This is a genomic window from Lactobacillus sp. HBUAS51381, assembly GCF_012641095.1.
In the GTDB taxonomy this organism is placed as follows: domain Bacteria; phylum Bacillota; class Bacilli; order Lactobacillales; family Lactobacillaceae; genus Levilactobacillus.
In genome coordinates this window covers 1-169,946 of record NZ_JAAVSC010000001.1, presented here as the reverse complement: position 1 = coordinate 169,946, position 169,946 = coordinate 1, and the positions used below count along the sequence as shown (strand labels likewise).

The window sequence follows — 169,946 nt, the reverse complement described above, 5'->3', positions numbered from 1 at the left end:
TTGACTTCGCAAATATTGTTTGGGTTTGAATAAATTCAAACCGCCCTACACATATTTGGTTTGTCGAAACAATGTTCAGTTTTCAAAGGTCTACCTAAGCGATTACCGAAGTAATCAGCTTAATTATCATATCATGTTGCTGATGTGATGTCAACAAGAAGTTTGATTTAACAACGTTTCTCGTCGATTGCCACGATAAACGCGACAACTTATATAGAATATCACGTTATCAACAACTCGTCAATAACTAATTTCAATCTCTATGAATTGGTCTAGTTACTGATTCGCCTTGACAACGTATATAACTATACCAAGTAAAAGCCCTTGGCGTCAACTAAAAACTGAAAATAAGTGAATCTTTTTTCAAAGGCATAACTTATAGTTGAAAGCATACAAATTGTTAACTGACGGCCGTGTGTTTCTTATTTTTAAAGTCAGCTCCGTTCGGGTTTGTTTTGGCATAAAAAAGCGCAGTGGTCAAAAGCACCCACTGCGCACTCTAAAAATTTTGATTTACTTCGCGATCCGGACTAAGAAATACCGTTTCTTCCCCCGACGCACAATAACAAATTTACCATCAAATGCGCTGCTAGGGTCAACTTCGGCCTGCGTATCCGTAACCTTCTCACCATTAATCCGAATAGCCCCGTTGGTTAAATCTTCGCGAGCCTGACGCCGTGACGATTCAATTTTGGTGTCGTCGACTAACCATTCAACCAAGTTCTTCTTGTCAGCGTTAACCGTCACGGAAGGCATCTTCTTGAAGCCTTGTTCGATTTCGCTAGCCGTCAAGTCAGCCACATCCCCGGAAAACAACGCCTTAGTAATGTGTTGGGCTTCGACGACGGCGTCATGACCGTGCACGAATTCCGTCACTTCTTCGGCCAAACGACGCTGGGCTTCCCGCTTCTCTGGATGCGTTGCCACGGCCGTTTCCAATTCCTTGATCTGGTCTTGGTCTAAAAACGTGAAGTACTTCAATAACTTGATGACATCCTTATCGTTCGTGTTAATCCAGAATTGGTAGAATTCGTAAGGTGAGGTCTTCTCTGGGTCCAACCAAACGTTGCCACCTTCGGACTTCCCAAACTTCGTGCCATCCTCCTTCAATAATAACGGAATGGTCAACCCATAGGCTTTGGCATCGGAGCCCTTCAACTTGTGGATCAAGTCAATACCGGCCGTAATATTCCCCCATTGATCGGCTCCCCCGATTTGGAGTTGGACGTCTTCGGCTTGGAACAAGTGCAAGAAGTCAATGGATTGGAGAATCTGGTACGTGAATTCCGTGTAGGAAATCCCAACTTCCAGCCGTGAAGCCACCACTTCCTTGTTCAACATGTTGTTGACGTTAAATAGCTTCCCGTAGTCACGCAAGAAGTCCAACAGTGAAATCTTGGACAACCAGTCGTAGTTGTTCACAATCTTAAAGGTCCCATCTTGACCGAAGAGGTGTTCCATCTGCTTGGTCAGGCAGTCCTGGTTATGACGAACTTGGTCCATGGTTTGCAGGACCCGTTCGGATTTCTTCCCCGATGGATCACCGATGGACCCCGTCGCGCCACCGATGATGATGTATGGTCGATGACCGGCTAACTGGAAGCGTTTCAGGATCATAAAGGGAATCAAGTGACCGATGTGCATAGAGTCTCCCGTTGGGTCAATCCCTACGTACAACCCCACGGCCTTATCCTTAACCAATTCGCCCAAACCGGCTTCATCGGTCTGCTGGTTAATCGCGCCACGCCATTTTAACTCATCAATAATTGACATTTCCGTTCCTCCTAGTGTAATTCTCTCAATAAAAAAGTCCCCAATGGCACTATGCCATCAGGGACGAATTGAAATCCGCGTTACCACCCAAGTTGTTGTCCATTGACAACCGCTCGTCATCGTTAACGGAATGACCCGCCGACTAGTCGGCCGCTCCTCAGCGTAATTCATGGTTACGGACGTTCCAACTCTCAGCGCCGTCAGATTTCTTGACCGGAGCCGCACCCACTACTGGACTGATTCATCGCTTATGATGTCGATGATACCGGGAGTCCGGGCAAATGTCAATACACCAAGTGGTTAAAAGAGGCTCTTCACGCTCTCCATCACGATTTGAATATTTAACACCGTCAAGACAATCGTACACGTCCACGCCATCACGGTGATCCAGCGTTTGTTGACGTACTCCGCGCCCATGATCTTCTTGGAGGAGGTAAACATTGTCAGGGGGATCATCGAAAACGGCAGGGCAATCGACAGGAACACCTGTGAATTAACCAAGAGACTGTCCAGTGCCGCTTCGTTACCGCCATAGATAATCGTACAAATAATCACGGGAACCACTGAGATCAGCCGCGTCACGAGCCGACGCACCCACAGCGGGATCTTTAAATTGATGAACCCTTCCATAATAACCTGCCCCGTCAACGTTCCCGTAATGGTCGAGTTCTGACCGGAAGCCAGCAGTGCGACCGCAAACAGCGTTGACAGTAACGGTGAAGCCACCGCACCGGCCAATTGGTTATCTTGCAACGCGGCGTACAGATTTCCAAACGTGCCTAACTGATCGGTCCCCTTACCGAAGAACATCGCGGCCCCCAGCAGTAACAGCAAGCAGTTAATCACAAACGCGCCAAACAACTGAATGTTGGAATCCCAGGTTGTGAACTTCACTGCACGACGCATTTCGGCCGGATCATCCCGGTTGAACTTCCGCGTTTGCGAGATGGATGAGTGAAGGTAGAGGTTATGTGGCATAACCGTCGCCCCCACAATCCCCAGCGCCATGGTCAACTGCCCGGAATGTACGATCTCCGTCCGCGGAATGAAGTTCGCCATTGCGGCGCCCATGTTTGGTTGCGCAATGATCACTTCATAGGCAAAGACCACCAAGATCACCGTAATCAAGCAGATCACGATGGCTTCAATCTTTCGGAAGCCTAATTTCGTTAATAATAATAGTAATAAGACGTCAAATACCGTCAGGGAAACTCCTAACACCAGTGGCACTCCGAACAACAATTGCAGGGCGATCGCCCCACCAATAACTTCGGCAATGTCGGTCGCCATAATCGCCAATTCGGTCACGACCCACAGGACGGCCCCAATACGTTTACTCGTATGTGCCCGGGTGGCTTGAGCCAAATCCATCTGTGTCACAATGCCCAGTTTAGCCGCCATGTATTGCAGTAACATCGCGATTAAACTCGACATCAAGATGACGGACATCAGCAGGTAGCCGTACTTCGCGCCCCCACCAATCGAGGTAACCCAGTTTCCCGGATCCATGTACCCCACGGCGACTAATGCCCCCGGTCCTGAAAAGGCCATTAAGCTCTTAAAAAAGCCCTTATCCTTGGGGATCTTGACGGTCCCATTCACTTCTTCCAATGACGGTCCGTTCGCGTAACCGGTCAAATTCTTCGGCTTCGTTGAAACGTTGTCTGTCATGTTTTTCAGCTCCCTTATCTCTTTGCTATCATCCAATTATACGGACGCAGCGCAATTTGTAAAGGATTTTTTAAAGTTCCCTAACTTTAAATTTATATTACCCATTAAATTAATAATCCCAAAAATGCAAAATTCTCTTGTGTTTTCAAGCCGTTTGCATCATAATATTTTTTATATTTATTTTTACAGAAAGTGGTGACCCCCTTGGCCCATACAAAAATGTTTGTTGAATTACTTGCCCCCCTATTCATTGCGATCCTCACAATTGCTGCTCTGATGACCCTGGTCAAGTGGCACTTCACGACCGCTGCGATTGGTCTGGGAACTTTAGGGACCCTCGGCCTAATCATCGTTATTCTCAGTGGCTTAGCCGCGGACTTCTGGTCCTATCGCCACGCCGTACGCCAGGTAAAATCCCAAATCAAAGACCATTAACCGTAGTTCTCTAACTAAAGAAGCCTAAACGACCAATCCACTGTTGGTCGTTCAGGCTTCTTTTTCATTTGCATAAGGGGATTGCTGGCCACTCCACGAGTCAGCACTGCCCCGCATCTGCCAAAGGCACAGACTTTGCGGCCGCCTGACCATCTTCACGCAGTTGCTTTAAGGTCATGGCCAACGTAGCCGGTAACTTCTCCTGAATAAGGTCTAGTTTCTTTTGGCCCAGCACCGTCAACGTAAGGTATCGTCGCCGCCGATCCGTTGCGGCTACCCGTTGACTGAGGTAGCCCCGTTTACACAGATCCACGACGAGATTCGACGTCCGGGTCGCTGAAAAACCTAACTTCTTCGCGGCCTGAGCCACCGTCAACTTCTCATTAGCGACGTAGGTCAACAACTGGCACTGGGGTAAGTTCAGACTCAACTCCGCGAGTGGTTGATTGTAGCACTGCGTGACTAACCCATAGATTCTGGTCAGCGTCTTCAATTGTTCATACTCCACCATTTTCCAACTCCCCTTTCTATAAAATGTATCCGTTTTCATTATACCATTAACAGTCTATGACAAAACAATCCTGTTGCATAATTAGTCCGCCATATATTCTATTTTGACCCCAAATCATCCTCATGAACAGAAAAAAAGAGTCCGGACTAAGCTCTCCAGACTCTTGGTGTCACTGCTTAGCCACGGTTAAAGCATCACCAGTCCCGCTGGAAACTACTAACCAGGCTTCGGCTCACGCAGCTCACAACAGACCTATTTAACTTCACCGAGTGACTGCTTGCGGTTGTTGAAGTCTAAGGCAAATAGTGACAACTCGTGATGCCGCAAGACACGAATTAACCGGTCCAGGTTCTCACCGTAGGCCAATTCTTTGACCCAGTGAAAGGCCTCGACGTGATGCTGATCAGCAAACCCGGCCGCCAGCGGATCGACACCATAAATAATCAGATAATTGGCCCGCTTGCTCGGGTCGATCACGGTCTGATCGGTCAACAAACTCAGATGAACAATCCCACTCAATAGGCGGTTAAAGATATCCGTGGTCACCCCAATCATGTCATAGGTCACCAAAATTTCGACCTTGGCCGCCGTCAGGGTCAGCCCGTTGGTGTATTTGCTCAAGTGTTTCTGCACCAACCGAATATCTGCCGCGGCTACCTGACCGGGGTACAGCTGGCCCATGCTCTTCGCCAGCGCGGTCGCCGCAGCAATGGACGACGCCGTGGGCTGATAGAGGGCCGTGATTTCCGGCCGTAAGAGCGGGTCAACGCGGAACAGCAACATGAATTGACAGAGCGCAAACAACCAGTTGGCAAACCAATCACGTCCCGTCGCGTAGTCCGCTAATTCCCGCACGCCCGGGGCCAGCTCATAATTACCCAGACGCTGCTTAAGGCCTAGATACAGGCGCTGCATCGCTTGGGGCTGCAGTGCCCGCACAAAGTACGGCGAACTGGTCAACAGATAATCCAAGGTTGCCAACTCGGTTAACGCTTCCTGCGGCGTATTGCCCACCTGCTCCTGCAGTGTTGCGGCCAAACCACGTAAATCCGTCAAATGGGCCAACGGAAAGCGAAGCGCCGTGTACCGGTAGCCCTGATCAAACCGTAACAAGGCCAAGGTGACCAGCAAATCCTTGCGTTGCGTGAGGCTTGCTGACTCCTGATAGACGGTGGAATTGGCATAGGTCGCCATCACCTGATCGTGGAATCGCTGCATTTTGGGGGACAGTCGTGGTAAATCCGCGACCGGCGTCAACGTCGTACTGAATAACATGAAGTATAACAGCTGAATCAACACCTCGTTGCCCGTAATTTGCAAGGGATTCGCCATCAACTGCAGATCGTATTGTGCCAGCTGCTCCTTCATGGCCTTCATGCGCCGATTAAACGTTGACGTGCTGATACCCAAGTCGGCACAAAACGCGCTCGTCTGTTGGTAACTCTGTTTGAGCGTGGCCACCATGGCTTGATATGGAATGCTCTGTTGATACAGCCAGTGGCGATACGTATCCATCGTCACGCGTGTCACCAGGTCATCCTTTGTCAGCGTCGTCTGCCGATCCAGTATCAGCAGGTCCGACCGCAAGTTTAGGAGTACGTGGTAGGCCCGTGAATAGCTCACATCGGTCATCTCGGCAAACTCGGTCAGACTGAAGTGCCGCCGCTTATCATTAATAAAGGTCAACAGCTGAATCTTTAACGTCTCGCGCTCCGTTAACATCGCAAAATCAATTTTCAATTCTCTCACTTCTCATTCGCTTGGTATAAACGAAAGCCTCCCCACACAACGCGGCTAGGGAGTCTTTCCACCATTATTATATTTCATACTTCAAAACCGCTGACGGCTTGGTTTGTCCTCATTAAACGCATCACAACGGCCACCTGCGGCCTTCTTTTTCCATTGCAGGCTATCCGTTGGGACCACCGATCACCCTGCACCGCTAATCGATACTCGAAATCGTCACGTTTTGTGTATCAAATTCGGTCAGCGTTTCCTTCAAAATAATCCGGGGATCATCATACCGAATTCCCGGCAACGCGCTGCTGACATAGTTGCCGGTCAACTGTCCCGCCACGACTTCCGGTTGAATGCGGACGTTTTGCCCATCACTCGTGGTTAACGTTACCTGCTTACCAGCCACCAACCGGTCCACTAATGGTAAAATTGGCATTTTTTGCATCATTCCGATCACCCTCCTGTACTGATTTCCATCTTTATTTTAACACGTTCCCGGATTGGGCCCGCGCTTCACTGCTCGCAAAATTTTATTGTGGTAGGGCTGACTTCACTCGTTCACCTTGAGCATACGGGCGTTGGCGGATGAATTTAAATCAAACCGCTTCCTTCGTTAAGTGACGGGCATCAACTACCTTAACTGGAGTGGGTAGGGACTGAAACTGGCCGGCTTGCCGTTCGCCAAAGCCTGAGTCAGACCATTCGCCCCCACAAAAAAACACGACCAGTCCGCAATACCTGCAATGACTAATCGTGTCAGTTTCTTCTATATTAAGTGGTTTCTTGTTTAACGTGTCTAATGCCGCATTCGCCAATGCACCCGGTCACCTTAAGCCTTGGCTGCTTGGGGCCGCGTTACCCGCATCCCCACAAGATAGATGAGTGCGGTAATCGCCATGGCAATGAAGGTTGCACCGATGGTGGTCGCAATCAGCGGCACCTGCTTCAACCCCCAGTAGGCGACAACGCCGAGACCCCAGCTAGCCACGGCCACCCAGTTAACCCCGTGGGCGTACCAGTAGGCACCGTGAACCTTGGTGAATTCGCTCAACCGGTACCGTTTACCCTTCAGGATGAAGTAATCCACCAAGAAGATGGCAATCTCCGGTCCCAGGAACATGCCGATGCCATCCAGGAAGGTCTCGAAGACGTCCAGGAAACTGGCCAGATAAACCGGGATGAACGTCACCGCCGTGGCTGCCAACGTGACGATCCACAGGCTAACATTCAGCGACAGCCGGTGGGTCATGTTGGTCAGCGCCGAACCGGCCGACATCAGGTTTACCGCGTTAGCCGTGGTACTGGTCAGTACGATGACCAACAGGGCGATGATACCCAGCCCTAATTTGGCCGCAACCGTACTAGGGTCGGAGTTATTCGGGTCGAAATGGTTCAGTGAGACCGCCGTCCCAATCGTGGCAAACAGACCGATGAAGGCGAACCAGAACAAGCCGAAGTTGGCGCCCAGGAAACTGGCCTTCGTCGCCGCAGACTTCTTGTTCGTGAACCGACTGAAATCCGACGCCGCCGTGACCCACGCCAGGTTGAACGCAGCCAACGTATCGGCCGCAACCCCGGAGGACATCTTCAGGTTGTGTGGCGGTTGCCAGCCCACAATGTCACTGAAAGAAACCGTCTGGAAGACCACCACGGATTCCCACAGCACGAAGACCACGACCAGGATAATCCCAATCCGTTCGATCAGCCGTACGGACCGTTCGCCCAATGAAATGCTCAATAAATGCAGGATGCTCATGATGATAATACCGACAATCAAGCCGAAGGTCCCACCGGGCTTGCCGTAGAGCGGCCAACCGAAGAGCTCCCCGAAGATGTAGCTGATGGACGTCGCCGCAATGAAGGTATTGACGGCCGCCCAACCGATGAATTGAATCACATTGATGACCGAGGGGATGAAGCTCCCCCGCAGACCAAATGACGCCCGGGTCAGTGCCATGGCCGGTAGCCCGGTACGATATCCCATGTAACTGGCAACCGCCAGCAAGGCGTAAGAGACCAGTCCGACCACCACGAGGGTTGTCGACGCCGTCAGAAATCCACAGGCGGCAATCACCCCACCGATATACCAAGTCCCGTTGTTGGCGTTCGCGCCAATCCACGTGGCAAATAAATCCCAATTCGACATACGCCGGTGCTCGCTTGGAATCGACTCCACACGGCCAAATGCCTTCGGTTCCTTTGTTGTCTTCGTTGACGTTGCTTTCATCTCTTGTGCCATACGTCCTCACCTTTCTCTTGTCGAATGCTGCGAACCGTTGTGACGTCTCTCTTATTCAGTTATGCTGTTTTTGACCGTCGCGACTAGCTGGTGCAACGGTCTATGTAACCACGGGCTTAAATCAAGTTTGCGCCCGCGGCTGAGGATCTTCAACGACTTGACCCAGTTAGGTCCTGTCGTTAACTAATCTAAAGTTGCCGTTTAGAGAATTTCTCCCACAAATTCACCTGCCGGCAGGGTTTTAAAGTCGTAGGTCTTCAGGTCATCGGCAGTCTTGGTGTACCAGTGCATGCTTTCCGTGACCATCAAGTTAACGGCTTCGTCCTTTTCCTGCAAGGCGATGATCGGCTTGTTACTCATGGTAGCGACGCCCAATTCGTAGGCCGTCCCGGAGTCAAGGTTCTTGGCTTCAAAGTCGATGACCGTGACGATCACCTCGGCCGCCGCAATCTGGTCCATGTCGCGGTGGAAAATTTCCGTGGCCCATGGCTTGGTGAACTGTTCGTTGGCCGCGTCTTGATGGAGCCGTGGTGAGTAGAAGTCCGTAACCGTTGGGTTGGCCGCTAAGGCAGCCTCCACCCGTTTCACTCGGTCCACCTGTTCGGGGCTAAAAAACGGACTCGCAACGTAAATCTGTGACATAACTAAATTCCTCCATCAATTCGATTTCAACCTTATCGGCATGAAAAAAGCGACCGAATCCCGTTAGAATTCCGGCCGCTAGGTACACTTACGTTTAGACGCACGCAAATGACTTCTACCGTACCTTTCTAGCCTCACGGGACTAAATTAAAAGGACTTATTTGGTTGTTGTAAGTATTATACGAGCCGGCGTCCCATCCGTCAAACACGACTTTTAAAAAAATGGGCTAGTCAAACGGTAAACCGCCCGTCAGTTCAACGATAAAAAATTTCTAGCCAAACTTATTTTCACCACCAGTTGTCAGCCATCAACCAACTTGCTACACTTAATGCATCAGGAGAGGAGTTTTTTGCATTTATGTCAACTGAAAATCACCATTTGCCCCAGCGGATCAAGCTGATCTGGCGACTCAGTGCCGTGGGGAGTTTTATCGCGCTACTGGTCATTACCGGTCTCATCTGGCTGGCCTATAAGTATTGGGACTGGCCATTCTGGCTGGTCACCATCTTCGCCGCGTTTACCATCCTCGAATTCATCGGTGAAGTGGCGCTGATCCCCTACCGCTACCGGTTCACCCGCTACCAAATCTCAGCGGTGGCCGTGGAAATGCAGTCCGGCATGATCTTTAAAAAGCGCGTCGCCATCCCCATTGCGCGGGTCCAAAATGTCACGTTAAACGCCGGCCCACTACTGCAATGGCAGAAGCTCACCAAGGTGTCCATCGCTACGGCCTCCACCAATCACGGTATCGAAGGACTGGAACTCGACGAAGCCGAAGCCTTGCGCGAACAGATCATGCGGCTCGCACGGGAGGCCCGCCATGACCAAGCCTAAACGAACGCACCCACTGGGCTTACTGCTCCACATCGCCCATTCCATCAAGGATTACTGGTACTTATTGATTCTTCTCATTTCCCTCTACAAGCAGCCCGTCTGGTTCGCACTCGGCTGGGTGCTGGTCATCATCGCCATTCTCGTCTGGCCGATTATTCGCTGGGCGACGCTGAGTTATCGCGTCACGCCCCAAGCCGTTGAGATTAACTCCGGGGTCTTCGTCCGCCACCACGAGCACATCCCCTATGCGCGGATTCAAACGGTCCAACGGAAGCAATGGTTCTTCCTGGCGCCGTTCAAGCTAGAGGAGGTATCCATTGAGACGGCGAGCCACGATGATAATAAGCCCGAGGCCCGCCTTGCCGCGGTACCCACGACGTTAGCGGATCAGATTGACCATTACCGCCAAGGGACGCCAGCCACCGAAACGGCGACAACCGAGACGGTGCGTGCGGCCCCAAATCCGGACGCAACGGAAACAACGGCAAGTCCCGAACAACCGGCCGTCGAAATTCCAGCCGCCGCCCACTACCGCATCAACAACCGAACGCTGTTTAAATTTGCGGTAACCTCGACGGGATTTATCCCCTTATTGTTGATTCTTTTAGCCCTCTACAACAAGATTCCCCGTAGCTGGACCGACACGCTGATCAGTGACGCCACCCATCTGGCCCTGATTATCCTCGTTGCCGGTGCGCTCGTCGTGATTCTAATCGCGTGGGTCGGCGCCTTTCTCTGGACCTACCTGCGCTACTACCACTTTGATGTGACGCTGCAGGGCGATCAGCTCAAGACGGCCAAGGGGTTCTTCCAGCGCAATACGATTACGGCACCGCTCAGACGGATTCAGGCCATTCGTATCAAGCAAAATGTCTTTCGCCAGTGGCTACACATTCAAACGGTTCAGGTCCTGCTGGCCTCCAAGGCCGCCTCGGAAGACGACGATGACGACCTGGTCATTTTACCGGCGGTCCCCCAAGCCCAGCTCTACGATGTGGCCCCGGATTTTCTCGGCTGGCTACCCGATCACACACCGGATCTCGGTGATCTCAACGTGGCCGACCGGCGCAAGTGGTATCTGGTGCGCAACGCCTTACTTGTCGCCCTGGTCCCGGTAGCGATTGCGACGTGGTTCTGGCCCCATCTGTGGTGGCTATTTGCCCTGGTTCTCGTGCTGGCCTACTTCCAAGGCCTGTTCGCGGCCCGGCAGACGGGTGGTCATCTGATGACGCCTACGATGCTGGCGCTTCAGACTGGCCACGTCTGGACCAAGGAGACCTACTACCTGCCCGCCGAAATGATTCAGTCCATGCGATTAGAACAATCGGTCTGGATGAAACGCAAGCAATTGATGCACCTCATCGTTAACGTCCGTCACGGCAATAAGAATCAAAGCATTGAGTTACGCTATCTGCGGGCGGAACAGGCCCAGCGGATTTATGACTGGTACCTCCACACCGTTTAAGGGAGTCCTGACCATGACCGAACCACGGGTTTTCAAGATCAGCTTTGCCAAGGTTTACCCGCTCTACGTCCAAAAGGCCGCAAAGAAGGGCCGCACTGAGGCCGAGGTTGAGGCCATCATCACCTGGCTAACCGGCTACGATCACGCCACGCTCCACCGCCAACTGGACCAACAGGTTGACTGCGCGACCTTCATGACCGCTGCCCCCAACTTCAATCCACAGGCCAAGCGGATTACCGGCGTCGTCTGCGGCGTACGGGTCGAGGACGTGGCCAATCCCACCATGCAACGCCTCCGTTATCTCGATAAATTAATCGATGAATTAGCCAAGGGTAAGCCGCTGGCGAAGATTCTGCGGTCTTAACCATTTCAGTCCTACAAAAATCGGGCAGCCCCAGCATTTATCGCTGAGACTGCCCGTTTTCTATCGTCGACCCATTCCCCAACGGATCAACGCTCCCCTTGGTGCCGCGCACTTCCCCAAGCCGCTAATCACCGCTATGACACCTTTTTAAATCCTACTCTCTAGCCTTGATTATGTTCACGCCATTGATGCCATTTTTCACCCAACCGCGGACGCCATAGCCAAGCGTAGCCGAACAGCGCCGACAGCACGAAGGAAACGACTGTCGAGACACCATCCGAAGACCAGCTGAACAATAACGTCACGTAGAGAACAAAGACAATGTATACCGGCACCCGTAAATGCGGGAACAATAAGTACTCACCATTGTGTTCCAGTGAAAGATGTTGATACAGAGCCGCTCCCCAGAAGAATAAAATCACTGAGGCAATCAGCCAAACAATCAGTGACAGCCACATCACCTGATCGCTTGTCAGCGAGAACGGCTCCTTAGTTAAGATAGTACCACCAATTCCAGCAAAACCTGCTAAAGAAATTGTAAAGCCTGCGACCGTGGCAATTAACGGCCCTGATTGTCCCACGATGACCGCGGCAAACCAGCTGATGGCAAACAGGCCAATCGACATGCTTAAGCCGACCACCCACGAAGTTAATATGCCCGGCCAAGCAATGGTCCACGTGTAGCCGTGCGGCGTGCCAATCCAGTAGATCAAATATTCCATCGCCGTTGCCACGACGTCAAGCAGTAACAGAACTGCCCACGTCACCTTGAGTTTAGACCAGTACACCCGTTTGCGGCTATACCCACTGCTAAACAGAAACTGATTGAAATTATCCCGCAAATCCAAGTGCATGACGGCCAGCCCACTCAACCAGGCAGCCAGGAATAACCACATGGAGTATGCCGAGAAGTACCCGCCGTTGTAGGGCCGCCACTGCCTAATCAGATTGGCGTCAACCAACTGATGGGTCTCGTTATTCGTTACCACGCTGTGTAGGGCGGTTAACGAGATAATCAGCACGCCAAGCAGTGTTACCACCGCGATCGCAAACAAAATGCGCCGGTGTCGTTGCCAAATTAATTGATCAATTCTTTGTTTAAACATGTGTCGTGTTCTCCCCCCTACTTCATCATCTGATAACCGGTGTCATGGGCTAAATTGGCCCGGAACAGGTCTTCCAGCGTCAACGGTAGCTCTTCGAACAGGACCGGATGCAGCGCCTTTAATTCTTGGTCAATGGCCGGTGTGTAGTCGGTGATGACCACAACTAGGACCCGACCGGAGACACGAATCAATTTGCCCTGCTGCTTAATCACGTCTGGAATCACCTTGTCGTTTAAGACCAACTGAATCTTCTTGGCCCGTGCCCGCACCTCTTCCAGATTGTAGTCGTGCACCAACTGACTGTTCTTCAACAAGAGCACGCGATCGCTCAAGCCATCGAGCTCATTGAGATCGTGTGAAGAAATCAGGAAGCCCTTCCGCTGATCGGCGACCTCGTCGATCACCATCGTGGCGATATTTTCTCGCACAATCACATCCAGCCCATCGAAGGGTTCATCCAAGATGATGTAGGTGGCGTTAGACGTCAGCGCCAAGATCAGATTGACCAGTGCCCGCATCCCCTTGGACAAACGGCGATACTGGCTGTTGGCATCCAACTTGAAGCGTTGAATCAGCGCCATGAACCGCTTTTCATCAAACTGTGGGTACACCGTGCCGAAGAACCGTGGCAGTTCCCACAGGCGATAAGTGCTGAGAAAGTTGTATTGCGTATCAATAAAGAATAATTGCTGTTGTAACTGCGGGGTCTGTTGCACATCCTCACCATCAATGGTGAGCTGGCCCGCCTCTGGAACATAGTGATTCATCATCGTCCGAAATAACGTGGTCTTCCCTACCCCGTTTCGGCCGACTAACCCGATGATTTCGCCGGGCGCCCATTCAAAGTTAATGTCCTGAATGATTGGTCGTCCGCTGATTTGTTTGCTTAATGCCGTGACTTGTAGTGTCATTGCTCTACCCCCTCATATGCCGCTCTGATCCAATCGACAACTTTGTCCAGCGGTACGCCGAGGTACCGAATCTCCGTGAGTAACGTCAGGAGCTGTTTCTTCGAGGCAATCACCTGAGCTGAATCGCCGGCTGGTGGGGTTGTCTCGCGGACGTAAGTGCCCTTCCCGTGGACCGTGGTGATGACTTGCTGGGCTTCCAACTGCTTGTAGGCCTTGCTGACCGTGTTCGGGTTAAGCTGCTCTTGCCGCGCCATTTCTCTGACTGACGGCAACCGGTCCCCCGGTCGCAAGATGCCCTGGACGATCTGCTGTTTGACGCGTAACACCAGCTGTTCGTAGTACGGCAAGCTGGACTGATCGTTAACTTGCATGTTTTTCACCCCTTGGTATGGCTACGTGTTCTGTGTGTACTATTATACCTAGTACAGTTAGAAAGACAACCCCTTACGTGAAAATTTATTGATTGATGAGCGTCTCGTTCAAAGCTTGCGAACACAATCCAATCCCCAGCCGGCAAGACTTGCCGCCATTAAACTACTCATCAACGACCACCTACGGCTGCCAGAGATTCCGGCGGTTGAAAAACATTAAATGTGCGGTGGCATCGCTGAAATAGCAACATTAATCCACAATAATGTTTAGGCTGGCTTGCACGTGAATCAAGGCGACTGGTTGCTTTCTTGCGGTCAACTTAGCGTAGAAAAAAGGCCAGTAAAGTCAGCACTCTACTAGCCTTAATGTTTGATTTAATGATTATCGATTGGCATTCAGCCAAATTACGACTGTGGCGTGTCGTCGTCATCCCCGGCCACCGCTGCCTGCGGATCGTCGTGACGCACAACCAATTGGTTGAAGAACTTCGCCCGTGCCATATCGTAGTACGGTTGCACGAACAAGCTGGCTAACCCAAACGTAATGAAACTCAGGAGGAACCAGCCAATATAGCTCAAATCCATGATAAACAGGAAGGCCTTGTTGCCGTTCATCATTTCCCGGGACTTGGTAATGGCTTGCAACGCCGAAAGGTCCTCACCCTTGTCGACCGCATCCCGATACAAGAAGAAGGCCTGGGAGTAGGAATAAGCCTTGATGATCCCTGGCACCACCAATAACAGGCTCCACAGGAACGTAAAGATTCCAATTAAAATCCCAATAAACAGCCACCCCAAGAAGTAACGGCCGTTGTCGAACAGCTTAAAGCTCCGCTGAATGGGATTGTTTAATTCGGCATTGCCCCGATCAATGTCGATCATCGTTAACCGTGTCCCCGCACGCATCATTTGACCGGCGATAATCAGCAACCAGCCAAACGAAAAGACCCCCGACAGAAAGGTTCCGCCGTTATTCGTCACCGTCTGGGTAAAGACGTTCATGCTCCGCTCGTAAACCATGCCGCCAATCCAGTTGAGTGCTAGCCACAGAATCGATAGCAAGATGTAAAATCCAATATTGTCCAAGACTTGCCGCTTGGCCCCTAATTTAAAATTAATACGATCTTGTGAATCCACAAAAAATCCTCCTCTATGTAAACCTAACTATCCATGATTGTTTCATTGTACCATAAACAGTACGGACATTTTAGAGCCATGTGGAACGGTGAAACTTTAAAAAAGCCTTAAAAGTCATATTATCTTCACAACTCTCTAATAATTCCATTGAAAACGCATCCTATAATTAATAAACAGGTACGATTGGTTGCGTTAGGTATCTATTATCAATCGTATCAATACTTAGAGAAAGTGGTGTCATTTTGAGAAAACATAGACGCTTTGGTTGGCTGATTGGGGCAGCCTTCGTCGTCCTCGCATTAACCGGCTGTGCGCAGTCCACCAAGGCTGATCAGCCCAAGCAACCGCAACGCGTAAAGGATTCGGCCATCCTGTCGACCGACAAGATTAAGCGGAATATTGGGAGTAGCCTCGTTTCCACGCTCAAAGACCAACAGGCTAAGACCACGGCCAGTCTGAAGGCCAAGCTGAATTCCGGCAACTATACCGCCGATAACATGTACGTTCAGCTTAATCCTTACGGCACCTCGCCGCTCTCAGCCATCGCGCTGTTCAAGACGGACGACGCCGTTAAGGTCAGCTACACGGTCGTTGGCAAGTCCAGCAAGACTTCGGTGACCAACACCATCAGTGGCTATCATAAGACCCATAGCTTGCCCATTGTCGGCCTGTACGCCGCTTATAACAACACGGTCAAGGTTCGTTTAACCACCAAAACGGGGAAAGTGACCACGAAAACCCTTAACATTCAGACCAAGTCACTGGCTAAAAACCTCGCTCACCTGAAGTTGACCGTCACTAAAAATGACAAGGCCAAAATGAAGCTGGGCAATAACCAGATGACCTTCCTGATTCGTTCCACCCAGCGGCCATTCGCCGTCGATGCCGATGGCGCGGTCCGGTGGTATTCCGACAACTACGCTCAGCACATCTATAAACAGCTCAGCAATGGGCACATTATTCTGATGAACAAAAAGGATAATTCCCACATGGTCTACAACGACCTGATTGAGACCGATTATCTGGGTCGCGTTTACCAGCAGTATCACATCAGTAATAAGACCAAGAGTACCGAAAACGTCAAGGCTACTACGACGGCCGAAAATAACCAAGAAACAACGGTTATTCACCACGACGTCATCGAATTGCCAAATCACAACTTGCTGGCAACCGTTTCCGACGGGAGTAAATACGTCGAGGACACCATCGTCGAGATTTCCCACAAGACGGGGAAGGTTGTTAAGGTCCTCGACATGAAGCGAATTCTGCCGAAGAACATGTGGAAGAAGTACGACTCCTCCACGCGGTCTGACGGTAAAGTCGATTGGCTGCACAACAACGCCCTCTACTATGACAAGTCCGATAAGAGTTTGGTCATATCTAGCCGGCACCAAGATCTCGTGATGAAGATGGATTACAAGACCGGCAATATCAAGTGGCTCTTCTCCGGCAAGAAAACCAAGGACTGGCCGAAAGCGTACCGGCCATTCGTCTTACAAGCCGCCAAGGGCACCAGCATTACCGGGGGCCAACACGCGGCCTACCTCCTGAGTGATCACGATGGCAACGCCAATACCAAGGACCTCCTGCTCTACGACAACAATTACGCGGTCACGAACGGAGATAAGCAAACCAGTGGCAAGTATTCCCAGGCCGTTCAATATACGGTCAACGAAAAACACATGACCATTAAGCAAAACTGGGCGTACGGCAAGGGCTTGGGCAAGGCTAATTTCACCGACCGTATCGGAAATAGTCAGCGTCTAAGCAACGGTAACCACCTGATTGACTTCGGTTACCTGAACGCCAAGAAGGGGACCGGGAGCAACATTATCGAAGTGGCTGGCGATCAGCAAGTCTTCAACCTCCACGTCGACAACATTCCGGATAAGGGCTACGTGTACCGGGCCTACCGGCAACCGTTATTCCCTAGCAACTACACGTTTGATCTTAGCTAGGTCACTGACTTAATCAAGAACATCCTGCCCTGATTGGGGCGGTTGGCCCCTACCGAAGCATTGGCTTTGGCGGGGGTTTTTTGTGTGACGAAAACAGTTGCCCATTTTCGGCAGTTTTCCACAGCATTACACTATTAGCGCCATGATTGCGTTTGTCCTCAGCCTCATTTTTAAACAATAGCGATTAACCACCGTAGAGCCGCGTGCTGACGGTGTTTTTTTAATCGGCAAGTAACTTTCAATTGTAATCAAGTAACAAATACAAAAATTTGGGCATCTAGGAAACGTATGTTCCTCTTCTTAAAAACTAATCTGTGCTATGCTCAATTCAACCTTTGGAGGTGATCGATAACTATTCCAGATCAAGAGCTGACACTCAGACCCTATTCTAGTGGCGACTTGCAAGCAACCGCTGTAGTTCACTTTCATCATGACATTGTCTCTACAAACACGAATCTCTAATCTGATACCAAAAGTACTGTGTTTCAAAATACGTGACCAATCATTATCGAATTTATTCAATAATGATTGGTCACGATGCTTGAGTGAAAAGGGGTGACATATGGTAATGCGTGCGTTACCATATCTTAAATGGAACAAATCCAGTTTGAATTTTTCAATAAAGACGAATTCATAGCATTTCTAGACGGTCTACCAACTAAAGATACGACTAAATTCCTAGCAATTCTTGATGAAATAAGAGAACGCGGTCTACTATCAGCTGAAAAACGTCAATTAGTCAAGAAAATTGAAAATAATTTATTCGAAATTCGCTCTAAATTTTCTAATAACATTCAGCGTGCCATTTACTTTAGAGTTGAAGGCTCACATTATGTCATCACTCATGGCTTCACTAAAAAACAATAAAAAACGCCCCAAAAAGAAATCAAACGTGCTAAGCAGATCCGCGCCATATATAATACGAGGAGAGATAATCATGGATGACGTTGAAAAATATTTGCATACGCGCAGTCAGGAAGACCCTGAATTTGCCAATGCCTATAAGCAGGCAAAGCTCAATCAACAATTGGGCTTTGCTGTTTGGCAATTACGTACCGATATGAACTTGTCAGTCAAAGAATTCGCCGCTAAAATTGGACAGACCGAACCGGATGTCTTGGCCATGGAAGATGGTCGTAAAGAACTGACCGTCAAAGCGCTGGCCCAAATTGCAGAAAAAACACATCGAAAAATAACTGTTCAATTTTCATAAATCTCGTTATTTGGATCATCAGTCGGACCTTGAAGAAGCCCTCTAGTCTTTTTCTAAACCGTTAAACACTATCAAAAACACCGAGAGTCTGGGATAAACACTTACACCCAGACTCTTTTCTACGTCTTCAAATATAATTTTATAAAACGTGAAAGGGCAACTAGTTCGGCTTAAGTCTGATACCTCAACAAACAAAAGATGCGCCCCACTCCTCACAACCTAAACCAATTCATCACCGGCAAAGCACATCATAGGCCTATATGAATCATGTATAAACTAGTTCTGTCATAAAATATTAACTTGCACGCAACCGACGCGACTTGCTACAATGAACAAGTATGCATCGTTCGTCCATAGGAATTAAAGGAAAAGGGAGTTACATACTTATGAAGAAGTTTTGGAAAATCACGATCAGTGCGTTGCTGGCTCTGATCGTGGTCGGTGGCGCTGCGGCCTATCACGAGCGTCACAACATTCGCCGCTACCTGCTGGTCCACCAGCACTACGCCAAGAAAGATATTCTGACGACCAATCAGATTAAGTTAAACATCCGCCCGGCTCTGTCGACCGCCAATACCACGGCAACCAACAAGTTGACCAAGACTTATCGCCACGACCTCAAACAGGTCAAACCCGGGTCAACCCACGCCAAGGTCATTGTGAATCCCTACAAGACCTCGCCACTGACCGGCCTGATTCTGGTGAAAACGCAAGCCGCCACCAAGGTCACCCTGACCGTTCACGGCGACACGCCAGCCACGACCCTGACCAAGCACCTCAAAGGCTACCGCACCCAACATGCCGTGGGCGTCTTGGGCCTCTATGCCGATCGCACAAACCGTGTGACGTTAACCTTTACCCGTAAGAACGGGACCGTCACTCGGACAACTTACACGCTCAAGACCGGTGCGGCCCCCAAGGCTATCGGCAAGAATACGCTGAAGACCAGTAAGCCCAAGCAGATGGCCCTGGGCGCCGGCAATACCCGGCTGACCTTTGCCGTCAGCAGTCTCGGCTACACCTATGGGCTGGACGCGCGGGGGCAAGTGCGTTGGTACTCGACCAAGCCAATTTCTCACGTCTTTAAGCAACTCGCCAACAACCACCTGCTGATCAACACCAAGATTAAAACCAGCGACTCGAAGTCCAACGCCTTACAGGAGACCGACTTTTACGGCCGCGTCTATCGCCAATACAATATGAACGGCCTCTTCCCTTCGAAGAGCGATCCGTCTAAATTAGCCACCAACACCGTCATTCACCACGACGCCATCGAACTACCGAACCACAACCTTCTCTTAACCGTGGACGATGGGAGTAAGAAGTTCGTCGAGGATACCATGATCGAAATCGACCGCAATTCCGGGAAGATCAAGAAGGTTATCGACCTCAAACGAATTCTCCCCAAGTCCGCCTACGAAAAGTATGATGGCACGCACCGTTCCGACGGCAAGATTGACTGGTTCCACCAGAACTCCATGTACTACAACCGCAAGAACGGTGACCTGATCATTTCCGGGCGAAATCAGGACATGATGTTGGCCATCAACTACAAGACGACCAAGCTCAAATGGATTCTGGCGGCCCCGCAGAAGCTGCCACAGCGTTATCATAAATACTTGTTGAAACCCACGACCAAGCACTATCGCTACAACGGCGGACAGCACGCGGTCATGTTGATTAACACCCAGAAGAATACCGGCAATAAGATTGAGCTGGAGTTCTACGACAACAACGTTCCCGTCACGCGGGGCAAGACCCCCCAGTCCAAGCAGTGGTCGGCCGGCGAGATTGTATCCATCAACCAACTTAAGAAGACGGTCACCAAGACCTGGAGCTTCGGCCGTACGTTGGGTAAGCGAAACTTCACCAACATCGTCGGCAGCAGCTACGCCGTCGGTAAGGGCAACACCCTGATTGGCTTTGGCTATGCGGACAGTGGCAAACGCAGCGAGTTTGTCGAAGTGAACCGCAAGACCAAGCAAATTGTCTTTGACGTCGACCGAACCGGCTTCAAGTCGGGCGACTGGAGCTACCGCGCCCAACGGATGACGCTGTACCCCGGCTCGGCTAACTTAAGCTTACAGGATATTCAGGCCACAAAATAACCGTTAATTTCTGATATCACGAAACAAAGAACCAGCTCACCTGTAACCGCGGGTAAGCTGGTTCTTTGTTTATATTGCATGGATCACGAACAAACCTCGTCCAACCGTGAAAGTTAGGCGCTTCTTCCTAATCTCGTCGCAAGTTGCGGTCTCAACTAATCACGTACAATGTTCGTTAATTACTACTTGAGCTACTCTGGTCCGGTAGCCCACTCGGTTTGCCGGATGGCCGATTTTTCAGACCACCGGGGGCTTTTTTCATCTGCGTGGTCTGGGCTGACTTGGCCTGTTGCTGGCCCAACATGTAGCCCGTTCCACCGCCACCCACGAAAAGTATGATGCCAGCAACAACTAAGGCTAACCACCGTTTAGGCTTTTGACGACCTGGATTCATAACAGTTCCATCCTTTCTCAAACTAAATTGCGATCGCATAAGGAGGAGTATACGATAGTTTTCTTAACGATGGCTAAACTTCAGCGTTAGCTTTACTTGAATTCCAGAAGGTTCTCCAGTATTATATGAACTATATCATTAGATAAATTAAATAAAGTTCGGAAATGGAGAATATAAAATGCGGAATATTTACTTTAACCATGATGGCGGCGTCGACGACTTGGTTTCCCTGCTGTTACTGCTTCAGATGCCCGACGTTCACCTCACCGGGGTAGGCGTGATTGGTGCCGACTGTTACCTAGAACCAGCGCTGGCAGCGAGTCGTAAGATTATCGACCGTTTCGGCCACGGCGCTCAGTTGGCGGTGGCCGCTTCCGACTCGCGCGGCGTGCATCCCTTTCCCAAGGAATGGCGGCTCGATGCCTTCAGTCTGGACGCCCTGCCGATCCTAAATGAAGCCGGCACCGTAACCACCCCGGTGGCGACACAGCCAGCTCATCTGGACCTGCTCGCTAAACTTCGGGAGACGCCGGGAAAGACCACTCTGGTGATGACGGGCCCCCTAACCGACCTGGCCCGCGCACTGGCCATTGATCCCACCATCACGGCTAAGATCGACCGGCTCTATTGGATGGGTGGGACCTTTGATGGCCGCGGTAATGTCGCCGAACCCGAACAGGATGGGACGACCGAATGGAACGCCTTCTGGGACCCCGCCGCCGTTAAGACCGTCTGGGACAGCACGATTCCGATCCAAATGGTTGGCCTGGAGAGCACCCGCCAAGTCCCCTTAACCCCAGCCATTCGCCAACACTGGGCCACGTTGCGACAACATCCGGCCCTGGACTTCATCGGTCAGGGCTACGCGCTCGTCCCGGCTTTACAGCACTTCGAGACCAACTCGACTTACTTCCTGTGGGACGTCTTAACCACGGTGGCGAGCGAAACACCGGCCATCGTGACCACCAAGGACGTGCTTAGCGACGTGCTCACCAGTGGTCCCGGTCGTGGCCGCACCTTTGAGACGCCGGATGGTCGCCCCGTCACGCTGGTCACCCACGTCGATCATGATGGGTTCTTCAAACGCGTGGACGATCTCGCCATCTTAGCCGACAAATAAGTTATACTGATAGGGTGGGACTGAGCGGGATCAGCTGACGCACGTTAGGGTTGACAAGCGGAACTGGCTGCCTCTTGGTCCAGATTTCAGCAATACAAATTCGGAGATGCCACGTCACTTGGGCATTTTATCCAACGATCATTCCGTTTCCATAAATTCGACCAAAAGGAGTCATCACTCATGCTTCCGATCACCATTGGCATTGTCATCGGGATTATTGTATCCTTTCAAACCGCCGTCAATTCACGGTTACGCCACTTTATTGGCTCACCCTATCAGGCGTCATTCGTGTCCTTTACGATTGGAACGCTGTTTCTAGCAGTCATGACCCTTATCGACCAACACACGTTACTGGTCGCGCCCAGCCTCATCGCCGCTCAGCCGTGGTGGATCTGGATCGGCGGTCTGTTGGGGGTCATCTTCTTAACCGCTAACATCCTGCTGTTTCCCCACATTGGTGCCGTGCAGACCGCCATCATGCCTATCCTTGGACAGGTGGTGATGGGGTCCATCATCGATAATTTTGGTTGGTTTCACGCCGATCGGCAACCACTAACGCTGATTAAGGGACTGGGCCTCCTTCTGGCGTTAGCCGGCATTCTCATCACGGTGGCGCTCCCAGAAGTTTTACGCCGCCATGAGCACCGGCAACTGGCCACCGAATCCACGACCGGCAGCCCCCTCGTCTGGCGTCTGATTGGTGTCTTCACCGGGGCGTTGGGGGCCACGCAGACCACCATCAACGGCCGGCTCGGTCTGGTGCTCCATTCGGCCGTTCACGCCGCCTTTATTTCCTTTCTCATCGGCACCATCGGTCTGTTCGTCATCGTGCTGGCGGTCAATCATAGCTTCCGCGAGATTCGACGCGCCACGGGCCACGGCAAGCCTTGGTGGCTGTGGATCGGTGGGATGCTCGGGGCCATCTTCGTGCTGGGAAACGCCTATCTGGCCCCGATTATTGGAACCGGGCAGACGGTGGTCTTCGCCCTGCTGGGGCAGATCACCGGGGGCCTTCTAGTCGACCAGTTTGGCCTTCTGGGCGCTCAACGTAAACCCGTGGTTCCGGTCCAGTTGCTGGGTCTCCTCGTGTTGATCGTTGGGGTAGTGATGATTCGGCTGGTTTAAACACAATCTATTGGTGGGGCAAGGCGTCCGAGTTTTTGGGCGACTTGCCCTTTTCGCTTTCACTCTTGACGGTAAATAAAAAGGACGCCCAAGATCGGCGTCCCCCAAAGAAATTTAGCTTAAAATCTTAATCGTACAGCGCAGCCACCTTGGCCTGTACCTGTTCGTGATTCAAGAATTCATCGTACGTGGTATCCGCGCGGTCAACAATCCCGTTTGGACTGACCTCGATGATCCGGTTGGCAATCGTCTGGATGAACTCGTGGTCATGCGACGTGAATAAAATACTGCCGCTAAACCCAACCAGGCTGTCGTTCAACGCCGTGATGGATTCCAGATCCAAGTGGTTCGTGGGATCGTCCAACAACAGAACGTTGGCCTTGCTCAACATCATCTTGGAGAGCATCGCCCGGACCTTTTCGCCCCCGGACATCACGTCGACTTCACGATTGACATCATCACCGGAGAACAACATCTTCCCCAGGAATCCGCGCAGGAAGGTATTGTCACTTTCCTCTTTGGACGCAAATTGTCGGAGCCAGTCGATCACCGTCAACTCATTGTTGGCAAAGTAATCGTTGACGTTCTTGGGCAGGTAGGTCGTGCTGGTCGTTTGGCCCCAGGTCACGGTCCCGTTGTCCGGTGCCATTTCCCCGGCAATGATCTGCATCAAGACCGTGGTCGTCAGGTCATTGCGACTGATGAACGCCGTCTTCTCGTCGGGCCGTAACGTAAAGCTCACGTCGTCTAAGATGGTCACACCGTCAATGGTCTTGGACAGGTGTTCCACACGCACTAAGTCATTGCCCAGTTCCCGTTCCGGATTGAACTTGATGAACGGGTATTTCCGTGAAGAAGGTTTGATATCGTCCAGCGTGATCTTCTCCAATTGCTTCTTCCGCGAAGTCGCTTGCTTAGACTTGGAGGCGTTGGCACTGAACCGCGCCACGAACTCTTGGAGTTGCTTGATCTGGTCGGCCTTCTTGGCGTTGGCGTTGGCCTTTAATTGGGCAGCCAATTCGCTCGATTCCATCCAGAAGTCGTAGTTCCCGACGAACAGCGTAATCTTACCAAAATCCACGTCACACATGTGGGTGCAGACCTGGTTTAGGAAATGCCGGTCATGGGAAACCACAATGACGGTGTTTTCGTAGTCGGCTAGGAAGTTTTCCAACCAGCTAATGGATTGGACATCCAACCCGTTGGTCGGTTCGTCCAGCAGTAAGACATCGGGATGGCCGAACAGGGCTTGGCCCAGTAAGACCTTCACCTTTTGCGGTTCCGTCAGTTCACTCATTTTGACCTGGTGGAGTGATTCGTCGATACCCAGGGCTTGAAGCATTTGGCTGGCTTCGGCCTCGGCTTCCCAACCACCCATTTCGCCAAATTCACCTTCGAGTTCTGCGGCACGAATCCCATCGGCGTCGCTAAAATCAGCTTTCATGTAAATGGCGTTCTTTTCGGTCATGATGTCGTATAGCTTCTGGTGTCCCCGAATAACCGTGTTCAAGACCAACTCGTCCTCAAAGGCAAAGTGATCTTGGTTCAGGCTGGACATCCGTTCATTAGGACCCATGGAGACGGTCCCGGTCGTTGGCTTGAGCTTGTTTTCGATAATCTTGAGGAACGTTGATTTACCAGCGCCGTTAGCGCCAATGACCCCATAGCAATTCCCCGGGGTGAACTTGAGATTGACTTCGTCGTAGAGCTTCCGGTCGGAGAACTGCATACTGACATTATTGACGGTTAACATGGAATGACTACCTCCTAGATTTTCGCATAAAAAACCAACGCGTCATTTAACGGCAGCGTTGGTTCCCACGCATATTCGTTGTGTCATGTTGGCTTAGTCTAACATAAATAACGACCACAAGCAACGGTTACGCTACGACCAGGCACGCTGGGCCGCGTAACGTTCGCGATACGTCTTGGGCGTCATCAAGAAATGCTGTTTAAACGTCACAAAGAAGTTCTTCTCGGTCCGAAAGCCCGTCTTCGTGGCGATTGTCTGGATGGAATCCTCCGAGGTCATCAGGAGCTCTGTGGCCCGTTCCAGGCGAATCTGGCCCAGGTAGGCCTTGGGTGAAATGCCCATGTACTCCTTGAAATACCGCGAGAAGTAAACGCTGGAATAGTTCAACTTCCCTGCTAACTCGGCAATCGACATGGGTTCACCATAGTTCTTCTGAATCTCGCCCACGGCCTCACGCAATGGTTCCGGCAAAGGTAATTGATCATTATCGACCTGTCCATTAACTTTCAATTGTTTTAACATCTGACCCACCAATTGATACTCGGCACCCAGGCTCGCCAGATAGTCCGCCTGCCCAGTGCGCTCGTGAATGGCATTGTCGACCAGTATCCCCACTGCCTGTCCAATACCCCGGTAAGCCTCATCGTGGAGATCGAGATCTACCGGCCCCCAGATCGGTAATTGTTCGTTATCCACGACATTTCGGAGCCACGCCGAGGGCAATAATAACGTCATAATCTGATTATCTTCATCCAAAAAGGTCTCGTAACTGTGAACCACTTCTGAGTTAACCACGTAGATATGGCCCGCCGCCATGTTAAAAGTTGAGCTCCCAATATGTACAGTACCGGGACGCCCACAATACGGGTAGGCCAATTCGACAGCTTGGTGCCAGTGTGGCAATACCAATTTAGGGCCACCCGTCCCGTGACTAATCACACGTAGCGGTAATTGCATCGTAAAATTTAAACGTTCATGATACGGCTGTGGCATATTTGTTCCCCCATTTCTGTAAAACATCAGCTACTAAAGAAAACGAATTCACGCTCAGTACCCCCAAGTAGACCAATTTCAGGAAACCGTCTGTATCAACAGCATACCACGTAAACAACCAAGGTGGTTAAAATAAGTAACGCAATTCTTAAATTATGGGATTATCGAAACTCCCAATCCCCGTTACAATGTACTTGTATCATCCGATAAGGACCATCATCATAATCGTGCATGATTCTTATCATCGACCACTGATAATCTCAGGAAAGTTATCGGGGTTATCGCGTCCGGCGCTATCGGGGGATACCGCTGGAACCCATGACCCGATAAATTCTGACACGTCAGATGCCCGCACAATCTGATCGGTCGCTTGGGGGAGTGGACCCATCAGTTGCTGAACTTTGGGGGAAGCCAGCACAACTATTGCGCGGAATCACGAACAGAACATGGCCATCGGAGGCTTTAGGGGGGACAGCTAGACTTTGTCTGGCTGTTTTTTTCTGGATTTTTTCGAATCTTTAATGCGTACCCATACCTAGAGGATTAGACTCGTGTCACTCAGATTCTTCTCGTCGGTAAAACCCTTCATCCTTTAACCCACAATTCAGGCGAAGTAGTTTATTTACATCAACGCATAGATAATTAGTAGATATAGATGTCATGTGACGTTTGATTATTAACTATAGATCCTTTATATATAAATGATTATCATCCAGTAATTACCTTAATTAGTTCATAAGCTAAGAATTTTATATCAATATGCATATGTAAGCGTTATACTGAGCTTGTGAGGTGAATAATCATGACTAAACGGAGCGTAAACTTTATAATTTGGATACTTGGTGTACTCATTTTATCGATGTCCTTTGGCCTTATTTCAAGCACCCCCCTGACGGCAAAAGCAAGTACCGACACAAGAATCAACCTCAAATGGAACTTTAAAATCGAGGGTAGTACCGAATCAATACCATTCGGCAGTACTAGTGCCATAAGCACTGATAAAAACGACATTAACGGAGTAACCTACAACGACCTCTTCCAAAAAGGTCTTGGCAAAATCTATGTTAGCGGTTACACACTGTACGATGAAGTGAATATCTATTTTCAGTACTTCAATAGCGTTATTACGGGGAAACAAGCGGTAAATTTACTTTCGAATATCTTCGCAAATCCCAAAAGTGTACCGTCTGTCACAGATCTAGAACTGATTAAACTTCAGTTTTCCTCAGTAAGCAATACCACCTTTGATCTTGCTAAGGTCAAAGAAGAAGCTAATCAACTTGTGATTCCAGAAAAGGTCACTAGTATCGATGCAATTGACACCTATGAGGTTACAGACTTTATGCTTTACTTGATCAGAAACGATTACACCAGAACCATTAAATACCAATTCGCCGATGGCACAACAGCAAGTAAAGAGCGTGTCGTCACGGGCTACACCGGCGAAAACCCTGCGATTATATCTAGCCCAGACATTGATGGCTATGAACCCAGCCCAAGGAACGTTCGCGTAAATTTTGACAAGAGCGGCACTTATACAACGATCGTTCGTTACACCAAGATCGATACCACGGTCCCAGGTACAATCGATCATTCCAGCCTGACCGCCGATAAGACTGCCACCATTAAGTCGGGCCAATCCATCAGTGCCACGACTTTCCATGCACAGGCGACTGATCGGGATAACAACGCCCTACCAGTCACACTGGATGACAGTCACGTCAACTACAAGGTTCCAGGTACCTATCCTGTCACGCTAAAAGCTGCCAACGGTAAGACATTGACCGTCACACTAATCATTAAGGGTTCGGCGGCCGACACTAGCACCGTTGTCGCCAAAAAAGCCACTATTTATGGTCTGAAGACCTTCTACTTATATCAAAACCCCACGTTCAACAAACAGGAACGGCTCGCTAAATACTCGAAGGTTCCTCGCACACAGCGACCAATGTTTGTCGTCACGGGTTATGGCCACTCAAAATCAGGCTTACTACGCTATCAGGTGAAAGACGTTAACCATCATAGTCGAACAGCTGGTAAAACCGGATACATCACGGCTAAATCAACTTACGTGACGGCAGCTTACTATCAAAAATCTGTTAAGCAGATCAAAGTTTTGAACGCTCGCGGTGTCAATAACTACCGTAACGTGACTTTAACAAAGCGCGTCCATCACCTTAAATACGGGCAAAAGTTAACGGTCGTCGGTTTGGAACGCCACAATCTCACCACACGCTTTGTACTCAGCAATGGCACTTACGTCACAGCCAATAAGAAACTAGTCCTAGCGATTAAATAGCCACCTATCACTTCAAAAAGCCAGACCCGCGATTAATCACGGATCTGGCTTTTTTGAGGACGCAACATTTTTCATTTGCGGTGGTCCACATTTTAATTTAATGATGAGAATAAGCGGGCGTTTTGTCCCAAAGTTATCAACACATTAACTCAACTAAACAAAACGGTCACCAGCGTCCTACCAACCTATTTTTCCGCCGCCGACTGCAGTTGATCCGGACGTTTTAGGAGAAAGGCCATCAGGTAAGAAACAATCAGGAAGACCGACACCACCAGGTAAGGGTAGTGTGGATTCATATCCAACAACATCCCCGACATGATTGGCCCCACGACGTTGCCCACGCTGGTCAATGACATGTTAAGGCCATTAATCAATCCTTGATTGGACTCGCTGGCCTTTGTCAACAGTGTCGTGATGGCTGGCCGCAAGAGGTCAAAGGCGGAGAAGATAATCAGGGTAGCGATCATGACCGCAATCTTACCGTGAGCCTGGGTAATCCAGACCACGCAGATGGCCGCCAGGAAGAAGCAGGCCCGGATGACCCGGCGCTCACCCCACTTGCTGACCAGGGTATCAAACATCGCCACCTGCAAGAATAGCGAGATTAATCCATTAAGGGTCAACACTAACGCGATGTTGCTTAGACTAAAGTGGAAGACCTCATTCACGTAGATACTGTAAATACTCTCAAACCCCTGGAGACCAAACGACGACACCAGAATCATCGTAAACAGAATAATAATGGGCACCGTCCAAAACTCACGGGTCATCGGATGGGCCGCGGGTTTAACCGCCATTTCTGACGGCGCTTCCGCATCCCGAATCTGACTGGTCTCGGCGTCACTGGGCAACAGGCTGATCAGGACAATCGCACTGATTAAACCCAGTGCCCCGGCCGCCCAGAATGGTGTCTTATAGCTGATTCCGGCCAAGATCCCCCCGATTCCGGGACCCAGGATCAGCCCACCACTGAAGGCCGCCGACAACCAGCCAATGACGCGGGCTCGCTGCCGTTTCGTCGTGATATCGGCCGCCAGTGCCATCGCCGTGGGCACGACCATCGCTGCCGATAGGCCACCAATAATCCGCGAAATGTTGAAGACCATTAACTGGTTGGTCAAGGCAAACAGCACTTCGGAGGCCATGAACAGAAACAGCCCCGTGGTTAAGACCGGCTTCCGCCCAATCTTATCGGACAGCCGACCAATTAGGGGTGACGCCACGAACTGGGCGAAGGCAAACAGGGCACTCATGATTCCCATGTCGGTCGCCGTTAAGTGCAGTTGATTCTTCAAAAACGGCATGACCGGAATGACTAAACTAATTCCCAAACACACTAAAAATTCACTAAATACTAAAATAAAAATGGCCCGTCTCGTTTTCTTCGTCACGATGGCTCACCCCTTCTCGATATTTTTTTACAACAGTACGATAAATATATCAATATTTAGGGGTGTTTGTCTAACTATCCGCTCAACTTCCTGGTAAAATTATTATTTTCGTAATGCCGCCGCCCATTCCCGATAGGTCGGCGTTAAATAGCTCTCTTTGGGATAGACCAGATCCAGGTCGTGGCGGAGCCGACCGGCCTGAAGCGGCAGGACCGTTAACCGTCCCGCTCGCAGGGCATCGGCGACCACCGACCGGTAGGCGAAGCTGACACCCCCACCGCGCAGGAGTACTTCGCGGATGGCGGCTAAATTATTCACCGTCACCACCTGGGGAAACTCCGCAAAGGTTACGTTCGCGGCGTGCGCCAGGTTCTCTAAAATTTCCCGGCTCCCGGACCCCACTTCCCGGACGATCAAGGGATAGGCCGTCAGATCCGCCCAACTCACGACGGTCTGTTGTGCCAAAGGATGGTCGGCGGCGACCACGCCCACGAAGGGTTCCTGCCGGACAATTTCATAGCCGTACCGCTGTTTATCAAAGTTCCCCTCAATCAGGGCAAAGTCGCTGGTCCCGGCTTCGATGGCCCGCAACGCCGCTTGAGTGTTGGTCACCCGACAATTGATGTCGCGATAGTTCTGGCCTTGCAGTAGGGTAATGAGTTGTGGCGCTAAAAATTCACTCAAAGACAACGTGGTACTAAAGGTGACCTGTCGCGTCTTCCTTGGGTGCTGGAGGGTCGTGACCACCTTATCGGCCTGCACCTGCACCCGCTGAACAAAGGCCGCCAGTTCCTGACCGGCCGGGGTAATGGTCAAGTGGGGCCGCGCGTAGTGCACCAATTCTAAGCCCAGTTCCGTCTCCAAATTCTTAATTTGCTGGGAAACGGCGGGTTGGCTGATGTAAAGTTGCTGGGCCGTCTGCGTATAGGATTTCGTCGTGGCGAGGACGAGAAACGTTTGATACCGGTGATCGAGCATGACTGGGTCTCCTCCTTATAAGCTGTCGTTATAGTTTTATTATTCATTCCAATTTTATCTTATAATCAACTTCCGGTAAACTAGGCGTAGACATTTTTTGAGGAGGAGATTCATTTGGATATTCGGACCACTGTGGTGAGCCGGGGCTTTTGGCTGGCATCACTCTTAACTTTAGTCTGCGCCGTCGCCGGGAGTTTTCTGGCCCAACTGCCCTATTTAAACCTCGTGGGGGCGCTGGTTATCGCGTTACTCCTGGGTATGGCGTGCCAGGTACAGCCTCAGGTCATCAACGCCAACCGGGCGGGCATCGGCTTCATTAGCAATAAATTTTTACGGTTAGGCATTATTTTATTAGGCTTCAAGCTCAACCTGATTCAGCTGGCTCAAGCCGGCGTCAAGACCATCACCTTGGCCGCCTTCGTGGTGACCGGAATGGTCCTGTTGACCTACAACCTCAGCCGGAAGCTCGGCGTGGAGAAGGAACTCGCCATTCTCACGGCCACCGGGACTAGCATCTGTGGGGCCGCCGCCGTCATGGGCGTTTCACCCCAGATTAAGGTGCCCGCGGACAAGGCCGAACGACAACGTGAAAATGAAGTGTTGGCCGTCGCCATCGTCGCGATTCTGGGAACGGTCTTCACGCTGGTCGAGATTGGCTTGAAGCCCCTCCTGCATTTAACCGCCGTCCAATTCGGCGTCTTAACCGGTGGCTCGCTTCACGAAATTGCGCACGCCGTTGCCGCCGGGAGTGCGGGCGGTCCAGTCAGCCTGGATACGGCCATCATCACCAAGCTGTCCCGGGTCCTGCTGCTAGCACCGGCTGCCCTGATCATCGGCTGGTGGTACCAACATCAATCGCGCAAGGCCAACCCCACGGCCACGACGGACCAAGGTTCCGCCAAGCTACCGATTCCTTGGTTCATGGCCGGTTTCATTCTGACCAGCATCATCGGTACCTTCCTGCCACTCGGTGACGTTGCCCTGGCCGGACTGGTCAAGTTAGCCTATATTTTTCTCGGCATGGCCATGGCCGCCTTGGGGATGAGCGTCAACTTCCGGGTCATCTTCCAGCGGGGAGGCAACGTCTTCCTTGCCGCCACCATTTCATCCGTAATTCTGATGACCTGTGTGACGATTGCTAGCAAGCTGTTCTTCTAACTTTAGAGCTAAACGAAAAGCACGAGTAGCTTTCCCGCTTCCGGAAAGTTACCCGTGTTTTTTCACTTTTTATTTAATTGACCGCTAATGAACGCCCAGTCGTCGAAAATCAATCCGCTGCCACCGCGATGGCCGTAATAGGATCGCCGTGATGATCAGATAGACCACGAACGGCATCACATCTGAGAGTGATACTCCGGTATTCGTCTCGTGAGGCGTCAGGGCGACGAGCATCACAGTTGTGTCTAGCCCAAAGTGAAACAACATCGCCCATAACAAGCTACCAGTTCGTAAATATAAGGCACTTAAGACCAAGCCGAGCCCAAATGCTTGGACTATCTGCATTAACGTCATGGGTAGACTTTGGTGTGTCAAGTTCATCACGTGACTCAGGCCAAACAACAAACTACTGCCGAGCACTGCAATCCATAGTCGCCGAGTCAATCGCAACTGCAAGCGTTGTAGCAAGCCACCGAGTAAGATTCCCCGAAAGACGGTTTCTTCCAGTCCCGCTACCAGTAACCCCAGAACAACGCGGACCGCCACCTTTTCCGCACCGATGCCTTGTGGAAATTTTAGAATAGCTGCAAACACGAAAAAGGCCAGCAGTAATTCCGCCGGCCAGGTCATCAGCAATTGCTGCCCAAACGTGAATGGTGAGCGAAAGTTCAGCGATACGTGTACCCAATACCGATTGACCAACCCAATCGCCAATAATGTGATGGCCTCTACGACCGCTGTCGTCGCTATCCGCGAGTTAGCAATTCGCGGCAACCCCAGCGGCAAACAAAACACGAGCACTGTCATCACGAACCAAGCCACCAACAATTGATAAACCGGTCGCCGTCTTTCTTGTTGCAAAAACATCCAAACGTCCCCTTCCGATGTAATCCCAGTATACTGCTAATCCGGGTGGGAGAACGTTCTGGTTAGCACAGTTAAATGCTTTTGCCTTTACAGACAAAACAAACAGTTCTGAGGATCAGCATGGCCGATTCACTAGCAGAAACGCTTACATTTCTCTTCGCATGCTTTAGCCATTAGCACCTAAATTAAACCCACAGCCAGTCGCAGCAAATGCTGAAACGTGCCACTGTCAGCCATAATGTACAACCCGATCAGAATGTACACGGCAATCGTGATGTAGCGACCCTGTTTTTCCAGCACCGCCGCTACACGGGGAATGCAGGCCAACCGATACCCAATTTCCCAAAAGATCACCACCATCACGGCAAACGTCAGTAGAATCAAGGGAATTGCGGTCGGCGCAACCGTGGTGAAGATGGGCACGTAAATTCCGACGTTATCCGCGCCACAGGTGGCCATCGTAATCAGCGCCACGTTGCCGATTAACCCCTTTGGATTGGCAACCTTGTTGGCGATGGCATCCGGATCGTCATCATCGCCCTGAACCCAGAGCTTGATTCCCAGGTAAATCGGAATCAGGCCCAGCAGTCCCAGCAACCACGGAGCCGGTACGAAGCCCAGGAAAAAGGCAATGGCCAGCGACCCACCGACCAATACGATCGTGCCTAAAAAATCCCCCGCCAGTACGAGCCACCGGTCTTGACGCTTTACGCGACCGAAGATTACCATTAGAATAATTAAGTAGTCGAGTCCAGTGGAAATATACGCCGTGACCCCCGTTAAAATGGTTTTAATCATGTGATCCTCCCCTATGCATGTTATTCATAACATATGTTATCATCTACATATGAAAGGAGCAAGCTTTTTATGCCGAATTCTACCGAAAAAGTCACCTTAATCACGCCTAAAATGGTGCAGGCGTCCCAAGCCATCTTTAAGTTGCTGAGCAATCCCACGCGGTTACAGCTCCTCTATCTCTTAGAACAAAAGGAACTCAACGTTAGTGAACTCAGCGACCTACTGACCGTCGAGCAATCAGTCATTTCCCACCAACTGGCCATGCTGAAAAAAGAACAGTTGGTGGCGGTTCGCCGGGTGGGCAAACAGAATTTTTACCGGTTGGACGATCCCCATATTTTAGATATCGTCAACGAAACGCTGGCGCACGTCGACCACGTGCTACGGGGACAGACCCATGGGCATTAAAAAATGGCTTCGGAATTTTGAAGATTCCGAAGCCATTTTTGATTGGATTTTCTTGTGTTTTGAGGGGCAGTACACGGTAGAGGCTTGCGCTTACCCCCCTCATCGGCGTTTGTCGTTGTTGGTGATACTGGTTTGGGGCGTTGTACTGGTTGTTATCCCTGATATCCCGAGTCTGGCAGCTTCCGAAACGAGTTCGCAAGGGCAGGCCCCTCCGCTTAGTAAAGATAAGCACCGCTGCTTGTCGTTGCTTAAGATACTGGCTTGGGGCGTTAGACTGGTTGTTATCCCTGATGCTCCGGTCCTGGCGGCTTCCGAAACGAGTTACGCAAGGCAGGTTCCTGCGCTTAGAAAGCTAAGGGCCTCCTGTCCGGCGGTTGTCGTTGCCAGGAATACTGGTTTGAGGCGTTGGACTGGTTGTTATCCCTGATATCCCGAGTCTGGCGGCCTCCGAAACGTGTTCGCAAGGGCAGACCCCTCCGCTTAGCAAAGATAAGCACCGGCTCGGTTCCACCGAGCGGGCACTTATCTCCGCTAATGCTCAGGGTCTAACCGCCCTTGCTCTCACTCTCTTACATCTTCATCCCCATCTTCTCATACGAACTCATTCCCGCCAGATGGAGGTCCTTGACGTCGATGCCGCGTTCCTTGGCTACCGCATTCATCAGTGTGTCCATATCCATCAGCTTATACGTTTGTGGATGATCTGGGTCGTACGCTTCAATTTGAGCCATCATGCCGCCGTCTTCGTGTTCAATGATGTGGCAGTGGTACATGTAGACCCCGGTATGTTCGAACCAAACCTTTAACCGCACCGTTTCGCCGGGGTTGACGCCGACCGTGTCCTTGAAGCCGTGTTCGTTGGGATACGGCGCCTTGCCATTTCTGGAGACCACTAGGAATTGCGTCCCGTGCATGTGGAACGGGTGAACCATACCGCCATCCATATCGTTGGTGTTGGTGACATCCCACAATTCAACGTTGCCTACCTGTTGTTTGGCGTCGATCCGTTGCATTTCAAATTTCTTACCGTCAATCATGACCTGCTCGTCCATCCCGGACATCACAACCTTACGGATTGGCGTATTCGGCGTGACGTCTGGATCGGGAATATCTACGAGATGGTCGGGTAGCGTCGCCGTATCCGTTTGGAAATCGTGGACGCGGAACCGAACCAACGGCACATCGTCAGAGTATAGCGTCACCGTCTGACCGGGCGTCACCTTGCCAAAGTCCACGATGATCTCGGCTCGTTCGGCACAAGTCAACATCAAATGCGTAAATTCAACGGGTTCTGGCAACACACCACCGTCCGAAGCAATCTGCGTAAATGGCAGGTCGTCACTGAAGTGGAGTCGCCATTCTCGCCGGTTGGCGCCGTCCAAGATCCGGAGCCGTACGCGTTGCGTAGACACATCGAAATAGGGGTTGATGGTGCCGTTAATCATCGGCGTTGGCCCCTGAACCCCGTCTGGATCGTAGTCGGCATTGTAATCCCATTGATTATCCTCATGGAACCGCCGATCTTGCAGAACCAATGGAATATCATCAACACCGTAGTTCCGTGGAAATGGCAGCTGGGCTTCCTGGTCATCGGTGACCAACACCATGCCCGCCAAACCGTGCCAGACCTGTTCGGCCGTTGATGGACACGGATGCGCGTGTAACCACAGTGTAGCGGCCGGCTGGTCGACCTTAAAATCAATGTGCCGCGTCTGTCCGGGATAAACCGGGGCGTGGCAGCCACCATCCGTGTAAGGCCCGGGCACATTTAACCCATGCCAGTGGAACGTGGTTAACTCGGGCAAACTATTCTTCAGATCAATGTGCATCGTCTTCCCCTTAGGAAAAACAATGGTTTGCCCCAACAAACTGCCGTTATAGCCCCACGTCTTGGTCTTCTTTCCCGGCAACAGTTGGGTCTCCCCGGCCTGTGCCTCGACCGTGTAATACGTATCGGTAGCGGTTTCCTTATCAGGCTTCAGTAGCGGTGGAATCCGCAATGGTTCTTGCGGTGTCTTGGGTTCCTCCAGTGGAACGTAACCCCCATCATGCGTGTTAAAAGCCGGTTCATCAAAGAAATAATCGGTGTTGATTGATTTTGTCATTTTTCAGGCTCCTCTTCGATTAGATTGGGCACACTGTCCAGTTCCATGATAACGCATTCACAGACTGAAAGGAACGTCTCAGCATCACAAAAAGGCCGTCTCGTAAGACTGCCTCATTAACGTTTAAATTAGCGATCCGTCCGCGCCCGTAAGGCATAGAGAATCGTGACGGTATCGACCACTTCTTGGAAGACCGCCCCAATGATAGCCGGAATCACGCCAAAACTGGCAATCAACATCAAGCCGGTACAGATAAAGATCCCAATCAACACGGCCTGTTTGGCCACACGCATGGTATCGTGGGCAATCTGGCGCGCCGCACTAACCCGGGTCAAATCATCCTTGAGGACGACCGCATCGGCGGATTCACTGGCGGCCGTGGCGCCGTGTGCCCCCATGGCAATCCCCACATCCGCGGTTGCCAGCGAAGGCGCATCATTAATGCCGTCCCCCACCATCGCGACCGGACGCTGTTCGGCGGGTAAATCTGCCAACACCTTAATCTTATCGGCCGGCAAACATTCGGCGTGCACCTGATCGATGCCCACTTCGCCAGCAATCGTTTCGGCAATCGGCCGTCGATCACCGGAAATCATGACCAGGTGTTGTGCCCCGGCCGAACGCAGTGTGCTCATGGTTTCTTTGGCTTCCGGCCGGACCCGATCATTGAAGCTCACGTAGCCTTGGTAAATACCGGCAATCGACACGTATACCGCCGTCTGGTCGGACTTATCCACGGGCGCCGTGGTGACAAATGAACTCTTGCCCACGCGAACCTCCTGACCATCGACGACCGCAGCGACCCCCTGCGCCGTCGTCTCATTAACGGCTGTGGCCGGCAATAACGATGCTTGCGTGGCGGCTACCAGCGACTGTGCCAACACGTGACCGGAGTGCTGTTCGGTACTGGCCGCCAGCTGCAATAATTTTTCGGCAGGTAGCGCCGTAACGGGGACCACTTGGTCGACCACGAGCCGACCCTGCGTAATCGTTCCGGTCTTATCGAAGGCAAACGTCTTAACCTGCGCCAATTTTTCCAGCGTGGTCCCCGTCTTCACAATAATGCCGTTCCGACTTGCCCGGCTCATCCCCGAGATCAGGGCAATCGGTGCCGCTAGAATCAGCGGACACGGAGACGCCACCACGAGGACTTCCGCCAACCGCACGGGGTCACCGGAGAAATACCACGCCAGCCCGGCAATCACATAGGCCAATAACGTAAACGGCACGGCATAGCGGTCCGCCATCCGCACGAATTTGGCCGGTTGGGCCTCGGCCTGTTTGACCAGCCGCACAATGTTCTGGTACTGACTGTTATCGGCCGTCTGGTCCGCTTGTAAATAAACGGACGCCTCGCCGTTGATACTTCCGGACATGACGGCATCTCCCGCCTGCTTCTCAATCGGCCGCGCCTCACCGGTCAGCGAGGCTTCGTTAACCGTGGTCGGCCCCGTCAGCAGGGTGCCATCGACGGGCATGACCTCGCCCGGCTTGACCAGTAAGCGATCGCCCACCGCGACCAGGCTCACCGCAATATCCGTCAACGATTCACCGTCCGCGCGATGGGCCGTCTGCGGAGAGTTGTTCAGCAGTTCCTGTAACTCGCTGTTGGCCCGGCTGGCGGCGAAATCTTCCAACGCATCGCCACCGGTCAGCATCAGGAGCACGATCAATGCCGCCCAGTATTCGCCCACGGCCAGCGTAGCGAGCACCGCGGTGATGGCTAACAGGTCAACGCCGAATTTACCCGAGCGCAGCGTCCGGACCATCTCAATGAACATGATGATCGCTAGCAGCAGACCCAGACCTGTAATCAGAATCTGCGCCCATTTCGCCTGATGATTCACAAATTGAAGCCAGAGCGCTAGTGCACCTAAAATAATCACAAACCAGAATTGTCGATATTGCCGTAAACGTTGCATCACGGTCCCTCCCCAAGAATCATAGTCGTTACCTTGAGTATACCAAAGCTTGTGATTTTTGCCACATAGCCTTTGCTTTTCTCCTAATAAAAAACCCGGGACATCCCAGGTTTTTTCCCACTCTAAGTCTAGATTCTCTCAAAAACAATTGGTTCCATACCCTTGCGTTTCAAGCATAACAGCCTAGTTGTGGCGATGTAGAATCACACCTACACCCAGCGTTACTAGCGCCAAAACGCCACCAATTACGCTAGCCAGACTACTTTGATCATCGGTTTGGGGCAACTTGGTATTGGTTGTCTTCGTGATACCCGGATTTTCCGTTGCAGTTGCCTTGGCGACCGGCGCCTTAGCTGCTTTGGTTTTACCCGCTGCAACTTTGGTTTTAGACGGCTTCTTAGCGGCTTCCTTAGCAGCTTCTTCCTTGGCAGCTTCTTCTTTAGCCTCTTCCTCTTCACGAGCGGCCTCTTCGCCATCGGTTTCAGTCCCGTCATCGACATCGGTGGTTCCGGTGCCGGTATCCGTGTCCTCATCCGTGTCGATTCCTGGTTCGTCGGTTTCGTTGACATCGCCGCTACCAGAGCCACTATTACCGTTTGAAGACGACACTTTCCCGTTAGCCTCTTCGGAGTTCTTGTTGCCGGAAGTACCGCCACCCCAAGTCATGAGCGCGTGATTTCTAAATTTATACCCAGAATCAATCAGCGATGGATCAGTCACCTTGGTGTAGTAGTCCACGACAACTAAGTTATTGACCGTATCATTGAACGATAAATCAAAACCATCGTTATTATATGTAACGTTGTAATCTTTGCCTTCCGTCATAGCTGGCTTCTCGCGTTTATAGGTCGTGGTATTCTCCCAATGCCCATTGCTGACGGTCAGTCCATGAATCATTTCCTGATGGTCACCAATCGTATCCTTGACATCCAAGTTCTTCATTTCAAGTTCACGGCGATTGACGAGAACCGTCCACTTGATGGTTCCATCATCTTGAAGAACCCCCTTCTTGGATAAATTGGCTTCGTTGGCCACGATATTAATCTGGGATGTGCTCGTCTTGCCATTTTCCAGTGGGAAAACCACATCCTTTTCACCGGTATCTTCATAGCGGTACTTAGTCATCAGGTTCAGCGTCAACTTGGCGTTGGTCTTGCCTTGTAGCGCATCGTTCATGGTAATCACGACACCCTTGTCAGAGACAACGGCCTCGCCAATAACGGTCCCCTCTTCGTCATAAACCTTGAAGGTATCCCCTGGCGTCTTGCCCTTTAGGTTCTCCGGAAAATCAAGCGTAATCTTATCGCCATTGTTGATTGGCGTGCTACCAAAGTCCAGATGATATTGCACGTCAATCGTTTCGGCGTGCTTAAAATCCGGTCCGTTCGTCACACTAGCCGCGGTGGTAAAATCCGCACCATTGTGCGTGGTTGCCGCCTTAACCGGTGTAGCCATCTGGCTAACCACTAATAAAAACATTAAACTGAATAGTCCAATTAGCAATCGCCAAACTTTACTGTTAATCTTCAAAAATATCCCCTCCCATAACTTTTATCCATTAAAAGTATACGCGACTGTGCAACCGCTTGGCAATAGATTCTGGACAAGTTATTCAAAATCGGCAAAAACGCCTGAGAACGTACAACGTAACCGGATACGGCTATTTGCCCAGCAAAAAAGGCCCGGACCAACGTCCAGACCTTCGTGTTTTCGGAATTAACCTGCTGAAACGCGTGCTAGCAGATCCGTGTCCCTAAAGTTTGCATTTCTTTCTTTAAATCAAGTTCGGATTTCTCTTCGGCCGTATAGGTGATCAAGCCGACGGCACTGTCTAGAATGCCGCTGTCATCTCGCAAGGATAGCTGATTGAAGACACGATCTAACACCAGACCGTTACTCAAGTAGAGCTCGGTGTCGGCGTTGGTTTTAATGGTCAAGCCGGCGTTGTTTTCTAAGGAAATCGCATAGTCGGGATCATCAGCGGTCAGCGCGACAAATTGAAATTTATCGCCAATAGCACAGGTGCCACCCACCGTTGAATACCGGTTGGAACCATCATCCGTAGTCAGTAATAACACACTACCAGGCTGAATGTTCTCGGTTAGATAGGCCTTCGCTGCATCTTTAATCGTGATTTTCATCATTCATTTCCTTCTTTCCTGCCAACCAATGACTAGTCAATTGTGTACAATCTACTATAGCGTGATTTCGTTGGTTTGTAAATCAATTCGCTTCGGCAATGACTAATTCCAAATAACTGAGGGGGTAAACGGTGAATCCCACCTCCCCCGGTGTAACAGCATTAACGACGATTAACCTCTGCTAGTTGCGTACTGGCAGCCTTGCCGTTCGCCAAATTTGATCTGGAGCGCGGTGAGTAGGACGGGGGCGCATTTACGCAAGCCGACATCTTCAACGCCTAACGGACGACAAAAAACAGGATCATTCACCATCATTGATGAACCATCCCGTCCTTGTTAATTTCTATGGCGTTAATCAGAATAAGCATCGGTACTGGCAGCCACGGGCCCGCGCTAAGCAAACGCCTTACTCGGCTTCATACCCCCGTTTGATCAATGCAATCAGCTCATCTTCGGACAAGTTGAGCTTCTTGGCCTCGCTGGTGAAACTGCTCACGTAGCGGTCGTAGAACTCCGCGCGGCGTTTCTCACGGATGGTTGTCGCGGCCGTGGCCGTCACAAACATTCCCACACCCCGTCGTTTCTCAATCACGCCGGCTGCCACCAGTCGATTGATCCCCTTGAGGACCGTGGCTGGATTAATATGAAATTCCTTGGACATTTCTGTCGTTGACGGCACCTGCTCCCCCGCCCGATAGATGCCCGTGAAGATTGCCTCTTCCACTTGTTCGGCCACCTGCAGGTAGATGGGTTCCGGACTATCGAAATTAAATTTCATTTTACTTTCCCACATTCTTTGTGAACTCGTTCTGCAGCCTAATTAGTCGGCGCCTTCGGCAAAACGATTCGCCAGTACAACGCCAGTGTAATCGCATAGTAAATCGCGTACAGTCCAATGAAGATGGCAAAGATGCTCCCAATTCCCAGGTAGGGACTCATGGGACTCTGCATCAACGGCTTGAACATCTGAAGACCGAACAGAACATCGATTACTCCCATGATACCAGGAATTAAGAATAAAATCCCGATTTCTTTCGCAATCCCCACACGCATGAGCCGCTGACGAACCCCCACTTTATAAAGCATTTGGTATCGTCGTTGATCCCCCGGTGCTCCCGAGAGAATCTTAAACATCAGACAAGAGGCTAACATCGCCAGAAAGGCAATCCCCAAGAAGTAACCCATGAATTCCAATCCCCCGAAGAAGCCACTCATGAGTTCGTAGGATTGGTAATTCCCTACGGTCATGGCCTCTGGTTGAGCGAAACGCGCTAATTCCAGTTTATTCAACCGTTTCAACACGCGCTTGTCTTGATTAAGGTTCTTAACCCGGACCGTGGTGACCGTCATCGTCTTCCCGGATTGCTTAGCAAACTGCTGGGCACTCAGGATTTGAGGCGCGTAGAAACCCTGTTCACTGCGGATGGCTAAACTTAGAAAGTCTAAGCTTTGACTGCCCTTTTGCTTGAACTGCTTCAGGGATTCCGTATAATATTTCGGATGCGTCGCGTACTTGGCCTCCGTGGTTCCCCGATTCAATTCAAACGGCTGTTGCTTCAGCTCGGCGGCATTGTAGTAGACCACCTTGCCTTGGCGTTTCTGCGTATAGGTCGCCTGATGCTTCACGTTTAGCTGATCAATTAAGTGTTGTTCCTGCGCGTTTTTATCATGGATGGCCATCGTGTAGGTTCCCAGGCTGTTGGCCATCATCGGCAACTGCCGGTGATACCCGGAGCCGACCGTAATGGCACCTAGAGCCATTGCAAATAGCAGAGAGACAATCGTCAACATGCGCGTGTAGTTATAGACCCGGAAGTTTAATTGGCCTAGTAAGAAGCCGTTCAGGTGTTTCTTAGCCCAGCGTGTCCGCCGCAAGCCTTGAATAATCACCAGGATGGTGGCGCGGAAAAGCAGATAGGTTCCGATCGTAATGGTGACCAAGGCGATAGGGATCGCGGTCATCTGTAAATCCTTGATTGCGGCCAGCGACCAGTAGCCGATGGCAAGGAAGCACACGCCCAGGATCGCCGCGACCATTTGGCGGAAGGGATGAACCTTGGGCTGATTGGCCTGTTCGTCGGTGTGTAAGAGCTTCAACACCGTCGTCCGGGTCAACCGAACCAGGTTAAATAGGGACGCTAGAATGAAGAGACCCACGTATAACACCGCCGTTGCCACGATGGCTGGCAGGTAAACGGCCGAAAGATGGGCCAAGTGGAGGCCCAGCATGTCCAGTAAGAAGCCCACGAGAAACTGGCTCATGGCCAACCCCAAGACAATCCCCACGGCAGTCGCCAAACTCCCCAAGATCAAGGTTTCCAGAAAGACCAGTTCACCGACCCGTTTTCGCGTCGCCCCCAACATCATGAAGAGACCGTAGTCGTGCTGGCGCATACTCAACAGGAAGCTGTTGGCATACATAATGTAGACAATCGTAATCAGAATCAGTAAAACGGCCCCGAATCCAAAGATCAAGGACGCCTGGCTCACCACCGCATTGGCCTTAATGAAAGCGCGATTGGTCGCGAGATTGGCGAACATGTAGAAGATGGCGGCCGACATGGTCAGCCCCAACAATAAGACGAGATAATCTCGCCGCCGGTTTTTAATACCGGCCAACGCTAATTTTCCTAACATTTTGACTCCCCCTACTCGTTGAACGTGCCGAGTTCATTTAAGATCTGTTGGTAAAAGGCACTCCGGTCCTGATCGCCCCGCTTAATCTCAGACCCAATCAGACCGTCTTTAATGAATAAAATGCGCTGACAGAAACTAGCCGAGAACGGATCATGCGTCACTAAAAGAACCGACATTTTTTGCTTTTGATTAATGGTCGTCAAGAGATCCAATAATTCCCGGGCACTCGTGGAATCCAAGGCTCCCGTGGGTTCATCACCCATCAGGATGGCGGGATGATGGACGATAGCCCGTGCCGCCGCGACCCGCTGCTTTTGGCCCCCGGACAGTTCAGACGGATACTTAGGTAAGAGGTCGGCAATCGACAGGGTCTCGGCCACCTCGTGAATGGCTTGGTCCATCACCCGTGAGGACGTCCCCTTCAAGGCCAATGGCAACCCAATGTTTTCCTCGGCCGTCAAGCTCTCCAACAGATTGAAGTCCTGAAAGATAAAGCCAACCTCTTGAGCCCGAAAATCCGCGAGCTGATTACCCCGCATCTTCGTGACGTCGTGACCATTCACCATGACATCTCCTCTGGTGGGCACATCCAACGTTGAGAGCATATTCAAAAGCGTCGTCTTCCCGGAACCAGACGCCCCCATGATGCCGACAAACTCGCCAGCTGCCACCGTAAAATTCAGCCCCTTTAAGGCTTGATATTGGCGTTCGTTGGCTTTACCGTACGTTTTCTCCAGATCGTGAACATCGACCACTGTCTTCATTTTCATGTTAAATTCCCCCGCTCTTTGGTGTATTGGTTAGTTACTTATGTGATTAACTATAACGGTTCATATAAAATTGTCAATATTTTTATTGGCGTGATCTGACGAAAGGCCGATGGCGACGGGCTTTTAACCCTTTTATTTTTTTGGCTGCGTGACGTCCCCAACGAAATATCTCAGGCCAGCCAGCATTTGGTTCATTGACTTCCGAAAGCTTATTGCCGTGAAGAATGCCCGCCCCATCCGCCTATGAATCAACCGTTCCACTTTAGCACTAGGCCGCACCATTCCCAACAGAGGTCCTGACGAGATATTTCAACATTTTCGTTGTACAATTAACCTTGTAAGTCGACTATCTCAAAGCAAAGGGGTTTTTCTTGATGAAACAACTGCAATTAGGTGGCAGTAACTGGCAAGCATCCGCCGTTGCTCTCGGCATCATGCGGATGGGTGTTCTGGACCAAGCGGACGCCGTTAAAGCGCTCCAAGCTGCTCACGAAGCTGGTATTAACTATATCGACTCCGCGGATATTTACGTCAATGGTAAGTCTGAAGAAGTCTTCGGTGGCGCACTGAAAGCTTCTGGCTTATCCCGTGATGATTTTTACATCCAATCCAAGGGTGGCATCATCCTCGACCCGAACCGGAGCCACGATGATTTAGTCTTTGGGTCACGTTACGACTTTGGTAAGCAACATCTGATTGATGCCGTTGATGGGATTTTGTCACGCATGGGCATCGACTATCTGGATGCCTTCCTGCTTCACCGACCAGATCCACTGATGGAGCCCGAAGAAATCGCTGACGCCTTCAACACGTTACAACGCGAGGGTAAGGTTCGCCACTTCGGTGTTTCCAACTTCAACGTTCAACAATACTTGCTGGTTCAAGAAGCGGTCGATCAAAAATTGATGTTTAACCAACTTCAATTTAGTGCCGCCCACACCGGGATGATCACGGAAGGCCTGCACGTCAACATGGGCGATGTGCCAACCTACAATGACTTCGGTATGATTGAATTTGCTCGGCGTCAACACGTAACGATCCAAGCATGGTCACCTTTCCAATACGGTCTGTTCGCCGGCATGTTCATCAACGATCCCAAGTATGCCGAGCTGAATAACGTCCTGCAAAAATTAGCCGATAAGTACGGCGTTTCGAAGAACGGGATTGCTGTCGCTTGGATTCTCCGTCATCCGGCAAACGTCCAAGTTCTATTGGGCACCATGAATCCGACCCATATCAAGGATAGTGCGGCCGGTGCCGATGTGACCTTAACCAAGCAGGAATGGTATGACATTTACCTGGCTGCTGGGAACATTCTTCCTTAAAAATTCAACAACTCATGCGAAGCGCCCGGATTTTTCGGGCGTTTTTTTTTGCCCTGTTCTTCCGTCCAAAGTAACGTTAATGGACGACCCCCTGAACAAGATTTATCCGACCGTCTCTTGTGCCAATCCATCAGTCGCGTGTCGATTAAGGCGTTATTCCCCCCGCCATAACTGTTATGCCCAGCCAACAAAAGCAAGCCCGTCTATAATGCCAACAAGTTACCGAATATTTGATGGCATTGTCGGCTAAAAACTAAAAATATTTTTGCCATCGTCTCCCGCCTGAATTCCTTTATTATCAACGATTGTTAGCCCTTACACATCAACGAATACTGTGATGTTAAAAAAGTTCTTCTGAGGGGTTGACCTTTTCCAAGATGGTGTTAAACTGTAGTTGTAATCAAGGGCGAGTGATTACTCGCTCGATAACTAGAAAGGGGATTTTAAATATGTTTACGACAACATTTTGGATTCTTGCTATTTGGTTAGTTATCAACGGTATTTGGACTTGCACCGCGACGACAAACCGGGAATTAATGAAGTGGTTCGGCTGGATTAACGTGGTTGCTATTATTGCCGGCTTCTGGGTATTCTATGGCGTCGCCGGTGTTGCGGGTCTGACAGGATGGTTTACGGCAGTCAACTGGATTAACGTCATCTTAGCGATTACCCAGTTCTACTTCGCTTACAAGAAGACCACTGCCCAAGCACATTAATTGAATGAAACGAGCACTTTACTTAAAAACCGGGGATGACTGCGAGCATGCCCGATTTTTAATGTCTAAAGGGTAGAGATCTAAAGGTTGAAAGATCACGAACATGCTCCAGTCCCCAGCTGACAAGGTTTATCGCCATAAAATTAATCATCACCGACCACCTGCGGCTGCCAGAGATTCCGGTGCTGTGGGGACCGCCTGCGGCCTGAGAAGCGGTCCTCCGGCTCGGTTTGAAGCCTGACCAAGACCGTCAGTCTCCAAACACGTCCCGCGCTGTAAGCTGTTGTACAGCTAACACCGCTGTCACGGCTACCTCCATCTTTGGCTACCTCCGGTTACGGTGGTTGGAACTTACTAAATGTGCGGTGACGTCGCTGGAATGACAACGTTTTGCCAGTTTAATTGGATACATCTCATGTAGCCATGAGTGAGTCAAATTTGGTCTCAGCCGTGGGATTTACCAAGCGATTTTTCTTGGTAAAATGGCGTCTTTGAGACGCGGGCTGACGGCTCAAAGCGAGGGAAAAGACAGCACTTTGGCTTTTCCCGATCCTGCCCACAGCGATCCAGACCAAATTTGGCGAACGGTAAGGCGGCCAGCCCGCGACTATCATATTATAATGGTTGCTATCCTTGTCACACCAGAAACCCTAGCTGTTTTCTATCTTTCAACCTTTAAAACTTGCAACACAGGCTGAGCTGGACGCGTTACCGTTCGCGATATCCAATCCACTAGCCACACGGTAGACATAAGCCCAGGCAATGTTCATAGCCTTTTCCTATCAATAACCATTTAGCTGGTAATTCCCCCGCAAGCTGGTAAGATTAAGCCATAGTCCGTTTTACTCAGATCATTCACGCTAATCGCGATACCACTGCGATTGGTCATCCCAAAAATCCAAACTAAAGGTGGTCACGTCATGCCAATTAATAAAATTTTGGATCAATTTCCCGCCACAATCCAAGCTACAAAAGATCTCACGCAAAAACAAAAAGACGTGCTGATTGCCAGTATTCAGCTCTTCGCCAAGCAGGGCTATGCGAATACCAGCACCCACCAAATTGCCGTTGCGGCCCACCAATCTGAGGGCACCATGTTTAAACATTTCAAGTCCAAGGCCAATATTCTGCGGGTCGCCTTGGAACCGGTCATTCAACAGATCATTCCCGATGTTGCCAACGAACTCAAGAAAGATACGTTGAGTAAGCCCTTCACCAATCTACACGACTTCTTGGTCGTCTTCGTGAAAAATCGGATGGACTTCGCGGCAGCTAACCAGGACGCCATCAAAGTTTTCTTCAGCGAGCTCCTCTACAATGAAGATCTCCGCCAAGAATTTATTGAAGTGGCCCGCGCCCAATTCATCGGCTCCTTTGAAGGCACCGTCACCAAGTTGCAAAAACACCATCTGATCATCGACTGGCCGTTCAACATGCTCTTTCGCTACATCGCGTCGATCATTGCCGGGTACATCCTCGACCGTTACGTGCTCTTCCCTAACCGCGACTGGCAGGATGCCGACGAAGCGAAATACATGGTGGCCGAACTGGAAAAGGTGCTGCAGCCGGAATAAGTTCCAGCTAAAAAAGGTGCGTCAACAGGTCATCGCCTGTTAACGCACCTTTTGACTAGGTTGGAAATAAACAGCGGAATCTTGGTTCTGCCGCATCCTGTCCGCTTAGTTATGATTAAATTTATTCACCAAGCGTTTCGACGGTCGGGCCAACCGAATTAATCCCCAGGTCAGGCCAATACTAATTGCGACCATGATGGCGCCGAACAGTGGGGTCCAGGCCAGCCCTAATTGACGGGTCACCTGACCACCGATGCCGGACCCCAGCGCGATCCCGACGTTGAAGGCGGAGATGTTAAGCGCCGAGGCCATGGTGATATCGGCGGGGGTATACTTTTCGGCCAATTGCACGATGTAGAGTTGTAAGCCCGGAACATTCATAAACGCGAAGAAGCCCATAGCCAGTACGGTTAACAGACCCAGCCACTGACTATTCGTGGTCACCGTCAGAACCAGCAGAGTCACGAACAAGCCCGTAAACATCTTCAAGAGTGCGGCCAACGGCTTGGCATTGGCCCAGCGACCACCCAGCGTATTCCCGATGGCCACCATTAGGCCGTAGATCACCAGAATAACTACGACTGCACTGCTCGACCACCCCATTTGCTGTTCCAATAGTGGGGAAAGATAGGTGTACGCCACAAAGGTGCCCCCGTACCCCAACGCCGTGACGAGTAGGGCCAAGCCCAGTTGTGGGTTACCCAAGACCCGGAGAATTCCCCGCGCCGTGGCTTTGCTAGGCAATGGCAAATGCCGGGGAACCAAAATGTAGTCGGCCACCAAACCGATGAGGCCAATCAGACTGATAAAGATGAAGGACCAGCGCCAACCACCCAGTTGACCAATCATCGTGCCCAAGGGTACTCCCGTGACCGTGGCCACCGTGAGGCCCGTAAACATCACGGCAATTGCCGAAGCACGTTTGGAAGGTGCCACCACGTCCGCCGCAATCACGGAGCCCACCGTCATAAAGATCCCGTGAGCCAATGCCGCGACCACACGACCGGCGAGTAAGACGGTAAACGTCGGCGCAAAGGCCGCCACCAGATTACCGGTAATAAAGAGCAGCATAATAATGACCATTAACGTATGCCGATTAATTTGACCCGTCAGTAAGGTCATGATCGGTGCGCCCAGCGTGATGCCCAGTGCATAGACCGAAACCGTTAACCCGGCTTGCGCTAGGCTGACGTGGAAACTTTGAATTAATAGCGGGATTAGCCCCACACTGATGAATTCAGTTGATCCAATGGCGAAAGCACTAACGGCTAACGCGAGTAAGGTAAAAGTTGGTGAAAGTTTTTTTGTCATAATGACCTCCTTGAATTGCTAATGCGATAGTTATTGATTATACTGGCTAAGAACTCTAAGACAAGTACCCACTTTAAAGTTCCCTACCCACCAAAAAGTAACCATCAATCAGGAGGCTATTTCATGTCCACAAAAACGTATCACATTGGCGTCGAAGCCACGATGGAAATCATCGGCGGCAAATGGAAATCCATCATTCTCTGCCATCTCCGGCACCACACCATGCGGACGGGGGAACTCGCGCGGGCCATTCCCCAAATCTCGCAAAAGATGCTGACGCAGCAACTCCGCGAACTCGAAGCCGCCAATATTGTCTCCCGCCACGTCTACCAACAGGTGCCACCACGCGTGGACTACGCATTGACCGACTACGGCCAATCCCTCTCCGGCATTCTTCATGAACTCTGCGTTTGGGGCGAGGACAACATCGACCGGCGCGAGGCCGCGGGAGAAGAGATCACGTTACTTAGTCGCGATGATGTCTAAGGATTTCAAATTTTGTAAATGTATCGAAAAAGTCTGGGCACAAAACGTCCAGGCTTTTTATGATCTTCGAAATTAACTGACTGAAACATGGGGTCAACCTCGACCTAACCTTCACAAATAATTAGACAATTGCTGCATTGTTTTACCGTCATAAAGATTGATAATCCTTAAGTTTTTAACTATTCTTTAAATAGTTCGTGCACCCACCATACAAACTCTGTATAATGGGTTCGTTATAGCTCTGTCACTTGCTACAATACTTCATCGGAGAAGGGAAAACTCATGCACGTTTTTATTAATATCGTGCCGCAATCCACGTTGGACTGGCCGTGTCTAAGCACACTTGTCGGGGAATTAACCAGCCAACGCTTTGCAGCCGCATCTTTTAACTTACAATTAACTGACACTCAAAATTTAACGTCTACGCAACAGCAACAAGCAAAAGATTGGGGACTAACGATCAATCAGCTCCACGCCCCCTTAGACCCCCAAAATTATCTGATTAATCTCCGCGAAACTGATCACGTTTTGCCCGGCGCCCTTCATCAGTGGGCCCAAGTGATGGCGAAACATCCAGGCAGTCCCATCAGTTTGGCGGCTTTTGATATGCACCAATCACTGTCCGACCAGATTGCGGCCTACGTCGTGGATCATCAGGAAGCCGCCTTACAACAAACATATCGTCAACTGGCGACGGACTCCCTGGATGACCCGAACGAGCAGCTACTAACGTTGTGGAGCCTCCAAAGTTACTCGGTTCAGACCAACTTGCAAAACCAGCGACTGCTCACCCAGCGTATTCGGCCGACCGGCGTTTTACTCCCTACCGAGCTGCTAGACCCGGCCTTACCGCTGGTCTCAGCGGCGCAGGCCTTCGCCGTCCTACGCCAAAGCACCGACGTGATTCGCTTGCACGTCCCCACGATCCAACGGGCCATGTGGGTCGAAGCAACCCCCGTTGCCTGGTTAAGTGAGCTCAAAAAAATCGACGTTCAACAGCTGGATGTCATGTGGCAACCGGTTTATCAGGCCTATTTCCAGCGACAACTCGAAGCGCTCTTGAAATCAATCGATCGGAAACAACTGTCCAAAGAAGACCACACCGAACTACTCGCGCGCATCAAACACAGTACGATTAGTCCGGCTCGCCATTGGTCCCGTCTGAGATTACTGCAACTGCTGTCACCACGTGTGGCTCACCAGTTGTTCTACTAGGAGGCCGACCATGAAATTTAGTGTGATTACGCCCTGTCAAAATGAAGAGCTCCCGCAACTTTTAGAATTACGGCATAACCTGTCGGCCCAAAGCTTTCAGGATTTTGAATGGGTGATTGCGTTAAACGCCCAGCTGGACCTCACCGAGGCCGATTGGCAGCTCCCCTTCGCCGTTCGGCAGGTTCATTTCACCGGTCAAACAGCTGGCGCTGCCCGCAACGCCGCTTTAGCCGCCGCGAGTGGTGATTGGCTCGTCTTCGTTGATAGCGATGACTACCTCACCGCCGAAGCCCTAGCAACCATGGCCGCGATTACGCCGTTCCCCACCGATACCTTCGGGGATCTGTACCAATACCCTACCTATGAACCCCACACCTCATTTGTGGCTAGTTCAACACAAACGACTGTTCAAGATAATCTACCCAAATGGGGTGGGCCCAAGCGTCGACAGCCCAAAAATCGGGCGGTCAACCTCAGCACGGCCACACTCGGCCAACTGACGACTGACCTCACCGTGACGCCGGCCGTCAATAACTGGTTGCAGCATAAATATATCAGCCTGTCCGGTGATTCGCGCTGGGAACAATTTAACCGACAGCTCAAAATCACGGGTAAGGTTATCAACCGGCAACTGGTCCAAGACCACCACCTGCAGTTCGACGAAACCAACGCGCTTTATCCCGACTACACCTTCCTAACACAGGTCATGGCACGAACCAGTCGCTACCTACGTTTGGCCGATCCCACCTATATTCGCGTCAAACACAACGACCCGGTCAACCAACCCTCCATGCATCAATTGGACGTTGCGGACCGGTGGCAACAACGGATTGCCTCTTGGCAGACCAGCCTTGTCGCCATCACAACCCCCGATCTTCATCTGGCATTCAGCCGTTACTGCCTGTATCGCCTTCACCGGTTCCTCTACATGGCCCTGGCGACCGGTGCAACCGCTGAAGACGCTTCGGTGACCGATGTTCCGGGATTAATGGCGCAGCTTCACGCCTTTCTTCAGTTGGTCGATGACTCGGCACTTGGTGAACTTTCACTGCTGAGTCGGCGAATCTTAACGCATATCCGCCGCCAACCCACTTGTCCACAACGCGCCATCAATCGGATTGTGCACCTACGCCAGTTGGGCCGCGTCATCAAGCACCGTGGCCGCGGTATTACCCGACTGTCGTACATGTGGTGGTTCACCAAACTCCCGATTAAGCCGAAGACGATTCTTTACGAATCCTTCCTTGGACGAAATTTCTCGGACAGTCCCAAGGCCGTCTACAACTATCTGCAGGCGACCTATCCCGGCCAGTTCAAGCACGTCTGGATTTCCAACCCCGGCGTCACGGGTATGCCGACCGGACAACCGGATACGACGGTTGTCAAACGTTTCGGCTGGCGCTACATGTACTATCTCGCCACGGCCAAATTTCAAGTGATTAACATGCGTCAGCCCAAGTGGTTCGTCAAGCGCCCGGGAACGAAATTTCTCGCAACCTGGCACGGCACGCCGCTCAAACATCTGGTCTTCGACATGGATAATGTGGCCAGCGCCAACCCACTGTACAAGCAGATCTTCTTCCAGCAGTCGCGGCAGTGGGATTACCTGGTCACGGCCAACCAATTCTCGGTCGACGTGTTCGAGCACGCCTTCATGTATCCGGTCGACAAGATGTTGAAGTCGGGCTATCCACGAAATGACATTCTCAGTGCACCGGACCGTGACGCCCGCGCTCGCCAGATTAAGGAAAAGCTGGGGATTCCGCAAGACAAGAAGATCATCCTCTACGCCCCAACTTGGCGTGACGATGACTACTACGGCGTCGGCGACTACAAGTTCACGCTGAAGTTAGACATCAACCGGCTAAAGCGTGAACTGGGCGACGAGTACGTGCTGGTCTTGCGGACCCACTACTTCATCACCGAGCATCTGGACACCACCGGCTTCGGCGACTTCGTCTATAACGAATCGAGTTACGACGACATTGCCGAACTCTACCTGATTTCGGACGTGCTGATCACCGACTACTCTAGTGTCTTCTTCGATTACGCCATCCTCAAGCGGCCGATTCTGTACTTCGTTTACGACTACGAAAAATATGGTAGCGTCCTGCGGGGCTTCTACCTCGACATGGAAAAGGATCTCCCGGGACCACTGCTCAAGACCAACGACGATGTCTTGGCGGCCCTGCACAACCTGCCTCAGGTCACCCAGGATTACGCGGCGGCCTATGACCGGTTCAGCCAGCGGTTCAACGCCTGGGAAGACGGCCACGCCACCCAACGCGTGGTTGACGCCTTCTTCGATCAGTCGGATTTAAAGTAACCACCAGATTAGTTCATCACCGCAAACAGCCCCCATCACCGACGTTAGTCAGGATGGGGGCTGTTTTAAGATACGATAGTCGCGTACTGGCCGCCTTACCGTTCGCCAAATTTGGTCTGGATCGCTGTGGGCAGGATCGGGAAAAGCCAAAGTACTGTCTTTTCCCTCGCTTTGAGCCGTCAGCCCGCGTCTCAAAGACGCCATTTTACCAAGAAAAATCGCTTGGTAAATCCCACGGCTGAGACCAAATTTGACTCACTCACGGCTACATGAGATGTATCCAATTAAACTGGCAAAACGTTGTCATTCCAGCGACGTCACCGTACATTTAATAGGTTTCAACCACCGTAACCGGAGGTAGGCAGAGATGGAGGCAGCCGTGACTGCGGTGTTAGCTGTGCAGCAGCTTACAGCGCGGGACGTATTTGAAGACTGACGGTCTTGGTCAGGCTTCAAACCGAGCCGGAGGACCGATTCTCAGGCCGCAGGCGGTCCCCACAGCGCCGGAATCTCTGGCAGCCGCAGGTGGTTATTGATGACTAATTTAATGGCGATAAACCTTGCCAGGGGTTAGAGCATCACAGCCGGTGGAACTCTTAGCAGGCATGGATAAATTTACCGCACTTTTGCCCTTAGCCTTTACTGGCCAACTGCGCGGTCAAAAAGTCTGGCAAGCTCTGGGCGGGATGTCCCATGATGGTCTGGTAGTCATCCGTGACAGTCGCCAACAGTCCGCGCCCACCAGCATCGTACATAGAAGCTAGCATGTGGCCTTCATTTCCCTGGTTATACAACGCCGCAAACTCACTGAGCGTGACCGGCGCATAGCCAATGGACTGACCCGAAACTTGGCTCAAAACTCGAGCGAGCGCGGGCATCGTGTAGGATCGTTCCTGCGTCAACGTATAACTGGGCTGGTGCCACAACGCGGGGGTGACCGCCACCTTGGCAAACGCCGCGGCACTGTCAGCTAGGCTAATAAAGCTGAGCGAGGCATCCCCCATCGGGTAAATCACGTTGTGCCGTTCAATCAATTCCGGGAGATAGGGAACCAATGGATCGGCATACAGTGCATTCCGTAAAATCGTGTAGGATATCCCACTAGCCGCCAAGCGCCGGGGCACGTAGCCATAAAAGGCGGACAGGTCGAACGGATTATTGGCTTGATCGGCAATGAAGCCCATCACGATCAGATGGCCAACGTGCGCCTGGCTTGCCGCGGTCAGAACATTTTCAAATTCCGTGACGCGACTAAAGCTGTCGTGGCTCTTGCTGGGCACGTAGATGACGACATCGGCCGCATCCAACACCGTTGTCACCGTCGCCGGTTGGCGGTAATCTAGGGGCAGAACGGTCATCCCTCGCTGGGCAAAAGCAGCGGCCTTGGCCGGCGTGTGCACCCCCAGCGTCACATCGGTTGGGGCCACCAATTTGACGAGCGCCTCAACAATTTCGGTTCCTAAATGACCGGTGGCACCTGTAACGACATATTTCATAGTCAACACTCCTCTATCTGTTGTTACTTTAAAAATAACACCTGCTAAATTTCCGGTCAATCCCTTTCGCCGTTAACCTAAAAAAAACGTCGCACCGGTCACACAAACGCCTATAATGAAGCTAAGGGAACGGTTAAGGAACGCAATCAATATGATAGATTATCCAGCAATCCTTCAATCCCATAAATTAGTTGTCATGAGGAGTGAGTAACGTGGTACAACAATTAACGAATAAGGTCGCCATCGTCACCGGGGCCGGGTCTGGTAAGGGCCAAGCCATCGCTGAACTATTTGCTAAGGAAGGGGCCCAAGTCGTGGCCGCCGATAGTAATGCCGAGGCGTTAAACGCCGTCGTCGATGGCATCACAACTGCCGGTGGTACGGCCATCGCTGCCGTCACCGACGTCACCAAGGATGCCGACGTCACGGCCATGGTCCAACAAGCCGTCGACCGTTTTGGCCATCTCGACATTCTGGTCAATAACGCCGGGATGCTGGACAAACTAGCCCCCGCCGATACGTTAACCAACGAGCTGTGGGATCGGGTCATGACGGTCAACACGACCAGCGTCATGTTGGCCACGCGTGAAGCCCTCAAACAGTTCACCCAACAGGATTCCGGCGTAATTCTTAACATTGCGGCCGTCGAAGGCGATACGAGCGACCGGGCCAGTGCGGCCTACGCCGCCTCTAAGCACGCGGTGGTCGGCTTGACCAAGAATACCGCCTTCATGTATCAGAACGCCGGGATTCGGACTAACGCCATTGCCCCCGGCAGTAAGGATGCCGAGACGCCATTAGGCATTACGGTCCCGACCTCACCGAGTGGCAATAAGATTGCCCAGACGGCGCTGTTTCTGTGTTCCGATGCCGCCAGCTACGTGAACGGCGTGATTGTCCCGGTAAAATTTTAAATGATCGAGTTCTCCGAAAAAGCAGGCCGTGACGGTCAAACGTCACAGCCTGCTTTTGGGATTCACTAACCAACATCACATCAAATCCACGCCGCCATCCACATGCAAAACCTGTCCGGTGACAAAGTCATTTTGCATCAGGTAGATGTACGCCGCGGCCACCTCGTCTGGCGTCGCCACGCGTTTCAACGGCACCCCTTGGGCAAAATCAGCAGCCTGCTGCTTAACCTGCTCGGGCGTTAGGTTTCGCCAGAGACCGGTGGGCGTCCAGGTTGGGGCGACCGCGTTCACCCGATAGTCCGGCGCCATTTCGACCGCCAGACCGGCCACCATGGTATTAATCGCCTGATTGCCCACGATGGCACCGGAGGCATCGTGGGGATGACCGCCCGCACCCGAGGTAAAAATCAACGATCCGTGCGGCTTCAGATGCGTCGCCGCGATCTGGGCCAGTTGGAGATTGGCGAAGAACTTGTCTTCAATCGCTTGGCGAATCGCCGCTACCGAATTATCTAGAAAGCCACCACCCATGGCCCCACCGAGAAACGACAGGACGTGGTCAAATTTTCCCTGTTGCGCAAAGAACGCCGTCAATTGCTGATCATCCTGGGCGTCTAGCGCCGTCCCAGTAACTGTCATTCCTATTTTCTTCAAACGGGCTACCGCTGTATTCACGTGGGCTTGACTGTGCCCAATCACGTGAACTGCGGCACCCAAGGTCAGGGCCTGGGTGGCAACTGCTTCCCCAAAACCCGAGGTGCCACCAACAATGGCGAGTCGTTGTTGTTCTAATTCCATGTGCTTACCTCCATTCAAAACTTTAGTTCTTATCATACGCCAACATTCACGACATATCCGAAAAATTGACGCACTCGACCACGACTTGTACACTGAAAACAGACTATTTAACGGATAAGGAGTTGTGTCGGTTAATGACCTGGTTAATTTTATTAGTTACTGGATTCTTAGTTGGGCTACTGGTCATTTCGACCGGTGGCGGGGGTGCGGCCATTTACTTGGGTCTACTGACCACCGTCTTCCACCTGGCACCGGGAGCTGCGGCGGCAACCTCCCTCTTTACGGCGTTTCCTTCACTACTCGTGGGGGCATACGGCCACTACCGGACGGGCCAAATTCAATTTAAGATTGGTAATCAAATGCTGATTGCGGCCATCCCGGCAACCATTGTGGGCGCCCTCATCTCCCCGTATATCCCGATTAAACTCTACACCTGGTTGGTCGCGATCATTCTCTTTTTATTAGGCGTTCAGATCCTGGTCAAACGGTTCAGTCACCACCAGACTCGCCCAGCCCGACATCAACGCCTTCAAGCGACGGGATATGGGATTGTCAGCGGCCTCATGGTTGGCGTTGCCGGCCTATCCGGTGGTGGTCCCATCATTGCAGGGCTACTGGTACTCGGATTGGATATGATTCCAGCCGCTGCGACGTCGGCCTACGTTCTGGTTGGCACAACGCTGATTGGTCTAATCTTCCACATGTCGGCTAGCAACGTGGATTGGGGAATTGGCATCAGCCTAATGATTGGGGCGATTCTCGGCGCAATCTGTGCCCCGCGCCTGCTGATGCACGCCGACCCCCAGAAGCTCAACGCTTACCTCAAGCCCTTCATGGGCGTGCTCATCATGGCCATGGCAGTTAAGATGGTCCTATAATCTCATATTTGAACGCAAAAAGCATGACCCCACCGTTTGGCGAAGTCATGCTTTTCATTTCGTCCGATAAAATTAGTTTCGGTGTTTCTTAATCTTAATCGCGCCTAAGGTTCCCAATAGGCTAGCTAAGAGGGCCGCCCCAACAGCCGGCGCCCAGTTATTCTGCGCCTCACCGGTCTGTGGCAAGCCACCGAGATCGGCCAGAATGCGACTCCGAATGGCCTGTAACTTCGCAACCAATGCCGTGTTGCCTTGTGCTTTCGCTTGGGCAATGGCCTGGTCAACCCGATTCAACAGGGCTTCTTCATCCGCATGGGCTGTCGTTGGATCCTCGGACTCATCGTCAATCAGATCATCCCACAAGTCCTCGGTCACTTCATCCTCATCATAGTCCGGGCGTTCGTGCTCGTAGCCTAAATCTTCATCGCCGCCTTCACCGGGTTCCTCGATCCCCGGTTCTTCAGTTCCAGGTTCCTCAGTCCCCGGTTCTTCAGTCCCAGGTTCTTCCGGTTCCTCAATATTTGGCAATTCGACATCGATGCCCGGGTGCACGGGCTTTTCGAATTCCTCTTCCTCAATGTCTTCATCCTCATTGCCCTGAAGGTCCCAACGGTGGGTTTCGGCGTTAACAATGACCTTATCGGCAATCAGATTCCCATCAATATTTTGATTGGCCTCGATCGTTGCCGATGGCGCCAGAATGCTCCCTTGGAACGGTGCATTAACGTGAATCGTCCCGCCAAACTGCTTGTCGCTGGCCGTACTGTCGTAGAAGTTCCACAACAGGTGGTTGTCGCCAAAGTGTTCGGTCTCTTGGTTGTTCCGGTCACTCCCATCACTGTAGATGAGCTTAATCTGGGAACGCACATCGTAGTCCGCTTGGCCACCGGTATCGACGTTCACAATCACGGTCGTTCCCTCAGCATCGGGAGAGAGGCCCTTGATTGTCAACGGTGTATTTCCTTGTAAGACATCCGGCGTCAAATTAATCACAATTTGATTGTTGGCATTAGGCGTCATGTCGCTGATGTCAATCACGCGGTTGTTTTGGTCGGCAAAATCACTATTGGTATAGTTGGCCACACTCGGCTTACCAGCCAGCGTCGCGTTCAACGTCTTTAACTTCGCAAATTCGGCGTCAAAGTCAATGTACGTTTGCCCGTTTTGATCCTGGTAGACTTCGTCAGCCAACAGGTGATCGATGTAAACGCCATTGACCATTGGGCGATTAGGATTGCTAATATCGATGCTAATCCCATCCCCGAACACCACTTTATTTTCCCGCGTATCCCCTTTAGAAACGAAGGAACTCCCCGCAATGTTCGTAATGTTTTGTATGTAAGAAATATCCTTGTCCAATAGTTCTTCGATGATACTCGTCCCGAAGTTGACATTCCCAATCAGGTTTTGAACGGCAACGTTCCCATTCGTGTGGGCATTTAACTCGGCTTCTCTGGCAAAAATATGAAAGACGGAAGAGACGCCCAACAAGTTATCCAAATCCGGATAGTCATCGTAGACCGACCCACCAGCCTGGATCTCCGCTTCGGCCAATGGCGTTAAGGCCGTGGTCTGTGCCGGCATGGCGGCTTGGGCTTTCTCAATCAGAGCGTTGACCTTGGCCCTGAGTTGCGTCGTCGTTGCGGCTTGCTTAGCCGCTGTAAGTGCCGAATTGATCCGTGAGCTATGCTTGAAGCTCTTCACAACCGGTGATTTCTTCGCAGAAGTCGTGGCGTGCTTGACGGCACTGGGTTTAGCTGCCGGTGTGTTGGTCGTCACCGTTTCACTTTCCGTAGTGACCGCCTCGGAAACCGGCGTGGTGCTGCGGCTTGAGCTGCTTTCGCTGTCGGAAGCGCTGTCCGTTGATTGACTCTGTGACGAACTGCTACTTGCGCTGTGACTATTCTCAGCCTGACTGCCACTGACTTGGCTAGTTTCCTCAGAACTCTGCTGATTGCTTTCACTAACGCGGTTGGCACCCGACACCGCGGTGCCGCCCGACCGTTCTGAGTTCTGATCGCTCGCAACCCGACTTGACTGTGTGCTCTGCGACGAACTGCTACTGCTTACATCGGCACTAGCAGTCAGCGTTGCCCCGCTCCCCATGGCCAGCACGACCGCACAGGCGAAGACCCACTTACGCCCAACTTTATACATCTTAAAATGCGTTCGTTTCAATTCCATAACGACTAAATCCCTACCTTTCATCTAAAGAATCTACCTCCATTTTCGTCCTCTGCTGGTCAACAATCAACGTTATTTTGAAATTATTTTTTAACTTAACAAATTAACATCGATATTGTTGTACGCGGATGGAATAGTCAGAATTGCTGGACCCTCTTAGATAGATTGTCTAGCGGTTAGCCAAGATTGTAGTAGGAATCGTGATAATCGCGGCCCCCGTTTCCTTAATTTTAGGCAAAACAAAGAGGCCGGAAATTTTATCCCGACCTCGCTGGATTTCGTGATGCGTTACTGATGCCGTTTACGTTTTAGCGTGAATCCGGTCAAGACACTCCCCAGGAGCAAGGCGAGTCCAGCTAAAGGTGACATCGTGGCTTCATCCGTCTGCGGCAGGGTCGTGGCCGTTGCATTAGCCTTTGCTTGCTTCTGCGTGGCTGTTCGGTCCTGCGCCTTTTCCGTGGTCAATGGTGTGGCCACCAGATGGCCCGATTGACCTTGCGTTGCAACCTGATCCCCAGCGCCACCAGCGACAACACCATCGGCCCCTGGTTGCTCGGTCTCATCGGTAACTGGTCTATCTGGCTCGATCAAATCGCCATCACCACCGGTCGTTACCGCTTGATATGTGAAGGTAATCGTCTGGCCGGCCGCGGTGTAGGTGCCATTGGCCACTCCATTGCCGACTAGCTGATAACCGTCTAAGTCGTCGGCGTTAATCGTGAAAGCATCGCCAACGTTCCCGGTCTGTTGCGACTGGCTAATCACGTGACCGTCCTGATCGACGTTGACGATGGTTACCGTCCCCGTTGTGACGCCCGGATCAGGCTTCCCTGGATCAGGGGTTCCTGGATCGATCGGCACCTTATTTTCAATTTTGAACGTCAGGTAAGCACTGTAGCCCCAGTTAGCACCATAACTCTGATTGATGACGTGCACGGTATACATGCCATCCGGAACCGCTTGCTTCGGCGTAAACGTCAAGCCCCATTTGTCCCCATACCGGATAATCTGGAACCAATCCGTGGCGTTCTCGGCCGTGTTAGCCGCCCAGTCCGCAATCTCCGTGGTTGGTAGGTTCGGGTCCAAATCACCATAGGCAACGGTGACGCCCGATGCTAACTGCGCCGTTCCCACGCCCTCAGTCTCATCGGGTTGCCCCGTCGTCATGTCCTGCATCCGATTGATGACCCCACTCACGGGATCAAAGGCCTGATTGTCCGCACTGAGGGTGATGGTGTTCCCGGTCAATCGTTGGTACACCCCATAGTTGAGGCTCGGTTGCCCATTTTCATCCAGTAAGGTCACGACCCCATTGGTGAGGTGATTGAACATGTAGACCAATTCCCCACGGAAATGACTCAGATCAGGGAGGTCCCCCGTCAATTCGTTGTAAGACACATCAATCGTATTCAGTGCTGGCCAGTCGCCAATATCGGGTAAGTTGCCCGTCAGTTGATTATTGTTGAGCATGAGATACCACAGGTTAGGTAACGCCTTTAGGTCGGGAATACTTCCCGTTAGCTGGTTATTCGGCAAGTAGACCATTTCCAAGTCGGTGTAACGACTCAAAACGTCAAGTGACCCCGTTAAATGGCTATTCCCCAGCCGTAAGAAGCGAAGATTCATTCCATTACCAAAGTAAGTGTCCATAATGGTCGTCAGGTCGTGACTGGCACTGTCATCGGCTAAAACCAGCGTAATATCGTTAAGCAATGGTAGCGTTGAAAAGTCGATGAGTCCGGCAACCGGTACCGTCACTCGAGTGAAATTAAGCGTATGGAGATTAGGAAAATACGCTAATCCCGCCAGACTCGTCACCGTGCCAGCACCCACATAGTCATTCAGACTCGTGAGGTCTCCGACGTGTTGATACAGATTATTTTCATCGGCCACGTAATACGGCAAGCCCGTAATCCCCGAATGGTTCACCTGTCGATTCAACTGCTTGATAATCATATCACGCAACGCCGCGTCCGGAATCCATTCACTGGCGTTGACCCCATCAATCGGTGACGCCTGAACCGCTGCCCTCATGGCCTTAAGGGGTTGAGGGGCCGGGGTTTTGGATGCCGATGTATCTAAGTCAACGTTCCCTGAATCTTTCACCACATCTTGTGGCGCTGGTGCTGGTGTTTGTGGCGTCTCTACCGTGTTGCTATCTTCTGGCTCACCCGATGGATCGTTTTGATCGGATGGTAATTGCCCTTCCGTGTCTCCTGCTGGGACTTCGGCCGGCTCCTGTTGTTCTTCCTTGTTAATGTTAGTCGAGTTATCTTCTTTAACGGCCTGCTGCTCTTCAACCGGCGCGGCGTCTTTACCTTCATTTTCTTCTACCACATCTGCCTTCTCTACGACATCTGCTTCTGCGGTTGGTGTCCCTTGCAGCGTGACCTGACGATCTGGCTGTGCTGCTTGCCCCGAAGCCGTTTCTTCACTCGTTGGAGACGGTGTTCCCTCGGCCGCTTGTGCAGTCTCGGTTGCCCCCATCAGGCCGAGTCCTAACGTCACCGCGGTAATACTGGCGACGACCCAGTGTTTCCCTGCCTTATAGCTTTTATAGTGGACCTTCGTCTCACCCGCCCAATTACGCATGATGTTTCCCCCTAGTCTTTTTTACTGGTTGCTGATTATTTTGTTGGTTAATTTAAACGTTACACATTTATTAATATGGGTATTGTTATCTACAAGTTCATTGTAAGCGATTTCAATCGCGAAAGATAGGTTATTTCCTGACCATTTTGCGAGGAGCGCGTTGCATCGTCGCAGTCTAGGAAGGACACGCTGTTATGTAAAACGTTACAGTCCTTGTCAGGACGCCAAATCATCTCTTCGATATTTTCGTTCATCCATCTTTAATTTTATCGGGAAAACCGTTAAAGGGATGTTGTTTACGCTTGATATATGCCTCACAATCGCAAAAATGTCACTTTCTGACTTTGGATAACCAAAAAAATCGTCCCACTATTCAATTTAGTGGGACGATTCTTAACCCTTTGCGTTATTGTTTCCGTTTTCGTCTAAAGTGCAGGAGCCCGAGTAACCCCATTACCCCGGCGATACGCCAAAGTGGCGATGCATCCTGTTCACTAGTCTGAGGTAACGGGCCTGCCAGCCCACTGGCCAAGACTTTCACCCGTTGTTCATGCCCTGATTGCGTTGGCTCAGCAACGGTCGACGTCCCCTGAGCGGTCGTCTGAGTGCTCTGACCCATCCCAAGCGTCACGGTACCCGAGCCAGTACCGGTCGAACCCGGTGCAGTCGACACCGCATCGCCTGCCGTTCCCGTTTCAGAATCGGCATCGTCGCCCACCGGTGACCCCGGCTGCGTGGTACCGGGATGGGACCCATCCGGTGTTTCTGGGGTCACACCGTTGTCACCGTCCGAACCACCGGCGCCATTGTCATCCGGGTTCGCCGTCCCTGGTTGTTCGCCATCAGGCGTCTCACCAGGGTGGCCCCCATCCGGATTTTCGCCCGGATGGCCATTGCCGTCAGTATCAGGATTACCATCCGTGTTGCCATTACCATCGGTGTCGGTGCCATCACCTGTGTTGCCATTATCACCAGTATCGGCATCGCCGTCCGCGTTGCCATTATCACCAGTATCGGTACCACCATCAGTATTCCCATCATTACCAGTATCGGTACCGCCATCAGTGTTCCCATCCGAATCGTCCCCCGGGTTCTCGATACTGCCGGAATCACCATCGCCGTCCTCAACCAAGGCATACACGTAGGTCACGTCAATGGCCGCGTCACTATAAGTCCCAGTGGCATTCTCGGGCGTCGTGGTCAGTACATAGCCCGGAATTTCTGGGGCCGTGGTTGCGTAGTGTTCACCCACCAGGCCAGGGGCCAGAACCATGTCATCCGCAATGGCATTTCCATCCTGATCCTGGTAGTGTACGGTCACGTTGCTCGCGGCCTGAGAAATGACGTAGGGCTGGACAACCGCAAAGTCGACAACCCCAGCGCTGGGTTTATACGTCCCCGTGAGGTAGTAGTAATCCGGTAAAACATCCACGTTCGGCGCTCCCGGAAATTCCGTGGCTCCCGGCTTCTGATTCTGAATGTTCGTGTAGTAAATACCACCCTGACCATCCGGTTTAGGATTACCCCCGGTATAGTAAATGTGGTACGTATGCCCCGCCTCATCGGTATAAAAGACCGGTTCAGCGACTGCCATTCCCGCCGTCAAGGTCACCACTTCGCCAGTGATGGTCACGCATTGGATCTGTAAGTGACCTTCCCGATCGGCATCGTTCACTAGCAGCGGATCTAAGACGATAAATTGACCCGTATGCGTAAAGGTTTCGTACGGTTTCCCCTTGAGCGGTGAGAAGTCGTGAATATGATTAAACGCCAACGCCATTTCGGTCACATTTTGCAAGTTCACTAGCGGTGTAACGTCTTCGATCCGGTTATGTTGCAGGTGCACCGCCGTTAAATGCTGAAGGTTCGCTAAGGGCGAGACATCCACAATATCCCCAAAGAATGCCCCCGGCTTATGATCCAGCGAGGCTTCCATCATAATGGTTTCTAAGTTTGTAGCGTACTGGAGACCTTCCAAGGAGAAGGCGGTGTGACCGTCGATATAGGTGTCGAACCCATCATTTCCCAGCACAATCAGCTTTTTAAGTAGTTGGAGATCTTCTTGCGTAATATCGGCCACGCTATGCCACGTTTTATTCACGCCGGTCAAACGCTGAAGATGTAATAAGATTGCCTGTTGTAGGACCTTATTGGGCATCCAGTCATCAATGGTGGTTGCCGTGGGCGTGACGGTCATCGCGGCTGGCTTCGTCATTTCCGCTTGAACCAGGGCGGCAGCCGCCACGGTATGGCTGGCCCCCATTGCACTTGACTCTGCCGGTTGCACGGGACGTACAACCGCTTCGACTGGTCGCGTCGTGGAGACTGTAGTTGCCGAAGTGTCCGGCATTGCGGCGGTCTCGGTAGTAGCGGACGGCTCATTAATCGGTTGCTCCCCGGATTCGACGCTGTCCTCGTTATTGATCTGACCTGGCACGGGCACCGGCGCAACGGGCACGTCTACCGCTGGTGCTTCTGGTACCGGCGCCGTCAGTTCTGGCGATTCTGGCTCTGACGGCGCCACCGTTGGTTCGTCGACGACCGGTACGTCCGCCGCCGGTGAAGTTGGCGTCGTGGTATCTTCGACTGCCGGCGTATCGGGTACGACGGCTGCCGTCGAGTTCGCGTCCGCTGGTTCGGTGTCTGCACTTGCTGACGGTTGTGTTGTTGCAGTTGACTGCGCGACCACCGCCGTTGCATCGGCGACCGTTGCCGGCTGCTCGTCGGCTTGCGCAGTGACCCCACCCAACGCCAGACAGCCACTGACAAGACCAGCAGCTACCCATGTTTTACCACTTTTATACATTTTATAATGTGTCTTCGTCCCCATTGGTTGATTCATCGTTACACTCCCCTAATCTCTAATCCACAGCCTATCCCATGGCTGTTTTTTTTGGAAACACAGGCGTCAGCACTGACGCCTTCATCCAATGATGTGAGTATAGTTGAAAGCGGTGTCTTCGTGGGAAAAGAGTTAAAAAATGAAAGAAATCATGCGAAAACTGAACTTTGCCGATGGCGCGGTGATCCTTATTTCCCCGTTCTAGCCAGCGGTCGTTTAAGGCCTTACATCGTCTAAAAAATAGTTAACTCTCTATAGACACCTCAAAAGTGCCGAGATTATTTCCGCGGAAATAATTTCGGGCAGTAAAAAAGAGAAGAATGTGACGTAAAGTCACCGTTCTTCTCCTCGTATGAATTAACTCGACTAGTCCATGGTGTGTTTCAAGCTTTATTTAATCCACGCCTGCAAGCCCGCAGCCAACAGACCACCCAATAATGGCCCAAACATTGGCACCCACGCGTAATTCCATTCAGCGGAGCCGCCGTTTGGCACCGGTAAGATGGTGTAAGCCAACCGGGGGCTCCAGTCCCGGGCCGGATTGATGGCGAATCCGGTCGTACTCCCTAAGCACATCCCAATCGTCATAATTAAGATGCCGACCATGAACGGCTTCAGGCCTTGGGTGAAGTCCCCCATATTCAGGAGAATAAAGATAAAGGCCCACGTTGCCACAACTTCAGACACAAAGTTGAAGAACGGATTCTTAATCGCTGGCCGCGTGGCAAAGATTCCCACACTATTACCAGCGTTTTCATCCGGCGTCGCTTTGAAGTGGGGATAAAATTGAAAAATGGCAATGGCTGCGCCGACAAACGCCCCTAAGAATTGGCCCGCCAAATAGGGCAACACGTGCGCCCAGGGGAAGAACCCAAAGGCCGCAAAACCGATCGTAACAGCTGGATTCAAATGACCATCCGATCCCAACATTCCGGCGACATAGACCCCCATGGTTACCGCCATCCCCCAAGCCACGCTAACGAAGGTCCAGTTACTCCCCGTCGCATACGTTTTCTTGAGGTTGATTCCGGCCCCCGTCCCGGTCCCTAATAGGATCAAAATCAGGGTTCCAAAGAACTCGCCAATAAAACCATTCATAAAATGACACCCACCTTGTTATATTTTTAAACGGAAATTTCAGACTATTCATAGTCTACCATAACTGTCAGGCTATGGGACGCTTGATTTCCCGCCACCTCGGTTAGTATCATTTTTATTATAAAATAACCCAACCCTTGTAATATTACGAAGACCTTGCAAAGCGTAACGGCAATAATACCGCGGCGTAACGCTGCTGTAAAACTTTTGGGCTATCTTAGAAGTTGTACTAAAGCGATGACAATCTTTACATAATGAGGGATGGATAACTTAATGATGAATATGAAAAAAATTGGTTTAGCCGTCGCATTTGCGGCCGCATTGGTTCCAGCAATTAGCTTGGGAACGACCACGGCTCACGCCAACAGCACCAATACAATTGTTAGCACCAGCAACATGACGGATACCTCTTACGTGCGCAAGAGCGCGACCGGTTGGACTTACAACTTGGGGGGCACGGCGGCGAACATGACCTTTGGGAAGAAGACGCATTACCTTAAGAACTACCCCAACACGACTTGGCACGCCACCAAGAAGCGCTACATTATCAAGAAGAACGGCGTTAAATACCTTTACTACTACGTGACGAACGGTCGCAAGACGGCTTCTGGGTGGATCTGGCACGGCTACTTGCAAAAGAAGAGCTACGCCCACACCAACACGAGTAGCGTATCGACGACCGGCGACGGAACTTATTCGTCCATCTTAAAGGTGGCCAAGGCCCAATTGGGCAAGCCGTACGTTTATGGCGCCAACGGAACCAGCGCATTCGACTGCTCCAGCTTTACCAAGTATGTCTTCAGCAAGGCCATCGGGCAAACCTTACCTCGAACGGCCCAGGAGCAATACAACGCCTACACCCACGTGAGTGCTAAGAACGCTCAGCCTGGTGACCTCATCTTCTTTGGGACCAGCACCAATAACATTACCCACTGTGGCATCTACCTGGGTAACAATAAGATGATTGATGCGCAACTTCGCGGCGTCATCACCGAAGCTACCAATGTCTCCTGGTGGCACACGGTCGGCTATTCCCGGCCAGCAACGTTAAGCTAATCGCCTTTAGGCCCACGCTGCTACAAGGTGAATTTCGAAATATAACCCGAGCCTGAGATCAAGATCTCAGGCTCTTTTGTTTTTCCACGACAAAAAGGACGGCATCTCCGCAGAGACCCCGTCCTGATTCACGTTCATCATTACTATGCTGGCGAGACATCCATGTTCTTGTTGCCGCCGTTTAAGATCTTGAAGAAGCTTGCCAATTCCTTCTTCCGGTAAGCGGCGGGAACGAATTCACGAATGGTTTCCAAATCAAAGCCCGTTGCCAACTTATTACGGTCAACCACAATCGGATTCTTGAGAATGCCGGGGTTCTTTTGTAGCAAGTCCACGAGCTCATTCATCCCCATATCCTGTACGGAATCCGGTAACGCCTTGTAGGCCTTGGACCGCGTGGAGATTAAGTCATCGGTCCCGTCTTCGGTCAGGGACAACATGTATAGAATTTCATCACGAGTTAAAGGTTGCTTTTTAATATCACGAGCAGTAAAGATGGCGTCGTGGTTAGCCAGCCACTTCATAGCCTTCGTTACCGCAGTAGTCTTAGCATGAAAGTACATTTTAATCATAGAATCGCCCTCCAATTATCTTCTCTTCGATGAGGTACCTGATTTAGCACTCTTTTGTTTGAGTGCTAATTTATATTTCTTATTGTACACCACAATGAGAAATGATGAAACCCATTACCCTCAGTCCACCTTACCTTTTAATACTTTCGCAAGATTTGTCGGAAGGCGTGATTTAACAGGCATCCCGGTCTGATGGGCTTAAACTAACCTTACCAACTGAATCCACCCTTTTTAGGACTGAAAAATGAAATTTTTATGAATTTGTTAGGGCTTACATTTTTTCAACTCCTCATGAAAGCTTAACCGCCATTTACGGGTCCAGATTTTCTAAAGGTTGGAAATAGTTTACCATTTTTCATCCGAAATTGCCCCTGATTTCGATCAATAATTTGGCCATTTATCCTAAAATTATTGAACAATCGTGAATTAAGGCAATTTCTAGAAAAAATCCCCGTGCAATCAGTTAACCATTACACGAGGATCTCTATCTAAATCTATAATTAAACTCTAGCTAAAGGCCAGCGCCCGCGTCCAAAGTCCGTTGTCCATCTGATAGTACGTCGAAACGTTACCATTGGAATCAGTCCGCTTAACACGATGTGTAATCGTCACCGTTCGTTCTGAAATATCAGACGTGGTCCCCTTTTGTTTTGCCAAAAGTGGGTCATTGAACGGCCGCGTGTAGACCGGATAAACCCTAGTCAACGTCTTTTCAGTATCGTAGCTTTCTGACTTGAACGTATCAAATTTCAGAGCACCCTTGCGAATCCAATACTTTTTTGCATTGGCGCTCTTGTTGAAACGAATCCGGTACCACTTACCAGTATCCGCCGTCGCTCGCATATCAATGTAGACGCGGTCTTTCTTATTCTTCTTCCAATCAAACTTTAGAATGTTCCAGTTCTTATGGCCACGAATATGGTTATATAACGAGTAACCCTTGTAGCCCTCAGCCAGTTGCGCATGCTGATTGGCAATGCCACTATAGTACTTTTCATTCTTGTTAGTTTGCTTACGTTTCTTTAGTTTTTGTGAGGTTGCGTGACTAACACTCGTATTCGTAATCGTCTGTTGTGCCGGTACGTTTTCCGTCACAGCTTTGGCTTTTTTAATCGTATTCTTAGTAATATTGATGGAATCCAAGTCCAGTGCGAAGTTTCCTTTAACAAACGGAACCCCCGTCTTTTGACTCGTTGCTTTATTGCCCGTGATGTTGACGTCCGTCATTGGGTTGTCCGGATTGATACTGTCCAAGAAGATGTATTGCTTCGTTGGGTTAACATTTGTGAATGTATTATTCTTAATGTTTAAATTGGTCATCTTGTAATCCGGCTCAACATTATATAGATAAATGTAGTTACCGGAACCTAGGACCCGTTGATTAATAAACTTGTTGTTCGTAATCCACAGATTAGAGACGTTCTTAAAGTGAATCGTGGCTACCTCATCCGCCATCAACGGCTTAGGATCAACGACCGTATTGTTGGTGAAGTGGACATCATGAATGATACCGGCCTTACCATCATTGTAAATGGCATGTTCACCAATTGGATTAGGGGCATAAGAGATCACCCGACCCGAATCCTTTGAGACTGGTAAGAATTGATTGTTGTCCACCGTTACATCATACGTTGGAAGGTTATCATACTGATCACCCGGGTTTTTATACGACATTGCTTTTTTATTTGAGTAGTCAACCTGAATGGCTTCTTTGAAGTCCTTCGACCCGTTGAATCCCGTAAAGACAGAATTCGTGATATCGATGTTACGACTCCCATCCAAATCAATGTAGTGCCCAGTCGGTGATTCGGCGTTATCGAAGACACACTTGTCAAACGTCACGTTCGTGGCATGGTGCACACTTTGAGTGAAGACACTCTGTCCCATCTTGGTATTATCCCCTTGGAACGTCGCGCCTTCCCACTTCACGTTACTGATCCCGCCGTCATAGCCGGCTTCGGGACTCGGATAGACAAAGTTCACCCGGTTACCTGACGTAATCCGAAAGACCGCGCCCTTATCGAACTTAAACGTGATGTTCGAGTGTAATTTGATATTTCCGGCATCAAAGACATAGGTCCCCTTAGGCACGTGAACCGTGAGCGCATCGCTGTCCCACTTATCCAACATATCCTGCAGAGCCTCGTTATTAACCGTTTTAGCGTTGCCGACCATCCCTTGATGTTGGGCATTGATCGTCGTTGCCGCTTGCGCAACAATGGCGTTGGCTGGTTGTACCGTTCCCGGTAAACCGTTCAGTCCCAGGACCGTCGCCCCCAATGCGACCGTCGCCAATAGGCCGAACTTTATCCTCAAATTCAAAAAATCCCCTCCAGTTAAAAATTCTTCCAACAGTTTCATTATAGCTAAGACATCAAAGCGTTGGGTCATCTTAACCAAATTGTCACACGAATGAAAGATTCTAGTCGCAAAAGGGGATTTCTTTTCAATTGTAAATTAAGTTTAACCGACTACATTAGCTTGGCAATGTCAGCGTGTAAACCATCAAGGCGTTCTACGACTTGACCGCGCACTGAGGTGTACACCTTAACACCATCCGGCGTTAATTTCAGGTTGTGCTGGCGTCGATCGACGGTTGAAGCGATACTTTCAATTAAACCAGCCCGTAATAACCGTGAGATTTGCCCAGAAATCATCGACTTCGAAACGCCGATTTGACCGGCAAATTTGGTCGGTGTGAATTCTTCGCGCTGAGTCGTGATAGCATGTAACAGGTTGAATTGTTCCAGAGAAATTGTAACTTCCTCCGTTTTAATCGTTGTTACTGGCCGCATAATCTTTTGGAGTTGGGAAAACCATTCCAAGGATTGGTTTAAATCGTTAGTTTGCGTCATTTTTTGCTTTCTTCCTTTCCAGTTGAGCTATGAAGTTGCGTAGAGAACACGTTACTATTCTTACCCGCTAACCATTTATTATAGCCCTCATTTTCAGCCTTTATGTTACCGATTCATTAATAGTCTATAGCATTACGAATGAAAAAACTAGTGATACGCCATCATTTTGTCATATTTCTTCAAGATTAGAGCATTGAATTCAGAAACAGAACCCCGTATGATTAAAGTTAATAAAAACTAAACGAATGAGGCGCCTAGTATGACACGAATTAAAATGATTGCGACCGATGTTGACGGCACGTTCTTAAATCAGGAACGGCACTACAACCAGGCCCGGTTTGCACGGCAACTTCACCAACTAACCGCCGCGGGAATCCACTTTGTCGTTGCCAGTGGTAACCATCTCGGCCATCTTCACCGCGTCTTTGCCCCAACCCCCGCCGTTCAAACCTTCGTGGCGGAGAATGGTGGGTTGATCGTTGACCAGGGACAAACCCTCTTTGAAGACATTCTCCCCACACCAACTGTCCACCGGATTGTGGCCGCAATCCTTGCCGATGAGACGCTGCGGCCACAAGTGCTCCGCTTGTCTGGCGCTCACGGCACCTACATTAATCGACACGACCGGCCCAGTGATCCGGCCGCTCAATGTTACTTCTTCAACAATCTTGTTTTCGTGGATGATTTGACTCAAGTTGACGACCTGATCTACAAGATTAATGGCGAATGGCCCAACGACACCATCCAACACGTCGCCGCTCGCCTGAACCACCGCTTTCCGGACCAAATCAACGCCATGGCCAGCGGATTTGGGAGTATCGATATCGTGGCTGCTCACATGAACAAAGCCATTGGCCTCACGCAACTCGCCCAATCATGGGACATCGCGCCCAGCGAAATTGCCGCATTCGGCGATAATGACAACGACCGCGACATGCTGGCTCACGTGGGATTAGGCGTTGCCATGCAAAACGGAACGGACACGGTCAAGGCCGTTGCCGACCTCATCACCCCAACGGATAACAATCACGATGGGGTCCTAAACGTCATTGACGCTATTTTAGCAGGTAAAGTTTAAAGTCGGCTAAATTTTCAGTCACTAACCAAACTAAGGTTGGCGGCTTTTTTTATCAATCCCCCAAACCGCTTGACCGATCAGACGCCACATTCTGGGCAAGGCGTGCAATTGTCCGTGACTCGTCCGGGGCACGTGAACTTCCCGATACTGTAACGGGCTCCCCGCTAGAATCGCACGCAAGGCCTGTACCTGATGAACCGGCACCGAACCGTCCGTTAAACGCCCTGACAGCGTGCCGTAAACGTTTATCACCTGACCACCCTGCCAGCTCTCCAATCGATGCCGCGCCGCTCTGAGCCGCTCATAGGCCGCATCTGGACGGTCCCCCGAACGCTGCTCGTCAAACGGGGCTCCCAACAGGACTAAACGGCGTAAATGAGGTAATCCGGGGTGTTGACCATGCAAAATCACGCTGTGTATCGCCGCACTCCCACCCCAGGAATGGGCCACGAGATTGTAGCTGGTTATGCCATACCGGTGATTCAACGCCCGTAAAATGGTCGTGATCCACGTCACCTGTGGCTGATAATCCCGCGTTAAATTGCGATCGAAGAGTACCTGAATCAAAGGATTATCAGCCGTCTTCTCCCAGCACCCGATAAAATGGGGATTCCCGTCCCAATCAACGCGAACCGTTAATATTTTATGCCCGTAGCCTTGGCGGGCCAGCCACCGTAAAAGTCGGTTGTACGTCCACGCATTGCCACCCCACCCCGGAATGAATAAGGTTGGTGTCTGCTCATAAACCACATCCGTCCGCCGAGTTACCAGGGGTTGTGGGGGCACGGCTAAGCGTCCCAGCCACCGATAACTCAGCCAGCCACCCACGATCGCCGTTGGTAGCCATCGCCATTTAAGAGTCAAACCAATCCCCCCTAAACTAATCTATTATGCCAGTTATTTTGGTTGCGTACAAGTGAAATTTTGTTCATTATATATTTATTATGCTGAACAACCCATCTTAATATTTATCCGCATAAAATTTATTTGGAATTAGAATCGTTGTCAATTCAGGGACTACGCGGATTTAATTTCAAAATTCTCATTCAATCGTTGCTTTTAGCACCAAGTATATTTGACAATTGTACGGATAAAAATATAGAATAGAGCCAGAAATGAAAACGCTTTAATCTATAGAAATCGAGGACTTGCTCATGAAAACTGCTACGACGAAATGGGATACTTATCAGAATCAGGCTGTCACCGAATATACGATTGAAAACAAGAACGGCGTCAAACTTGGCATCCTAAGCTGGGGCGCAACGCTACATACGTTATCCGTACCAACGAACAAGGGCGACAAGAATTTGGTGCTATCTTACCACAAAATGGAAGATTATCTCTCAAATCCGTTCTACGTCTGCATGGGCATCGGCCGGATCGGCGGTCGTCTGGGCGGCGGAACTTTCGAGATGGGCGGCAAGACTTACACCGTTGACACCAACGAAGGCAAGGACACCACGCTTCACGGCGGCCCTCACGGCTTTAACACCGTCAACTGGGACGGCGAAATTGACGACAGTGACGCCAACGAAGCCAAGATTATCTTGAGCCACACGTTCAAGTCCAGTGATGATTCCTTCCCTGGCGACTTGACCGCCAAGATGATCTACTCCTTGGACAACAACGATCGGGTTAACCTGAAGTTCGAAGCCAACTCAACGGCACTCACCCTCTTCAACCCAACGTTACACGTCTACTTCAACCTGAGTGATGACCAACTCATCTCCGGCCAAACACTTCAAATCAACGCCAAGGAACACTTGGAAGTCACCAGCGAAAAGATCCCAACCGGGAACTTCATTCAAAATGCCGGCACACCATTTGACTTTGCTAAGGGCCAAAACTTAGGCGAAGCCATCCGTGGCATGCAAGACACCACTGAAAAAGGCTTCGACGACCTGTTCCACGTTGAACCAGCCGCCGACAATAAGATTGCCGAATTAAGCGATCCACGATCCAATCGGTCCGTTACGATCAAGTCGAGCCGTAACGGCCTGGTGGTCTTCACCGCTAACTCCTTTACTTCTGACATGAAGTTGGCTACCGGTGCCGGCCAACCTTACATGGGGGTTGCCTTGGAAGCCCAAACCTTATCCGACACGCCACACCATCCTAACTTCGGGGACGTTTCTATTCCCGCTGGCAAGACGCAGACTTACGAGATTGCCTACGAAGTTAAATACTAATTCAACCTGTGATATCGCAAAAAACACCACGCTACCAAAAGCGTGGTGTTTTTGCGTCTAACCTAAAAGTTTGTGAACCCGTTCCAGACCAAATTTGGCGAACGGTAAGGCGGTCAGCACATAACCGTTGTATGAGAATAGTCACTAACCTTGTCACATCAGGGATTCCATCTGTGTTTCACTTTTCGGCCTTCAGTTTGTCTTAGTGAATGACCTGAACATATCGTGAATTAGCGGTGATATAGCCACCGGCTACCCGGTAACGTAACGCGCCATATTTATTGAAGTTGTTGGGTTGTGCGTAGTCCCAACCGAGAACCTTCACCCGCTTCTTGGCCGCAATCGTTCCGCGTTTGCCGGTCAGGTTGACCGTCCGGTAACGGTTCACGGTCGTCTTGGTTCGAATGGCGGTTGGCGTCGTCGTCTTCTGAGTCGTGACCAGCTTGCGGTTGGCGGTCACGTATGTGCCATTACTGAGTTTAAACCGGGTGGTCAGATGGTAGTGTTTCAACCCCGTCACCTTCAGCGTGGTCCCTTGACGATAGTGCGTGGCCCGCTTCTTCAACCCCACTTGACGGTAAGCATTGACCCCCGCTGGATTAATAACGGTGATCTTGGCTGCCTTCTTCTGGTAGTAAACAGGGACAGTGTACTTGGTGTTAGCGGTAATGTACCCCGTCTTACCGGCCGTCTTACTGTGATGGTTGACGTCCTTGACCAGGTAGCGTGCGTGACCGTTGACGGATTTGGCATACCCCGTGACCACAAACATCGGCCGGTTAATCCGTGGTTGCTTGACGTATTTCGCCTGTCGTTCCGCCCGCTTAAACGTTGGTCGGTCATAGAGGTAGATTGGCTTGACGGCGTAGACCACGCTGCCCTTAGGCGCAACAATTTGGTCAGCTTCGCTAGATGAGTTCACCGAATCATGCGAACTCTCATCGGACTGACTCGTCTCTTTACCTGGCGTTTCGGTCGTAGAAGACGATGAGTTTGAGGACTCTTCAGGGGCCTTCTCCCAGTCAATTGGGTAATACTGATAGCCATCGGCCACCAGTGTACTGCCATCAGCATACGGAATTGGATCGATATTCTCAAATTCAACGTGGTTCTGTCGGTGGCCCAAGACCAACCACTTGGTTCCGGCATTAATTCCCTTAACCAGCGCATCCGTGCCGTCCATGGCCAGCTTTCCCGAAGCATTGTACCACACCCGCGAACTCGTCTGAACGGGTTCATCATTCATCCCCTTCATCGGCGCTGGTATCCGAACCTGCGTCTCCTGAGTAAAGGTTGCGGGATCAATGTAAATCGGCTTCTCAAAGACCTGATACTGGCCGATAGCTAACAGTTCCACTGGACCAAACTGCTTAAAGAATGAAAAGCTTGTTAGGCGTTGATTGGCCACCGTGATGCGAATCCGGCCATCATAGTTCTTATGCTTTAACGCCGCAAATTGAGAGAATAGCGGCTTTAGCTGTTGGACATCCGCATCCGTTAGCCCATCATAGTCGGCGTAGTAGGTCTGGCCCGAGACGCAGACCTGACGTAAGACGCTCGCCGTTGGATCTTCTAAGACGTGGACCTGATTTAACGCGGTAAAATCACCGCCATGCATCCCATCTTGAAGCACCGTTAAATTCCCCGAGACCGGTAAACCTTTAAATGGCGCCAAGGAGACGCCCCTAGCCAAGCTCAATTGCACGGAGACACCGATTCCATCAGGCAACTCCTGTAGGCTCTGGAGGCCCTCTAACGACGTTATATTGGCGTTACTTTGCAAAACGGGTTGCTGCCCCTGATAGTGCCGAATATCGCCGTAAGTCACATCGCCATCGACACCGAGGGCTTTGGCCACGGCCGTCCCAAACGCCGGGTCCGTGAAGGCCACTTTATCCTGATCGGTGTGAACGTCTGCTGCCGTCTGACTAGTCGGGTCATCGGCCGCCATTGCCGTGACCTGATGCATGGTCACTGTCACGCCGCTCACCGTCATTACCGTGCCGAGTGCTCCCATCAACAACATTTTCTTCAATTGATTACGCTTTTTCATCATGAACTCCCCCAACTAATGAAGTTAAACATAGCCTTTAGCCATGAGCTTATTTATATTGTAACAACATCGCAAAATTGTTACAATGTTGATACTTGACTATTGACTGGTCTTAATTAACTATCTCGTTAATCTCTCGGCTCAAGTTTCTTGATATAACGCGGATTACCCTAGTTTTAGGTCATCGAACACAAGCCACAACTAGCCAGATTTAATCGTTGGTAAATTCATTTAATTATTAGAGAACGTCCAATACCTTCACGGTGATTAACGATCGTCTTTTTCCGCTCAATCTCCACTAACTCCGATAGGCCACCTCCCGATTAACGTCTTCCACCATCCCCATAACCGATAGCGAGCGAAATCGTTGACAAGTGACTAACGTGAATGGTATTCTGGTTAGAACGTAATCATTACTATCTAGATAAAAGGAGATTCATTTATTCATGGCTAAAAAGTCAAAAATTGCTAAAGAAAAACGGATTGAAGCAACCGTTGCAAAGTACGCCGATCAACGCGCAGAACTCAAGGCAGCTGGCGACTACGCCGCACTAGCGCTATTACCACGGAATGCTTCCCCGGTTCGGATTCACCACCGCGACCACCTCGACGGCCGGCCACACGCTTACATGCGCAAATTTGGCCTATCCCGGCTGAACTTCCGTCAACTCGCCCACGAGGGAAAGATTCCCGGCGTGCGCAAGGCTAGCTGGTAAACACCCATAAATTGTTTTAGTTATCCACGGCATCCGCATTACAGCGGGTTTGACGTGGATTTTTCTTTGCTCTAAACTAAGACCATTATGCCTCACAAAAGGAGCTTTTCTAATATGACCACAGTCTTAACCGTTATTCGAGAATTCGATGTCTTTGGCAACGGTAGCCAAACACCCTATGGCATCGATACCCCCAAGATTAACGCCCAATTCGTGGGTGTCAGCCCCGCTATGGCTTTCGACACCAACAACCAACCCAAGTTATCCCGACAAAACGAACGCCGGCTACGGGCCATTGAAGACGCCATGCGCCACGACTTTCACGACCAAATGGCCGCACTGGATGGCAACGACCTTGCTCAGAATTTACAGACGATTCAGACCCTCATCACCACCTTCAAGTCCCGGCTGGAACAGGAGTTGCTGGTTGCCAATCAACTGGAACTGGAAAGCCTCACCACGACTGGCGAATGGCTCACCTTCTGGCAGGACAACGCCCCGTTGACCCAGGCCAAGGCCCATCAGCAGAAAAACCTACCGCAGGACTTTTAAGCTGCACTTTCTTTCGGTTTCAGTCGTCTTGCCGCTCGCCAATCTCTGGCAATCGAAGGCGACATCTCAACACAGTCCAAAAAACACCATCTCTCGGCATAAGCGCCGTGGAGATGGTGTTTTTGAGTTAACACTGAGATGATTCTTGGTGAAACCTGTTGCCGATTCGAGAATTGAGGGGGGATTCTCAAACCGTGTCGATCTTGGCCCTAGTCAAGCCAGTCACACGCCGCGCAAAGGGAGTCGGGTGTGATTGACGATTATTTCACTTCAACGGGCTTGCCCGCGACGTCAATCGTCAACGGCTTGCCACTCATTAACTTGAAGTGCGTGCCGTCAGCATCGACCGTGACTTCGATCAGGCTACCGCGGAAGACTTGCCGGAAAGCATAACTCGTCCACGTCTTCGGCAGGAATGGCGCAAAGTGCAGTTGACCATTGCGAACCCGCATGCCAGCGAACCCTTGAACCACCGCAATCCAACCACCGGTCATGGCCGTGATGTGCAGACCATCCGTGGTGTCATTGTTGTAGTTGTCCAGATCCAACCGGGCCGTCCGGGAGTACAGTTCAACCGCCTTGTCTTCGTAGCCCAAGTCGGCGGCCAGCACCGCGTGAATGGCCGGTGACAGGCTGGACTCGTGCACCGTCAGTGGTTCGTAAAAGTCGAAGTTGGCCTTCTTTTGTTCCGGTGTGAAGTCATCGATGAAGTCCCAGATTCCTTGCAGGACATCCCCTTGCTTGATGTAAGGCGACCGCAAGATCTTATCCCATGACCAGTGTTGGTTGATTGGCCGTTGGTCGGCAGGAATCGCACTGACTGGTTCGATGTCCTTGTCGAGGAACCCATCGTGTTGAACGAAGATGTTCAGGTCCTTGTCGTAAGGCAGGTACATCCGGTCGACGATATCTTGCCACTTGGTCTTTTCTTCGTCGGAAATGTTGATGTCCAGTTTCTTAGCCGTTGCGGCGTCCACTTGTCCCAAGATTTCCAACGTGTATTTCAATGTCCATTGTGCCAGGAGGTTGGTATCCCAGTTGTTATCAACGTTGTTTTCGTATTCATCCGCACCGGTAACCCCATGGATCATGTACTGGTTGTTGCGCTTGCTAAAGTGCACGCGATCGGCCCAGAATCGTGAAATCTCGGAGAGTACCTTGGCGCCCTCATGCAGGACGTAGGAGGTGTCGCCGGTGTAACGGGTGTAGTTGTAGATGGCAAAGGCAATGTCACCATTCCGGTGAATTTCCTCAAACGTAATTTCCCATTCGTTGTGGCATTCGATCCCGTCGAATGTCACCATTGGGAACAGTGCACCCTTCAAGCCTTGTTCTTGGGCGTTGACGTAGGCCCCGTCCAATTGCTTGTAGCGGTACATCAGGAGATTGCGGGTGACCTCGGGATTCGTGATCCCCAAGTAAACGGGAACGGCGAAGGCCTCGGTATCCCAGTAGGTGGCACCACCGTATTTTTCACCGGTAAAGCCTTTAGGTCCAATGTTCAGACGAGAATCTTCACCATAGTAGGTGGAGAACAGTTGGAACAAGTTGAAGCGAATCCCCTGTTGCGACTCGTCATCGCCGGCGATTTGCACGTCGGACTTTTCCCAACGATCGGCCCAGATCTTGGTGTGGGCAGCGAGGAGATCGGCATAGCTTTCACCGGCCACGCGATCGCTCAAGCTGTGCATCGCCTGAGTCAATTTTTCTTGCGTGTCGTAGTCTCTAGAGGTGACCACGATCACGCGCTTTTCTAATTCTGCTGAAGCTTCCGGAGCCAGATTGCCCGTGTAAGCCGTCATGACTTCCTTGTCGTTGGGCTGCGTCACGGCCACGTTGTTGAGGTCCGTGACCATCCGCATTTCCATGCCGGACGTGAACCGCGGTGTGCCAAATGGATTGGGCGTCGTCTTAGCGATAACACTGCCGCGATCGGCTTGTTGGTCGGTGGCGAGGACGTCCCAGAAGCGTTCGTCATAGTTGGCCTCTTCGTTCATCACATCGGCATCGATGCTAGGCTTCAACGTGATCGCCACACTGTTGGTCCCCACGTTCTTCACCGTCACCTTTTGAACGGAAAGTTCTTGTTGGCTAACACTCAAGAACCGTTCGAAGGTCAAGGCGACCCGGGTATCACCGCGTTCGACCGTAAAGGACCGCGTCAACACGGACCGGTGCATATCGAGGTCGAGGGTAAAGTCACTGACCTTGTCCTTGGCCAAATCCACCGGCGTCCCGTCCATTTCAATGGGAATCTTGATAAAGTTGACGGCATTAACCACCTTACCGAAGTACTTGGGGTAACCGTTCTTCCACCAGCCGACCCGGGTCTTATCTGGATACCAGACACCACCCAAGTAGATGCCTTGCAGGGAGTCACCGCTGTAACCTTCTTCAAAGTCACCGCGCATCCCCATATAACCATTAGCCATACTGGTCATGGATTCCTGTAGGCGCTTGTCTTTGGGGTCAAAAGTATGGGTAATGACGTTCCAAGGCTGTACCTCAAAAATTCGTTTCATGGTGTAATTTCTCCTTTTTTGTTTAATCGTCTTGCGTCAATCATCGATCACCGACTAGCGGCCAGCAATCCTTATTTTTACGGCTTATTCGCTGTATTTTCTAAACTAAGCCTTGTACGTTTCCTTGATGAATCCAACGGATAATGCCCCGATAGCCATGATAATGCCGGCTAATAAGAACATGTTGGCTTGGGCACCACCCAATAATGGGAAGAGTGCGAAGCTAGCCAGTGAGGCCACAATCTGTGGTAAACAGATGGAACCGTTGAACAGACCCAGGTAAGTCCCCATGTGCGCACCGGATAAGGCGTTGGTAACCATCGTTAATGGGTACGTGTTCATCGCAGCCCAGGCAATCCCCACTAAGATGAAGGAGACAATCAACGTGTATTGGTTGTGAACGAAGAAGACGGAAATGAACCCGATGGCACCTAAGCCTAAACTACCGGCATAACCCAACTTGTGGATACTGTTTGGCAGCTTAGCCAAGACGTATGACCATACCACAGCGGCAATGGATTGAACGGCGGCTAAGACCCCGTACCAGTTCCCAGCGGCTTGGTAGCCGGCTGAAGCGGCGTTGGTCGTGTGCCAAACGTTTGAGGCAATGGCCCCCGCGGAATAAGTCCAGAGGTATTGGAAGGCCACCCAGCAGAAGAATTGAACTAAGGTAACGGTCCAGAAAACCTTGGGTGCGGACTTCAGTAACGTCCACCAATTCCCGCCTTGCGCATTATCTTCCTTGGAAATCCCATGATATCTTGCATAAGTATCTGGATCGTATTCCTTAACGCGGAAGATCGTAAACAAACTTGTGATGACTAACAGGATAGCCCCCACATAGAAAGCAACCTTAACTGTTGAAGGCACAACCCCCTTGGTAGCCGTGTTGGCAATCCCAATGGCGGCAAACAAGAAAGGCAAGACGGCGGCTAAAACCGCCCCGGTGTTAGACAAGAAACTTTGAATCCCATAGGCATAACTCTTTTGATCATCGTTAACCATATCCCCAACCATCATCTTGAAGGGTTGCATGGCGATGTTAGAAGAGAGGTCCAAGAACGCCACGGTCAAGGCCCCAAAGAGTAAGGCGGCGAGTGAGGCGTAACCAAAGCCCATGCTCCCGGAGTTCGGTAACAGACACATGACGATGACGGCCACGATTGTTCCTAACAACAGGTAAGGCAACCGCCGACCGCCTAATTTAGGCGCCCAGGTTCTATCGGAATAGTAACCGACAATCGGTTGCACAATCAGACCAGCCAATGGAGGTAAAATGAAAAACCACCCTAGACTGTTCGGATCGGCCCCAATCGTCTGGAAAATCCGGCTCATTTGAGAACTCTGTAGTGTGAAGGCCGTTTGTACCCCTAGGAAACCAAAGTTGATCATCCAAATGGTACTGGCCGGTAGTGTTGGTAACCCATTCTTTTTCTGGGCAGCCGCGGCTGAAAGTGTTTCATCTGCCATAATCCAAAACCTCCTCAGGCTTTATTGCTTAAATAATTGCTAAGTGATAACTTGCTTCGTGGAATCATTATGGCACCGCTTACATAAAAATGCAACCGTTTGCGCAAAAGTTTCTTTGTGCACGTTTTCACACCTGACAGTTCAAAAAGGCCCGGCTGTGGGATTTGCTTTCCCCTGGCCGGACCACAATTTTTTATTTAATTTCGTACGGAATTCTGATTTGTTTAGCGGACACATCCGATGCCTGGTGCTGATCGCCAAACAACAGACTGACCGTGGCCGATCCCATCTTCTCGGGAAATAAATTCACCGAATGGAGATTGGCATCCGTGAGGCCCGCGGGCAATGACTGGTTGTAGCTGACCATCGGGAACCGACTCACGACGTAGCGCTCACGAACGAGCCGGTAAAATTCAATGGCGTTGAAGTCATCGGTCGCCATGATGCCATCGATCTCGGGATGATGTTGAATAAAGGACCGAACATATTCCAGATCACGCAGTTTACACGTCAGGGGTTCCACGTTAAAGCTGGCCGCCACGCGTTCATACCCCTGTCGGCGTTGCCGTTCATAGCCCCAGTCGTGGCCAGACTCGACAAAGACGGGGTGTTTAACGGCCAATTGATCCAGCAAGAAGCTGGCCCCCCCTATGCCGGCCTCCAGGTTATCGTTATCGACAAAGTAGTCATCGTGCCCATCGATTGGTTCCCCAATCGTCACAAAGTGCAGATGCCGTTCACGTAAAAACGCGGCCACGGGATCGTCTTGATGGACGTACAGCAGGACGAATCGCTTAATCTTCCCCTGCGCAACCATGGCCTTCACGTTTTCCAACAACTCATCGGCCGTCTTACTGATGGCCACCGACAGGACGTACTGGCGCTTCATCAGCTCCGTATTGATGCCCCGAAGGAGGTCGATATAGAACGGATTGTCCGTCGAGTTACGATCGGAGGTGGGGAAAACAACGCCCACCGCATTTGCCTCTCCAGCAGTTAAATTTTTAGCATTGTAGTTGGGCCGATAGCCCTCCGCAGCGGCCAATTCCTGGATTCGTTTCCGGGTGGCGGCACTGATCCGCGGATTATTATTCAAAGCCCGGGAGGCTGTGGAGACCGAAACGCCCGCCTTGGCCGCAATATCACGAATGGTTAACATCTATTCAAAGCTCCTTATGCACTTAACAGCAGTATCCTCATGACACAAATCTTACCATAGAAACTGCTGAATGAAAATAGTTCCAGCCGCAAATCACTCGTAATTGGTCTACATTTATTTTGTTTTCTGGTGAAGAACCGCTTCAAAACATATTGTTAGCGATTTTCGCGCATCACAAAGATCAAGATCAGGTCTATTCGTCACAATGGTATACCCATGAACGCCAAAAAGGACCCCACTTGAGGTCCCGACGTGACATCTAAGCTAGTCGTTGCCCTCTTCCGAAATCCCGAGCAATCGGCTACTTCTTCTCGTGGTGCCCGCTTAAACCGGTGGCTGGTGTGAGCGGCAATGATGTCACGAATTGGCTTCCCTGCGGCTGATTGGTTTTGACGGTAATCGCGCCGTGATGCAGGTTCACAATCCAGTGAGCAATCGGCAATCCCAGCCCGTTACCACCAGTCTGACGACTTCGCGAACTGTCGACGCGGTAAAATCGGTCGAAGATTCGTTTACGATCCGCATCGTTAATCCCAATGCCCTGATCGGCTACAATCAGTTGCCACTTGCGGCCAACCACCTTGGCAGAGATGGTAATGGTACTTCCTCGTGGAGAATACTTGAGGGCATTGTCAATTAAGATATTCATCAGTTGGTGAATCAGGTTCTGATCGAGAGTTGCCCGAAAGTCCCCCACCGGAGCCAAGACCAACTTTTTTCCTTGGCTGGCCGCAATCTCCGTGTAGGGTTCCACTGTTCGCTGGAGAAAATCCGCCACGTGCGTCACTTCAAAGTTCGTCTGTAGCGTATTGGAATCCGACCGAGCCAACGCAAGGAGATCCTGCGTCAACTTCTGTAGGCGCTGACTCTCGCTGTTCGCAATCGCGATATTTTCCGCCTGATCGATGATTTTATCGTTAGGTTTCGTCAGTAACAGCTCCAATTTGTTCTGAATGATAGTGAGCGGTGTCCGCAATTCGTGCGCCGCATTACCAACAAATTCCGTTTGCCGACCCCAGGACTTCAGAATTGGCCGCATGGTCAGTCGCGACATCCAAATGCTCATCAGGATGGACAATAGCCAAAAGACGCCCATGGTAATCAACAGAACCCGCGTGAAGTTACTCATGGCGGCCTTCTGCGGATCAATATTTTCCATGATCAGCAGATATTTCCCCGCCACCATTTTGTCCGAGTTTCCCTTAGGGACCCGCACCAACAACGTCCGAAAGTTATACTTCCCGCCGACCTGAATCGTGTGTAGCTGCCCGGCCTGAGACCGATCCAGCCGGATGTCCTTCAAGGTATCGTAACGCGATCCCAACTGCGCCCGATTGGTAATCTTACCCGCATTATCAAAGATCAACGTGGTGGTCATAAACGGATGAATCGCCCGACTGGCCTGAACCCGATTTCCGGGTTGTTTACCCTGATCTACCGGTTTCTTAGCCACCGGTGCCCCGCTCAATCGAGACGAACGTTCAACCCGTAACGCCTGATCGGTACTGGTCAGTAACGCGCTGCGAAAGAGCACAAACACGATGACCCCTAGCAACACGAAAATAATGGTAAATCCAATAAAATTACTGATAAACAGGCGCCACTGTTGCGCCCGGTTAACCTTATTGCTCATCGGGGGCCTCCACAATGTAGCCCGCGTTACGAATCGTGCGTAACGACAGATCACTGCCAGCGTTTTTGAGCTCCTTTCGCAAGTTACTCATGTAGACTTCGACCACGGACAGGCTCGTCTCGGAATCAAAGCCCCACAACCGGTTAAAAATCTGTTCCTTCGTAATAATCGTGCCGGGATTGGCGACTAAATAAGCCAACAAATCAAACTCACGGCCCTTCAACGTCAACGGTTGTCCCTTAAAGGTCGCTAAATGCTTGCTGGTGTTGATCGCCAGCTGACCGAGACTAATCACATCGCTACTGTTCAAATGGCCGGTCCGCTTCAATAGGGCCTTCATCCGGGCGAGCAGTTCCTCACGGTGAAAGGGCTTGGTAACATAGTCATCGGCGCCATCATTGAAGCCCCGCAACTTATCGGCAATCGTGTCTTTAGCCGTTAAAATCAGGACGGGCGTCTTAATATCCTTATTGCGAATGTGTAAGAGCAGATCCAGCCCACTCTCACCGGGCAGCATCAGGTCTAGAATAATCGCATCGAAGACTCCCTGGCTGGCCAAAAATTCACCTTGTTCGCCGTCAAAGGCGGTGGTAGTCTCACAGATCGGTTTAATTAATTCAACAATGTCCGCGGATAGTTCTCGTTCATCTTCCACAACTAATACTTTAGCAGTCGTTTGCAACGGGCATTCCTCCTTTTGATTGATTCGTGGTCCAACGCCCTTCATCGTGACGGGTATTGAACCACCAGTACTTTTCCTATTATCTAGACAACATGGTATCGACTGGCCGCCTGCCGTTCGCTCAATATGAGCTGGAACGCGGTGGGCGGACGGCAAAAGCCTGAAGAAGCGGTCTTTTGCCTCGCTTTGAGCCGCTAACCCCGTCTCAAAGACGCCGTTCCCTAACCGGCCAAAACCTTGCCGCTAAGGGAACCCCACGGCTGAGCTCATATTGGGCTTCACTCCCGGCTACAAGCGTGGTTGTCAGCTAAATTAGCTAACTTGAAAACACTAACTTTCGCCAGGTTCGTTACAACCGGCAAGTTCTCCGACAATCGATGGCGGAGGCGGTCAATGATGGAGCCAGCCGTGACGACCCAGTTAGCTGGCGTTTTGAGCCAGGTTACTGGGTGGGACGACTTGGAAGACGCGTGCTTTTGGCGCGGCTTCTAAGCGAGGTGTGAGACCGCTCTTTGGCTCACACCGGTCCCCACAGCAGGCGGAATCGTTGACCGCTGCAGACTAACCAGTTTAGTCAATCGCGAACGGTAGGCGACCAGTCGCCGCCACACAGCCATGGTCACAGATCGACGATTTTCAACCTTTAGCTAAGATTATAGTCTACTTCATTAACGATAACGCAACCTTAAGTTATTTTCCTTACCAAAGTCTAAGTTTATCCGAAGTTTAGCACGTTCTTTGGCGCAAGGCCCATTATTTAGAGTAAACTTTTATCCAAGCACAGAGAATGTTATCCTATTAGGGTCAGACATTTTGATTGTCATCAACGGAGGGGTTTTCATGGAGCAACATCACAACGCCTTAGCGAAGTTAAGGGTAAGTCGCTGGGTGTATTTGGGGGCATTTTTAATTCCGCTGGTCATCATGTGCGTGGTCTTTTGGCAACTTAAGATTACGCCCTTTGGCAAGCATAGTCTGTTGTTTAGCGACACGGGCGCACAGTATATTCCAATCCTAGAATATCTGCGCTCGACCGTGACGCACGGACAGTTTCATCTGTTTTCATTCGCATTGGGGACGGGCAGTAGTATGGTGCCGTTACTGACCTACTACGTCATCAGCCCGTTTAATCTCTTGATTTTTCTGTTTCCAGCTGCGCAGTTACCGACTGCCGTGGCCTGGATCATGATCTTAAAAATTAGCACGATTGGCCTGACCATGGCGATCTTCTTACGCCACGCGTTTCTGCGGAGTGGTTGGTCCCTACTGCTGTTTTCAACGGCCTTTAGCCTGTGTGGCTTCGTGGCCATGTATTTCTACGACATCATGTGGCTAGATGCCTTAATCTGGCTGCCACTGGTGGCGTTAGGGCTTCACCGGATCGTCAGTACCCACCATTTTGGCCTGTATACACTGAGTTTGACCATCACCATCTTTTCCAACTATTACCTCGGTTATATGACCTGCCTGTTCTCGGTGATGTACTTCATCTACTTGATTGTGGAGCATCAGCCAGTACCAACGCCGTTCAAGGAAACGTGGCGGATGCACTGGCCCGCCATTCGGCAGTTCATCATTGGCTCTTTGTTAGCCGGGCTGATGTCGATGGTCGTCTTGATTCCAACGGCGCTAGGCATGCTGTTGACGGGGAAGAGCAACTTCTTCGTTGAGAATTACTTGCCTACACCGCTGTTTGGACCGGAAGTTCTCGCGCAATTCGGTTTGGGAACCGGGAATTTTCATTCGCACCTCTATCACGGTCCCAGTCTATTCATGGGCACGCTGATGTTTCTGCTTCTGATTGTTTATTTCGTTTCACCGAAGATCAAAGCAGTCGAGAAGACGCGGACGATGTGGCTGCTGATTGCGATGGGTCTGAGCCTATTCGTTACGGTGCTGAACACCGTCTGGCACATGTTCCAACAACCAGCAGGCTTTCCATTCCGGAACGTCTACTTCTTCACCTTTCTCGCGCTCATCACGGCCTATCGGGCTTGGCAAACGCACCCCGATCAGACCATGAATGATCCGCAGAAGTTCTTAGCCTTACTGTGGGGTGCCGGCCTATTAACCATTGGTTTCGCCTCGGCCCAGTTCATCCCACAACTCTGGTCACGCCTCATGCCGAGCTACAACAACACGTTGTATGCCAACAGCCAACCGAACTTTCATTTACTCTGGTTAGCACTTGGCTTGCTCTTATTAAATACCATGTTGGTTTTCATCACCGAATGGCGACCGATCCGAATCGGCCTAATGATCCTGATTATTTCCGGCGAACTCGGGAGTAATCTCTACTTGGCTTCACAGGGTATGGATTTCGGATCAGAAACTAAGTTTGAGAAATACTTCAAGAAAGATGCGGCCTTATTGGCTAAGATCAACGCGTCTTCGACCAAGTTCAATCTCCACCGGGTCGACTACCTGCATTCCACCATCGGCAAGGCCTATTCGGGACCGTATAACCACTACAACGATCCGCTGATGTTAGACTACGCCGGCCTCAGTTCCTACTCGTCAACGCTGGATGAACAGTCCCGCGTCTTCCAACACGATCTGGGATACTTTAGCCCCAACGTGCGGCGAATCAGCGCGCAGGGGTACACGCACCTAACGGACACGTTGTTTAGCGTTAAATACCGGCTGAATGCCGGTAACCGGCATCCTATCACCCAGCTAAATTCGTACGCTGGCCTAGGGTTCGCCGTACCAACCAAGCTAGCCGACGTTCAGTTGCGCGACCAGACAGCCCTGTTTAATCAACAGATGATTCTGGACGCGCTGGGCGCAAAACCCAACACGTTAGCCCGCGCGACGGTCCTGGATGTCACGACCCATAAGGCCTCGTCAACTGAAGGGAGTCGGGTCGCGGCTAAACGTAATGCGCACACGGGCACCCGCTACGTGCAGACCTTCAAGCTTCGGGCCAACGCCACCGGCCTACTTCACGGTTATTCACCAACCACCAACGTCATTTACTCGAGTCTGTTGGTTAATGGTAAGAAGGCCAAGCCGATGATTAACGCCGATGGTACCCGCTACGTCTTCAAGCTGGGCCAGCATACCAAGGGTGAAGTCGTGACGGTTAGTTACGTGACGACACGGCCCCAAGCCGGCTATAGCAACGAATTCGTCTCGTTAGATCAGGCCAAATACGTCAGTCTGGCACAGAGTCTGAAACAACAACGTTTCAAGCTCAACCGCAAGAGCGGGGTCACCTGGTTATCCGGGAACGTCACGGGAAGCACGCAACGCCGCCTCCTCTACGTCTCGATTCCGGATACGCCGGGTTGGCACGCTACCGTCAACGGCAAGCCGGTCAAGATTCGGTCCGCCATGCACGCCCAATCCATCATCCCCGTGGTGAAGAACTACCGTGGCATGATTGGGGTGCCGATTCATGTGGGCAAGAACCACGTGGTCTTAACCTACACGACACCGGGGCTGAAGATCGGTGCGCTACTGAGTGCCTTAGGAGCCGCCATCTTCGCCTTCCTGGTCATTTCCGGGGAATGGCGCCGTAGCATTCGTCGCAAGCGGCGAGAAGAGTAATCGCGACACAAGTTAAATTATGATGATCTGAGGGATTAGTGCGAACTGCGCTAATCCCTTTTCTGTCCCCCTACTGATTACTAATGTTTTTTAACAGCTTTTGGTTGCACGTTTTGGCAAAATAATTGGCAGAATCGTTTTAATGGTGAAATGGTTATGGCGAACGGTGACCTGCACAGAAAGGGCCCGAGGCAAACGTCCCAGGCCCTCTCTGATCTAAACAACCAGTTAAAGGTTTAAAGTTCACGAACATGCTCCCGTCCCCAGCTGACAAGGCTTGTCGTCCTAAAACTAATCATCAACGATCACCTACGGCTACGAAAGTTAAAAGCCACTAAACGTGCGATGCCATCGCTGGAATGGCAACGTTCAGCCAGGTTAATTGGATACACCTCATGTAGCCGTGAGTGAGCTAAATTTGGTCTCAGCCGTGGGACTTTTCAAGTGTTCTGCTTAAAAAGTGGCGTCTTTGAGACGTGAACTTCGGCTCAAAGCAAGGAAAAAGACCGGGCTTTGGCTTTTTCTGGTCCTTCCCACCGCGTCCCAGACCAAATTTGGCGAACGGTAAGGCGGTCAGCGCGAGAAGCAGCCAGTCCACTCCCGAGCCATTCTATTCCGCTGGCCGGACCTTCGAGCGATCGACCTCACCTTTGTGGGCGTGATCCATGGTTACCCGTAATAGGAATGGCGCAACCAAGGTCGCAATGATTATCGCCGCCACAATCGCCGAATACCGGACTGGAGACATGAGCTTGGCCGTGTACCCAATTTGGGCAATGATCAACGCCATTTCGCCCCGAGAGACCATCCCGGCACCCACGGCCGTTGAACTTGCCAGGGAGAAGCCGGCCATTTTGGCGCCGCCACCGGCCCCAATCAGCTTGGTGAGAACCGCGACAATCGTCAACACGGCGATGAACCCGAGCTGCTTACCCAGACCGTTGAAGTCCATGTTTAAACCAATGCTGACGAAGAAAACGGGGATAAAGAGTGCGTAGCCAATCGGTTCAATGTGCCGGTCCACCGTGGACTTGGCACTCGTTTGGGAAATGGCGATACCCGCGAAGAAGGCCCCCACCACGTCGCTTAACCCGACGAATTCGGCCACGTAGGCCATCCCGAAGCATAGAATAATGGCCATCAGCGTGGGTCCCATCGGAATCAACAGGCGATCGCCAATCTTGGCCATGTACGGTGCCACCCACCGTACCACGAAGTAAATGGCGGCGAAGTAGACAATCTGTTCAATCGTCGTCAGCACCAGACTGCTAGAGGCGGCCGCGCTGTCACCCACGGCTGTCCCCGTCGTGGAGACCAGAACACTCAGGATAACCACGGCCAAGACATCATCGACCACAGCGGCGCCTAAAATGGTCGTGCCCTCTCGGCTATTGAGCGCGTTCATTTCCTTTAAGACTTCGACCGAGATCGACACGGAAGTTGCCGCGAAGATCACGCTGATGAAGAGGCTCTCGACCGTCCCCAAATGATAGAGCATCCCCACTAGATACGTCCCGATGACCGGGATCAAGACCCCCATCAGAGCCACCAGCACGCTGGGTTTCAGATAACGTTTCAGGAGTTTTAAGTCGCTCTCAAGTCCGGCAATAAACATCAAGACGATGACGCCCAGCTCGGCGTAGCTTTCTAGGACGTGGGTCAGACTGACCCAGCCCAACATGGCCGGGCCAATCACCACCCCGACCAGCAGTTGCCCAATCACGGCGGGAATCCCAATGCGCGTACTGTAATGCCCAACAATCGTTGTTGCTAATAAAATTAACGTTAGATTTCTTAAAAGTTCCACGAGTAGCCTCCTTATTTTCGCCATTAGCTGCCCGGTACCTGATACGCAAGCAACTAAAAAGCGACCGCCTCAAAACGGTCCCCCCAACCCAAGGGGAACACCATTCTTGAAAGCAGTCGCTTCAACCATCTTTAATTTAATTATTCAGTATTATACAGAAAAGTTGCGATCACCGCAACTCAACCGCATCAGGCCGGGTATTTGCGCCCCTTAACAAAATTATAGCTACCCGCAACTCGCGAATCGTGTTAAACTAATAACGATTGTGAGGTGACGCGTGTGAAGTGGTTAGCATCTAATTTAGTCGTGATTTTTTGGGCAGTTATCTTCGGTGAAGTCGTTGGTTATATCGCTGGTACCTTGAAGGATATGACTTACGACCCAACGACTATTGGCATCACGATGGCCGTAGTCGCCGTTATCGCCGTCAATGGGATTACATTACTCGGCCGTAGCGACGTCAAGACTTCTGAAGGTAAATAAGCGTTCACAATAATCATGACCGAAACAACCGACCTTGGCGGATTTGCCAGGGTTTTTTTGTTGCGCTCAGAACCCTACGTTTAAAGATTCTGGGCGTCCTCCGCCCGAATTTGGTTTTTAATCGCGTTCATGTCCTGATCCAACTGGTGAACCAGTTTGGCTTTAGCAATCAGCTCTTGGCGCAATTCTTCTTGGTGCTGAACATTCTTCTTATAATTTAGCTCATGTTCCAGCGACGCCCAGAAATTCATGGCAATCGTTCGGATCTGAACCTCCACCTTGACCGGTTCCACGCCGGCATCCAGATAGACGGGAACTGATAAGATCAGGTGTAAACTGCGATAACCGTTGGGCTTGGGATGGGTGATATAGTCCTTGCGCCGTAAAATCTGAATATCCGGTTGCTTCTCCAGGCGACTCTCCATCGCCAAGATATCATCCTCAAACCGCACGATAATCCGCACACCGGCAATGTCGTGCATCTCGGCCGGTAGCGTCTTGAGATCGAATCGGAAATGTTTCCGTTGCACCTTTTCCAAAATACTCTCTGGCGACTTGATTCGTGATTGTAAACTATCCACCAGTGTGTGACCATGTATAATTTGATATTCCTGGTCCAAATACTCAATCTTGGTTCGGACCACTTTAACCGCACTATTGTAATCCAACATGAGGCGGCGAAAAGTCGCGACGCTCGCCAACGATGTCGGATCCTCCGCAAACTGTGTTGGTAAATTCTCGTTAGCCATAAATAATCCTTCCTAGTTACCCTTTTTGATGCCGAAACTGCCGAATCTCGGGAACGACCCACCATAACAGTAGGAAGTTCAATAACAGCGTAATCGCCGTAAACGTAAACACGCCGTTATAGTTGAAAATATTGGCCACGAAGCCCCCCAGCAACGAGCCTAACATGCTCCCCAGTGCCTGGAACGACTGATTCCAACTGAAGACGGTTCCGGTGAGTTCCTGTGGTGAATTCTTCGTTAAAAGCGTCTGAACGGCCGGGAACAACGCGCCATCGGACACCCCAATCATAAACCGAAAAATTCCCAGTAGCCACACACTCGTGACGAACCCTTGAGGGAAATACATCAGGACGGCGAAAATGTAGCCGAAGACTAAGACACGACTAGTCCCCCGCCGATCGCCGTATTCTCCCAGTTTGGGGGCCGCTAACAAGGTTGAGATTCCCGGCAACGCGGCGATAATTCCGGCCACCAACGTGATGGGGCCCACCCCATGCATCAATTGTTTGACGTACAGGCTGATAATGGGCGTAATCGAATTGTTCCCCATCTGAATAATCATCGTTGATACGAGAAGGACGAGAATCAGCTTGGGGCGTTTAACCCTATGTAGCCAACTGCCCGACTGCTCTTGCTGGTCGCGCGTAATCGGCGTGAAGTGCTCATGAACCATCGTGGCACTTAAAAAGAACACGATAATCAAAAAGATCCCGGTTAAAATAAACGTCCAGCGAATGGAAAAGACCTGAGCTAAGATCCCACCCAGCACCGGCCCAATGAGGTTCCCACTCACGTAACCGGTGGTCAGAATACCCAGGGCATTGCCACTCTTCTCCCGAGGAGTCTCCGCCGCAATCAGGGCGGTAGCGTTGGGGATGTACCCCGCAAAGAACCCTTGTAGAAACCGAAGACCAATTAGTTGCCAAACATTACTAACAAACCCCATTAGCCCAATCACAATAGCCATCCCGAACGATGACCGCAACAACATAATTTTACGGCCCTTGGTATCGGCCAGTTTCCCCCACAACGGCGAGACTAAGGCAATGACCAGAAAAGTCACCGCGTAGGTCACGCCACTATAGATGGTCAGTTGGCCCTTGGTAAACGTTCCGAGATCATCCACGTACAATGACAAAAAGGGCATGACTTCGCTGAAACCCATCCCCGCGATAAATGTTCCTAACCATAGTACGGCTAAATTTCGCCGCCATTGTTCAGGTTTTCGTGTGCCCACGACGCCCTCACCTCTTCACTTTGCTAAAATAACATTATCTATTAGTGTAGCATAATTCCCGGTGTGAAGCCGATAACATGCCCGTCAAAAAATTTTGTAAATTTTTTTAATAAAAGGGTTGGAATTTTGATGGTTTTGTTTCATAATAGGTGACAAGCATGTGACGTTGTTCACTTATACTTTTGTTGACGGTGCTAATGGCACCCCTCGTTTAATCGTTGAACCGCTTCATCGAGGATTCAGCAAAACACATGACGCAGATCACAAAATTTTTGGAGGTAATACAAATGGCACATCGTTTAGATGGAAAAGTTGCAATCGTTACTGGTGGTACTCTCGGAATTGGGTTGGCTGTTGCTGACAAATTCGTTGAAGAAGGCGCCAAGGTTGTTATCACTGGACGTCACAGTGACGTTGGTGAAAAGGCAGCTAAGAGCATTGGTGGCCCAGATGTTATCCGTTTCGTCCAACACGATGCAACTGACGAAGATGGCTGGACGAAGTTGTTCGACACGACTGAAAAAGCCTTTGGCCCTGTAACCACGATCGTTAACAACGCCGGTATGGCCGTTAACAAGAGTGTTGAAAACACCACGACTGAAGAATGGAAGAAGCAATTAGCCGTTAACTTGGATGGTGTCTTCTATGGGACCCGTCTTGGGATTCAACGGATGAAGAACAAGAACCTCGGCGCATCCATCATCAACATTTCTTCCATCGAAGGCCTCGTTGGGGACCCTAACTTGGGTGCTTACAACGCTTCTAAGGGTGCCGTTCGGATCATGTCCAAGTCAGCCGCTGTTGACTGTGCTTTGAAGGACTACGATGTTCGGGTTAACACTGTTCACCCAGGCTACATCAAGACGCCATTAGTTGACGATCTTCCTGGTGCCGAAGCTGCTATGTCAGACCGGACCAAGACGCCAATGGGCCACATCGGTGAACCTAACGATATCGCCTGGATCTGTGTCTACTTAGGTTCTGACGAATCCAAGTTCGCTACCGGTGCCGAATTCGTTGTTGACGGTGGTTACACCGCTCAATAAACCTTAAACTCCTGTAAATATAAAAGTCACTGGCCGACTGGTCGGTGTACAATACCCCGCTCGAATTGGCATCATGCCGATTTGAGCGGGGTATTTTTGTTATCAGCAATAAGGTCACACGTCTTACCTAAGATACTTCAAGGTATTCCACCACCGAATTGATAACGGCACACGAACCTAATCACCGATAACGCTTTAAACTTGAGTTCATCCAATGCTCGAATAGACCTAACCAGGGCTAACGTCTCTGTTCATTATCTCCTCGCATGCGTCATTTGCTTAAAGCGATCTGGCATCACAAGGTTATTGCCATGCTTCTTCACAAAGTAGAGGTTGTGCCCCTTCTTTTTCAAGCCAAATGTGACCTTGCCACCCTTAACAAATCCGATATGCTTCATCGTTCCTTTGAATTGGTAACGGCCATGCACACGTCGGTATTTAAGATGCTTAACTAGTTGTTCCGGATAATTGGAAATCCCGAGACTAAACGTCTTGGCCTTAATGCTAACCACCGGTGCAAATCCTGCCGCCGAATGCTTCCCAATTGGCGTCGTTGACTGATAGACTCCTCGTAAAACCCTCGGCGTCCCGTGATGCCAAGTGGCTGCCTGTGCAGGTGCCGTCAGTCCAATGCTACCTAGTAGTCCTAATAATCCAACTAACCACATCATTCGTTTCAACACTGTCGCCAGCTCCTCTCAAAATCCTATGCAACTGCTCTTGATGTTTACAATGTTAAGCAATCAGTTCGTGATTAGCAAGTACTTTACCCTATAAATTTTATAATACGCCGGCTATATACGAGATTAATAATCAAGAAAAAGGGGCCGGTATAAACCGCCCCCTGAAACCAATTTCTGGCACTTATCATTTTCCACGACCCTTATTTTCCGGTGACGCCAATCAGCAACGCTACCATCAAGATGATCAAAACCAAGGTAGTAATCGCCACGTACAGGTGATCGTGTTCCTTATAAAACGCATAGATAGAGACGACCACGCGTAAAACGGGAGTCAAAATCAAGCAGTACATGCCGAGCATCATGACGGCGTAGGCCTTCAATTGCCACGTTCCCAGAAGAATGGCTCCCATCGTCAGCGGCACCGTGTTCCCGGCATAGCCTGACTCCCCGGTTGCCAAGAATATGATTAAACCAATGCCCATGACAATCGCCGAGAAGATCACCCCCACCTGGAGAATCCGGCCGATGATGGTTTCGACTTGCGCCATTTCTGTCGCCGTTGCATTTGTTTTTTCTGGCATTAGAAGTGTACCCCCAATCCCTTCAGTAACATTTCAATTCCAATATAGAGGATAATTGGAATAAAGATCATTCGAATCCAGCGTGCGGGTAACACCTGCATGATTCGAGAACCAATCACGGCACCACCCAGAATGCCTAAAGCCAGGGGCACAGCAATCCCTGGCAGAATGGAGCCGTTAAAGAAGTACACCGTGGCACTCGCTGCCGCCGTTACCCCCATCATCAGGTTAGACGTTGAGCTAGAGGGCTTGAGGGGCATCTTCATAAAGGTATCCATGGCCATCACCTTGAAGGCGCCGGACCCAATCCCCAACAAGCCACTAGCTACGCCCGCACCAAACATGACGGAGAACCCAGCTGGAACATTTTCGACTTGATAGTCGATATTTTTCATTTCCGCTTTGTCATAATAAGTTCCGTTGAGCTTGAGCTTACTGGCAATCTTATCGGGTTCAACGCGCTGTAACACTTCCTGTCCCCGTCGTAATTTACGATACATGTTCCACCCAGAGAAAACGAGCAGGCAGCCGAATAGCAAATACAAATACTTGGGATCCAAGACCCCCGTCAGCAAAGCGCCGACAATGGCCCCGATGGTCGTCGCAATTTCCAAAAACATCGCCACGCGCAAGTTCAGGACGTTATCCCGCAAATAAGCAATCGTGGAGCCCGAACTCGTCGCAATGACGGCAATGATACTGGCCCCAATTGCGTATTTAATATTTAAGCCCATCCCCAGGGTAAGGATCGGCGTGATGATCATCCCGCCACCAATACCCAGGATAGCCCCCGCGATACCGGCAAAGATGCCCACGCCAATCATGATTAAGGCTGTTTGAATCATTTGTTGGTTCCTCCTCATGAATCAATCTACGACATTGATTATCAACTTTTAGGCCGTTGGGGGCAAGGCATAATGAAAGAAATAAGCACGGTTCATGCACATTAGAAAACAAACTGGAACTCTAGAGATGACCGGATTTTAGTGACGAAATTAAGTCTATTAGTGATCAGTCGCACATTGCTTGTTTTTTATCATCTTTCCCATTATGCCAATGCATCCCTGCCGTTAGCTCCGCTATCAACCGCATTAAACCGGTTACAGAAAAAGCGCTCTTGCCATACTTTAATAATATGGCAAGAACGCTTAATTTGTATTTAATCTATGCCTAATAGCTATCTATAAACCGTTGTAACAGTGGACTCGGTGTCATATCAGCCGGCCACACTAGCTTCAAGGTTGTTCGCCAGGGACGGTACCTAATTGGGCGAATCGCCGTGTTGGCCCCGCTGATCTCTTCGGCTACCGTCTGTGGAACCACTGCCACTCCCATCCGGGCATCGGCCCATTGCACCGCCGTACGGGCATCATCGCAAGTACAGGCAATAAAGGGCTGAATTTCCTGCGCCGTAAAAGTGATCTGAAAAAGTTGTTCAAACCGGCGATAAATAATCAGAGGAACATCGGCCAAATCCGTGACTTGGATCGTGGCCCCCGCAAAGTGATCGTATTTCTGAGGGACCACGGCAACCATATCTTCCGTAACCAGTTTCTTGCTGGCTAAGCCCGAATCAGAAAACGGCGTTCGTACGATGGCAACGTCAATCAAATGTTTCGCTAGTCGATCAAGTAACCCATACGTATTGTCCTCCACCAAACGTAACTGAACCTTGGGATAGTGGCGCGTTAACGTGCGGAGCTTAGCGTTGGGCGTGGCGCCAATCGACGACGAAATCACCCCTACCGATAAGGTACCTGCGAGACCTTGTCCCAGTGATCGCACCTGATTATCGGCCCGCTCTCGCAGATCTAACAGCTGATGCGCATAATCCCGTAGGAGTTGTCCAGCGGGCGTCACGGTCACCCCATTGGACGAGCGCCGAAGTAGTTCGACACCCAATTCGCTTTCCAGACGTTTGATCTGATAGCTTAGCGGTGGCTGGGCCATATGCAATTGCCGGGCGGCCGCTGTAATCTGACCAGCGTCCGCAACGGCTAAGAAATATTCCAGTTGCCGAAAGTTCATGTTCAGCGACCTCCCCATCCGGTTTTCACTATTATATCAGAGATTAGGGCAAATCCGTATCGTTGATATCACTGCTACGCGACTGATTAACTGGCAAGCGCTCCTTGCTTGGGAGAACCTCCTTTAAGAGATACTGCCGAATCAAGAGGACGATCTGTTTGTTCTGAGGAAGGTCTGAATGCGTGGTATTATCCCCGGTCACCGTAATCTGGGTATAGTGCGCCACTTGATTCTGAAAGACATACTTGCCTTGATTGACACTATTGGCCGGTACCGTACCATCACTGGAATAATTCTCGGTTCCAGCAACGGAATAAACCGTGAGCTTCTTCGGCAAATGCGACCGGCCCTTGATTAATTCCCGCAGAATGGCCGTCTGTTTGGTCGTGCTGTCGGATTCCATGTTGTAAGGTGTTGCGATCGTCATTAGTCGTTCGGGTCTCACACGCGGCGTCTCCGCTAGATATTTTTCCAGAAAGGTACTGAGGATGAGGCCACCATTCGAATGTCCGAGCATCGAAAAATGGTTGAAATGATACGTCTTGACTAGATCCTTAAACGCTAGATTTAGCCACTTCGCCTGTTTATTAATATTCTGATACCCGTCACGATTATTTTCGAAAGCAATCACAATAAACGGCTGGTTATCTCCCCGTTTAATCGCCCCGGTATAGGTAATTTGGCCGTCTTCAGCAACGCGAACCTTTAGCACGCTATGTGTGGTCTTGGTTTCTTTTCGTAGCTGCGTAATTAAGGCGTCGAACCGGTTCTGACTGGCACTCGACCCGGGCACCATAATTGTGGGATTTAACGGCGTCTTGTAGTTCGATTTATAATGCGTCACACGTTGCTTTAACCAGATCTGACTGGGCACAAAGATTGCCAGCACCACGAGCAGCACCAGCAACCACCGCCACCAACTATGCCGCATGGTCCGCACCCCCTTCATCATTGAGTAAGCGGACAAATGGCAAGTAGATGATTACCGACACGCTTAAACAAACCAGACTCAAGACTAACGCCCGCCAATCACCCCCCGTTCCTAAATAGGCGACCAGCGGCCCCGGCGTCGTTCGTGGCACCGGATAGACAATTGGTGGCACTAATTTCCACGAGATGGCGGCCCAAGCTAACGCCATGTTAACGGCCGGCGCCACCACAAACGGAATCAGTAGCACGGGGTTAAATAGCAAGGGTAACCCCAAGAGTGTCGCTTCATTTAAGTTCAAAAGGTTCGGTAACGCCGTCTGATTAGCGATCCGCCGATAACTCGGCTGACGCGAACCAATCCAAATCGCAATCACCAACGCTAAGGTCATGCCGGCACCACCGAAGTTAGCGTAGGCATCCCCCAGCGTATGGAGTGTAATCGGATGCGGTGCGCCCCATCCGGACCCATGCTGCGCAGCGTAGGCGAGATTTTGTAGGGACGTCACCGAACTATTCCCGGCGACATCAATGGGCCCAATTAATCCCAACCACCACAGACAGTTGCTGAGTGCCGTAACCGCCAGAATCCGGAGACCCTCGTGACCCACGTTCGTATTGAGCGTTTGTAAGGCCAGATAAACTAAATTATTAATGCCACCACCGATAAACCAACTGAGCGCATAGCCAATTACGACGGTCAAGGTCAAGACAACCACCAACGACCAGGCAATCCGGCCGGTCCACGAGATTGGCGTCTGACGGTGGCGCAACCCCCATTTAGCCAGACCTTTCATCAGATGACTAGCCAACCACCCCACACCAAGCCCCACGATAATGGCGAGAAAGATACCCTGTGGGCCTAAATTGGCAAACAAAAAATGTGCGCTATTGCCGTGGCCACCTTGACTCAAAGCCTCATAGTTCACATTGAGTGTCAAAAAAGCCAAGGCACTCATCATCCCCACAGCGAGCGGTTCCGTGTGGTACGTTCGCGCCAAATAATGGCCGGTCGTAAAGGCAATCATGACGGCAACCAGACCGTTAACCACAACGCTGGCCGCCTGCAAGCCTTGCCGCCACAACGCGATGCCCGGTAGCCATTGCCCAACATGATAAATATGAAAAAAGAAACCACTCTTCGCTAGAAAACCCTGACCGACAACGTCAACAAATGCCATGACCAAGATAAACGGATACGCCACTCGCAAGGCTTCACGTACCGCACGCATCGCTCGCCACTGATTCATTCGTTGATTAAGTCGCCAGAGTCCTCGTAATCGTCCAACCATTCCCATGCCCCCAACTTCACAGTTAATTTCATTATACGGAATTTAGCTGAAAGCGGGCGGCAAACGTCTTACAAATTTTAAAATATTAAACATTTAGAGAACACGCTGTCTGTACAAATATAATCTTGGACATCAACTCTCCCTCGACACTTTTAAGTACATTTAGCTTACCGGATTTATTTTAACAAAGCCGCCAAAACAATTTACAGGGCTAATTATAAAATTAGTCATCTTAAAAGGCGTCCGGGATAGCACCCAGACGCCTCATGTCGCCAAAGTTAACTTGTAGAAACGTCCACCGCATTAGCGATGCCGCGCCAAGTAGGTCATGCTCATAGCTCTGCTTTCAACGTATTCGGTTACCAGCTCAGCGAATGACCGACTAAAACCTCCGGCTGATGGTTACTCAACAGATAAGCCTGCCCATCCTTGCTAAAGCTCAAGCCCTCAAACTCACGCTCGGAAGCGAAATGCGTCCACGTGACATCTTGACTGGTCAAATGCCCCCGCCCCGCCAGCTTGGCCACCGGTAAGCTGGCGATCGAATCGTCCGCTACCAGATAAAGGCAGTCGTTGTGGGGATTAAAGGCCATACTCTGAACGCAGGTACCCGGACCGTACGCCAGATTCTGGTCGGTTAACCGAAAGTGAACGTGATGCCCCCGAATTCTTCCTTGATAAATATCGACGCCGCCACTAGCCGGACGTGTCCAGAAATACGCCCGTCCCTGATGGTCAAACGCCAAAACGTGGCCCCCAGGAACCGCAAAATCCCCGGATCGCAGCCGGAAACGAATCCGCTGAACCGGCTTGAGCGTCGTAGCACTCATTTGCTGGAGATACCCATATTGATTTATCGGAATCCGTGGCGCCGACTCACGATCACACCACATGTAGAGCTGATGCGTTTTCCAATTGTAGGCCAGCGATTGGCCGTGCCCCGTCACAAACGCTGGGCCAACCGTGATAGCCGTTCGAATCTTTCTTTCGGATGCCGATGAATTGGCTGCTCGTGTATAGACGGCCTGAATTTGACGCGGTGTCGCCTTTAGACTGGCCAACTTCGCCATATTAAAGCGAACAATGCGCCCCCGGTTATGCCAAGCCGTTGGACAATAGACCACGTAAAGGTTATGGCCAACCACGGTCATACTCTGTGGATCTCCCCAAGCTTGATGGTGGTAGCCCGGAATCGGTAAGAGGTATTTCGTGGTAAAGGTGACGGCCGATCCTTGATCGCTGGCAATTGTATTGATACCGTGTGGATTGGCCGCCTGTGCGTATTGACTGGGTACCGTAACGAAGTGAACCTGTGTATCATCGAGCGTTCGCCGATCTGTTGAAACCGTTAACGCGGCCGTGTCCTGATTGACCGTTGTCATCGCCCGCACCGGACTGGGCGCCAGCGCTACCCCACAGCTCAGTCCAAAGATGATGGCTCCCCATAGATAAATTCTTCGCATCATCACTCACCCCCATATTTCAATCAGTATAAAGCGATTGTCATTAAGGGCGGGATTAGGCTATTTATATTTCTCACTCAACTTACTAAATTCTGGCGACCACCACATCCACCTGATTCTCACGCTAACACTGTCGAAATATCCGGCCGCCTACCAGTTGAGCCGATTGCTCGTCAAAATCTCTGGGTTATGGTTGCTGAGCAAATAAGCCCGCCCATTTCGCGCAAAGGTTAGGCCCTCGAATTCCCGACGAGGCGTGAACCGATTCCACTTCACATTTTGCGCCGTCAAATGACCCTTGCCATTGAGCTTGGCTGCCGGCAAATTGGCAATCGAGTCATCAGCCACTAAATACAAGCGATGCGTCCGCTGACTGTAGGCCATACTTTGAACCCGCGTCCCGGGCCCCGTACGCAAGACCTGATGCGTTAACCGAAAGCTGACGTGTTTAGCGGTCACCATCCCTTTGTAGATGTAGACCCGACTCTGCGTGGGCCGTGACCAGAAGTAGGCGTGACCTGCGTGGTCAAATGTCAACACGTGACCACCGGGAACTGCGAATCTTCCCTGTTTGAGTCGAAAACGAATCTGATGAATCGGTTTGAGCCGTTGCCCACCGATTTGTGAAATATAACCATATTGGCTTGTGGGCACTCGCGGCGCTGATTCCCGGTCACACCACATGTAGAGTCGATGCTTTTGCCAATTATAGGCTAACGATTGCCCGTGACCCGTCGTGAAAGCCGGACCAACCTTTACTGCACGACGAACCTGCTTGGACAGTGCTTTATGCGATGTATAAGCCCGCTGAATAGCCTGGGGCGTCGCGTGCATTGCAGTTAGTGCCTGCAAGTCGTACCGCACAATCCGTCCCCGATTCTTCCACGCGGTCGGACAGTAGACCACATACAGATAGCGGCCGGTCGTGGCAACGCTCTGCGGATTGCCCCAGGCCTGATGCCGATACCCCGGATACGGGAGGAGGTATTTCGTCGTAAATGTGACCGGTGTTCCCTTGTCGCTCTTAATTTGATTAAGACCGTGGGGGTGCCGCGCCGTTTGGTACCGCTTTGGTACTTTCACATTGTGCACAGCACGGTCGTTGACGACCCGCAATCGTCCCACCTGCAAGGCTGACGAACGCTGATGAACCACATGATAGGCTTGTGCCGTCGTCCCCGGCATAAACCCAAGAACCATCCCCAACAGTGTCACTAACCCCACTTGCAACCACTTCACAATCATTTTCCTTTCTATAGTTTTAGATGATGTCATCATGAATTAACACCTTTAAGTATACCGCACCTATACTTTTACGACCAAGAACCGTATTTCGTTAGGTTAATGACTGAAGATTGAAAATTCACAAACGCTGAAAATCTTCCAGCTAATCAGGTTGGATGTCTTTAAATTGTTCATCAATGACCACCTGCGGCTGCCAGAGATTCCGGCGCTGTGGGGACCGCCTGCGGCCTGAGAAGCGGTCCTCCGGCTCGGTTTGAAGCCTGACCAAGACCGTCAGTCTCCAAACACGTCCCGCGGTGTAAGCTGATGTACAGCTAACACCGCTGTCACGGCTACCTACATCTCTGGCTGCCTCCGGTTACGGTGATTAAAAACCACTAAATAGATGTTAAGTCCGCTGGAATGGCAACGTTCATCCACAGTAATTTATTCATGTCTCGAGTAGCCGTGAGTGGCTTCAATTTGGTCTCAGCCGTTGATGAAGGTGTGACAACAGGCGGTTAACTGGTGAGCATTAACGCTGATAGGCGGAATTCTGCTTTTGGATGACTTATCGGTGCTAAGCGGGTTGGCGAACGATCAGGCGGCCAGCAGCGGCTGTGGGGCTGTCAAAATCTATTTTTCTCGTTATAATCCCTGATACAACAACGTTTATAGCCTATAGAAGCATGGCAACCTTTAGTCAATGACCACCATTCCAAATTACTATTGACCACATACCCGTTAGTCTAAAGCTTCGAACCATGCGATGCGCGTACTTAAATACGGCCTTGGAAATTAGTAGCATCACGCCCGGTTCATGGTGTACAGTAAGGACGTACATTTATTTTTGAATAAGGGAGTTGGCACATAATGGCAAAAGTTGAAAGTTTTACTCTAGATCACACCGCTGTTAAGGCACCTTACGTTCGTTTAATTACGCGCGAAACTGGGACGAAGGGTGACGTTATCTCTAATTTTGATTTACGCTTGGTTCAACCCAACACCAACGCCATTCCAACGGCCGGATTACATACGATCGAACACCTGTTGGCGGGCTACCTCCGCGACGAAATGAGTGGCGTCATTGACTGCTCACCATTCGGTTGCCGGACCGGTTTCCACTTGATTACTTGGGGGGAACAATCCACCGAAGAAGTGGCTAAGGCCTTAAAAGCCGCCTTACACCGCATCGCCTTTGATACGGAATGGAAGGACGTTCAAGGCACGGACAAGTACAGCTGTGGGAACTACCGTGATCACAGTCTCTTCTCCGCTAAGGAATGGAGCAAGGACATCTTGGACAAGGGTATCTCTAAGGACCCATTCAAGCGTGAAGTTATCTAATTAACCCGCGTTGATTCCAGTACGCTTTAGAAAAAGTGACAACTGATCGGTTTAGCTGACCAGTTGCCACTTTTTTTGCGCATCGGATCACGCTAATCGGTTAAGCATTTCGTCTCATTCCAGTAAAGATCACTAAGAAACCGTGAAAACCAAGGCCCCGTTCTCCCCATTCACACCCGGTATGGCTATACTGATTGCGGACTAAGAGATTGGGGAGGGAACATTATGCAAAAGACACCATTACGACAACGACAATTCACGCCTCGTCGGCATCGCCTTCGCCGGTGGATTCTGGTTCTATGTAGCCTATTACTCATCGGCGGTGGGCTGTACGGCTGGCGGGCTTGGCGACAGGCACAAACGACCTTTTCTCAAACCTACCACGCCGACGGACTGAAGCCCAGTACGGCGGCACTGGCCAGCGGTAAGCCCTTCGCAATCCTACTGTTGGGGACGGATACCGGTGCTTTAGGACGGCACGATGTTGGCCGCACCGACACCATCATCGTCGCCACCATTAACCCCCAACAACAGACGGCGAAACTAACCAGTATTCCGCGTGACACCCTCGTCAACATCTACGGTAGTCAACAGGACGAGGAAAAGATCAACGCCGCCTACCCGCTGTACGGGGCAAACACAACCGTTAAAACCGTGGAACACTTGGTTAACATTCCCATCAACTATTACGTTTTACTCAACATGGGGGGCCTTAAGAAAATGATCAATGCCGTGGGGGGTGTGACCGTCGATCCACTGCTGACCTTCCATTATGAACAAGCCAACGTGGTCAAGGGCCACCGGATTCACCTCAATGGGGCCAGTGCCCTGGCCTATTCTCGAATGCGCGATCAGGACCCCTTAGGCGACTATGGACGCCAAGCGCGGCAACGCCAGATCATTAAGGCCCTCGTTCTCAAGGAAGCTAGCCTGAGTTCACTGACGCGCTACCGTTCCGTTTTGGACTCACTGAGCGATAATCTACAGACCAATCTGACGTTTGACGACCTGATGTGGCTCCGAGCTAAGGATGGACACACCAGCCGGCACATTCAATCCCAAACGCTTCAGGGCGAAAACGCGACGCTCAACGGCATCGACTACCAGATTGCGCCCCAATCCGAGATCAACAAGGTTTCGGCCAATCTTCGCCAAGCGCTGGGGCTCACGCCTAACAGCACGTTTCAAACGGATGCGCTAGATCCCCTGGGCTTTTAGAAGCGCTAGATAATCCTTAATTTTCTACCAAAAAGTCTGTCCGCAATGCATCGTGGACAGACTTTTTGGCCTAATTAACACGTCACTTTATGGTCCTGTGACTAACTAGGCTTTTGCGCCCAGGCTCCCGCATCCATAAGGCTTATCAACGGACACGACTCATCGTTCGCTTAATCTTTATCTTTTGAGCTGGCCGCTTTTTGACGTGCCTGCCAAATATGCCACCCGATAATCAAAACACTGGCATCTCCCAGCAACGTCCCTAAGCCAATCAACACGTTTCCTGCAGAGGTGACCATCAAACCAGACGTCAACGGGAACCGCGCCAACAGGGCCAACAACGTCGTAATCCACAGGCTCCCCAAGATCGCGGGCAGCCAGGAATTGGGATGCTGGCGATTCTGCCACCAGGCTATCCCCGTCACGACTAAGGCAAATGCGATTAACGTCAAGCTGCCGCCAACCCGCGTCAGATAAACCAGACCTCGCGCGGGGACCAGCCGTGCTGCCAAGCCCATCGCCGCCAACAGGCCCACGATGATGACGAGCCACCCTATCAAGCGCCCCCTAGCCGTGAATCGGTGAGTCAACCAGACACCCAAACCCATGGCAACCAGGAATAGCCCATATTGAACGGCCACCAACAAGAGTTGTAGGGGCACTGCCGGCAGGATCACGCCGGGAAGAATCGTGCCCAGCGTAAATATTAGTATCGGCACTAACAGATCCCAGTTCTGCCACCACGGCCGCTGTCGCGTTAGTTTACCTAACGCGATGGCCACCGTTGCCGGTCCCCCGCCTAGATAATCCGCCGCCGTTTGCCCGGCTGTTTGCACCGTGATAACCTCATCCAATAAGTCCCGTAATTCGCGCTGAAGGAAGCCTTCATCCGCATATTTCGGCTGTTGCCGCAGACGCTCCACCAGTTCATCCCAGTAAGCCCGGTTTTCTGGCGTTAATTTTTGGCGCAGTGCGGCATTTTGTTTCATAATCGTTGCGATTCGTGCCACGACAGCCACTCCTTCCGTAAAGTTACCTGTTTTCATCATAAGAAAGTTCACGGTAAAACGCCACTGATTTCTTCATTTTAGCGGAAACGCAGACCCCACCAGAGCCCGCTGGCAGCCAGTATCAGGCCGCCCACCACACTCAAGAGTAAATACCCGATCACCGCGCCAAACCGGCGCTGATCAACCAGCATGACCACCTCGTGGCTGAACGTGGAGAAGGTCGTAAACCCACCCAAGACGCCCGTTCCCAGGAATACGAGGGCCGTTTGACCTATCTGCCACCCCGTGAGGCCGCCGAGGAGTAAGCACCCCAACCAATTGATCAGTAAAGTCGCTAGCGGCCAATGCTGACCATAGAACCGCGTGACCACCCGCGTCGTGGCGTAACGCCCTAGCGCGCCTACAGCCACACCCAGTCCGGCGACCGCGGCCATCATGCCCGATCACCCGGCAGTTGCCACCATCGGCGTGCACTCCAGACACCTAACCCACTCAGCAGGATCCCCCCGATTAGGGTCACGACAATGTATATTCCTGCCGGCAACCAGGCCTGTGCTTGTAACAAACGCACGGTGTCCAGACTAAACGTCGAAAACGTCGTGAAGGCTCCTAAGCCACCGACACCCAGCCCCACCGTCAGGGCATTAGGCCACTTAATCGTGATGGTCTCGGCGTGTGACAACCAGGCAAGCACCCCACTACCAATCAGATTAACGGCGACCGTTGCCCAAGGGAAGCCCGCCGTTACGGGCAATACAGTTCCTAACCAGTATCGGCTTGCGCCACCGACAAAGGCACACCCCAAAATTGCCATGATTTCGGCCATGGCCAGCACCACCTTTCACAAAACATCCCTCGATTATATCAAAAAAAGCCGCCACAAAGGGCGACTTTTGAGAATCAATGCGTTTTGACAACTAAATCTAAGGCGGCTTGTAGCCGGGCCTGTTGTTGATCATCTAACTGATCTTGGGCCACACACTGCTTGACGTTCTCTGCCACCACGACGCCCATCATCCGCTCAACACCCGAACGAACAGCGGCCAACTGGGTTAGGATCTCCTGACAGTCACGACCCTCATCGACCATCTTGAGAATCCCCTGAAGCTGGCCATCCGCGCGTCGTAATCGGTTCTTTAACTGATTCGACGTGGTTTGAACCATTAGGCCGTCACCTCGGCAACCTTTTCATCGATATACTTCTTCAGGGCCGACTTGGGGTGGAAGCCCACGACCTTTTCCGTCGGCATCCCATTCTTAAAGATCACCAATGACGGGATACTCATGATGCCCAGTGACTGTGCCAATTCCTGATTCTGGTCGACATCTAACGAGGCAAACTTCACTTGATCGCCATAGTCACGATCGAGTTCTTCTAGGACCGGCGTCTGCATCTTACATGGCCCACACCAGTCGGCCCAAAAGTCAACTACCGTAACGGCCGTGTCGTCACCCACATGTTCGAAATCTTTACTCGTAATGGCTTGCATCTTCAAATCCTCCTGACAAAATAATGAATATGCTCAGTATACCCCCATAGGTATATTTTGACTAGTCCTTTGCTTGGTCGATGTCACAAAAAAAGACTGAATAAGTTTTTAATACTTTATCCAGTCTTACGACTTAGTCAGTATAATAATTTAGAATGAAGTTTTGGCCTTACTCCGAACAAGTAAGATCTGAACCTGATGCACTTCTCGAAAAGTATCGAGTAGGGGTTCGTACCGTAGTCAAATAAGTAAGGTCTGAACCTCCAGATGCGAGTGTTCGGTATCTCGCCGAGGTTCGTACCGTAGTCAAATAAGTAAGGTCTGAACCACAAAGAACGAACCAAAATATCTCATCAAAGGTTCGTACCGTAGTCAAATAAGTAAGGTCTGAACCGACACGTGCCTGTTGGATATGTCGAGATTGGGTTCGTACCGTAGTCAAATAAGTAAGGTCTGAACCTTTTTGCATGAGATATCCTCCTTGTGGTCGGGTTCGTACCGTAGTCAAATAAGTAAGGTCTGAACCTGATGAATTATATTCACCTTATTTGATTTAGGTTTGCGATGAACAACACAACGCTGATTCTCAATGTGCAAGCACATCAATGCACAACGGATTACACATTTATTTAATCGCCGCCTGACTAAAATTGCCAGTTACGATCGAGTCGACCGCATAATTAGTTTAACGCGATCAATTAAGTGTAGCAAGACCACGCTGCAAGATATTTTTAGCCGCATTTTTATCGCGATTATGATGGACATGACATTTGGGGCACGTCCACTCACGATCGCTGATGGTTAGCGCACGAGTGCCGTCAGTACCCATGATAAAACCACAATTATGACAAGCTTGAGTCGTATTTTTAGGGTCAACTCGAATTACCTGTTTGCCAGCATGCCACTGCGCCTTATATTCCAACATCGTGATAAACCGATTAGGACTAATCTCGCTAATATGCTTGGCATACCGATGCGCTTTGAGCATTTTAGTCACGGTCAGATCTTCAACGACGATCACATCATATTCTTGGATCAATTGCGTTGTTAAACGTTGAAAAAATAGGTCTCGACGATGGGCCTGAGTTGCCCGGAGCCTTGCCACATGCTGCTTGGCTTCTTGATATCTCTTAGACTGCCACCAGTGCCAATCTGAATCAATACCCATTTTTTGACGACTAGCATGCTCAAGTTGCGCTTGCTTTTCTTTAGCAAGTGCACGACGATGAGCCAAACGTCGTTCCCAAAGAAGTAAATGCTTAGCTTCACTTGTTTTCTCAAGAGTTTCCAGTTTGACGATCGCGTGATCATCAGAAAAATCAAGATGCGGAATATTGATATCGATCCCAACAGATTTGCCAGTCAGCTTGATCTCGGCATTATCCGTACGTTTTGAGACTGGATGCAACGACACATTTTGATTCTCTTTAGTCCGCTCAACTTGTACGGAAACATAATAATGACCCGTTGACTCGTGGGTGATCGTCGCTTGCTTAACAGGATTACTTGGCAAACGGGATCCTTTGATAGTGACAAATTTCAATTTAGGCAAGCGAATTTGAAACCGGTTGCCAGTTTGAGAAAAATGAATGCTGGACTTGCCATCTTTAATGCGCCCCGCTGCCGTATAACTATTAGTAAATTTGCGTTTATGAAACTTAGGAAACTTGCTTCGCTTGCCAAAAAAATTATCATATGCCCGCACTAGGTTTTCACAAACAACATCTAAAGCTGTACTATCGATTTTTTTCAATTTAGGATTAGCTTGACGGTAGGGACTAACTAGATTCGTAAAATCATTTCTAGAAACACGCACGTCAGGATCTTCGATGTAGCGTTGCTTTTGGATCGTCAAGAGTTGATTATAGAACCAGCAAGTTGCATCAAGGGTTCGTTCGATCAATTCAGCCTGTTCGGCCGTCGGATAAAGACGAAACCGATAGCTGGTCATCGATTTTGTCGTTTTTTTCTTGGCCATAATCAGCCAGCTCCCTTCAGGTTACTGTTATTCAGTGTAGCGCACACCGAGCTTATGCGCTTATAGATCCTTCATCACTTAAGACAAGTCTTCTTTAACAATATGCGTATAGAGCCGCATGCTTTGTGAATATAATCGCATATTAACTGTTTCTTCTGCATACTTCTTAAAGTATACGCGGTCGATGCGACACAATACATCGCTTGACTATTTGAAAAAATAAACAGGTAAACTCTCTGCCACCGCAGTAACAGGTAGTTCACTAAACAGCAAAACTCATCACACAATGCTTAAATTGCATGATGAGCAAAAAACTAATTGAAGAAAGCGAGATTCTGACGAAACGTCATCCCTTCTTACTGCAGGTTACTTGTAAATACCAGCTGATCTCAGGACTTTAGCACTAACTCTAGTCACCGCTGCATCCCCTCGCTGATGGTGCTTCGGGACCGGTTTCTTAAAGACCTTTGAGGTACTCCCATATAACCAATCTATGTACAAGACGGGACGTTTTTTTGATCCCTGTAGATAATAAGAGTAAACATCATGCTCTTCACTATAATCAGGTGTGTGTTTCTTATGGAAACTAGTTGAAATACGCTTGACCCAACGCTTTTTACCAGCTTGACTGACTGTAAACGTCTTATTCATTTTCAACTTACGTCCTAGTTTGTTAGATATATTCATATCAATACTTTCATGAGGTGTGTGTTTGTATTCAGTTAAGGCCTTTTTCAAATTTTTGAAGGACATATGGCCCTGATCATTATCATGCTTAGTGATGTGATAAAGGTACACATATCCGCCGTCAACGCGATTATACCAATAACCACGCAGCTGTTTGGGATACGCATTTAAAACTTTTTCTGAAGCATGGGCTTGCGTTGGAACAGCGACTAAAAAAGTTGACGACAGTGACATAAGTGATAAGGCGGCATAAAGGATCTTTCTTGATCGATGTTTCATGAACATTCCTCCTCGGATAAATAACGACTTAGACGACCGACTACCATGGAACACTTTGCATTATTACGAAAAAGAGTATGCACGTCAAGCTAATCCTGCTATAAATTGGTTGATATCAAAACGTTTGTTGAAGAACGCTATTAAACTTACCCAGTCGATTAGTTTGGTTGTATTTTTCAGCAAATTATCGTTTCTGTTGTCAAACAACGTTACCCCAAGTTAACTAATGGCCGGAATTGAACATAGAATTGAGATCCCAATTAGTATTAGTCGAGGTCCTTTTTCCATAAAAAAAGCCCGGGAACCAAATCCCGGGCCGAACCTTGTCTTAGATATTAAACATTTTCTGGATCTTTATCCACACCAGCCGTTAACCGCGGATGGTTATTGCCACGCTTGGTTTCCTTCTCAACTGCCATCTGAGCCACAATGTTCAAGTAGTTAAATGGATCATCGAAGTTCGGATTAAAGAGCATGTCCACGAAGGCCAAATCATCAATCGTGTTCCGATTTTGAATCGCAATTGAAATGGCATTGGCCGATTGCGCGACTTCGTGTTGGCTCAGCAACTGTGCACCTAAGATTCGCCGATTCTCACGATTGTAGACCAGGTTAATCGTCAAGTCATCCGTTGATGGCATGTATTTTGGCCGCCAAGTGCCTTGGAAAGTAACCTGATCGGCATCCATTCCAGCGCGTAAGGCATGGTCAATCGTCAAGCCGGTCGAGGCCAACGTCCGCCCAAAGATCTGCATGGCGGAAGTCGCTTGCGTCCCCATGTACTGCTGAATGTTACCAAAGATGTTAATTCCAGCCAACATCCCTTGCCGGACGGCGTTGGTTGCCAGTGGCGTGTAGGCCGGCTTACCGGTAGGATTAAAGTTAACAACACTCGCGTCCCCGCAGGCAAAGATATCGGGATTGGACGACTGGACGTAATCATTGATAATGATGGCGCCGTGCCGATCCATGTCGACTTGTCCCCGCAACAGTTCTGTATTCGGGACAAACCCGGTGCAGACGACCGCCAAGTCCGCGGTGAAATCACCGTTCGTGGTTTCGATGACTAATTGTCCATTCTCATCACCCGTAAAGGACGTGACCCGGTGATTCAACATCACCTTCACACCGTTATCTTCCAATAGACTGACCACGTGATCGGATAATTCTTTATCAACATAATGATTTAAAATAATATCACGTGACTGTAGCAACCGAACGTCGTGTCCCGTCCGTGCATAACTCTCGGCCAGTTCCGTTCCGATATACCCAGCACCGACAATCGCAATTCGCTTATTGCCTTTAGCCGCTTTATCAATCGCGACGGCTTGCTCGTAATTCTTACACATCATCACTTTGTCTTCATCAATACCAAATATTGGCGGCACGGTCACAGTTGAACCGGTGGCCATAATCAGTTTGTCATAAGTATCCGTGGACATGTCCCCAGTATCCATATCCACAATCTCTAATGACTTATTCTCTGAATCAATCTTAATCACGTTGTGCCGCGTCAACACCTTTGCCCCGGCTTCAACCAATGCCTCAGGTGAGGAGTAGAACATATCCTCAAGGTGCTTAACTTGTCCATCTAAGAACAAAGAAATTCCGCAAGACAGGAACGAAACGTTCGTGTGCCGTTCGTAAATGGTCACTTCGGTCTCTGGATGATCTCGCAAAATTTGGAGCGCCGCATTTGTACCAGCATGTGTACTACCAACAATGATGACTTTCATGTTTACCCTCCTACATGAAAAACAATTCTAACGGTAGTCTACTAGAAAGTTAGCGAAAGATAAATGACTTTGTCTCGGAAAAACCTGAAATCACGGCAAAACCTCACACTTCATGAAAGATGACGGATGAATGTGCATCATGCACTAAATAATTTATGCAATTACTTATAATATGATTATAAATATTTCAATCAGTAAGCGCTGTCTACCAAACGTCTGTAAGGCTAATTGTCGTTAGGTCTATTTTACCAGTTTGTTCGGATTTAAGTAATCATCGACACCATAATTCATCTTACCCCTTGCTAAATTAGTTGGTTTAAATCGGTTACAAACCTCATTAGTTGATTTTACGCCGGGCTTATCAGGCTATAAATAAGGGACTAAGACGGATCACTTTCACGGCCATTGTTGGACCGTAACGAACCGGTCAGTCAAAATATTTTTGATTTATAACCACTTAACCTGAACAGTCACATTTCACTTGCGTATCTACTGACCGGCGATTATGATGATTACAGTTAGTTCGTGATACGTTCTGACCTTAAGCACTGTGATAGATGATAGGAATCACTGTCTATAGATGCACTCCCCCCAAAACAAGTGATTTATTAACAGATTCCTAATGAGGTCTCGAGTAATCCGCATGTTACTCGAGGCTTTTCTTATGGCTTAAAACAGGCATCTAAAGGCATTCACCATCGCCTTTAGATGCCTGTTTTTTTCGCTGAAATGTTACGCCGACCGTTTAGCCCTGATGTACTGCAGGGCACGTTGCCCCAGAAACGGAATCGCCAATAAGGCCAAAAACAGCCACGTAAAGTTGTTACGTACGAATGGTGTATTGCCGAAGAAGTACCCCACAGCACAACAGCTCCCCACCCACAGGAGGCTTCCCATGAGGTTGTAGAGCCGAAATTGCCGCCAGGTCATGTCAACGGTTCCCGCCATGATGGGCACGAATAGCCCGACAAAGGGAATGAACCGCCCAATCAACATGGTTTGATCCTGATTCCGATTGAAGGCCGCGGTGGCCTGAGCCACCTTTTCACCCGGTAACCGTTCGATTAATTTATCTTGATAATTGTGCCACCGTAACGTGGTGAAATACTTGATGGCCGAGCCCAGAGTCGCAGCTAAGGTAAACATCAAGACCAGCAGCCAAATATTCAACTGTGAGCGGGGATTGGCCGAGATGGACCCCACCATGAAGAGAAGTGACTGTCCCGGAATAAACGAGAAGATGAGCATCCCCGATTCCAGAAAAATCAAGAAGAAGAGCACCGGATAGATTCCCGTCCCCAGCTGATTCGTCAGCGGCACCAACACGTTTAGTGGATGCCAAATCATATCCCAAATCTCAAGTAAAATTCCCATACCAAAGCTCCCTTTTATCACCATTTCAGTTCACCGCCGATAAACCGGCTTTTACGACCTCTCCCCGTCATTCAGCCGCGATTGTCCGGTTCAAAAACCGACGCAATCAGGCCCAATTCACGTTAACATAATCGTATAATCGTTTAACTATTTAAGCAATGCAATACCGATTTCTAACAATTTGGTCGTGCCCCAATTAGCGGTCGACCCCGTTAAAACACAGACGGACATACCCTTTCGTTTGATGGGTCGTATGAATGATTAACGGGTACTTGACCACGCTGTGTGGGCCGACATTTTATCTGCGATCGGTTGATCGTCCGATTTACCGCTATCCCGTTTAGTGCCATCCCCCGCAATTTTCAGAAAGTCCGACCCCACAAATTATCGAAAGTGTCGCCGAAAATTAACATTACCTATCTGTCTTCCCATTATACGGGTAAATTTTGAAAAGTCAGGTGCTTGGGCGTAAAAAAATCGCGACGCATGTAAAAACAATGCGTCGCGAAACGTTGCGGTTATCATCTTTTCGCCCGTAAAATCATCGTCAAATTTAACATTTACTTCACATATATTATTTTTCAGCCGCTGATTAATATATGGCCGAAAGTGTTGTGTCGCAAGGGATAATCCCGTTATTAGTAAATTTATGGAACCAATCAATTGCACCCAAAGAGCGAAGGCGTTACACTACAAGCAAGTTAGTAACCAATGACTGTTGCTAGCTGGGTTGTACCAAATTCTTATTACTCTTTTACGAGCAGCAAGTAGCACTCCCCCAAAGTACCTATAATTCTGCTCGTATCCCCCCTCAAGCCGCGATAGCACAGTTATCGTGGCTTTTTATTACGCAGCGTTCTTTTAATCCAGCACCTGCACGCCCACACCAATCAATCCCGGACCCGTGTGGACCCCTAGTGCTGGGGAAACATCCCCGGCATACCACTGTAAAACATCTGGGTGGGCCGCCTTCAACTTCGCGAGGACCGTGGCCCGTAATTCCGGATTCACACCGTCACACACCGCCACATTGACGCGCTTGGCGTCACCAATCGCGTCGTTGACCAGCGCCAACAGCTTGGTGATGGTCCGTTTTTCACCCCGGACCTTCGCGATCGGGTAGTAGATGCCCTCATCATCACAGGAGATGATCGGCTTAACGTTCAATAAGGTTCCGGCCATTCCCGCAACCTTACCAATCCGCCCCCCGGCCTGGAGGTACTTCAGGGATGGCACGTAGAAGAAGACCTTGGTCTGGGCCGTCACGCGTTCGACTTCGGTCACAATTTCTTGGAATGACCGTCCCTCAGCACGCAATTTAGCCGCGTAAATGGCCGCAAAACCACTGCCAATCCCGACGCTACGGGTATTGACCACGTGGACGGTTAACGCCGTGTCAGCGGCTAATAATTGCGTTTCCTGGTAGGTTCCCGAGAGCCCCGCCGAAATGCATACCGCGATGACGTGTGTGTACCCAGAATCCTGAATACGGGTCAACGCCTCCAAAATGTGTTTCCCGGTCGGACTCGCCGTCGTGGCTTTCTCCGTCGCTTGCCGCCGATAGAATTCCGCCGGCGTGATCGTGACGCGATCCTCGTAAGCGCGGTCTCGAAAAATAACGTTCATTGGCATTAATGCCATATCAGCGGCCTTCAGAACATCCGCTGGCACATCAGAACATGAGTCCACTAAAATTGCAATCTTTTCTTGTGACATGGGTGTTACCTCGTTTCTCCTAGTATCGTTCTGGGATAATAATCGTTATTATAACGCAATTATCTAGTTTTGAAAACTAGATCATCTGCCGTTTGTTCTATATATGGCGCTACTAAGCAGAAAATTTGCACATAGTCGATTGGTATCTTTTGGTTCCCGATACAGTTCTATCATTAATTAAAAAAATTTCTCCCTTTCTGCCGTTAGCTCCGCCTAATCTTAATATTAGTTTAAAATCAACCAATTACCTCAATCCCATCCATCGCACCCAACCGCCTCAGACCGGACACAGTCAATCACCGCAACCATGAAACCGGAACCACGGTCTCTTTTGCCATCCGCTGCGTCCAAAAACACGTGGTGAGAGGATCCCAAGAAAAACCCATTCCTTTATATAAATATTTTTTTGGAGTCCCAAAATTTACTCCCAACAAGGTTGACATTGCGGCCAAATAGCCTATACTTACGTTTGGAATTGAAGTGAGTGATCGACATCAGTTTTCCGATTTTGCTCTTATTTGCACCATCTATTACTGGTTCCGACCACGCCTTTACCAGGAAAGACAGAAGTCAATCGACTACCTGAATTTCTAAGCCAATAGAAAAGAGGGATTTTATGAAAAATCATGAAACCGACCCAAAGTCTAAGCACCATATGATCGAGTCCACTGGCAATAACCAGAAGAGTCTCGACGAAGTCAATGGTACCGTTGAAGTGCCGCAAAACGCGGGCTTCTGGAGAACCCTGATGGCCTATACGGGGCCTGGCGCCTTAATCGCCGTGGGGTATATGGACCCCGGGAACTGGATCACGTCAATCGCCGGTGGTGCTCAGTACAAGTACGCACTGCTGACCGTTATCTTACTTTCCAGTCTGGTGGCCATGTTATTGCAGGCCATGTCGGCACGGTTGGGGATTGTTACGGGTAAGGATCTCGCACAACTCACGCGAGAACGTACCGGTAAGAAGACCGGACTGTTCCTCTGGATTGTCACTGAACTGGCCATTATGGCGACGGATATTGCCGAAATTATCGGGTCCGCGATTGCCCTGAAGTTACTCTTCGGCTTTCCGTTAATCGTCGGCTTAATCATCACGGCGGCGGACGTTTTGATTCTGTTAGTCTTGATGAAACTCGGCTTCCGGAAGATTGAAGCCATTGTGGCGACCTTGGTGGCCGTGATCCTCTTCGTCTTCCTCTATGAAGTTATCTTGGCGAAGCCGGAAATTACGCAGATGTTGGAAGGGTACCTCCCATCCAGCGCCATCGTCACCAATCATGGCATGTTGTACCTTACCTTAGGGATTGTTGGGGCAACGGTAATGCCCCATGACTTGTACCTGGGTTCATCAATCTCACAAACCCGGAACTTTGATCGCAGTGACCGCAAGAGTGTGGCCAAGGCCATCAAGTTCACCACGATTGATTCCAACATTCAATTGACCATTGCCTTTGTCGTCAACAGTCTCTTGCTGATCTTGGGGGCGGCGCTCTTCTTCGGGACGAACAGCGAACTAGGACGTTTCGTCGATCTGTTCAACGCCTTGAGCGACAACCAAGTCGTTGGCGCCATCGCCAGCCCACTACTCAGTATGCTCTTTGCCTTGGCCCTGTTAGCTTCCGGGCAAAGTTCCACCATCACCGGGACGCTGGCTGGTCAGATTATCATGGAAGGCTTCATCAATTTGAAGATGCCACTCTGGGCCCAACGGCTCCTGACACGGTTGCTTTCCGTGACACCCGTGATCATCTTCGCCATCATTTACCACGGAAACGAAGCGAAGATTGAAGACCTTCTGACTTCCTCGCAGGTCTTCTTGAGTATCGCGTTACCCTTTGCCATGATTCCACTGGTGCTCTTCACCAGTAACAAGGACTTGATGGGCGAATTTGCCAACAAGACCTGGTCCAAGGTCCTAGGCTGGATCATCGCCGTCATCCTGATTATTCTAAACATTTACCTGATTCTCAATACCCTAGGCATTACCGCCTAGAATGGACACCCGACTTGCAAAGGTCGGGTGTTTTTTTGACTTCTCGCGTGGGGGCGGGTATAACTAAAACAATATCCCCCGAAACGAGGTGTTCCCTATGAAATCCCATTTTCTGACCGCTCTAACGACTCACCTGATGACGCCAGTCGTGAGCGATGCCCCGGCACTATTTGCCTTGATTGACCAGGATCGGGCTCACCTAGCCCGCTGGATGCCCCGCACTGCCAGCATCCAATCCGTGGCCGACGAAGCTGCCTTTCTACTCAAATCACGCGAGCGCATCGCCGCGAACCAATTCTGGCTGGCCGTCATCTGGGTGGGAACTCATCCCGCTGGCACGGTTGACCTGCACAGCTTCAAGGATGGACATGCCGAGGTGGGCTATTGGCTGGGCCGTGACTTTCAGGGACGCGGCATCATGCCGCACGTACTGGGAATCGTCGAGGACGTGGCCTTCAATCAGCTCGGCCTGAATAAGGTGGAATTAGTCATTGCGACCGACAACACACGCAGCCAAGCGGTGGCCATTCGGCGGAAGTTCCATCAGGACGCCATTCTCCGCGAACACCTACTGACCGCGGCCGGCACCTACGACGATGCTATCGTTTACTCGAAATTAAAGCACGATGGTCACGGCCGTCGTTGACTTTTACCAACGGGAGGTTTTTAATGAACGAAAAGCCTTCGAGGTCCTCCATATGACAACTTATTCCGTTTCGCCTTACATTCAACTCAAGTCACCGCAACTCAGCGATGCACCCGCACTATTCGCCTGCATCGCGGCCGATCGCCCATATCTTTCACAGTGGCTGCCGTGGGCGGCAACCACCCGAACGGTCGCGGACGAGACCGCCTTTCTAAAGTACTGCCAGCAGCGCATCGCTAGCCACCAACTCTGGCTGACCGTGATTTGGGTGGCTGGTCGACCGGCCGGCATGATTGATCTGCACGACTTTAAGGACCACCACGCCGCTGTCGGCTACTGGCTTAATCACACGTTGCGTGGTCAGGGAATCACGACCAAATGCTTAGCGACGGTCGAGACCATTGGGTTTAATACGCTTAAGCTACACAGCCTTAATCTCCTAGCCGAGCCCGAAAATCACGCCAGCCGAGCCGTGGCAGAACACCGCGGGTTCCATCAGGATGGGCTTCTACGGGCACACATCCCCACCGTCCAGGGCGACTATCGAGACGCCGTCATTTACTCAAAAATCAATCGGGAATTTACCCCCTAACATCAGAAAAAGGACTGAGAAAAAATCTCAGTCCTTTTTCGTCACATCCGATTCATCTGAATAAGCTTAGGCTCGTTGACCCCCGTCAACCGTAAATTCGGCACCGTTGGCGAAACCGGATTCGTCGCTACCCAGGTAGACACAAACTTCACCAATATCCTGTGGTTTGCCCAAGTGACCAACTGGGATGGTCTTAACAATCTGTTCACGCGCAGCATCCGGAATAATCGCCGTATCAATCCACCCTGGATGGACGGAGTTCACCCGAATGTCCACCCCACGTTGGGCCAGATTCAGCGCCGTGGCGTGCGTCAACAGGCGACTGCCACCCTTACTTGCGGAGTAGGCGGGGGCCATTGGTAAACCTACTAGACCGGCAACGGAGGACACGTTAATGATGGAGCCCTTAGCGTCATTGGTCTTTTGCATGGCCTTGATGGCGGCCTTTTCACCCAAGAAGTTGGCCGTCAGGTTGATGTCAATTACCTTTTGCCATTCTGCCAGTGGTAAGTCTTCGATGGCGGTATTCACCCCACCGATACCGGCGTTATTAACCAGAATATCCAGCTTCCCAAACTTGGCAATCGTGGCATCAATCACCTTTTGCCAATCGGCTTCCTTAGCAACATCCTGTTGAACGAAAAGACTGACGTCGTCTCCGAATTTTTCAACGGCGGCATGACCCCCATCCACGTTATGGTTGGCCGTCACGACAACTTTGGCGCCTTCACGCACGTAGCATTCGGCGATCCCTAATCCGATACCAGCGACCCCGCCGGTAATAATGGCAACTTTACCCTTTAAACGATCTGTCATCTTAAAATCATCCTTTCGTCATTTCCTATTGTTCAGAATATCACATTGATGGAATCGAGGAAAATGTTTTGTCTAAATTGTTGTGGGATTTCATCATTTTTTAATCCTAGCGCTGGCCTCACGCGGCTGCCGCTAACATCAACGGACCCCGTCGCCCGTAGACCGCATACAGAAAGGGCCTGGGGGATTGGCCCCACGCCCTTTCGTCTACAACGCTTATTTAGAATTTATGGGGCAAGACCAAGCCACCAAATTCATTGTCATTGGGATGGTCGCGCTTAACGACCAATTCCTGATTAATGAAGCTGGAAATCCCAGTCTGGCCTAATTCACGACCGAACCCAGACTTCTTAACGCCGCCAAATTCGAGTTCGGGGAGGGAGCTAAAGAAGGTGTTCACGAAGACCATCCCCGTTTCAATCTGAGATGCCAATTCAGCCCCGTATTCGGCGCTCCCGGCAAAGACAATCCCACCTAGACCGTAGTCCGAATCGTTTGCCAGCGCGACGGCCTCGGCATCGTCCTTAACCTTGTAGACCTGCGCCACCGGACCAAACATTTCCTTGCCATAAGCCGGATTATCCTTAGTGATATCCGTCAAAATCGTAGGCATAAAGAACTGTCCTTCACTATCGATTGGTTCGTGGACGTAGTAGGCGGTGGCCCCACCGGCTAACGCGGCATCCACTTGGTCTTGCAGATGTAATTTGGCCTTCTTCGAATTCATCGGGGCTAACGTCGTGGCCGGGTCCATCGGGTCACCCATCTTAACGGCGGAGAATGCGTCCTTCAACGCCGCCAGAAATTCATCGTAGTGGTTTTCAGTCACAATGAACCGCTTAGACGAGGTGCAGACCTGGCCCGCATTGTAGAGCCGTGCCCGGGGGGCGATCGCCTTGACGTCTGCCATATTGGCATCGTGCGCCACGATAAAGGCATCCGTTCCACCCAGCTCCATGGTATTCTTCTTCAGGTGCTTACCCGCAACCTCGGCCACGGCCACACCGCCACGTTCCGAACCCGTCAGTGCGACCCCTTGAATCCGCTTATCGGCTACCACTTGGGAAACCTGATCGTAAGACAAGAAGAGGTTGGTTAACGCTCCGGCAGGCGCCCCCGCTCGGCGAACGGCGTCTTCAAAGGCCAGCGCCGAAGCCGGTGTAATCGCCGCGTGTTTAAAGACGATGGGATCGCCCACCGCGAAGTTGGGGGCGAAGATCCGCATCATTTGATAGTACGGGAAGTTCCACGGCTCCACTGCCATTAATACCCCCAGGGGATGGTTCTCCAACTGGGCGTCCCCGGCGATGGTCTCGATGGCCCGCGGCTTCAACAAATCCTCGGCGTGGTCGGCATAATATTCAGCAATATCCGCACACAAGATGACTTCACCCTGCGCTTCAACAAACAACTTCCCCATATCAACCGTCAAAACTTTGGCCAAACTATCCGTTTCATCCTTAAAAATCTGCGCCAATTTGCGCAAAACGGGAATCCGCGTGGCAACCGGATCGTTGCGCCACTTTTTATAGAGTGCCTGTGCTTGAGCCAAACTCGATTCAACGTACTCCGGCGTTGCGTCCTCATAGGTCTTCACAACTTCATTGGTATAGGGGTTCGTGGTTTGATAAGCCATAATGGTCTCCTCCTTACGGGATTGTTCACATTCACAATGTAACCCTTTACATTCCGTACTATACGCGGATGAATCCCGAAATACCAGTATTTGGATTGTGATTATTCAAACATTAAAGTTTGTGAATTAGCGCATTTATTTTGTCACTTCACAATTGACAGTTTACGCGTTGGCCTGGCCATTCTCTGCCAGATAATACGGACTAAACGGCCGGATTCTTCCGCTTAGAAAGTTAAGCGACTCCTGCCCGGCGTGGCTAGTGGCTAATGCTTACCGTTGGTTTGGAACATTAGTCTTGCTCTCGCCTGTAGGTTTCGGAAACTTGCGGCCTCCGAAACGCGTTACGCAAGCCAGATTCTTCCGCTTAGACAAATAAGACGCTCCTGTCCGGCATAGCTGCTAATGCTTACCATTGGTTTGGTGCACCGGTCTTGCTCTCGCCAATAGACTTCGGAAACTTGCGGCCTCTGAAACGCGTTACGCAAGCCAGATTCTTCCGCTTAGACAAATAAGGCCCTCCTGTCCGGCATAGCTAGTTGCTAATGCTTACCGTTGGTTTGGGGCACTGGTCTTGCTCTCGCCAATAGGCTTCGGAAACTTGCGGCCTCTGAAACGCGTTACGCAAGCCAGATTCTTCCGCTTAGACAAATAAGGCCCTCCTGTCCGGCATAGCTGCTAATGCTTACCATTGGTTTGGTGCACCGGTCTTGCTCTCGCCAATAGACTTCGGAAACTTGCGGCCTCTGAAACGTGCGCCACAAGCCAGATTCCTGCGCTTAGAAAGTTAAGGGACTCCTGCCCGGCGAAGCCGAACAGAAGCCCCTTAACTCCCTAATGCTCAGAATCTAAACGACTTGTGGCGCACTCTTGCACAAAAAAACGGCTAACCGCTCCGGCCGCAACCAGTGCTGATTATCCGCTTTTCGTTTTGTTCGTTAGCTCAACTTCCAACGGTCCAAAATCCCGTTGAACAGGCGGTTGGCCGTAGTCATTTGATCCAAAACCGTCCGGGGGGTCGCAGTAAAGTTATCGTTCGCCCACTTATTAATAATTCCCAACGCGCCAGCAGCAATAAACTCTGCGGACGTGTCGATCACGTCTTCCTTTAAGTAACGGTACTCGGGCATTGCGTGAAGCAAAATTGACAATCGTGAAGCCACAAACTCGTTCATAGATTGGCGCCAAACGCCATCATCATAGGGATAAGCGTTCAGGAAAATCTTGGAATTCGCAGCAATCCGTTCCAACAATTGAATCGTTGCTGGTCGCCAGTTCTCCAAGGTTAGCGCTGTCGGTTGTTCGTGACGCGGTGCTTCAACGATAAAGTGTTGATAAACAAAGCCTAACAACTCGTATTTATCGGCAAAGTAGTAATAGAACGTCTTCCGGTGAACTTCCGCTTCATCCGCGATCTCACGGACCGTAATCTTATCAAACGTATTGTGGTTCAACAACGAAGCCAAGGCCTCCGCGATTCGCTCCTTAGTTTCCGATGCAGCCATCGTGATACCTCCAATCATTCACACACCATTTAAATTTATGTTTTGTGCAATCCTAGCAATCCCCCCAGAAAACCAGAACCTTAGACTAATCTCTCAAGCTGACTAAAATTATACGCGTCTTCCGGTGAGAAGAAACCCTTTTCGCGAAAAAATATCAGTTACTTGCTGAGTAGTTACATCTATCAACAGTGCTACTAATTTAGCTTTTAAACAGCCTTGATTATAGCATATCTACCGATACATTGTACGATACTTTTGTGCACAATAGGTAATAAATCCGTAAATTTTTTCAAAAATGCCTAATTTTTTTCGAGAACTACCCGATCACTTCCCTCAAAGCGACACCCTTCCAGCGTCAGGAGTGCTTTCTTCCGAGTTAGGCCACCCGCGTAGCCAACGAGATCACCCGTTTGCCCAATCACGCGGTGGCACGGAATCACGAGGCTAATCGGGTTGTGACCAACTGCATTTCCCATGGCACGGGCTCCCGGGTTGTGACCGATCATGGGGGTTACTCGTGTTGCCAGTTCACGATACGTCACCGTTTCGCCATATGGGATCGTTCGTAACACCGACCAGACCGCTTCACGCAGTGCCGTTCCGGTCGGCTGAACCGGAAAAGTTACGGTTGGGTGTTGCCCCGCAAAATAAGCCGTTAACCAGGTCGCCACCTGATCAAAGACTGGTAATTCCCCAGTCGGTGCTTTGGCGGGTAACGTACTCCCATAATAGTGCTGATCCGTGAACCACAGACCGGTTAAGGCCACCCCATCGCTAGCCACGGTCACCGGTCCTAACGGCGTCACGAGTTGCTTTTGTCGTATCATTCGACCACCCTTTTTGCTTAATTTTAGCATTAAAAAAGCGGGTAGGCTAATATTGCCTACTCGCTTTATCAAAGTTGTCCGAATTTTAGTGGTATAGGTCGAACCGGCCCTTACTGAATACGGTACTCAGGTGGGCACTTTCTAAAATGGACCGGTCGGTAATAACCTTCTTCAAGGCCGAGGCCGGATACCCCTTCACCTTGCGCTTATTGCTGAAGATTTCACCGATACCATCCCGATCGCTCAATGAGGCCACCGTCCCCACTGACTTGTAGACAAATGGTCGTGTCTCATGACCGCGTAACTGTAAGCCAATGTTTTTGGCGGCTTGGGCCCCCGCAGCCAGGGCAATTTGCGCCGTCGTTGGGTAAGGCCGGTCACTGTCAGGGTCCATGACTGCCGCCACGTCACCAACCACGTAAACCTCGGGGTGACCATCCAGTGACAAATCATCTTTGACCACAATCCGGTTACGCCGTTGTTCGAATCCAGAGTCCGCAATCACGTGTGATCCGCTGACCCCCACGGTCCAAACAATTGTATTTGCCGCTTGTTCATGCTGTTCGCCTTCACTATCCGTGTAAACGACGGCCCCCGGCTTAATCTCTTCGATATTTGACCCCAACTTCATTTCAACATCGTGTTTGGCCATGAAACGCATCGCGTATTCCGCCAATGACTTGTCAAACATCGGCAAGATCGCGGGTGAGCGTTCCAGGCAAACCAACTTGATGGCTGGCGTATTGTACCGCGTCTGCAGCTTCGGAAGGGACTGCGTCAGTTCCCCTAAGAGCTCAATACCGGTAAACCCGGCCCCACAGACGGCAACCACTAAGTCATTCGGGTCTTGCGACTGGGCATAGGCCTTTACCCGTTCTTCGATGTGCCGGTAAACGGCTTCGGACGTTTCAAGATCATCCATTGGCAACGCATTTTCCTCGGCACCCTTCAGTCCAAACGTCTCAGACTGGAAGCCCAGCGCGAGTACTAAATAGTCGTAGGTCACGGGCTCGTGATTTTTCAATGTCACTTTCTTCTGGTCAACATCCACATTGGTGACGGCGTCTTGAATAAAGGTGACGCGATTGCCAATCACATCATTAATCTCGTAGGTAATTCGTTCGGGCGCAATCGTCCCCGCGGCCACCTCATGCAGATTGGTCTTCTCCGCGTGGGTGCCCGTCTTATCTACCAAAATAATCTTGTCCTCACTCGGAACTTCCCGCTGTAAGAACTTAATTGCCCGCATGCCGGCATAGCCACCGCCAAGAACTAAAATCGTTGCCATTGTAAACGACCCCTTTTCTACTGTAGTTCCCTAATACCCGATCAGCCGGTTAACACGTCGGTTAGTTAAAACGGTTACATTTTAGTCCAGCCATTCACTCCCCCCGAAGGGACCGGTGGACCCGCTAATCATTAGGGATGATTTACTTCTATTATACGAGTTATCAAGCGAAAAGCCATTGATAACGGTTCACAAATTTTTTCATAAAACGGGCGGCCCAACCTGACGGGAATTCACGGTTCAGCGCCCGCACCAATCCGGCGATTAAAAATCGGTGTCGTCAATTAGCGAGTCGTCTGAGCTGAAATTTTTAGGTAAAACCTTTAAGGTGGAAGTTAGTTAATTAAACGATAATTTAGGAGGTTTTTTCATGACAACATTAATTATTGGCGCTCACGGTCACGTTGGCCAACACATTGTCCAACAACTCGCGGCGACGGGTGAAAAAGTCTACGCGGGGATTCGTTCCGCAACGCAGTCGGATACGATCACCGCTCTCGGCGGCCAACCGCGGATCGTTGACCTCATGGGAACCGCTGACGCGATGGTGCCGGCCATGGCCGGTGTGGACACCGTGGTCTTCTCCGCGGGGTCCGGTGGTAGTACCGGCGACGACATGACCCTAAACATTGACCTCGATGGCGCCATCAAATCGATGATTGCGACCGAAAAGGCTGGCATCAAGCGCTTCATCATCGTCAGCGCCATGGGCACCGACGACCGGGCCTTCTGGAATAAATCTGGCATTCGGCCTTATTACGTCGCTAAATACTACGCCGACCAATGGCTCCAACACCGAACCAACCTGGATTACACCATCGTTCGGCCGGGCGCTTTGACTAATGACGCGCCTACCGGCAAGATTACGTTGGATACGGCCAACAGCGATACGACCTCCATTAGTCGTGAGGATGTCGCCGCAGCGGTCGTCGCCGTGGTTCAACATCCCCTACCACACCGCATATTTGAATTGGTTACCGGCGACACGCCAATTGTCGACGCACTGAAATAGGAATTACTCGAGAGTGGGACAAAAGGCGGTTAGCTGGTGAGCATTAAGGCAGATAACCGAATAATCCTGGGTTTGGATTGTTTGGTTATCTGTTTTAAGCGGAACCAGCTGCCTTTTGGCCCACGTTTCGGCAATTTTAGTTCGGAGACACAAAGAGTCTGGGCGTTTTGTCCCAGACTCTTTTTCGTCTAAACTCGTCACCGACTAAAAAACAGCCACGCCCACGCGCAACTGCTCTCTAACTTCTATATCTGCTAGTCTCACCGGACATGACCGACTTTAAATGTGTTTGGAGGATTTAAGCCATCATATCAGGGTTGTCTTACCTTAATTGGCTATCGCTGTGCTTCTGGTCAAGGTTGAGGGCGCTGGCATCCACCGCCGTTTGCACCTGGCTGGAAATCTTCTTGGTCGTGACCGGCTTCAAGTGAATCTTTGTCACCTGAAGCTCAGCGGCCGGCCGTGAGTTGATCTGCACCGTTGTCCGCACGACTGGTGCCGCGGCTGTAGTCGTCGTCACCGTGGCCGCCGAAGCCCCCGCGGAAGTTGCCAAGAGAGTTGTTACCGTCATTGCACCGAGCATTACTTTTGTCATCATCGTTTTCATTTTAGTCATTTTAACCACTCCTCAGTTAGTTGTTTGGCTGTTCGCTTTCGATGTCTTAGTTATACCATCCAACCGGAGCCTTAATCTTTAAGCTTGATTAAGGTTAAAATATGAATTTCTTATTTTAGCAAAGGATTCGTGTGGTATTATGCCTATAACCACGTCACACCAAGGAGTATCTCCATATATGAAAAATACAATTTTGTTGGTTGAGGACGAAGAAGGCCTCGCCAGTTACGTTGCCAAGGAACTAACTTTTGAAGATTTTGACGTTTTAACGGCCGCCGATGGTGAGATTGCCTGGGAGACCTATCAGGAGAGAAAAGACGATCTGCTCTTAATCTTGTTGGACTGGATGCTACCTAAGATGGATGGCATGCAGGTTCTCCGGCGCATCCGAAAGCACGATGACCTCCCCGTGATCATGATGACCGCCCGCGACTATCTGGGCGACAAGGTGACCGGCCTGGATACCGGGGCCGATGACTACATTACCAAGCCATTTGAGATTGAAGAACTGCTGGCCAGAATCCGGGTCATTCAACGGCGCACCGCCCACCAGAGCGGGCTCGATCAGACCTACCATCTCCAAGATCTCACCCTGGTAACCAAGACCCGCCAAGTCGACCGGGCCGGGCAAACGATTCAGTTGACCCAACGCGAATACGATCTGCTGTTATTTCTCATGCAACATCCCGGCCAAGTCTTTACCCGTGATGAACTGCTCGACAACGTCTGGGGCGTTGACTTTTTAGGCCAACAGAACGTGGTTGACGTTTATATCGGGTATCTCCGCAATAAAATTGACGTTGCCGATGCCCCGCATCTTTTCCATACCATTCGGGGCGTAGGCTACAGTCTCAAAGAGGATGAGCACGATGAGCACTAAACCACCCCGCACCTATGCGGATATTATTCGCCGCTCCTTCACGAGCCTCTTACTGACGATCGGCGTCGTTATCGTCCTCACCGTCAGTATCACGCTGGTCGTGGATCAGCTGATCCGGGCTCAGAACCAAGCCGAACAACTCAGTGCCAGCCTAGAAACCTCACAGGTGACGAACTTCCAAGACTGGCTGGCCATCAACCGATCGAGTGGGCTGAACTCCCACAATACGTTTGTCTTCATCCGCAATGCCGACGGGTCAACCACGTCGTTGCTCCCACACGGGGCCACAGTCGCAGCCGCCAACACGTGGTCCGTGCCCTTCACCCACCTGACCTACTTTAAAGGCTGGGGCCTGTACTTTGCCGAGACGTTAAAGACTGGCGGGCGAACGTACCACCTTTACATCGGCATGCACGTGCTCATCGGTAACCTGCACGTGTTGATAGCCGTCTTAATTATTGCAATTGGGATTAGTCTGTTGATCGGTCTTTGGTTCGTTCGTCGCTTGGCCCAGCGCATCAGCTCGCCGACCATTCAGCTCGCCACCGCCGCGCAACAGGCCGCGGCCAATCCGGAAATTACCCAAACGGAACTCCCACAACCAACTGAGCCCGTTGAAGTTGCCCAACTGGCCAAGGACTTCAACCAACTCTTGGCCGCCCAAAATGGTCGTCTTCAGCGCGAGCGCCAGTTTATCTCCGACGCCTCTCACGAACTGCGTACACCGATTGCGACCATCCGCGGCAATCTCAAGCTCATCGAGCGGCGCGGCGAGCAACACCCCGAGGTCATCCCCGAGTCGCTCGGCTTCATCGACCAGGAATCGTTGCGCATGCAGCATTTGATCGAAAACCTGCTGCATTTATCCCGGGCGGATCGCGCCGAAGTCCAGCTCGAACCGGTGGACGTTGCGACGCTGACACAGGGCGTCGTGGCGCACTACCAACCGCTCATTTCACAAAAATTGACCTTCACTGGCCCCGATAAACCGGTGATGGCGCTGGGCGATACCGACATGCTCCATCAGATTCTGACCGCCTTATTGGACAACGCTCACAAGTATTCGCCGACCGATCAGCCAATTGACGTTCAGGTGACCGCGGCTGCCGACACCGTCTCCCTCACCGTAGCCGACCATGGCACTGGAATTCCCGTGGCTGACCGCGAGCATATCTTTGAACGCTTCTATCGGGTGGATGCCTCCCGCTCCAACAAGATTGAGGGGAGCGGCTTGGGCCTCGCCATCGTTTCTCAATTGGTCCAACTCAATGAAGGGCACATCGCCATCACTGATAACGACCCACATGGCGCCCGTTTTACCGTAACGCTGAAGGCCGCTAAGGAAAACTAAGAAATTCTCAGACAATCCTTAACCAAAATCAAGGACAGTCGCTACCTTTTCCGGGTATACTGGGTTCATAAATTGAAAGGAAGCGGACGATTATGCTGATTGATGACAATCCTAAGATTAAAACGGTGACCCCCGCCCAGATTACGAAGGTGTTCTACCCCTACGTGATTGCGAAAACGGAAGCTGGGCGTTACGTCAACATTAACTTAAGCGACCAGGAACGCCATGACCACTTATTCTGGGAATCCATTGCCAACATCGCCAAAGCCAAGCTCTGGGTACCGATTGGTGAAAAATTCCACCAATTGCTGGCCTACGATTGGACGTACTCGGCGGCCTACTAAGTCCTGAAACAATTAAAGAAACGACCGCTAGCCAGGTGTTTAAACGCTCCCGCGAGAGGGTAACACCCGTGACTTCTAAAAATTGGCCGAAAAAGATCCTACATCTCAAGCACTGGCTTGGATGTAGGATTTTTATGGCTCACGATTAAACGGGACTTGGTGAACAACCATGTAAAATTCTGATCGGTCTATAATGACGATCATCATAATCATCTTCAATCATGCGCGACGCTACCGTCTGACCAGTCGCCAAATTTAAGCTGAAGCGCTACGCAGAAATAAGTGGCAAACCAGGGTCGCGTTGATCCCAGTCGTTTGTAGCCACAGGTAACCTGCCGTCACGACTTGGGGAATTGGCGCTCCCCCATACGTGCTGTCGTGGCCAGTCATTACCGGGGCATTGGTTTGCGGAGAATTTCGGCTTTTTTCCGTAACTGTGCCCGCGTTTGATTTACCAAAATGTCGGTCGGATGGACGATACGCCCGTCCAGCGAACCGCCAAAGCTTGCCACACAAAAGCTCACAAAGCCCCAAGCGGTCGGTGACCAGTAGCCAAAGTAAGGGGCCACTGCCACCATGACGACAAAGAACCCAATGCTGAGTAACCCACTGAATCCCTGCCGACCAAACCGATTAAAATAAGGATACTGTCGCGTAAATAAGTAATCGACAATTAAGATTGCCGCCATCGTTCCTAATGCCACGTGTTTTACAGCCGGTCGGTCGATAAAAATCACGGGACTCATTAACAGCATTAACGTCATCAAAAACCAAAATGAATGAAAACCATATCGCCAGTCATACCGCATTCCGGTCGCCTCTCTTTCAGTCAACAAATACACCTTCATTGACTGAAGTGTAGCATGGGGTTAATAAAAGAAGGTTAACTCACGGTCGCTATGGTAAAGCCAATAGCAATACTAACGCGATTTCTTAAAAGCCATCAACATACTAAACAGTGCCAGACTCCCAGTAATCACCAGCACGAGTAAGGCCCATTGGGAGCCTATGGCCGTCTTCACCAGGGTACTGCCCGTTCCAGTTGCCTGACTGGTGGAGATAATCATGGAGACCACGGCCGTTCCCATGGCACCGGCGAACTGCTGCAGGGCGTTCATCAGTGCATTGCCATCGGCTTTAAGGTCGGCAGTCAATTGCTTGAGCCCCGCCGTCATGATGTTGCCAAATGCCATGCCAATCCCAATCATGTAGGCAATATAGAGACCCAATACGGCCAATACGGACAGTTGTCGGGCAAATACCGTCATCGTTAACAGACTCAAGGTGACGATGCTCAATCCTAATAAAATGGGGCGTTTGGCACCAAACCGATCGAGAATCTGTCCACCAATCGGTGAAAAGGCCGCGCCAATCACGGCTCCCGGTAGAACGACTAAGCCCGCAATGAAAGCGGTTTTTTGGTCGACTAATTGGAGATAGTTGGGCAGGATAAACGACAGCCCCAGGGCCGTCGTTTGCAACAGGAAGAACGCCGCCAAATGCCAAGCAAACGCCGCGTTTTTCACCGTCGCTAATTTAATCAACGGCTGTTTCACCCGGTTGGACCGGAACACAAACGCCACTAACCCGATGATTCCCACCAACCAGGCCCCCAGCACTGACCAGCTCAAGATTGGCTGACTGCCCATCGCACTGAAACCGTAGATGAGGCCCGCAAAGGTCGCCACCACCGTGAGCATGCTCAGCAGATCGAAGCGCTCATGGACGATGGGAGACACCTGCTGAATGGTCTTGAGGCCGACGAAGAACGAGATTATCAGGAATGGCAGGAGAATCCAGAAGATATACCGCCAATTCAGGCTGGTGACTAGAATCCCACCATAGGTCGGTCCAATCGCGGGACCCACCGCCGTAATCAGCGTACCGACCCCCGTCATCATCCCAATGCGGCTCAACGGCACCTGTTCCAGAATAATATTGAACATCAATGGTAGCGCAATCCCCGTTCCGACCGCCTGAACGGCACGACCGATTAATAGCCAAGCGAATGCTGGCGCCAATGCGTCAATAAGCAGACCGGCAATAAAGAGCAGATTGGCCGTCACAAAGAGTTGTTTCATTTTAAATCGCCGTTTCAAATAAGATGAAATCGGGACGATACAGGCCACGATCAGGAGATACAGAGTCGTCATCCACTGAACCGTTCCGGTCGTCACCCCAAACTGCTTCATCAAGGTAGGGAAGGTGATGTTCATGGCCGTTTCAATGATGACCCCGCTCAACGACATCAGTCCTGTGGCCAATACGGCCCCCACCACCCGTGGTTCAATTTTTTCTGTTGCCATTTAAGCATCCTCCTTATTGGTTTTTCCCCATCGCGTCACGTTGCGCAGGGCCCGACGAAAGGCTTGGGCCTCCGTCGCCGTTAATCTGGCAACCATCTTGGCATCCTGCTGTTCCAAATGTCGCGTAATTATTGGCACTAACCGCTGCCCCTGAACCGTTAACCGTAATTGTCGCTTACGACTATCATCAGCTGCCACGACTCGTGTCACCAAATCACGTTCCACCATGCGTTTGATTAGAACGGACGCCGTGGAACGCTGGACGTGAAATTCACGTTCCACGTCCACTTGAAAACTATCGGCCGCTCCCCGCCGGCTCAAAAAGTCAATCACGGACATCTGCATCCCCGTGAGCCCATAAGGCCGGGCAAATTCATTCATTTCAAAATTCATTTGGTGCTCGGCATCACGTAACCAGGCACCTAATCGTCTTTCAGGCAAAGGCTACATCTCCTTTTGTTAGTCAGCTAACAATTTTAAGCCGGATTTCCGCAAACTTCAAGGGTAAATTTGATCTTTTGCCACAAAAAAATCCGTTCCGAGTCGCGGAACGGATTACAGTTCATTCATCTTAAAGGTTGTCGCCCTTAGCCCGTAGCAATTCCCCTAACGCGGGTTGTTGTTGACGGTCAATGTGATTTTCCTTCGCGTAAGCAGCGACGGTGTCTTCACCATACAGCTTGGCATCCAGTGGCATAAAGGCCGTCCCAATTGGGTCATCATTCTTAATCACGGCGTTGACCACGATAGGTTTCTTATTCCCCTTGGCCTGCAGGTCCTTGATCTGGTCAAAGACCTGTTCCACTTCGGCATTGTTGGTCACCGTGAAACCAATTCCACCGAGGCCTTCGGCGACCTTCGCCCAGTCGGCATCGGTCAAATCAACCCCGTACAGGTGTTGTTTCGTGTCCACTTGTTCCCGGTAAATGAATCCGAAACGCCGGTTACTAAAGACCACGTTGATGACTGGCAATTCATAGCGAGCTTCCGTGATGATGTCGGGCGCCACCATGGCGAAACCCCCATCACCGGAGAACGACCAAGCCTGACCGTCCGGAACACTCAGGGCACCGGCCATACCGGCTGGTAAGCCGTAACCCATTGTGGCAAATAGGCCGGATAAGACGAAGCGTTGTTGCTTATCCATCGGCAGGCCCCGAACGGACCATTCGGAAACGTTCCCGGTATCCACGCCATAGGTATCCTTAGGACCCACCATCGACGCAACCTTCTTGGTGACGGCTTCTGGGGCTAAGCCCTGGCTATCATCAGCGGCTAATTGATCCAACCACTTATTCCAGTTTTGTTTGTTCAGTCGGTTGGCCTTCAGCCATTCCGTTTCAGGTAACGTTTCGCCCGTATCAATCATGGCTTGCAGGTAGCTCTTGGCGTCACTGATGACGGCGTAGTCAATTGGCACCATCTTCCCAATATCAAAAACATTATTGTTCACTTGAATAATCTTGATATTCTTTGGCCAGAACTGGGCGAATGGGAACTCGGAACCCAGGAACAGGATCAAATCGGTGTGTTGTAAGGCTTCAAATCCGGACTTGGACCCCAGTCGACCGAACGTTCCAATGGCGTTGGGATGGTCGGTTGGAATGACCCCCGTGGCTGGCACGGTGTTGAGCACTGGAATATTGAATTGTTCACTGAACTTAACCAATTCATCCCGTGCCCCCAACAGGCCGCGGCCCGCATAGATCAACGGATGCTTAGCCGCTTTTAACAGCTCCAGTGTGGCCGTAATCGCCTTAGGATCAATCGTCTGGGTGAAGGTCTCAGAAACCGTGTTCGGCGTCTTAACCGGTTCATAATCGATTTCGGTCGCAGACAGGTCTTCCGGAATAATCACCACGGCCGGGCCCTTTTGCCGGTATGCTTCCCGAATGGCCTGGTTGACCACGTAGGGCAGTTGTTCCGCCGTTGTTGCCGTGCGGTTGTAGACCGCCACATCGGCGAACATTGGCGTTTCATCCATTTCCTGGAAGTAATTGGTGTTCATCGTGGCTGTCGGCACCTGCCCGACTAAGGCCAACATGGGCACGTGGTCCATCTTCGCATCGTAGAGGCCGTTAAATAAGTGCGTGGCACCGGGGCCAGCGGAACCAAAGGCCACGCCGACCTTACCGGTGTATTTCGCGTCGGCCGCAGCGGCTAGAGCGCCGACTTCTTCATGGCGAACCTGAATGTATTGGATCTTATCCTTTTCGAGGTAGAGCCCCTCAACGGTATGGTTGATGGAACCACCCGGAATACCATAGAGATGGTCAACTCCCCAGGCTTCCAAAACCTTAACTAATGCTTGACCCGCAATCATTTTTGTCATTCAAATCGCGCTCCTTAGTTGTAGGTGTCGTCCAATAATGGCACCCCAAAATCATTGATTGGTAACATCATAGTCCGTTTTGAAAGCGAATACCAGTAATTTAGCTTACTTTTTGTTAGTGAAATAACGCACTTGGTACGGTAACCTCCCAAACTGGCCTGCTACGCCACCGAATCGCGGTTGAAGCGCTACCAAAAAGTTAAATTTTCATGAGATACACCAGCAACTAACAAGCCCCCACCGGTAACAAAAAAGGAGGATTCTCCCAAAAGAGAATCCCCCGCACACCCTTTAATTTACACGCTATCAAAAGACGTGTACTGCGTAAAGCCTACCAAAAATGCCGATGTTTCAGCATCAAAGCGATCCAGACCATCACACCCAGGGTGATCGCCACCGTAATCAACCAGGAGATGCCCCCGTAGTTGGCCAACGGCAGTTTCACGTTCATGCCGTAAAATCCGGTTACAATGGTTGGAATCGTCAGAACCAATGACCAAATCGTTAAGAACTTCATCGTGTCGTTCAGGTTATTATTCAAGACGTTGTTAAACGTACTCGAAATTCGATCGACAACATCGGCCTCAATCGCCGTCATTTCGGAGGTTTGCCGTGCTTCGATGACGGCATCGTCCAAGCGTTCTTGATTGGTATCCGACAATTGACGACCAAACGGCGTATTACTCAGATTGACCGCCATCATGGCGTTGTTCCGCGTCGCACTGACGAAATAAGCGAGGCTTTGCTGCAGGTTAGAGAGCGCAATTAAATCCTTATTGTCCGGGGATTTATTGAGCTGTTTATCCAGTCGATTCTGTTCCGCATTAATCTTTCGAATGGGCCCAATGAATTGGTCAAAAAGAATAAACATCCCGACCAGTAACAATTCGTTGGTATCGTAAATCTGATTAAGTTTTAGCCGCTCACTCAGCAACGTGTTGACCCAGTGGGTGGTCTTCGTGGTAATGGAGAAAACCGCATTTCCCTTCAACAGAAACGTGACCGGTCGGGTAATGTAGCGCTGTGACACCTGATCCACAACGACGGGCACATGGAGGACGAACAATTGGGAATTTAAAAGGTCATCCCGGTCATAGTGGGACCGTTCATTTTCATCGGTAATATACGTTAAGATTTCGTCGGTAAGACCATACTTAACTTGCAAATCATCGCGATCACTCTCGCTCTCAACCATGGCCATGACCCACTTCAAGTCCTGATCCCTGGCGCCAATCTTTCTTTCTATTATCATGGTCTCTACTCCCTCGCTAAAAACGATGCCCTTAGTTTACCACGTCCCCCTACCATTGCGCTGTAAAAATCACGGAACGTTGTGTTTTTCGGTGTAAAATGAGGCTCACCGTTGACAAGAGTGTACCCACAGGCGGTTGGCGCACGTTTCGGCTATGTTGATGACAGGACGACAGCGGGATGACGGCTTAATACGCGCGAAAAGACAGCATTTGGGCTTTTCCCGCTCCCTGCCCACCGCGACCCAGACCAAATTTGACGAACGGTAAGGCGGTCAGTACGCGACTATCATATTATAATGATTGCTATCGTTGTCACATCAGAGATTATGGCTGTTTTCTATCCTGCTTAGGTCGCTTAACTAGTTGGTTCTTTCAGCCAAGCTGGCGGCGTAGGCCGTTTCTTGCTTGATCACCCGTGCGCGTTCTTTTTGGTTGTACCACGGGGAAATTGTAAAGGCGAGGACGTCGTTGATGAGGTAGACCGAACTGTTGATAAACATGGCCAGCGTAGCAGAGCCCTGCCGGAACGAAATGAACCACAACACCATTTGTGCCAATCCAGACGCCATCCACCAAACATATTGGTTGTTAAACCGCAAGAAGCAGATAATGCCGGCCGTCAAACTAATGGCAAAGCTAATCGCATCGACCCACGGCCGCGGATCATCCGTAAAGGTTCCAATTCCCCAACCGGAGACGAGATACACGGCTACTGTGGCCCCCAGCGCAATGGCCCAACTCTTTCCGGTAAACTTGCGAATCTTAGAAGCCATATTGACGTTCCAGCTGGCACTCAGTAGGACCGGAATATCCAGCGTAACCACGTAGGCGATTTGTTCAAAGATGCTCAGGTAGTTTTTCGCCGCGAACCCCGTGGCAATAAAACAGATGGCTGACAATACCCCCAGCCAGCCATTGACCGACTTGGCGGCGTTAATCGCCAGCACACACAGGACGCCCAGTGTGGTTCCGATGAACGTCAACACGGTGAGTAACGTGATGTTCTGCCCAACTAAGGTCATCACTTGGCAGCCGAGACTAAAAAAGAACAGGTCATAGTTCTGTTGCGGCCATCCCTTGAGTTGGTGTGATAAAAATTGAACATAATGCTTCATGCTAATCTACTCCCTCATGTTTTGTTAACCACATATAGTATTCTTCTCACCGGTGAGGTGGCTAGTTAGCACAATATATTGTGGTGCTCGTTTTAAGCAACAGATTCGATTATAGCACGCCAATTTATGACTGAACGGTTCATTTTCAAATTTGTTTCATGCTTGTTTCAGCTATCGAAACCGGTTACACGCCCGCCAAGACTTTTGTGAAACAAAAACTGTAACAGTTCCAAGTTGCACACTTGTTGCCATTTGGGGGAATTTGATCAAATAAAAAAGACCAGTCGTGAACGACTGATCCGATTAAACATTATTTAAAGCGGTTTACGACTCTGAGGTATCGGGTGTTAGCTGTGCCGTCGCGGTCGCTAGCATCTGGGTCAGTTCCCCCACGGTTAACTGACTCCCCTCATCGGTGATGGTCGCGTCACTCATGATCTTCGCTGACTTAATCAGCAGATCATGGCAGGCCCGTTCTAAGTCCTCGCCACTGGTGGTTAACGACAGTGGTCGGACGCGCCGATCGGAAGTTTGGTAGCTCTGGAGGACGTAGCCTCGACGAATCAACTGCGAAATCCCGCGAGAAACGGCTGCCCGTGAAATCCCGCGACTATCCGCAACCGTCGCTGACGTTAGCTTACCGGGATTCTCTAAAATATGGTGCAGAATCGCATATTGATCCACCGAAATCCCCATGGCTCGCTGGAACCGCGTTGCTGATTTCTCTAATTCTCGCTTCAATTCCATGTAAGATTCGAAAAAACTTTCCGCATGTACGACCTTACTCTTTGCCATAGTATTCATCATATCCTTATCTTTACTGACTAACCACTAACATAATTAACATGATTAGCAATATGCAAAATGGTTGACCCCATAGAAATATCTATACATTTAATAATAAAGAACAATCTGGCGAAATGCAATAGAATTTCACTAATTTGTCAAAAAGTTTATGGTTTAAACTACTCCCACGCCGATTTCCGTTCGGAAACTCACATACCCATCTAATATGCATCTCAGTGTATAAAAAAAGCGGATCGCGTTTTCTTCCGGATCCGCCCCGCTTTCAACTTTATTCTAATTTCCGCAAATGGTACAACCGTGCTTCCCAAGGCTGAATCTGGGTATCATCTGAAGCGGCATCTACCCGCATATTCGTGACGATGAGTTCGCTGGGATTCAGATCAAACTCTTGCGTTGTCGCGGTTTCATTACTCATGTTCACAACGATTAGCCAATTATCACCGTTATACGTCCGCCGATAAACATACAACTGGTCGTCCCTCGTGTCAATCAATTCGTAACGTCCCTTTTGTAACGTCGGCACCGTTTTTTTCAATTGAATCAACTGTCGGTAAAACGTAAAGACTGAATACGGATCGTGACTCTCCCGTTCCACGTTCACGCGTTCCGTTAGCTGGGCCGGTCGAATCCACGGTTGGTGGTCTGAAAAACCGCCAAAAGTCCCATCATTCCAAGGAAATGGCGTCCGCGCATTGTCCCGACTCTTAGCAGCTAATTGCGCCAAGATGTCCCGCTCGGGCACGCCTTTCGCTCGCTGATGCCGGTAATACAACCGGCTGTCTAGGTCACGGTAGTCCGCGATACTGTCGAAGTGGGCATTGGGCAATCCGAGTTCCTGACCCTGATAAATGAAAGGGGTACCCTTCATCAACAGGTACCAGAGCCCCAGTGCCTTGGCCGAACGCCGGCGGTAATCAACGGGGTTCCCGTAGTATGAAACAGCTCGTGGCAAATCATGATTTTCAATGAACAAGGCATTCCAACCCTTTTCAGCCATCGCCAATTGCCATTTGGTCAAATTCTCACGTAAAGCCGTCACTGGTAGCTTGGGTTCGGCATCCTCCCAGTAATGCACGTGGTCAAATTCCAATAGGAGATCGAAATACCCGGTCTCCGGATCCAACCAGCGCTGTGCCGTTGCCATGTCAATGCCACCAGCTTCACCAATGGCCAACAAATGATTGCGTTGCAAGACCGGCTTTAGCGCGGCCAAGTATGGCGTCACCGCCGCAAAGTCTTGGTAGTAGCCCGTTCGTGGCGCCGCAACGTCCGCAAAATCCGCCCGTTTCTTCAGGTGTGTGACGCCGTCTAGCCGAAAACCATCGACGCCGCGATCGGCCCACCACTGAATAATGGCGACCATTTCCCGTTGCACCGCCGGATTCTCCCAATTTAGATCCGGTTGTTTCCGTGCAAAGGTGTGCAGATAGGCCGCCTGACTCGCAGCGTGATAGGTCCAAGCAGAGCCACCGAAGACGGACTCCCAGTTGTTCGGTGCCACATCCGGCGTCGTCGGTTGCCAAATATAATAATCATGGTAAGGACTCGTGGGGTCAGCCAGCGCCTGTTGAAACCACGGATGGGCGCTCGACGTATGATTCAACGCCAAGTCGATGACCACCTTAAGGTCAGCCGCGTGAAGCGCCGTAACCAGCCGATCGAAATCCGCTAAGGAGCCAAACTGAGGGTCAACGCCGCGATACTGAGTAACATCGTAGCCGTTGTCCACCCCACCCGCGGGGTAAAACGATGAGATCCAGACAAAATCGACCCGCAAGGTCTTGAGATAGTCTATTTTCTGCTGAATACCAGCCAGATCGCCTATCCCATCGTGATTCGTATCTAAAAAACTCTGCGGATAAATCTGATATCCGACTGCGTGTTGCCACCACTGTGCGCCGCCCATGTCTTTCTTCCTTCCATAACCCATACTTGTGCAACCGATTGCGACTTAACTATTCCAGCCCTGCATTCGCTTTCATTGTAACAATTATTATCCGGTTTGTTGGCCCCATTTGCAAGTTTTATGCCTAACTTAAAAAAGCCCCTTAACCATCATTGCTCTTGGCTAAGAGACTTCACCTCATGATTTTGCTTAATCAATCTTACGCTTAGGATTTAACAGGTTCATGGGATCAAACAGCGTCTTGATCTGATGCTGGAGCTGATCGACCGTCTCACCCAATTCGGGATTGTTCCACTGATTTTTCAGCATCCCCACGGCGTGTTCCCCGGAGATGGTGCCGCCGAGTTCCAATGTCTTCCAGAAGGTCTGGCGGAGCGCCTCGATAATGACCTCGGGGACCTCGTCAATGTCCTTATCCCACACGAAGGTCGGATGAACGTTGCCGTCGCCGGCGTGTCCAGCCGTGTAAATGGTAATACCCAGCTTCTGGCCCAGATCCTGAAGGTAATCCATCATCGGCGCCAGCTTGGATAGTGGCATCGCCATATCTTCCATCAGGTGATTCCGACCGGCGAACACGGCGGGCAACATGTCACGGCGAAGCTGTTCCAAGTTTGCCTGTTCCGTTTCGTCCGTGGTGACCGTGACGTTCTGGCCGTGGTACTTGGCTAATAGGTCACGCACGACCTGGACGTTCTCGGGACTGCCCCCCTCTAGCCGAAAGATCAGCATGGCACCGCTGTTCTCGGCGTAGTGGGTCTTCTCGTATTTATCCAGTGCAACCACGGTATTGCCGTCCAAAGCCTCCAACATGGTCGGGTAGACCCCGGACATCCGGATCGCCGTGACCCCCTGCGCTAACGCCGTCATGTCTTTGAAGAAGGCCACGCCCATCACGGATTGACCCAACGGAATCGGCATTAACTTAACGGTCACTTCGTAGATAATGCCCAACGTGCCTTCGGACCCCACGAACAACTGGGTGAGGTCGTAACCAAAGGCTTGTTTCAGCGTCCGACCACCGAGCTTGACCGTGCGACCGTCCGCCAAAACCGCCTTGAGGCCCAACACGTTATCCTTCGTGGCGCCGTAACGGACGGTGCTCATCCCACCGGCGTTGGTCGAAACGTTACCGCCAATCGATGAAAATGGCTTGGAACCGGGATCCGGTGCGTAGAACAACCCTTGTTTCCGCGCTTCCTGGTCCAAATCGCCGTTTACCACGCCCGGCTGGACCACCGCCACGGAATCTTCCTTGCTGATTTCTAAAATCTGGTTCATCTTCCGGGTGGACAAAATAACGGCGCCGGTAATGCCGTCGGACCCAATCACCGTACTGCTAAAGGTTGTCTGCGGAATCACCGCGATATGGAATTTTCGCGCCGTTCGTAGGACTCCCTGGATATCGGCAACGCTGGCCACCGAAACAAACGCCCGGGCCAGCCCCGTTTCACCGCCCGTGGCATTCGGGTTAAACGATTGCTTCCGGAGCGTTGCCTCGTCGGTTGCGACCGTTCCATCCGCCACTTGGGCTTTTAGATAAGTCAAGATATCACTGTCAGAATAAGCACTGAACACTGTCATCACAAAGACCTCTTTTATTTTTGAATTCAATTCAGTGATTAGTGTAACAGGAAATGTCGCTGAGAACTGGAATAGCGGCTTAATTTTAGTTGCAATTACAACTAAATAGTTCTATACTGCTAAATATCAAGAAATGAGGTGATCATTTGGCAGAAATCTTACGGCCGATTGGCGCCGTGGCTCGGGCCCTCGATGGCATCAGTAACATTGAATTTAAACGGCTTGAACTCAACCGCGGCCAATATCTGTATCTGGTCCGGGTGGCAGAGACTCCCGGAATCATCCTGGAACGTCTCGCTACTATTTTGAAGGTCGACAAGACCACCGCCGCGCGGGCCATCCAAAAACTCGAAAAAAATGGCATTCTGGAACGCCGACCGAGTCCCACTGACAAGAAACAAAAACAAATTTTTCTCACGGCCAAGGGTGAAGCCCTCTATCCTACCATTAAACGGGAAAACGCCTACTCCAACGATGTCGCCCTGCAGGGATTTACGCCCGCTGAACGCGATCAACTCGCTAGTTATTTAAAACGTGTAGAGAGTAACATCAACACCGACTGGATCAACGTTAAATGTGGCCATCAGCGCCACTACTGAAAGGACTTAATCAATGACAACTACAATCACACCGGTCAAGCCGACCGAATACCAACCACTTCACGATATCAGTGTAGAAACCTTCACGGCCACGTTCGGTGCCGTCAACACCCCGGAAAACCTAGCCGCCTACCTGGCACACGACCTGAGTCGCGAACAGCTGCGCCGCGAACTTGCTGACCCCGACGCGCAATTCTTCTTCATTAAACAAGCTGGCCAACTTGCTGGATTTGGCAAGCTGCTTTACCACGCCGCTGACTTGGAAATCCAGCGTGTTTACATTCGCCAAGCCTTTCAACACCAGGGACTCGGCCGCAAATTTCTAGAATTTGCCGAACAGGAAGCACGCCAGCACCAACTGCCCAAAATCATTCTCGGTGTCTGGGAACACAACGACAACGCCCGTGCCTTCTACCGTTTCATGGGTTATCACCGCTATGGCGAACACACCTTTGACTTGGGATCGGATCACCAGACGGATTTTCTTCTAGAAAAAGAGCTTTAACGCAAAAACGCTTGGAAAAATTCCCAAGCGTTTTTAACGTCTATGCCAACTGCACAAACTGCTTATTTTCCAACCGGTACTGGTGATCGCACTGCGCCGCCACGTCCGGCTCATGCGTCACGATGATCACGCATTTCTTTTGCTCGTGGGCAATCCGTTGGAACTGTGCGATGACCGCCTGCGTGTTGTCTTCATCTAGATTTCCCGTGGGTTCATCCGCCACGACTAATCGGGCATCACAACAGATTGTCCGGGCGATGGCGACCCGCTGTTGCTGGCCCCCGGAAAGGTGCTGGACGTTACGCAAGATGAGGTCGTCACTGATTCCCAAGTCGTTAAGAATCCGCTGGGCGTAACCCTTATCGCCGGCATGTTGCGCACCCGTGATGGCCATCGCCGTCAACAGGTTATTCAGCGGGGACATATAGGTGAAGAGATTGTAGGCTTGAAAGACAATCGCCACGTCATGCCGCCGAAAGTTGGTCAGGCCAATCTTACTGAGGGGCCGATCGTTTAGTAAGATTTCGCCCTCTCGCGGCTTGTCCAGCCCCGCAATTAGGGATAGAAACGTTGTCTTCCCGGTCCCACTATGGCCAAGAATGGCGTAGGACTGGCCTTCCTCGAATTCGAGATTTACTTTTTGGAAGAGGGGGTGGTCCTTATCCTGGTACCAATACCCCAGATCTTCGGTTCGTAACATACGCGTTCCTCCTTAAGAAATCAGCACTTTCTTCGGCTCCAGTCGTAGAATCCCCCCGGAGGCAATCATGATCGACAGGAACGTGATGGCTAAGCCAAAGCCACCCAATTCTGCCAAATCAACGGCACTGACACTGACGTCTAGTTCCGTCTTCTTAGCTGCGGCAGCCTGTGTCGTCGCACTACCGGGGCCACCAGCCCCACCGCGCATGCCGCTATTACCGCTACCGCCGGGTTGGCCACCGCCACTGGGTTGGCCGGTAGAACTGCTGGTTGTCTGCGTGGTTGTGGTACTTTGCGCGACCAACTGGGATCCCAACTGGTTGCCGACAAATTTACCGCCAACTCCGGCAATTGCTAAGGCAATCACGATCACCATCAGCATTTCCGTAAAGAATTGCGCCACAATCTTCCATCGCGCCTCACCCAGAGACAACAGGACGCCAATCTCAAAGCGACGTTCCCGAACCATCAGGATGACAATCAGGGCCAGAATAATTGTGCCGGCAATCGCGACCAACCAGACAATCTTATTGGCAAAGCTGGCGACATTATCCATCGAAGACTTCACGGATTGATAGGTGGCATCGTCCGTGCTCAGCGCATATTTACTGCTAATCAGTTGGTTACCGGCCTTCTTCGTCGCACTGACCTTAGCGGGATTGTTGACGTTAAACGTCACCGAATCCGCGGTATCGGCGTACTTGCTTCCCTTGATCGTGTTGGCCAGGGTGTAAGACGCGTAAATCGTGTTGGACGGGTCCGTGCTCATTGGCCCAGCACTCGCCGAACTGGTCGAGCTAGCCTTGTAGATCCCAACCACCTTAACTTTTATCGTGCTCTTGGACCCAGTTGTTTCCTTAACTGTCATGGTGTCGCCAACCGTCAAGTTGTTTTGACTGGCCAATTCCTTTTCAATCACAACATTGTTCGTGCCTTTGTCGGACGCCTTGATGCCACGACCCTTGGTAATCTTACTCTGGCTATCACTAAACGCCGTGGTCAGTGACGTGGCCGTGACCCCGTCAATCTGGGTATCCCCGGACGAACTACTACCAGACTTCATGCCACCGGGGCCGCCACTATTACCGCCCATCCCCGTACTGGTCGAGACCGTATCGTAGGACTTCGCGTTGGCCGTGGTACTACTGGTCACGTTGTAACTCTTGATGTTACTGAGCTTGGCAATCTTCTGCGCATCGCTCAACTTGACCGGTGTCAGCGTCAACTTGGGCCGGCTGGACTTTGAGGTGCTACTGGAACTACTGCTCTGCATCTTCTTAAATGCGGCCTGCCGGTTCGCCGACAACGTGATCGTCGCCCCCGCATTAGTTTTGGCCGTCTGAGTCGCCTTAACCGCCGCACTTCTAATCAATAGACCGGCTAGGACAAACATGAGAATGGCGGACGAGACCAGGATCAGTAAGACTGATCGGCCCTTCTTCGCCCACACGTTTAACCAGGCCCGTTTGAAAAAATTCATTCGAGTCGCCTCCATTCATAACATGCTCTCGATTATGCCAAACCGGACTTATCGAAATCCTAAAGTCGCCGGTGACCTCACGCCAACTAAAAACACAAAAACGGCGCTATCCCGCAGGACAGCGCCGTTTTGCTAGATTCAGCTGTTAATCATGACGTTAATAAACCGTTAAGACTCACCCAATCTATCCTCGGGCGGGAAGACGTCGGGATAGAGCGCCGAATACTCCTGGTACCACTGAAAGGCGGTGGTGACCAACACCTTGAGCACCGCAAACCCCGGCACCCCGAAGATTACGCCGACTAGCCCAAACATCTTGCCCGCAGCCAGCAACACGAAGACGATGGTAATCGGGTGCATCGCCAGGCTGTTACCCATGATCAGTGGCGAGAGGACCTGGGTTTCCAAGACCCATTCAATCAGGTAAACGATCACGACCCCTAACAACATCGACGGACTCGTGATGGCCCCGATAATCAGCGCCGGGATCAACGCAATCGCCGACCCAAAGTAGGGAATCAAATTCAGCGGCCCCGCCAGTAATCCAATCAGTAGCGCATACCGCAACCCAATGATCGAATAACCGGTGGTAAAGATGATCAGGACGCACAACGCCACCGTTAACTGCCCCCGAACGTAAGAACTAACCTTCACGTTCATCTGGTCCAGCATCACAATGAACCGTTCGCGATAGGCCGTGGGAACGACTTGGCTGACATAGTGGGGAAAACGCGTGCCATCCTTTAACATGAAGAATAAGACCAGCGGCGCCGTAATAATGGTAATGATCCAGTCGCTGACCGTCGTGACCACATTCCCCAGTGACGTCAAGGTCCCCGTCAGGAGGTTCAACCCGCGCTTGGAGAAGTAGGTGGTCACGCGCTGATTCACGTCGTCCAGGTTACTGCTGGAGATCCAGTGGTGTTCCTGATTCAGATGATTCAGCTTGGTCAGCATATCATTGGCAAATTGTGGTAACGTGCTGATTGCGCCCGTCGCCTGTTTGGCGAGAAACGGAATCAAATTCAAGAAGATGAGCACAATCGCCCCAACCGCAACCAGCATGGCCACCGTAATCGCCAAGCCCTGCCGCAGATGTAACCGTCGCTCCATCAGGTGGACGAAGGGATCCAACACGTAAAATAGAATGCCCGCCACCACAATCGCTGGCATGGTAATACTGGCGAATTTCCAAAGGGGATCTAACAATCCCGCATTCTGAACAATTTCGTTAACGACTAACAGTAAGAGAAAAATATTTAATAGCAGAATCGTAATATGATTATTTAAGAAACGTTGGTAGAACCAGGAAAAACCCGACTCCGGTTGACGCAAATTTTTCAATCCGACCCCTCCTCGTTTCAGCTTCTCTCCTAGTGTACGGCGGAAAGGCGCCGTTGACTAGTCCGGAAGCTCGAAGTTTCGGCTTAATCGCGATAAAAAGATGTTCCTCGGTGTTAGTCTGGGGAACATCCTTTGGTAACCTTATCCAAAATTTCTCGAAATCGACCAGCTAGTGTAAACTGGTCGCCTTGCCGTTCGCCAAATGCTGGACTGGAACGCTGGGGAAGGACCAAGCCACAGTGCGGTCTTGGGCCTCGCTTGAAAACGCCAAGAATCGGCGTTTTCAAGTCGCCTATTTGGCGTCTTGGGCCAGTTTGACCGTGGTGTCGGCCGTCTTGCCGTTGACCGTGTAGAGCTGTTTGCCCTGTTGCCACGTGACCTCGTTGGCCTCCTCATTTTGCGTACCGCTATAAACCGTGATGGCCCCGGTCGAACTCTTCGGCAGGCTAGCCGATTTCACTTGCTTATTGATTTGCTTGGCAAACTGGGTCGGGGTGCCCGTCGCGTCGGCGTTGCTGGCGACGGCGGTGACGGACCAATCGCCCTTGTTCCAGTGCACGTAGGTGTGCCCCATAACGCCCTGGACGACGGCCGTTGTTGATTTATTCAATTTTACGGTTGTTCCCCGCGTATTGCTCCCCACGTAGTCCACCTGCTTGGCTGCACTGTCGTTAGAACCATACGTCTTTTTCTGGAGCGTTGCAGCCTGATCAGTCGTCTGTTTATCGGCGTACTTGACCGTATAATTTTGCTTCGTCCCACTCGTACTATCGGCGGTTAGTTGGCTACTATCGGCCTTGACCGAACTAGGCGCCACCGTTTGACTCACTGCGCTCACGTTATTAGCGGCGTGCATTTGCAGAACCGTCCCAGATCCCAGCGTGATAACGGCTAACGCGGCGGTCACGGCGGTCATGATTTTTGTTTTTCGTTGCATCTTTATTCAGCTCCTCGTTTTTACTGCGTCACGTAACTCTTCAAGGCCGTGACATATTTGCCATTGCTCAAGACGAAGTACCGTGACCCTGTTGACCGCTTCTTAACGGCCGTCACTGTAAGCTTCGTGCCTTTCTTAACGGCGGTTGACCGACTGGACTTCGCAAACGAAGACTTCTTGTACTCGTAAATTTTCTTCTTGGTGGTTATGCTCTTCGCCGAATTCAGTGATTCGTAGTACGCCGGCGTCACAAACTGGGTGTTGGCCGACATGTAGCCTAGCTTCGTCTTAATCCGATATGACTTGCCACTCGGGGCCTTAACCAATTTTCCAGCGACCGTATCACCGGAAACGTAGTAGCTCCCCGTTTTCTTGGTCAGACCTGAATCTGAATATAAATTCAGCTTGTGCTTCAACGTGTAGGACCCGTGTTGACCGACATAGTAACCCGTGCCATCTTGTGACAGCACCCATTTACCCAGCGCGCTAATGTACAGTGCCTGCTTGGACCGTGACTGCGTCAGGCTTTTCACCTTCGAAATCTTGTAGAATCTCTGGCGATCGGCTGTGGCAATCTTGGTTCCGTCGGCATATTTGGAGGCATTATTATGTAAATAAATATGCTGTCCCGTCTTGTAACTGCTGTACGCGTAGTTAACGCTTGCCAGCGCTGTTGACACGCTATCCGTCCACCAACTGATTGGATGAACCGAGGTCACCGCCTTACTGTTATCCGTATATTCATTCAATGCAGCTAAATAATTATTATCGGTGTATTGCCACAACGCATACGAAATGGTAGGGGCGTACGAATAGTTGGCGATCCACTGTGCGTCAAAACTCGTTCTGGCCGTGTTGGCATAGGTCGTGGCAAAGGATTGGTAAGAGTAGAAAACAAGGTTCTTGCCCGTCAACGACCGCATTTCATCATACCAGGCCTTGACGGCGGCATTGGTGGTGCCGGACGTGACGTCGTTTTCTTCAAAATCCAGCGCGTAGAAGGACGCGTTCTTATTGGAACGATTATAAAAGTCCTTGGCTTCCTGCTTAGCGCTCGCCGCACTCGTGAAGCGCGCATAGTCGTATTCACCAAAGGGAATCCCATATTTCACGTACAACGCGGTGTTATTGGTTGCATATAAATCTTGATACGACGACCCGTACTGCCGCCGATTAATTACAAAGGACACTTGACTCTTTAAATTCGAGACCTGACTGGCCGTCAGCTTTCCCTGCCATTCGGAAATATCCGGAATGGCTAGTGTACTCGCATTAGCCACCGTTTGACCGCCCCAGGCAATCCCAATCAGGGCACTGGCGGCAACGACCGCCTGGGTTAATCGTTTAACCCAACGATGCTTATTCGACATAACTTGGCACTTCCCTATTCAAAATTGGTGTGCCTACTCCTAACAAAAGCGTCTTGCTTCCCCGAACGCTTCCCCATGATTCCGCGTATGTTCTCACCTCATTTCAACGCTTCCTTAACAGTACCCGAGTTAAATGTGCAGACCGTAACGAAAGGATTGCAGTTCAGTTACCGGACGTTACAATTATATTTATTACAACAACGCCGGTAAATCAACGATAGTCAGCACTTATCTCGCGGCTGACGATTCGTAAGGTCAATTGAATTTAGGCCGTTCAAACTTCACAAGCTGACTGTACGGCGTACGCTTGGCCATTTCAACGCCAACCGGCCGGTCGTTCGGATTTTATTAATTTAATAATTTTCGCCTATAAGGTCAGGGTTGCCTATATTCTTTGATACTTAGAAACATTCAGCGGGTTATAGGTAAGCCTATCTCAGCTAATCGCAACCACCGTTGACTAATTATACGAATATTTATAATTCGTTCCCGTTGAACATTCGTCATTAATCGCGTATGATGGAGCTAATTCATTTAATCCTAGGAGGTCTCGCCCATGCGCCGTGCATTACTTAGTGTTTCCGATAAAACCGGCATCGTTGAATTCGCACGTACCTTAATCACCCATCATTTTGAAATCGTCTCAACCGGCGGTACGCAAGCCGCCCTGAAAGCCGCAAGCGTCGCTGTTACGCCCATCGAAGACGTGACACACTTCCCCGAAGTGCTGGATGGTCGCGTCAAGACGCTCAATCCACGCGTCTTTGGCGGCATCCTAGCCCAACGTGAAAATCCACGGCACGTCAACACGTTGGCCGAACACGCGATTACCCCCATTGACTTGGTCTGTGTCAATCTGTATCCCTTTGCGCAAACCATCAGTGATCCCAACGTGACCCTCGCCGATGCCGTCGAACAGATCGATATCGGCGGACCGTCACTCATTCGAGCGGCTGCCAAAAATTACCGCGACGTCTTGGTTATTTGTGATCCCGCCGACTACGATCAAGTCAGTCATGCGTTGGACACGGCCAGTGATGACCAACGTTTCCGGAAACACCTGGCCGCTAAAGTCTTTCACCACACGGCCCACTACGACGCCGTCATTGCCAATTACCTGACGGACGAGGCCAAGCCCGAGACGCTTACCCTCACCTACAAACGCCAACAGGCGCTACGCTACGGCGAAAATCCCCAGCAAACGGCCACCTTCTACGCCGACTATCATCCCGCACCCTTCTCCATCGCTGCCGCCAAGCAACTTCACGGTAAGCCACTGTCCTTCAACAACATCAAGGATGCCGATGCCGCGTTAGGGCTGATTCGTGAATTTTCCGAACCAACGGTCGTGGCGCTCAAGCACATGAATCCCTGTGGCATTGGCTCGGCAGACACGCTGGAAGCCGCTTGGGATAAGTGTTACGCCGCCGATTCCATGTCGATCTTCGGGGGTATCATTGTCCTAAACCGTCCCGTTGATCTCGCCACCGCCACGAAGATGCACCAACTCTTCTTGGAGATCATCATTGCGCCCGCCTTTGCGGATGACGCCTATGACGTGCTCGCGAAAAAGAAGAATCTGCGGTTGATGACCGTTGACTTTACCACGGCACAGGCTCCCGAAGCTGATGAGCTCATTTCCGTTCGGGGCGGACTCCTCCGTCAGGAACGTGACAATGTCCGCGATGATCCCGCTAACTTCCAGACAGTCAGCACCGCCCAACCAACGACTGCCCAATTGGACGCGATCACCTTTGGCCTCAAAGCCATTAAGTTCGTGAAGAGTAATGCGATCGTCGTGAACACGCCGGATCAGACGCTTGGGATTGGTCCCGGCCAAATGAATCGCATCGATGCGGTTAAGATTGCGGTCACTAAGGCCAGCGACAAGCCTAACTTCGACCAAGCCGTGCTGGTCTCCGATGCGTTCTTCCCCATGGATGATTGTGTGGCCTACGCGGCGGAACACGGGATTAAAGTGATTGCCGAACCCGGTGGGAGTATTCGCGATAAGGACTCGATTGCCATGGCCAACAAGTTGGGCGTCGCGTTGGTCTTCACGGGCAATCGCCACTTCCGTCACTAATGACGGACCCACTGACCACAACCGTGCTAGCCGAATGGTCGTTAGTTTCCTTACGCTAGCTTAACTAAAAATGCCGAATTGGTTTGGGTTTTAAAGCATGACCTAGACCAATTTTTTTGACCCTATCTCAGTTAAATTGGTCAATTGCTTAAGCTCTTCGATAAGTTGCTTAAAAGTAGCTTAAGTCGGGGGGCTCGACACCGTGCTTTATCCCCCCGCGGTTTATAATCTAAGACGAAGCATTGCTTATTCTTTGGGGGGAATTGAAAATGACGAAGAAAGAAACCACACCGCGTTTAACGCTGGTCGTGCCTTGCTACAACGAGGAACCGATGTTACCGACCAGTGCACGCGTCCTGCACGATATTATGACGCGCCTAATCACCGCACAACAGATTACGGCGGACAGTAAGATTTTATTTGTGGATGACGGAAGCCAAGATCGGACCTGGGGACTGATCACACAGCTACGCCACGAAGATGCCCTATTCACCGGCTTAAAGTTCAGCCGAAACTACGGTCAAGAAGCCGCCTTGATGGCCGGCATGCAGGTGGCCCACCGTTACGCCGATCTGATTATTACGATTGACGCCGATCTACAAGATGATCCTCAGTTGATCTTTAAGATGGTTGCGCAAGCGCACGCGGGCTTCGATATCGTTTACGGTGTCCGCAACGACCGTTCGACCGACACGTGGTTCAAACGGTCAACCGCCGAGGGCTTTTACTGGTTCATGAAGAAAATGGGCGTGGAATTGGTGCCTAACCATTCCGACTTTCGCCTAATGAGTCGCCGAGCAGTCGCGGCTCTGATGCAGTTCAAAGAATCCCATCCCTTCATTCGAGGGATCATTCCGCAGCTGGGGTTCCCCAGCACGCGGCTGTATTACAAACGCGCTCCCCGTCAGGCCGGGACCTCTAAATATCCGCTACGGAAGATGATTCGTTTCGCCCTTGATGGCCTCTTTTCCTTTTCCGTTGCGCCAATTCGGGCCGTACTCTACGCCGGTATCATCATCTGCGGCGGGGCACTGGCGATGTTACTGTGGATTCTCATTCAACACTTCCGCGGCATGGTCGTGACGGGGTGGAGCTCCATCATGCTCTCGTTATGGTTCTTGGGCGGTTTCCAGCTTGTCGCCATCAGCATTATTGGCGAATACGTCGGCCGCTCCTTCACGGAAGCCAAGCACCGTCCCCGTTTCATCATTCAGACCGACACCTTCACGCCGGCCTTTACGGATACGAAATCGACGGTCACTGAATTTCACCTTGATCATCAATCCATTAAGTAAGGAGGCGCCCGCATGTCGATTCGAAAGCGTCTGGCCATTGGTCTTTGTGGCCTCATCAGTTTAACGTTTCTCGCCACTGGTCTATTGGCCGGCCTGAATCCAATTACCTTTCGGGTCGATCACGATTGGCTATCACCCGTGGTCATTATCCTGGGGGCCGGCGTGTACTTGGGGGGCATTGGCCTTTCCTTTCGCTGGTTTCACCGTCTGTCCACTCTCCAGCACCGGTTACTGACCGGGGGACTCTGGGCGGGGCTCCTGCTGATTCAGCTCTACGTGGCCTACCACTGGGTAAGTGCCCCGCGCGCCGACCTTTACTTTGTTCACCAACAGGCCCTCAGCCTGCTCCAAGGGAGTCACCATTGGGCCGCCTACTTCTACACTTATCCCAATAACGTGACCCTGACCCTACTATTGAGTGGCCTGCTCAAGGCTGGCCAATTCCTCATGGGCAACAATACCGGTACCTGGCTTAACCTGGTCCAATTTGCGTGGCTCGACGTTGGCCTGATTACCGCTTGGTGGGCGATTCGACGGCGTAATCCCGCCCGTGGTCATCTGTTTTTAACCATCATCATTGGCACGGTGCCACTCTATGCCTATGCGCTCAACACGTACAGCGACACCTACGTGTTGCCCGCTGGCTTGATCACCGTCGTTTTGGTGCGGGGCCTCCTGCACGCGACCACCTGGCAACAACGGCTACCGCGAGCCCTCGTACTGGGGATACTCCTGACATTGACCTACCTTTTAAAGGCCAACTTTATCGTCCTCATCATCGCCGTCCTTCTGATCCTGTGGCTCCTGCCAAATGCCGCCACGCATCCCCTGATCACACGTAGCGGCCTTACCCTCCTGCTCCTGGCGCTCCTATTGGGCGGCACGCTACTGACCCATGCCGGGGAACGGGCGGCCGGTTACCAAACGCAACCCAACCGCACGCTTCCCGCCATCAGCTGGATTGCCATGAGCTGGAATCCCGACTATTACGGGGAGTACAACCGGGCCGATGCCAGCCAAATCATTAAACTGCCCACGGCCACAGCCAAGCAGCGACAGGCGAAAGCCAACTTTCAAGGTTATCTCCAACGACTGGGACCCGTGGGTGTCGTCAAACACCTTTATCGCAAGGCCCGTCTATTTCTTGCCACGGGGACCTTTGATAGTTTTCAAATCTCGCCAGCCTTTGACCGCACGCCCACTTGGTATCGCCAACACCGCAGCACCACCGACTGGCTACTGGCCAATTGGTGCCAGATCAACTATCTCGCGTTGCTGATTGTGAATTGTGGCTGGGGCCTCCAACAGATTCGCCGCCGTAAATTAAGTGCCGCATACCTACTCGGTGGCGTCTTCATCATCGGTTTGATCTGTTTTCACGTCATCTTCTGGGAAACCGAGGAGCGTTACGCGCTCCCCTTGCTTCCCCTGTTAATCGCTGGCACCGCCGCGGGATACCGGCAACCGCTCAATCTCCTTCAATGGTCGTACCGGTCGCGGTGGCTTCCCCTGGGGTTCGCCGTGGCGTTCACGCTCGCCTTGAGTCTCGGTGCGTGGCAAAATTACGGCCTCACGACCCAGCCCCGCGCGCACCCAATCAGCGTGATTAGTCAAAATGAGGGCCGCTACTATCAGAATCATCGTCTCAAATTGACCAATCACCAGGCCATTACGCAACCGTTTACCGCGCCATTACCCTTTGATCACCTTCTCATCAACAACGGTGAAGCCTTTACGGGGCGTTTGACGCTCACAGACGGTCAGGGAAAGCGTATTTGGGAAACCCGTGGGGCGGACTTGTCCCTGGATCAACGGCTGCCGTTACTTGCCGCCGGTCACTACCGTCTGACCATCACGGCCACCGGCCAACAACCGCAAAAGTTAGTCACGGCCCCAGCCAATTACGCCTTGTTGCCACAACCACTCACGACGCATCCGCACCAGTATCTCCGCTTTGTCGTTGACCAGCACAGCTATGGCCCAACCCTGACCCCGAATAAGTTCTGGTTACTCATCGGCGCCATCTGGTTGGGTGGACTCGTTTTGATCGATCGCTTCTACTGGTACCGTCGGCGAATTTAAAGTTTTTCACCAAATAACTTGCCTTCGAGTCGCTCTAAGGTACTAGAATGGAATCATAGGGAAATTTAGCCCGAATTCATTGACCTAAGCGCAACAAAGGAGTTAAAAACTTGAAAGAAATTAACCAACAAACCTTAACCGGAGAACGGGCCTTATTTCAAGGCCACGACCTCCACATTACAAACAGTACCTTCGTTGACGGGGAATCTCCCCTCAAGCACAGCCAAAACGTCGCCATCGACCACACCATTTTCAAGTGGAAATACCCGTTGTGGTACACCAATCACGCCACATTGACGCACACCACATGGCAACCGGACGCCCACGCCGGCATCTGGTACACTCATGATTTAACGATGACGCATAGCATGGTCCGCGCCACCAAGACCTTTCGTCACGCACAAGGTATTCACTTGGATGATGTAACCTTTGCCAATGCGGGCGAAACCCTGTGGTGGTGCAAGGACATCACCCTCGATAACGTGACCGCCACGGGTGACTACTTCGGAATGAACAGCGAGAACGTGGTGGCGCACAACCTGAAGATTAACGGCAATTACGCTTTCGATGGCAGTAAGAACGTCGAGGTCCACAACTCCACGTTTATTACCCACGACGCCTTCTGGAACTGCGACAACGTGACGATCTACGACTCCACCATTATTGGCGAATACCTGTCCTGGAATACCAAGAACATTACCTTCGTCAACTGTTGGTTGGAAAGCGATCAGGGGCTCTGTTACGTCGACCATTTGACGATGAAGAACTGTTCACTCATCAACACCGACTTATCCTTCGAGTACTGTTCCGATATCGACGCCACGATCAACACGGCGATTGATAGCGTGAAGAACCCCATTAATGGTAGAATTACAGCACCGGCGATCGGCAAGGTCATCTTTGACGATCCGGCGATCGATGCCCGGCAGACGATCATCACGACGACTCAGGAGGCTTCTGCATAATGCGCTATAACTTTTCAGAAATGATTAATCGGCGACACACCAATTCCGTAAAATGGGACGTTGCCGCAAACGAGCTGCCCATGTGGGTGGCAGATATGGACTTTCGAACCGCACCCGGGATTGTGGATGCGATCAAACGTAAGGCCGACACGGGCATCTTCGGTTACGAAGAAGTTCCCCAGGCCTACTTTGAAGCCGTCCAACACTGGTACGCTACGGAACATGACTGGGCGCCCAATACCGATTGGATGCGCTTTGTGACCGGCGTGGTGCCTGCCATTTCCTCGGCCGTTCGGCGGGTCAGCCACATTGGTGACAACGTCTTAGTCCAGGCACCGGTCTACAATATCTTCTATAATTCAATCGTCAACAACGGTCGCCACGTCCTTTCTAGCGATTTACAGTATCACGATGGCGAATACACCATCGACTGGGACGATCTCGCGGCCAAGATGGCCGACCCGCTGACCACCATGATGATTCTCTGTAACCCTCACAATCCCGTGGGCAAGATTTGGACGCCGGAAGAGTTAACCCACATCGGCGAACTGGCGGCTCACAACCACGTGGTCGTCTTTGCCGACGAGATTCACGGCGATATCACCGAAACGGGTTACGGCTACACCCCCTTCGCTTCAGCCAGTGATATCTGCGCCAACAACAGTATCACGGCGGTTTCTCCTAGCAAGACCTTTAACGTGGCGGCGCTTCATGCGGCTACGCTGATTATCCCGAACGAAAACCTCCGTAATAGTGTTGATCGCGGCATCAATACCGACGAATTGGCCGAACCCAACGCCTTTGCCATCGAGGGCAGTATCGCGGCCTACACGACCGGGGCGGAATGGGTTCACGAGATGAACGCCCAAGTGACCGCTAACAAGCAGGCACTGACCACGCTTATCGCAAAGAAGCTACCCCAGCTACACGTCATCTCCGGTCACGCTACCTACCTGGTGTGGATCGACTGCACGACGGTGACCACCGACACGACGGCGCTGTGTGCCTTCATTCGAAAGAACACCGGCCTCTTTATCTCGGCTGGGGCCGTCTACGGCGGTGACGGTCATGACTTTGTCCGGATCAATGTGGCCTGCCCAGCGGAACGTCTACAGGATGGTCTGGACCGGCTCGTGACTGGCGTCAAGGATTTTCAAGCCGCTAAATCGTGATCATCAGCGTGTAGGCTCAGAAATAGTAAGCCGTTTTAAACAGAACCGATGGCCTGTTGGCCCACGTTTCAACCAATTGATGAAGTTACCAAAAGCCTGAGCGAACCCGCTCAGGCTTTTTCGGCGTTCCCCTTAACTTGTGGTGTTTCGGCTAGCCGGCCACGTTTTGCAAGCCACATAACTTTTTTGTCGCTCATGAGCACCGCCGCCAAACTTTTACGAGTGGCTTGCTATACTAGTGGTAATGATGTCCCACTAAATCATAAGGAGGAACCTACCATGACGATGATGAATCCCGCAGCCGCTCAGGACGTTTACCGCGATGCCGGTGACAACATCCAATTCACCACTTACTTGATTGATCGTACCGATATTGACGCGGATCGCCGCGCACTGGCCGAGTTTACGGACCGTCTGGCCGCTATCGAGCGGAGTATGGCCATTCGTTACCCGGATGCCAATCTCAAGGTGGCCTTCGGCTTCGGCGCAACGGCCTGGCGCCTGCTATTTCCAACCGCGAGTCAACCCAAAGAACTCGTTGATTTCACACCCATCAAGGGACCGCGCTACACCGCTCCCGCGACGCCCGGCGACCTGTTCATGCACGTTCGCGCTAAAGAACAGGCCGTGGTCTACGAGGTTATGGCCCAGGCCCGCGAGTTTCTTCGTAACTGGACGACGGTCGTTGACGAGACGCAGGGATTTCGCTACTTTGAAGGCCGCGCCATCATTGGCTTTGTCGATGGTACCGAGAACCCGGCCAGCAACGACGCCACCCAATACGCCCTGATCGGCGACGAAGATCCCGAATTTGTGAACGGTTCCTACGCCTTCGCGCAAAAATACACGCATAACATGGACGCCTGGAATGCCCTGAAAACCGAAGGCCAAGAGCAGGCGATCGGCCGGCATAAGTTTACCGACCAGGAGTTAGCGGATGACGAAAAATTACCCAATGCGCACAACATCGCTTCCCAAGACAACGCGAACGGCATCGAACACAAGATTGTCCGCATGAATGTGCCCTACGGCAATCCTAGCGCGGGCATCGTCGGAACTTACTTCATTGGCTACGCCCGCCACTTCACGGTGACCCAACGCATGCTGGAAAACATGTTTACCAAAAGTGATCGCCTGCTGGACTTCAGCACCCCGATTACGGGCAACGTCTTTTTCATTCCGTCACGGCTGATGCTGGAACGCATCACGGCGGGCGAATTGTTTCCCGTAGAGTAAGCTCGAAGACGCGTATGCAAACGGCCTGGGACAACCATCCCAGGCTATTTGCGTCTCCAAGCAACTATAGCTAACCCGCCTCTATATAGCGTACGGTGGGTGCGTTTTGGCCGACTGACAAATCTATTAGAAATATTAAAAAAATGACGATGAGGGACGGTGTTAAACGATTGCGAGCGCATACAAATAAGTCGCCTCCGTTGACCTTTCGCCGTTATGAGGGTATCTTAGTGGGGTTGCAACTAAGAATTTAATGTCGATTGGTTTGCGTTACTTTGGGTAATCTCACCAATCAATCTAGACCCTAAGGAGTTGACTCACTTTGGACGAAGCCGAAAGAGAACGGGGACCGTGGCGTCGTAATCTCCATGTTCTCTGGTTCTGTACGTTCGTTGCCGGCATGGCATTCAGTGAAATCATGCCGTTTTTATCGTTATATATTAGTAGTTTAGGGAATTACACCAAGTCACAGGTCACCATGTATAGTGGACTCGTCTACGCCGCGGACTTCTTCGTCAGCGCGATTGCTTCCCCACTCTGGGGCATGGTCGCCGATCGCAAGGGCCGTAAGCTCATGTTACTCCGTTCCTCACTGGGGATGGCCGTGGCAATGGGCCTGATGGGCTTTGCGACCAGCGTCTGGCAATTGGTCGCGTTGCGGGCCCTACAAGGGGTGTTCGCAGGCTTTATTTCAAACGCCCAGGCCCTAGTTGCCTCGCAGACGCCGCGTAAACATTCCGGTGCCTCGCTCAGTACCCTTATGACCGGTGTCACCAGCGGGATGTTGCTGGGACCCGTCATCGGCGGGGTGCTCGCGCAGGTCTTCACGATCCGCTTTACCTTCTTCATCACGGCGGGCCTGTTGCTACTGACCTTCTTCTTGAGTTGGATCTTCGTCGAAGAACAGTTTAAGCCGGTCGTTCATCAGCCCGGTGTTAAACGTAGCCACAATCCGTTGGCCGCATTTCCAAATCCCAAATTAATTCTGGTCCTCTTGTGCTCCACGTTGATTGTTCAATTCGGTAATATCTCAATTTCTCCCATCATCAGTCTGTACGTGAAGGAATTGATGCACAACGTAGGCCCCATCACCGTGGTTGCCGGCATTATCGCCGCGCTTCCCGGGGTCTCCAACATTATTGCGGCGCCACGCTTAGGCCGTTACGGTGACCACCACGGTTCCGGAAAGGTCCTCCTCTTTGGTTACATCTTCGCCACCGTCATGTATCTGCCCCAAGGCTTTGTCACCAGCGTGTGGATGCTCGGGATTTTACGGTTCATGATCGGTATTTCCGATGGCGCCCTCTTCCCCGAAATTCAGACGCTCCTGACCAAGAATTCCCCGGTTGAACTGACCTCAACCGTCTTCAGTTGGAACCAATCCTTCCAGTCGATTGGCAACATGTTGGGATCGTTACTCGGTGGTTGGATCGCCGGAATCTTTAACTACAACGCCGTCTTCATCTCCACGGCACTGCTCATGCTGATCAACCTGGCGCTGGTCTGGTGGCTGATTCCAGAAATTCGGAAGCCACAGATTCAGGTTGCCAACGACTAACCTCATCGATTGCCCGCAGCCCAACTGGGTCTTCCGGTTGACTCGTGCGAGCGCAAAAAAATTGCTGATTATCATTGACGTTTCGCGGTTTGCGCGGTATGTTTATGACAATATCAGCAATTTTTTTATGGCTAAGGAGTTGACCCATCGTGGATGAAGCCGAGGAGGATAACACACTCTGGCGGCGGAACCTCCACATTCTGTGGTTCTGTTCGTTTATCGTGGGCATGGCGTTTAGCGAGATCATGCCCTTCCTATCGTTATATGTGAGTGGTTTGGGGAACTATACCAAGGCGCAAGTGACCATGTACAGTGGCTTAGTCTATGCCGCTGATTTTTTTGTTGGCGCCATCGCCGCGCCGTTGTGGGGCATGGTCGCCGATCGCAAGGGCCGCAAGCTCATGCTCCTGCGTACCTCGTTGGGGATCGCCGTGGCGATGGGCCTCATGGGGCTCGCCACCAACGTCTGGCAGCTGGTCGCCCTGCGCTCCTTACAAGGGGTCTTCGCCGGCTACATTCCCAACGCGCAGGCCCTGATTGCGGCCCAGACACCGCGGAAATATTCTGGGGCGGCGCTGGGTACCCTCACGACCGGCGGAACCAGCGGCAATCTGCTCGGTCCGATCATCGGTGGGGTCTTGGCCCAGATCTTTTCCATCCGTATGACCTTCTTCGTGACCGCCAGCCTGCTTCTGATTACGTTTGTGCTCAGCTGGGTGCTGGTCAAGGAGAACTTCAAACCGGTTCCCCGGCAATCAAAAGCGGTCAAACGGCCTAACCGGCTGGCAGCCGTTCCCAATTTAAAATTAATCATTATTCTATTGTGCTCAACCATGTTCGTGCAATTCGGCAATACATCGATCTCACCGATCATCAGCCTGTACGTCAAAGAGCTCATGCACAACGTGGGCCCGATTACCGTGGTCGCCGGAATTCTGGCCGCGCTTCCTGGAATTTCCAATATTATTGCGGCGCCACGACTGGGCCGCTACGGTGATCATCATGGCTCGGGACGCGTGCTTCTCTTCGGCTACATCTTCGCCACCATCATGTACTTCCCACAAGGTTTCGTCACCAGTGTTTGGATGTTGGGGATTCTACGCTTCATGATCGGCATCTCCGACGGGGCGTTATTCCCCGAGATTCAGACGTTGCTGACGAAAAACACGCCGGTTACGCTGACCTCAACCGTCTTCAGCTGGAACCAATCGTTTCAATCGATCGGTAACATGCTGGGGGCCTTGCTGGGGGGGTGGTTGGCTGGGATCTTCAATTACAACGCCGTCTTCTTCTCAACGGCACTCCTCATGCTCATCAACCTCGCGCTGCTCTGGTGGTTTGCCCCCGAGATCCGTCATCAGCCATCGCCAACGGCTGAGTAGTTGGGCAACACGGACTAGGCTGGTCGCCTTACCGTTCGCCAAAGTCTGGGCTGGAACGCTGGAGAAGGACGGGACAAGCCATAGAGCGGTCTTGTCCCTCGCTTGAAACCGCCACACACCGGCGTTTTCAAGTCGCCCATTCACGACTGGCAGACCGCCAGCCATGAATGCCCCGGCTGAGCCCAGATTTGGCTCTCTCACGGCTACGACAGCGCGTTGACCACCCACATCCATGCCAGTTGTCATTGGCGTGACAACCAGATGATTGACCCAACGCTTTCCCCAGTTACCATTCATTTGTAGCCGCAGGAGGCCAGGAATGACGCCGGCCGTGCGCGTGACGTTAGCTGACGTTTCTGAGTCAGGTTACGTCACTGGACGTGTTTGGAGACGTGGTCTACGGCTCCAAACCGAGGTAAAAGACCGCACTGTGGCTTTTACCGGTCCCACAGCAGGCAGAATCCCTGGCAGCCGGAGGCGAATTTTAAACTGGCATTAACCAGCGAAGCGGGCGTCGAATAGGGGATCGACCGCCATCGGTGTTGGCACCACGTCGAGGCCGAGGAGCGCGCTGAGACTGCCGAAGCCTTCGACCAGATCTGTGGTCATCCCCGCTACCAACAATAATTGGCGGGCCGCCCGCACCTCTCTTGGCAAGTCATCGATATCATCGGTACGGCTCACCATCACCTGGGGAACGGCCACGGCTTGGGCCGCCGTCACAATCGTCTTGACGATTTCGGTCAGGTGAATGGTGGGGGCCAAGGCGATGACCAAGTCTTGGTCCAGCATGGCGGCACTCAGGCCGCCTTCGTCCATCGTTTCTCCCGTGAAACCAACAACGCCTGCAGGCAACGCCACTTCACTAGGGGTATAAACCGTTAAACTGAGCGTTGGATTATCATGAAGTTGGCGGACAAACGCCTGACTGGTCAGGTCTAATGGACCGGCAACTAGGATTTTTTTCAAGTTCGTAACTCCCTTTCACTTTAACTGATAATCTAGATTATACGAGGTTAGAGTAGGTCGAAGGCAAGCCCTTTTTACCAAAAAAATGAGCTGCGATTGTTCCCTTTTCTCCTCTATCAATAAGCCGTTTCTTATCAAAAACTACTTTAGGTATGTTATGCTTTAATTGGTGGAGGGCCGAAAAAAAGGCAAACAGCGCTAAACCGGTGTTTTAACGGGGCGGTAAGCTGTTTCACACCTGGACATTATCAACACTGGCAACGGTTTTCTTTTGGAAAACTCATGAGACTCGTGTACAATAACATTATTCATAAGTGCTCACCTAACCAAATACGACCGGAATCCAAGTTGCTTCACGTCACGTGTGCCAATTTGGCATGCCGATCGTTCTTTTATATTTCTGGCGTTTTTCCAGAAGTGTGACATCATTACACAGGAGGTCAATCTATGCTACTTTCAATGGAACATCTACGTAAAGAATATCCTAATGGTAAAGTCGCCGTTGACGATTTCAACTTAGAAGTCGACCGCGGAGAATTTATTTCCTTCATCGGAACGTCTGGCTCGGGTAAAACGACGACGATGCGGATGATCAATCGCATGTTGCACCAGACTTCAGGAACCATCAAGATTGATGGCAAGGATATTTCCAAGATGGACCCCGTCAAGCTCCGGCGTTCCATTGGCTACGTGATTCAAAATATCGGGCTAATGCCGCATATGACGATCCAAGAAAATATTGAAATCGTGCCGAAGCTGCTCGGCTGGTCCAAAGAAAAACGGGCGGAACAGGCTAAAAAAATGATCAACTTGGCGCAATTGCCAGAAGAAATGCTGAAACGTTACCCCGGTGAACTCTCGGGTGGGCAGCAGCAGCGGATCGGGGTCGTTCGGGCCCTCGCTGCCGATCAAGAAATCATTCTGATGGATGAACCCTTTGGGGCGTTGGACCCCATCACCCGGGAATCGCTCCAGGACTTGGTTAAACATTTACAAGAGGATCTGGGCAAGACCTTTATCTTCGTCACCCATGATATGGATGAAGCCCTCCACCTCTCGACGCGCGTGGTCATCATGAGTCACGGCAAACAGGTTCAGGTCGACACTCCCGAAAATATTCTCCGGCACCCGGCCAACGAATTCGTCACCAACTTAATCGGTGAGGAACGGCTGATCAGAGCCCAACCCAACATTCTTTCCGTTAGTCAGATCATGTTGAAGAACCCAGCCGCCATCACGCCCGATAAGACGCTGGATGACGCCATTGACCTGATGCATGACCGGCGGGTTGATACGCTGCTGGTCACGGACGCGGACGGTGTGCTCCAAGGCTACGTTGATTTAGACGACATTAACCGAATCACCGATGCCACGACGCCAGTCAGCCGGTTCACCAACCATGAGGTCTTCTACGTTCAGGCCAACGCCCTCATTGGGGATACCGTTGACCGGATTCTAAAACAGGGGGTTAAAAACGTTCCCGTTGTCGATGCCAAGAAACACTTGGTTGGTATCGTCACGAGAACCGCATTGGTTGACATTGTTTACGATGCCTTGCGTGGCGCACCGGCCAGCGACGAAGAACCAGCATCGCCAATCAACGCGGACATTCACGCTGCCGCCACTCATGAAGGGGGCGAATCACCACAATGATTCACTTCTTACAAGTTTACGGGATGCAGCTGATCGATAAGACCGGCCAACATCTCTATATTTCTGCGGCCGCCCTGCTCTTAGGGATCATTGTGGCGGTACCTTTAGGTATCCTTTTGACGCGGATGAAACGCGGCGCCAATGCCATCATCACGTTAGCCGGGGTTCTGCAAACCATCCCCGCCATGGCATTACTGGCCATGATGATTCCGATCTTTGGGATTGGGTCGACACCAGCCATTGTGGCGCTGTTCATCTACTCACTCCTGCCCATCCTACGAAACACCTATCTTGGCATGGAGGGCGTCTCCCCCACAGTGCGTGATGCGGCTAAGGGGATGGGGATGACCTGGTGGCAATCCATGATGCGCGCCGAAATTCCGCTAGCCGCCCCGGTCATCATGTCCGGAATTCGACTGTCGGCGACCTACGTTATCGCGTGGGCCACACTGGCGTCCTACATTGGTGCCGGTGGTTTGGGTGACTTTATTTTTAACGGCTTGAACCTCTACCGCTCCGACTTAATTTTGGGTGGCTCGATTCCCGTTATTTTACTGGCCCTAGTCGTCGATTATTTGTTAGGTAAATTAGAAAACACCGTGACACCACGGCAATTACGATAGGAGGTCCGTCATGCGAAAACATTTACGTCAATGGCTAGCCGGACTTCTGTTAGTCATCGTACTCTTACCCCTCGGGGGCTGTAGTCTACCCGGTCTGAGTGGGTCTGGCAACAACACTGTCCGGATCGCTTCACAAAACACCACCGAGCAGCAGATCATGGCCTACATGATTCAAGGCATGATCAGCCACTACACCGACCTCGACTCTACCATTGTGAATAACCTCGGTTCCGGAAATGTCAGCTTTAACGCCTTAAAGAACGACAACGCTGACATTTCATCGATTCGGTTCAACGGGACCGACCTGACCACGATTCTGAACGAAAAATTCGAACGGGACCCGGCCAAGGTGAACAATACCGTCGTCAAGGAATTCAAGGATCGGTACCACATGACTTACTTTAAGTCTTACGGGTTCGCCGATACCTACGCTTGGATGGTCAAGAAGAGCTACGCCAAGAAACATCACCTGAAGACCGTTAGCGATTTGAAGAAATTAGCACCGAACATGCGCGTCGGGATTGACCAAATCTGGCAAAACCGTCAGGGTGACGGCTATCCTGCCTTCCAAAAGGACTACGGCTTTAGCTTTGGCACGGTCTACCCGATGCAGGTCGGTTTACTCTACGATGCCCTAGCCGCCGGGAAGATGGACGCCATCCTTGGTTACTCCACCGACGGCCGAGTCGGAAGCTACGATCTGACCCTGTTAAAGGATAACCGGAACTTCTTCCCACCATACGATGGGAGTCCCGTCGCCACCGATGCCATCTTGAAGAAGCACCCTGAACTCAAGGGCGTCTTGAACCGGTTGGTCGGCAAGATTTCACTGAAGACCATGCAAGATCTAAACTACAAGGTCGATGACCAGTTGGAAGAACCACAAACCGTGGCCAATGACTTTCTGAAACAACACCATTACTTTGAAGGGGGGAACTAGGCATGAAAGACATGGGCTTATTCAGTCAGTTAATGTATTACTTCTCACATAACGGGATGTACGTCCTCAGTCAATTTAACCAGACATTCCTCGTTTCCATCTATGGTGTCTTGTTCGGGGCCATCGTAGGGATTCCGATTGGGATCTGGATCTCACAGAATCGTAAGCTCTCCCCACTCATCATCGGGATTGCCAACGTGATTCAAACGATCCCCTCACTGGCCATGCTGTCCATCCTGATGTTAGGTTTGGGACTAGGCCAAAACACCGTCATCGCCACTGTCTTCCTCTATTCCCTACTTCCCATCGTGAAGAACACCTACACGGGGATGCTGAGTGTGGACCAAGACGTGTTGGATGCCGGTAAAGGTATGGGGATGACCCGTTTTCAAATCATGAAGACCATTCGGATTCCGCTATCGCTATCCGTGATTATCGCCGGAATTCGAAACGCCCTGGTTCTGGGGATTGGGATCACCGTTATTGGGTCCTTCATCGGGTCCGGCGGTCTGGGCGACATCATCGTCCGCGGGACCAACGCAACCAATGGGGGTGCCATCATCTTGGCCGGGGCACTGCCCACGGCGTTGATGGCGATCATCACCGATTTGGTGCTCTCCTTCATCGAAAAGCGCTTGACCCCCAAGACGTCTTCGGAAAACTAACCGTTATGGTCAGCTTCGCCTACGGTTGCCAGGGATTACGCCTGCTGTGAGGACCGGCAAGAGCCATAGAGCGGTCTCTTGCCTCGCCTTGAAGCCACGCAAAGACCGCGAGTCTCCAAGAGCGTCCAGTGACGTAAGCTGGCTGAAAAACACCAGCTAACTTCGCTTTCACGGCTGGCTTCATCCCTGGCCCCCTACGGCTACGCGACCGTACTTTAATCAACCACACAGAAGTCGTCGGAGCCACCATGTCAGCGTTCCAAAGTTCCAGCCCAAATTTGGCTCACTTACAGCTACTCTAAGCCACTGCGGTACACAACCAATTTGATTCAAGTTAGTCTTGGCTGATACCAACAATTTTAGCCGCAAGCGGCTGGTAAGGCAGACTTCACAAAGCATATATAAGACCAAAAAGGGCCGGCAGTTCGCTGTCGGTCCTTTTGGGTCGGTCGGAAACCTAGAGGCCGACCATTTCGCAGAAATTTGGTATACTTGAGCTGAAAGAAGGGATGCCGTCATGGCACAGGAAGCGTTGTTAAATCCACTCTACATTGAACAATACGGTGTAACCTATGTTAACCCCTATGATTACGCTGGCTTGTCGACGATATATCATAGTCAGGATACACGTGATAAGCTGACGATTGATTATGATCGGTTGCTCCTCATTGGGGAGATGGGCGCGACGTGGCAACTCAAGCCCGCCGATCGCGACCATTTTAAGCCATTTTACTTTCGGGACAGTCCCATGTACACCTACGACGATATTCTAAAGGCGATGTATCGCGACCAAGATAAATTTGGCAAGTCCATCGCTGAAGATATCCGGTGGACCCGGGCCATTATTGCGGCCGCCTGTGTGCCGGGATATGGCCCAATGCGTAAGCCACGCCATCGCTTCTTCGGTACTGGCGGTGGTGGCGGCAGCGACTATGCCGCCATGGCTACTGGCTTGTGGTGGGGTAACATGTGCGGCAACGGGTTTAAAGACCTTTAACTCCACAACTCTAACTAAAAGGGAGCTCTCTTCGTGAAACAACTTCATCAAGGCGCCATCGACTTCTCCGTCGGAACGCTTAACTTTCTTGCAAATATTGGAATCATCCTGCCCTACGTGTTGATTCTGGCCAAGTGGCAGCAGACCCAAAGTGAGACGTACCTGCTGGCGCTAGTGGCCTTCTACATCTCACGGGCCGCCAGCATCTTCTACACCAAGCGGCTGAACCTCAAGTCCAGCACCTACCTCATTCTCAGCCTGACGCTGGGGGCGGTTGGGAGCCTGCTCTTTGCGGTAACCGCCAATTTAGGTTGGCTCATCATTGGCAGTCTGTTGTGGGGCTATAGCGCGGCCACCATTTGGCCGTACTTCCTGACGGTCAAGCTCCACTTGACCCACATGGCGACTTTTAAAATGAAACGGATCTACTGGTTGATCTTTGCCGGTCTAGGCTTAATTGTCGGCGCAGACGTTCTGGCCAAGTTCAACTACACCTTAACCTTCACGCTGCTGGGCCTGCTCTATCTTGTGGCCCTTCCTGGCGGGCTACTCCTCAACAACTTTACCAGTGACTTTTACCGAGAAACACCGCGCCAGATTCACGGTCTCTCGCAGACCTGGCGCTGGGGGTTATCGCTCATCTTCTTCGCCGTTATCGCGGTACTCACCACCCTGCGTAAGGCCAGCGTCAACATCCCCAGTTGGCTTATCCTGAGTATCATTGGGGTTGCTCTCATCATTCTCATCGTTGAATTGGTGGCGGACTGGCACGTCCTCCCCAACTACAAGATGCGCCTCCTGAATCGGGGCTTTCTGGTCAGTCTCGTGCTGCTCTTCAACAGTTTTTTCGCCTACTTTTATTTAGGCGCGACGGGCATGTACGCCGTCTTTGCCGTCTACCTACTAGGGTTCGAAACGGGGCACCCGGTCTTCAGTCGCCTGGGAAAACGCGCGCGTAAGGCTAGCCTGATCAGCCTGATGGTCGGCCAGGTTCTGCTACTGGTCCCCTGGGTCGGGAGCTACCTGCTGGGACTACTACTGATAACCCTGTATGTAGGGTACGATAATCCCACGATTAACGAGACCCTCTACACGCTGGATAGCATTGACAGTGATAGTGCCATTATCCACAAATACCGGTTCTCAACGTACGGGGGTCTGCTCTGTCAACTGCTTATGTTTGGCTTGCTCGTTACCCTTAGTGCTGTGACTAAGCTCTCCATCCTCAATTTCTTTAAACCCAGTGATATGGGCGATTTCAACCTGTACTTCTATGGGTTAAGCTGGCCACTCGTTCTGATTTCGTTGTTTCTCTCCGTTGGCAATATCCGCTCATCACAGTCTAAAGTAGCAAAAAAGCCAGTCTAACGCGACTGGCTTTTTTAGTTCGGATATAAATTAATTTATAGTGCGACTTAATTTACTTCTATGGCCTGCTTTGGTATCGTTGGCTAACAACCTTAAACTTGGAGGACGTCTCACCCCATGAAAGCAAAAGTTCACGTCATCGCCGCTGAGATTCACCGTCTGCCCCTCATTTACCACTGGTTAGGCTTATTTCTCTGCTTTAAATTTGCTGGTTGGTTATTGGCCATGTTTGACCTGAATATGGCGGGCTGGCTCGGAACTTCCGGCCAATTCTTACTGGGTAGCCTCTTCTTTTGGGCGGTCATGGGCCTTCCTACCCAGACTGTACCCGCCCCCAATCGCAAAAACAGGCGGCCTACCCGACAATTACGGTAGACCACCTGGTATTTATTCCTTTGAACAGTTTAATTGGCGATTGTTTCGACCCATTTCTTGAGCAACACAATGTTTAGCCCGGCCTCAATCGCCGCCACGACTAAGAAACCAACGACATTCACCAAAAAATCGGCTCCCTCATGCCCCGCAAGCAGTTGCCCCACGTGGTTGACGCCGTCGAGCAGATACCCGGTGATCCAGACGACTAAGCAGATCATTACGATGTAGAGCACCACGTTCACCAATCGCCGTCGCGTCGCGGGTAGAAAATTGTTGGTGCTACTGACGACCAGATGGACGAATGACACCGTGGTCCAGCCCAGGATAACCAGAACGATTCCCATGACGGTCAGGCCTATCAACACCTTAAGCGCCTGCTGAGTCGTATAGGCTGGTCCGCTGATATTCCGCAACCACGTCGCCAGGTAGTGATGGTCGAGCATTTCGGCCACTAGGTAGAAGACAACCTGAATCACGCCAAAGTAGATAAACATGACGAATGAGGCCAACAGGTCCGTTAAGTAGAGTTTCGTTTCGCCCAGCGGCAAGAGCCGGTAAGTATCGCGCGTGTAGACCCGTTCCGTTTGGACCGCTAAGAGAATAAAGGCGACGGTAAAGGCCAGAACCGACCAAGCCAGTACCGTCCAGAAGGTGTCACCGCCCTGGATGCCCGTGGCGGCAAACCGCCACAACAGCGTGCCGGTAATCACGGCCAACTCTCCTAAGATTGTCCAGTTCATTAGACGGAAGCGTTGGCGTCCCATCACTTTAAATAATGCACCGAAACTAGTCATGCTGGACACCCTCCTCGTACAGGCTCTCGTAGTAGGCCTCGATACCCAGGCCAAATTCCTCGCGCACGGCGTCACTTGCTTGATGGACGGCCACCGTTTGATCCTTAACCACCACAATCTCATCCAGAATGGGGGCGATCTCGGAAACGTAATGATCACTGATGACCATGGTTGCGTCGTCTGGTTTCCATTTGATGATACTGCTGATAATGCGCTTGCGACTCATGCTGTCAATCCCACTGAAGGGTTCGTCTAACAGATACAAGTTGACCTGTCGCGCCAACGTCAGGGCGATGATGACTTTTTCCTTCATCCCCTTCGACAGGGCGGCCAGCTTCAGGCTCGTGTCGATCTGTAGAAATGTAACCAATTCTTCGAAACGCATACCGTCAAAGTCGGGATACACCGTCCGATAGAAGCTCGCTACCTGTTCGACTCGCGTGTTGGCACTAAAGCCACGCAATTGCTCGGTAAAGCTCACGTGACTGCGATGATGGGCCGGTTGCGTGTCCCCACACACAGCGATGGTGCCCGTTCCCTTGGCACTACCGGTGATCAGTCGCATTAAGGTGGTCTTTCCGGCACCGTTTTCGCCTAAGATGCCCACGATTTTACCGGTCGCGAGGGTCAGATCGACATCGTGTAAAATTGTCTTAAAATTATGTTTGTACCCAACGTTTTGAATTGCTAGGACGTTAGTCATTCTGCTGTCTCCTTTGCGCGATAACTTGTTTCAAGCTGGCGATGATTTCATCATCCGTTAAATGCAACGCCTGCAGCTGCGCGTATGCTCGTTCTAATTGTGTCATGATGAGTTGCGCCTCTAACTGCGTGAATCGTCCGTCTCCGTGGTCACGAAGTTGCCGGACGACCAGAATTTTTACACTAGGAGCCAATTGCTTAATAAATCGGGACCTTATTATCAAATTTCACGGTTAAGCGTCTCTCCTAGTGTTATATTTTACTAGTACACTATAACATCAGACTGGAATTTTCGCAACCGTTGGTGAATAATTCGGTCTCTTCCTGTGCAGCGACTAAAAAATCGCCGAAATTATTACCAATTTCAGCGATTCTCTCGTTCTAATGTAACGTAATCTGCCGACCATCGATTTCCAGCAGTCCCTCGGCCGCCAATTGCTTCAGCTGACGGCTCAGCGTTTCCGGTGTGATCCCCAGAAAGCTGGCCAGTTCCTTCTTCTTTTCCGGTAACATGAACTGCGTGGCCTGTTGGGCCTGCCCGATCTGTTGGAGGTAGGTCAACACGCGGTTCTTCGATTTGAGATTCCCGGTGAGTGCACTCACGGACTCCAGCGCCGTTAGCCGATCTCCCAAGATGTTGAGCAGGTTAAACGCCACGGTCGGTACCCGATGGAGTAAGGCTTGAAAGTCTTCTCGCCCAATCGAACAGATTTTGGTGTCTTCCACCGCTTCGGCATAGTTGAAGTGCGGCCGCTGGCTAAAGAGGGCCGCTTCACTGTCAATCGCCCCACTTCGCAACATGTAGAGGACCTTTTCTTTGCCGTTCTCGTTGAGTTGGTAAACCTTGACGCGCCCCTCGTCAATAATCAGCATGCGTTCGAGTGGCTGGGTCGGATCGTAGAGAACGGTGCCCCGTTTGAATTCCTGCTGGTGAACGGAAATCTTGGTTAATTCGGCAATATCGGCATCGGCCAACCCTTTAAAGATTGGCGCATCTTTGACACATTTAAAGGGATCGTGAATCATCTTTTTCTCCTTTTCTTGATAATTATCAAGTTTTTATTTTGCCTTTTATTATACACTAGACTCATCAATTCGAGGAGGTCATTTGACTATGAAAATCTATCAAGCAAACATCGTGCCCCTGAACGCAGACACCATCGGGACCGCCGCCCATGGCACGGCCCTGTTCACCATCAACGGTGATCAGCTGACCATTAACATCGAAATGTTCGACACCCCGGCTAACTTACAACACTGGGAACATTTCCATGGGTTCCCGGATGGCCAGCCAGCCGAGATTGCCACCGCGGCTCAGGACGTGAACCACGACGGCTTCGTTGATTTACCCGAAACTGGTGCCGTTTCCGGAACCACCATGGTCCCCTTTGACGCCGCTCCTCACGAGATGAACGTCCCCAACGACAATTACCCCGTTGCCGACGCCAATGGCTACTTTGCCTACACGAAGGTCGTGCCATTGGCCGCCCTCGATGCGAAGTTCAAGGAAACCTTCAACGATAGCGAATTGGAATTGGACAAGCGGGTCATTTACATCCACGGGGTTACCGATGATGTTGACCTGCCGGATACGGTCGCTGGTGCCGTTGGGCATTACTCCACCCATGTGACGTTGCCTATCGCCGTCGGAAAGATTGTGGCGCTATAGTGCGGCACAGAATCGGCCGTCTCATCGCGTTGCTCTTCTATCTAGTGGTCCTGTTACTGGTGATCTTCCATCAGGACATGCTGGCCATGTACGGCATGGCAGTGGGCATGCTGGTTGAAGCGGTCATTGCGCTAACAGCTAAAGAGTAGCGAATTGGGGAAGTTTAGTTAAATAAACCTTGCGACAACGGAACTGCCCGAGACTGAGCGTTCCGTTTTTTTTGACCTCTGTAGCCAGATGGACTTGGCAAATCGGCGTTCGCTGATCTCGCGTTTGACCCCTTGCTATTTGGCGATATTCAGTATCGGCATGTCCAAACCAAACCTAAAAAAAACGGCATCATCCATTGGACGACACCGTTTCACCTGTCAATTCAATTTTATTTTTCTTCACGGAGTAACCGTGCTTGTCGCCGAACAACGGCCAATAACACAACGGCAATCAACAAGAATACCCCAAAGACGCTGGCTAAGAATACCTGTGATTCACCCGTTTGTGGCAATCGCCCAGCAACGAGATCCGCCGTGCCAGAATGAACCACACTGGCTACCGCACCCACTGGCTTCTTAGTGTGGCTGTTGCTGCTGGTAACGCTAGTGGTCGGATTGTGGCCGTTGGGGATGTCGGTGTTAATCGCATCGCCATCGCCACCAGTTACGACCGTTCCACCGGTGGTGCTAGGATCAATACCATCACCATCGCCACCGGTCTCATCGGTTGCTGGTGTGCCACCGCCACCGGATGGATTGTTATTCACAATCGTAATACCGATTCGCGTACTGGCGGTATCCCCGCTATCAGTAGACTCAGCGAAGGCCGTGGTTCCGAATCCTAAGCCCAGAGCCACCGCAATCACTGCCACAAATTGCCTAATGATCTTTTTCATGACCGCCGCCTCCTTCCGAGACTGCCTTTACTTCTCTTCCTCTTCATCATTCTTGCGCCGCTTACGCCGAATGAGGTAGATAATCAGTAAGATAAGAAGAATTAAGATTAACATACCCAAGGCACCCAAAGCAATTAGTAGCCAAATATTAACGCCACTATTATCCGCGGAGTTATTATTATACTTGTTAGCCTGAGCCTTAGTAATCGTGAAGTTACGGTCGAACACCCACTCATGATCAGTATTCTTAACAACCATGTGTAAGTGATAGTGGCCCGCCGCTAATGGTGTCTTACCAGACAACATGGGATAACTATACGTTGTGTTTGGTGCCATCTGAACGTTCTCTTGTTTAGCGTTCTGCACAACCTTACCGCCATCCCGATTGGTAATCTTCGTGGTGGTCTTCAAGTTGGGAATGATGACCGCACTCGTGTTCCGAATATCAGCAATAATTCCCCGATGGTAGTTACTCAGACCAGCACCTACTTTGCCTAAGCTCATAGATGGATTTGCTGCTTGCTTCATCGTGTACTTCATTCCGATAACGTATGAGTAACGACTCTGCAAGTTACCGGCACCCTTAACGGTCCCCGTAACTTTACTGTCAACACGCTCGAAATACCAGCTACCCAAAATAACGCCCGTAAAATCAGTCTTGGGAATCTTAACCGTTGCACTAACAACCTTAGTCCCCTTGGCAGGAATTGTCAGCGTCTTGTTTCCTTGAATCTTGGTGATGTCACTCATTTTGTAGCGCAACGATGGATCATAGGACTTAGCTGGGTTAACATACTCAATTGCCCCTGCCGAGTTCGTCCAAGCCGTATGGATTGCCGTTTTAACCTTAATTTCCTCATTTGTTGCATTAAAAACTTTCACTTGTAGCGTCTGGGTCTTACCAGAATTCATTTTCAAGTCAAAAAACGAATTCTGCTTGTCAATTTGATTACTTGGAATCTTAGCGGAAACATTGTAGCCAACATTATTTGACGCAGCCTTAATACTACCGCCTGAAGTCAATAGTCCTCCGCAAATAAGTCCAACAAACATTAGCAAAAATAACCGAACTCGCTTAAATCCTAGCATCCTTACACCTCTGCCTTACCCTAGTTATGCAGTTCCTGCAATACCCTTATGATACTACATTCATAATCGAGTAGGAGGTAGCCGATTAGTTCGGCTACCGACCTCTCACACCACCGTACGTACGGTTCCGTATACGGCGGTTCAGTAACTTAAGCATTTT

Annotated in this window: 146 protein-coding genes, 1 CRISPR repeat array and 1 other annotated feature; of the genes, 57 read left to right on the top strand and 89 right to left on the bottom strand. The window is 51.0% G+C overall.

Translation table 11 applies throughout. The features are described 5' to 3' along the window. Positions 1–513: 513 nt before the first annotated feature. Both tyrS and HEQ50_RS00725 read right to left on the bottom strand, forming a co-directional pair. Complete coding sequence (gene tyrS / locus HEQ50_RS00730) at positions 514–1,773, bottom strand: tyrosine--tRNA ligase (protein ID WP_168898547.1); 1,260 nt, start codon at positions 1,771–1,773, stop codon at positions 514–516. 56 nt (positions 1,774–1,829) lie between these two features. After that, positions 1,830–2,027, bottom strand: a binding site (T-box leader). A 46-nt stretch (positions 2,028–2,073) separates the two neighbouring features. Next, on the bottom strand, positions 2,074–3,444 hold the full coding sequence (locus HEQ50_RS00725) for an Nramp family divalent metal transporter (RefSeq protein WP_168898546.1): 1,371 nt from the start codon (positions 3,442–3,444) through the stop codon (positions 2,074–2,076). 204 nt (positions 3,445–3,648) lie between these two features. Between HEQ50_RS00725 and HEQ50_RS00720 the strand changes: the two genes are divergently transcribed. Further along, positions 3,649–3,879 carry a hypothetical protein gene (locus tag HEQ50_RS00720; RefSeq protein WP_168898545.1) on the top strand — a complete coding sequence of 77 codons (231 nt, stop codon included), beginning with the start codon at positions 3,649–3,651 and terminating at the stop codon, positions 3,877–3,879. 100 nt (positions 3,880–3,979) lie between these two features. On the opposite strand, the gene HEQ50_RS00715 is transcribed toward HEQ50_RS00720, so the two are convergent. From HEQ50_RS00715 to HEQ50_RS00695, 5 genes are all read right to left on the bottom strand, one after another. Further along, positions 3,980–4,390 (bottom strand): MarR family winged helix-turn-helix transcriptional regulator, encoded by a 411-nt coding sequence (locus HEQ50_RS00715; RefSeq protein WP_168898544.1) that lies wholly within the window; start codon positions 4,388–4,390, stop codon positions 3,980–3,982. Between the two features lie 252 nt (positions 4,391–4,642). Then, positions 4,643–6,130, bottom strand: coding sequence for a helix-turn-helix domain-containing protein (locus HEQ50_RS00710; protein WP_168898543.1), 1,488 nt, complete (start codon positions 6,128–6,130; stop codon positions 4,643–4,645). A 202-nt stretch (positions 6,131–6,332) separates the two neighbouring features. Next, entirely contained in the window at positions 6,333–6,575 is a 243-nt protein-coding gene (locus HEQ50_RS00705; protein ID WP_168898542.1) for a hypothetical protein, read from the bottom strand. A 381-nt stretch (positions 6,576–6,956) separates the two neighbouring features. Further along, positions 6,957–8,366 (bottom strand): cytosine permease, encoded by a 1,410-nt coding sequence (locus HEQ50_RS00700; protein ID WP_168898541.1) that lies wholly within the window; start codon positions 8,364–8,366, stop codon positions 6,957–6,959. Positions 8,367–8,567: 201 nt separating this feature from the next. Beyond that, on the bottom strand, positions 8,568–9,008 hold the full coding sequence (locus HEQ50_RS00695; protein ID WP_168898540.1) for a nucleoside 2-deoxyribosyltransferase: 441 nt from the start codon (positions 9,006–9,008) through the stop codon (positions 8,568–8,570). A gap of 358 nt (positions 9,009–9,366) precedes the next feature. On the opposite strand from HEQ50_RS00695, the gene HEQ50_RS00690 reads away from it, so the two are divergent. Genes HEQ50_RS00690 through HEQ50_RS00680 form a run of 3 tightly spaced genes read left to right on the top strand, consistent with a single transcriptional unit; the run spans position 9,367 to position 11,672 of the window. Then, entirely contained in the window at positions 9,367–9,843 is a 477-nt protein-coding gene (locus HEQ50_RS00690; protein ID WP_168898539.1) for a PH domain-containing protein, read from the top strand. Further along, positions 9,830–11,308 carry a PH domain-containing protein gene (locus tag HEQ50_RS00685; protein WP_168898538.1) on the top strand — a complete coding sequence of 493 codons (1,479 nt, stop codon included), beginning with the start codon at positions 9,830–9,832 and terminating at the stop codon, positions 11,306–11,308. Before HEQ50_RS00690 ends, HEQ50_RS00685 begins: the two co-directional genes overlap by 14 nt. A gap of 13 nt (positions 11,309–11,321) precedes the next feature. Further along, positions 11,322–11,672 (top strand): DUF2200 domain-containing protein, encoded by a 351-nt coding sequence (locus HEQ50_RS00680; RefSeq protein WP_168898537.1) that lies wholly within the window; start codon positions 11,322–11,324, stop codon positions 11,670–11,672. A 161-nt stretch (positions 11,673–11,833) separates the two neighbouring features. Here the strand turns inward: HEQ50_RS00680 and HEQ50_RS00675 are convergent, their stop codons facing one another. The 4 genes from HEQ50_RS00675 to HEQ50_RS00660 all read right to left on the bottom strand — a co-directional run bounded on the left by HEQ50_RS00675 (position 11,834) and on the right by HEQ50_RS00660 (position 15,197). Next, positions 11,834–12,778, bottom strand: coding sequence for an ABC transporter permease (locus HEQ50_RS00675; RefSeq protein ID WP_168898536.1), 945 nt, complete (start codon positions 12,776–12,778; stop codon positions 11,834–11,836). Between the two features lie 17 nt (positions 12,779–12,795). Continuing rightward, the gene (locus HEQ50_RS00670) at positions 12,796–13,689 is read right to left on the bottom strand and encodes an ABC transporter ATP-binding protein (protein WP_168898535.1); all 894 of its coding nucleotides are present in this window, start codon (positions 13,687–13,689) and stop codon (positions 12,796–12,798) included. Beyond that, positions 13,686–14,060, bottom strand: a complete 375-nt coding sequence (locus HEQ50_RS00665) for a GntR family transcriptional regulator (protein ID WP_168898534.1) — start codon at positions 14,058–14,060, stop codon at positions 13,686–13,688. The genes HEQ50_RS00670 and HEQ50_RS00665 overlap by 4 nt, the downstream gene beginning before the upstream one ends. 405 nt (positions 14,061–14,465) lie before the next feature. Further along, the gene (locus tag HEQ50_RS00660; protein ID WP_168898533.1) at positions 14,466–15,197 is read right to left on the bottom strand and encodes a DUF975 family protein; all 732 of its coding nucleotides are present in this window, start codon (positions 15,195–15,197) and stop codon (positions 14,466–14,468) included. Between the two features lie 242 nt (positions 15,198–15,439). Between HEQ50_RS00660 and HEQ50_RS00655 the strand changes: the two genes are divergently transcribed. From HEQ50_RS00655 to HEQ50_RS00640, 4 genes are all read left to right on the top strand, one after another. Beyond that, positions 15,440–17,155, top strand: coding sequence for an aryl-sulfate sulfotransferase (locus tag HEQ50_RS00655; RefSeq protein WP_168898532.1), 1,716 nt, complete (start codon positions 15,440–15,442; stop codon positions 17,153–17,155). 591 nt (positions 17,156–17,746) lie between these two features. Beyond that, a complete protein-coding gene (locus HEQ50_RS00650) occupies positions 17,747–18,022 on the top strand; it encodes a type II toxin-antitoxin system RelE/ParE family toxin (RefSeq protein WP_168898531.1) in 276 nt (91 codons plus the stop codon). A 70-nt stretch (positions 18,023–18,092) separates the two neighbouring features. Next, positions 18,093–18,368 carry a helix-turn-helix transcriptional regulator gene (locus tag HEQ50_RS00645; protein ID WP_168898530.1) on the top strand — a complete coding sequence of 92 codons (276 nt, stop codon included), beginning with the start codon at positions 18,093–18,095 and terminating at the stop codon, positions 18,366–18,368. A gap of 386 nt (positions 18,369–18,754) precedes the next feature. Further along, positions 18,755–20,476: an aryl-sulfate sulfotransferase gene (locus HEQ50_RS00640; protein WP_168898529.1), complete on the top strand. Its 1,722-nt coding sequence runs from the start codon at positions 18,755–18,757 to the stop codon at positions 20,474–20,476. Between the two features lie 175 nt (positions 20,477–20,651). Here HEQ50_RS00640 and HEQ50_RS00635 read toward each other — a convergent pair whose 3' ends face one another. After that, positions 20,652–20,870: a hypothetical protein gene (locus HEQ50_RS00635; protein ID WP_168898528.1), complete on the bottom strand. Its 219-nt coding sequence runs from the start codon at positions 20,868–20,870 to the stop codon at positions 20,652–20,654. Positions 20,871–21,048: 178 nt separating this feature from the next. Between HEQ50_RS00635 and HEQ50_RS00630 the strand changes: the two genes are divergently transcribed. Together HEQ50_RS00630 and HEQ50_RS00625 are read left to right on the top strand one after the other, a co-directional pair. After that, a complete protein-coding gene (locus tag HEQ50_RS00630; RefSeq protein ID WP_168898527.1) occupies positions 21,049–21,990 on the top strand; it encodes a nucleoside hydrolase in 942 nt (313 codons plus the stop codon). Positions 21,991–22,170: 180 nt separating this feature from the next. Next, a complete protein-coding gene (locus tag HEQ50_RS00625) occupies positions 22,171–23,115 on the top strand; it encodes a DMT family transporter (protein ID WP_168898526.1) in 945 nt (314 codons plus the stop codon). Positions 23,116–23,242: 127 nt separating this feature from the next. On the opposite strand, the gene HEQ50_RS00620 is transcribed toward HEQ50_RS00625, so the two are convergent. Beyond that, a complete protein-coding gene (locus HEQ50_RS00620) occupies positions 23,243–24,868 on the bottom strand; it encodes an ABC-F family ATP-binding cassette domain-containing protein (RefSeq protein WP_168898525.1) in 1,626 nt (541 codons plus the stop codon). Positions 24,869–25,000: 132 nt separating this feature from the next. Further along, positions 25,001–25,861: an AraC family transcriptional regulator gene (locus tag HEQ50_RS00615; protein WP_168898524.1), complete on the bottom strand. Its 861-nt coding sequence runs from the start codon at positions 25,859–25,861 to the stop codon at positions 25,001–25,003. Positions 25,862–26,663: 802 nt separating this feature from the next. Between HEQ50_RS00615 and HEQ50_RS00610 the strand changes: the two genes are divergently transcribed. Beyond that, positions 26,664–28,160, top strand: a complete 1,497-nt coding sequence (locus HEQ50_RS00610) for a DUF5776 domain-containing protein (protein ID WP_168898523.1) — start codon at positions 26,664–26,666, stop codon at positions 28,158–28,160. 185 nt (positions 28,161–28,345) lie between these two features. Here the strand turns inward: HEQ50_RS00610 and HEQ50_RS00605 are convergent, their stop codons facing one another. After that, positions 28,346–29,551, bottom strand: a complete 1,206-nt coding sequence (locus HEQ50_RS00605) for an MFS transporter (protein WP_168898522.1) — start codon at positions 29,549–29,551, stop codon at positions 28,346–28,348. Between the two features lie 102 nt (positions 29,552–29,653). Then, positions 29,654–30,529, bottom strand: a complete 876-nt coding sequence (locus HEQ50_RS00600; RefSeq protein WP_168898521.1) for a LysR family transcriptional regulator — start codon at positions 30,527–30,529, stop codon at positions 29,654–29,656. Positions 30,530–30,643: 114 nt separating this feature from the next. Between HEQ50_RS00600 and HEQ50_RS00595 the strand changes: the two genes are divergently transcribed. After that, entirely contained in the window at positions 30,644–31,687 is a 1,044-nt protein-coding gene (locus HEQ50_RS00595) for a YeiH family protein (protein WP_168898520.1), read from the top strand. Positions 31,688–31,771: 84 nt separating this feature from the next. Here HEQ50_RS00595 and HEQ50_RS00590 read toward each other — a convergent pair whose 3' ends face one another. Then, on the bottom strand, positions 31,772–32,554 hold the full coding sequence (locus tag HEQ50_RS00590; RefSeq protein ID WP_168898519.1) for a CPBP family intramembrane glutamic endopeptidase: 783 nt from the start codon (positions 32,552–32,554) through the stop codon (positions 31,772–31,774). A gap of 180 nt (positions 32,555–32,734) precedes the next feature. Next, positions 32,735–33,352, bottom strand: coding sequence for a cadmium resistance transporter (locus HEQ50_RS00585; protein ID WP_168898518.1), 618 nt, complete (start codon positions 33,350–33,352; stop codon positions 32,735–32,737). A gap of 69 nt (positions 33,353–33,421) precedes the next feature. On the opposite strand from HEQ50_RS00585, the gene HEQ50_RS00580 reads away from it, so the two are divergent. Next, a complete protein-coding gene (locus HEQ50_RS00580) occupies positions 33,422–33,760 on the top strand; it encodes a helix-turn-helix transcriptional regulator (RefSeq protein ID WP_168898517.1) in 339 nt (112 codons plus the stop codon). Between the two features lie 569 nt (positions 33,761–34,329). On the opposite strand, the gene HEQ50_RS00575 is transcribed toward HEQ50_RS00580, so the two are convergent. The 7 genes from HEQ50_RS00575 to HEQ50_RS00545 form a co-directional block, all read right to left on the bottom strand. After that, positions 34,330–35,865, bottom strand: a complete 1,536-nt coding sequence (locus HEQ50_RS00575) for a multicopper oxidase family protein (protein ID WP_168898516.1) — start codon at positions 35,863–35,865, stop codon at positions 34,330–34,332. Between the two features lie 128 nt (positions 35,866–35,993). Further along, positions 35,994–37,787, bottom strand: coding sequence for a heavy metal translocating P-type ATPase (locus HEQ50_RS00570; protein ID WP_168898515.1), 1,794 nt, complete (start codon positions 37,785–37,787; stop codon positions 35,994–35,996). A gap of 183 nt (positions 37,788–37,970) precedes the next feature. Then, positions 37,971–39,317: a collagen binding domain-containing protein gene (locus HEQ50_RS00565; protein ID WP_168898514.1), complete on the bottom strand. Its 1,347-nt coding sequence runs from the start codon at positions 39,315–39,317 to the stop codon at positions 37,971–37,973. Positions 39,318–39,523: 206 nt separating this feature from the next. After that, positions 39,524–39,931 (bottom strand): iron-sulfur cluster biosynthesis family protein, encoded by a 408-nt coding sequence (locus tag HEQ50_RS00560; RefSeq protein ID WP_232842637.1) that lies wholly within the window; start codon positions 39,929–39,931, stop codon positions 39,524–39,526. A 403-nt stretch (positions 39,932–40,334) separates the two neighbouring features. Further along, positions 40,335–40,706: a GntR family transcriptional regulator gene (locus tag HEQ50_RS00555; RefSeq protein WP_168898513.1), complete on the bottom strand. Its 372-nt coding sequence runs from the start codon at positions 40,704–40,706 to the stop codon at positions 40,335–40,337. Positions 40,707–40,744: 38 nt separating this feature from the next. Then, on the bottom strand, positions 40,745–42,565 hold the full coding sequence (locus HEQ50_RS00550) for an FtsX-like permease family protein (protein ID WP_168898512.1): 1,821 nt from the start codon (positions 42,563–42,565) through the stop codon (positions 40,745–40,747). 11 nt (positions 42,566–42,576) lie between these two features. Beyond that, complete coding sequence (locus tag HEQ50_RS00545) at positions 42,577–43,335, bottom strand: ABC transporter ATP-binding protein (RefSeq protein WP_168898511.1); 759 nt, start codon at positions 43,333–43,335, stop codon at positions 42,577–42,579. Between the two features lie 374 nt (positions 43,336–43,709). Here HEQ50_RS00545 and HEQ50_RS00540 point away from each other — a divergent pair, with 374 nt between their 5' ends. From HEQ50_RS00540 to HEQ50_RS00530, 3 genes are all read left to right on the top strand, one after another. Beyond that, a complete protein-coding gene (locus HEQ50_RS00540; protein WP_168898510.1) occupies positions 43,710–44,660 on the top strand; it encodes an aldo/keto reductase family oxidoreductase in 951 nt (316 codons plus the stop codon). 449 nt (positions 44,661–45,109) lie between these two features. Further along, entirely contained in the window at positions 45,110–45,376 is a 267-nt protein-coding gene (locus HEQ50_RS00535) for a hypothetical protein (RefSeq protein WP_168898509.1), read from the top strand. Between the two features lie 920 nt (positions 45,377–46,296). Then, positions 46,297–46,950, top strand: coding sequence for a TetR/AcrR family transcriptional regulator (locus HEQ50_RS00530; protein WP_168898508.1), 654 nt, complete (start codon positions 46,297–46,299; stop codon positions 46,948–46,950). Positions 46,951–47,055: 105 nt separating this feature from the next. Here the strand turns inward: HEQ50_RS00530 and HEQ50_RS00525 are convergent, their stop codons facing one another. Then, positions 47,056–48,261, bottom strand: coding sequence for an MFS transporter (locus tag HEQ50_RS00525; RefSeq protein ID WP_168898507.1), 1,206 nt, complete (start codon positions 48,259–48,261; stop codon positions 47,056–47,058). Positions 48,262–48,384: 123 nt separating this feature from the next. Here HEQ50_RS00525 and HEQ50_RS00520 point away from each other — a divergent pair, with 123 nt between their 5' ends. From HEQ50_RS00520 to HEQ50_RS00510, 3 genes are all read left to right on the top strand, one after another. Then, positions 48,385–48,747 carry a helix-turn-helix domain-containing protein gene (locus HEQ50_RS00520; protein WP_168898506.1) on the top strand — a complete coding sequence of 121 codons (363 nt, stop codon included), beginning with the start codon at positions 48,385–48,387 and terminating at the stop codon, positions 48,745–48,747. A 282-nt stretch (positions 48,748–49,029) separates the two neighbouring features. After that, positions 49,030–49,962: a hypothetical protein gene (locus HEQ50_RS00515; protein WP_168898505.1), complete on the top strand. Its 933-nt coding sequence runs from the start codon at positions 49,030–49,032 to the stop codon at positions 49,960–49,962. A 10-nt stretch (positions 49,963–49,972) separates the two neighbouring features. After that, a complete protein-coding gene (locus HEQ50_RS00510) occupies positions 49,973–52,288 on the top strand; it encodes a bifunctional glycosyltransferase family 2 protein/CDP-glycerol:glycerophosphate glycerophosphotransferase (RefSeq protein WP_168898504.1) in 2,316 nt (771 codons plus the stop codon). A gap of 632 nt (positions 52,289–52,920) precedes the next feature. On the opposite strand, the gene HEQ50_RS00505 is transcribed toward HEQ50_RS00510, so the two are convergent. After that, positions 52,921–53,784, bottom strand: a complete 864-nt coding sequence (locus tag HEQ50_RS00505; protein WP_168898503.1) for an SDR family oxidoreductase — start codon at positions 53,782–53,784, stop codon at positions 52,921–52,923. A 212-nt stretch (positions 53,785–53,996) separates the two neighbouring features. On the opposite strand from HEQ50_RS00505, the gene HEQ50_RS00500 reads away from it, so the two are divergent. Beyond that, positions 53,997–54,698: an SDR family NAD(P)-dependent oxidoreductase gene (locus HEQ50_RS00500; RefSeq protein ID WP_168898502.1), complete on the top strand. Its 702-nt coding sequence runs from the start codon at positions 53,997–53,999 to the stop codon at positions 54,696–54,698. Positions 54,699–54,773: 75 nt separating this feature from the next. Here HEQ50_RS00500 and HEQ50_RS00495 read toward each other — a convergent pair whose 3' ends face one another. After that, positions 54,774–55,496, bottom strand: a complete 723-nt coding sequence (locus tag HEQ50_RS00495) for an SDR family oxidoreductase (RefSeq protein WP_168898501.1) — start codon at positions 55,494–55,496, stop codon at positions 54,774–54,776. Positions 55,497–55,630: 134 nt separating this feature from the next. Between HEQ50_RS00495 and HEQ50_RS00490 the strand changes: the two genes are divergently transcribed. Further along, positions 55,631–56,374, top strand: a complete 744-nt coding sequence (locus HEQ50_RS00490; RefSeq protein WP_168898500.1) for a sulfite exporter TauE/SafE family protein — start codon at positions 55,631–55,633, stop codon at positions 56,372–56,374. Positions 56,375–56,446: 72 nt separating this feature from the next. Here HEQ50_RS00490 and HEQ50_RS00485 read toward each other — a convergent pair whose 3' ends face one another. The 4 genes from HEQ50_RS00485 to HEQ50_RS00470 all read right to left on the bottom strand — a co-directional run bounded on the left by HEQ50_RS00485 (position 56,447) and on the right by HEQ50_RS00470 (position 65,090). After that, positions 56,447–58,558, bottom strand: a complete 2,112-nt coding sequence (locus HEQ50_RS00485; RefSeq protein ID WP_168898499.1) for a collagen-binding domain-containing protein — start codon at positions 58,556–58,558, stop codon at positions 56,447–56,449. Between the two features lie 288 nt (positions 58,559–58,846). Then, positions 58,847–61,150 carry a MucBP domain-containing protein gene (locus HEQ50_RS00480; protein ID WP_168898554.1) on the bottom strand — a complete coding sequence of 768 codons (2,304 nt, stop codon included), beginning with the start codon at positions 61,148–61,150 and terminating at the stop codon, positions 58,847–58,849. Positions 61,151–61,556: 406 nt separating this feature from the next. Next, complete coding sequence (locus tag HEQ50_RS00475; protein ID WP_168898553.1) at positions 61,557–63,992, bottom strand: MucBP domain-containing protein; 2,436 nt, start codon at positions 63,990–63,992, stop codon at positions 61,557–61,559. A 390-nt stretch (positions 63,993–64,382) separates the two neighbouring features. Next, entirely contained in the window at positions 64,383–65,090 is a 708-nt protein-coding gene (locus HEQ50_RS00470; protein WP_168898498.1) for an MIP/aquaporin family protein, read from the bottom strand. Between the two features lie 273 nt (positions 65,091–65,363). Here HEQ50_RS00470 and HEQ50_RS00465 point away from each other — a divergent pair, with 273 nt between their 5' ends. After that, entirely contained in the window at positions 65,364–66,146 is a 783-nt protein-coding gene (locus tag HEQ50_RS00465) for a C40 family peptidase (protein WP_168898497.1), read from the top strand. Between the two features lie 143 nt (positions 66,147–66,289). Here HEQ50_RS00465 and HEQ50_RS00460 read toward each other — a convergent pair whose 3' ends face one another. The 3 genes from HEQ50_RS00460 to HEQ50_RS00450 form a co-directional block, all read right to left on the bottom strand. Further along, on the bottom strand, positions 66,290–66,718 hold the full coding sequence (locus HEQ50_RS00460) for a Spx/MgsR family RNA polymerase-binding regulatory protein (protein WP_168898496.1): 429 nt from the start codon (positions 66,716–66,718) through the stop codon (positions 66,290–66,292). Positions 66,719–67,225: 507 nt separating this feature from the next. Next, positions 67,226–69,040: an N-acetylmuramoyl-L-alanine amidase gene (locus HEQ50_RS00455; protein WP_232842636.1), complete on the bottom strand. Its 1,815-nt coding sequence runs from the start codon at positions 69,038–69,040 to the stop codon at positions 67,226–67,228. Between the two features lie 149 nt (positions 69,041–69,189). Further along, the gene (locus HEQ50_RS00450) at positions 69,190–69,573 is read right to left on the bottom strand and encodes a MarR family winged helix-turn-helix transcriptional regulator (RefSeq protein ID WP_168898494.1); all 384 of its coding nucleotides are present in this window, start codon (positions 69,571–69,573) and stop codon (positions 69,190–69,192) included. A 259-nt stretch (positions 69,574–69,832) separates the two neighbouring features. Here HEQ50_RS00450 and HEQ50_RS00445 point away from each other — a divergent pair, with 259 nt between their 5' ends. After that, positions 69,833–70,651, top strand: coding sequence for an HAD family hydrolase (locus HEQ50_RS00445; RefSeq protein WP_168898493.1), 819 nt, complete (start codon positions 69,833–69,835; stop codon positions 70,649–70,651). Between the two features lie 30 nt (positions 70,652–70,681). Here HEQ50_RS00445 and HEQ50_RS00440 read toward each other — a convergent pair whose 3' ends face one another. Continuing rightward, entirely contained in the window at positions 70,682–71,515 is an 834-nt protein-coding gene (locus HEQ50_RS00440; protein ID WP_168898492.1) for an alpha/beta fold hydrolase, read from the bottom strand. Positions 71,516–71,805: 290 nt separating this feature from the next. On the opposite strand from HEQ50_RS00440, the gene HEQ50_RS00435 reads away from it, so the two are divergent. Further along, the gene (locus tag HEQ50_RS00435) at positions 71,806–72,840 is read left to right on the top strand and encodes an aldose epimerase family protein (protein WP_168898491.1); all 1,035 of its coding nucleotides are present in this window, start codon (positions 71,806–71,808) and stop codon (positions 72,838–72,840) included. 202 nt (positions 72,841–73,042) lie between these two features. Here the strand turns inward: HEQ50_RS00435 and HEQ50_RS00430 are convergent, their stop codons facing one another. Continuing rightward, positions 73,043–74,893 carry a DUF5776 domain-containing protein gene (locus HEQ50_RS00430; RefSeq protein ID WP_168898490.1) on the bottom strand — a complete coding sequence of 617 codons (1,851 nt, stop codon included), beginning with the start codon at positions 74,891–74,893 and terminating at the stop codon, positions 73,043–73,045. Positions 74,894–75,339: 446 nt separating this feature from the next. On the opposite strand from HEQ50_RS00430, the gene rpsN reads away from it, so the two are divergent. Both rpsN and HEQ50_RS00420 read left to right on the top strand, forming a co-directional pair. Next, entirely contained in the window at positions 75,340–75,609 is a 270-nt protein-coding gene (gene rpsN, locus HEQ50_RS00425) for a 30S ribosomal protein S14 (RefSeq protein ID WP_168898489.1), read from the top strand. 114 nt (positions 75,610–75,723) lie between these two features. Further along, positions 75,724–76,161, top strand: a complete 438-nt coding sequence (locus tag HEQ50_RS00420) for a hypothetical protein (RefSeq protein WP_168898488.1) — start codon at positions 75,724–75,726, stop codon at positions 76,159–76,161. Positions 76,162–76,421: 260 nt separating this feature from the next. Here HEQ50_RS00420 and HEQ50_RS00415 read toward each other — a convergent pair whose 3' ends face one another. The 5 genes from HEQ50_RS00415 to HEQ50_RS00395 form a co-directional block, all read right to left on the bottom strand. Next, the gene (locus tag HEQ50_RS00415; protein ID WP_168898487.1) at positions 76,422–78,683 is read right to left on the bottom strand and encodes a glycoside hydrolase family 65 protein; all 2,262 of its coding nucleotides are present in this window, start codon (positions 78,681–78,683) and stop codon (positions 76,422–76,424) included. 105 nt (positions 78,684–78,788) lie between these two features. Beyond that, positions 78,789–80,153, bottom strand: coding sequence for an SLC45 family MFS transporter (locus HEQ50_RS00410; RefSeq protein ID WP_168898486.1), 1,365 nt, complete (start codon positions 80,151–80,153; stop codon positions 78,789–78,791). Between the two features lie 193 nt (positions 80,154–80,346). After that, positions 80,347–81,312 (bottom strand): LacI family DNA-binding transcriptional regulator, encoded by a 966-nt coding sequence (locus HEQ50_RS00405; RefSeq protein ID WP_168898485.1) that lies wholly within the window; start codon positions 81,310–81,312, stop codon positions 80,347–80,349. 301 nt (positions 81,313–81,613) lie between these two features. Beyond that, the gene (locus tag HEQ50_RS00400; protein WP_168898484.1) at positions 81,614–82,945 is read right to left on the bottom strand and encodes a cell wall metabolism sensor histidine kinase WalK; all 1,332 of its coding nucleotides are present in this window, start codon (positions 82,943–82,945) and stop codon (positions 81,614–81,616) included. After that, positions 82,935–83,627, bottom strand: coding sequence for a response regulator transcription factor (locus tag HEQ50_RS00395; RefSeq protein WP_168898483.1), 693 nt, complete (start codon positions 83,625–83,627; stop codon positions 82,935–82,937). The genes HEQ50_RS00400 and HEQ50_RS00395 overlap by 11 nt, the downstream gene beginning before the upstream one ends. Positions 83,628–84,467: 840 nt before the next feature. Here HEQ50_RS00395 and HEQ50_RS00390 point away from each other — a divergent pair. Continuing rightward, a complete protein-coding gene (locus HEQ50_RS00390) occupies positions 84,468–87,179 on the top strand; it encodes a YfhO family protein (protein WP_168898482.1) in 2,712 nt (903 codons plus the stop codon). A gap of 610 nt (positions 87,180–87,789) precedes the next feature. Here HEQ50_RS00390 and HEQ50_RS00385 read toward each other — a convergent pair. After that, positions 87,790–88,986 carry a cation:proton antiporter gene (locus tag HEQ50_RS00385; RefSeq protein WP_168898481.1) on the bottom strand — a complete coding sequence of 399 codons (1,197 nt, stop codon included), beginning with the start codon at positions 88,984–88,986 and terminating at the stop codon, positions 87,790–87,792. Between the two features lie 279 nt (positions 88,987–89,265). Here HEQ50_RS00385 and HEQ50_RS00380 point away from each other — a divergent pair, with 279 nt between their 5' ends. After that, the gene (locus HEQ50_RS00380) at positions 89,266–89,469 is read left to right on the top strand and encodes a YjzD family protein (RefSeq protein ID WP_168898480.1); all 204 of its coding nucleotides are present in this window, start codon (positions 89,266–89,268) and stop codon (positions 89,467–89,469) included. Between the two features lie 80 nt (positions 89,470–89,549). Here HEQ50_RS00380 and HEQ50_RS00375 read toward each other — a convergent pair whose 3' ends face one another. After that, entirely contained in the window at positions 89,550–90,218 is a 669-nt protein-coding gene (locus HEQ50_RS00375; RefSeq protein WP_168898479.1) for a GTP pyrophosphokinase family protein, read from the bottom strand. Positions 90,219–90,234: 16 nt separating this feature from the next. After that, entirely contained in the window at positions 90,235–91,455 is a 1,221-nt protein-coding gene (locus HEQ50_RS00370) for a multidrug efflux MFS transporter (protein WP_168898478.1), read from the bottom strand. Between the two features lie 287 nt (positions 91,456–91,742). Between HEQ50_RS00370 and HEQ50_RS00365 the strand changes: the two genes are divergently transcribed. Further along, a complete protein-coding gene (locus tag HEQ50_RS00365) occupies positions 91,743–92,501 on the top strand; it encodes an SDR family oxidoreductase (protein WP_168898477.1) in 759 nt (252 codons plus the stop codon). A gap of 254 nt (positions 92,502–92,755) precedes the next feature. Here HEQ50_RS00365 and HEQ50_RS00360 read toward each other — a convergent pair whose 3' ends face one another. From HEQ50_RS00360 to HEQ50_RS00325, 8 genes are all read right to left on the bottom strand, one after another. After that, positions 92,756–93,184 (bottom strand): hypothetical protein, encoded by a 429-nt coding sequence (locus tag HEQ50_RS00360; protein ID WP_168898476.1) that lies wholly within the window; start codon positions 93,182–93,184, stop codon positions 92,756–92,758. A 200-nt stretch (positions 93,185–93,384) separates the two neighbouring features. Further along, entirely contained in the window at positions 93,385–93,765 is a 381-nt protein-coding gene (locus HEQ50_RS00355) for a DUF1634 domain-containing protein (protein WP_168898475.1), read from the bottom strand. Further along, positions 93,765–94,610 carry a sulfite exporter TauE/SafE family protein gene (locus tag HEQ50_RS00350; RefSeq protein WP_168898474.1) on the bottom strand — a complete coding sequence of 282 codons (846 nt, stop codon included), beginning with the start codon at positions 94,608–94,610 and terminating at the stop codon, positions 93,765–93,767. Before HEQ50_RS00350 ends, HEQ50_RS00355 begins: the two co-directional genes overlap by 1 nt. A 325-nt stretch (positions 94,611–94,935) precedes the next feature. Further along, entirely contained in the window at positions 94,936–95,793 is an 858-nt protein-coding gene (locus tag HEQ50_RS00345; RefSeq protein WP_168898473.1) for a LysR family transcriptional regulator, read from the bottom strand. 43 nt (positions 95,794–95,836) lie between these two features. Beyond that, on the bottom strand, positions 95,837–96,724 hold the full coding sequence (locus HEQ50_RS00340) for an alpha/beta hydrolase (protein WP_168898472.1): 888 nt from the start codon (positions 96,722–96,724) through the stop codon (positions 95,837–95,839). After that, positions 96,714–98,012 carry a PTS transporter subunit EIIC gene (locus HEQ50_RS00335; protein ID WP_168898471.1) on the bottom strand — a complete coding sequence of 433 codons (1,299 nt, stop codon included), beginning with the start codon at positions 98,010–98,012 and terminating at the stop codon, positions 96,714–96,716. The genes HEQ50_RS00340 and HEQ50_RS00335 overlap by 11 nt, the downstream gene beginning before the upstream one ends. Positions 98,013–98,371: 359 nt before the next feature. Next, complete coding sequence (locus HEQ50_RS00330; RefSeq protein ID WP_232842635.1) at positions 98,372–99,478, bottom strand: hypothetical protein; 1,107 nt, start codon at positions 99,476–99,478, stop codon at positions 98,372–98,374. Between the two features lie 147 nt (positions 99,479–99,625). Then, complete coding sequence (locus tag HEQ50_RS00325; protein WP_211089134.1) at positions 99,626–100,720, bottom strand: hypothetical protein; 1,095 nt, start codon at positions 100,718–100,720, stop codon at positions 99,626–99,628. Between the two features lie 852 nt (positions 100,721–101,572). On the opposite strand from HEQ50_RS00325, the gene HEQ50_RS00320 reads away from it, so the two are divergent. After that, positions 101,573–102,046 (top strand): S-ribosylhomocysteine lyase, encoded by a 474-nt coding sequence (locus HEQ50_RS00320; protein WP_168898470.1) that lies wholly within the window; start codon positions 101,573–101,575, stop codon positions 102,044–102,046. Positions 102,047–102,271: 225 nt separating this feature from the next. Continuing rightward, positions 102,272–103,264, top strand: a complete 993-nt coding sequence (locus HEQ50_RS00315) for an LCP family protein (protein WP_168898469.1) — start codon at positions 102,272–102,274, stop codon at positions 103,262–103,264. 170 nt (positions 103,265–103,434) lie between these two features. On the opposite strand, the gene HEQ50_RS00310 is transcribed toward HEQ50_RS00315, so the two are convergent. From HEQ50_RS00310 to HEQ50_RS00265, 10 genes are all read right to left on the bottom strand, one after another. Further along, the gene (locus HEQ50_RS00310; protein ID WP_168898468.1) at positions 103,435–104,274 is read right to left on the bottom strand and encodes a hypothetical protein; all 840 of its coding nucleotides are present in this window, start codon (positions 104,272–104,274) and stop codon (positions 103,435–103,437) included. Between the two features lie 77 nt (positions 104,275–104,351). Beyond that, entirely contained in the window at positions 104,352–104,711 is a 360-nt protein-coding gene (locus tag HEQ50_RS00305) for a CrcB family protein (protein ID WP_232842634.1), read from the bottom strand. After that, positions 104,708–105,100: a CrcB family protein gene (locus HEQ50_RS00300; RefSeq protein WP_168898467.1), complete on the bottom strand. Its 393-nt coding sequence runs from the start codon at positions 105,098–105,100 to the stop codon at positions 104,708–104,710. The genes HEQ50_RS00305 and HEQ50_RS00300 overlap by 4 nt, the downstream gene beginning before the upstream one ends. 74 nt (positions 105,101–105,174) lie before the next feature. Beyond that, the gene (locus tag HEQ50_RS00295) at positions 105,175–105,438 is read right to left on the bottom strand and encodes a metal-sensitive transcriptional regulator (RefSeq protein ID WP_168898466.1); all 264 of its coding nucleotides are present in this window, start codon (positions 105,436–105,438) and stop codon (positions 105,175–105,177) included. Then, positions 105,438–105,764, bottom strand: coding sequence for a thioredoxin (gene trxA, locus HEQ50_RS00290; protein WP_168898465.1), 327 nt, complete (start codon positions 105,762–105,764; stop codon positions 105,438–105,440). Before trxA ends, HEQ50_RS00295 begins: the two co-directional genes overlap by 1 nt. Before the next feature lie 160 nt (positions 105,765–105,924). Further along, positions 105,925–106,290: a CRISPR direct-repeat array (repeat unit 36 nt; unit sequence GGTTCGTACCGTAGTCAAATAAGTAAGGTCTGAACC). A 168-nt stretch (positions 106,291–106,458) separates the two neighbouring features. Further along, a complete protein-coding gene (locus HEQ50_RS00285) occupies positions 106,459–107,742 on the bottom strand; it encodes an RNA-guided endonuclease TnpB family protein (RefSeq protein WP_168898464.1) in 1,284 nt (427 codons plus the stop codon). Between the two features lie 366 nt (positions 107,743–108,108). Beyond that, positions 108,109–108,708, bottom strand: a complete 600-nt coding sequence (locus tag HEQ50_RS00280) for a hypothetical protein (RefSeq protein WP_168898463.1) — start codon at positions 108,706–108,708, stop codon at positions 108,109–108,111. A gap of 335 nt (positions 108,709–109,043) precedes the next feature. Then, on the bottom strand, positions 109,044–110,444 hold the full coding sequence (locus tag HEQ50_RS00275; protein WP_168898462.1) for an FAD-dependent oxidoreductase: 1,401 nt from the start codon (positions 110,442–110,444) through the stop codon (positions 109,044–109,046). Between the two features lie 732 nt (positions 110,445–111,176). Next, positions 111,177–111,818: a VTT domain-containing protein gene (locus HEQ50_RS00270; RefSeq protein ID WP_168898461.1), complete on the bottom strand. Its 642-nt coding sequence runs from the start codon at positions 111,816–111,818 to the stop codon at positions 111,177–111,179. Positions 111,819–112,679: 861 nt separating this feature from the next. Next, the gene (locus tag HEQ50_RS00265; RefSeq protein ID WP_168898460.1) at positions 112,680–113,534 is read right to left on the bottom strand and encodes a DegV family protein; all 855 of its coding nucleotides are present in this window, start codon (positions 113,532–113,534) and stop codon (positions 112,680–112,682) included. A gap of 616 nt (positions 113,535–114,150) precedes the next feature. Between HEQ50_RS00265 and HEQ50_RS00260 the strand changes: the two genes are divergently transcribed. From HEQ50_RS00260 to HEQ50_RS00250, 3 genes are all read left to right on the top strand, one after another. Beyond that, on the top strand, positions 114,151–115,530 hold the full coding sequence (locus HEQ50_RS00260; protein WP_168898459.1) for an Nramp family divalent metal transporter: 1,380 nt from the start codon (positions 114,151–114,153) through the stop codon (positions 115,528–115,530). Positions 115,531–115,627: 97 nt separating this feature from the next. Beyond that, positions 115,628–116,176 carry a GNAT family N-acetyltransferase gene (locus HEQ50_RS00255; protein WP_168898458.1) on the top strand — a complete coding sequence of 183 codons (549 nt, stop codon included), beginning with the start codon at positions 115,628–115,630 and terminating at the stop codon, positions 116,174–116,176. 52 nt (positions 116,177–116,228) lie between these two features. Then, on the top strand, positions 116,229–116,768 hold the full coding sequence (locus HEQ50_RS00250; RefSeq protein ID WP_168898457.1) for a GNAT family N-acetyltransferase: 540 nt from the start codon (positions 116,229–116,231) through the stop codon (positions 116,766–116,768). Between the two features lie 66 nt (positions 116,769–116,834). Here the strand turns inward: HEQ50_RS00250 and HEQ50_RS00245 are convergent, their stop codons facing one another. The 5 genes from HEQ50_RS00245 to HEQ50_RS00225 all read right to left on the bottom strand — a co-directional run bounded on the left by HEQ50_RS00245 (position 116,835) and on the right by HEQ50_RS00225 (position 122,837). After that, positions 116,835–117,584 carry a glucose 1-dehydrogenase gene (locus HEQ50_RS00245; RefSeq protein ID WP_168898456.1) on the bottom strand — a complete coding sequence of 250 codons (750 nt, stop codon included), beginning with the start codon at positions 117,582–117,584 and terminating at the stop codon, positions 116,835–116,837. 220 nt (positions 117,585–117,804) lie between these two features. Beyond that, positions 117,805–119,220: an NAD-dependent succinate-semialdehyde dehydrogenase gene (locus HEQ50_RS00240; protein WP_168898455.1), complete on the bottom strand. Its 1,416-nt coding sequence runs from the start codon at positions 119,218–119,220 to the stop codon at positions 117,805–117,807. Between the two features lie 935 nt (positions 119,221–120,155). Continuing rightward, positions 120,156–120,722 (bottom strand): TetR/AcrR family transcriptional regulator C-terminal domain-containing protein, encoded by a 567-nt coding sequence (locus HEQ50_RS00235; RefSeq protein ID WP_168898454.1) that lies wholly within the window; start codon positions 120,720–120,722, stop codon positions 120,156–120,158. Between the two features lie 299 nt (positions 120,723–121,021). After that, positions 121,022–121,549: a methylated-DNA--[protein]-cysteine S-methyltransferase gene (locus tag HEQ50_RS00230; RefSeq protein ID WP_168898453.1), complete on the bottom strand. Its 528-nt coding sequence runs from the start codon at positions 121,547–121,549 to the stop codon at positions 121,022–121,024. An 85-nt stretch (positions 121,550–121,634) separates the two neighbouring features. Then, a complete protein-coding gene (locus HEQ50_RS00225) occupies positions 121,635–122,837 on the bottom strand; it encodes an NAD(P)/FAD-dependent oxidoreductase (protein WP_168898452.1) in 1,203 nt (400 codons plus the stop codon). A gap of 370 nt (positions 122,838–123,207) precedes the next feature. Between HEQ50_RS00225 and HEQ50_RS00220 the strand changes: the two genes are divergently transcribed. Beyond that, positions 123,208–123,849 carry an SDR family oxidoreductase gene (locus HEQ50_RS00220; protein WP_168898451.1) on the top strand — a complete coding sequence of 214 codons (642 nt, stop codon included), beginning with the start codon at positions 123,208–123,210 and terminating at the stop codon, positions 123,847–123,849. 322 nt (positions 123,850–124,171) lie between these two features. Here HEQ50_RS00220 and HEQ50_RS00215 read toward each other — a convergent pair whose 3' ends face one another. After that, complete coding sequence (locus HEQ50_RS00215; RefSeq protein WP_168898450.1) at positions 124,172–124,465, bottom strand: hypothetical protein; 294 nt, start codon at positions 124,463–124,465, stop codon at positions 124,172–124,174. A gap of 178 nt (positions 124,466–124,643) precedes the next feature. Here HEQ50_RS00215 and HEQ50_RS00210 point away from each other — a divergent pair, with 178 nt between their 5' ends. From HEQ50_RS00210 to HEQ50_RS00200, 3 genes are all read left to right on the top strand, one after another. Continuing rightward, positions 124,644–125,345: a response regulator transcription factor gene (locus tag HEQ50_RS00210; protein ID WP_168898449.1), complete on the top strand. Its 702-nt coding sequence runs from the start codon at positions 124,644–124,646 to the stop codon at positions 125,343–125,345. Next, complete coding sequence (locus tag HEQ50_RS00205; protein ID WP_168898448.1) at positions 125,335–126,696, top strand: cell wall metabolism sensor histidine kinase WalK; 1,362 nt, start codon at positions 125,335–125,337, stop codon at positions 126,694–126,696. Before HEQ50_RS00210 ends, HEQ50_RS00205 begins: the two co-directional genes overlap by 11 nt. Before the next feature lie 92 nt (positions 126,697–126,788). Next, a complete protein-coding gene (locus HEQ50_RS00200) occupies positions 126,789–127,040 on the top strand; it encodes a hypothetical protein (RefSeq protein ID WP_168898447.1) in 252 nt (83 codons plus the stop codon). Between the two features lie 389 nt (positions 127,041–127,429). Here the strand turns inward: HEQ50_RS00200 and HEQ50_RS00195 are convergent, their stop codons facing one another. The 9 genes from HEQ50_RS00195 to HEQ50_RS00155 all read right to left on the bottom strand — a co-directional run bounded on the left by HEQ50_RS00195 (position 127,430) and on the right by HEQ50_RS00155 (position 138,343). Next, a complete protein-coding gene (locus HEQ50_RS00195) occupies positions 127,430–127,795 on the bottom strand; it encodes a hypothetical protein (RefSeq protein WP_232842633.1) in 366 nt (121 codons plus the stop codon). 165 nt (positions 127,796–127,960) lie between these two features. Beyond that, on the bottom strand, positions 127,961–129,346 hold the full coding sequence (locus HEQ50_RS00190; protein ID WP_168898446.1) for a DHA2 family efflux MFS transporter permease subunit: 1,386 nt from the start codon (positions 129,344–129,346) through the stop codon (positions 127,961–127,963). Next, on the bottom strand, positions 129,347–129,787 hold the full coding sequence (locus tag HEQ50_RS00185; RefSeq protein ID WP_168898445.1) for a MarR family winged helix-turn-helix transcriptional regulator: 441 nt from the start codon (positions 129,785–129,787) through the stop codon (positions 129,347–129,349). Positions 129,788–129,917: 130 nt separating this feature from the next. Beyond that, positions 129,918–131,678, bottom strand: coding sequence for a pyruvate oxidase (gene spxB / locus HEQ50_RS00180; RefSeq protein WP_168898444.1), 1,761 nt, complete (start codon positions 131,676–131,678; stop codon positions 129,918–129,920). Positions 131,679–132,009: 331 nt separating this feature from the next. Further along, complete coding sequence (locus tag HEQ50_RS00175) at positions 132,010–132,930, bottom strand: magnesium transporter CorA family protein (RefSeq protein WP_168898443.1); 921 nt, start codon at positions 132,928–132,930, stop codon at positions 132,010–132,012. 360 nt (positions 132,931–133,290) lie between these two features. After that, a complete protein-coding gene (gene pnuC / locus HEQ50_RS00170; protein ID WP_168898442.1) occupies positions 133,291–134,046 on the bottom strand; it encodes a nicotinamide riboside transporter PnuC in 756 nt (251 codons plus the stop codon). Positions 134,047–134,370: 324 nt separating this feature from the next. Continuing rightward, complete coding sequence (locus HEQ50_RS00165) at positions 134,371–134,841, bottom strand: MarR family winged helix-turn-helix transcriptional regulator (protein WP_168898441.1); 471 nt, start codon at positions 134,839–134,841, stop codon at positions 134,371–134,373. A gap of 280 nt (positions 134,842–135,121) precedes the next feature. After that, a complete protein-coding gene (locus HEQ50_RS00160; protein WP_232842632.1) occupies positions 135,122–136,783 on the bottom strand; it encodes an alpha-glucosidase in 1,662 nt (553 codons plus the stop codon). Positions 136,784–136,948: 165 nt separating this feature from the next. After that, positions 136,949–138,343, bottom strand: coding sequence for an FAD-binding oxidoreductase (locus tag HEQ50_RS00155; RefSeq protein WP_168898440.1), 1,395 nt, complete (start codon positions 138,341–138,343; stop codon positions 136,949–136,951). A gap of 146 nt (positions 138,344–138,489) precedes the next feature. Here HEQ50_RS00155 and HEQ50_RS00150 point away from each other — a divergent pair, with 146 nt between their 5' ends. Beyond that, positions 138,490–138,942, top strand: coding sequence for a MarR family winged helix-turn-helix transcriptional regulator (locus HEQ50_RS00150; protein ID WP_168898439.1), 453 nt, complete (start codon positions 138,490–138,492; stop codon positions 138,940–138,942). A gap of 13 nt (positions 138,943–138,955) precedes the next feature. After that, on the top strand, positions 138,956–139,447 hold the full coding sequence (locus HEQ50_RS00145; RefSeq protein ID WP_168898438.1) for a GNAT family N-acetyltransferase: 492 nt from the start codon (positions 138,956–138,958) through the stop codon (positions 139,445–139,447). Between the two features lie 40 nt (positions 139,448–139,487). On the opposite strand, the gene HEQ50_RS00140 is transcribed toward HEQ50_RS00145, so the two are convergent. The 5 genes from HEQ50_RS00140 to HEQ50_RS00120 form a co-directional block, all read right to left on the bottom strand. Further along, on the bottom strand, positions 139,488–140,147 hold the full coding sequence (locus tag HEQ50_RS00140; protein ID WP_168898437.1) for an ABC transporter ATP-binding protein: 660 nt from the start codon (positions 140,145–140,147) through the stop codon (positions 139,488–139,490). A 12-nt stretch (positions 140,148–140,159) separates the two neighbouring features. Next, complete coding sequence (locus tag HEQ50_RS00135) at positions 140,160–141,629, bottom strand: ABC transporter permease (protein ID WP_168898436.1); 1,470 nt, start codon at positions 141,627–141,629, stop codon at positions 140,160–140,162. A gap of 168 nt (positions 141,630–141,797) precedes the next feature. Then, on the bottom strand, positions 141,798–142,973 hold the full coding sequence (locus tag HEQ50_RS00130; protein ID WP_168898435.1) for an AI-2E family transporter: 1,176 nt from the start codon (positions 142,971–142,973) through the stop codon (positions 141,798–141,800). Between the two features lie 292 nt (positions 142,974–143,265). After that, a complete protein-coding gene (locus HEQ50_RS00125; protein WP_168898434.1) occupies positions 143,266–143,910 on the bottom strand; it encodes a hypothetical protein in 645 nt (214 codons plus the stop codon). A 20-nt stretch (positions 143,911–143,930) separates the two neighbouring features. Beyond that, positions 143,931–145,280: a GH25 family lysozyme gene (locus tag HEQ50_RS00120; RefSeq protein ID WP_168898433.1), complete on the bottom strand. Its 1,350-nt coding sequence runs from the start codon at positions 145,278–145,280 to the stop codon at positions 143,931–143,933. Positions 145,281–145,836: 556 nt separating this feature from the next. Between HEQ50_RS00120 and purH the strand changes: the two genes are divergently transcribed. The 8 genes from purH to HEQ50_RS00080 all read left to right on the top strand — a co-directional run bounded on the left by purH (position 145,837) and on the right by HEQ50_RS00080 (position 157,056). Further along, complete coding sequence (purH, locus tag HEQ50_RS00115) at positions 145,837–147,366, top strand: bifunctional phosphoribosylaminoimidazolecarboxamide formyltransferase/IMP cyclohydrolase (protein WP_168898432.1); 1,530 nt, start codon at positions 145,837–145,839, stop codon at positions 147,364–147,366. 269 nt (positions 147,367–147,635) lie between these two features. Then, complete coding sequence (locus HEQ50_RS00110) at positions 147,636–148,661, top strand: glycosyltransferase family 2 protein (protein WP_168898431.1); 1,026 nt, start codon at positions 147,636–147,638, stop codon at positions 148,659–148,661. Between the two features lie 12 nt (positions 148,662–148,673). Continuing rightward, positions 148,674–150,743 carry a hypothetical protein gene (locus HEQ50_RS00105; protein WP_168898430.1) on the top strand — a complete coding sequence of 690 codons (2,070 nt, stop codon included), beginning with the start codon at positions 148,674–148,676 and terminating at the stop codon, positions 150,741–150,743. Positions 150,744–150,853: 110 nt separating this feature from the next. Further along, positions 150,854–151,708: a DUF3737 family protein gene (locus tag HEQ50_RS00100; protein WP_168898429.1), complete on the top strand. Its 855-nt coding sequence runs from the start codon at positions 150,854–150,856 to the stop codon at positions 151,706–151,708. Then, entirely contained in the window at positions 151,708–152,880 is a 1,173-nt protein-coding gene (locus HEQ50_RS00095) for a MalY/PatB family protein (protein ID WP_168898428.1), read from the top strand. The genes HEQ50_RS00100 and HEQ50_RS00095 overlap by 1 nt, the downstream gene beginning before the upstream one ends. 279 nt (positions 152,881–153,159) lie before the next feature. Then, positions 153,160–154,116, top strand: coding sequence for a Dyp-type peroxidase (locus tag HEQ50_RS00090; protein WP_168898427.1), 957 nt, complete (start codon positions 153,160–153,162; stop codon positions 154,114–154,116). Positions 154,117–154,438: 322 nt separating this feature from the next. Further along, positions 154,439–155,674 (top strand): MFS transporter, encoded by a 1,236-nt coding sequence (locus HEQ50_RS00085; RefSeq protein WP_168898426.1) that lies wholly within the window; start codon positions 154,439–154,441, stop codon positions 155,672–155,674. A gap of 149 nt (positions 155,675–155,823) precedes the next feature. Beyond that, the gene (locus HEQ50_RS00080) at positions 155,824–157,056 is read left to right on the top strand and encodes an MFS transporter (protein ID WP_168898425.1); all 1,233 of its coding nucleotides are present in this window, start codon (positions 155,824–155,826) and stop codon (positions 157,054–157,056) included. Between the two features lie 495 nt (positions 157,057–157,551). Here the strand turns inward: HEQ50_RS00080 and HEQ50_RS00075 are convergent, their stop codons facing one another. Beyond that, on the bottom strand, positions 157,552–158,025 hold the full coding sequence (locus HEQ50_RS00075) for a hypothetical protein (RefSeq protein WP_168898424.1): 474 nt from the start codon (positions 158,023–158,025) through the stop codon (positions 157,552–157,554). Between the two features lie 447 nt (positions 158,026–158,472). Here HEQ50_RS00075 and HEQ50_RS00070 point away from each other — a divergent pair, with 447 nt between their 5' ends. The 7 genes from HEQ50_RS00070 (at position 158,473) to HEQ50_RS00040 (ending at position 164,646) form a co-directional block, all read left to right on the top strand. After that, positions 158,473–159,678, top strand: coding sequence for a betaine/proline/choline family ABC transporter ATP-binding protein (locus HEQ50_RS00070; protein WP_168898423.1), 1,206 nt, complete (start codon positions 158,473–158,475; stop codon positions 159,676–159,678). Beyond that, entirely contained in the window at positions 159,675–160,301 is a 627-nt protein-coding gene (locus HEQ50_RS00065) for an ABC transporter permease (protein WP_168898422.1), read from the top strand. Before HEQ50_RS00070 ends, HEQ50_RS00065 begins: the two co-directional genes overlap by 4 nt. A gap of 10 nt (positions 160,302–160,311) precedes the next feature. Next, on the top strand, positions 160,312–161,241 hold the full coding sequence (locus HEQ50_RS00060) for an osmoprotectant ABC transporter substrate-binding protein (protein ID WP_168898421.1): 930 nt from the start codon (positions 160,312–160,314) through the stop codon (positions 161,239–161,241). Between the two features lie 2 nt (positions 161,242–161,243). Beyond that, a complete protein-coding gene (locus HEQ50_RS00055) occupies positions 161,244–161,906 on the top strand; it encodes an ABC transporter permease (protein ID WP_168898420.1) in 663 nt (220 codons plus the stop codon). A gap of 517 nt (positions 161,907–162,423) precedes the next feature. Beyond that, the gene (locus tag HEQ50_RS00050) at positions 162,424–162,903 is read left to right on the top strand and encodes a hypothetical protein (RefSeq protein WP_168898419.1); all 480 of its coding nucleotides are present in this window, start codon (positions 162,424–162,426) and stop codon (positions 162,901–162,903) included. Between the two features lie 33 nt (positions 162,904–162,936). After that, positions 162,937–164,271 carry a hypothetical protein gene (locus tag HEQ50_RS00045; RefSeq protein ID WP_168898418.1) on the top strand — a complete coding sequence of 445 codons (1,335 nt, stop codon included), beginning with the start codon at positions 162,937–162,939 and terminating at the stop codon, positions 164,269–164,271. A gap of 117 nt (positions 164,272–164,388) precedes the next feature. Beyond that, positions 164,389–164,646: a hypothetical protein gene (locus tag HEQ50_RS00040; RefSeq protein ID WP_168898417.1), complete on the top strand. Its 258-nt coding sequence runs from the start codon at positions 164,389–164,391 to the stop codon at positions 164,644–164,646. A gap of 29 nt (positions 164,647–164,675) precedes the next feature. On the opposite strand, the gene HEQ50_RS00035 is transcribed toward HEQ50_RS00040, so the two are convergent. The 3 genes from HEQ50_RS00035 to HEQ50_RS00025 form a co-directional block, all read right to left on the bottom strand. Continuing rightward, the gene (locus HEQ50_RS00035) at positions 164,676–165,440 is read right to left on the bottom strand and encodes an ABC transporter permease (RefSeq protein WP_168898416.1); all 765 of its coding nucleotides are present in this window, start codon (positions 165,438–165,440) and stop codon (positions 164,676–164,678) included. Next, the gene (locus HEQ50_RS00030) at positions 165,433–166,143 is read right to left on the bottom strand and encodes an ABC transporter ATP-binding protein (protein ID WP_168898415.1); all 711 of its coding nucleotides are present in this window, start codon (positions 166,141–166,143) and stop codon (positions 165,433–165,435) included. Before HEQ50_RS00030 ends, HEQ50_RS00035 begins: the two co-directional genes overlap by 8 nt. A gap of 380 nt (positions 166,144–166,523) precedes the next feature. After that, complete coding sequence (locus tag HEQ50_RS00025) at positions 166,524–167,168, bottom strand: Crp/Fnr family transcriptional regulator (protein ID WP_168898414.1); 645 nt, start codon at positions 167,166–167,168, stop codon at positions 166,524–166,526. Between the two features lie 88 nt (positions 167,169–167,256). Between HEQ50_RS00025 and HEQ50_RS00020 the strand changes: the two genes are divergently transcribed. Both HEQ50_RS00020 and HEQ50_RS00015 read left to right on the top strand, forming a co-directional pair. Then, positions 167,257–167,811, top strand: coding sequence for a hypothetical protein (locus HEQ50_RS00020; protein ID WP_168898413.1), 555 nt, complete (start codon positions 167,257–167,259; stop codon positions 167,809–167,811). Beyond that, a complete protein-coding gene (locus tag HEQ50_RS00015) occupies positions 167,811–167,960 on the top strand; it encodes a hypothetical protein (RefSeq protein WP_168898412.1) in 150 nt (49 codons plus the stop codon). The genes HEQ50_RS00020 and HEQ50_RS00015 overlap by 1 nt, the downstream gene beginning before the upstream one ends. A 230-nt stretch (positions 167,961–168,190) precedes the next feature. Here the strand turns inward: HEQ50_RS00015 and HEQ50_RS00010 are convergent, their stop codons facing one another. Together HEQ50_RS00010 and HEQ50_RS00005 are read right to left on the bottom strand one after the other, a co-directional pair. Further along, positions 168,191–168,697, bottom strand: coding sequence for an LPXTG cell wall anchor domain-containing protein (locus HEQ50_RS00010; RefSeq protein ID WP_168898411.1), 507 nt, complete (start codon positions 168,695–168,697; stop codon positions 168,191–168,193). 27 nt (positions 168,698–168,724) lie between these two features. Then, entirely contained in the window at positions 168,725–169,720 is a 996-nt protein-coding gene (locus tag HEQ50_RS00005; RefSeq protein WP_232842631.1) for a DUF916 and DUF3324 domain-containing protein, read from the bottom strand. Positions 169,721–169,946 lie beyond the last annotated feature (226 nt).

Bases quoted from the DNA above. Each gene is read 5' to 3' on its own strand.
- HEQ50_RS00625 (WP_168898526.1), top strand. From the start codon at position 22,171: ATGCTTCCGATCACCATTGGCATTGTCATCGGGATTATTGTATCCTTT.
- tyrS (WP_168898547.1), bottom strand. From the start codon at position 1,773: ATGTCAATTATTGATGAGTTAAAATGGCGTGGCGCGATTAACCAGCAG.
- HEQ50_RS00350 (WP_168898474.1), bottom strand. From the start codon at position 94,610: ATGATTCAAACAGCCTTAATCATGATTGGCGTGGGCATCTTTGCCGGT.
- HEQ50_RS00685 (WP_168898538.1), top strand. From the start codon at position 9,830: ATGACCAAGCCTAAACGAACGCACCCACTGGGCTTACTGCTCCACATC.
- HEQ50_RS00620 (WP_168898525.1), bottom strand. From the start codon at position 24,868: ATGTTAACCGTCAATAATGTCAGTATGCAGTTCTCCGACCGGAAGCTC.
- HEQ50_RS00525 (WP_168898507.1), bottom strand. From the start codon at position 48,261: ATGACAAAAAAACTTTCACCAACTTTTACCTTACTCGCGTTAGCCGTT.
- HEQ50_RS00475 (WP_168898553.1), bottom strand. From the start codon at position 63,992: ATGAATCAACCAATGGGGACGAAGACACATTATAAAATGTATAAAAGT.
- HEQ50_RS00690 (WP_168898539.1), top strand. From the start codon at position 9,367: ATGTCAACTGAAAATCACCATTTGCCCCAGCGGATCAAGCTGATCTGG.
- HEQ50_RS00055 (WP_168898420.1), top strand. From the start codon at position 161,244: ATGAAAGACATGGGCTTATTCAGTCAGTTAATGTATTACTTCTCACAT.
- HEQ50_RS00090 (WP_168898427.1), top strand. From the start codon at position 153,160: ATGACGATGATGAATCCCGCAGCCGCTCAGGACGTTTACCGCGATGCC.
- HEQ50_RS00190 (WP_168898446.1), bottom strand. From the start codon at position 129,346: ATGGCAACAGAAAAAATTGAACCACGGGTGGTGGGGGCCGTATTGGCC.
- HEQ50_RS00245 (WP_168898456.1), bottom strand. From the start codon at position 117,584: ATGACAGATCGTTTAAAGGGTAAAGTTGCCATTATTACCGGCGGGGTC.
- HEQ50_RS00615 (WP_168898524.1), bottom strand. From the start codon at position 25,861: ATGCCACAGCCGTATCATGAACGTTTAAATTTTACGATGCAATTACCG.
- HEQ50_RS00495 (WP_168898501.1), bottom strand. From the start codon at position 55,496: ATGGAATTAGAACAACAACGACTCGCCATTGTTGGTGGCACCTCGGGT.
- HEQ50_RS00330 (WP_232842635.1), bottom strand. From the start codon at position 99,478: ATGATGCGAAGAATTTATCTATGGGGAGCCATCATCTTTGGACTGAGC.
- HEQ50_RS00545 (WP_168898511.1), bottom strand. From the start codon at position 43,335: ATGAAAATGAAGACAGTGGTCGATGTTCACGATCTGGAGAAAACGTAC.
- HEQ50_RS00035 (WP_168898416.1), bottom strand. From the start codon at position 165,440: ATGACTAGTTTCGGTGCATTATTTAAAGTGATGGGACGCCAACGCTTC.
- HEQ50_RS00415 (WP_168898487.1), bottom strand. From the start codon at position 78,683: ATGAAACGAATTTTTGAGGTACAGCCTTGGAACGTCATTACCCATACT.
- HEQ50_RS00320 (WP_168898470.1), top strand. From the start codon at position 101,573: ATGGCAAAAGTTGAAAGTTTTACTCTAGATCACACCGCTGTTAAGGCA.
- HEQ50_RS00695 (WP_168898540.1), bottom strand. From the start codon at position 9,008: ATGTCACAGATTTACGTTGCGAGTCCGTTTTTTAGCCCCGAACAGGTG.
- HEQ50_RS00490 (WP_168898500.1), top strand. From the start codon at position 55,631: ATGACCTGGTTAATTTTATTAGTTACTGGATTCTTAGTTGGGCTACTG.
- purH (WP_168898432.1), top strand. From the start codon at position 145,837: ATGCGCCGTGCATTACTTAGTGTTTCCGATAAAACCGGCATCGTTGAA.
- HEQ50_RS00460 (WP_168898496.1), bottom strand. From the start codon at position 66,718: ATGATTAAAATGTACTTTCATGCTAAGACTACTGCGGTAACGAAGGCT.
- HEQ50_RS00255 (WP_168898458.1), top strand. From the start codon at position 115,628: ATGAAATCCCATTTTCTGACCGCTCTAACGACTCACCTGATGACGCCA.
- HEQ50_RS00485 (WP_168898499.1), bottom strand. From the start codon at position 58,558: ATGGAATTGAAACGAACGCATTTTAAGATGTATAAAGTTGGGCGTAAG.
- HEQ50_RS00065 (WP_168898422.1), top strand. From the start codon at position 159,675: ATGATTCACTTCTTACAAGTTTACGGGATGCAGCTGATCGATAAGACC.
- HEQ50_RS00715 (WP_168898544.1), bottom strand. From the start codon at position 4,390: ATGGTGGAGTATGAACAATTGAAGACGCTGACCAGAATCTATGGGTTA.
- HEQ50_RS00240 (WP_168898455.1), bottom strand. From the start codon at position 119,220: ATGGCTTATCAAACCACGAACCCCTATACCAATGAAGTTGTGAAGACC.
- HEQ50_RS00465 (WP_168898497.1), top strand. From the start codon at position 65,364: ATGATGAATATGAAAAAAATTGGTTTAGCCGTCGCATTTGCGGCCGCA.
- HEQ50_RS00645 (WP_168898530.1), top strand. From the start codon at position 18,093: ATGGATGACGTTGAAAAATATTTGCATACGCGCAGTCAGGAAGACCCT.
- HEQ50_RS00220 (WP_168898451.1), top strand. From the start codon at position 123,208: ATGACAACATTAATTATTGGCGCTCACGGTCACGTTGGCCAACACATT.
- HEQ50_RS00340 (WP_168898472.1), bottom strand. From the start codon at position 96,724: ATGCGGCATAGTTGGTGGCGGTGGTTGCTGGTGCTGCTCGTGGTGCTG.
- HEQ50_RS00120 (WP_168898433.1), bottom strand. From the start codon at position 145,280: ATGTCGAATAAGCATCGTTGGGTTAAACGATTAACCCAGGCGGTCGTT.
- HEQ50_RS00680 (WP_168898537.1), top strand. From the start codon at position 11,322: ATGACCGAACCACGGGTTTTCAAGATCAGCTTTGCCAAGGTTTACCCG.
- HEQ50_RS00705 (WP_168898542.1), bottom strand. From the start codon at position 6,575: ATGATGCAAAAAATGCCAATTTTACCATTAGTGGACCGGTTGGTGGCT.
- HEQ50_RS00135 (WP_168898436.1), bottom strand. From the start codon at position 141,629: ATGAATTTTTTCAAACGGGCCTGGTTAAACGTGTGGGCGAAGAAGGGC.
- HEQ50_RS00640 (WP_168898529.1), top strand. From the start codon at position 18,755: ATGAAGAAGTTTTGGAAAATCACGATCAGTGCGTTGCTGGCTCTGATC.
- HEQ50_RS00265 (WP_168898460.1), bottom strand. From the start codon at position 113,534: ATGTCACAAGAAAAGATTGCAATTTTAGTGGACTCATGTTCTGATGTG.
- HEQ50_RS00200 (WP_168898447.1), top strand. From the start codon at position 126,789: ATGCTGATTGATGACAATCCTAAGATTAAAACGGTGACCCCCGCCCAG.
- HEQ50_RS00175 (WP_168898443.1), bottom strand. From the start codon at position 132,930: ATGATAATAGAAAGAAAGATTGGCGCCAGGGATCAGGACTTGAAGTGG.
- HEQ50_RS00505 (WP_168898503.1), bottom strand. From the start codon at position 53,784: ATGAAATATGTCGTTACAGGTGCCACCGGTCATTTAGGAACCGAAATT.
- HEQ50_RS00155 (WP_168898440.1), bottom strand. From the start codon at position 138,343: ATGACAGTGTTCAGTGCTTATTCTGACAGTGATATCTTGACTTATCTA.
- HEQ50_RS00480 (WP_168898554.1), bottom strand. From the start codon at position 61,150: ATGCGTAATTGGGCGGGTGAGACGAAGGTCCACTATAAAAGCTATAAG.
- HEQ50_RS00160 (WP_232842632.1), bottom strand. From the start codon at position 136,783: ATGGGTTATGGAAGGAAGAAAGACATGGGCGGCGCACAGTGGTGGCAA.
- HEQ50_RS00305 (WP_232842634.1), bottom strand. From the start codon at position 104,711: ATGATGGCCGCGGTCGCCGGACTGGGTGTGGCTGTAGGCGCGCTAGGG.
- HEQ50_RS00365 (WP_168898477.1), top strand. From the start codon at position 91,743: ATGGCACATCGTTTAGATGGAAAAGTTGCAATCGTTACTGGTGGTACT.
- HEQ50_RS00010 (WP_168898411.1), bottom strand. From the start codon at position 168,697: ATGAAAAAGATCATTAGGCAATTTGTGGCAGTGATTGCGGTGGCTCTG.
- HEQ50_RS00420 (WP_168898488.1), top strand. From the start codon at position 75,724: ATGACCACAGTCTTAACCGTTATTCGAGAATTCGATGTCTTTGGCAAC.
- HEQ50_RS00205 (WP_168898448.1), top strand. From the start codon at position 125,335: ATGAGCACTAAACCACCCCGCACCTATGCGGATATTATTCGCCGCTCC.
- HEQ50_RS00375 (WP_168898479.1), bottom strand. From the start codon at position 90,218: ATGGCTAACGAGAATTTACCAACACAGTTTGCGGAGGATCCGACATCG.
- HEQ50_RS00515 (WP_168898505.1), top strand. From the start codon at position 49,030: ATGCACGTTTTTATTAATATCGTGCCGCAATCCACGTTGGACTGGCCG.
- rpsN (WP_168898489.1), top strand. From the start codon at position 75,340: ATGGCTAAAAAGTCAAAAATTGCTAAAGAAAAACGGATTGAAGCAACC.
- HEQ50_RS00235 (WP_168898454.1), bottom strand. From the start codon at position 120,722: ATGGCTGCATCGGAAACTAAGGAGCGAATCGCGGAGGCCTTGGCTTCG.
- HEQ50_RS00520 (WP_168898506.1), top strand. From the start codon at position 48,385: ATGTCCACAAAAACGTATCACATTGGCGTCGAAGCCACGATGGAAATC.
- HEQ50_RS00345 (WP_168898473.1), bottom strand. From the start codon at position 95,793: ATGAACTTTCGGCAACTGGAATATTTCTTAGCCGTTGCGGACGCTGGT.
- HEQ50_RS00555 (WP_168898513.1), bottom strand. From the start codon at position 40,706: ATGAAATTTAATTTCGATAGTCCGGAACCCATCTACCTGCAGGTGGCC.
- HEQ50_RS00405 (WP_168898485.1), bottom strand. From the start codon at position 81,312: ATGTTAACCATTCGTGATATTGCGGCCAAGGCGGGCGTTTCGGTCTCC.
- HEQ50_RS00590 (WP_168898519.1), bottom strand. From the start codon at position 32,554: ATGTTTTTGCAACAAGAAAGACGGCGACCGGTTTATCAATTGTTGGTG.
- HEQ50_RS00570 (WP_168898515.1), bottom strand. From the start codon at position 37,787: ATGCAACGTTTACGGCAATATCGACAATTCTGGTTTGTGATTATTTTA.
- HEQ50_RS00250 (WP_168898457.1), top strand. From the start codon at position 116,229: ATGACAACTTATTCCGTTTCGCCTTACATTCAACTCAAGTCACCGCAA.
- HEQ50_RS00280 (WP_168898463.1), bottom strand. From the start codon at position 108,708: ATGAAACATCGATCAAGAAAGATCCTTTATGCCGCCTTATCACTTATG.
- HEQ50_RS00145 (WP_168898438.1), top strand. From the start codon at position 138,956: ATGACAACTACAATCACACCGGTCAAGCCGACCGAATACCAACCACTT.
- HEQ50_RS00650 (WP_168898531.1), top strand. From the start codon at position 17,747: ATGGAACAAATCCAGTTTGAATTTTTCAATAAAGACGAATTCATAGCA.
- HEQ50_RS00270 (WP_168898461.1), bottom strand. From the start codon at position 111,818: ATGGGAATTTTACTTGAGATTTGGGATATGATTTGGCATCCACTAAAC.
- HEQ50_RS00215 (WP_168898450.1), bottom strand. From the start codon at position 124,465: ATGACTAAAATGAAAACGATGATGACAAAAGTAATGCTCGGTGCAATG.
- HEQ50_RS00230 (WP_168898453.1), bottom strand. From the start codon at position 121,549: ATGATACGACAAAAGCAACTCGTGACGCCGTTAGGACCGGTGACCGTG.
- HEQ50_RS00450 (WP_168898494.1), bottom strand. From the start codon at position 69,573: ATGACGCAAACTAACGATTTAAACCAATCCTTGGAATGGTTTTCCCAA.
- pnuC (WP_168898442.1), bottom strand. From the start codon at position 134,046: ATGAAGCATTATGTTCAATTTTTATCACACCAACTCAAGGGATGGCCG.
- HEQ50_RS00535 (WP_168898509.1), top strand. From the start codon at position 45,110: ATGTTTACGACAACATTTTGGATTCTTGCTATTTGGTTAGTTATCAAC.
- HEQ50_RS00665 (WP_168898534.1), bottom strand. From the start codon at position 14,060: ATGCAAGTTAACGATCAGTCCAGCTTGCCGTACTACGAACAGCTGGTG.
- HEQ50_RS00510 (WP_168898504.1), top strand. From the start codon at position 49,973: ATGAAATTTAGTGTGATTACGCCCTGTCAAAATGAAGAGCTCCCGCAA.
- HEQ50_RS00070 (WP_168898423.1), top strand. From the start codon at position 158,473: ATGCTACTTTCAATGGAACATCTACGTAAAGAATATCCTAATGGTAAA.
- HEQ50_RS00105 (WP_168898430.1), top strand. From the start codon at position 148,674: ATGTCGATTCGAAAGCGTCTGGCCATTGGTCTTTGTGGCCTCATCAGT.
- HEQ50_RS00025 (WP_168898414.1), bottom strand. From the start codon at position 167,168: ATGATTCACGATCCCTTTAAATGTGTCAAAGATGCGCCAATCTTTAAA.
- HEQ50_RS00400 (WP_168898484.1), bottom strand. From the start codon at position 82,945: ATGAGCAATAAGGTTAACCGGGCGCAACAGTGGCGCCTGTTTATCAGT.
- HEQ50_RS00095 (WP_168898428.1), top strand. From the start codon at position 151,708: ATGCGCTATAACTTTTCAGAAATGATTAATCGGCGACACACCAATTCC.
- HEQ50_RS00600 (WP_168898521.1), bottom strand. From the start codon at position 30,529: ATGCTCGATCACCGGTATCAAACGTTTCTCGTCCTCGCCACGACGAAA.
- HEQ50_RS00410 (WP_168898486.1), bottom strand. From the start codon at position 80,153: ATGGCAGATGAAACACTTTCAGCCGCGGCTGCCCAGAAAAAGAATGGG.
- HEQ50_RS00210 (WP_168898449.1), top strand. From the start codon at position 124,644: ATGAAAAATACAATTTTGTTGGTTGAGGACGAAGAAGGCCTCGCCAGT.
- HEQ50_RS00430 (WP_168898490.1), bottom strand. From the start codon at position 74,893: ATGAAAAAGCGTAATCAATTGAAGAAAATGTTGTTGATGGGAGCACTC.
- HEQ50_RS00540 (WP_168898510.1), top strand. From the start codon at position 43,710: ATGAAACAACTGCAATTAGGTGGCAGTAACTGGCAAGCATCCGCCGTT.
- HEQ50_RS00285 (WP_168898464.1), bottom strand. From the start codon at position 107,742: ATGGCCAAGAAAAAAACGACAAAATCGATGACCAGCTATCGGTTTCGT.
- HEQ50_RS00470 (WP_168898498.1), bottom strand. From the start codon at position 65,090: ATGAATGGTTTTATTGGCGAGTTCTTTGGAACCCTGATTTTGATCCTA.
- HEQ50_RS00040 (WP_168898417.1), top strand. From the start codon at position 164,389: ATGAAAGCAAAAGTTCACGTCATCGCCGCTGAGATTCACCGTCTGCCC.
- HEQ50_RS00315 (WP_168898469.1), top strand. From the start codon at position 102,272: ATGCAAAAGACACCATTACGACAACGACAATTCACGCCTCGTCGGCAT.
- HEQ50_RS00390 (WP_168898482.1), top strand. From the start codon at position 84,468: ATGGAGCAACATCACAACGCCTTAGCGAAGTTAAGGGTAAGTCGCTGG.
- HEQ50_RS00670 (WP_168898535.1), bottom strand. From the start codon at position 13,689: ATGACACTACAAGTCACGGCATTAAGCAAACAAATCAGCGGACGACCA.
- HEQ50_RS00630 (WP_168898527.1), top strand. From the start codon at position 21,049: ATGCGGAATATTTACTTTAACCATGATGGCGGCGTCGACGACTTGGTT.
- HEQ50_RS00675 (WP_168898536.1), bottom strand. From the start codon at position 12,778: ATGTTTAAACAAAGAATTGATCAATTAATTTGGCAACGACACCGGCGC.
- HEQ50_RS00275 (WP_168898462.1), bottom strand. From the start codon at position 110,444: ATGAAAGTCATCATTGTTGGTAGTACACATGCTGGTACAAATGCGGCG.
- HEQ50_RS00110 (WP_168898431.1), top strand. From the start codon at position 147,636: ATGACGAAGAAAGAAACCACACCGCGTTTAACGCTGGTCGTGCCTTGC.
- HEQ50_RS00580 (WP_168898517.1), top strand. From the start codon at position 33,422: ATGCCGAATTCTACCGAAAAAGTCACCTTAATCACGCCTAAAATGGTG.
- HEQ50_RS00030 (WP_168898415.1), bottom strand. From the start codon at position 166,143: ATGACTAACGTCCTAGCAATTCAAAACGTTGGGTACAAACATAATTTT.
- HEQ50_RS00575 (WP_168898516.1), bottom strand. From the start codon at position 35,865: ATGACAAAATCAATCAACACCGATTATTTCTTTGATGAACCGGCTTTT.
- HEQ50_RS00700 (WP_168898541.1), bottom strand. From the start codon at position 8,366: ATGGCACAAGAGATGAAAGCAACGTCAACGAAGACAACAAAGGAACCG.
- HEQ50_RS00260 (WP_168898459.1), top strand. From the start codon at position 114,151: ATGAAAAATCATGAAACCGACCCAAAGTCTAAGCACCATATGATCGAG.
- HEQ50_RS00560 (WP_232842637.1), bottom strand. From the start codon at position 39,931: ATGATGAAAATCACGATTAAAGATGCAGCGAAGGCCTATCTAACCGAG.
- HEQ50_RS00445 (WP_168898493.1), top strand. From the start codon at position 69,833: ATGACACGAATTAAAATGATTGCGACCGATGTTGACGGCACGTTCTTA.
- trxA (WP_168898465.1), bottom strand. From the start codon at position 105,764: ATGCAAGCCATTACGAGTAAAGATTTCGAACATGTGGGTGACGACACG.
- HEQ50_RS00435 (WP_168898491.1), top strand. From the start codon at position 71,806: ATGAAAACTGCTACGACGAAATGGGATACTTATCAGAATCAGGCTGTC.
- spxB (WP_168898444.1), bottom strand. From the start codon at position 131,678: ATGACAAAAATGATTGCGGGTCAAGCATTAGTTAAGGTTTTGGAAGCC.
- HEQ50_RS00225 (WP_168898452.1), bottom strand. From the start codon at position 122,837: ATGGCAACGATTTTAGTTCTTGGCGGTGGCTATGCCGGCATGCGGGCA.
- HEQ50_RS00125 (WP_168898434.1), bottom strand. From the start codon at position 143,910: ATGCAACGAAAAACAAAAATCATGACCGCCGTGACCGCCGCGTTAGCC.
- HEQ50_RS00635 (WP_168898528.1), bottom strand. From the start codon at position 20,870: ATGAATCCAGGTCGTCAAAAGCCTAAACGGTGGTTAGCCTTAGTTGTT.
- HEQ50_RS00550 (WP_168898512.1), bottom strand. From the start codon at position 42,565: ATGTTAGGAAAATTAGCGTTGGCCGGTATTAAAAACCGGCGGCGAGAT.
- HEQ50_RS00725 (WP_168898546.1), bottom strand. From the start codon at position 3,444: ATGACAGACAACGTTTCAACGAAGCCGAAGAATTTGACCGGTTACGCG.
- HEQ50_RS00140 (WP_168898437.1), bottom strand. From the start codon at position 140,147: ATGTTACGAACCGAAGATCTGGGGTATTGGTACCAGGATAAGGACCAC.
- HEQ50_RS00610 (WP_168898523.1), top strand. From the start codon at position 26,664: ATGACTAAACGGAGCGTAAACTTTATAATTTGGATACTTGGTGTACTC.
- HEQ50_RS00300 (WP_168898467.1), bottom strand. From the start codon at position 105,100: ATGGCCGAAATCATGGCAATTTTGGGGTGTGCCTTTGTCGGTGGCGCA.
- HEQ50_RS00335 (WP_168898471.1), bottom strand. From the start codon at position 98,012: ATGGTTGGACGATTACGAGGACTCTGGCGACTTAATCAACGAATGAAT.
- HEQ50_RS00195 (WP_232842633.1), bottom strand. From the start codon at position 127,795: ATGCTGTTAATGAGTCCCGTGATTTTTATCGACCGACCGGCTGTAAAA.
- HEQ50_RS00050 (WP_168898419.1), top strand. From the start codon at position 162,424: ATGGCACAGGAAGCGTTGTTAAATCCACTCTACATTGAACAATACGGT.
- HEQ50_RS00020 (WP_168898413.1), top strand. From the start codon at position 167,257: ATGAAAATCTATCAAGCAAACATCGTGCCCCTGAACGCAGACACCATC.
- HEQ50_RS00585 (WP_168898518.1), bottom strand. From the start codon at position 33,352: ATGATTAAAACCATTTTAACGGGGGTCACGGCGTATATTTCCACTGGA.
- HEQ50_RS00295 (WP_168898466.1), bottom strand. From the start codon at position 105,438: ATGGTTCAAACCACGTCGAATCAGTTAAAGAACCGATTACGACGCGCG.
- HEQ50_RS00530 (WP_168898508.1), top strand. From the start codon at position 46,297: ATGCCAATTAATAAAATTTTGGATCAATTTCCCGCCACAATCCAAGCT.
- HEQ50_RS00325 (WP_211089134.1), bottom strand. From the start codon at position 100,720: ATGATTGTGAAGTGGTTGCAAGTGGGGTTAGTGACACTGTTGGGGATG.
- HEQ50_RS00060 (WP_168898421.1), top strand. From the start codon at position 160,312: ATGCGAAAACATTTACGTCAATGGCTAGCCGGACTTCTGTTAGTCATC.
- HEQ50_RS00165 (WP_168898441.1), bottom strand. From the start codon at position 134,841: ATGGCAAAGAGTAAGGTCGTACATGCGGAAAGTTTTTTCGAATCTTAC.
- HEQ50_RS00355 (WP_168898475.1), bottom strand. From the start codon at position 93,765: ATGCCAGAAAAAACAAATGCAACGGCGACAGAAATGGCGCAAGTCGAA.